General features: G+C 65.0%; 215 protein-coding genes and 1 tRNA gene (2 of these 216 only partly in view). 116 read left to right on the forward strand and 100 right to left on the reverse strand.

The genetic code is table 11. From position 1 onward, the window contains the following. Positions 1–705, forward strand: the 3' portion of a protein-coding gene (locus CH278_RS06405; protein ID WP_094621471.1) for a GGDEF domain-containing protein. The gene continues 405 nt to the left of window position 1, outside the view; 705 of the gene's 1,110 nt are visible here — the last part of the coding sequence; its start codon lies off the left edge, out of view; the stop codon is at positions 703–705. A 69-nt stretch (positions 706–774) separates the two neighbouring features. On the opposite strand, the gene CH278_RS06410 is transcribed toward CH278_RS06405, so the two are convergent. Both CH278_RS06410 and praA read right to left on the reverse strand, forming a co-directional pair. After that, positions 775–1,497: a hypothetical protein gene (locus CH278_RS06410; protein WP_032366928.1), complete on the reverse strand. Its 723-nt coding sequence runs from the start codon at positions 1,495–1,497 to the stop codon at positions 775–777. 44 nt (positions 1,498–1,541) lie between these two features. After that, on the reverse strand, positions 1,542–2,051 hold the full coding sequence (gene praA, locus CH278_RS06415; RefSeq protein WP_032366927.1) for an alkane oxidation protein activator PraA: 510 nt from the start codon (positions 2,049–2,051) through the stop codon (positions 1,542–1,544). Positions 2,052–2,474: 423 nt separating this feature from the next. Here praA and CH278_RS06420 point away from each other — a divergent pair, with 423 nt between their 5' ends. Further along, positions 2,475–3,704, forward strand: coding sequence for an EAL domain-containing protein (locus CH278_RS06420; RefSeq protein ID WP_179274267.1), 1,230 nt, complete (start codon positions 2,475–2,477; stop codon positions 3,702–3,704). Between the two features lie 144 nt (positions 3,705–3,848). Here CH278_RS06420 and CH278_RS27910 read toward each other — a convergent pair whose 3' ends face one another. The 5 genes from CH278_RS27910 to CH278_RS06445 form a co-directional block, all read right to left on the reverse strand. After that, positions 3,849–4,070: an ANTAR domain-containing protein gene (locus CH278_RS27910; RefSeq protein WP_032406160.1), complete on the reverse strand. Its 222-nt coding sequence runs from the start codon at positions 4,068–4,070 to the stop codon at positions 3,849–3,851. A gap of 119 nt (positions 4,071–4,189) precedes the next feature. Beyond that, the gene (locus CH278_RS27915; RefSeq protein ID WP_135043299.1) at positions 4,190–4,498 is read right to left on the reverse strand and encodes a WhiB family transcriptional regulator; all 309 of its coding nucleotides are present in this window, start codon (positions 4,496–4,498) and stop codon (positions 4,190–4,192) included. Between the two features lie 130 nt (positions 4,499–4,628). Further along, positions 4,629–5,756 (reverse strand): cation:proton antiporter, encoded by a 1,128-nt coding sequence (locus CH278_RS06435; protein ID WP_094621474.1) that lies wholly within the window; start codon positions 5,754–5,756, stop codon positions 4,629–4,631. Positions 5,757–5,771: 15 nt separating this feature from the next. Then, entirely contained in the window at positions 5,772–5,972 is a 201-nt protein-coding gene (locus CH278_RS06440) for a hypothetical protein (protein WP_057473546.1), read from the reverse strand. 36 nt (positions 5,973–6,008) lie between these two features. Beyond that, positions 6,009–6,605 (reverse strand): Rv1733c family protein, encoded by a 597-nt coding sequence (locus CH278_RS06445; protein ID WP_057473547.1) that lies wholly within the window; start codon positions 6,603–6,605, stop codon positions 6,009–6,011. 194 nt (positions 6,606–6,799) lie between these two features. Between CH278_RS06445 and CH278_RS27385 the strand changes: the two genes are divergently transcribed. Together CH278_RS27385 and CH278_RS27390 are read left to right on the forward strand one after the other, a co-directional pair. Next, positions 6,800–7,231 carry a hypothetical protein gene (locus CH278_RS27385; RefSeq protein WP_032371842.1) on the forward strand — a complete coding sequence of 144 codons (432 nt, stop codon included), beginning with the start codon at positions 6,800–6,802 and terminating at the stop codon, positions 7,229–7,231. Further along, entirely contained in the window at positions 7,228–7,728 is a 501-nt protein-coding gene (locus CH278_RS27390; RefSeq protein ID WP_179274467.1) for a flavodoxin domain-containing protein, read from the forward strand. The genes CH278_RS27385 and CH278_RS27390 overlap by 4 nt, the downstream gene beginning before the upstream one ends. Here CH278_RS27390 and CH278_RS06455 read toward each other — a convergent pair. Further along, the gene (locus CH278_RS06455) at positions 7,703–8,155 is read right to left on the reverse strand and encodes a DUF1003 domain-containing protein (protein ID WP_027495572.1); all 453 of its coding nucleotides are present in this window, start codon (positions 8,153–8,155) and stop codon (positions 7,703–7,705) included. The genes CH278_RS27390 and CH278_RS06455 overlap by 26 nt on opposite strands. Positions 8,156–8,245: 90 nt before the next feature. On the opposite strand from CH278_RS06455, the gene adhP reads away from it, so the two are divergent. Further along, a complete protein-coding gene (gene adhP / locus CH278_RS06460) occupies positions 8,246–9,421 on the forward strand; it encodes an alcohol dehydrogenase AdhP (RefSeq protein WP_256993732.1) in 1,176 nt (391 codons plus the stop codon). A gap of 91 nt (positions 9,422–9,512) precedes the next feature. On the opposite strand, the gene CH278_RS06465 is transcribed toward adhP, so the two are convergent. Together CH278_RS06465 and CH278_RS06470 are read right to left on the reverse strand one after the other, a co-directional pair. Continuing rightward, positions 9,513–9,959, reverse strand: a complete 447-nt coding sequence (locus tag CH278_RS06465; RefSeq protein WP_094621476.1) for an ATP-binding cassette domain-containing protein — start codon at positions 9,957–9,959, stop codon at positions 9,513–9,515. A gap of 87 nt (positions 9,960–10,046) precedes the next feature. Further along, positions 10,047–10,958 carry a universal stress protein gene (locus CH278_RS06470; protein WP_179274468.1) on the reverse strand — a complete coding sequence of 304 codons (912 nt, stop codon included), beginning with the start codon at positions 10,956–10,958 and terminating at the stop codon, positions 10,047–10,049. Positions 10,959–11,153: 195 nt separating this feature from the next. Here CH278_RS06470 and CH278_RS06475 point away from each other — a divergent pair, with 195 nt between their 5' ends. The 4 genes from CH278_RS06475 (at position 11,154) to CH278_RS06490 (ending at position 15,367) form a co-directional block, all read left to right on the forward strand. Beyond that, on the forward strand, positions 11,154–11,825 hold the full coding sequence (locus CH278_RS06475; protein WP_027495581.1) for a response regulator: 672 nt from the start codon (positions 11,154–11,156) through the stop codon (positions 11,823–11,825). Then, positions 11,818–13,524 carry a GAF domain-containing sensor histidine kinase gene (locus tag CH278_RS06480; protein WP_094621478.1) on the forward strand — a complete coding sequence of 569 codons (1,707 nt, stop codon included), beginning with the start codon at positions 11,818–11,820 and terminating at the stop codon, positions 13,522–13,524. The genes CH278_RS06475 and CH278_RS06480 overlap by 8 nt, the downstream gene beginning before the upstream one ends. 119 nt (positions 13,525–13,643) lie before the next feature. After that, positions 13,644–14,486, forward strand: a complete 843-nt coding sequence (locus CH278_RS06485; RefSeq protein WP_143536220.1) for a universal stress protein — start codon at positions 13,644–13,646, stop codon at positions 14,484–14,486. Beyond that, positions 14,483–15,367, forward strand: coding sequence for a universal stress protein (locus CH278_RS06490; RefSeq protein WP_179274469.1), 885 nt, complete (start codon positions 14,483–14,485; stop codon positions 15,365–15,367). Before CH278_RS06485 ends, CH278_RS06490 begins: the two co-directional genes overlap by 4 nt. An 11-nt stretch (positions 15,368–15,378) precedes the next feature. Here the strand turns inward: CH278_RS06490 and CH278_RS06495 are convergent, their stop codons facing one another. Then, entirely contained in the window at positions 15,379–17,769 is a 2,391-nt protein-coding gene (locus CH278_RS06495; protein WP_094621481.1) for a phosphoketolase family protein, read from the reverse strand. Then, positions 17,766–18,644: a universal stress protein gene (locus CH278_RS06500; protein WP_094621692.1), complete on the reverse strand. Its 879-nt coding sequence runs from the start codon at positions 18,642–18,644 to the stop codon at positions 17,766–17,768. The genes CH278_RS06495 and CH278_RS06500 overlap by 4 nt, the downstream gene beginning before the upstream one ends. A gap of 150 nt (positions 18,645–18,794) precedes the next feature. Between CH278_RS06500 and CH278_RS06505 the strand changes: the two genes are divergently transcribed. The 3 genes from CH278_RS06505 (at position 18,795) to CH278_RS06515 (ending at position 21,345) form a co-directional block, all read left to right on the forward strand. After that, positions 18,795–19,190 carry a DUF6153 family protein gene (locus CH278_RS06505; RefSeq protein ID WP_057473555.1) on the forward strand — a complete coding sequence of 132 codons (396 nt, stop codon included), beginning with the start codon at positions 18,795–18,797 and terminating at the stop codon, positions 19,188–19,190. A gap of 82 nt (positions 19,191–19,272) precedes the next feature. Next, entirely contained in the window at positions 19,273–19,896 is a 624-nt protein-coding gene (locus CH278_RS06510) for a DUF305 domain-containing protein (RefSeq protein ID WP_057473556.1), read from the forward strand. A 141-nt stretch (positions 19,897–20,037) separates the two neighbouring features. After that, positions 20,038–21,345, forward strand: coding sequence for an NAD(P)/FAD-dependent oxidoreductase (locus CH278_RS06515; RefSeq protein WP_032371852.1), 1,308 nt, complete (start codon positions 20,038–20,040; stop codon positions 21,343–21,345). 93 nt (positions 21,346–21,438) lie between these two features. Here the strand turns inward: CH278_RS06515 and CH278_RS06520 are convergent, their stop codons facing one another. Further along, complete coding sequence (locus CH278_RS06520) at positions 21,439–21,837, reverse strand: hypothetical protein (protein WP_094621693.1); 399 nt, start codon at positions 21,835–21,837, stop codon at positions 21,439–21,441. A 117-nt stretch (positions 21,838–21,954) separates the two neighbouring features. Between CH278_RS06520 and CH278_RS06525 the strand changes: the two genes are divergently transcribed. The 3 genes from CH278_RS06525 (at position 21,955) to CH278_RS06535 (ending at position 23,806) form a co-directional block, all read left to right on the forward strand. Then, complete coding sequence (locus CH278_RS06525; RefSeq protein ID WP_143536221.1) at positions 21,955–22,263, forward strand: hypothetical protein; 309 nt, start codon at positions 21,955–21,957, stop codon at positions 22,261–22,263. A 177-nt stretch (positions 22,264–22,440) separates the two neighbouring features. Then, on the forward strand, positions 22,441–23,406 hold the full coding sequence (locus tag CH278_RS06530; protein ID WP_205914390.1) for an alpha/beta hydrolase: 966 nt from the start codon (positions 22,441–22,443) through the stop codon (positions 23,404–23,406). Between the two features lie 103 nt (positions 23,407–23,509). Next, the gene (locus tag CH278_RS06535) at positions 23,510–23,806 is read left to right on the forward strand and encodes a hypothetical protein (protein ID WP_027495602.1); all 297 of its coding nucleotides are present in this window, start codon (positions 23,510–23,512) and stop codon (positions 23,804–23,806) included. 52 nt (positions 23,807–23,858) lie between these two features. On the opposite strand, the gene CH278_RS28210 is transcribed toward CH278_RS06535, so the two are convergent. Both CH278_RS28210 and CH278_RS27395 read right to left on the reverse strand, forming a co-directional pair. Next, positions 23,859–24,449 (reverse strand): CsbD family protein, encoded by a 591-nt coding sequence (locus CH278_RS28210; protein ID WP_094621483.1) that lies wholly within the window; start codon positions 24,447–24,449, stop codon positions 23,859–23,861. Between the two features lie 167 nt (positions 24,450–24,616). Next, positions 24,617–24,778 carry a hypothetical protein gene (locus tag CH278_RS27395; RefSeq protein ID WP_155291285.1) on the reverse strand — a complete coding sequence of 54 codons (162 nt, stop codon included), beginning with the start codon at positions 24,776–24,778 and terminating at the stop codon, positions 24,617–24,619. 196 nt (positions 24,779–24,974) lie between these two features. Here CH278_RS27395 and CH278_RS06550 point away from each other — a divergent pair, with 196 nt between their 5' ends. From CH278_RS06550 to CH278_RS06560, 3 genes are read left to right on the forward strand one after another with little or no spacing between them, the layout of a single operon-like run. Further along, positions 24,975–26,531, forward strand: a complete 1,557-nt coding sequence (locus CH278_RS06550) for a flavin-containing monooxygenase (protein ID WP_094621485.1) — start codon at positions 24,975–24,977, stop codon at positions 26,529–26,531. Further along, positions 26,528–27,349 carry an alpha/beta fold hydrolase gene (locus tag CH278_RS06555; RefSeq protein ID WP_373557320.1) on the forward strand — a complete coding sequence of 274 codons (822 nt, stop codon included), beginning with the start codon at positions 26,528–26,530 and terminating at the stop codon, positions 27,347–27,349. The genes CH278_RS06550 and CH278_RS06555 overlap by 4 nt, the downstream gene beginning before the upstream one ends. Next, positions 27,346–28,023 (forward strand): TetR/AcrR family transcriptional regulator, encoded by a 678-nt coding sequence (locus CH278_RS06560; protein ID WP_094621486.1) that lies wholly within the window; start codon positions 27,346–27,348, stop codon positions 28,021–28,023. Before CH278_RS06555 ends, CH278_RS06560 begins: the two co-directional genes overlap by 4 nt. 16 nt (positions 28,024–28,039) lie before the next feature. Here CH278_RS06560 and CH278_RS06565 read toward each other — a convergent pair whose 3' ends face one another. Then, the gene (locus CH278_RS06565) at positions 28,040–29,128 is read right to left on the reverse strand and encodes a ferredoxin--NADP reductase (RefSeq protein WP_081701570.1); all 1,089 of its coding nucleotides are present in this window, start codon (positions 29,126–29,128) and stop codon (positions 28,040–28,042) included. A 112-nt stretch (positions 29,129–29,240) separates the two neighbouring features. Here CH278_RS06565 and CH278_RS06570 point away from each other — a divergent pair, with 112 nt between their 5' ends. The 7 genes from CH278_RS06570 (at position 29,241) to CH278_RS06600 (ending at position 35,321) form a co-directional block, all read left to right on the forward strand. Further along, positions 29,241–30,245 (forward strand): alpha/beta hydrolase, encoded by a 1,005-nt coding sequence (locus tag CH278_RS06570; protein ID WP_306436689.1) that lies wholly within the window; start codon positions 29,241–29,243, stop codon positions 30,243–30,245. Beyond that, the gene (locus CH278_RS06575; RefSeq protein WP_094621487.1) at positions 30,245–31,123 is read left to right on the forward strand and encodes an SDR family NAD(P)-dependent oxidoreductase; all 879 of its coding nucleotides are present in this window, start codon (positions 30,245–30,247) and stop codon (positions 31,121–31,123) included. The genes CH278_RS06570 and CH278_RS06575 overlap by 1 nt, the downstream gene beginning before the upstream one ends. A 1-nt stretch (position 31,124) precedes the next feature. Continuing rightward, a complete protein-coding gene (locus CH278_RS06580) occupies positions 31,125–32,045 on the forward strand; it encodes a hypothetical protein (protein WP_032366903.1) in 921 nt (306 codons plus the stop codon). Then, on the forward strand, positions 32,042–33,565 hold the full coding sequence (locus CH278_RS06585) for a flavin-containing monooxygenase (RefSeq protein WP_094621488.1): 1,524 nt from the start codon (positions 32,042–32,044) through the stop codon (positions 33,563–33,565). The genes CH278_RS06580 and CH278_RS06585 overlap by 4 nt, the downstream gene beginning before the upstream one ends. A 112-nt stretch (positions 33,566–33,677) precedes the next feature. After that, on the forward strand, positions 33,678–34,409 hold the full coding sequence (locus CH278_RS06590) for a MerR family transcriptional regulator (RefSeq protein WP_032406178.1): 732 nt from the start codon (positions 33,678–33,680) through the stop codon (positions 34,407–34,409). Between the two features lie 79 nt (positions 34,410–34,488). Next, positions 34,489–34,695: a hypothetical protein gene (locus tag CH278_RS06595; protein ID WP_027495611.1), complete on the forward strand. Its 207-nt coding sequence runs from the start codon at positions 34,489–34,491 to the stop codon at positions 34,693–34,695. 50 nt (positions 34,696–34,745) lie between these two features. After that, complete coding sequence (locus CH278_RS06600; protein ID WP_094621489.1) at positions 34,746–35,321, forward strand: YdcF family protein; 576 nt, start codon at positions 34,746–34,748, stop codon at positions 35,319–35,321. Positions 35,322–35,331: 10 nt separating this feature from the next. On the opposite strand, the gene CH278_RS06605 is transcribed toward CH278_RS06600, so the two are convergent. Both CH278_RS06605 and CH278_RS06610 read right to left on the reverse strand, forming a co-directional pair. Continuing rightward, positions 35,332–35,697, reverse strand: coding sequence for a CrcB family protein (locus CH278_RS06605; protein ID WP_094621490.1), 366 nt, complete (start codon positions 35,695–35,697; stop codon positions 35,332–35,334). After that, a complete protein-coding gene (locus CH278_RS06610) occupies positions 35,694–36,113 on the reverse strand; it encodes a FluC/FEX family fluoride channel (protein WP_255032514.1) in 420 nt (139 codons plus the stop codon). The genes CH278_RS06605 and CH278_RS06610 overlap by 4 nt, the downstream gene beginning before the upstream one ends. Before the next feature lie 281 nt (positions 36,114–36,394). On the opposite strand from CH278_RS06610, the gene CH278_RS06615 reads away from it, so the two are divergent. From CH278_RS06615 to CH278_RS06625, 3 genes are read left to right on the forward strand one after another with little or no spacing between them, the layout of a single operon-like run. After that, positions 36,395–36,730 carry an STAS domain-containing protein gene (locus CH278_RS06615; RefSeq protein ID WP_027495615.1) on the forward strand — a complete coding sequence of 112 codons (336 nt, stop codon included), beginning with the start codon at positions 36,395–36,397 and terminating at the stop codon, positions 36,728–36,730. 21 nt (positions 36,731–36,751) lie between these two features. Continuing rightward, complete coding sequence (locus CH278_RS06620; RefSeq protein WP_027495616.1) at positions 36,752–37,216, forward strand: ATP-binding protein; 465 nt, start codon at positions 36,752–36,754, stop codon at positions 37,214–37,216. 21 nt (positions 37,217–37,237) lie between these two features. After that, entirely contained in the window at positions 37,238–39,034 is a 1,797-nt protein-coding gene (locus tag CH278_RS06625; protein ID WP_094621491.1) for an ABC transporter ATP-binding protein, read from the forward strand. Positions 39,035–39,037: 3 nt separating this feature from the next. Here the strand turns inward: CH278_RS06625 and CH278_RS06630 are convergent, their stop codons facing one another. Both CH278_RS06630 and CH278_RS06635 read right to left on the reverse strand, forming a co-directional pair. Continuing rightward, the gene (locus CH278_RS06630; RefSeq protein WP_032366898.1) at positions 39,038–39,424 is read right to left on the reverse strand and encodes a hypothetical protein; all 387 of its coding nucleotides are present in this window, start codon (positions 39,422–39,424) and stop codon (positions 39,038–39,040) included. 90 nt (positions 39,425–39,514) lie between these two features. After that, the gene (locus CH278_RS06635) at positions 39,515–40,024 is read right to left on the reverse strand and encodes an arsenate reductase/protein-tyrosine-phosphatase family protein (RefSeq protein ID WP_027495619.1); all 510 of its coding nucleotides are present in this window, start codon (positions 40,022–40,024) and stop codon (positions 39,515–39,517) included. A 164-nt stretch (positions 40,025–40,188) separates the two neighbouring features. On the opposite strand from CH278_RS06635, the gene CH278_RS06640 reads away from it, so the two are divergent. Further along, positions 40,189–41,583, forward strand: coding sequence for an Hsp70 family protein (locus tag CH278_RS06640; RefSeq protein WP_094621492.1), 1,395 nt, complete (start codon positions 40,189–40,191; stop codon positions 41,581–41,583). A gap of 10 nt (positions 41,584–41,593) precedes the next feature. Here the strand turns inward: CH278_RS06640 and CH278_RS06645 are convergent, their stop codons facing one another. Then, positions 41,594–42,532, reverse strand: coding sequence for an endonuclease/exonuclease/phosphatase family protein (locus CH278_RS06645; RefSeq protein WP_094621493.1), 939 nt, complete (start codon positions 42,530–42,532; stop codon positions 41,594–41,596). 358 nt (positions 42,533–42,890) lie between these two features. Here CH278_RS06645 and CH278_RS06650 point away from each other — a divergent pair, with 358 nt between their 5' ends. Together CH278_RS06650 and CH278_RS06655 are read left to right on the forward strand one after the other, a co-directional pair. Further along, complete coding sequence (locus tag CH278_RS06650) at positions 42,891–43,895, forward strand: DUF1839 family protein (RefSeq protein WP_094621494.1); 1,005 nt, start codon at positions 42,891–42,893, stop codon at positions 43,893–43,895. Continuing rightward, positions 43,892–46,309, forward strand: coding sequence for a glycosyl hydrolase 2 galactose-binding domain-containing protein (locus tag CH278_RS06655; protein WP_094621495.1), 2,418 nt, complete (start codon positions 43,892–43,894; stop codon positions 46,307–46,309). The genes CH278_RS06650 and CH278_RS06655 overlap by 4 nt, the downstream gene beginning before the upstream one ends. Positions 46,310–46,337: 28 nt before the next feature. Here the strand turns inward: CH278_RS06655 and CH278_RS06660 are convergent, their stop codons facing one another. The 7 genes from CH278_RS06660 to CH278_RS06690 all read right to left on the reverse strand — a co-directional run bounded on the left by CH278_RS06660 (position 46,338) and on the right by CH278_RS06690 (position 54,168). After that, positions 46,338–47,300 (reverse strand): glycosyltransferase family 2 protein, encoded by a 963-nt coding sequence (locus CH278_RS06660; protein ID WP_027495624.1) that lies wholly within the window; start codon positions 47,298–47,300, stop codon positions 46,338–46,340. Then, complete coding sequence (locus tag CH278_RS06665; RefSeq protein WP_032372043.1) at positions 47,297–48,148, reverse strand: glycosyltransferase family 2 protein; 852 nt, start codon at positions 48,146–48,148, stop codon at positions 47,297–47,299. The genes CH278_RS06660 and CH278_RS06665 overlap by 4 nt, the downstream gene beginning before the upstream one ends. A 238-nt stretch (positions 48,149–48,386) precedes the next feature. Then, complete coding sequence (locus CH278_RS06670) at positions 48,387–49,961, reverse strand: lipopolysaccharide biosynthesis protein (RefSeq protein ID WP_052053541.1); 1,575 nt, start codon at positions 49,959–49,961, stop codon at positions 48,387–48,389. Continuing rightward, positions 49,958–51,766 carry an alpha/beta hydrolase gene (locus tag CH278_RS06675; protein ID WP_052054614.1) on the reverse strand — a complete coding sequence of 603 codons (1,809 nt, stop codon included), beginning with the start codon at positions 51,764–51,766 and terminating at the stop codon, positions 49,958–49,960. Before CH278_RS06675 ends, CH278_RS06670 begins: the two co-directional genes overlap by 4 nt. A gap of 46 nt (positions 51,767–51,812) precedes the next feature. After that, on the reverse strand, positions 51,813–52,751 hold the full coding sequence (locus CH278_RS06680; protein WP_032386497.1) for an amino acid--[acyl-carrier-protein] ligase: 939 nt from the start codon (positions 52,749–52,751) through the stop codon (positions 51,813–51,815). Next, the gene (locus CH278_RS06685) at positions 52,748–53,905 is read right to left on the reverse strand and encodes an acyl-CoA dehydrogenase family protein (RefSeq protein WP_027495628.1); all 1,158 of its coding nucleotides are present in this window, start codon (positions 53,903–53,905) and stop codon (positions 52,748–52,750) included. The genes CH278_RS06680 and CH278_RS06685 overlap by 4 nt, the downstream gene beginning before the upstream one ends. 5 nt (positions 53,906–53,910) lie before the next feature. Beyond that, positions 53,911–54,168 carry an acyl carrier protein gene (locus tag CH278_RS06690; RefSeq protein ID WP_032371863.1) on the reverse strand — a complete coding sequence of 86 codons (258 nt, stop codon included), beginning with the start codon at positions 54,166–54,168 and terminating at the stop codon, positions 53,911–53,913. 276 nt (positions 54,169–54,444) lie between these two features. Between CH278_RS06690 and CH278_RS06695 the strand changes: the two genes are divergently transcribed. Both CH278_RS06695 and CH278_RS06700 read left to right on the forward strand, forming a co-directional pair. Then, a complete protein-coding gene (locus tag CH278_RS06695) occupies positions 54,445–55,791 on the forward strand; it encodes a hypothetical protein (RefSeq protein WP_143536222.1) in 1,347 nt (448 codons plus the stop codon). A 99-nt stretch (positions 55,792–55,890) separates the two neighbouring features. Beyond that, on the forward strand, positions 55,891–57,756 hold the full coding sequence (locus CH278_RS06700; protein WP_094621697.1) for an Hsp70 family protein: 1,866 nt from the start codon (positions 55,891–55,893) through the stop codon (positions 57,754–57,756). A 6-nt stretch (positions 57,757–57,762) separates the two neighbouring features. Here the strand turns inward: CH278_RS06700 and CH278_RS06705 are convergent, their stop codons facing one another. Then, positions 57,763–58,287 carry an Lrp/AsnC family transcriptional regulator gene (locus CH278_RS06705; protein ID WP_027495632.1) on the reverse strand — a complete coding sequence of 175 codons (525 nt, stop codon included), beginning with the start codon at positions 58,285–58,287 and terminating at the stop codon, positions 57,763–57,765. Between the two features lie 112 nt (positions 58,288–58,399). Between CH278_RS06705 and ald the strand changes: the two genes are divergently transcribed. Continuing rightward, on the forward strand, positions 58,400–59,482 hold the full coding sequence (gene ald / locus CH278_RS06710) for an alanine dehydrogenase (RefSeq protein ID WP_027495633.1): 1,083 nt from the start codon (positions 58,400–58,402) through the stop codon (positions 59,480–59,482). Between the two features lie 75 nt (positions 59,483–59,557). On the opposite strand, the gene CH278_RS06715 is transcribed toward ald, so the two are convergent. Continuing rightward, positions 59,558–60,904 (reverse strand): YibE/F family protein, encoded by a 1,347-nt coding sequence (locus CH278_RS06715; RefSeq protein WP_256991874.1) that lies wholly within the window; start codon positions 60,902–60,904, stop codon positions 59,558–59,560. 246 nt (positions 60,905–61,150) lie between these two features. After that, the gene (locus CH278_RS06720) at positions 61,151–62,401 is read right to left on the reverse strand and encodes a pyridoxal phosphate-dependent aminotransferase (RefSeq protein WP_027495635.1); all 1,251 of its coding nucleotides are present in this window, start codon (positions 62,399–62,401) and stop codon (positions 61,151–61,153) included. A gap of 105 nt (positions 62,402–62,506) precedes the next feature. Between CH278_RS06720 and CH278_RS06725 the strand changes: the two genes are divergently transcribed. Further along, complete coding sequence (locus CH278_RS06725; protein WP_094621498.1) at positions 62,507–63,211, forward strand: SOS response-associated peptidase; 705 nt, start codon at positions 62,507–62,509, stop codon at positions 63,209–63,211. Here the strand turns inward: CH278_RS06725 and CH278_RS06730 are convergent. Further along, positions 63,208–63,444: a DUF3263 domain-containing protein gene (locus CH278_RS06730; protein WP_094621499.1), complete on the reverse strand. Its 237-nt coding sequence runs from the start codon at positions 63,442–63,444 to the stop codon at positions 63,208–63,210. The genes CH278_RS06725 and CH278_RS06730 overlap by 4 nt on opposite strands. A 100-nt stretch (positions 63,445–63,544) precedes the next feature. Between CH278_RS06730 and CH278_RS06735 the strand changes: the two genes are divergently transcribed. Next, complete coding sequence (locus tag CH278_RS06735) at positions 63,545–65,458, forward strand: dipeptidyl-peptidase 5 (protein ID WP_094621698.1); 1,914 nt, start codon at positions 63,545–63,547, stop codon at positions 65,456–65,458. On the opposite strand, the gene CH278_RS06740 is transcribed toward CH278_RS06735, so the two are convergent. Then, positions 65,451–65,720, reverse strand: coding sequence for a hypothetical protein (locus CH278_RS06740; RefSeq protein WP_027495639.1), 270 nt, complete (start codon positions 65,718–65,720; stop codon positions 65,451–65,453). The two genes, CH278_RS06735 and CH278_RS06740, sit on opposite strands and share 8 nt — an antisense overlap. A 167-nt stretch (positions 65,721–65,887) precedes the next feature. Beyond that, the gene (locus CH278_RS06745; protein WP_094621500.1) at positions 65,888–69,277 is read right to left on the reverse strand and encodes a (Fe-S)-binding protein; all 3,390 of its coding nucleotides are present in this window, start codon (positions 69,275–69,277) and stop codon (positions 65,888–65,890) included. A gap of 539 nt (positions 69,278–69,816) precedes the next feature. On the opposite strand from CH278_RS06745, the gene CH278_RS06750 reads away from it, so the two are divergent. After that, complete coding sequence (locus tag CH278_RS06750) at positions 69,817–70,470, forward strand: hypothetical protein (RefSeq protein WP_032367340.1); 654 nt, start codon at positions 69,817–69,819, stop codon at positions 70,468–70,470. A 61-nt stretch (positions 70,471–70,531) separates the two neighbouring features. On the opposite strand, the gene CH278_RS06755 is transcribed toward CH278_RS06750, so the two are convergent. Then, the gene (locus CH278_RS06755; RefSeq protein ID WP_094621501.1) at positions 70,532–71,875 is read right to left on the reverse strand and encodes a hypothetical protein; all 1,344 of its coding nucleotides are present in this window, start codon (positions 71,873–71,875) and stop codon (positions 70,532–70,534) included. Between the two features lie 159 nt (positions 71,876–72,034). Between CH278_RS06755 and CH278_RS06760 the strand changes: the two genes are divergently transcribed. The 5 genes from CH278_RS06760 (at position 72,035) to CH278_RS06775 (ending at position 77,791) form a co-directional block, all read left to right on the forward strand. Beyond that, entirely contained in the window at positions 72,035–73,201 is a 1,167-nt protein-coding gene (locus CH278_RS06760) for a glycosyltransferase family 4 protein (RefSeq protein WP_179274471.1), read from the forward strand. Between the two features lie 99 nt (positions 73,202–73,300). Continuing rightward, positions 73,301–74,455: a glycosyltransferase family 2 protein gene (locus CH278_RS06765; RefSeq protein ID WP_179274472.1), complete on the forward strand. Its 1,155-nt coding sequence runs from the start codon at positions 73,301–73,303 to the stop codon at positions 74,453–74,455. Then, positions 74,452–76,677 (forward strand): hypothetical protein, encoded by a 2,226-nt coding sequence (locus tag CH278_RS06770; RefSeq protein WP_032399215.1) that lies wholly within the window; start codon positions 74,452–74,454, stop codon positions 76,675–76,677. The genes CH278_RS06765 and CH278_RS06770 overlap by 4 nt, the downstream gene beginning before the upstream one ends. Then, on the forward strand, positions 76,674–76,901 hold the full coding sequence (locus CH278_RS27400) for a hypothetical protein (RefSeq protein WP_176457115.1): 228 nt from the start codon (positions 76,674–76,676) through the stop codon (positions 76,899–76,901). The genes CH278_RS06770 and CH278_RS27400 overlap by 4 nt, the downstream gene beginning before the upstream one ends. After that, positions 76,898–77,791 carry a glycoside hydrolase family 16 protein gene (locus CH278_RS06775; protein ID WP_179274473.1) on the forward strand — a complete coding sequence of 298 codons (894 nt, stop codon included), beginning with the start codon at positions 76,898–76,900 and terminating at the stop codon, positions 77,789–77,791. The genes CH278_RS27400 and CH278_RS06775 overlap by 4 nt, the downstream gene beginning before the upstream one ends. 9 nt (positions 77,792–77,800) lie before the next feature. On the opposite strand, the gene CH278_RS06780 is transcribed toward CH278_RS06775, so the two are convergent. The 6 genes from CH278_RS06780 to CH278_RS06805 form a co-directional block, all read right to left on the reverse strand. Further along, a complete protein-coding gene (locus CH278_RS06780; protein ID WP_179274474.1) occupies positions 77,801–78,853 on the reverse strand; it encodes a S1 family peptidase in 1,053 nt (350 codons plus the stop codon). Between the two features lie 139 nt (positions 78,854–78,992). Continuing rightward, a complete protein-coding gene (locus tag CH278_RS06785) occupies positions 78,993–80,291 on the reverse strand; it encodes a S1 family peptidase (RefSeq protein ID WP_032371871.1) in 1,299 nt (432 codons plus the stop codon). 75 nt (positions 80,292–80,366) lie between these two features. After that, complete coding sequence (locus CH278_RS06790) at positions 80,367–82,016, reverse strand: Hsp70 family protein (RefSeq protein WP_094621506.1); 1,650 nt, start codon at positions 82,014–82,016, stop codon at positions 80,367–80,369. Next, complete coding sequence (locus CH278_RS06795) at positions 82,013–83,176, reverse strand: hypothetical protein (RefSeq protein WP_094621507.1); 1,164 nt, start codon at positions 83,174–83,176, stop codon at positions 82,013–82,015. The genes CH278_RS06790 and CH278_RS06795 overlap by 4 nt, the downstream gene beginning before the upstream one ends. Before the next feature lie 121 nt (positions 83,177–83,297). Further along, complete coding sequence (locus tag CH278_RS06800) at positions 83,298–85,769, reverse strand: helix-turn-helix transcriptional regulator (RefSeq protein ID WP_256991875.1); 2,472 nt, start codon at positions 85,767–85,769, stop codon at positions 83,298–83,300. A gap of 6 nt (positions 85,770–85,775) precedes the next feature. Next, a complete protein-coding gene (locus tag CH278_RS06805) occupies positions 85,776–87,521 on the reverse strand; it encodes an Hsp70 family protein (protein ID WP_032381451.1) in 1,746 nt (581 codons plus the stop codon). A gap of 256 nt (positions 87,522–87,777) precedes the next feature. On the opposite strand from CH278_RS06805, the gene CH278_RS06810 reads away from it, so the two are divergent. The 3 genes from CH278_RS06810 (at position 87,778) to CH278_RS06820 (ending at position 93,838) form a co-directional block, all read left to right on the forward strand. Further along, positions 87,778–90,420, forward strand: a complete 2,643-nt coding sequence (locus CH278_RS06810) for an IniB N-terminal domain-containing protein (protein ID WP_094621700.1) — start codon at positions 87,778–87,780, stop codon at positions 90,418–90,420. Between the two features lie 152 nt (positions 90,421–90,572). Further along, positions 90,573–92,381, forward strand: a complete 1,809-nt coding sequence (locus CH278_RS06815; protein ID WP_256991876.1) for a dynamin family protein — start codon at positions 90,573–90,575, stop codon at positions 92,379–92,381. Then, entirely contained in the window at positions 92,378–93,838 is a 1,461-nt protein-coding gene (locus CH278_RS06820; protein WP_027495651.1) for a dynamin family protein, read from the forward strand. The genes CH278_RS06815 and CH278_RS06820 overlap by 4 nt, the downstream gene beginning before the upstream one ends. Here CH278_RS06820 and CH278_RS06825 read toward each other — a convergent pair. Continuing rightward, entirely contained in the window at positions 93,827–94,390 is a 564-nt protein-coding gene (locus tag CH278_RS06825) for a hypothetical protein (protein WP_032399224.1), read from the reverse strand. The two genes, CH278_RS06820 and CH278_RS06825, sit on opposite strands and share 12 nt — an antisense overlap. A gap of 40 nt (positions 94,391–94,430) precedes the next feature. Continuing rightward, the gene (treS, locus tag CH278_RS06830) at positions 94,431–96,611 is read right to left on the reverse strand and encodes a maltose alpha-D-glucosyltransferase (RefSeq protein ID WP_094621509.1); all 2,181 of its coding nucleotides are present in this window, start codon (positions 96,609–96,611) and stop codon (positions 94,431–94,433) included. Positions 96,612–96,927: 316 nt separating this feature from the next. Between treS and CH278_RS06835 the strand changes: the two genes are divergently transcribed. The 6 genes from CH278_RS06835 (at position 96,928) to CH278_RS06860 (ending at position 102,887) form a co-directional block, all read left to right on the forward strand. After that, positions 96,928–97,428, forward strand: coding sequence for a hypothetical protein (locus CH278_RS06835; protein ID WP_032366878.1), 501 nt, complete (start codon positions 96,928–96,930; stop codon positions 97,426–97,428). A 337-nt stretch (positions 97,429–97,765) separates the two neighbouring features. Then, a complete protein-coding gene (gene dnaK, locus CH278_RS06840; RefSeq protein WP_027495655.1) occupies positions 97,766–99,610 on the forward strand; it encodes a molecular chaperone DnaK in 1,845 nt (614 codons plus the stop codon). Beyond that, entirely contained in the window at positions 99,607–100,266 is a 660-nt protein-coding gene (gene grpE / locus CH278_RS06845; protein WP_032371877.1) for a nucleotide exchange factor GrpE, read from the forward strand. Before dnaK ends, grpE begins: the two co-directional genes overlap by 4 nt. Positions 100,267–100,297: 31 nt before the next feature. Further along, on the forward strand, positions 100,298–101,476 hold the full coding sequence (gene dnaJ, locus CH278_RS06850) for a molecular chaperone DnaJ (RefSeq protein WP_032371878.1): 1,179 nt from the start codon (positions 100,298–100,300) through the stop codon (positions 101,474–101,476). Further along, positions 101,476–101,892 (forward strand): heat shock protein transcriptional repressor HspR, encoded by a 417-nt coding sequence (locus tag CH278_RS06855; protein ID WP_045841157.1) that lies wholly within the window; start codon positions 101,476–101,478, stop codon positions 101,890–101,892. Before dnaJ ends, CH278_RS06855 begins: the two co-directional genes overlap by 1 nt. A gap of 248 nt (positions 101,893–102,140) precedes the next feature. Next, positions 102,141–102,887: an FAD-binding oxidoreductase gene (locus CH278_RS06860; RefSeq protein ID WP_094621510.1), complete on the forward strand. Its 747-nt coding sequence runs from the start codon at positions 102,141–102,143 to the stop codon at positions 102,885–102,887. A gap of 41 nt (positions 102,888–102,928) precedes the next feature. Here the strand turns inward: CH278_RS06860 and CH278_RS06865 are convergent, their stop codons facing one another. Together CH278_RS06865 and CH278_RS06870 are read right to left on the reverse strand one after the other, a co-directional pair. Next, positions 102,929–103,330 (reverse strand): MarR family winged helix-turn-helix transcriptional regulator, encoded by a 402-nt coding sequence (locus CH278_RS06865; protein ID WP_032386479.1) that lies wholly within the window; start codon positions 103,328–103,330, stop codon positions 102,929–102,931. Continuing rightward, positions 103,327–104,742: an MFS transporter gene (locus CH278_RS06870; RefSeq protein ID WP_094621701.1), complete on the reverse strand. Its 1,416-nt coding sequence runs from the start codon at positions 104,740–104,742 to the stop codon at positions 103,327–103,329. Before CH278_RS06870 ends, CH278_RS06865 begins: the two co-directional genes overlap by 4 nt. Before the next feature lie 157 nt (positions 104,743–104,899). Here CH278_RS06870 and CH278_RS06875 point away from each other — a divergent pair, with 157 nt between their 5' ends. Then, on the forward strand, positions 104,900–105,130 hold the full coding sequence (locus CH278_RS06875; protein ID WP_027495662.1) for a hypothetical protein: 231 nt from the start codon (positions 104,900–104,902) through the stop codon (positions 105,128–105,130). A gap of 1 nt (position 105,131) precedes the next feature. Here the strand turns inward: CH278_RS06875 and rsgA are convergent, their stop codons facing one another. The 3 genes from rsgA to CH278_RS27405 form a co-directional block, all read right to left on the reverse strand. Continuing rightward, positions 105,132–106,157: a ribosome small subunit-dependent GTPase A gene (gene rsgA / locus CH278_RS06880; RefSeq protein WP_094621511.1), complete on the reverse strand. Its 1,026-nt coding sequence runs from the start codon at positions 106,155–106,157 to the stop codon at positions 105,132–105,134. Positions 106,158–106,298: 141 nt separating this feature from the next. Next, on the reverse strand, positions 106,299–107,747 hold the full coding sequence (locus CH278_RS06885; RefSeq protein WP_027495664.1) for an alpha,alpha-trehalose-phosphate synthase (UDP-forming): 1,449 nt from the start codon (positions 107,745–107,747) through the stop codon (positions 106,299–106,301). A 52-nt stretch (positions 107,748–107,799) separates the two neighbouring features. After that, positions 107,800–107,973, reverse strand: a complete 174-nt coding sequence (locus CH278_RS27405) for a hypothetical protein (protein WP_008710019.1) — start codon at positions 107,971–107,973, stop codon at positions 107,800–107,802. 105 nt (positions 107,974–108,078) lie between these two features. Here CH278_RS27405 and CH278_RS06890 point away from each other — a divergent pair, with 105 nt between their 5' ends. The 5 genes from CH278_RS06890 to CH278_RS06910 all read left to right on the forward strand — a co-directional run bounded on the left by CH278_RS06890 (position 108,079) and on the right by CH278_RS06910 (position 114,640). Further along, positions 108,079–109,827: an ABC transporter ATP-binding protein gene (locus CH278_RS06890; protein ID WP_179274476.1), complete on the forward strand. Its 1,749-nt coding sequence runs from the start codon at positions 108,079–108,081 to the stop codon at positions 109,825–109,827. Beyond that, positions 109,824–111,572, forward strand: coding sequence for an ABC transporter ATP-binding protein (locus tag CH278_RS06895; RefSeq protein WP_094621512.1), 1,749 nt, complete (start codon positions 109,824–109,826; stop codon positions 111,570–111,572). Before CH278_RS06890 ends, CH278_RS06895 begins: the two co-directional genes overlap by 4 nt. 69 nt (positions 111,573–111,641) lie before the next feature. Beyond that, positions 111,642–112,214: a TetR/AcrR family transcriptional regulator gene (locus tag CH278_RS06900; protein WP_032367331.1), complete on the forward strand. Its 573-nt coding sequence runs from the start codon at positions 111,642–111,644 to the stop codon at positions 112,212–112,214. Next, positions 112,211–112,699, forward strand: coding sequence for an FBP domain-containing protein (locus CH278_RS06905; protein ID WP_094621703.1), 489 nt, complete (start codon positions 112,211–112,213; stop codon positions 112,697–112,699). Before CH278_RS06900 ends, CH278_RS06905 begins: the two co-directional genes overlap by 4 nt. A 519-nt stretch (positions 112,700–113,218) precedes the next feature. Continuing rightward, positions 113,219–114,640, forward strand: coding sequence for an HNH endonuclease signature motif containing protein (locus CH278_RS06910; RefSeq protein WP_094621513.1), 1,422 nt, complete (start codon positions 113,219–113,221; stop codon positions 114,638–114,640). 110 nt (positions 114,641–114,750) lie between these two features. Here the strand turns inward: CH278_RS06910 and CH278_RS06915 are convergent, their stop codons facing one another. Both CH278_RS06915 and CH278_RS06920 read right to left on the reverse strand, forming a co-directional pair. Next, positions 114,751–115,404, reverse strand: a complete 654-nt coding sequence (locus CH278_RS06915) for a hypothetical protein (protein WP_032389807.1) — start codon at positions 115,402–115,404, stop codon at positions 114,751–114,753. 31 nt (positions 115,405–115,435) lie between these two features. After that, positions 115,436–115,963, reverse strand: a complete 528-nt coding sequence (locus tag CH278_RS06920; protein WP_094621704.1) for a general stress protein CsbD — start codon at positions 115,961–115,963, stop codon at positions 115,436–115,438. Positions 115,964–116,055: 92 nt separating this feature from the next. On the opposite strand from CH278_RS06920, the gene CH278_RS06925 reads away from it, so the two are divergent. Together CH278_RS06925 and CH278_RS06930 are read left to right on the forward strand one after the other, a co-directional pair. Next, positions 116,056–116,865, forward strand: coding sequence for an alpha/beta fold hydrolase (locus tag CH278_RS06925; protein ID WP_027495671.1), 810 nt, complete (start codon positions 116,056–116,058; stop codon positions 116,863–116,865). 90 nt (positions 116,866–116,955) lie between these two features. Further along, a complete protein-coding gene (locus CH278_RS06930) occupies positions 116,956–117,216 on the forward strand; it encodes an MbtH family protein (protein WP_027495672.1) in 261 nt (86 codons plus the stop codon). A 10-nt stretch (positions 117,217–117,226) separates the two neighbouring features. Here CH278_RS06930 and CH278_RS06935 read toward each other — a convergent pair whose 3' ends face one another. Next, complete coding sequence (locus CH278_RS06935; protein ID WP_027495673.1) at positions 117,227–118,690, reverse strand: threonine/serine ThrE exporter family protein; 1,464 nt, start codon at positions 118,688–118,690, stop codon at positions 117,227–117,229. Positions 118,691–118,779: 89 nt separating this feature from the next. Here CH278_RS06935 and CH278_RS06940 point away from each other — a divergent pair. Next, a tRNA-Thr gene (locus tag CH278_RS06940) sits at positions 118,780–118,851 on the forward strand. Positions 118,852–119,286: 435 nt separating this feature from the next. On the opposite strand, the gene CH278_RS06945 is transcribed toward CH278_RS06940, so the two are convergent. Together CH278_RS06945 and CH278_RS06950 are read right to left on the reverse strand one after the other, a co-directional pair. Continuing rightward, positions 119,287–119,697, reverse strand: coding sequence for a nuclear transport factor 2 family protein (locus CH278_RS06945; RefSeq protein ID WP_094621514.1), 411 nt, complete (start codon positions 119,695–119,697; stop codon positions 119,287–119,289). Between the two features lie 95 nt (positions 119,698–119,792). Next, entirely contained in the window at positions 119,793–120,353 is a 561-nt protein-coding gene (locus tag CH278_RS06950; protein WP_032369174.1) for a PadR family transcriptional regulator, read from the reverse strand. 93 nt (positions 120,354–120,446) lie between these two features. On the opposite strand from CH278_RS06950, the gene CH278_RS06955 reads away from it, so the two are divergent. Continuing rightward, positions 120,447–121,223 carry an SGNH/GDSL hydrolase family protein gene (locus CH278_RS06955; RefSeq protein WP_094621705.1) on the forward strand — a complete coding sequence of 259 codons (777 nt, stop codon included), beginning with the start codon at positions 120,447–120,449 and terminating at the stop codon, positions 121,221–121,223. Between the two features lie 34 nt (positions 121,224–121,257). Here the strand turns inward: CH278_RS06955 and CH278_RS06960 are convergent, their stop codons facing one another. From CH278_RS06960 to CH278_RS06970, 3 genes are read right to left on the reverse strand one after another with little or no spacing between them, the layout of a single operon-like run. Then, the gene (locus tag CH278_RS06960) at positions 121,258–122,574 is read right to left on the reverse strand and encodes an esterase/lipase family protein (protein WP_143536224.1); all 1,317 of its coding nucleotides are present in this window, start codon (positions 122,572–122,574) and stop codon (positions 121,258–121,260) included. A gap of 54 nt (positions 122,575–122,628) precedes the next feature. Continuing rightward, positions 122,629–123,615, reverse strand: coding sequence for a phytanoyl-CoA dioxygenase family protein (locus CH278_RS06965; RefSeq protein WP_094621516.1), 987 nt, complete (start codon positions 123,613–123,615; stop codon positions 122,629–122,631). Further along, on the reverse strand, positions 123,606–124,418 hold the full coding sequence (locus CH278_RS06970; RefSeq protein WP_179274477.1) for a class I SAM-dependent methyltransferase: 813 nt from the start codon (positions 124,416–124,418) through the stop codon (positions 123,606–123,608). The genes CH278_RS06965 and CH278_RS06970 overlap by 10 nt, the downstream gene beginning before the upstream one ends. 63 nt (positions 124,419–124,481) lie before the next feature. Between CH278_RS06970 and CH278_RS06975 the strand changes: the two genes are divergently transcribed. Then, positions 124,482–125,342 carry a class I SAM-dependent methyltransferase gene (locus tag CH278_RS06975; protein ID WP_094621517.1) on the forward strand — a complete coding sequence of 287 codons (861 nt, stop codon included), beginning with the start codon at positions 124,482–124,484 and terminating at the stop codon, positions 125,340–125,342. Between the two features lie 151 nt (positions 125,343–125,493). Here CH278_RS06975 and CH278_RS06980 read toward each other — a convergent pair whose 3' ends face one another. Beyond that, a complete protein-coding gene (locus CH278_RS06980) occupies positions 125,494–126,513 on the reverse strand; it encodes an NADP-dependent oxidoreductase (RefSeq protein WP_094621518.1) in 1,020 nt (339 codons plus the stop codon). Between the two features lie 104 nt (positions 126,514–126,617). On the opposite strand from CH278_RS06980, the gene CH278_RS06985 reads away from it, so the two are divergent. After that, positions 126,618–128,198, forward strand: coding sequence for an MFS transporter (locus tag CH278_RS06985; protein WP_094688628.1), 1,581 nt, complete (start codon positions 126,618–126,620; stop codon positions 128,196–128,198). A gap of 26 nt (positions 128,199–128,224) precedes the next feature. Here CH278_RS06985 and CH278_RS06990 read toward each other — a convergent pair whose 3' ends face one another. Genes CH278_RS06990 through CH278_RS07010 form a run of 5 tightly spaced genes read right to left on the reverse strand, consistent with a single transcriptional unit; the run spans position 128,225 to position 133,510 of the window. Continuing rightward, on the reverse strand, positions 128,225–129,244 hold the full coding sequence (locus CH278_RS06990; RefSeq protein ID WP_094621707.1) for an ABC transporter substrate-binding protein: 1,020 nt from the start codon (positions 129,242–129,244) through the stop codon (positions 128,225–128,227). Positions 129,245–129,284: 40 nt separating this feature from the next. Next, positions 129,285–131,477 (reverse strand): 3-hydroxyacyl-CoA dehydrogenase NAD-binding domain-containing protein, encoded by a 2,193-nt coding sequence (locus tag CH278_RS06995; RefSeq protein WP_094621520.1) that lies wholly within the window; start codon positions 131,475–131,477, stop codon positions 129,285–129,287. A 36-nt stretch (positions 131,478–131,513) separates the two neighbouring features. Continuing rightward, positions 131,514–132,725 (reverse strand): acetyl-CoA C-acetyltransferase, encoded by a 1,212-nt coding sequence (locus tag CH278_RS07000; protein WP_094621521.1) that lies wholly within the window; start codon positions 132,723–132,725, stop codon positions 131,514–131,516. Between the two features lie 39 nt (positions 132,726–132,764). Then, positions 132,765–133,142 carry a hypothetical protein gene (locus tag CH278_RS07005; RefSeq protein ID WP_094621522.1) on the reverse strand — a complete coding sequence of 126 codons (378 nt, stop codon included), beginning with the start codon at positions 133,140–133,142 and terminating at the stop codon, positions 132,765–132,767. After that, a complete protein-coding gene (locus tag CH278_RS07010; protein ID WP_032386464.1) occupies positions 133,139–133,510 on the reverse strand; it encodes a nuclear transport factor 2 family protein in 372 nt (123 codons plus the stop codon). The genes CH278_RS07005 and CH278_RS07010 overlap by 4 nt, the downstream gene beginning before the upstream one ends. A gap of 91 nt (positions 133,511–133,601) precedes the next feature. Here CH278_RS07010 and CH278_RS07015 point away from each other — a divergent pair, with 91 nt between their 5' ends. From CH278_RS07015 to CH278_RS07080, 14 genes are all read left to right on the forward strand, one after another. Next, entirely contained in the window at positions 133,602–134,735 is a 1,134-nt protein-coding gene (locus CH278_RS07015; protein WP_094621523.1) for an acyl-CoA dehydrogenase family protein, read from the forward strand. A gap of 102 nt (positions 134,736–134,837) precedes the next feature. Beyond that, positions 134,838–135,626: an enoyl-CoA hydratase/isomerase family protein gene (locus CH278_RS07020; RefSeq protein ID WP_032366859.1), complete on the forward strand. Its 789-nt coding sequence runs from the start codon at positions 134,838–134,840 to the stop codon at positions 135,624–135,626. Between the two features lie 48 nt (positions 135,627–135,674). Beyond that, positions 135,675–136,064: a Zn-ribbon domain-containing OB-fold protein gene (locus CH278_RS07025; protein ID WP_032386462.1), complete on the forward strand. Its 390-nt coding sequence runs from the start codon at positions 135,675–135,677 to the stop codon at positions 136,062–136,064. Further along, positions 136,061–137,212 carry a thiolase family protein gene (locus CH278_RS07030; RefSeq protein WP_094621524.1) on the forward strand — a complete coding sequence of 384 codons (1,152 nt, stop codon included), beginning with the start codon at positions 136,061–136,063 and terminating at the stop codon, positions 137,210–137,212. The genes CH278_RS07025 and CH278_RS07030 overlap by 4 nt, the downstream gene beginning before the upstream one ends. A gap of 25 nt (positions 137,213–137,237) precedes the next feature. Further along, positions 137,238–138,446 carry an acyl-CoA dehydrogenase family protein gene (locus CH278_RS07035; protein ID WP_256991877.1) on the forward strand — a complete coding sequence of 403 codons (1,209 nt, stop codon included), beginning with the start codon at positions 137,238–137,240 and terminating at the stop codon, positions 138,444–138,446. Further along, the gene (locus CH278_RS07040; protein ID WP_094621525.1) at positions 138,443–139,402 is read left to right on the forward strand and encodes a phosphotransferase family protein; all 960 of its coding nucleotides are present in this window, start codon (positions 138,443–138,445) and stop codon (positions 139,400–139,402) included. The genes CH278_RS07035 and CH278_RS07040 overlap by 4 nt, the downstream gene beginning before the upstream one ends. Before the next feature lie 30 nt (positions 139,403–139,432). Then, a complete protein-coding gene (locus CH278_RS07045; RefSeq protein ID WP_032366855.1) occupies positions 139,433–140,635 on the forward strand; it encodes an acyl-CoA dehydrogenase family protein in 1,203 nt (400 codons plus the stop codon). Next, positions 140,632–141,390 (forward strand): SDR family NAD(P)-dependent oxidoreductase, encoded by a 759-nt coding sequence (locus tag CH278_RS07050; protein WP_094621526.1) that lies wholly within the window; start codon positions 140,632–140,634, stop codon positions 141,388–141,390. The genes CH278_RS07045 and CH278_RS07050 overlap by 4 nt, the downstream gene beginning before the upstream one ends. 44 nt (positions 141,391–141,434) lie before the next feature. After that, positions 141,435–142,193: an SDR family NAD(P)-dependent oxidoreductase gene (locus tag CH278_RS07055; protein WP_032366853.1), complete on the forward strand. Its 759-nt coding sequence runs from the start codon at positions 141,435–141,437 to the stop codon at positions 142,191–142,193. Next, positions 142,193–143,269, forward strand: coding sequence for an alcohol dehydrogenase catalytic domain-containing protein (locus tag CH278_RS07060; protein ID WP_094621709.1), 1,077 nt, complete (start codon positions 142,193–142,195; stop codon positions 143,267–143,269). Before CH278_RS07055 ends, CH278_RS07060 begins: the two co-directional genes overlap by 1 nt. Continuing rightward, the gene (locus tag CH278_RS07065; RefSeq protein ID WP_094621527.1) at positions 143,266–144,783 is read left to right on the forward strand and encodes a class I adenylate-forming enzyme family protein; all 1,518 of its coding nucleotides are present in this window, start codon (positions 143,266–143,268) and stop codon (positions 144,781–144,783) included. The genes CH278_RS07060 and CH278_RS07065 overlap by 4 nt, the downstream gene beginning before the upstream one ends. A gap of 42 nt (positions 144,784–144,825) precedes the next feature. Beyond that, complete coding sequence (locus CH278_RS07070) at positions 144,826–145,449, forward strand: TetR/AcrR family transcriptional regulator (RefSeq protein WP_032366851.1); 624 nt, start codon at positions 144,826–144,828, stop codon at positions 145,447–145,449. Between the two features lie 71 nt (positions 145,450–145,520). Continuing rightward, positions 145,521–145,856 (forward strand): EthD family reductase, encoded by a 336-nt coding sequence (locus tag CH278_RS07075; protein ID WP_094621528.1) that lies wholly within the window; start codon positions 145,521–145,523, stop codon positions 145,854–145,856. Then, positions 145,853–146,869 (forward strand): MBL fold metallo-hydrolase, encoded by a 1,017-nt coding sequence (locus CH278_RS07080; protein WP_094621529.1) that lies wholly within the window; start codon positions 145,853–145,855, stop codon positions 146,867–146,869. The genes CH278_RS07075 and CH278_RS07080 overlap by 4 nt, the downstream gene beginning before the upstream one ends. 30 nt (positions 146,870–146,899) lie before the next feature. Here CH278_RS07080 and CH278_RS07085 read toward each other — a convergent pair whose 3' ends face one another. From CH278_RS07085 to CH278_RS07125, 9 genes are all read right to left on the reverse strand, one after another. Then, positions 146,900–147,664 carry an SDR family NAD(P)-dependent oxidoreductase gene (locus CH278_RS07085; RefSeq protein ID WP_032366848.1) on the reverse strand — a complete coding sequence of 255 codons (765 nt, stop codon included), beginning with the start codon at positions 147,662–147,664 and terminating at the stop codon, positions 146,900–146,902. Next, the gene (locus CH278_RS07090) at positions 147,661–149,385 is read right to left on the reverse strand and encodes an ABC transporter permease (RefSeq protein ID WP_094621530.1); all 1,725 of its coding nucleotides are present in this window, start codon (positions 149,383–149,385) and stop codon (positions 147,661–147,663) included. The genes CH278_RS07085 and CH278_RS07090 overlap by 4 nt, the downstream gene beginning before the upstream one ends. Next, on the reverse strand, positions 149,385–150,545 hold the full coding sequence (locus CH278_RS07095) for an ABC transporter ATP-binding protein (protein WP_032366847.1): 1,161 nt from the start codon (positions 150,543–150,545) through the stop codon (positions 149,385–149,387). The genes CH278_RS07090 and CH278_RS07095 overlap by 1 nt, the downstream gene beginning before the upstream one ends. A 140-nt stretch (positions 150,546–150,685) precedes the next feature. Continuing rightward, positions 150,686–151,726, reverse strand: coding sequence for an ABC transporter substrate-binding protein (locus CH278_RS07100; protein WP_370878652.1), 1,041 nt, complete (start codon positions 151,724–151,726; stop codon positions 150,686–150,688). Positions 151,727–152,054: 328 nt separating this feature from the next. Further along, entirely contained in the window at positions 152,055–152,984 is a 930-nt protein-coding gene (locus CH278_RS07105) for an aldo/keto reductase (protein ID WP_094621531.1), read from the reverse strand. Positions 152,985–153,051: 67 nt separating this feature from the next. Further along, the gene (locus CH278_RS07110) at positions 153,052–155,937 is read right to left on the reverse strand and encodes an aminotransferase (protein WP_094621532.1); all 2,886 of its coding nucleotides are present in this window, start codon (positions 155,935–155,937) and stop codon (positions 153,052–153,054) included. Continuing rightward, the gene (locus tag CH278_RS07115) at positions 155,930–157,591 is read right to left on the reverse strand and encodes an amidohydrolase (protein ID WP_094621533.1); all 1,662 of its coding nucleotides are present in this window, start codon (positions 157,589–157,591) and stop codon (positions 155,930–155,932) included. Before CH278_RS07115 ends, CH278_RS07110 begins: the two co-directional genes overlap by 8 nt. Then, positions 157,588–158,829, reverse strand: coding sequence for an MFS transporter (locus CH278_RS07120; RefSeq protein ID WP_094621534.1), 1,242 nt, complete (start codon positions 158,827–158,829; stop codon positions 157,588–157,590). Before CH278_RS07120 ends, CH278_RS07115 begins: the two co-directional genes overlap by 4 nt. Before the next feature lie 2 nt (positions 158,830–158,831). Further along, positions 158,832–160,856 carry an amidase gene (locus tag CH278_RS07125; RefSeq protein WP_032391863.1) on the reverse strand — a complete coding sequence of 675 codons (2,025 nt, stop codon included), beginning with the start codon at positions 160,854–160,856 and terminating at the stop codon, positions 158,832–158,834. A gap of 105 nt (positions 160,857–160,961) precedes the next feature. Between CH278_RS07125 and CH278_RS07130 the strand changes: the two genes are divergently transcribed. Beyond that, positions 160,962–161,585, forward strand: coding sequence for a TetR/AcrR family transcriptional regulator (locus CH278_RS07130; RefSeq protein WP_032367318.1), 624 nt, complete (start codon positions 160,962–160,964; stop codon positions 161,583–161,585). A gap of 24 nt (positions 161,586–161,609) precedes the next feature. Here CH278_RS07130 and CH278_RS07135 read toward each other — a convergent pair whose 3' ends face one another. Together CH278_RS07135 and wrbA are read right to left on the reverse strand one after the other, a co-directional pair. Then, complete coding sequence (locus CH278_RS07135) at positions 161,610–163,820, reverse strand: sensor domain-containing protein (protein WP_032391864.1); 2,211 nt, start codon at positions 163,818–163,820, stop codon at positions 161,610–161,612. 227 nt (positions 163,821–164,047) lie between these two features. Then, positions 164,048–164,647, reverse strand: a complete 600-nt coding sequence (gene wrbA / locus CH278_RS07140) for an NAD(P)H:quinone oxidoreductase (protein WP_027495694.1) — start codon at positions 164,645–164,647, stop codon at positions 164,048–164,050. A 137-nt stretch (positions 164,648–164,784) separates the two neighbouring features. Here wrbA and CH278_RS07145 point away from each other — a divergent pair, with 137 nt between their 5' ends. Further along, on the forward strand, positions 164,785–165,963 hold the full coding sequence (locus CH278_RS07145) for an acyl-CoA dehydrogenase family protein (RefSeq protein WP_027495695.1): 1,179 nt from the start codon (positions 164,785–164,787) through the stop codon (positions 165,961–165,963). A gap of 29 nt (positions 165,964–165,992) precedes the next feature. Here the strand turns inward: CH278_RS07145 and CH278_RS07150 are convergent, their stop codons facing one another. Continuing rightward, positions 165,993–166,598: an NAD(P)H-dependent oxidoreductase gene (locus CH278_RS07150; protein WP_032391865.1), complete on the reverse strand. Its 606-nt coding sequence runs from the start codon at positions 166,596–166,598 to the stop codon at positions 165,993–165,995. Positions 166,599–166,677: 79 nt separating this feature from the next. Between CH278_RS07150 and CH278_RS07155 the strand changes: the two genes are divergently transcribed. Next, positions 166,678–167,253: a TetR/AcrR family transcriptional regulator gene (locus CH278_RS07155; protein WP_032381506.1), complete on the forward strand. Its 576-nt coding sequence runs from the start codon at positions 166,678–166,680 to the stop codon at positions 167,251–167,253. Between the two features lie 19 nt (positions 167,254–167,272). Here the strand turns inward: CH278_RS07155 and CH278_RS07160 are convergent, their stop codons facing one another. After that, positions 167,273–168,697, reverse strand: a complete 1,425-nt coding sequence (locus CH278_RS07160) for an amidase (RefSeq protein WP_032391866.1) — start codon at positions 168,695–168,697, stop codon at positions 167,273–167,275. Positions 168,698–168,948: 251 nt separating this feature from the next. Here CH278_RS07160 and CH278_RS07165 point away from each other — a divergent pair, with 251 nt between their 5' ends. Next, a complete protein-coding gene (locus tag CH278_RS07165) occupies positions 168,949–170,523 on the forward strand; it encodes an AbgT family transporter (RefSeq protein ID WP_027495699.1) in 1,575 nt (524 codons plus the stop codon). Positions 170,524–170,550: 27 nt separating this feature from the next. Here the strand turns inward: CH278_RS07165 and CH278_RS07170 are convergent, their stop codons facing one another. Next, positions 170,551–171,540, reverse strand: coding sequence for an Lrp/AsnC family transcriptional regulator (locus tag CH278_RS07170; RefSeq protein ID WP_032391867.1), 990 nt, complete (start codon positions 171,538–171,540; stop codon positions 170,551–170,553). Between the two features lie 108 nt (positions 171,541–171,648). Further along, positions 171,649–172,653 carry a 1-aminocyclopropane-1-carboxylate deaminase gene (locus CH278_RS07175; protein WP_094621535.1) on the reverse strand — a complete coding sequence of 335 codons (1,005 nt, stop codon included), beginning with the start codon at positions 172,651–172,653 and terminating at the stop codon, positions 171,649–171,651. 99 nt (positions 172,654–172,752) lie between these two features. Here CH278_RS07175 and CH278_RS07180 point away from each other — a divergent pair, with 99 nt between their 5' ends. Both CH278_RS07180 and CH278_RS07185 read left to right on the forward strand, forming a co-directional pair. Beyond that, entirely contained in the window at positions 172,753–173,427 is a 675-nt protein-coding gene (locus CH278_RS07180; protein WP_027495702.1) for a GntR family transcriptional regulator, read from the forward strand. A 60-nt stretch (positions 173,428–173,487) separates the two neighbouring features. Continuing rightward, the gene (locus CH278_RS07185) at positions 173,488–173,913 is read left to right on the forward strand and encodes a nitroreductase/quinone reductase family protein (RefSeq protein ID WP_094621536.1); all 426 of its coding nucleotides are present in this window, start codon (positions 173,488–173,490) and stop codon (positions 173,911–173,913) included. 1 nt (position 173,914) lies between these two features. Here CH278_RS07185 and CH278_RS27410 read toward each other — a convergent pair whose 3' ends face one another. Further along, a complete protein-coding gene (locus tag CH278_RS27410; RefSeq protein WP_167328339.1) occupies positions 173,915–174,064 on the reverse strand; it encodes a hypothetical protein in 150 nt (49 codons plus the stop codon). A gap of 105 nt (positions 174,065–174,169) precedes the next feature. Between CH278_RS27410 and CH278_RS07190 the strand changes: the two genes are divergently transcribed. Beyond that, positions 174,170–174,889, forward strand: a complete 720-nt coding sequence (locus CH278_RS07190; protein WP_032366830.1) for a GAF and ANTAR domain-containing protein — start codon at positions 174,170–174,172, stop codon at positions 174,887–174,889. A 13-nt stretch (positions 174,890–174,902) separates the two neighbouring features. Here CH278_RS07190 and CH278_RS07195 read toward each other — a convergent pair whose 3' ends face one another. Then, the gene (locus tag CH278_RS07195) at positions 174,903–176,138 is read right to left on the reverse strand and encodes a glycosyltransferase (RefSeq protein ID WP_179274478.1); all 1,236 of its coding nucleotides are present in this window, start codon (positions 176,136–176,138) and stop codon (positions 174,903–174,905) included. A gap of 549 nt (positions 176,139–176,687) precedes the next feature. Here CH278_RS07195 and CH278_RS07200 point away from each other — a divergent pair. Beyond that, a complete protein-coding gene (locus tag CH278_RS07200) occupies positions 176,688–177,167 on the forward strand; it encodes an STAS domain-containing protein (protein ID WP_052057049.1) in 480 nt (159 codons plus the stop codon). An 82-nt stretch (positions 177,168–177,249) separates the two neighbouring features. Further along, entirely contained in the window at positions 177,250–178,389 is a 1,140-nt protein-coding gene (locus CH278_RS07205; RefSeq protein ID WP_094621538.1) for a carboxylate-amine ligase, read from the forward strand. A gap of 49 nt (positions 178,390–178,438) precedes the next feature. On the opposite strand, the gene CH278_RS07210 is transcribed toward CH278_RS07205, so the two are convergent. Next, positions 178,439–178,723: a DUF3263 domain-containing protein gene (locus tag CH278_RS07210; RefSeq protein ID WP_052053448.1), complete on the reverse strand. Its 285-nt coding sequence runs from the start codon at positions 178,721–178,723 to the stop codon at positions 178,439–178,441. Between the two features lie 287 nt (positions 178,724–179,010). On the opposite strand from CH278_RS07210, the gene CH278_RS07215 reads away from it, so the two are divergent. Both CH278_RS07215 and nadE read left to right on the forward strand, forming a co-directional pair. After that, positions 179,011–179,523 carry a CinA family protein gene (locus tag CH278_RS07215; protein WP_032391871.1) on the forward strand — a complete coding sequence of 171 codons (513 nt, stop codon included), beginning with the start codon at positions 179,011–179,013 and terminating at the stop codon, positions 179,521–179,523. 48 nt (positions 179,524–179,571) lie between these two features. Beyond that, positions 179,572–180,426: an ammonia-dependent NAD(+) synthetase gene (nadE, locus tag CH278_RS07220; protein WP_032391872.1), complete on the forward strand. Its 855-nt coding sequence runs from the start codon at positions 179,572–179,574 to the stop codon at positions 180,424–180,426. An 18-nt stretch (positions 180,427–180,444) separates the two neighbouring features. Here nadE and CH278_RS07225 read toward each other — a convergent pair whose 3' ends face one another. The 3 genes from CH278_RS07225 to CH278_RS07235 all read right to left on the reverse strand — a co-directional run bounded on the left by CH278_RS07225 (position 180,445) and on the right by CH278_RS07235 (position 182,424). Continuing rightward, positions 180,445–180,948 (reverse strand): DUF6328 family protein, encoded by a 504-nt coding sequence (locus tag CH278_RS07225; protein WP_032366828.1) that lies wholly within the window; start codon positions 180,946–180,948, stop codon positions 180,445–180,447. A 51-nt stretch (positions 180,949–180,999) separates the two neighbouring features. Then, on the reverse strand, positions 181,000–181,461 hold the full coding sequence (locus CH278_RS07230; protein WP_052053449.1) for an STAS domain-containing protein: 462 nt from the start codon (positions 181,459–181,461) through the stop codon (positions 181,000–181,002). Positions 181,462–181,593: 132 nt separating this feature from the next. Continuing rightward, positions 181,594–182,424: a GAF and ANTAR domain-containing protein gene (locus tag CH278_RS07235; protein WP_094621539.1), complete on the reverse strand. Its 831-nt coding sequence runs from the start codon at positions 182,422–182,424 to the stop codon at positions 181,594–181,596. Positions 182,425–182,850: 426 nt separating this feature from the next. Here CH278_RS07235 and CH278_RS07240 point away from each other — a divergent pair, with 426 nt between their 5' ends. Both CH278_RS07240 and CH278_RS07245 read left to right on the forward strand, forming a co-directional pair. Beyond that, positions 182,851–183,126: a hypothetical protein gene (locus CH278_RS07240; RefSeq protein WP_143536225.1), complete on the forward strand. Its 276-nt coding sequence runs from the start codon at positions 182,851–182,853 to the stop codon at positions 183,124–183,126. Positions 183,127–183,332: 206 nt separating this feature from the next. Next, positions 183,333–184,244 carry a manganese catalase family protein gene (locus CH278_RS07245; RefSeq protein WP_094621541.1) on the forward strand — a complete coding sequence of 304 codons (912 nt, stop codon included), beginning with the start codon at positions 183,333–183,335 and terminating at the stop codon, positions 184,242–184,244. A gap of 69 nt (positions 184,245–184,313) precedes the next feature. Here the strand turns inward: CH278_RS07245 and CH278_RS07250 are convergent, their stop codons facing one another. The 7 genes from CH278_RS07250 to CH278_RS07280 all read right to left on the reverse strand — a co-directional run bounded on the left by CH278_RS07250 (position 184,314) and on the right by CH278_RS07280 (position 191,776). Then, on the reverse strand, positions 184,314–185,846 hold the full coding sequence (locus CH278_RS07250; protein ID WP_094621542.1) for a protein adenylyltransferase SelO: 1,533 nt from the start codon (positions 185,844–185,846) through the stop codon (positions 184,314–184,316). Between the two features lie 51 nt (positions 185,847–185,897). Further along, a complete protein-coding gene (locus tag CH278_RS07255; protein ID WP_052054635.1) occupies positions 185,898–186,677 on the reverse strand; it encodes an IclR family transcriptional regulator in 780 nt (259 codons plus the stop codon). Between the two features lie 58 nt (positions 186,678–186,735). Continuing rightward, a complete protein-coding gene (locus CH278_RS07260) occupies positions 186,736–187,698 on the reverse strand; it encodes a PDR/VanB family oxidoreductase (protein ID WP_094621543.1) in 963 nt (320 codons plus the stop codon). Beyond that, on the reverse strand, positions 187,695–187,940 hold the full coding sequence (locus CH278_RS07265) for a hypothetical protein (protein ID WP_201245408.1): 246 nt from the start codon (positions 187,938–187,940) through the stop codon (positions 187,695–187,697). Before CH278_RS07265 ends, CH278_RS07260 begins: the two co-directional genes overlap by 4 nt. Further along, complete coding sequence (locus CH278_RS07270; RefSeq protein WP_094621544.1) at positions 187,937–189,007, reverse strand: aromatic ring-hydroxylating dioxygenase subunit alpha; 1,071 nt, start codon at positions 189,005–189,007, stop codon at positions 187,937–187,939. The genes CH278_RS07265 and CH278_RS07270 overlap by 4 nt, the downstream gene beginning before the upstream one ends. 133 nt (positions 189,008–189,140) lie before the next feature. After that, positions 189,141–190,244 (reverse strand): NAD(P)-dependent alcohol dehydrogenase, encoded by a 1,104-nt coding sequence (locus CH278_RS07275; RefSeq protein WP_048317416.1) that lies wholly within the window; start codon positions 190,242–190,244, stop codon positions 189,141–189,143. A gap of 35 nt (positions 190,245–190,279) precedes the next feature. Continuing rightward, positions 190,280–191,776 carry an aldehyde dehydrogenase family protein gene (locus tag CH278_RS07280; RefSeq protein WP_094621545.1) on the reverse strand — a complete coding sequence of 499 codons (1,497 nt, stop codon included), beginning with the start codon at positions 191,774–191,776 and terminating at the stop codon, positions 190,280–190,282. A 160-nt stretch (positions 191,777–191,936) separates the two neighbouring features. Here CH278_RS07280 and CH278_RS07285 point away from each other — a divergent pair, with 160 nt between their 5' ends. Then, entirely contained in the window at positions 191,937–192,392 is a 456-nt protein-coding gene (locus CH278_RS07285) for a MarR family winged helix-turn-helix transcriptional regulator (protein WP_032369239.1), read from the forward strand. A gap of 22 nt (positions 192,393–192,414) precedes the next feature. Here the strand turns inward: CH278_RS07285 and CH278_RS07290 are convergent, their stop codons facing one another. Further along, the gene (locus tag CH278_RS07290) at positions 192,415–193,026 is read right to left on the reverse strand and encodes a TetR/AcrR family transcriptional regulator (RefSeq protein WP_032366821.1); all 612 of its coding nucleotides are present in this window, start codon (positions 193,024–193,026) and stop codon (positions 192,415–192,417) included. Positions 193,027–193,122: 96 nt separating this feature from the next. Between CH278_RS07290 and CH278_RS07295 the strand changes: the two genes are divergently transcribed. Together CH278_RS07295 and CH278_RS07300 are read left to right on the forward strand one after the other, a co-directional pair. Continuing rightward, entirely contained in the window at positions 193,123–194,643 is a 1,521-nt protein-coding gene (locus CH278_RS07295; protein WP_052053451.1) for an APC family permease, read from the forward strand. Next, complete coding sequence (locus tag CH278_RS07300) at positions 194,636–196,225, forward strand: amidohydrolase (RefSeq protein ID WP_032369237.1); 1,590 nt, start codon at positions 194,636–194,638, stop codon at positions 196,223–196,225. The genes CH278_RS07295 and CH278_RS07300 overlap by 8 nt, the downstream gene beginning before the upstream one ends. Positions 196,226–196,245: 20 nt before the next feature. Here the strand turns inward: CH278_RS07300 and CH278_RS07305 are convergent, their stop codons facing one another. Continuing rightward, entirely contained in the window at positions 196,246–196,677 is a 432-nt protein-coding gene (locus CH278_RS07305) for a MarR family winged helix-turn-helix transcriptional regulator (RefSeq protein ID WP_032369146.1), read from the reverse strand. Positions 196,678–196,778: 101 nt separating this feature from the next. Between CH278_RS07305 and couN the strand changes: the two genes are divergently transcribed. Genes couN through CH278_RS07325 form a run of 4 tightly spaced genes read left to right on the forward strand, consistent with a single transcriptional unit; the run spans position 196,779 to position 200,601 of the window. Further along, the gene (couN, locus tag CH278_RS07310; protein WP_032369145.1) at positions 196,779–197,687 is read left to right on the forward strand and encodes a 4-hydroxyphenyl-beta-hydroxyacyl-CoA dehydrogenase; all 909 of its coding nucleotides are present in this window, start codon (positions 196,779–196,781) and stop codon (positions 197,685–197,687) included. Then, positions 197,684–198,589 (forward strand): 4-hydroxyphenyl-beta-ketoacyl-CoA hydrolase, encoded by a 906-nt coding sequence (couO, locus tag CH278_RS07315; RefSeq protein WP_094621546.1) that lies wholly within the window; start codon positions 197,684–197,686, stop codon positions 198,587–198,589. Before couN ends, couO begins: the two co-directional genes overlap by 4 nt. Further along, positions 198,586–199,047: a p-hydroxycinnamoyl-CoA hydratase gene (couM, locus tag CH278_RS07320; RefSeq protein ID WP_032366817.1), complete on the forward strand. Its 462-nt coding sequence runs from the start codon at positions 198,586–198,588 to the stop codon at positions 199,045–199,047. The genes couO and couM overlap by 4 nt, the downstream gene beginning before the upstream one ends. 30 nt (positions 199,048–199,077) lie before the next feature. Then, complete coding sequence (locus CH278_RS07325; protein ID WP_094621547.1) at positions 199,078–200,601, forward strand: acyl-CoA synthetase; 1,524 nt, start codon at positions 199,078–199,080, stop codon at positions 200,599–200,601. On the opposite strand, the gene CH278_RS07330 is transcribed toward CH278_RS07325, so the two are convergent. The 3 genes from CH278_RS07330 to CH278_RS07340 all read right to left on the reverse strand — a co-directional run bounded on the left by CH278_RS07330 (position 200,589) and on the right by CH278_RS07340 (position 203,979). Continuing rightward, entirely contained in the window at positions 200,589–201,629 is a 1,041-nt protein-coding gene (locus CH278_RS07330; protein ID WP_094621548.1) for an agmatine deiminase family protein, read from the reverse strand. The genes CH278_RS07325 and CH278_RS07330 overlap by 13 nt on opposite strands. A 115-nt stretch (positions 201,630–201,744) precedes the next feature. Further along, on the reverse strand, positions 201,745–203,106 hold the full coding sequence (locus CH278_RS07335) for a flavin monoamine oxidase family protein (RefSeq protein WP_094621549.1): 1,362 nt from the start codon (positions 203,104–203,106) through the stop codon (positions 201,745–201,747). Between the two features lie 153 nt (positions 203,107–203,259). Continuing rightward, on the reverse strand, positions 203,260–203,979 hold the full coding sequence (locus CH278_RS07340) for a FadR/GntR family transcriptional regulator (protein WP_094621550.1): 720 nt from the start codon (positions 203,977–203,979) through the stop codon (positions 203,260–203,262). 206 nt (positions 203,980–204,185) lie between these two features. Between CH278_RS07340 and CH278_RS07345 the strand changes: the two genes are divergently transcribed. From CH278_RS07345 to CH278_RS07355, 3 genes are all read left to right on the forward strand, one after another. Beyond that, positions 204,186–205,661, forward strand: a complete 1,476-nt coding sequence (locus tag CH278_RS07345; RefSeq protein ID WP_094621551.1) for a peptide MFS transporter — start codon at positions 204,186–204,188, stop codon at positions 205,659–205,661. 109 nt (positions 205,662–205,770) lie between these two features. After that, a complete protein-coding gene (locus tag CH278_RS07350) occupies positions 205,771–207,357 on the forward strand; it encodes a gamma-glutamyltransferase family protein (RefSeq protein ID WP_094621552.1) in 1,587 nt (528 codons plus the stop codon). After that, the gene (locus CH278_RS07355; protein ID WP_256983972.1) at positions 207,354–208,094 is read left to right on the forward strand and encodes a YoaK family protein; all 741 of its coding nucleotides are present in this window, start codon (positions 207,354–207,356) and stop codon (positions 208,092–208,094) included. The genes CH278_RS07350 and CH278_RS07355 overlap by 4 nt, the downstream gene beginning before the upstream one ends. On the opposite strand, the gene CH278_RS07360 is transcribed toward CH278_RS07355, so the two are convergent. Together CH278_RS07360 and CH278_RS07365 are read right to left on the reverse strand one after the other, a co-directional pair. Next, positions 208,064–209,218 carry a hypothetical protein gene (locus CH278_RS07360; protein ID WP_179274479.1) on the reverse strand — a complete coding sequence of 385 codons (1,155 nt, stop codon included), beginning with the start codon at positions 209,216–209,218 and terminating at the stop codon, positions 208,064–208,066. The genes CH278_RS07355 and CH278_RS07360 overlap by 31 nt on opposite strands. 47 nt (positions 209,219–209,265) lie before the next feature. After that, positions 209,266–209,526, reverse strand: a complete 261-nt coding sequence (locus CH278_RS07365) for a hypothetical protein (RefSeq protein ID WP_143536226.1) — start codon at positions 209,524–209,526, stop codon at positions 209,266–209,268. Between the two features lie 144 nt (positions 209,527–209,670). Here CH278_RS07365 and CH278_RS07370 point away from each other — a divergent pair, with 144 nt between their 5' ends. The 3 genes from CH278_RS07370 (at position 209,671) to CH278_RS07380 (ending at position 212,665) form a co-directional block, all read left to right on the forward strand. Beyond that, on the forward strand, positions 209,671–210,201 hold the full coding sequence (locus tag CH278_RS07370) for a hypothetical protein (protein ID WP_143536227.1): 531 nt from the start codon (positions 209,671–209,673) through the stop codon (positions 210,199–210,201). A 147-nt stretch (positions 210,202–210,348) separates the two neighbouring features. Beyond that, positions 210,349–211,791 (forward strand): PepSY-associated TM helix domain-containing protein, encoded by a 1,443-nt coding sequence (locus tag CH278_RS07375; protein ID WP_094621555.1) that lies wholly within the window; start codon positions 210,349–210,351, stop codon positions 211,789–211,791. 70 nt (positions 211,792–211,861) lie between these two features. Next, complete coding sequence (locus tag CH278_RS07380; protein ID WP_094621556.1) at positions 211,862–212,665, forward strand: DNA-formamidopyrimidine glycosylase family protein; 804 nt, start codon at positions 211,862–211,864, stop codon at positions 212,663–212,665. 11 nt (positions 212,666–212,676) lie between these two features. Here CH278_RS07380 and CH278_RS07385 read toward each other — a convergent pair whose 3' ends face one another. Further along, on the reverse strand, positions 212,677–213,396 hold the full coding sequence (locus tag CH278_RS07385) for a GAF and ANTAR domain-containing protein (protein WP_032366809.1): 720 nt from the start codon (positions 213,394–213,396) through the stop codon (positions 212,677–212,679). Positions 213,397–213,615: 219 nt separating this feature from the next. Then, positions 213,616–213,786, reverse strand: coding sequence for a CsbD family protein (locus CH278_RS07390; protein WP_094621557.1), 171 nt, complete (start codon positions 213,784–213,786; stop codon positions 213,616–213,618). A gap of 151 nt (positions 213,787–213,937) precedes the next feature. Here CH278_RS07390 and CH278_RS07395 point away from each other — a divergent pair, with 151 nt between their 5' ends. The 13 genes from CH278_RS07395 (at position 213,938) to CH278_RS07455 (ending at position 226,302) form a co-directional block, all read left to right on the forward strand. Beyond that, positions 213,938–214,930, forward strand: a complete 993-nt coding sequence (locus tag CH278_RS07395; protein WP_094621714.1) for a YihY/virulence factor BrkB family protein — start codon at positions 213,938–213,940, stop codon at positions 214,928–214,930. Between the two features lie 470 nt (positions 214,931–215,400). Next, positions 215,401–216,399, forward strand: a complete 999-nt coding sequence (locus CH278_RS07400) for a substrate-binding domain-containing protein (protein ID WP_094621715.1) — start codon at positions 215,401–215,403, stop codon at positions 216,397–216,399. Positions 216,400–216,433: 34 nt separating this feature from the next. Continuing rightward, positions 216,434–217,423, forward strand: coding sequence for an ABC transporter permease (locus CH278_RS07405; protein WP_048320574.1), 990 nt, complete (start codon positions 216,434–216,436; stop codon positions 217,421–217,423). After that, a complete protein-coding gene (locus tag CH278_RS07410; RefSeq protein ID WP_027495729.1) occupies positions 217,420–218,202 on the forward strand; it encodes an ATP-binding cassette domain-containing protein in 783 nt (260 codons plus the stop codon). The genes CH278_RS07405 and CH278_RS07410 overlap by 4 nt, the downstream gene beginning before the upstream one ends. Next, entirely contained in the window at positions 218,180–219,106 is a 927-nt protein-coding gene (locus CH278_RS07415) for a PfkB family carbohydrate kinase (RefSeq protein ID WP_094621558.1), read from the forward strand. The genes CH278_RS07410 and CH278_RS07415 overlap by 23 nt, the downstream gene beginning before the upstream one ends. Further along, complete coding sequence (locus CH278_RS07420; RefSeq protein ID WP_032366808.1) at positions 219,096–219,746, forward strand: nucleoside/nucleotide kinase family protein; 651 nt, start codon at positions 219,096–219,098, stop codon at positions 219,744–219,746. Before CH278_RS07415 ends, CH278_RS07420 begins: the two co-directional genes overlap by 11 nt. Positions 219,747–219,782: 36 nt before the next feature. Continuing rightward, positions 219,783–220,793, forward strand: a complete 1,011-nt coding sequence (locus tag CH278_RS07425; RefSeq protein ID WP_032374853.1) for a LacI family DNA-binding transcriptional regulator — start codon at positions 219,783–219,785, stop codon at positions 220,791–220,793. Between the two features lie 32 nt (positions 220,794–220,825). Beyond that, positions 220,826–221,848, forward strand: a complete 1,023-nt coding sequence (gene fbaA / locus CH278_RS07430; protein WP_094621717.1) for a class II fructose-bisphosphate aldolase — start codon at positions 220,826–220,828, stop codon at positions 221,846–221,848. Positions 221,849–221,941: 93 nt separating this feature from the next. Then, a complete protein-coding gene (locus CH278_RS07435; protein WP_094621559.1) occupies positions 221,942–222,349 on the forward strand; it encodes a YciI family protein in 408 nt (135 codons plus the stop codon). Between the two features lie 8 nt (positions 222,350–222,357). After that, positions 222,358–223,515, forward strand: a complete 1,158-nt coding sequence (locus CH278_RS07440) for an RNA polymerase sigma factor (RefSeq protein WP_094621718.1) — start codon at positions 222,358–222,360, stop codon at positions 223,513–223,515. 110 nt (positions 223,516–223,625) lie between these two features. Further along, positions 223,626–224,621 (forward strand): alpha/beta hydrolase, encoded by a 996-nt coding sequence (locus CH278_RS07445; protein WP_052068695.1) that lies wholly within the window; start codon positions 223,626–223,628, stop codon positions 224,619–224,621. A gap of 64 nt (positions 224,622–224,685) precedes the next feature. Beyond that, complete coding sequence (locus tag CH278_RS07450) at positions 224,686–224,901, forward strand: DUF2945 domain-containing protein (RefSeq protein WP_027495736.1); 216 nt, start codon at positions 224,686–224,688, stop codon at positions 224,899–224,901. A gap of 192 nt (positions 224,902–225,093) precedes the next feature. Then, positions 225,094–226,302, forward strand: coding sequence for a ricin-type beta-trefoil lectin domain protein (locus tag CH278_RS07455; protein WP_256991878.1), 1,209 nt, complete (start codon positions 225,094–225,096; stop codon positions 226,300–226,302). Here the strand turns inward: CH278_RS07455 and CH278_RS07460 are convergent. Next, positions 226,284–228,085 carry the 3' portion of a hypothetical protein gene (locus CH278_RS07460; protein ID WP_094621719.1) on the reverse strand. Its footprint extends 205 nt past the window's final position, so only the last 1,802 of its 2,007 coding nucleotides appear in the window; its start codon lies beyond the right edge, outside the window; the stop codon is at positions 226,284–226,286. The two genes, CH278_RS07455 and CH278_RS07460, sit on opposite strands and share 19 nt — an antisense overlap.

A 228,085-nucleotide genomic window follows, 5' to 3' on the forward strand; every position in this document is an offset into this window, starting at 1 on the left:
CTCACTGCCCACTACGGTTTCGCCTTGGTCACGACCGCGGTGCTGTACGGCTCGGCGTTGGTGGCCGAACCCGAACTACGGTTACTGGCCACGGTCTACCTGGTGATCTTGATACTGGTGATGTTCTCGGCACCGCTGATCGTGCACACGTTCATGATGATGCTGCGACGCGATGCCACCGGCGCGTTCTACGACCCCCTCACCGGATTGCAGAACAGGCGGGGATTCGACGCTGCGATCGGGAACCTGCGACTACGGCCGGGATCGGCAACCGGAATGACGGCCGTGGTGATGGACATCGACAACTTCAAGGCCGTCAACGACCGATACGGCCATCTGCAGGGAGACGCCGTGATCCGGCTGGCGGCGTCCCGCATCCTCGACGTGTTTCCGGCACCCGCCATCACCGTTCGGCTCGGCGGCGAAGAGTTCGCCATCATTGCCCTCGACGACCGTGACTCGGTTGTCGCCAGCGCTGAGGTACTACGAATTCGACTGTGCAACGCCACCGATCGGTCCCCGCTGACCGCCTCGATAGGCGTCGCGCATGCGGTTGTCGATGGGCGGGAGATCGGCACCGCAGTGGAAGAGTTGCTGGGTCGCGCGGACCGGGCGATGTACCGGGCCAAGGGGCTCGGCGGCGACCGCGTCGCCCTGTCGGAAGGCGAGCCTCGATCGCCGCGGCCGGCCGGCGAGCCGCACTGACGAGCGACGGCGTCGACCGATCCCGCTACTGGAACCGGTCGACGCCGTCAACGAAGTCGAAATATGTTGCTACAGAGCAACCTTGGCCGCGATGGCCTGCTGCGTTCCGACGTCGAAGACCGGGTTGGTCAGGTGCACGTCGAGGGTGTTGTTGGGGCCGGCGATGAGACCGTTGAGCAACGAGGTGTACGTGCCGCAGTTCTGGAACTGCGGAATCGTGTACGTGCCCTTCACGTGGGTGTCGGCCTCGTTGTTCTGAATCAGATCGATCGCGTCGAGGGCACCGGTCAGATTGGCGGTGGTCTCACTGGTGACACAGTTGCTCCCCGGGGGAATCAGGTCGAGTGCCGCCGACCCGGACGATCCGGTGCCGCCGATGCCGAGGGGCTTGACGGAGTCGATGCGAATCTTGAAGCTCTGCGCGACATTCAGCTCCAGTTGCGGTGCCTCGGCGGGACCGCCGGCTGCAATGGTGCCGGAGACCGGAGTGGCGTCGACGATCGAGATGGTGAAGTTGGCGAGCGTCGCCGGGCCGAGCTTCAGATCGGCCGACGCCTGCGGCAAGGCAAGTGTGCCGGTCACCGTTCCGCCGACGAGGTCGACGTCGGTGGCCAGAGCGGTGGTCGGGAAGACCACCGGCTGGCCGGTCTTGGCGATCACGGTCGTGGTGTCGGCCTGGAACGTGATGGGAAGGGTGTCGGCAGCGTTGGCCGGGCCGGCGACCAAGGTCGCCAGAGCGACACTCGACGCCAAGGCCGTCGCGGTGACGACGGCTTTGTTACGGATCTTCACGTGCTCTCCTGAATATTGTTGTTGTGCTGGAAAGGGATTGGCGATCAGGACAAGGTGAATGCCGGGTTCGGTTGCACCGACAGGCTGTTCACCGTGCAGTTGCCCGACATCGGCTGGTTGCTCGACGTCAGAGTGTTGGTCATGTTGTCGAACGAACCTGCGAGCGTTGCGGGCCCGCAGTTGTAGCCCAGAAGCGAGAAGCCGACGTTCGAGACCTCACCGGTGGTGGAGCTGGTGGGAGTGAGGGTCCAGGGCAGGTTCTTCAGCTGCGGCAGGCCGCAGAGGCGGTTCGATCCGCTGATCTTCGCGTCGGTGATCGACGCCGACGAGCCGTCCGCGCTGGTGGATCCGGACAGGGTGATCGAGCAGCTGACGGGTACCCCGAACGAGGCCGGTGTGGTGACGACGATCGTGCCGGGTGCGGTGAAGGCGGTATTCGCCGGTGAGATGGTGGCGGCAGCGGCACTTCCGGCACCGAGGGTGGCCCCGGCAATCGCGACTGCAGCAGCGACAGTGGTGAACGTTCGGGTACGGGACGGCAGGTTGAGCGTCATCGATCCTCCAAGTCCGAGCAGCTTCCGGCTCCCAGACGGGCATCCGGTGGCTCCGGTTCTCCGGCAGCCGAAACGAACATTAGGACGACGAAATGGATGTCGGATATGTTCTTTTGCAAGACAGTGACAAGTCACAATCCGGTCGGTATGTTTGTTGTAAGTCTTGGTATTGATTTCGGTCGGCAACTCGGAAGGTATGCGCTTCATGGGTTTTCGGCCCGTTTTTTCTGGGGGAGTCGGCATGATGGGCGCGTCGAACACCCGTCTGTGGCGTTATCGAACCGTTATCGTTCGTTACCGAAACGAGACGCGCCGTATTGCTTCGGTGACACCTGAGTCGTTCAGGCTGGCGTCAGCGAGAAAAGACGACCCGAAGAGGTTTGAAACAGATAGCAACCCCTGCGTGACGGGGGTGGTTTTTTCATGTCAAACTGTGGTGTGACGTTCGCGCTGGCCGAAGCAGGTTCAACAGTCGACACGGACACGGGAGAGTTGACGGTGCAGCCGTATTTCGCCCCGGTCTGTCGACTGGACAACGGTGCGCTCGCGGCAATCGAAGTACAACTGCGCGGCCCGAAGGACGGTCCACTCGCCTCTGCCGATGCACTCAAGCGCGCCGCTCGCGCCATGGACGCCAAGCGTGAACTCGATGTTCTCGCGTGGGGAGTGGCCCGGCTCGAAAGCGCCGTTCGGCTACCGATGCTGGTCTCGATGGATGTCGACTCGCTCGCAGCACTCGACGAAGCCACCGAAGAACAGTTGCGTCGCGACATCGTCGTCGTCACCGAGGCGGCACTCGTGGACAGCCCGGCGCGCACACTGGCCGCGATCGACAAGGCACGTCGCGACGGAAAAGTGGTTGCCGTCGACGACGTCGGTCGCCGACCGCAGTCCCTGACGCTGCTGCCGCTCATCGAACCCGATGTCATCATTCTGTCTTCCTCCATGGTCTCCACCCGGCCCGATCTGGCCACCGCCCGTACGGCGCACGCGGTGTCGGCTCAGGTGGAGCGAACCGGTGCCGTGGTCGTGGCCAGCGGAGTCGACACCGCTGTGCACCGCAGCCGGGCACTCGGTCTCGGTGCCACCTACGGAGTGGGCGAGCTGTACCCGGCTGCTCAGACGACCGAAGAGTTGCCGGCCGACGCCGCGGAGATCATGCCGCCGTTCCCCACCTGGAGCACCCCCGCCACCGCGCTGGAGTCGCCGTACGCAATTGCCGCCGTAGGCAAGGTCGCGACGCGGAGCACCAAGCGTCTGTTGGTGGCCATGAGCACGTCCCTGGAGATGCAGGCATCGGCATCGGGCCCGGAAACATTGGTACTCGGCACCTTTCAGCGGGCCGAGCATTTCACACCGACCAGCCGTGCGCGGTGGGTGTCGATGGCGGAGCAGATCTCGTATGCCGGCGTCTACGGCGTGGGGATGGGCTACGTGCAAGAGGGCGGCATCGTGCACGCCCCGCTCGACCCGACGGACTCACTCGTCGAGGAGTGGAACGTGGTAGTTCTCGGCCCGCATTTCTGCGGAGTGCTCGCTGCCATCGACCTACACCGGGGCGAAGCCGATGCGGATCGTGAATTCGACTATGTGATGTCGTACGACCGCGCCACCGTAGTCCGTTGCGCCCGTGCAATTCTCGCGCGCTTCTGAACCGTCGAGTCGGCGGTGTGCGTACTGGATGTTTCGGGCAGCCACGGCAGGGCATACGGCACAACAGGTGATGAAGTAGTCCGGACTGCCACATTGCTCAGACCCCGTACGTTGAAAACACAGCGTGCGGGGTCGACTTGTCGGTCAGGGCAACTCGGACATCTCGTGCACGAAATCCAGAGCGATGTCGTGCACTTTGCGATTGGCACGTTGCGACCTCTCGACCAACAAAGCGAACGCCTCGTCGGCAGTGATGCGGTGCACCGCCATCAGGATTCCCTTTGCCTGTTCGATCGGCGCGCGACGCGCCAACGCGTCCTGGAGATCGAGCGGGCCCTCGATCCTCGTCACGTGCGCTGTGCTCATGCATTGATTGTTGCGCACCTGACGTCCATGCAGGTCAAAGACCGAAAGACACGCGGTGAAAGCGACAGACCGTGCCGTAGCCGTTACCGGTGACGTAGCGTTCCGTAACCGCCTCGTTATCAGGCAGCCGGGTTGGCCAGAGGTCTCCCGATCAGAAGTTCGAGGGTGCGGTAGGCATCCGTTCGCCGACCGTTGCTGGCATTGTCGTGATACGCCGCGCCGGCGACGACCACGCCGACCGGAATTCGACCCGACTCGATATCGCGAGCCGTCTGCTCGGCGCAGTTCCGCAACACCGGGCAGTCGGCGCACAGCCGCCATGCCTTCTCTGCGCGTTTGCGTCCGTGCCGAGGAAGTTGTTGCGAGTCGTATGCATCCATGTCTTCGATGCACGCACCCTTGAGGCGCCAGACCTGGTCATCCGTCATCGTCGTGATCCGTTTCGCGTCGTGCCGATCGTTCCACAACGCTTATTCCCCATCCCTGGAGACTCGAAACAACCAAATGCCTTGCGGCGCCGAACACCCGCCGTTGGGCCCAGCAGTTCTGGCCCACCGCTCAGGCAGGACGACGAGCAGCAGACCGAGATATGACGGCCGCCGCCGCGATGGTCACCAGTGCGCCGAGCACGATGGCGGGGCCTTCACCGGGTGCCAGAACGCTGCTCTGCTCCCCGAGAGTCACGGCCGAAACCGGAACGCCCAGTTGGGCGGCCGCGAGTATCCCAAGCCCGACGGGCTGGCCTGTCGCGCGCATCGCGCCGTGCACCGCGATTGCACCCAGACCCAACACGAGCCCCAGCACGATCATGCTCGGGTGGCCACCCAGTGCACGCAGGTCGAGTGACGCGCCGAGCCAGACGAAGTACAGCGGACCCAGGAAACCTTCGGTGATGGCGAACAGCTGTTTCGCCAGACGTCGCGGTTCTCCGATCGCAGCGATGGCCAGTCCGAAGCCGAAGCCGGCCAGCATCACCGACGCATGAGTGTGGACCGCGAGGGCCGCGAGGCCGAACAGCAGAACCAGGTTGAGTCGCAATTCGAGAGCGAACTTACGCTGGGCAGATACATGGTGGATTCGACGGCGCAGTCCGGTGAGGTCGAAGTGTCGCAGTACGAAAAAGATCGCGGTGGCGGCAGCGATGACCGTGATGGATCCGAGCGCGGCCGGAACAGCACGCGGTGGATCGATCACCAGGGGTAGAGCGACGATACAGACTGCGTCGGCGATCGCGATCTGTGGCAGGAAGGACATCAGCCCGGATGTGGCCGTCTTGCTGGATTCGACTATCGGCATGATGACCGCGGCCGAGGACGATGCCATCAACACCGCGTAGAGACCGGGGTGCGGTGGATCGAACGCAGTGGAGACGGCCCAGCCGAGTGCGGTAGCCAGCAGCCCGACGGCCACAGCCCGCGCAGCGCCCACCCGGAGGCCGACCCGCAGTCGAGGATCGCGAATCGGTACCTGACTGCCCGCCACGAACATCACGAGCGCAAACCCGACCTGCGCCAGAAAACTCAGTGTCTGCTCACTCGGATCGATGACGCCGAAGCCTGTGTGACCGATGACAATTCCAGCGACGAGTTCTCCGATGACGACCGGTATCCGAAGCCCACGCGGAAGCGCCAGAAGTGGGCCGAACAAACCCACCGCGGCACACAGGGCGAGCGTCTCGAAGGTCATACGACGCCGCCGACGTCAGGCAGAGTTCAGCGTCGGGTGCATGTTCGGCGGCAGCGCCGACGCAACGAGATCACGAGGGTGCAGCACGCCTTGCTCGGCCATCATCAGTCTCGTCAGCTGCTCGACAACACGCAGCTGCGCCGCCAGAGGGCTGCGCATGAGTTTGCGCTCGTAGTCGATGCGGGCGGACCGATATTCGGTGTCGAGATCGCTCATGTCATTGTCTCCTCGAACGGTGGATGCTCGACGGCTCTACCGCGAGGGGTGGTTTCGCGCCTGCAGGAAGTCTTTCCAGTCGCTGTCCCAACGCCGCATGCGAACTCGATCACCGGCCACGGTGGTGAGATAGACCAGGAATCCGACCAAGACCGCGCCGAGAACCCACACGAACACGGCTGTGGAGGCCCCGTTGATGACGGCACCGACTTCGCTGACGGGCGCACGCGCGAGGGTTCCGTTCGCGTCGCACCAAATCGGAGTGGTCTCACCGATGTGGACGTCCGAGGGAACCTCGGTCGATTCCGAGCGAATCGACCCGTCCGGTGCACTCCATTGCACCGTTGCGACACCGGTGGCGAGCGTGGTGCTGTCGCTGCCGGTACTCGTGGACTGCGCGGTGTCGATCACTCGGGCGTCGACCTGAACGTATTGTGCCCGTTGCTGACGTGACCGCGTCGACAGGTCGCTGTAGGTCACCGAACCGATCGTCGCGGCGACGGGTATCAGCAACAGAAGGACCGCGACACCGACGACGTAGGCCGTTCGTTCGATCCTGTCCGGCAGTCGCATCAGCGGATTGGAACACCAAGGAGTTCGACGCCACCACCGGTGCGCGAGTTCTGCGAGCATGCGGTCACCTACCCCTCACCGCCGTGTGTTCGGCGTCGATTACGAGTCTCCGACGCCGTGCACTCGTAAGTAAGGGCACAAGGTCCCGATACGGCGAGGGCGGTGGACGGTTCAGCCACGAAGTGGAGAGAAGTCCTCGTGGCGGCGGACCATGTGCCCTAGCTCCCGGATTGTTCGGCAGCCACGCTGAGCTCATGATGTCGACTACGCGAGCGCTCACCACGAAAGACCGACGATGGCCGTGGCTGGGCGCAGTGTGCGCCGGAATTTCCATCAACGCTTTCGGGGGCGCGATCGGTTTGGCCTCGGGTGCCATCGATCTGAGCACCGAGGCGCACGCACGACTGCCGCTGTCGAATACGGCGCTCGCCGGCCTCGCGTTGGTTCTGGTCGTCGGAGTGCCGATGGGACTGGCGGCGGCGTCGGCTCTGGCGGGTGGCGGCAAGACCGGCCCCATCGCCCACACGGCGGGCGTACTGCTCGCTGCCTGGATAGTGGTCCAACCGCTTGTGATCGGCGAAACGAGTTGGCTGCAGGGCATGTTCGGCGTACTGGGAGTTCTCGTCGCCCTCCGAGGGTGGCGGATCACGGCGTACACGAACCGCCTCGCACGTCGCATCGCATGAGAATCCTGGTCTCGACCGCCGGACGGCACGGAGCGACGAACTCGCTCGGGCAGGAGATGGCCCGTGTGTTCCGGCACGGGGGAGCCGAGGTCGACGTCTGCGCTCCGGATTCCGTCGTCGATATCAGTGGCTACGACGCCCTGGTCATCGGAAGTGCCGTCTATTCCGATCGGTGGGTCCCCACCGCCAAGCGGCTCGTCGAGCGGGTCTCCAGGTCTGCGCACCCACCCGTGTGGCTGTTCTCATGCGGGCCATTGCATTCGAGCGACCGACCGGTCAACGACGCCGCCGACGCCGCACGCGCGGTATCGATGTTGGATGCATCCTCGCATCGAACATTTACCGGTCGGCTCGACGCGGAACGGCTCTCGGTGGGCGAACGTCAGATCTTCGACAACTCCGGCGCGGTTGCCGGAGACTTCCGAGACTGGGTTCGTGTGTGCAATTGGGCCCGAGAGATCCTTGCCTGTCTCACGGCTGGGACACCGGGCTCGTAACCTTCGTGAACGTGCCTGCACCGACACGCCGAGCGGACGGGCAGACGTGCTCGTGAATCTCTGCCGCCAACTGTGCCACCGATTCGGTCAAGACGGTATTCGCTTCGATCATGTCCTGCAGCAGCGCGGTATTCGAAAGTGTATGTACGGCAACCTCACTGCTCACCGAGTCCGCGCGCTTGGCCGAGATCAGCAGAATGGCGCCCTGCAGTCCTGCGATCATCGACAGGAACAGGTTGAGCAGGATGAAAGGGTACGGATCGAACCCGTCGTTCTGGTTGTACGCGGCCCACAGCGCCATCACGCCCAGGAACAGGAAGACGAACGGCCAGGAGCCCATTCCGTTTCGGACGTAATCCGCCGCACGCTCACCCGTGGTCAGTGCATCACCGGTTCGAACGCCCGGATGTCTTCTCCACAGGTTCATCGTTCGCAAGTCTTCGAATCGGAGGGTGCAGAAGTGTCCATGGTGCCTAGTGTGGCCCCTGATCGCCAGAGTCACCAGGGACGAAAGTCCATGACTGCTGTGCCTTTTGCCTCCCCACGCGCACCTCGGGAGACGTCCCGACCGGTCGATGACTTCCGGCCCTACGTGCCCGCCGCCGCAGCGCCGATCATCGACGGAGTGCATTGCTCGACGGTCGAGAACGGCACCGGTTTCCGATGTTGGAGGAAGTTCACGATGAAAGCAGCTGTTGTCACCGAGTTCGGCGGGCCCCTAATAGTCAAGGACATCCCGATACCGCAGCCCGCGCCCGAACAGGTGCTGGTGAAGATGGAGACGTGCGGTGTGTGTCACACCGATATCCATGCTGCGCAGGGGGATTGGCCGGCCAAGCCGACCTTGCCCTTCGTCCCCGGGCACGAGGGCATCGGAGTGATCGAGGCGGTCGGGTCGCAGGTGTCGAAGGACAGAATCGGTGAGCGAGTCGCCATCGCGTGGCTCGGTTCGGCATGTGGCGAATGCGATCACTGTGTCTCGGGTTGGGAGACGCTGTGCGAGACGCAACAGAACAGTGGCTACTCGATCGACGGTGCGTACGCCGAATACGCTGTCGCCCATGCGAAGTATGTCGTCCATGTTCCCGACGGGATCTCCTCGTTCGACGCTGCCCCACTGACCTGTGCCGGCGTGACCACGTACAAGGCTGTCAAGGTCGGTGGCGTCACCCCGGCGCAGCGCGTGGCCATCTTCGGTGTCGGCGGGCTCGGTCACATGGCGGTGCAGTACGCCAAGATCGCCGGCGGCTTCGTCACCGCGGTCGATATCGAGGACGAAAAACTCGACCTCGCACAAGAACTCGGCGCAGACCACACCGTCAACTCGGCGACGACCGATCCGGTGGAGGCAATTCAGGCGCTCGGTGGAGCCGATGTCGCAATCGTCCTGGCCGTCATCCCCAGTGTGTTCGATCAGGCCTTCCGGTCACTGCGCCGCGGCGGACGGCTGGTGTGCGTGTCGATGCCTGCGCACGGCGTGTTCCCGATCCCGATCTTCGAGACGGTGGTCGGCGGAATCTCGGTCCTCGGCTCGATTGTCGGCACCAGGAAAGATCTTCGTGAGGTGTTCGCATTGCACGAGGCCGGACGAACGACGGTATCGGCGGTGTCGCGCAAACTCGACGAGGTCAACGACTGCTTCGACGACCTGATGGCCGGACGCGTCACCGCTCGTCAGGTCTTGGAGTTCTGAGGGGCTCTCCGATCTCGATGAGTGTTCCCCTTCGGCTCGATTCGCCGTAGGGTTGCTCGAGGGCAGACACGCGCTGGACCAGCGCGTGTGCTCACAAGGAATCGAGCAGTGATGAATGCAGCGATTCAGGTGCAGAATGCGCGCCGCCACTGACGTCGCGTAGACCGACCAGCTCCAGTACGTCGATGATGCGTGTGACCGGGATACGTTGAGTCTGAGCCAGATACAACAAGTGGTCGTATGCGGTCCGGCCCGGGTGGACGGCCTCGGAATCCAGCAAGGTGCCGACCGTGAGTAGTGGGCGGTGCAGCTGCGCGTACTCGACGCCCCCGATCAGTGCGGTGCCCGCGCTGGGGCGATCCAATCCGACGATCAATCGCATCGTGGTGGACTTACCTGATCCGTTGGGTCCGAGAAAGCCTGTGACAGTGCCGGGTTCGACGACGAACGACAGGTCGTCGATGACGAGCTTCCCGCCGTAGCTCTTGCTCAGTGCGCGTACTTCGATGGCGTAGGCGGCGGTGTCCGGTCGGCTCATGGACACAGCGTGCTCGGCTCGGCTCGGCCGTCGTAGGGCATTAGGACCCTCGTGGGTCGACGAACGGCATTGTCCGGTCGGGGACAGTCACATGATGGGCCGGTGGGTGACAGCGGCGAGGCGACCGGGCGACGGCACGACGGTGACCGGGCAGTGCGCTCGCGTCAGCACCGACCGGCTGGTCGATCCGAGCATCATCTCCGCGTAGCCGCCGCGTCCGTGACTACCGATCACCACCAGCTGAGCACCTTGGGCGTGATCGAGAAGTGCCTGCACCGGTTTGTCCTTGACCACCACGGACCGCACCGACACCGTCGGATGGAGTCGAGTGTGCGGCTCGAGCAGCCGCGCCAAGTGATCTGCAGCCGCGCGTCGGTTGTCCGGCCACTCCATTCCTCGAATCGGGAAGCCGATCGACAGATTCGTGTCCGACCAGGAGTGCACCGCAGTCAGTGGTGCCGATCGAACATCCGCCTCCTCGAACGCCGACGTCATTGCGGCAGCGCTCGCCTTGGTGCCGTCCACGCCCACGACCACCGGTTGGCTCGCGTGGTCGATACTGCCGTCGGTCCAGCCACGCACCACGGTGACCGGGCAGCGAGCATGAGTGGTGACGGCGAACCCGATCGAGCCGAGTGACCGCTGCTCGGTGCCACCGAGCCCCCGCGTGGCAATGACCACCATGCGGGCCGTCTCGGACAGTTCGAGCAATGTGGACACCGCAGAGGCCTCGGACGAGACGGTATCGACGGTGACCGTTGCCGTCCCACGAGTCGCAGTCTCCCGGGCCTCGTTCAGAATTCGGTCGGTTTCCGATCTGGCCTGGTGCACCACGGTATCGGGAAGGACGCCCAACCCGGTCAAGACCTTGGGCAGCGACATCGCCGAGACGACAAGGAGATCGGACAGGTGCAGTCGTGCGTCGAGAGCGGCCCAGCGCACCGCGTCCAGAGCCGCCGCCGAACCGTCGACCCCGACGATGGTCGGAAGTGGACCCATCGATTTCCTCCTCGGTCGTGGTGTCGAACATCCATCAGACGCCGCGCACAGCCTCGGGCGCGGCAGGACAACAACACCTGGACCGAGGACTTTGGTCCTCTGTTTCGGTGACGAAAGGTCGGACCACCGCCGCCCGTCCCCCGTAAGCTCACAAGTCGAGGCGTTCGACATGGACGCAGGTAGAGGGGTGTCGACGTGGTCACGGTTTTCTTGGTGGACGATCACGAAATCGTGCGGCGCGGTCTGATCGACCTCATCGACTCCGATCCCGATCTCGAGGTCATCGGCGAGGCAGGCAGTTGCGCGCAGGCGCTGGCCCGAATTCCGGCCCTGCAGCCCGACGTCGCGGTGCTCGACGTGCGGCTACCCGACGGCAACGGCATCGAACTGTGCCGTGAGCTTCTCGATCGACTGCCGAACCTCAAGACCATGATGCTGACCTCGTTCACCGAGGACCAGGCCATGCTCGACGCGATACTCGCGGGCGCGAGCGGCTATGTCGTCAAGGACATCACCGGCATGGAACTGACCCGAGCGATCAAGGACGTCGGTTCCGGCCGGTCGCTGCTCGACAACCGTGCAGCCGCGGCGTTGATGGACAAATTGCGAGCCGGGACGGCGTCATCGGGCCCTATCGATCACCTCACGCCCCAGGAGCGCACCCTGCTGGATCTGCTGGGAGAGGGCCTGACCAACAGACAGATCGCGGCCAGGATGTTCCTGGCGGAGAAGACGGTGAAGAACTACGTGTCTCGGCTGCTCGCCAAGCTCGGGATGGAACGCCGCACCCAAGCTGCGGTGTATGCGTCGAAGCTCGCCGACGGCGATCCGCCTGCCCACCGGAAACCGGGGTCCCGGGATGGATGACCAGCACGGGGAAACCCGGTCTTCGCTACCGCAACTCCGGCTCGGGGAGCTGCTTGCCGAGGTGCAGGATCGTATCGGTCGCATCGCCGATGCGAGGATTCAAGCCGACGGTCTGCTCGACGCGATGCTCGTCATCACCTCGGGACTCGATTTGGAGGTGACGCTGCGTTCGATCGTGGAATCGGCCGTCAAGCTCGTCGACGCCCAGTACGGTGCGCTCGGCGTGCGCGGAGAAGGCCACGGATTGAGTGCGTTCATCAACTACGGCATGGACGAGGACACCCGGGTGGCCATCGGCCCGCTCCCCACCGGCCGCGGGGTACTCGGACTGTTGATCGACCAACCGAAAGTGCTACGTCTGGACGATCTGACATCGCACCCGGAATCGGTGGGTTTCCCGCCCAACCATCCCCCGATGAAAACCTTTCTCGGAGTGCCGATTCGGGTTCGCGACGAGATCTTCGGCAATCTCTATCTCACCGAGAAGAAGGGCGGCAAGCAGTTCACCGAGGACGACGAAGTCGTCACCAAGGCGTTGGCGTCCGCCGCCGGCATCGCCATCGACAACTCGAGGCTGTACGAGGACTCGCGGGTGCGTCAGGCGTGGATGGAGGCAACGCGGGACATCGGCACCGAGCTCCTTTCCGGGACGGACATCGACGAAGTGCTGCAGATGGTGGCGCGTAAGTCGTTGCACCTGACCGGGTCCGATGCGGCGTTCATCGCGGTACCCGAGGACGCAGACCAAGCCTTCGGGGATGTCACGCAACTCGTCGTCACGGTCAGCGAGGGACTCGGGGCCGATCGAATGATCGGGGCAGTCGTTCCGATCGAGGGCTCGAGCTCGGGAGTAGCCTTTCGGCGTCGAACAGCGTTGCGGAAGGAGCGACTCGACTACGGGGTCAAGGAACTGGGCTCTGCTTTCGGACCCGCAATGATTTCACCTTTCCGCGTGGCGGAGGGCGTCAGTGGAGTCCTGGTGGTACTTCGCACAGAGGGGCGGGGACCGTTCGTCGAGACCCAACTAGAACTGGTCTCGAACTTCGCCAACCAGGCCGCGCTGGTGATGCAGATCGCGGACGCCAGCCGGCGAATGCATCAACTCGACGTGTTGTCCGACCGGGATCGTATTGCCCGTGACCTGCACGATCACGTGATTCAGAGGATCTTCGCTGCAGGATTGGCGCTGCAGAGCACCTTGCAGCGCACCGAGTCCCCGGACCTACGGCAGCGTCTGTCCAGAACGATCGACGACCTGCAGGACACGGTGCAGGACATCAGGACGACCATTTTCGACCTGCAGAGCACATCCCACTCCGCAACACGGTTGCGGCAACGTATCAACAGCGCAGTACTCGAACTTACCGAGAACGTCGATATCCGTGCCGTCGTGCGGATGTTCGGACCACTGTCGGTCGTCGACACCAAACTCGCCGATCATGCCGTTGCCGTTGTCCGCGAGACTGTCAGCAACGTCGTTCATCACGCCCAGGGCGACACTGTGACCGTTACTCTGTCGGTGGGGAACGAGCTCGAAATCGTGGTGTCCGACAACGGAATCGGTATGCCCGACAACACCACCACCAGTGGGTTGTCCAACCTGGGGACCCGTGCGGCCGAGTGCGGCGGGACCATGACCGTCTGCCCCGGTGCCTCCGGCAGCGGCACCGATGTGACGTGGGCGGTACCGCTGCCCTGACGGGTCCAGTCGTTGGTCACCTCTTTCGGTGACCTCCGGCCGTTACCGCGAGTGGCAATGAGCTCGTAGCGTTTTCGGTGACGGTGCTGATCCTGCGTCGCACCACCGAGAGGAACCCGATGAACATCTCACACACCACCGGACCCGTTCTGGTCGGAATCGACGGATCGACGGCCGCGCTCGATGCAGTGCGCTTCGCTGTGCGTGAGGCGCGAGGCCGCGGAACATCGCTGCGACTGGTACATGTGATCGAACCCCAGATGCAGCGCGAAACGGTATACGGGGCACCCGACGTGGACGGTGACTATGCGCGCACCGTCTTGGACCAGGCCGCGATCATAGCGCGGGCGAGCGACCCGACCGTCATCGTGGAAGCTGTTGTTCTACAGGGTGTCCCGGAAACGGTGATGCTGTCCGAAGCAGCGTCTGCGTGCCTGATCGTATTGGGTGCCAAGACCGAGAATTCGATCGCTGCGCGGGTTCTCGGATCCATGGTGCGCACGGTGGTCGAATGCTCACCGAACCCCGTGGCCGTTGTGCACACCTTCGATTCCGAGCGCGACGGCGCGGTCGTCGCCGCTCTGGGAGACGTGAAGGTTTCGGCATCGGATCTCGTTGTGGCGCAGGCATTCCACGAAGCGTCGATGCGCGGGGCGAGCGTGTTGGCCGTGCACACCCAGACTGTCTCGACCATTCTGGCCAGCGCCATCGGCGGTCCGGTCGATCATCTGCACCCCGAGTCGGCAATGGACGTCCGGTTGGAACCCTTCAGCGCCGACTATCCTTCGGTGCGGGTGGCGTCGGTCTACGCCGAGGCCGATTCGGGATCGGAACTCGTCGCGGTGTCCGATACTGCACAGCTGCTGGTGGTGGGGCACGAGCGCGATCGCGTGCCGGGAAGCACGTTGACGAAAGTCCTGCGGCACGCCGAATGCCCCGTCCTCGTTGTGCCGCACGCATGAGTACCGTGAACGCGAGGGCGATCGTCGTCGGCGTCGACGGATCCGGTTCGTCACTCGACGCGGTCGGCTGGGCCGCACGCGAAGCCGAATTACGCGGAGCACCGTTGAAGCTGGTGTCCGCGTACCAAATCAGGGCCCTCTACACCAGTTTCGTCGCACTCCCGTCGCACCTCGGCTCCGAGGAGAATGCACGTGCGGATTCGATTCTGACGTCGGCATCCCTCGTCGCGCGGCGGTCGGTCGAGAAACCCGACGCGCTGACGATCATGATCGAACCGATTGTCGGACCGACTGTTCAGGCGCTGATCGATGAGTCCGCCACCGCGTCGATGATGGTGGTCGGCTCACGCGGCAACGGCGAGTACTTCGCCGAGCTGCTCGGCTCTGTGAGCACGGCGGTGGCTGTGCAGGCGCGCTGTCCGGTAGTCATCGTGCCGCGCAGCGTGGAGTTGCATTCGGCACGGGGACCGGTCGTCCTCGGGGTCGACGCCTCGGCGCACAACCAGGAGGCCGTCCGGCTGGCCTTCGAGGAGGCCTCGCTTCGGGGCACTGGCCTTGTTGCAGTCCACGTGTCGACGGACCGACTCGTCTCGTCACCCGACGCGTCGACGTCGGACAAGTCCGAGGCAATCGTGTCCAACGGCCGAACCGTGTTGGCCGAAAACCTGTCCGGGTGGAGCGAGCTGTATCCCGACGTGGTGGTGAAGCAGACAGTGCTGCGCGGCGACGTCGTCGAACGCATCCTGGGCGCGGCGGTGCGCGCAGAGGCCGTGGTGGTCGGTTCGAGCGGACGCACCGGTTTCAGTGGCCAGCTGCTCGGATCCACCGTTCGGTCTCTGGCCCACCGCGTCGACTGTCCGCTGATCATCGCTCGCGGTTAGCAACCGATCCGTCACGACCACCGCCATTCGCGAATCTCGGGTAGATCCTCGAAGTGTTTCCGGATGTAGGCGTCGTGCCGGGTCAGTTGGTCCCGGCAGTGCTGCCGCAGTTCCTCGGCACCGGCCGGCGCCGTGTGTGCTCGGTCGAGTGCTTCGATCGCCAGGTGGTAGCGACTGATCTTGTTGAGCACCACCATGTCGAACGGTGTTGTGGTAGTGCCTTGTTCGATGAAGCCGCGGACGTGGAATCTCTGCGCGTTCGGGCGGCCGTGCAGCAGCTGGTGCACCGCCCGGGGGTAGCCGTGGAAAGCGAAGACGATATCGACCGACTCGGTGAACAGATCGGCGAACTGATCCTCCGAGAACCCGTGTGGATGATCGGCGACGGGTAGCAGCGCCATCAGGTCGATGACGTTGACCACGCGCACCTTCAGCTCGGGTGTCCAGTTACGCAACAGGTCCGCTGCAGCGAGAGTCTCCTCGGTCGGAACGTCGCCGGCGCAGGCCAGGACTATCTCGGGGTCGCCTGGTGTGTCGGTGTTCTCGGTACCGGCCCAGTCCCACCGTGAGGCACCGGCTGCTGCGTGTGCGCGAGCCTCGGTGAGCGTCAGGTATTGGGGATGGCTCTGTTTGTCGACCACCAGCACGTTGACGTGTCCGCGGCTGCGAAAGCAGTGGTCGGCAACGGCGAGAAGAGTATTGGAGTCCGGTGGCAGCCACACACGCACCACATCGGCTGCCAGAGGGATCACCGCGTCGATCAGTCCGGGCCCCTGATGACTGAACCCGTTGTGGTCGTTGCGCCAGCACGTGCTGGTGAGCAGCACGTTCAACGAGGCGACGGGTGCTCGCCAGGCCAGAGTGGCCGCATGCTGCAGCCACTTGGTGTGCTGGATCAGCATCGACACGCTCACCATCGCGAACGCCTCGTAGCTCGCGAACAATCCGTGTCGGCCCGACAACAGGTACGCCTCGAGCCAGCCCTCACACAGATGCTCACTGAGCACCTCCATGACGCGGCCGTCGGCGGCCAGGTTGTCGTCGAACTCGGTGGTCGGCAGCTGCCAGCATCGGTCGGTGGCCTCGAACACGGCCTGCAGACGGTTGCTGGCGGTCTCGTCGGGGCAGAACAGGCGGAAAGTGCCACCGCCGTCGGGTCGTGCGTTGTCGAGGTAGATATCCCGCATCATCTCCCCGAGTACGGTGGTCGTCTCGTGCGAGATGCGTCCCGGGGAGTCGATCGTCAGAGCGTAGTTCTCGAGCTCACGAATGACCAAAGGTTGCAACAGCACACCGCCGTTGGCGTGGGGAGTGGCCCCGAGCCTCTTATCGCCCGTCGGAGTGAGTTCACGGATGTGCGCCGCGGGTACGCCGTTGTCGTCGAAGAGTGATCCGGGATCGTAGGAGAGCAACCACTGCTCGAGCTGCGCCAGATGCGACGGGTTCTCGCGGACGCCGGACAGCGGGACCTGGTGGGCCCAGTGCGTTCCCTCGATCAGCTTGCCGTCGACCTCGTGTGGCCCGGTCCAGCCCTTCGGGGTACGCAAGACGATTGCAGGCCATGCACTTCCGTGGTGCGACTCGCCGCCGCGGGCCGCACGCTGGATTCTCCGAATATCGTCGTGGGCGCGGCCGAGAGCGAACTGTAAGGCCGGGAACACCTCTCGCGGATCGTCGCCCTCGACGAAGATCGGTGCCCAACCCTGACCGCCGAGGTAGTCGGCAATCGCTTGATCGGTGCTGCGCCCGAGCACTGTCGGGCCGGAGATCTTGGCATCGTTGAGATGCAGAATGGGCAGCACTGCGCCGTCACGAACCGGGTTCAGGAACGCCGGGATCTTCCACGAACCCGACAGCGGACCGGTTTCGGCCTCCCCGTCGCCGACGACACAGGCGACCACCAGATCGGGGTTGTCGAACGCCGCGCCCGCTGCGTGGATCAGGGCATACCCCAGCTCGCCACCCTCGTGGATACTGCCGGGGGTCTGCACGCTCACATGGCTCGGAATGCCACCGGGAGTGGAGAATTGGCGACACAGTCGACGCACACCGTCGCTGTCGAGCGAGATGTCGGGATAGATCTCGCTGTACGTGCCTTCGAGATAGGTGTTCGCGACCAACGCCGGGCCACCATGACCGGGACCGGTGACATACAGCCAATCCGAACCGGTTCGGCAGATGAGGCGATTGAGCAGCGTGTAGATCATCGACAGACCGGGGCTGGTGCCCCAGTGCCCGAGCAGTCGGGGCTTGATGTGTTCCACCGTCAGTGGTTGCCGTAGCAATACATTGTCCTGCAGGTAGATCTGGGCGACCGTGAGGTAGTTCGCGGCAGCCCAGTAGCGCAGATCGGCGTCGAGTTCATCGGAGCTGTAGGTGGTCTCGGTGGTGGACGCGGTCATCGGTTCGTGGGTACGACAACGACGGGGACATCGACCGCATGCAGCAGTGCGCGGGAGGTCGATCCGAGCAGCATCGAGGCGAAGCCGCCCCGGCCGCGGCTGCCGACCACGATCAGCTGCGCGCTCTCGGAGGCGCGGACCAGTTCGCGAACGGGTCTGTCCTGAACCACCACCCGGCGGATGGTGACGTCGGGGTAGTCCTCCGACCACCCGGCCAGGCTCTCGGCCAGCGAAGTCTTCTCTGCCAGTTCGGAATCGGCCCACGGACCTTCTTCGTCGCGGGTCAGCACGCTCCCGAGCTCGAGGTCGCTCCACGCGTGTACGGCAACGAGGTCGACACCTCGCATCGACGCCTCGCGCAACGCGAATCCGATGGCCGGCTGGCTGTTGGACGTGCAATCCACACCCACGACCACCGGCCCGTCGCTGACCGTGTTCGACTTGATCACTGCAACAGGGCACTTGGCGTGTGACACGACGGCGGTACTGACCGACCCGACCAATCCACCGGTGAACTCACCGAGCCCCCTCGAACCGACGACGATCAAGGCAGGCGCGACGTCGAAGTGCGTCAGATTGCGTGCAGCCGAGCCATGTTCGAGACGAGTGTCGAGAATCAGCGAATTGCCTGCCGCGGTCTTGTGCGCAACGTCGACCGCAGCGGTCAGGACCCGCTTGGCCTCGACGTCCGGATCTGCGAACGCGCCGATCCGGAGGCTGATGGCATCGCCGTAGGTTCCCGGCGCGAACAGTGACGACGTGACCAACTCGAGCGGGGCGTGGCGTCGTATCGCCTCGCGCGTTGCCCAACGGACCGCGTCGAGCGATGTGGCAGATCCGTCGACTCCGACGACGACCCGACTCGATGCATTCATGTTGTATTCCCGTTCGTTGACTGTCGTGTTCAGGTACACCTCGAGCATGGCCGGTTCGCTGGAGCGCAGACAGAGTCGGAAGTCCCTCGGCTCGAGCCGGAATGCCCTCACTGCTACCCCTGGGGGGTATGTCTTGCTATCGTCGGTGACATGCAGTCAGTGATCCGACGCCGTCGTCCGGGCTTTGCCTCGGCGACCGGATTGTTGATCGCGCTGACGATCCTCGGGGTACTGCTGATGCATTCGGTGACGCCGACCACGTCGGCACAAAGCGAGCATGCGGCCATGGCGTCGGCGACCCACCACGAGGACCCGGTTCAGGTGGCAGTCGGTGAGCACGACTGCCCGTCGGCACATCAGATGATGCATCCGTGCGCGGGAACCACCGTGTCGTGGGCTGCGCTGTCGGTCCCGGTGACGAGCGTCGATGGCGTCCACTCGGTCATGTCGGAGGACGGTATCGGTGGGCGCGTCCATTCCATATCGGAGCGTGCGCCGCCGTGGACTCTGTGGGAGTTGGACAGATCGGTGACCTTGCGAGTGTGACAGGCAGCCCGGTGGACGCACGACCACCGGCGGATCGACATACCTAGATCCCTGTATTGCACACTCGTTCAAGGAGTTTCATATGCGTACAACACTCGTCGCTTCGCTGGCTGCCGCCACCGTGAGCGCATTCCTCGTCGCCGGCTGCAGTAGCGACACCACGTCGGATTCGTCGACGACGACTACCTCATCGGCTTCCGTTCAGGATTCGGCATCGGCATCGGCATCGGCATCGGCGGAGTTCAACGACGCCGACGTCATGTTCGCGCGGATGATGTACCCGCACCACGCGCAGGCCGTCGACATGGCTGAAATGGTTCAAGGTCGCACCGGCAATCCGGACGTCGTGGCACTGGCGTCGGCGATCCAAGCCGCGCAGCAACCGGAAATGGACCGGATGACGGCCTGGCTCGCCGAATGGGGTCAGCCCGCACCCCCGTCGGACATGGGCGAGATGAGCGGAATGGACCACAGCTCGGGTATGGGCATGATGTCCCAGCAGGACATGGACGCCCTGACCGGTCTGTCGGGCCCGGAGTTCGACCGTCAGTGGCTGACGATGATGATCGAGCATCACGAGGGCGCGATCGAGATGGCGAACAACGAGATTGCGGACGGCTCGAACCCCGACGCGCAGGAGATGGCCCGCACGATCGTGGCCACGCAGCAGCAGGAAATCGACACGATGCAGCGGATGCTCGGCTGATCCGTTGTCGGTACGTTGCCGGGCCGCACCCCAGACCGGGGTGCGGCCCGGCGGGGGACGGCTGCATGCCGTTGCCCTCGAGTACGCTGTGACGCGCGAGGAATTGTGTTCTGCGGGTCGGATCGAGGGAGAGTATCGACGATGTCACGTCCACGGGTCCTGGTCCTCGGCGGCGGCTTCGGCGGGTTGTATGCAACCCGCCGGCTGCACGGTTCGGATGTCGACATCACCGTTCTCGAACGAGGCACCTCTCACGTCTTTCAGCCGCTGCTCTATCAGTGCGCAACCGGCCTTCTCTCCGAGGGCTCGATCGCCAGCCCGTTGCGGCACCTGTTGCGCAAGCAGAAGAACGTGAAGGTGGCTCTCGGTGAAGCGACCTCGGTAACAACCGTGGGCGATGGCGGAGTGGTGACGGCGAGCCGCTTCGACGGGTCGACGTTCGAGTTGCCGTACGACTATCTCGTGGTTGCTGTCGGAATGCAGCAGGCGTATCACGGCCACGACGAATACGTGCAGTGGGCGCCGGGCATGAAGACCCTCGACGACGCCTTGGCGATCAGGCGAAAACTGATCTCGGCATTCGAGATGGCCGAGTCCCTGCCCACCCCCGAAGAGCGTCGCCCCTGGCTCACCTTCGCCGTCGCCGGTGGAGGGCCCACCGGAGTCGAATTGGCCGGGCAGATACGGGAACTCGCCACCCGGGCGTTGGCGAAGGAGTTTGATTCGATCCACCCGTCCGAAGCGCGCGTTCTGCTGTTCCACGGCGGTGACCGAGTGCTCGAATCGTTCCCCGACTCCCTGACGAAGAAGGCCCAGCGCACCCTCGACACGGTCGGAGTCGAAACGCATCTCGGCGTTCACGTCACCGACGTCACGGCCACCGACGTCGAGGTGACGGCCAAGGCCGAACCGAAGACCGTCACACGCCACGACACTCGCACCGTGCTGTGGACCGCAGGCGTCGAAGCGGTTCCGTTCGTGAAGAATCTGGCCGACGCCCTGGGCGTCGAACAGGACAGGTCCGGGCGGATCGCCGTGCAGCCCGACCTGTCCGTGCCGGGTCACCGCAACGTGTTCGTCGTCGGCGACATCATGGCGTTGAACGGTCTGGCCGGTGTCGCCGAAGTGGCGATGCAGGGTGGACGTGCAGCAGGCGCGGCAATCGCAGCAGATGTATCCGGTTCTGCGCGTTCGGATTTCAAGTATCGAGACCTGGGCACTGCCGCCTACATCGCCCGCGGCCACGCACTGGTGCAAGCCGGGCCGCTGAAGATGTCGGGATTCCTGGGCTGGGTGTCGTGGGGCGTCATCCACATCGCATTCCTGGCCGGTAAACGCAACCGAGCTGGAACGCTGATCAACTGGGGCGCAACACTTCTAAGCGGAACACGACGTGAACGGGCAATCACCTACGGAGACCCGGAAACGGCGCGCAAGCCGTACAACTGACCTGAGCGCCCACTATTTGCACTCTCGCACGGAATCCCGCTTTCGAGGGCGAATTGTGGACACTCAGATCAGTTGCCGGCGGTGTCGACGGGGTCAGCCGATGCCGGGGATGTAGCCGGGATAGACGAAGTGCCCTGGACCGCCGCCGGGGAGCAAATGACCCGTCGAACCCGGGTAGTCCATACTCAGCGGAATGAGCTTGTGCGGGTTGCCGTTCGAGTCGGCCTGCCAGCACTCCAGCAGTACGCCATGGAATCCGGTGCAGACGATGCGAGTGCTGTTGCCGTAGGGCGAGGTCAGTCGATTCTCGCTGACGAAGGGATTCCAGTAGTCCGGGTCCTGAGGAGTGAGGAACACTCCGGTGACGTCCTGCGGAGCAGTCGGGCTCGAGTACGGCGGCGCGACGGGCCATTCGTCGGCGTTGGCGGTACCGACTCCGAGTGCGGCGGCACCTGCGACGACAGCAACCGTGACGGCGATACGACGAATCATGAGCACTCCTGACGTTGGGTTCGCGTCGAATAGACCACACATGGCCGTCGATTGGGAAGCCCTCTACTGCCGATCGGAGACGACTCGATCAATGTCGTTGGGACTGTGTTCTATTGCGTGCTGCACCCCATCGCTGTCGGATTGCTTCTCGGATCGGCACGAGCGACGCGCACGGTGGCGTCGACCATCGGTCCGCTCGTACCGTTCGCGCTGACGCTGTTCTCGGTGTCGGCACCGGTGCCGCCGCGGGTGTTCGGTTGGACGGATGGGACATCCGAGGACTATGTGCCGCCCATTGTCTGGCTGTATTCGCCACTTCCCGTCGGCGTTGTCGTGGCGGTGATCGTCATCCTGGTGTGTCTCGTCCTCGGTTCGAGGGCCGAGCGCGAGCATCACGATCGCGTCTCGGATTCGTCCGGTCCATAACGCTCGGGACGTTTGCTCGAGGTAACGTCACCTCATCTTCGGCCGATGTAGAAACTCGACCGGTGTAACTCGACGAAAAGGTGAAACAGCGTGCCACGATCTCGACGACACGGCTTCCAGCGATTCGGTTCGGCTGCGGCCGTCGCCCTCGCAGTGGCGATTCTTCCGACCGCGCTGATGACGCCCGTCGCGTCCGCGGACGAACTGCCCGCCGCAACGACTCAGTCGAGCAACGGCTCGCGAATCGAATCGGTGAACACCCTCGACGGCCGCCAGGTTCAGCTCCAGGTGTACTCCGCGTCGATGAACCGCACCATTCCGGTCACGGTGCAGCGCCCCGCCGACGAGAGCGTGTCGCGTCCGGTGCTGTACCTGCTCAACGGTGCAGGCGGCGGCGAGGATGCGGCATCGTGGCAGTCGCAGACCGACGCCGAGGCCTTCCTGTCGGACAAGAACGCCTACATCGTGACTCCGCAGAAGGGCAAGTGGTCCTACTACACCGACTGGCTGCAGGACGATCCGAAGCTCGGCAGCAACAAGTGGAGCACCTTCCTCGGTGAAGAACTGCCTCCGCTGATCGACGCCCAGTTCGACACCAACGGTCGCCAGTCCCTGGCAGCGTTGTCCATGACGGGCACATCGGTTCTCAACATCGCGATCAAGTACCCGGGCAAGTTCACCGGCGTCGCGGCCTACAGCGGTTGCGCACAGACCTCGGACCCCATCGGTCAGCAGTTCGTCAAGCTCGTCGTCGAGACGTACGGCGGCGGAAACGTCGAGAACATGTGGGGCCCGCTCGACGGCCCCGTGTGGCGCGAGAACGATCCGCTACTCAACGCCGAGAAGCTGCGCGGCACCCAGATCTACATGAGCACCGGCAGCGGACTGCCCGGCATCCCGAACGACACCTTCGCCAACCCGCGCCTGAAGAACGACCCGGCGACGCTCGCCAACCAGGTCATCGTCGGCGGCGGCATCGAGCTGGCCACCAACTTCTGCACGTCCAACCTGGCCAAGCGTCTCGACCAGCTGGGAATTCCGGCAACTGTCGACTTCCGTCCGGTCGGCAACCACTCCTGGGGCTACTGGCAGGACGACCTGCACAAGTCCTGGCCGTTCCTGGCAGGATCGCTCGGCATCTGATTCCTTCTTATCGAAGACGGCCACCCGCACCTCGTGTGCGGGTGGCCGTTTCTCGTTGCGGGGACAGGTATGACTGCGATCGAATCGAACGTATGATCGAACGATGGCACGACGCGCTCAACCTCGACCCGCGTCTGCCGTGCGTCCGTTCAAGATGCTCAGACCACCACTCAAGGTGTGGATCGATCTGAACGTCCTCTACCCGCTACCGCCACATCACGCGTCGAAGTTCAATCCGGAAGGCTTCGATGTTCGACGCGTGGTCCCGGGGGATCTGGTCGAATGGTCCATCACCGTCGACGGCGATTGGTTGGGTCGCGTCACCTACGAACTGATGTCGCGAGACCGGAGCGAAACCGTCACACACTGGGTGCCCAGCCGGGCGCTGAAACCGCTGTAGAACGAGCGAAAGCCCCGCCCGAAAACGAGGCGGGGCTTTCGGGTGATCACCTTCAGAAGCTGTGCTTACGCGCCTTCTTGGCGAGCTTGCGGGTGGTGCGCTTCGACGGAACGAACAAGTGTGCAGCGCTGCGTCGACGGTTGCGGCGACGGATCAGCACGAATGCGACGGCACCGGCGGCGGCTGCAATGGCAGCGATGATCGGAGTGCCGATCTTGGCGGCCTCGGCCACATCCTCGCTGTCGATGTTGCGGACCGTGGTCTTCACGTCGTCGGCGACGGCGGAGGCCTTCTCGGCTGCCTTGTCGGCGACCTGGGAGGCCTTCTCCTTCACGTCGTCGACGTCGACGTTCTCGACCTTGTCCTGGACGGCGCTCTTGACGTCTGCGGCGGTCTCGGCTGCCTTGTCGGCAACGTCTGCAGCTGCGTGCTTGGCCTGCTTGGCAGCGCCGGCCGCGGAGTCGGCAACGCTCTCTGCGGCGTCGGAAACCTTGTCGGCAGCCTGCTGAGTGTTGGCCTTGGCCTGGTCGGTGGCCCCTTCGGCGCGAAGGCTGTCGTCACCGGTGGCCTCACCGGCCTTCTCCTTCGCAGTCCCGGCCAGTTCTTCTGCCTTGTGCTGAGCCTTGTCGATGAAGTCGGCCATCGGTATCCCTCTTTCGTGTAGGTCGTCTCCGGAAACCGGAGCGGTGACGTCGCGGACGACGCCGGTAAGTATGAGTCGAACTCGACGGTCCGAAACATACGTCCGACCACGGGTGTTTCGGGTCACTACGACGAGTAGCCGTATTTGTGCTGCTCGGCGTGCTGTGACTACTTCGTCGAACGCGGCCACCACGTTCGACGGCGTGCGCGCGTCGCACGTGCCGAGTAGGCCGTCGACAACGAGCGCCGATCGAAGTCCAGTCCCGACCCTCTCGACGTGAGCAGGATCAGCGCGATGACTCCCGCAGCCCCGACCGCCACGGGAGTCATCGGCTCCTGGTTCCGGTTGCGTTGGGCGTACATCCAACGAAGAGAGTGCGGTTCATGACAGCTCCTGTCTGTGATGTGCTGAAGGCTGCCATTGACACCGCCACCAGTCAATGGCACATTATGTGATGTTAGTCGCGGTGTCGCTGCTCGGTCGGCGTCCGGGCGATGGTGTTCGGTGAGACAGCGAGGCGCGTCGATGAATGCAGATACTTGGCCCGAGGTCGACGGTTCGATCCACGACAACTTCAGGGATGTGCTCATCGTCGGTGCGGGTATTTCGGGAGTCGGAGCCGCGTATCGCTTGCAGGAGATGGCACCGGAGCTCAGCTACGCGATCCTCGAAGGGCGCGAGCGAGCAGGCGGTACCTGGGATCTGTTCCGGTACCCGGGAATTCGTTCGGACAGTGACATCTTCACGTTCTCGTTCCCGCACACGCCATGGCAGGGAGACACTCTGCTTGCTCATGGCGAAGACATTCGCAACTACATCGTCGATACCGCCTACGCCAACGGGATAGACGAGCACACGCACTTCTCGACTTCGGTCGTTGCGGCGAACTGGGATTCGTCGACCGACCTGTGGACCGTCGACACACTGTCCGACGGCGTGCCGCGGACGTATCGAAGTCGATTCGTGTTCTTGTGTACCGGCTACTTCGACTATTCGGGTGGGTACACCCCGGATCTTCCCGGGATGGACGAGTTCACCGGGCAGGTGGTGCATCCCCAACAGTGGCCGGAAGGGCTCGACCACTCCGGGAAGAGGGTCGTCGTGATCGGGAGTGGCGCGACCGCAATCACTTTGGTGCCTTCGCTTGCGGTCGATGCTGCGTCGGTGACGATGCTGCAGCGTTCACCCACGTACATTGCGTCCCTGCCGATGACCGATCCGTTCACCACACTCACTCAGCGTGTGCTGCCGGACTCCCTCGCGCACAGTGCACTGCGGTGGCGCAATGCGCTGTTGATGGTCGGCTCGTATCAGCTGTGTCGACGTGCGCCGAAGACGGCCCGCAGGGTGTTCCGGGCGATGACGAAGGCGCAGCTTCCGCGTGGATACGACGTCGACAAGCACTTCAAGCCGACGTATGCCCCGTGGGACCAGCGGCTGTGCGTCGTGCCGGACGGCGATCTCTTCAAGGCCATTCGCTCCGGCCGCGCGACCGTGGTGACCGACCGGATAGCCGAGATCACCGCCGACGGGATCCGGTTGGAATCTGGTGACGAGATCCCCGCCGACATCATCGTCACCGCAACCGGATTGAAGCTCCAGGCGTTCGGGGGTATCGAATTGTCTCTGGACGGTGAGCGGCTCGAGGTGCACGACAAGTTCGTCTACAAGGGTCACATGCTCGAGGACGTACCCAACGTTGCATGGTCCATCGGGTACACGAATGCATCGTGGACGCTCAAGGCCGACATGACGGCGCAGGCAGTAGCCAAACTGTTGGTGTACATGCGGTCTCACGGCTACACCCATGCGATCCCGGACCGACAGGGCAAGGCCGTGGACTCTCGTCCGGTCGTCGACCTTGCCTCCGGATACGTCACGCGTTCCTTGAACGAGCTACCCAAATCGGGGACCGAACGTCCCTGGTCGGTGCGGCAGAACTACATTCTCGACAGGATCGACGCACGATTCGACGATCTGACGGAATCGATGACGTTCGGCCGAGCGGACAACGCCCGTGTGGCGGGGGCGGATATCGCGCCCGTATACCGCATCTGGCCGAGAAAGGTCGGCACGCAGTGACTTCCGACATCGACGGTCTGACCCTCGCGCACACCATCCGGGGTGAGGGCCCTACATTGGTGCTCATTCACGGCATCGTGCACAGACAACATGCGTGGGACAGTGTCGTCGACATACTGGCGCGGCATCGACGAGTGGTGACGGTGGACCTGCCCGGTCACGGCGCGTCACCGGACTTGCCCACCGAGGAATTCGACCTGGGTCCGTGGATCGTGGCCGAGTTGGAGCGATTTCTCGACTACGTTGCGGTGGACGGCGAGAAGCCGCACGTGGCCGGTAATTCGTTGGGTGGATACTTCGCGATGGAACTTGCTGCCCGCGGGTCGGTCGCCTCGGCGACCGCCCTGTCACCGGCCGGTTTCTTTCGCGGACACTGGGATCAGACTCGGGCGCTCTTCGTGTTCCGTCTGTTGCGGGCGTTGTCTCGAGTGATGAGCCCGATCGCACCGACCGTCATGCGTTCGGTCGTGGGACGCACGATCGCCAACGCTGTGTTCTACGCCAAGCCGTGGCGAGTTCCCGCGGCAACGGCCACGATCGACGCGCTCAGCATCACTACCAATCGTGCGATCGACGCGGCCGGAAACGCAGTGCCGCGCTTCAGCGTTCCGGTCGACGAGTCCGTTCCTGTCACCGTCGCGTGGGGACGTCGGGACCTGGTGTTGCCGGTGTATCAGGCACCGCTGGTGCGTCGAACGTTTCCGCAGGCAAAAGTTCGCACCTACTCGGGGCTCGGGCACGTTCCGATGTCGGACGATCCGGAGTTGGTCGCCTCGATTCTGTTGAAAGGATCACGAACCGTCTCGCGCTCGGCGTGACCGTGCCGGAGAAGGTCGACGGGCGAAGCCATCGGTGGCACGATCACCGGATCACTCGGCGCCGTGAACTACTCGATTGCACACTGGCCGCCATTCGTCGGCATGGGCACGACATCGGGATGGACGAGATCGCCGCGGCGAACCACGTCTCGAAAACTGTTCTGTACAAACACTTCGCCGACAAGAAGGGGCTCGCGAACGCCGCGATGGCGCGATACGTCGAGACTGCACTGGTGCCTCGGATCCGGGACGCGATCTCCGAGGATCTCGACGAATATCACCTCACCCGTGCCGTTATCACTGCCTATGTCGCGACGGTCGCCACCGATCCCGAGATCTACATCTACGTGCACGCGAACAATGCGGTCGGTGGCAACCAGGACATCGTCACCGCATCGGAAGAACTGATCGCAGAGTTGCTGACGACCGTCATCGCCGACAGATTTCGAGAGCGGGAGTTCTCGACGGCCGGCGCGACGCCCTTCGCTTTCGCCATGATCGGTGCGGTCCGGTTGGCGTCGCACTGGTGGATGTTCGACCGGACCATGACGGTCGACGAGCTCATCGACTACCTCACCATGATGGTCTGGGGCGGTATCGCGGGGATTGCACGAGCCTCCGGCTCCGCCGCGGCGTTCGCCTCGAAGCCGCATTCGTTGACGCTCGAGGGCTGAGCGCCCTCCTCCGGGATCAGCGGTCGAACACCGCACGAACGCTTGTGGAATCGGGTACGGACTGGCAGGCCAATCGGACACCGTGCTGCAGTTCGTACTCGTCGAGAGTTTCGTTCGCGAGCATGGTCACGGTGCCTTCGGTGAGTGTGTAAGCGCAACCGCCACATGTTCCTTCGCGGCACACGTACGGCGGGTCGAGACCCAGCTCGAGAAGTCGGTCGAGCAGCTTCGTGTCTGCATTCCAGGTGAACTCGGTCTCCATTCCGTCGATCTCGACCTGAGCGGCCACGGAGTTCGCGCCGGGTTCGTCGGAAATCGACGCGCCCCTGGCCTGAAACGGATTCGAGTCGAATGAGGAGAACACCTCGCGGTGTGTTCTGTGCGCCGTCGTACCGGTGCGAGCGAGCCACTCCTCGGCGACGTTCATGTATTGCGTCGGTCCACAGAGGAAGGCCTCGCAGTCGGACGGAGTCGTCACGTTCATCGAGGCCAGTCCGGCAGCGGTGGGTAACCCCGATTCCGAGGTGTACCAGTGGTGAACGTCGAGTCGTTCGGGGAAGCGCGACTGCAGTTCGGTCAGGTGCTCTGCGAAGATCACCGAGCCGCGGTTCTGGTTGGCGTAGACCAGGGTGATTCGATTCTTGTGCTGCAACAGAGCAGTTTTGAGGATCGACATCATCGGGGTGATGCCGCTGCCGGCGGCGATGAGGACGAAATCCACGTCCCAGCCCTCGGGTCCGAACATGCCCGACGGTTTCAGCGCTTTGAGTCGCATCCCGCGAACAGCGTTGTCGTGCAACCAGTGTGATGCCAGTCCGTCCTGGATTCGCTTGACGGTCACGGTGGGGTATCGGTCGCGTACCGGAGAGCTGGAGAAGGAGTAGCAGCGGGCCACCGTGCCGCCGTCGGTGCACGGAATCTCGAGGGTGAGGAATTGGCCCGGCTCGTACCGAAAGTGCGCTTCCCGGTGTTCGGGGACCGCAAAGCCGAGGGAGATCGCATCCTCGGTCTCGCGGGTCACCTCGGCGATCTCCAACTCGAAGAATCTGTCCTCGGGACCGATGGCAGACGCATCCGGTTCCGTCGGTGGATCACTCCTGAACATCGTCACGTGTGCTCGCTCCCTTGCGCTTTCAGTGTTGGACGCCACTGTCGCACACTTCGCCACTAAATAATAGGCCATTGACAAATGGCGAATAGCGGGTGAGGGTGATGACGTGACTCCGACCACCGACGACGACCACCTGCCTCGCTGCGCATTCAGGGCTGGGTCTCGGCGAACCCGTCTGGCTGCCTTGATGACTCGGCTGATTCTGCGTCCGATGACGAACCTGCTGCCGACCTCCCGCGGCGGCATCGAGTTCTCTCGACGCCTCGTCGCCACCTCGATGAAGCTGTTCGATCCCGTTCCGAAGGGCACCGGAGTGGACCTCGTGGCCGAAGGCCCGGTACGCGGCGAGTGGGTGCGAGCACCCGGCCTGTCGCCCGGGCCACGCGTGATCCTCTACATCCACGGCAGTGCGTACGTCATCTGCTCGGCGCGCACACACCGCGGTCTGACCGCACGATTGTCCTCCTCGACCGGCCTGCCGGTGTTCACGGTGGACTACCGGCTGGCTCCGGAACACCCCTTTCCTGCCGCAGCCGACGACCTCGAAGCCGCGTACCGCTGGCTGCTGGGGCAGGGGTACGACGCAGCGAACATCGTCATCGCCGGGGACTCCGCCGGCGGACACCTGGCCGCCGACCTGATCATCGAGAACGACCGAACCGGGACGCCGCAACCGGGAGCAATGGTGCTGTTCTCGCCGTTGATCGATCTCGACTTCGAGCTCTCGGCGCGGATGGAGCGCACGCGCAAGGACCCGATGATCTCGGCGAAGGCAGCGCGAGGACTCGTTGCGCTGTACACCGACGGCCACGACGCGAACCTCCCGCGCCTTCGGCTCGATCTCGCGCGTGTGCGAGATCTACCGCCGACGCTGATTCAGGTGGGCGGAGCCGAGATGCTCCGGGGCGATGCGCGACACCTGCACTCCATGATCGACGCGGCCGGCGGAGAGAGCGAACTCGAAATCTGGCCCGATCAGATGCACGTGTTCCACGCTCTCCCGAGGTTGATCCCCGAGGCCGAGCATGCACTCGAGCATGCAGCCGAGTTCATCGCCGATGCGCTCGAAAGCCAAGTTGTACAGAATGATTCGAAAGAACAGGTGAGCTGATGAAAACCAAGTCCGGAAGACCGTCGTACGGGTCGAGAGTGGTAGTGACCGGTGCAGGCAGCGGCATCGGCCGGGCGTTCGCACTGGAACTGGCTCGACGTGGAGGAGCCGTCATGTGCGCCGACATCTCGTTGCCGCGAGCGCAGGAGACCGTCGCGATGGTGAACGCCCTCGGCGGCACCGGATACGCCGTCGAGTGCGATGTGTCGATCCGCGAGAACGTCGAGGAACTGGCCCTGCGTGCAAGTATCGAGTTCGACGGACCCACCACGGTGCTCATCAACAACGCAGGCGTCGGAATCGGCGGAAAGCCCGTCGGCAACATCGGTTTCGAGGACTGGAACTGGGCCTTGGGAATTAACCTCTGGGGCGTGATCCACGGCTGCGAGGTGTTCACGCCCGGGCTTCGGGCCGCGGGTGAGGGCGGGATCATCAACGTCGCGTCCGCCGCCGGCTTCGCCGCTGCGCCGCTGATGGGTCCGTACAACGTCGGCAAGGCCGCAGTGATGAGCCTGTCGGAAACGATGGCGGCGGAATTCTCGGGTACCGGTGTGCGGGTGTCGGTTCTGTGTCCCACCTTCGTCAAGACCAACGTTGCCGTCGACGGCCGGATCACCGCGAGTTCGTCCCGACTGGCCGAGTTCGCGATGCGCTGGACCGGACGGTCTCCCGACAAGATCGCTGCCAGAACGCTCGATGCATTCGACCGGGGCCGGCTCTACGTCGTGCCCCAGTTCGACGCCAAAGCTGTCTGGCGGTTCAAGAGATTGCTGCCCGCCGTGTACGTGCGCTTTCTCGGCTTGCTCAATCGTGTGCTGCCCGCCGAGCAGCAGCCGGCGAAGAACGAATCCCTCACCTCGACAACCACAGGAGCCTGACATGGCAATGGACTTCGAAGACATGTTGACCAAGATCAAGGACCGTCAGTGGGCATTGGCGGACATCGATTGGGACGGCCCGGGAGCCGAGACCATCAGCCCCGAACTGCACGCCAAACTCAAGCCCTTCATGTCCGATCTGATGTGGATCGAGAACGTGGGCGCTCGCGGCTTCGCGGCGATGGCGCTCAAGGCACCGAACGAGACTCTCGCGGAGATCTATCGCTACTTCCACGCGGAAGAGCAGAAGCACGCCAACGCCGAGCTCGCTCTCATGCGTCGTTGGGGCATGCTCGACGGTGACCGGATGCCCGAGCCGAACGTCAACGTCAAGCTCGTCATCGACTGGCTCGACAAGCATTCCGACGGGCTGTCTCTGACCGTGCTGGGCACCGTCATACCGATGCTCGAGGTGGCGCTGGACGGCGCGCTGGTGAAGTTCATCATGGACGAGATCGACGATCCGGTGTGTCAGGCCGTGTTCAAGAAGATCAACTCCGACGAATCTCGGCATCTGGCGGTCGATTTCGCGGTCATCGAATTGCTCGGGCATTCCCGGATGCGCAAGCTGGTGGTCGAGACCATCGGTGCTTGGATGAACCCGGCCCTCATCGTCGGATTGCTGCGCTACATCCCACTGCTGAACAAGATGCGCGACAACATCGTCGAGATGGGTGTCGACGAGGAGCGGCTCTACACCGCGATGAAGCGATTCCGCAGTGTGGGGGAGCGTAGCCCCGAGGCGCTCCGCGTGCCGATGTATCGATTCGTGCAGTGGCACAGCAGCATTGTCATCAACCGCAAGCATCCATACCACCGCGTTGCGGATGGCCTGGTGAAGCTCACTCGCCGGTACCCGACCAAGACTCTCAATTCCGAGCCCACCTGGGCCAAGGAACTGACCTACGAGCCCGTCGCATGAGCGATTTCGATGTGCGCGAAGGTGTACTCGACGCCGTGATCGTCGGTGCGGGATTCGCCGGAATCGGTACCGCTATCCGACTGCGCAACAGTGGAATCGAGAATGTCGCGATCCTCGAACGCGGCAGCGCCGTCGGTGGAACCTGGCGCGACAACACTTACCCGGGCGCAGCCTGCGACATACCGTCGAGGCTGTATTCGTACAGTTTCGCGCCCAATCCCAACTGGTCGCACACCTATTCCGGTAGTGGTGAGATTCTGGATTACATCCACACAATGGTGCGTGAGTTCGACATCGGATCGCGTATTCGATTCGGACACAACGTAGTCGACATGATCTGGAACGAGGCGGCCGGGCATTGGCACGTGAGCATCGACGGGCACCCCGATGTTCGGGCGCGCACGGTGGTGATGGCGTCGGGGCCGCTCGCCAATGCCAGCCTGCCGAACATTCGAGGCATCGATACCTACGAGGGACACAAGATCCACAATGCACGGTGGGATCACGACTACGACTTCGAGGGTAAGAAGGTCGCGGTCGTGGGAACCGGGGCGAGCGCGGTACAGATCGTGCCCGAACTGGTGAAGATCGCCGATACGGTCAAGGTGTTCCAACGCACCCCGGGTTGGACGCTGCCCAGGATCAATCGAAAGGTGCAGGCAGGCACCAAGCATCGATACGCCCGGTACCCGCAGACGCAGGCCCTGGCGCGGTCGCTGTGGTTCTGGGGGCACGAGTCCGTTGCCCTCGGTGTCGTGTGGAAGACCCCGTTGACGCGCATCGTCGAACTGGTCGGGCGCGCGCATCTGCGTCAGCAGGTTCGCGATCCGTGGCTGCGGCGACAGCTGACACCCCGATTCCGGGCCGGCTGCAAGCGATTGCTGATGACCAGCGACTACTACCCGGCCCTGCAGAAGCCGAACTGCACGTTGGTGACCTGGCCGATCGCGACGCTCTCACCCAAGGGCATTCGAACCGTGGAAGGCGTCGAGCATCAGTTCGACGCCATCGTCTTCGCGACCGGGTTCGACGTGTCCAACACCGGAACACCCATTCCGATCACCGGACGCGACAGCCGCGTGCTGGCCGACGAATGGAGCGCGGGAGCCAAGGCGTACAAGAGCATTGCAGTATCGGGCTATCCGAACATGTATTTCACCTTCGGGCCGAATTCCGGCCCGGGACACAGTTCGGCATTGGTGTACATGGAGGCGCAGATCGACTACATCGTCGAGGCGATCTCTCTGGTACTCGAAGGAGATCTGCACAGCGCCGATGTGCGCCAGGACGTCCAGGATGCCTACAACGAGGACATGCAGCGCAAACTGGCGAAGACGACCTGGAATTCCGGTTGCAGCAGTTGGTATCTCACCGAGGACGGCTTCAACGCGACCATGTTCCCGGGTTTCGCCACCCAGTACGTCAACCAACTCAGAGGTGTCGAACAGGGCGATTTCACCATGGTTCCGCGCCGCGTCGACCTGCCGCAGGAACCGGCACAGGTCGTCGCCCACTCCTGAATCGCTCGAGAGCACGCTTGTCGTTTCGATGACGGTCGGATTCGGCTCTTCCTTCCGCCGCGTGGTCGACGTATATCCTGAAGGTCGACGCGCGGCGGAGGTAGGGAGCTCGGTGGAGTATCGAATCGACGACTTGGCCCGAGAGGCCAAGACGACCACTCGCAACGTGCGGGCGTACCAGGAACGCGGGCTGCTGCCGCCGCCCACGCTCCGAGGACGAGTAGGTATTTACAACGACGATCACCTGACTCGATTGAAGGTGATCGACTCGCTGCTTCAGCGGGGTTTCACCTCGGCGCACATAGCCGATTTCCTGTCGGGCTGGGAGCAGGGCAAAGACCTGGAAGAAATCCTGGGCCTGCAGGAAATCGTGACTCGCAAGTGGTCGTCGGCCGAGACCACGGTCATTCCCGTCGAACTGATTGCGCAATTTCTCGGTGAGGACAACGACGACATCGTTGCCCGACTGATCGAAGCGAAACTGATCAGAATCGACGGTGACCAGTGCGAGATTCTCGATCCGACCCTCCTCGAGGTGTTCGTCGACCTGAGTCAGTACGGCTTCACATTGGAACGTCTGCTCGACCAGCACGAGCGGACCGCGTCGAAAATGAACGAAATCGCCGAGTCGATGGTCGGGAGTGTGACCGACCATCTGGCCGCGAAACACGGTCCAGGTTGGCTGCCCAAGTCCGGAGAGGTAGCCGAGACCACCGAGATGTTCGAGAAGATGCGCAGCCTTGCCATGAAATCGGCACAGGCAGAACTGGCCCGCGCCCTGGACCGGGTACAGGAACGCGCCCTCAACGATTATCTGTCGGAGACTCTGTCGAAGCGCACGTGACGTGGTTTGAAGCCTGCCACAATCGGACATACCTGCCCTTCGACAGCCGAACGGCGGCTGACCGCCTAAGGGGGCACCAATGAGGTTCGTAACGTTGATCGTTCTGGTTTGGCTGATCATCGGCGCATTCGCGTCGTATCAGCGCGGAGACTTCGAGAACGCGCCCGAGAACTGTGCAGGTGCGGGCACCATCGCCCTGACCGTCGTCGCAGGTCCGCTCAACTACTTCGGAATCAACCCCGAGGTCACGGACTGCAACGTCACCGTGCCGCAGCCCAGCGAGTGATCTGAGTCGCTGACCGCGCGCTCGCGGAGCGCCTTCCCTAACCTGGTGAGGTGTTCCGCGGACGCTGGTTGCTGTTTCTCGCCCTGGCGATCCCGGTTGTCTTGGTGTCGTCGGTAGGTGTCGGCGGCTACCTCGCGTTCACCAAAGCTCGGGTGGATCCGCTCGTTGCCGCCGACGCCATCGTGGTGCTCGGCGGCGAACACGACGGACGTGAGGCCTACGGCATCTCGCTCGCCCAACAAGGCCTGGCCACGACAGTGGTGCTGTCCGATCCCTACGGATCCACCGATCCGACGATGAAGAAGGCCTGCGCGGCGTCCACCGAAAAATTCGAGGTGCTGTGCATTCCGCCGTCGCCCTCGACCACCCGTGGCGAAGCCATGTTCACCGAAACCCTTGCCCGAGAACGCGGCTGGAACCACGTCATCGTCGTCACGTGGCGGTATCACCTCCCGCGTGCCCGGTACATCTTCGATCAGTGCTTCGACGGAACCGTCACGATGCGTCCGACGCCTCGCGCGTACGACTTCTCACTCGTCGAATGGGAGTTCACATACCTGTACCAAATCGCAGGGTTCGTGAAGGCCGGAGTGCAGGGCTCCTGCCAGGATTCGGGAACCGACTGACCGGATTCGGTCACAGAATCTTGTGATAGAGCGTCACACCGGACTTCCACGCCAGGAAGCCGAACATCACCGCGGCGATTCCACCCACCACGTTCGCGCCGAAGAACAGTGCTGCCGAGCGATAGCGACGATCTCGCGCAAGCCCGATCGTCGCCAGCGTCGTCCCCGCCAACGTAGCCACCGACGCCAGAAACCCGACCGCGACCACGGAACGAACAGCGTTCGGCGGATCGAGAGCGAACACCAACCCCAGCGCGGCACACGCCACCAGATTCAGTGCCGTCGCCCGTGGCCTCGACCGCAGGGCGAACGAGAACACGAACTGCCCCAGAGCCGCGAGTCCGCCGCCGGCCGCCACCAGAATCAACGTCGTCACAGCGTCGGGCTCGTTCGTGCCGGTCTCGTGATCGCTGCCCCGACGGCCATCGCGATCAACGCGAACACCGGCGTCGCCACCAGATAGATCACCGAATTCCACGCCCCGCGATGGGTGACCGCCTGAAACGCGTACAGACCGAACGTCGTCAGACCGCACGCAAGACCGAACAGCCCGGCCCGAGTCACCGGAGCCCGACGACCGGACAGATACCCCAACGCAGCGCCGACGAGCAGACAGCCGAACACATTCACGCCGAACGTGGACAACAACTGCCACCGCGGCGTCGCCCGCCACGTCCACACCTCGTACCGAAGCGCCGCACCGACCGCGCCGCCCACAACGACCGCGACGTACTCCCCGAGCGAGCGACGACGCAGACCGCGACCGTCCATGGAATGCAGGCCCTCGATCACCTGGACGAGCCTAATGCGATCGATACCCCTCGGCTGAGTGAGCCGACGGCGGCAAACCAACCCGAAGCCGACCCTGAGGGGACTCAATGTCACGTTCGGTGGTCCGGAGTGGAGCCTGCGGAACGACCATCGACACTTTTCGGGGGTCAATGTCACGTTGAGTGGACTTTTCGGGGGTCGATGTCACGTCGAGTGGACTTCGGTGGCGAGGCGGGGGAGCGAGGTAAAGTCTTCGTGTGACTGCGGACGAATCGGGGCTCGGACCCCAGCATTTCGATGTGATTGTTGAATGGCGTGATCAGGATGTTGTTCTGTCGGTGTCGGGTGAGTTGGATTTGGTGACGGCTCCTGATCTGTCCGAGTCCGTGGCTCTGGTGCTCGAGAAGTCGCCGTCGGCTGTGGTCATCGATCTCAGTGATGTGGGTTTCCTCGCATCGGCAGGCATGTCGCTGTTGGCGTCGACGCATCAGCAACTGGGCGGTACTGCCGGGTTTGCCGTGGTGGCGGACGGTCCGGCGACGGGGCGTCCGTTGACTTTGGTCGGGCTCGACGAGGTGTTCGGCATCTATGCGACGGTCGACGAGGCGCTCGTTGCGATTCATGCGGGTAGATCCTGAAGTTTTGGGTAGACGGGACTCATGATGGCGACTCTCTTCGGAGGTGACGACTCACGTACCGACAGTTCGATCTCGACGGCAGGTGCGCGAATGGAAGAACTGCTGTTCACCGACGAGCCTGCCGATGCGGATCGAGCGTCGGAGCTTCGGCGTGAACTCGGTGACTGGTTGAACGAGTTGGGCGTCGACCCGGATCGCGCGTACGACGTCGTGTTGGCGACGTACGAGGCGATAGCGAACAGTGTCGAACATGCGTATCGCGATCACACCGACCGAGGAACCCTCGACATTCGGGTGTTGTGCGGTGCGCAGGGCCGGATCGATGTGAAGGTGACCGACCGCGGCGATTGGGCGACCCGCAATTCCGATCCCAACCGAGGCCGAGGCGTCCCACTGATGCGGGCTCTGGCCGATACGGCGGCGGTGACGTCGGACCAGAACGGCACCACGGTCCACATGATCTGGGACGCGATCGGTACCAGCTGATCGTTGCTGCACACTGACTACATGGTCGATGTGCAGATCGCGACAGCCGAGAAGAAGAAAATAACGGTACCCAACCTACGGGTGTTGTGGCAGTTCGTGCGGCCTCATCGGCGCACCCTGATTCTGGGCATGATGCTCGGCCTGATCGGTACCGGAACGGCGTTGGCTACGCCGATGGTCGCCAAGGGTGTGCTCGACGGACTCGGCACCGACGCGTCGCTGATCGTTCCCGTCGTCGTTCTGGTGGCCCTGTTGGTCGTCGGCTCGGCCGTTCTGTATCTGCAATGGATCGTGCTCGGGGTGTTGGCCGAGCGGATCGTGCTCGACGCACGCAAGTCGATCGTGCGGAAGTATTTCGGTGCCACGGTCGGCAGCCTGAACACTCGGCCCACCGGTGAGTTGGTCACCCGCGTCACCTCGGACACCGTGCTGCTGCGTGAGGCGACATCGAATGCGCTGGTGGCCATAGTCAACAGCGTCGTGGGTCTGGTGGGCGCATTGATCCTGATGGCGGTTCTGGATCTGGTGTTGCTGGGCGCGATCGCGGTGGCCATCGTGGCGATCGCAGTGTTGTTCGCCCGGCTGATGCCTCCGATCGCCGTCGCGCAGAGGCAGTCACAGGAAGCGATCGGACGACTCGGCGGCATTCTCGACGGCACCCTGCGGGCCATCCGAACAGTGAAGTCCAGCAGAGCCGAGACTCGCGAATCCGAACGCGTCATCGCGGAGGCGCGGACCTCCGCTCGGCACAGCGTGCACGCCGTCAAGATCTCGGCACTGGCGTGGACCTTCGCGGGCGGCGGCGTGCAATTGGCCATCATCGGCATTCTCGGCCTCGGTGGCTACCGCGTCAGCACCGGGGATCTGGCGGTATCCAGCCTGATCGCGTTTCTGCTCTACGCATTTCAGGTCATGAGCCCGGTCTCCACCCTCGCCACCAACATCACCGCGCTGCAGGCGGGTATGGCAGCGGCGGCGCGGATACGTCAGATCGACGACCTCGTCGTCGAAGTGGGAGAGGAAGGTACCCCCGCGCCGACCCAATCCGTTGACGACGCTGCTCCGGCACTCGAATTCCGAAGTGTGACAGCACGTTACGGTCCGGGACGAGAGCCGGCCGTGCGAGGAATCGACCTGGACGTGCCCGCGCGGGGCCACACAGCGATCGTCGGTCCCTCCGGTGCAGGCAAGACCAGCGTGTTCTCTCTGATCCTGCGGTTCCTGACGCCCGAGAGCGGCGAGATACGGCTCGGCGGAACGCCGTACAGCGAGCTCACGATCGACGAGGTGCGCTCTCGACTGTCCTACGTGGAGCAGGAGACGCCGGTGATCCCCGGTTCTGTGCGGGAGAACCTGTTGTTCAGTCACCCGGACGCCAGTGAGGGTGACATCTGGGCGGCGCTCGAGTCGGTGCACCTGGATTCGACCATCCGCGCTCTGGACGAGGGATTGGACACCGACCTGATCGGCTCGACGGTGTCCGGTGGGCAGCGGCAACGAATCGCGTTGGCGCGAGCCATCGTTCGACGCCCACAGATCCTGCTGCTCGACGAGGCGACGGCTCAGGTCGACGGACGCACCGAGGCGGCGATCCACGAGGTGATCCGTTCCATCGCCGAGGATGCTGCCGTCGTCACCATCGCGCATCGGTTGTCCACCGTGCTCGACGCCGACACAATCCTGGTGATGGACGATGGGGTGGTGCGCGCACGCGGAACGCATGCGGAGCTCATGGCGTCGGACGAGCTGTATCGAGAACTGGTGGCCGCGTTGAGAATCGGAGACAGCGCGCCCGATCTGACAGCAGGCCGTCCGTGAGATCTACCGGCCCGACTCCGTGGTCGTGGGCTCGTCGGTCGTCGGCTCGTCGGTCGAGTCCTCGTCGGTGGTGGTCGTGGTAGTTCGGTCCGACCGCTTGGTGGTTGTTCGGGGCGTCCGCGTCGTCGTCTGAGGCCGCTCCGGCGTCGTCGTCGGCGGCTTGGCGGTGGTGGGTACCGCGACCTGCCAGGTGGGCGACGGCGGAACCACGACGATTGCGGACGTCGGAGACGCCTGGACCGAACTGAGGGAGTCCGACTTCAGCGCAGGCGGCCTGACATCCTGGCTCGAATCGTCGAACGCGCCGCCGAGGGCACCGATGACCAGACCCACGGTGACGGCTACTCCGGCACTCGCCACTGCTGCCAACGCGATGACCTTGTCGCGCATGAACAGACCCTAACGCCGTGGCCGCACCCGGGTGGTCGGCAATGATGCGAGAACGTTACCGCAGCGTGCGAATTCGTGGTGGGTCGAAGGTTACGGCTGCGCCAGTCGGAGAACATTCGGCAACGATGCTGCGATCAGCTCGCCGGCTTCCTCGTACACGGACGGGTCGCGGCGGTACGGGTCGCCGATATCCAGCGTCTCGACGCTGTGGACGGCCCGCGCGTCGGCGAGGGCGGCAACCGATCGTGCGCCCGACGCCGCGGCCAGGCTCGACGCCTCGAGCAAGGTGAAGGTGCGACGCATGTGCCGCGGCGACAGTGCGAGCACGGCGTCGCGATGCGACGCGGTCATCGTCAGAACGAGTTCGGCGTCGGCGGTGATCGCCGGAGTGAGGCGTCGAGCCACGAAGCCCTCGGGATCGCCGCCGAGTTGCGACAACACCAACGCTGCCGTCGGGTCCATCGCGTGCCCGGTCAGTCCCTGTGTCCCGGCACTGCCGGCGGTCAGCTCGAATCCGCCCTCACGGGCGAAGGCGACCGCAAGGCGCTCGGCAGTCGGAGATCGGCAGATGTTGCCGGTGCAGACGAACAGAACTCGCATGCCGCAACTGTAGTGGTGTGGCTGGGTGCCCCAGGGGGCACCTGAACGCACCACTGCGGCGCAGCCGCACCGACGCGCTACAGTGATCAATTGGGGGGATCGAGACTGGTTCGTGACATGAAGTCTCGGCGTGTGTTGACGGGGAAATCGACAAGAGGCAGGTAATGACCGAAGTTCTCGGTGTGTCGGTGGGGGCCAGCGCGGTGCGCATGGCTCGACCCGACCTGCGCCCTCAGGATTCGGGACGCCTCGACTTCCACCACGACACCGTCGACGCCTACTGGGACCGGGCCGAGGAACTGGCCGCTGAGTCCATCGGCGTGGTGCTCTCGCAACCGGGCAACGGCGGCCCAGTGCAGGCAACCGGCGTGGCGTATCGCGACCAGCAGCAGTTCGGTGAGATCCAGCAGGCCATGGCCGGTCAGCGGCTGTACAACTATCGACTGGTTCCCGAGGCTCGGGCTGCGCTGCAGTACCTCGAAGCGTCGGGCGAGCTGGGGCATTTCGGCACCATCGCGTTGTACGACCTGGGCAGTTCGGGTCTGACGATAAGCGTGATCGACCGCGGTACAGGCCAAGTTCTGCTGGCAGAACGCACCATCGACATCAGCGGCGACGACTTCGATCGCCTGATCGCCGACAACCAGTTGGCCAAGCAGGGCGTCGACATCGCCGACAACCAAGAACTGAGCGCGTTCACCGCGCGGTGCCGGGTCGCCAAGGAACAATTGTCGACCAGCGGCGCAGTATGTCTTCCAGGCGACGGCGGTGTCATCCTGATCTCCCGCGAGGCATTCGAGTCTCTGGTAACCGTCCCGATCGAGTACTCCGCTCGCCTGGTTCGTGACGTCATCGGGCGTTCTCCCAAGCATGTCGACGCGCTGTTCCTGATCGGCGGCGGTGCCCGAATACCGCTGGTCGGAGCGATACTCGATGCCTGGGTCGGGTTACCCGTCGTCACTCCGGCAGACCCCGAATCGGTTGCGGCCCGTGGAGCGGCACTGCTCGCCACACCGGTCGCCGAGGCTCCGCACCAGCCGGTTCCCCAACCGAATGCGCAGTCCAACCCTCAGCCGAATTCACAGTCGGGCGGGCGACAGTCCGCGGCCGACCCGGCATCGCTGACCGGTACACCCGATTGGTTGACCCCGGAACCCCACTCCGACAAGCCAGCGGATTCGAAGCGCAAGGTGCGCGGTGCCGTGCTGGTCGCGGGTGGTCTCGTCGCGGTCGCCGCCCTCGGCCTGTCTCTCGGATACGGGGGTGGGTCGCCGGCCCCGACCAGTGCACCGGCAGATTCACCGGTGCCGATCACCGCAGGTCCCACGACGACCCGGGTCACCCCGACGCCGACGACGCCACCGCCGACCACAACGCCGCCGCCCACGTCCGAGCCCGTTCAGGCTCCGGCTCAGACGTATTCCGAGCCCGAGTACGTGCCGCCCGCGGCACCGGCTCCTGCACCTGCCCCGGCACCGCTGATTCCCGGTCTGCCGCAGATCCAGCTCCCGCAGATACAGCTGCCGCCGCCTCCGGTCATTCAGCTTCCGCGCTTCTAGCCGGGGATCGTCACGGCAACTGCACCGTTGCGAGCACCGCCAGATGATCGCTCTCCGGGATCGGTAACGGCTGCACCGACCGCGCGCGGACGCTGTCACTGGTCACGACATGGTCCAACCGCGCCAACGGACGTTCGGACGGGAAGGTGCGGAACAGTCCTGCCCCCGCAGCGTCGGCCGCGTCGGAGAACGGAGCCGATGCCAACCTGCGGAATTGTCGGTGATCGTTGGTGGCATTGAAGTCGCCCGCGACGATGGCAGTGTTGTCGTAGGTATCCATGATGGCCCGCATCCTCGCCAGGTCTGCGTCCCACTGGGTGGTGTGGCGCGGCGTCGCGGGAGACATCGAATGGAACGAGACGAGGGTCAGCGTCGTGCCGTCGACGACGGTGTTCGCCTGCACCGGTACGAAGCCGAAGTCGTCCAGTCGGGTGCCGTCGGTCAAGGGTGTTCGGCTCCACAATCCGGTGCCGTCGGCCACGGGCAGTGCGGCGGTGAAGGAGAACGGCAGCAGGTCGTCCAGACCGGCACCCCTCAGGTCGATCACTTCCTCGGGCGTGAGTTCCTGGACGGCGAGCACGTCGACGTCGTGATCACGGACCGCGTCGACGATCGCGCCGGCATCGGCGTCCCCGTGCGCCACGTTGACCGTCAACACGGACAGGTCCGGTCCGGAGTTGTCCGGTCCATCGGCCAGGAACATCGGCACCTGGACGCCCACGACGGCGACGGTGACGACGGCTGCGACTGCCGATCCGATACGTGAGCGGGCGGCGGCGAAGAGCAGGAGCGCCGCGACGGTAGCGACTCCGAGGTACGGAGTTCCGACCACCAAAGCAACGAAAGTGATCTCGGTCACGCCGATTTGTCGGACGGCAAACATTCCGAGAGCTACGGCGACGAGGCACCACCCCACGACCAGCGCTGCGCTGCGAACGAAACGGCGCATTGCGCTCGTGCCTCCTCGTGTCCGCCCGAGATGGGCATGGATGTTGCAGGTGTTGTCTACACTCGGCATGTGCCCAGCTCAGAGCGGATATGCAAGTGTCGACACGAACAAGCTGCGCATCAGCATTACCGCCGCGGAACCAACTGTTCGTTGTGTGATTGCCCGCGTTTTCGGGTTCCTGTTGTACAGACGCTCAAACGGTGGATCAGTAAGTAGCAGTTGCGTCGAAAACAATCCTACCGCCGGATCGGAAGCGTAGAACAAACCGATTCGCTACGATGAGTGGCCTGGACGCAGGCAATATGGACAAATGCGGCTCGGGGACCGTCCGACATTGTTCCGGTAGGAGAGGCGCGTCATGTCGAACGATGCAGTGCTGGAGAGGCTCGGTACCGGCCTCCGGGTTCTCGAACTCGACCCCATCAGCTACCGGCCTCATCCCATCCACAACCACGACCGCATCTGGACCGAGACCAACTGCTACGTCGATCTGTGGATCGAGGTACTGCACTCGCTCGGTGCCGATCCCACCCCGGCGCTCGCATTCGTGCTCAGCGCCGGCTGTGACGGACGGCAGTGGGACTTCGTGAAAATTCTGCCCGAGGATCTGCGCGCGCTCTACGGCATCGGCGTGGCCGAGATGAACGTATGGCGACCCGTTCTCGAGCACGTCGTCGAAGGGCTGCTCGACGGCACTCACGTCACGGTGGAGGTCGACGGTTTCTGGCTTCCCGACACCGCAGGCACCAGCTACCGGAATCAGCACACCAAGACCACCATCGTGCCGAATCTCGTCAACCGAGACGACAAGGTGATGGGCTACTTCCACAACCGGGGTTACTTCGAGCTGACCGGGGCGGACTTCGACGGGGTGTTCAATCTCGCGCCCGAGCCTCACGCCGAGGTGTTGCTGCCGTACGTCGAACAGGTTCGAGTCGACGCGGGAGTGCTCGACGCGGGGGTCGGTGACCGCGACCTCGACGTCGCCCGGGCACATCTGTCCAGAAGGGCACCGGGCAATCCCGTCGATGCCCTCGCTCGGCGCATCGTGGCCGACATCCCGCTCGTCCAGACGTCCGGGCCCGACGCCTTTCATCTGTGGTCGTTCGGATTGCTCCGGCAATTCGGTGCCACCGCGGAGCTTGCCGCCAACTACGTGCAGTACCTCGAGACCCGCGGGATACGCGGAGCCGGCGACGCGGCGCAGCATTTCCTCGACGCCGCGTCCGGCGCGAAGGCCGTGCAGTTCCGGATGGCGCGAGCAGCGCGTGGCCGCGCCGTGGTGCTCGACGAACCGCTGAACGACATGAGCAAGAACTGGGCGACAGCGATGGATATCGTCGTGGGTGCATTGAGCGCGTGATCGATCTGCTCGACGGCGTGCCGTGGCGGCTGGCCCGAACCGACGCCGGATCCATCCTCGACCCCGCTGACCTGCCTGCCGACCTCGAGTGGCTCGACGCCGTCGTGCCCGGCACGGTGGCGAGCGCGCTCGGTGACACCGATTGTGCTCCGGACGAACACGATTGGTGGTATGCGACCACTGTCCCGACCGGCGATCACCCCGAGATGCGGCTGACCTTCGGCGGAATCGCGACCCGGGCCCGGATCTGGGTGGACGGTGTTCATCGGCGAACCGTCACGTCCATGTTCGTGCCCGAGACTGTCGATCTGACCGGTTGCGGGCCGACCGTCACCATTGCAGTTCATATCGAATCCCTTGCCGCACATCTGAAGACCCGACGGCCACGTGGTCGGTGGCGATCCTCGATGATCGCTGCGCAGGGTCTGCGGCACGAGCGTACGACGATGCTGGGCCGGGCACCGGTGTACGGGCCCGTGCCTGTTCCGGTGGGTCCGTGGCGGCCGGTGTCGATGGTGCCGATGTCGAGCCCCCGTGGCGTCGGTCTGTCGACGACGGTCCGCGGCACCGACGGTATCGTCGCGGTCCACGCCGAGCTGGATTCCCCGTCGTCGACGCGAATCCTGATCGAGGACAGCGTGTTCGAGCTCGGAACGGTCGACCGTATCGATACGACTCTGACGCTGCCGGACGTCGAGCTGTGGTGGCCGCACACGCACGGACAGCCCAGGACCTACCGCGTGGCGTTGGATGTGAACGGGGTGGAATACCCGTTGGGCGATATCGGCTTTCGCACCGTCGTACTCGATCGCTCCGGAGGCGGAGCGCAGTTGGTGGTCAACGGTAGCCCGATCTTCTGTCGCGGTGGTACGTGGACTCCACTCGATCCGGTGCGACTGTGGTCGTCGGAGCAGGACCTGCGTGCAGCGTTGGTGCAGCTGCAGTCGGCGGGCGTGAACATGGTGCGCGTGGTCGGCACGCTGGTGTACGAGCAGGCCGAATTCTGGTCTCTATGTGCGGAACTCGGCATCATGGTGTGGGAGGACGTCATGTTGGGAACCGTCGACCCGCCCACCGACGAGGTGTACACGGCGGCGGTCACCGGAGAGCTGCACGCGTTCGCGGACATCGTCTGCGCCAATCCGGCGCTGATGGTCGTCAGCGGCGGAAGCGAAACGCAGCAGCAACCGACGATGCTGGGTCTCGCGGCCGAGGATCAGCGAATGGATATGCTGGACACCATCGTTCCTGATTTCCTCGCCGATCGTCTGCCGGACGTCGCATACGTGACGTCGTCTCCGTCCAGCTCGACCGGCGAATTGCACACCCACGTGGGCGACGGTATCGCCCATTACTTCGGGGTGGGTGGTTACCTGCGGCCACTGTCCGATATTCGTACCGCGGGTGTGCGATTCGCTGCGGAATGCCTGGCCTTCTCCGTTCCTCCCGAACGTGCGCAGGTCGACAGGTTCTTCGGATCTGCTGCGGTGGCCGGGCATCACCCCGAGTGGAAATCCGCGGTCCCTCGCGATCGCGGTTCGTCGTGGGATTTCGAGGACGTCCGCGATCACTACGTACGCACTGTCTTCGGTGTCGACCCGCACCTTATTCGGCGGGACGACGCCGAGCTCTACCTGGACTACGGCAGGGCGGTGCTCGTCGAGGCTTTCGAGGAAGCGTTCGGTCGGTGGCGTCGGGCGTCTTCCGGATGTGCGGGCGCGCTCGTGTTGACGTTACGAGACACCGTGCCCGGTGCCGGGTGGGGTATCACCGACGCCACCGGTGCACCGAAGGCACCGTTCTACGCGCTCGCGAGGGCCGGCGCACCGACCGCAGTGCTGTTGTGCGACAACGGTCTCGACGGCTATTCGGTGGAGCTCGTCAACGACGGTCCGGCCCGATCGGGCACACTGCGCGTGGCACTGCACACCGCGCGCGGCGTGCAACAGTTCGAGCGGGCGGTATCGGTCGACTCGAACGGCTCGACCGAACTGACGGTGGACTCCATCGTGGGGTCGTTCACCGATGCCAATCACGCCTACCGTTTCGGGAGTCGGACGTACTCGGCGATCACAGTGGTGTTCGCGGGCGACGACGGAGTCGAGATAGCCCGGAACACCGCGCTCGTCGGCGCGCAGAGTCGGCAGAACACCGTGGGCCTGAGCGCGAGTGTCGTCGATACCGGAGCCGGGACGTGGGTGCTCACAGTGTCTTCGGAGTGGGCAGCGCAGTACGTCTGTGTCGATGTCGACGGCTTCGACGCGTCCGATTCGTGGTTCCATCTCGCGCCGAACGAACCGCGCACCATCACACTCGTCAACCGAGGCACCGGGAAGCCCAGGGGACGCGTTCGGGCCTTGAATTCCGTGGAACGGGCGTCGGTGGCACCGAGGGTCGTGAGTGGAAGTTCGTAGTGGGCTACGAAGTTCCGTGCACGTGCCGCTAGCGGCTCACACTGAATTTGCCTCGGACATAACCGACTCCCGCGGCCCCGACGCTGGCCACCACAGCCATTGCGCCCCACGCCCGCGCGGGGTTGCCGCGAGCAGCCGCGCTCGTCTCACGGCCGACAGCACGCGGCAGAACCTTGGCGGTGTACGCACGCTCGGACGAGAGTGCGTCGCCCGCACCGATCAGGCGCGCGATCGCTGCCTTGGACACACCCTCGGCGTAGCTGCGGGTGATCAGGTAGCGGGGTCGCGTCCGATCGGCACTGACGGTGTGATCGACGACGATCGAGGGATCGAACACGATCTGCGCGTCGGGATGCGTCTGGCGCAGGCGAATACACAGTTCCGTCTCCTCGCACCCGAGCGGAACGCGTCCGATCCGGCCGATTCCGGAGACGAAGCCGCCGAGTTCGACGACTGGCGCGCGGCGAAAAGACATGTTCGCGCCCATGAGATTACGGACCTGAGCGGTTTCCGTCGGCTGCCCGCGGTAGGTGCACCCGACGACCCAATCGAGTTCGCCGGGTTCACCCACTACCTCGGCCGGTAAGAAGGCCGGACGCTTGTCCGGCCATACCGGGTATGCAGAGCCCCCAACGGCGTACACGGCATCATCCGAGTAATGGGACAGAATGGCGTCGAGCCATTCGGTCGTACGTGGGGACGCGTCGTCGTCCAGGAAGACGACGATGTCACCCGTGGCGAGGTCGAGGGAGGTGTTCCGTGCCCCCGACAGTCCTCGTGGGTGGCTGTTCTCGACCACGTTCACGGTGTCGCTCAGCGGTAGGAATTCCGCTCGAGCGCGCTCGGCCAGCTGCTGATTGTGGTCGACGACGAGAATCAGCTCGTCGGCAGCGACGCTCTGATCGAGAACGGCACGCACGGCAGTGCACAGTTCGGACCATCGAGCCAGCGTGTACGCGCAGATGACGACCGAGGAGGTCGGCAGACTCACGCCGTTCTCTCGCGGAGCTCGATGACCTCGCCGAACGACTCCATGACCTCGAACTCGAGGTCCATGTCGGTGCGGGCATCGATCGACTCGCGCGACGGGCGAGCGATGTGCTTGCGGGAGATTCTGCGGGCGCGCATGCGCTCGGTCATCAAGGTGCGCAGCACCCTGAAGCCGTCGGAGAAGGTGCGTAGGTTGCTCTGGCCGTAGATGCGCGCCAGCTCGACACTCGGCACTTCTTCGATCCGTACGGACGCCTCGGCGAAGCGGCAGTTGATGATGGTCTCGATCTCGAATCCGTCACCCCACAGCATCATTCCCTCGCTGCCCGGCTGATCGACCACGGGCAGATCCAGGACCGGCACCAGGTCTCGCCAGAAGGCGTTGTAGCCGTAGCAGAGATCCGAGAAACGGGTGCCGAAGAGCGTGTTGGCCACCAGGTGCAGACCACCGTTGCCGGCGCGGCGCAGTGGCGTGATGTCGTGGCTGCCGCCGCCCTCGCAGAACCGGCTGCCCTTGGCGAAGTCGGCACCGGCGATCAGGGCATCGACGAACCGGGGGATCTCGGCCGCGTCGGCAGAGCCGTCCGCGTCGAACATGACGATGATGTCGCCGGTGGCGGCTTCGAAGCCGCAGGCGAGTGCGTTGCCCTTACCCTTGCGGGTCTGTTGAATGACGCGGATGTCGCTGCGAATCTCGCGTGCGGCTTCGATGGTTCCGTCGGTGGATCCGCCGTCGACCAGTACGAGCTCGAATTCGTGGGACAGCAAGGGGAGGACATGGCGAAGGTTCGCGGCCTCGTTGAGAGTCGGGATGACGACACTGACGCGGGGATTCTGACGATTCAACATATCCATTCCAGATGTTCGAGTTCGGTGGGCACTAGCTGATCGAGCTACTGCAGCTGTATCTGACCGATGCGACACGACCCCCGCCGAGTTCGCACGTAGGTTTCGGCGGGATTGATCTACCCGTCGAACCCACTGTCTTTTCCTGACTAGAAGCTTAAAAGAAGCCATGAGATTGTCAAGCTGCTTATAAACGTACTCGAAGAATGTTTGCGGTGCCAGCTAACGAGAGTGATGTCGGTTACGCTCGTACGCTGTGCTCACGACCCGTCGCCTGCGACGTGGATTCGTCGCGCGGATCGAGAGCCGGCGCGGCATGCTCGGCACCAGCGCCGCCGGACAGGTCCCCGATCCACCTGATGAGGGGCACCAACAGAACCACGGCACCGAAGGCTTCGGCCGCCAGATAAGACCAGCCGATGCCCGCGATGCCCAAGCTCGGTGACAACGTCAGCGACCCGGTGACGATGATGATGGTGGCCGCGATCTGGACGAGCACCGCAAGCCGCATACGACGACGGACCCTGGCCAGACCGTCGTACAGGGCTCCGATGACGGACAGCGGGATGGTGACGGCAGCGAGATGGACGATGATGGTCCCGTTCTCGCGGTAGTCGGGGCCGACGATACCGAGTCCGAACGGTGCGACGACCGCCAGAAAGAACGATCCGCCCACGGCGACGATGCACAGCAGGCCGATGAAGCGTTTGGCGAGCTTGGAGAACTGTTCGGGATGTGCAGCCGCCTCCGCCACGAAGGGGCCGACCAGTACCCCGATCAACACGTAGATGGCGCTCACGATGGACCAGGTGAGCGAGAAGTAGGCATTCTGCTCGGCACCGAGCGTGCTCACCACGATGATCGGGATCATCAGGGGTGCCAAGGTTCCCAGGGCAGTGATGCCGTACGCCGACCCGAAGTACGACCACAGCTCTTTACGGGGCGGCAGGTTCGGTGTGAGCTGGTAACGCGGATCGGTGCCGAGCTTCTTCCCGAACGCGCGAAACAGCACTATCGCCGCGATGGCCGCCGGTACCGCCCACGCCGCGATGATGGTGAAACTACGGCCGGTCTCGTACGTGACGGCCAGGACCGCCAACTTCACGACCGCGTGGAAGACGTTCTTGGCCGCCGCCCACCGCGCGAAGCCCAGCCCGGACGACGTCTGATCCTGCAGCGCGAACACGGCCAGTACGCCGACGAAAATCGGGAACGTCGCGATCTCGGTCGTGGTGGTGAACAACTCGTCCACCGGTGCCACGACCAAGAACGCGCATCCCAGGACCAGCGCCAGCGACAGCACGGCAGCGTAGCCGCGAAGCACATAGGACTTGGCCTTCACGCCCGCGGTCGGCAGGAACCGCTCGTACATCGAGCCGAGACTCAGGTTGGACAGCGTCGCGATCATCACCGCCGACGCGATCACCGCCGATGCACTGCCGACTTCCTCGACGGGGAACAGCCGGCCCGCCACGGCCCAGAAGGCCAGACCGAGCGCGCCGGTGGCAATGGTGGAGAACATCATCGCGAACGAGTTCAGTGCGAGATTGCGGCCGGCGGGCTTGGAGCCTGCAACCGCCGTGCCCGACGCCTCGGCCGCGGTGAACATCGGGTCCCCGTCGGGGATCGAATCGGCCGCAGACAGCTGTCCGGCGGGTTGCGATGCCGCGACCGCGAACTCGGGCGGCACCGCGTGAAAAGGCACGGTGCGGCTGTTGAAGCCCATGTCCCATCGGACCTGCTCGACAGGGTAGTAGGTGATCTTGTCGAGTCGGCCGTGATCGGGCGGGGGTACCCGGCGAGCGCGATGTTTCACAACGGCGTCCAGTTCACCTTCACAGGTGGGTCCTGCGGTTCGATGTGGACTCCGAGCGCAGCACCGATCGTCTGCAGCATCTCGGCCCTGACCGTGTCGCGAACATCGCGTCCGAAGAGGGTGTGATCTCCGTCCGTGAACGCCTTCACCACGGGTGGGTGCTCGGGCTCGGCCCGGCGGCGCAACCGATGCAGGCTCTCGGGGCCGCGGTTGTCGAGGAACCACTGCTTGTCGTCCGGGACGAGCAGCACGGACGCGTCGACTCCCTTGCGCTGCAGTTCTCCCAACGAGATTTCGGGAACCTGGATCCAGCCACGACGGCCGAGCGCGAGCCACAGTCGGTACGGCATCCGGGGTTGCGACCAGTTCTTGAAGCGAACGGCGGCCGTGTGTGCGCGGTCGAGTGCGATCGCGGTCAATCCCTGCTTCTGGGCGATCGTGGATCTCTTGGTGAAATCGACACGCCGCGTTGTCCATTCACGCATATTGATCAGGATTGCGGTGTTCAGGCCCTCCCGGTGGGCGGCGTAACCGGCATACCACGCACCCGAGCACAGACCTGCCGAGACGATCTTGTCGGGCGCTGTTCCCACGGATCGAACGGCGCACAGTGCGTCGTCGTCGCCGAGTTCGCTGTAGAGCGTGGGTGCGTCGTCGGCACCGACGTCTCCACTCTCTCCCGTACCGCGACGGTCGAAACGGACCGAGGTGATGCCCGCCGTCGCGAGGGTGCGGGCCAACTCGACCCACAGCCGTACCGGTCCGACCCGGTGCTCGTACGCGGTGCCGTACATGACCACAGCAGGACCGCCGGCCGTCGTGGCCACCGCGGTGGTGCGGATGGAGAACAGCTCGTCGTCACCGAGCCGCTCGATGGTTTCGACGACGTCGCCCCGGGGAGTCGAGACCACGGCGGAACGTCGGATCGGAACGGTGACCGGCGTGGTCGTCGACGCGAACGTGGCCTGTACCCAGCGCGCGATCACGTCGATGTCCGGACGCGGAATGACCACGTCCCAGGCAGGTGGCTCGAGGAATGCGTCGTGATCGCGGAGTGTGTGCTCGTCCGCCTGCTGCGCGGACACGAGTCTGCGGACGGGCGTGGCGTCGGCGCGTTCGCTGCGGGTGGCAACCAGTACCGGGCAGTCGAGCCGTTCCAGCTTCGAGGAATCCAGGGTCGAGAATTCGGCGGCCACTCCGGCATGCAGGACTGCGCCGACGATGGACACTCGCGGGTCCGACTCGTCGTCTCGCGCGACGGTCATCGAATACAGGGCGCGCTGTTCCCGAAGATACGAGCGGCCACTGACGACCGGGTCCCAGAACACCATTCCAGCCAGAGGACCGCACCGATCCGCCACGGATGCGGCGAGCAGCGAGCCGGCTCGCAGACCCACGACCGCAACATCGCGAACACCGCACTGACGAACGAAATCGACCGCCGTGACGACGCTGCGTTGCCACTGCTCGACGATGCCGTCGTCGTCCTGTGCACCGGACGAGTCGCCCGTTCCCGGGTAGTCGAAGCGCAGTACGAGCAAGCCTCGAGCGCAGAGGCGCTGGGCCAGGAGGACCAGACCGCGGTACGAGTCGACCTGCTCCTTGCCGAGCGGCGGTGCCAGTACGACGGCACCGCGGGCAACCGATCCCTCGGGTACGTGCACGGCACCGAGCAGCGGCGATGTTGCCGACCCGAACCAGGTGGACTGTCTGCCCGGTACGCCTGCCTCGGTGATCAGTAGCTGTTCCAGCTCGTCGGTACGGTTGTCGGCGGACTCGGATGTCGCCGTATTCGTGGTGTTCACAGCGCGCTCCGATCGCTGGTAGGGATATCGACGTCGGCTACCGACGTCACGAACGAAGCGACCTCGGCCACTTGTTGCGGTCGATACCGTGGGTCCGCAACAGCGCCAGCGCAATACGTTCCATGCCGAAGCCGACGCAGGCACTGTGTGCAGGTTCGCCGTCGGCGGTGCTGATGTCGAAGGTGTGGCCGAAGTGATCGCGATGGCAGTTGCACGAGACCACGGCCGTGCCGTCGTCCAGGTCTCCGTACAGCCGCACGACCAGCTCGGTCTTGAGGTTCTCGTTGCGTTGATTGGCCGCGAGCATGCGACCTGCTCGACCGAAGAACGGATCGTTGGCGATCACCGCTTCTGCCTCGAGTCCCAGATCGGCCAGCACCTCCAGGCCGCGCTGTACCCACCTCTCCCGGTGGGCGACGGCGTCGTCCGGGGTGCCGACCCGCACGATCTCGTGCATGCGGAAGGCCTGCATGCGAGCAGGGTCGACGGCAGGCTCGTGCCGAAAGCAGTACCCGTAGATGTCGTACGTCGTCCCGCCGGACGGGAGTACGGACGGCAACATCGAGTACGACGGGTGACATGCCGCGGACACCAGCATCGTCCCGGCCGACTCGAGGTGGTGATCCCAGTCCTTGCCCTCGGACCGATCGGCGAGCAGCGCGGCATGGGCCTTGTTGTCGCCGTCGAACGTGTTGATGGCACCGGTGAGATTGGGGAACGACGCGATGTAGTCGGTCTTCTCGAATGCTTCCCGCGGGAAGACCGGCGGGAATCGGAACCTGGGCACAGCCGTTCCGTGTTCCGACGCGCTCGCGGCCACGACCCGACGGTCGATCGATTCGATGATGTCCTCGAACTCGCCGGACCGGCCGTACAGACCGAGCACCGACGACGGGATCAGCAAGCCGGCGTCGACGAGCTCTTGCCTGAATTCGCTTCGTGCCGAATCCAGTTCGGAGGTCTTGTCCTGTGTCTGGGTCATCATTTGCCTTTGTAGAGAAGCGCGAGTTGAGAGTTGTGCGCGAGGATGCGTTCGTTGCTGACCATGATCGCCGAGCCGTGCGCGTCGCGGAGGTGCCGTCCGATGCTGAAGTCACCGTCTTCTCGATACCCGGAGATGCCGCAGATCTGCATCGCCTTGCCGACGATGTCGATGACGAGAGTCGACGCCGTCACCTTGACGTTGTTGATCTTGACGGCGAAACCGATGGAACCGAGCTCCTCGGGGGAATCTGCGATGGCCTCGAACTTCGCCGCTGCGCCGAACACGGTGTCGACGAGTTGTTCGTGGGCCACGAACAACTCGGCCAGCCGCAGGGCGGAGGGAGGAGTGACGCCGGGGCTCTTGCTCGCCGCCTTGCGGACGAACTTGCGGGACTTGGACACGGCTGCGTCGGCGATGCCGAGCCAGGCCGAGGCCCACAGCACATGGGCCACCGGAAGCATTGTCTGCGAGGAGATCTCGCCGTAGTTGTCGCGCAGAATGCTCGAGCGGTCGGCAACGGCGTCGAGCTGGAAGCCCGGGCTGCAGGTGCCACGAAACCCGAGAGTGTCCCAGTTGCTGGTGCGTTCGAGGGTGACGTCGGGCTTCTGGCACACCACCAGAACCTGATCGCTCGGCGGGCTGTCCACCGTGCGCCGCGCCGTCGCGAGAACGATCTCGGCGTATTCGCCGTACGAGATCACCGGTGCGGTCTTGGCCAGGTGGATGCGGTCTCCGTCGTACTCGACCGCGCAGCTGCTCGAACGCACGTCGCCGCCGATGTTGATCTCCGTCGTCGCCGACGCGACGAGCGGTTGGTCGGCTGCGATGCGGCGCAGCAACGCGTCGGATGTGGGGGTGCCGCCGTGCCTGACGATGCTCAGGATCTGAGACTGGTGCATGACGAAAATCATTGCCGTCGATGCACATTCGGCACCGAGATCGCGTGCGACCCGGGCGAGCTCGGTGAGGGACAGGCCACCGCCGCCGAGCGCCGTCGGTATCGCGGCGGCGAACAGATTTGCCGAGCGCAGAGCGTCGACGGACTCGGCGGGAAACCTGCCCTCGCGGTCGACCTCGGCCGCGAACGTGCGGAGGGTCTTGAGGACGTCGGTGAGGGGCAGTTGCGCGGGGCGACTGTCGGACGAGACCGTCATGGTCGTCAGCCTGCGAGTTGTGCGACAGCAGCTGCGATCGCGTCGATGCTCGCGAACGTGGACTTCTGCAGCATCGAGTCCGGGAACTCGATGTCGAATTCGTCCTCGAGGCCGATCATGACGTTGACACTCGCGTGCGAGGTCAAGCCACTGTCGTAGAGGTCGGAAGCAGAGTCGATGCCCGACGCGGCGACCGGCATCTTGCCGAGCTTGTCCAGCACGTCCCGAATGCGTGCGTCGAACTGCGTACTGAGTGTTTCCATCGTGACGGACCTCCACCGATCGCTTGGGTGCGAGACCGGGCGGCCTCGCAAGTCGTACGGGCCGACGGAAAATATTTCGACCCGCAGTCTCCCCAGACCCGGGTAAACAATATCTCAGATTGTTTGAAGCCGATACCGCATACCGAGTGCAAGTTTCGTGACCTACGTCCCGCATGTCGGTTTTCGGCCCGTTTGCTCGTTTCGGCCACACCGAGCGTGCGTACGATAGGTTCCGATCGTCTGTACATACGGCAAGCAATCGAAGGACAACACTCGATGGGACCAGTCTGCGGCGTGGCCGTGGAGTCGGACGCCCTGCGCATCGCCTACACCGATGGTGACCGCCGCGTCGTCGAGTCCGTCGATCTCGAGCTCACCGATCCGGACCGTGCGATGCACGACCTGACCGACCGCATCGGAGCGCGCGGCCCCTTCGACTCCGTCGTCATCACCGGGCGCGAGGCTCGCACCCTGCGCTACACGGATTTCCCGACGTCGGCAGGCCTGACTGCGTCCGTCGAGACGGTGGACGAGCACTGCGCGCTGCTCGCGTTCGTGCGTTCGCTCGACACCCTTGCCGACGCGACGACCGTGCTGGTGCTCGACCTCGGGAGACGCGGAACGTCGGCCTTGGTTCTGAACACCGCCGAAGAAACCGTCGAATGGCACGACCGAACGGAGTCGTTCGGCGGCGAACGCCTCGACGACGTGGTGCAGGGCCTGGTGATGACCAAGGGGATCCTGCCGGAACCGGAAGGACCCGAGGGTGCCGCGTCCTATCGCACGTTCTTCCGAGAGCTCAGGGAGCTACTGACCACGTCGGCCGGTGTGCGCGCACCCAACAACGGCCCGATGATCCTCGAACGCGACGAGTTCGAGGCGGTCGCCACTCCACTGATCGACGACATGATCGAGTGGGTCGGTCCCCGGACCCCCGACGCGATCGTGTTGCTGGGAGGAGTGGCCAACAGCCCCCTCGTCCAGCGGCGGGTTCGCGCCACCTGGCCGGTGCCGCTCACCGTCCACGACTCGGTGTCGCCGGTTGCCGAGGGCGCGCTGATCCGGGCTGAAATCGGCTCGAAACAGGCCCCCGATCCGGTAGTGGAACCGTCGCCTGTAGCGGAGGTAGTGGAATCGGAGTCGCCGTCCGAGGTCGAGTCGACGACGCAACCCGAAGCGGAACCGGAACTCGCTCGGGAAGACCCATCGCCACACAGAGTCCGTGGTGTCGGCCGTCGCGGGGTCGCTGCGATTCCTATGTCTTACCTGTCAGACCGCCAGTGGACTCGGCAGGCGGTACTCAAGATCGGTGCCGTGGCGGTGTCGGTCGGAGTGGTGGTTGTCGCGCTGATGTTCGCGCTCTTCGCCGATTTCGACAATGCGCCCAGATCCGTGATCAATACCGACCCCGGTTTCGAGGCGACTCTCGCCGAGATCGCACCCCCGGTCACCGACACGCCTCCACCGGACCAACCGGCTGCGGCGGGACCGACCACTCTGACGTACGAGCAGCTCTACGTCGAGCAATATTCGTACACCGGTGAGATGTACCAGCCTCCCGGCGAGGCGTCCGACATCGGTTTCGGCTTCACCGACACCGAAGCCGAACAAGCAGGCCCCTAGGCACCCTTTAGTGCAGCTCGCCGCGAGACGGTACCGTGTGCGGGTGGACTCCCGATGGGGCGTTCACCGAAACCGCCGAACGAAGTGAGGCCGACGATCGTGACTGTGCTGCTTGGGGTGTCCATGGGGACCCGAGCCGTGCGCACGGCGCAGCCCAGAGCAGACCAGTTCGGAGCCTCCGGCGACACCTCGTCCGCCCTGGTCACCGACGTCGAGAGGCCACTGTTCTTTCGCAACGAACTGATCGACAGTGCCACCGGGGACCTCCCGCACCTGGCCGCCGAATCGATCGGTGCCGCTGCCGAGGTCGAACCCGAACTGTCCACCGGCATCGCCTACCGGGATCCGCGTCAGGCCGATGCACTGCGCGCCGCCTTCGCCGGTGCTCACCTGAACAACTACCACCTGGTCCCCGAGGTCGAGGCCGTCATCGAATACCTCGCCGTCACCGGTGAGGCGCGAGGTGCCGGCTCTGTCGCCCTGTTCGACCTCGGTAGTTCCGGATTGACGGTCAGCGTCGTCGACCTGACAGCGCGCACGGTGACGGCATCCCAGCGCTCCGGCTCCTACAGCGGTGATCTGATCGACGCCTACGTGCGCAACAATCAGCTCCAGCGCCTCGGTAAGCCGGCGACCGACCCTGACATTGCGCTGTTCGAGAAGCGCTGCCGCATCGCCAAGGAACGCCTGTCCACCCAGGACGCCGTGTGCCTGCCCGACGCGAGCGGGATGATCCTGCTGTCTCGGGAGAATTTCGAACTGCTGATCACAGACCTGCTCGACGAGGCGATCGAGTTCGCCCGCGAGGTCATGATCGGTGCCAACGTGCCGATCGACGCGGTCGTGTTGATCGGTGGTGGTGCCCGCATGCCCATCGTCCAGCAGCGCGTGGGCCCACTGCTCGAACTGCCCTCCATCGTCCCGACCGAGCCCGAGACGGTGGCCGCACGCGGAGCAGCATTGGCCGCGCGGCCGAATTCGCGCACCAGAACCGCTCCCGACCGTACTGCGCGCGACGCGCAGGCAAGCGTGCCGAGACGTCGACACACGGACAGCGCCGCTGTTGTCCCGCCGGCTCCGGTGGCACCGCCGGTGCCTGTGGTGCCACCTGCGCCCGAGCCGATGATGCCCGCGCGTTCGGAGTCGCAGCATGCCGCACCGCCGGTGGCGACGCCGAGCTCGACTCGTCCCGTGCCCGCACGTCCGTGGATCGCTGCCGCATCGATTACCGAATCTGCTTCTGCAGCAACCGGTTTCGAATCCTCGAAGTTCGCCGACGCGCCCGCCGATATTCCCGAGCCGTCCACCGCGGATGCTCAGCCTTCGTCGGAATCGACTGCGGTGCACGAGTTTTCCGAGAACGGCGTGGGTGAAGTCTCTGCTCTCGCCGTGGAAGCGCCTGCAGTACAGCCGGTGTTGCATACGTCCGCCACAGATGCCGCCGCGGACACCGTCGAGGACGGGAAGCCCGTTCCGTTCCAGCTGAAGAACATTTACTGGCTCGACGCCGATTACGACGACGACGACGGTGAAGACGATCGCACTCGCGCACGGCGCAGGCTGCGTACCGGCGGAGTGCTCGCGTTCTGCGCGGCAGCGGTGGTCGCCGTGTCCGGCTTCATGTTCACCCACCAGAACTCTCCGCAGGTAGTGGACACCTCGGTCAGTCGCGACCAAACCGATACTCCGGTGGTCACGACGGTGCCGACGACGACGCCTGCTCCCGTTCTGTTGCCGCCACCGCCTGCGCCGGAACCGACCACCACTGTGGAGCCGACGACCGAGCAGCCGGAAACCACGTGGGAACAGCCGGTCACGACCACCGAGACCACGACGGTCGAGCCGCCGCCGGCACCGGTCGAGTCCGTTCCGCCCGTCACGACGCAGCAACCGCCGCCGCTGATTCCGGGCTTCCCGGACTTCACGTTGCCGGGCTTCCCCCCGATCGTGCCGCCGGCACCCTGATCGGTTCTACTTGTCCGCGTTCGTGTTTCGCGGCCTGATGTGCTCGAAGATCAAGATGGTCTCGGTCGCTGCGACGGCAGGGTCGGCACTGAGATTCTCGACGACGAAATCACGCAGGGTGGCCGTGTCGACCGTCGCCACATGCACCAGGAAGTCGTCGGCCCCGGCAATGAAGTAGATGTTCAGCGTCTCCTTTCGGGACGCGATCTTCGAACCGAATTCGCTGATCCGCCGTCGAGCATCCGCTTGCAGCCGAACCGAGATCATGGCCTGAATGCCCTGCCCGAGGGCCTCGGGGTCGATGTCGGCGTGGAAGCCGCGGATGACGCCGCGTTCGACAAGCGCCCGAACTCGGGTGAGGGCAGTGGACGGCGCGATCCCTGCTGCGGCCGCCAGCGCATTGTTCGGTGTGCGTGCGTCTCGACGCAGTTCGTCGAGCAGAATGTGGTCGATTCGGTCCAGGGCGACGGACCGAACATCATTCGATCGAGCCCCCTCATCGACCGGCTGAAATGAACTATCTGCATCCATGGCCCGACGATACAGAATTTTGTTCACATCCATTGCAGCAATTCCGCACATAATTCATAGTTGGCGTACCCACGGAGCGTCGCTTCGGTCACCGCCACTGCAGGAGGACGTCATGAAAATCGGAATTCCACGCGAGATCAAGAACCACGAATACCGGGTGGCCATCACCCCGGCAGGCGTGCACGAACTTGTCTCGCGAGGACACGAAGTGATCATCGAAACCGAAGCCGGCGCCGGTTCGTCGTTCACCGATACCGATTACAAAGCCGCAGGCGCGCAAATTTTCACCGACGCGGTTGCCGTCTGGGACGCGGCCGATCTCCTGCTCAAGGTCAAAGAACCCATCGCCGAGGAGTATTCACGCCTGCGCAAGGGTCAGGTGCTGTTCACCTACCTGCATCTTGCGGCGTCAAAGGCCTGCACCGACGCGTTGCTGGCGTCGGGCACCACGTCCATTGCCTACGAAACCGTCACGGCCGCAGACGGATCGCTGCCCCTGCTCGCGCCGATGAGCGAAGTTGCCGGCCGTTTGGCACCGCAGGCCGGTGCCTACCACCTGATGTCGAGTGAAGGTGGCCGCGGCGTACTGATGGGTGGCGTACCGGGAGTGCGTCCCGCCAACGTCGTCGTGATCGGAGCCGGCGTCTCCGGAAAGAACGCCACCGCAATCGCTTTCGGTATGCACGCCGACGTCACCGTACTAGATCTCGATGTCCGAGCGCTGCGCGCGATCGACGATCAGTACCGCGGTGCCGTCAAGACAGTGGTGTCGAACGCTTACGAACTCGAACAGGCCGTGCTGGCCGCCGATCTGGTCATCGGAGCCGTACTCGTCCCCGGAGCGAAAGCGCCGAAGCTGGTGTCGAACAGCCTGGTTCAGCGCATGAAGCCGGGATCGGTTCTGGTCGACATCGCCATCGATCAGGGCGGCTGCTTCGAGGACTCGGTGGCCACCACCCACGCCGATCCCACCTACAAGGTGCACGAATCCGTTTTCTACTGCGTGGCCAACATGCCCGGAGCCGTGCCCCGTACCTCGACGTACGCGCTCACCAATGCCACCCTGCCCTACGTGGTTGCATTGGCCGACAAGGGTTGGGAAGCCGCCTGCGCCGCGGACCCCGGTCTGAAAGCGGGCCTGAGCACCCATGAAGGTGAGCTGCTGTCCGCGACCGTTGCGGCGGCATTCGCCTGACCGAGCGGCTTCGCCGCACGTGCACGAAAGATCGGTGCCTGCTACGAGTTTCCACTCACGTGCGGCGAAGCCGCTCTACGCGCTGTGGCGGCCCGAGCCCCGCGATCGTGTGGGCTTGGCCTGCCGCGGCGAAGAGGGCATCCGCGACGAGGTGAGCGGCCGAGCCAGCAGGACGGCAATGGCAGTGGTGAGCGGTACCGACAGGGCCAGCGCGACGCCACCGACGGACGACCGCACGATTTCGATCGCCACCGCGTCACCGGTCAACACGTCCTGGATCGACCGGTCGGCGACGCTGAAGAGCAGCAGCAGCGGCAGCGCACCACCGGCGTACGCGAGTACCAGGGTGTAGACGGTACTGGCGATGTGATCGCGCCCCACCCGCATCGCGGCGGTGAAGATCTCGCGCCGCGACGCCGTCTCGTCCACCGATGCCAACTCGAAGGCCGCCGAGGCCTGGGTGATCGTCACGTCGTTGAGCACACCGAGCGAGCCGATGATGAAGCCGGCCAACAGCAGACCGGTGACGCTGACATTGCCGATGTACGTCTGCACCGCAGTGTTCTGTTCCTCCGACAACCCGGTGAGGTGCGTCATCCGAATCGCGACGTAGGACAGCACTGCGGCCAGGCCCATCGAGGTCAGCGTGCCCAGTAGCGCCGAGCTGGTCCGGAGGTTGACGCCGTGCGCCAGATACAGCACGGCGTAGAGAATGATCGCGCCGGCGACCAACGCGACCGGAATGGCCGGAGCGCCGTCGAGCAGAGCCGGCAGCATGAACACCACCAGCACGGCGAACGCGATGAGTAGGCCGACCAGCGCGCGGAATCCCCGCCAGCGGGCCACCACACAGATGACCACGGCGAACACACCGACGATCAACCCGAGCGGAAGCCCGCGGGAATAGTCGTTGAAGGAGTATCGGACTCCACCGGAGGGGTCTGTCTGCACAACCAGCCGGATGTCCTCACCGGCGCTCAGAGTCGGTTGGCCGGGACCCGGCGCGATCTCGAGTACCGTCCTTTTGCCTGCGTCCTCACCGGTGGTGATGTCGACGATGCTGCGCTGACATTCGTACGAGTCGTTGACCGCAGGGGTCGGGTTGCCGGTGAATGCTCGACCTGCGTCGGTACTCCCGCAGGGCCCGATGCTCTGCGAGGTGATGGTGCCCGCCTCGGTGGACACTGCACCGCCACCCGAGGTCTGGAACGGCAGCGGGATGTCGATGCTCTGTTTGCTGGGCCAGAGCGCGAAGGCCCCGGCGATGACGGCTATGGCAATAGCGATCAGCAATCCGACGACGACCTTGGCTGCCACCGGTCCCAACGGCACGGGGGAGTCGCTGTGGCCGTGACCGTGACCCACATGAGAAGTGGAGCCCGGCGAGATGCCGTTCGAGGGTTGCGTGCCGTGTGGTTCCACGGTGCAAGGCTAGTACGGGGCCGGATCGTTACCGGCCGGGTACTCGGCCGAGGCGAGGAGCTCGGTGGCGGGGAGCAGGGGGGGCGTCCCCCGCCACCACCTGATCGCCCCGGGGGGGGATGGGTACGACCAGGGCTCGCGGGCACCGAAGTGCCGTCCGCCAATGTACAGATGATTCGCGGCGGAGGCGGGATCACCCCGGTGTTTTGTCCATCACTTTCAACTACTTATCGGTAACTTCGAGCCTCACTGTTTGTACGAGGACAGGAAGTTGCCGAACCTCTCGATCGCGACGGCCAGATCGCGGGCCCACGGCAGCGTCACGATCCGCACGTGATCGTGCCCGGGCCAGTTGAATCCGGTGCCCTGAACAACCAGGATCTTCTCCTGCAGCAGCAGGTCCTGTACGAGCTTCTCGTCGTCGTAGATCTCGTGCACCTCGGGATCGAGTCGCGGGAATGCGTACAGCGCACCGCGCGGCTTGACGCACGAGACCCCGTGAATGGCGTTGAGCTTCTCCCACGCGACATCGCGCTGCTCGAGCAGCCGTCCTCCGGGCAGGATCAGATCTTCGATGCTCTGATACCCACCCAGAGCAACCTGAATGGCGTGCTGGGCAGGCACATTGGGACACAGACGCGTCGACGCGAGCAGGTCGATACCTTCGATGAACCCCGCGGCGTGCTTCTTCGGGCCGGTGATCGCGAGCCATCCGGCACGGTAGCCGGCCACGCGATACGCCTTGGACAGACCGTTGTACGTCAGGCACAGCAGATCCGGAGCCAGGCTCGCCAGCGAGGTGTGCTCGGCGTCGTCGTAGAGAATCCGGTCGTAGATCTCGTCGGCGAGCAACAGCAGCTGATGCTTGCGCGCCAGATCGACGATGCCCTGCAGGACCTCCTTGGAGTACACCGCACCCGTTGGATTGTTGGGATTGATCACCAGCAGCGCGACGGTCTTCGGAGTGATCTTCGACTCGATGTCGGCGAGATCGGGATTCCACCCGTTCTCCTCGTCGCACATGTAGTGCACCGCCTTGCCGCCGGACAGCGTCGTCATCGCCGTCCACAACGGGTAGTCCGGGGCCGGAATCAAGACCTCGTCGCCGTCGTCCAGCAGCGCCTGCATCGTCATCGTGATGAGCTCGGAGACGCCGTTACCGAGGTAGATGTCGTCGACGTCCAGATCGGGGAAGCCCGGTTCGAGTTCGTAGCGCGTCACGATGGCACGGCGAGCCGACAGGATGCCCTTCGACTCCGAGTAGCCCTGGGCCACCGGTAGCGCCGCGATCATGTCTCGCACGATCACGTCCGGAGCCTCGAAGCCGAACGGGGCCGGATTACCGATGTTCAGCTTCAGGATGCGATGGCCCTCGGCCTCGAGCCGGGCAGCATGCGCGTGTACCGGTCCGCGGATCTCGTACAGCACGTTCTGCAGCTTGGTCGACTGCTGCAACGTGCGATAACGCGGCTGTGGGTGGATCTGCGGAGTGCTCACCCGTCACATCGTGCCAGGTGAGTGCCGTGGGAATCCACGAGGTTGTCGTTCGGGCACCGCCGTTTCACTGGGCCGTGTCGGTGGCAGGTGGAACAATCTCGTTCCATGTGCGGACGGTATGCCAGTACCCGGAGTGACAGCGACCTGCAGGCGGTCTTCGAGATCGCCGAGACAGTGGGCGACGAGGTGCCGCCGTCGTACAACGTAGCCCCGACTCAGACCATCAGGACGGTGCTCGAACGCGCGCCCAAGGACGAACCCGAGTCCGACGCCGTGCGCCAATTGCGTTCGGTGCGATGGGGATTGATTCCGTCGTGGGCGAAGGACGCGAAGATCGGGTCCCGGCTCATCAACGCCAGGTCCGAGACGATCACCGAGAAGCCGTCGTTCAAGAAGGCCGCAAGTCGTCGGCGCTGCATCATTCCGGCCGACGGGTACTACGAGTGGGAGAAGCGCGACGGTGCGAAAGTGCCGTACTTCCTGCACGAGCAGGGCGTGCTGGCGATGGCGGGTCTGTACGAACTGTGGCGAGACCCCACCAAGGCCGACGACGACGAGGACCGCTGGGTGTGGTCGGCCACCGTGCTCACCTCGCCTGCTGCGGACGCCCTCGGGCACATCCACGATCGCTCACCGGTTGTGCTGCCCCCGGAGCTGCGGGCGAGTTGGCTGGATCCGACTCTGACGAACCTGAACGAGGTGTCCGAGCTGCTGGCCGCGATACCGGAGCCGCGGCTCGAGCCCTACGAGGTGAGTACCGCGGTGAACAGTGTGAAGAACAACAGCCCCGAGCTGCTGACTCCGGTCTAGCCCTGACCGTCGGTGCGGTGCCGGCAGATGTCGAGCATCGCGGCTCGTTCGCTCGCAGTCAGGTCGGCGGCCACCGGGGATTCGAGGATGCGCTCGAGTCGCCGGAAGTAGGTGGACGCATCGACCCCGAACGCCACGTAGATGTCCTCGGCACTGCCGCCGCCGTACCCGTGCCAGGTACGACCGAACGTCAGAATCTCGTGGTCGACGGAGTGGGTGGTGGTCCGGCGCATGATCTCTCCCTCGTGCTGCGTCCCACCATCATCTGTGTCGCGGTTGAAGGTGCGATGAACACCGCGTTACGTGCGTGTGGAGTTCACTAGGGTGGAGCAGGTGACCGCTCTCGCGTACGGATCCTGGCCCTCGCCCATCACCGCAGCCGACCTGTCGTCGGCCGGCCACCCCGTCGAAGGTGGACGATTCGTCGGACACGAGATCTGGTGGTCCGAGGTGCGGCCCACCGAACAGGGCCGAACCGCGATCTGCCGCCACGTCGACGGACAGGTCGAGGCGATCCTGCCGGCACCGTTCAATGCCCGCACCCGCGTTCACGAATACGGCGGCGGCGCATGGACGGCAACGCCGAACGGTGATCTGGTGTTCGCGGAATTCTCCGATCAGCGCATCTACCGGCTCACCCCCGGTGACGCACCACTACCGCTCACCCCGGCCCCGGCTGTGGCGTCGAGCATTCGGTACGGGGAGCTGTCGGTGGTCGGTACCGACGTGATCGCCGTCCGCGAGACCCACGACGCCGGAGCCGTCACCCGAGACATCGTCGCGATCGACCTCGGCGGCGGCGGAGTGCGCTCACTGGTCTCGGGATCGAATTTCCTTGCCTACCCTAGGCTTTCACCCGACGGCAGCCGCATCGCGTGGATCGCCTGGAACCACCCGCAGATGCCCTGGGACGGAACAGAACTGCGGGTCGCATCGCTGTCGGATCCGTCGTCGTGGACTGTATTGGCGGGTTCGACCGAGGAATCGGTGTTGCAGCCGGAATGGATCGACGACGAGTCGCTGTACGTCATCAGCGACCGAAGTGGTTGGTGGAACCTGTATTCGGTCACGCTGGACGGCAAAGCGACGCCGATGTCGACCCTCGATGCAGACTTCGGTGCCCCGCTCTGGCAACTCGGAGCCCGCTGGTACGACGTCCTCGACGACGGCACGTTGCTGACCGTTCGCACCGTCGGCACGGATACGCTCGCCGTTCTCGACCCCGCCACCGGCACCCTCGACGACATCGAACTCGACGGAGTGACTTCGGTGGGGCTCGGGGGACGGCTCGGATCAACAGTTCTGCTCCGGGGCGGCGGCGCTCAGGTGCCGTCGGGACTGTTCGCAGTCGACCTGGCCACCCGCGAATTACGCAGTGTGCGTTCGAGTTTCGAGTCGATACCGGATGTCGAATACCTGCCCGCGGGGCGTCAGGTCACCTTCCAGGGACCGGATCGCGAAGTGCATGCCATCGCGTACGCACCACGTAACCCGTCCTACGAGGGTTTGGACGGCGAACTACCGCCGTACGTCGCGTTCGTGCACGGCGGTCCGACGGCTCATGTGGCACCGGCGTTGAACCCGGTGTTCGCGTACTTCACCAGCCGCGGCATCGGCGTCGTCGATGTGAACTACGGCGGGTCCAGTGGTTACGGGCGCGAATACCGTAACCGGTTGCGTGGGCAGTGGGGCGTGGTCGACGTCGAAGACACCATCGCCGCGGTCCGTGGATTGGCTGACGCCGGCCTCGCCGACCCGAACCGGCTGGCCATCGAAGGTGGTTCGGCAGGTGGCTGGACGGTATTGGCCGCGCTCACGTCGTCCGACGTATTCGCCTGCGGTGCTTCGTACTTCGGCGTCGCCGAACTGGAGATGTTCGTCGCCGAGACGCACGATTTCGAGTCCCGCTACATCGACGGGCTCATCGGGCCGCTGCCCGAGGCCCTCGATCTGTATCGCACCCGCGCGCCGGTGAACAACGTCGACGGACTCTCGTGCCCGGTACTGCTGCTGCAGGGTCTCGACGATCCCATCGTGCCGCCCTCGCAGGCCGAACGATTCCGAGACGCCATGGTGGAGAAGGGAATACCGCACGCCTACCTCACGTACGCCGGTGAGTCGCACGGATTCCGCAAACTCGAAACACAGGTGAACGCCCGAGAATCGGAACTGTCGTTCTACGGGCAGGTCATGGGATTCACCCCACCCGGAATCCCCGAACTGGAGCTGTGGCGACCGTCTAACTGAGTGGTGGGTGTGCGCGCTTCGCCTCGAGAAATTCGAGCAGCGCGCTGGGGATCGCGCAGTACTTGCTGTTGCCGACGGACAGTTTGCTGCCCGCCTCGAACGCCGCCTTCGACGGGCCGTTGTGCTCGATCACCAATGCACAGAGGCGCTCGTCGGTGCGGCCGGACTCGCAGCACTTCTCGACATGCGCTCGATCGTCGGGCGAGAGCGCCGTCCACCACTCGTCGTAGCGGCGAAAGAGCTTGTCCGCGTCGTCGGTCATGCGTGCTCCTACTTCTTCGGGTATGCAGTTCGGTTCCGACCATACTCACGATGTCCGATTCGTCCACCGCCGCGGGGGTCCAGCAGGGACTTCACACCCCTACCGACGACTGCGCGCCCCTGCTCTGAAGTGAGCAGGGGCGCGCAGTCGGTAGAAAGGGTGTGAGGTTACTTCCGGCGACCCGGAACCTTTGCACCCGGAGCGAATCCGAGTCCACCGGCCTTCGGCTTGGGCGGAGTGCGATCATCCGAACCGTTGGATGTGGTCTCGGCCGCGGTGTCCGACGCTTCTGCCTTCGGAGCCTCTGCTTCCGGTACCTCGGCCTCTGGGGCTTCGGTGATCGGTGCTTCCGTGACCGGTGCCTCTGTTTCCGGTGTCGGCTCGGCCTTTTCGGGCTCTGCTGCAGCCGGCTCGGCTGGTGCTGCGGCAGGTGCAGCGGCGGCCGCACCCGGTGTCCGCGCGCCCGGCTTCTTGAATCCGGACTTCACGGCCAGACCCTTGGGCTGGACGGTCGGCTTGGACTCTGCTGCTACGGATTCGGTTGCAGCAGGCTCCGTTGCAGCAGCCTCGGTGGCGGATGCCTCGGACGCCGTGGCCTCGGTAGCCGGTGCCTCAGCAGTAGGAGCCTCGGACGCAGGGGCTTCGGCAGCAGGCTTGCCCGGTGCCTTGGCTCCCGGCTTCTTGAATCCGGACTTCACGGCCAGACCCTTGGGCTTGACGGTCGGCTTGGATTCTGTGGCTACGGATTCAGTTGCAGCAGAAGGTGATTCTGCTGCATCATCGGCCGCTTCCGGGGCGGGTGTCGACGCCGCAGGAGCAGCGTCGGCGGGCTTGCCGGGTGCCTTCGCGCCGGGCTTCTTGAATCCGGACTTCACGGCCAGGCCCTTGGGCTTGACGGTTGGAGTCGACTCGGAGGCCTCTGCGGGAGCAGGTGCTTCGGTTGCCGAGGGAGTGTCGGCAGGTGCCGGGGCAGCCGCCTTCGCGCCGGGTGCCTTGCCCTTCATCTGCAGACCCTTGCCACCGGGTGCCTTGCCACCGGCCAAACCGAGGCCCTTGGGCTTCGATGCGTCCGCGGCAGTATCGGCCGAGTGCCCCGACGTCTTCTCGGCTTCGGCGTTGGCGGGCGCAGAACCGGGTGTCTTGGCTCCGGGAGCTTTCGCAAGTCCCTTCATCTTCAGGCCACCAGCAGCCTTGGCCGGCTGCGCCTTCTTGGTCTCGGCTTCGGGATCGCCGCCTTCGGCTGCGACCTCGATCTCCTCGACGCGCCCCTTCTCCTCGACGGCTGCGACCTTTTCGGTGGCCAGCTTCTCTTCGGGAGTCTGCTCGCGCGGGATGACCTTGATGTTCTCGGCCAATACCGAGGACTCGACGCGGGTGATCGACTCGAGCATCAGCTGCGCGACGTCGACAACCTCGACGCCCTCGTGTGCGCCGCCTTCCTGCCGTGCGGTGACACCGTCGGTGAGCATGACGCGGCAGAACGGGCAGCCCGTGGCGATCTTCTTCGGGTTGGTCGCAAGCGCTTCGTCGACCCGGTCGATGTTGATGCGCTTGCCGATGTTCTCTTCCATCCACATACGAGCGCCACCGGCACCACAGCACATGGACCGCTCACCGTGACGCGGCATCTCCTTGAGGTTGGAGCCCGACGCGGCCATCAGCTCACGCGGGGCGTCGTACACCTTGTTGTGACGGCCGAGGTAGCACGGATCGTGGTAGGTGATGTCCTGGCTGACCGAGGCCACCGGGATCAGCTTCTTCTGCCGCACGAGACGGTTGAGCAGCTGCGTGTGGTGGACCACCTCGTAGTCACCGCCGACCTGCGGGTACTCGTTGCCGAGTGCGTTGAAGCAGTGGGCGCAGGTGACGACGATCTTGCGCTTGCTCTGCTCGACGCCGTCGAACACGTTGTTCAGTGTCTCGATGTTCTGCATGGCGAGCTGCTGGAACAGGAACTCGTTGCCTGCGCGGCGAGCGGAGTCGCCGGTGCAGGTCTCGTCGGCACCGAGCACCATGAACTTCACGCCTGCGGTGGCGAGCAGCTCGGCGACGGCCTTCGTGGTCTTCTTGGCGCGGTCCTCGTAGGCTCCGGCGCAGCCGACCCAGAAGAGGTACTCGTAGTCCTGGAACGAATCGGCGTCCTGGCCGAAGACCGGGATGTCGAAGTCCATCTCGTTGATCCAGTTGAGGCGGTCCTTGGAGTTCTGGCCCCACGGGTTGCCCTTGTTCTCCAGGTTCTTGAACAAGCCGGCGAGCTCGGACGGGAACTCGGACTCGATCAGCACCTGGTAGCGACGCATGTCGATGATGTGGTCGACGTGTTCGATGTCCACCGGGCACTGCTCGACGCACGCACCGCAGGTGGTGCAGCTCCACAGCACCTCGGGGTCGATGATGCCGCCCTCGATGGCGTCGGCGACGAGCTTGCGATCGGCTTCGTCGCGAGCATTCTGCGGAATGGCGTCGAGCGCCTTCTGGTCGACGTTGCCCTCGGCATCGACGAGTCCGACCTCGTCGCCCGCCATGTCTTTCTTGCCGCCGGCCAGCAGGTACGGGGCCTTGGCGTGGCTGTGATCGCGCAGCGACATGATCAGCAGCTTGGGGGAGAGGGGCTTGCCGGTGTTCCAGGCGGGGCACTGCGACTGGCAGCGGCCGCACTCGGTGCAGGTGGTGAAGTCGAGCCAGCCCTTCCAGCTGAAGTCCTCGATCTTGCCTGCACCGAACGCGTCGACGTCGGGATCGGCCTCTTCCATCTCGAGGACCTTGCCGCCGGACATCATCGGCTTGGCGGCGCCGAGGGCGACGGTGCCGTCGTCCATACGCTTGAAGTAGATATTGGGGAAGGCCGTGAAGCGGTGCCACGCGACGCCCCAGTTGATGCGGGTACCGACGATGTAGAGCCAGATCATGCCGGACATCAGCTTGATCAGCGCGAAGATCGAGACCATGTTGGAGTTGGCCGGCAGCAGCTCGGCGAGGCGCATCGTGAAGAAGTCGGTGTAGGGGTTCGCATGTCCGTAGGTGGCGATCTTGCCCGCCTTGACGAACACCATGCTGAGGCCCTCGATGAGGACGACGGCCTCGACGAAGTAGGCGGCCTTGAACCCGGAGCCGGCGAAGCGCGACTGACGCTCGGGCTTACGCGGGTGGTTGAGCTGGCGAATGATGATCAGCGTGGTGATGCCGATGACGGTGCCGAGACCGAGAATCTCGTCCATCAGGTGGTAGACGGCGGTGTCGCCGACGATGGGCCAGTGGAACTCGGGGTTGAACGTCTGTCCGTAGGCCTCGAACCAGAACACGGACCCGACCATGAAGCCGATCATCACCAGCCAGTGCGCCCAGCCGACGGTGCGGAACTTGACCATCTTGGTGTGCGCGGCGAACTCGATGATCATCTGCTTGAAGCGGGGGACGATCGGTCGCCAACGGTCGGGTGCCGGCTGACCCAGCCTCACGATGTTGAACATGCGCAGGGCGCCACGAATGAAGGCGTACCAACACACGAGGCTGAGCAGAGCACCGACTGTGCCCAACGTGATCGTCAGGGCGTTCATGTCGCGGCCTTTCGTTCAGTGGCAGCTGGAGCAGCTACCGCGGGTCCAGCCCGTCGAGAGGAATACAGCGATGTTACCTGCCAGTAGATCGCGAAATCTACCGACGGGTAACTTAGGTCAGAATCGCCTGGAGCGACGCTGGTGGTTGCGCGCACGAGACCGTCCGACGGGTGGGCTGAACTCGTCAGTAGGTTGTCGCCCGCATCACGTTAGGCGTACGGGCTTGTGACTCCTGCGAGAAGGCAGACCTAACCCGGCCGAATCGGCCCGATGTCCGAGGTTTACCGACGGCTGCGGCGTGGAAGAAGGAAGCCGTGAAACCGAACGAAAGTGCGGTCTTTCTGTCCGATTCGGGCGTTGTGATTGTTCATAACTTTTCGGACACGGTAAAGGGTCGGTAGCACAACGACCGGTCTGATTGATGGTTTACACTGCCTGTGGACCAGAGGTGCGAGGACGTCATTCGGGGTGATGTCGCGTTCGACGGTTTGCCGCCAAAAGCACTGCAGCACATGCACAGAAACGGAACACAACACCACATGAAACTCAGCAAACTGGTCGTCACCTCGGCTCTCGTAGCAGTTGCTACGGGTCTGGCCAGCGGAACCGCCTACGCGCAGCCCGACACCAGCGCCACGACCCCCGACACGAACTACTCCGTCGAGCTCGAAGACCGCACCATCGTCACCACCATCGATGCGGGCGTCTTCAAGGTTGCCGACGACGGCAAGACCGTCGACGTCCTCGACGCCGCCGACAACACACTCGTCACCCTCCCGCTGTCGTTCAATCTCGGCGGACTGAACTTCCCGTACGAGCAGAACGTCGACGACAACGGTAAGACCCTGCGTCTGGTGCCGCAGCTCGACCTGACGAAGGCCTCGGCCAACTCGCGCAGCATCGGCGCGACGACGGTTGCCTCGCCCGAGGAAAACCTCAAGGCGCAACAGAACTTCTCGTCGCAGCTCGGAATTGCTACCGCGATTGGAACCCTGACCGGTTCCGCAATCGGTGCGGTGATCGGTTGCATTGTGACTCTCCCCGCAGGCTGCATCCCCGGCTTGGTGACCGGTGCGGGAGCAGGTGGAATCATCGGCACCATCGCTGTCGGCGGGCCCGGCTTGGTCGTTGCCGGAATCGATCTGCTGAACACGTTGAACGCTGCTCCCGGAACGTCGGTCTGGGCCAAGTAGTCACAGCGCATTCTTCGAAAGAACCCACGATCTCGTCGAGGTCGTGGGTTCTTTTGTGTTGTCAGGCAGCAGGATTGGTGGCGACGGCTGCGGTCGATGCGTCGGCTTCGAGGAATGCGATGGGCGTCGAGCAGGCGGCGCGCAGTGCCCGTCGGATGGTGTCGGCATCGACTACGTGCGAGTGGAACGATGCGGCGACGCGAATGGAGTCGCGTAGCCGTGCGGTCGTCAGGGTGATGTGTCCGTGGCTCGCGGGTGCCACCATGACTCGGTACGAACCCTGTGTCTCGCCGACGAAGGCGATGTCGTTCAATCGGGCATGCCGGCCCATGTCGGACAAGGCCAGACGGATGGTGTCGGGTGCGGTGGGCGGCAGGGTGTCGGTCGCGCGGCCGGAGCGCAACCTGGCCAGTTTCGAGCGAAGTGCGACCAGCATCAGGTTTGCGATCGGGTGCCCGCAGTCGATGATTCGTCGCCATTGGCGGGACAGGAGAACGGTGTCGGTCGTGTCGGGGAGGTAGACGTCGATACCGGCCGACAGGTTCGCAAGGGTGGTCAGCTCGGGTGGTAGGTACCGGCGAACGTCGAACAGCACTTTGGCGACATCGTCGACGGCCAGTCCTTCGGCGCGCAGTGCGGCATCGAGGGCGGCGAAGAACAGGATCGAGATCGACTGTCCGGGTCGGTAGTCGTCTCGCCACCTCGCCAGTTCTCGGGTGCACTCGATCGTGGCGGCCGCGGCCACCACCTCGACGGGTGAGCCTGCGGCGGTCGATGCCGCCTGTGTAGATGCCGTCTGTGTGGACCCGTGACCGGCCGACCCGCCACCTGCATGCTTACGTCCGCACACTCCGATACTCGGGTGAATGCGTGAGCGCAGCAGCCGGGGAAGCCGCCTGGGATCGGTTCCGAAACAGAGCATCGCTGCTACGGCGAGCGGGTGACGCGTGCGCGCTGCCGTTGCCCAGCGGGGCACGATGCCGTTGCGAGCGTCGGCATCAGCGAGTGTGTGGGAGAGGTTGATGATCATCTGACCGTCGCCGAGCCCGTGATCCATGTAGAACACCACGTGGTCGCCGCGCACCGTGATGGACAGTGGCTCGGCGGGGTCGTGCGTGGCCAGTAGCTGCGACATCGCGGTGTCGTAGTCGTCCTCGGTGATCGCGGAGTCTTCCCGGACGGCGTTCAGCGGGGCGTCGGGATCGTATCGCCAGCGACGGGTGCCGGAATCTGGACGTAGGCCCACTCGCGCGGCCGGGCCGATGCTCATCGTCGTGCGTAGCGCCCGGCGGATGCCGTCGACGCCACCATGATCGACAGGACCGAAAGCCACCACGGTCCAGTTACCCGCAAGCGCGACATCGGTCTCGTGAACCGTGACGTGCGAGGGAAAGACCACGTTCATCGCGTAGGTCCCTTCCGATAGACGGCTTTACTTCTTGTTTATGAAAGCCTCAGAAGCAGTATGAACTCAAATGGGTATTCCAGCCAACTCTGAGTACGATGTAATGGAGTCAAACAAACTATTGGACAGGAAACCGGAGTCTTGGACGGAGTCAGCGAAGTGCAAGTACTCGCGGTCTCGCTGTCGACGTCGGTTGGCGGAACCGATCACAGTCTGCGAAACGTGGCGCTGGCATTGCGGCCCCTGGGCGTGACCGTCACTCTGGGTGCGCCCGGTGGCAGCGACACCGAACAGTGGTGGCGAGCAGCCGGCCTGCCGTTCTTGCCGCTGGACCTGCCGCAACGCATCGGAATCCATCGTCAGGGCGTGAAGTCTCTGCATCCCATCGGCGGGCTCGCGGCACAGGTGCCGAAGAGCGCACGCACGGTGTCGATACTTCGGCGAGCTGCCCGCGACTTCGACGTCGTACATTCCAACCATCTGCTGCTGCATCCCGACGCGGTGCTCGCGTCCCGACTCGCACGCACCCCGGTCGTCGTCGAATTTCACGACATCGTCCCCGCCGGACCGGGGCGCACACTGCTCGCCGCGATCGCGACGACGGCAACCCACACGGTGGCCGTCAGCACAGCTGCAGCACAGCAACTCCCGACGCGTGCGCGTGGACGGGTGAGCGTGGTGCACCAGGGAATCGACACCACGGCCTTCGCGCCGGGTGCCGGTGACCCGGCTCTGCGGGCCGACATGACCGCCGACCCCGATGCTCCACTGATCGCAGCCGTCGGCCGGATCGATCGCGAGAAGAAGCTCGACGTACTGATCGACGCCGTGGCGCGGGTGCGTCGGTCCGGAGTCGACGCGCATCTGGCGATCGTCGGAGCGCCCAGCGAGGACGACGGTGGCTACCTCGTCGAGTTGCAGCAGGCCGCGGAACGGTTGCTGCCCGGTGCGCATCGTTTCCTCGGCCGGACGGACGCGGTGGCGTCGACATTGCGTGCCGTGGATGTGTTGGCCTGCCCGTCACAGGACGAGCCCTTCGGGCTCATCGCCCTCGAAGCACAGGCCTGTGCGGTGCCGGTCGTGGTGAGCGACACCGGGGGCCTGGTCGACTTCGTCTCGCACGAGCACACCGGCCTCGTTGCCCGAACCGGCGACGTCGACTCGCTGGCCACGCAGTTGTGCAGGATGCTGACCGATCGCGGCCTGGCCGCCACCCTCGCCGAGGCCGCGCGAGGGCAAGCAGTCGCGCGATTCGATTCCCAACATCGCGCGAAGCATTTCGCCGACATCTACAGTTCAGCAATCGGGAAGAAGCGCATCACATGACGTGACGCATCGGCTCTGCAGCGGAGCCGACGACGCAACCCAGCCGTGCGGATGTCGGGGCATCCGCACGCACACGCTCGTACCGAATCGGAGTTCTTGATGCTCGACCACATGGCCCCCGGCGTCCCGCGCCGCCGCACCCCGCAGCGGGTCGGCGTTGCCGTTCTTGCCGCGACTGCGACCGCGACCCTGGCCGGGGCCGGCTGGGTCCTCGCACCCAGACGGTCGCCGGAACCCCTGCGCGCGGCAGAGCCGTTCGTCGACGGCGACCTCATCACCGTCGTCGTGGGAACCGTGGGCAGGCCGTCGCTGTCGGGCACGGTCGAGGCCGTGCTCGCGCAGTCCTACCCGGCCGTGGAGATCGTGGTGGTGGACAACGCACCCACGTCGGGACGGGTGGACGACGCGTTGAGGTCGATCGACGATCCCCGCTGCATCGTCGTCCGTGAGCCGCGCCGCGGGGTCTCGCGAGCCAGAAACACCGGTGCCCGGCACGCGTCGGGCCGCGTGATCGCCTTCACCGACGACGACGCCGAACCGGATTCGCAGTGGCTCGCCGCCGTGGCGCAGGTGTACGCGGCAGACCGAGACGGTGTCGTGGCCGGGGTGACCGGACAGGTCGTCGGACTGGCGGTCGAGACCGATCAGCAGCGGTGGTTCGAGGAATCGGGGCTGTTCGAGAAGGGATCGACGCGCACGGTCTGGACCCTCGCGCCGACCGGATCGATCGACGAAGAACTGGGTGCACGCGGCACCGCAGCACTGTTCCCCTACACGGCCGGGGAGATGGGCAGCGGCAACAACATGTCGTTCCGAAAGACTGCCTTCGACTCGCTCGCGGGATTCGACGAGAGGATCGGACCGGGCACGCCCACCAAAGGCGGTGAGGACCTCGAGCTCTTCCGACGAGCGGTACTGCGCGGGGGAACGATCGTCTACGACCCGACAGCCGTCGTCGGCCATCATCATCGAGCCGATCACGAAGCGTTGCGCGAGCAGATGTTCGGGTACGGAAGCGGAATGGCCGCCATCGTCACCAAACTCTTCCTCGACGGCGGAGCTCCGGCCCGCGCACTGCTCGGCCGGCTCCCGACCGCATTCCGCATGCTTCTCGCGCCCGAGGAGAACCGCTTCGCGGACGGGGCTCCGCCGATGCCTCGCGACCTCAAGCTCACCGAGCTCTACGGCTACCTGTGCGGGCCGTTCCTGTACGTCAAGGCCATCACGGTTCGCGGCACCGGGATCAATTCGTGACGATCACCGACACCACCGACGCACCCGAGGACGCAGTAGGTCGAGCCGATCCGACGCGTCCCGACTCGAGCTACCGCGGGGCGCAGGCGCTGCTGTTCGCTGCCGCAGCGGTCGCCATCGCGTCGACGGTGCTGGCCATCCTCGCCGGATCCGATCACGCGGGTGCGGTACCCAACGGACTCCGGGTCGCCGTGGTCGTCGCCGCCGTGACGCTGTTGCCCGGGGCACCCATCGCGGTGCTGCTGCGCCTCCGACAGCCGGCACTGGTCGGTTCGGTGACGGTCTCGATCTCGTTCGCGACGATGCTGATCATCGCGCAGGCCGAGGTCGTCACCGGGAATCTGCGTCCGGTGACGGTGCAGCTCTACATCTGTGCGGTGTCCGCCGCGCTCATTCTGTGGGCGTCGCGAACGTTGGTGCCTGCGGTGCCTCGACCGCGCCCGGACCGGACTGCGGTGGTGACCCGGTACGCACTGCTCGGCGCGGTGGCCGTCGCCGTCGTGCTGTTCGCTCACGCGACGAAGGTGCTCAGGCCGCAGGCGTCCGGCGCATTGGGTGTGATCACCCACATCGGCTTCAGCTACCTCGTCGCGCTGGCGATCGTGGCGGCCGTGATCGCCGTGGCGCTGTCGCGGGCCCGACTCGACCCGGTGGTACTCGGCGCGGCCGGTCTCGCTCTGATCATGTTCACCACGATGTACGTGTCGTTGGCCGACGGCGTCACGTCGATCCCGACGGCGTACACCCATCGCGGGCTGATCGACATCATCGCGTCATTGCAGGGTCTGCCACCGCCGTCGGACGCGCGATTCAGTTGGGCCGGGTTCTTCTCTGCCGGAGCTCATATGTCGGGTGCCGGCGCGTTGTCGGACCTGTCTCCGATGCTGCTGTGGGCTCCGCTCTTCTACGGCGGCGTGACCATGTTGCCGCTGTACTCGATCGCGTTGTCGCTGACCGGGCGCAGGCGCGTGGCGTGGATCGCGGTGATCCTCTACCTGTCGTTCAACTGGTACCAGCAGGACTACTTCGCGCCGCAGCCGACGGCGACCATGCTGTACCTGACCATCTGCGCCTTGCTGCTGTGGCAGTTGCGCAGTGCGCCCCTGCCGTCGGCCCCGCGGTCGTGGCGTCGGTGGATCGTCACGGTGCCGAGGCGAACTCTGGGCACGGTTCCCGGTGTCGGTGCCGGCCGCACCCTCGCGATCGAGGCGCTGATGATCGTCCTGATCGCGGCGATCGTCATCACTCACCAGCTCACGCCCATCGTGTTGATCGCGGCGCTGTTCCTGTTCTCGCTCACCGGAACCACGCGATACCGACTGCTGTGGCTGTTCGCGGTCGCGCTGTTCGTGGCCTGGTTCAGCTACGGAGCCGTCGACTACTGGAAGGGCCACCTCGCGTACGTGCTCGGCGATGTGGGACAGGTGTCGGGCGCGGTACAGGGCGGCGTCAGCGACCGGATCGGTGCCGATCCGCTCTACCAGAAGATGCAGTATCTGCGGTTGGCGGCGTCGGGCGCGCTGTTGATGTTCGCGTTCGCCGGTTGGCTGACCTACCGCCGACGCAAGACGTGGCTCATCGGCGGCTTGCTCTGCATGGTGCCCTTCGGTTTGGTATTGGTGCAGAGCTACGGCGGTGAGGTGGTGATCCGGTGCTTCGTGCTGGCGTCGCCGTTCATCGCGCCCTACGCCGCGGACGCGTTGGTGCGCACCTTCGCGATCATTCGACGGTTCACGGGTCGATCGGCCCAGCCGCGGCACTGGTCGCGCACCGTCGCCGCGACCGCGGCAATCCTCGGAATTGCCTTGATACTGACGGCAACTCGCGGGTTGAACACCTCGTTCGAGCACACCGACGAGGATCAGATCCGATACGGAGACGCATTGATGCGGTCGGTTCCGCAGGGCTCGGAAATCATGGTCATCGGAACGGCGGCCGGGCTGGTGTCCGCACGCTACTTCGACGACGTCAGAGTGGCGACCATGGAATCGTTCGAGTGCCTCGACGATCTCAGCGGGTGCGTTCGAAAGGAGAACCCCGACTTCGTGTTCACCACTCGACAATCGTCGGCGCAGATCTACCTGCAGTACGGATATTCGCAATCGGTCGTCGACCAACAGCTGGGCATGTTGGTCGGATCCGACGAGTATCGCGTGGTTGTCGAAACCGCCGACCTGACCATTCTGCAGAATGCGTCCACCCCACCGGTGGTGCTCAAATGACCGATCTGTGGCTCGGCTTCCTCGCATTCGGTGCCCTGTTCGCGGCGCTGATCGTCGCGTCGGTACTACGCGAACGCGAGGTGCCCTCCGACGGTGCGATCGGGCGCGGCGGCAGCGGACGCATCAACCGCGCAGTGGTGCTCTCCGCGACACTGATCGTGCTGTTGCTCCTGGCCGCAGTCGTCGTGATCGTGCGGTTCCAACAGATCGCGATCTGGGAGTGAGAATCTTTCGTAGCCTGTCGGTGGCCCTGCTGGTCGTGGCGACGACGGTGTCCTGTGCGCAGTCGAGCGGACCCGGACCCGCGTTGGTCAGCAGCGAACGGTGCGACCCCATGGCGGACGACGTCATGTCGGGTGAAGCCGTGCCCCGGGAGGACCTGCCGGGGTGGCGGCAGACCTTCGTCGACGATTTCGACCGGTGCGATCTCGGTGACGACTGGGGTGCGTACTACGGCCAACCCGGAGGCGACCCGGCCAGCTGGTGGGAGTACGAACAGGCCTCGGTCACCGGTGGCGCACTCCGGCTGCGCGCCGAGCAGAAGGACGGCCGCTGGGTGACCGGCGGCGTCTCGAATTCGCCTGTGTCACAGAGGTATGGCAAGTGGGACGTACGGCTGCGTGCGGACCGCTCCGACGAGATCAGCTACCACATTCTGCTGTGGCCCGCCGACGAGGTGTGGCCGCCGGAGATCGACATCGCCGAGAGCGCCGACGGGACCAGGCAGACGATGTCGTCGTTCCTGCACTGGAGCGGTGCAGAAGGAGACCGTCACTTCTCACAGGCGAATCTGCAGTTGGACACCAACGACTGGCAGACCGTCGGAGTGGAATGGGACCCCGAGCAGATCAGGTATCTGGTCAACGGAAAGGTCTGGGCGCGAACACCACTGGGAGCATCCATCCCGGACAAGCCGATGTGGTTGGGCATCCAGGCCCAGGCGGGCGCCTGCACCAAGCTCGAATCCTGGGGTGTCGGAGAATGCGGCCTGGCGGGAACACCCGACGTCGCGAACGTGGATGTGGACTGGGTGTCGGTGTACGAATCGGACGGGACACCGTCCGTCGTGGAGGACACGCCGTCGGGATCGGTTCTGCTGGAACAACAGAACTGACCCGCCGGCCTACGACGTACGAACCGTCAGGCCCGGGTTCTCGGCGAGAATGTTGTTGATCGGCGTCGCGAACAGTTCCGGGCGCTGACCCTGCAGCATGCTGACGACGGTCGCGATCTCGCACGAGGGTTGATCGCCCACGTTCGACGCGTTCGCGATGCCCACGGCGAGCGTGCCACTGACGATGGGGCCACCGCTGTCGCCGCGCAGCGCGCAGATCGACGTGGAGAAGCTGCGGTCCAGGACATTGCCGCCCATGGTGACGTGCTGGCCCGTCGACAGGATTGTGCCGCAACTGAATCCGGTGGTGGCTCCGGATTTGCAGACCGGCGCGCCGACGACCGGATCCACCGTGCCGGTGATCAGCAGTGGGCCGGATCCGGGAACTCGCATCGCGTTGCTCTCGAATTCCCCGGTGTTGCCGTCGTCGATGTCGATGAGCGCATAGTCGTTGTGCGCCCGGCTGGTTCGATAGAACGATCCGAACTTGGAGCCTACGAGGCTGCCGTACATGGGGTACGCGCCCGTCGTGACGGCGGAACCGGTGCTCGACTCGCCCGGATCACAGTGTCCTGCAGTGATGTTGACGGCACCACGCGTCGGGTCGACGGCGTTGAAGCCCAGCGAGCAACGTAGACCTGCTCCGGCCGGGGTGCCGGCGAGAAAGCTGTCGCCCCCGAGATACGAACTGGCGCGAATGGGCCCTGCGGTGAGCGAGGGATCGAACGGCACCCGGTCGAGGAGCGGACCGAAGGCATCGAGGACGGGGGCCGGGATGTCGAATACAGCCCGGTCGATCACGAATCCGGCGGCCGTCGCCGCGTCGACCACATCCGCGTGGGACGGTCCGTCGGCGACCGCAACGACCGGCAGCCCGGCCGCGTCGAGATGACCACGGACCGCCGGGCCGACGGCGGTTGTGAACTCGGCCAACCGGCGCGCTGCGTCGGCGCGGTCGAGAAACTGCTGAGGGCTGAGCCCGAGATCGCGTGCCACAGCGTCGGCCAGTGACGCCGGTTCGGGCGGTGCCGCAACGGCAGCGGGTATAGATACCACCGTCATGAAGAGCAACGAGACAGCAGTGACCGATAGTGCACACGCACGGCGACGCATAACGACCTTCCCCCCGGGCATCGAACGATGTGATGCCGTTCACTTCGCACAAGAACTATAGGGGGTCGGAGGCCTCGGGCGTACCGGTTTACCCGGTTCGGACAGTAGCTCCGGTCGCGCTCGTCACCTGATCGATGGGAATGCCCAGGCTGGCGGTGCCGCCGAACTGCGCCAGCGCGAGGTTCGCCTCGGTGCAGTCGGGTGCTCCACCGCTGTTGGATCCGCTGGTGATGCCGAGTGCCAGCGTGCCGGTGACGATGGCCCCGCCGCTGTCGCCGGCCAATGTGCACGCTGTGCTGGCGAAGCCGCGCACGGTGCGCGACGTGCCGTCCTCCATGAAGAGCTGCGTCTCGACGCGGTCGGCGGCCACCACTCCACACGTGAACGACGACGACTGCCCGGATTTGCAGACGGGGGCGCCGATGACGGGGGATGCCGTTCCGGTGACGGTGACGGTGCTGCCGTTGGCCCCGCGAACGGTGGGACGGTCCAGCCCGGCCTTCTGTCCGGCGGCGTCGAGGCCGATGACCGACCAGTCGAGGCCGTCCGGTGCTCCCAGGCTCGAGCGATCGAACGAGCCGATCTGGGAGCTGCGCGCGATGTCGGCCGGATCGGGCAGGTACACCGGTGCTCCGCCGGCGCCCGTGGCCTTGTTCGGATTGCAGTGTCCCGCAGTCAGATTGACGGCGCTGCCGTCGGCGTCGACGGCATTGAAGCCGAACGAGCAGATGCTGATCTCGGTCGGCGGTGCGTCGGCGATCGGCCCGGCGGTGGTGACGTACGTGTCGCCGCCCATCGGTGCCGGGTCGGCCGGCTTGTTGCCACCGGGGGAGAGCATCACCTTGATGTTGGCCAGCAGGGTCGGCAGGTTCAGGGCCTTGCCGATCGGACTGTTCGCCACATTCAGCACGATCTGGTTGTCGATGAAGTCGATGGCTGTGCCGTTGATCTGCTCCGAGATCTCACGCGGGAGGCCGGCGATCCACGTGTTCAGATCTGCCAGCGACTTCTCCAGCCCGTCCGCGGACACCGGCGACTGCGCGGTGGCATAGCCGTCCTTGGCGACGGCCTGCGCGGCTGCGGGAGAGGTGACGGCGACGACGGCATTACCGTCGGGCCCGATCCAGGCACCGGCGAAATCGGCGGGTCGGCTCGCCCGGAAATCCGACGCGTAGGCCGACAGCTCCTGCGCACGTGCGGCACGATCGAGGTACTCCTGCGGGGAGATCTTCAGATCTCGCTGCACGGCTTCGACGAGCTCTCGCGGAAGCTGATCGGCGGGCGACTGAACCACAGGTTCGGCCGCCGCTGTTCCGGAGAACGAAGCAAGAAGTACGAAAGCCGTCGAGCACAGCACTGCAGTACGCAGAGCCCCGGTGTTACGCATGAAATCCCTTCATCGGGTGCTTGGCATCAGCGCCCCACCCTAGGGCATGCGCCACCGAACCAGTGTTCGCCCTGGTCAGGGAACTTCAGCGGTCGTTGAGGTGGTCGTCGTGGTCGTCGTAGTGACCGGAGTCGTCGTTTCCGCCGGCGTCGTCGTTTCCGGAGGGGTGGTCACCGCGACGGGCGGTGTCGTGACCACCGGAGGCGGTGCCGGTGTCGGTTCCGGAGCGGGCGGCGGCGCAGGCAGGGGAGCCGGTTCGGGCGGGGTGTACTCCTCGGCCGTCGGCTCCTGCACCACCTCGGGAGCAGCCGCGGGTGCGGTCGTCGTGGTCGGTGCGGTCGAGGGCACCCGCGCGGAGGTGGTGACCGGTGATCCGGCGTCGGTGACGGTGGGCGGTGTCGTGGCGGGTCCGCTGCTGAACACCCCACTCAGGGCTGCGATGACGAGAACGATGACCACGCCCGCACCGGCACCGGCGATGATCGTGGTGACGGTGCGCGAGCGCTCGCTGCGTTCCTTCTTGTTCTCGGTCTTCGCACCGGCGAACGCGGTTGCGGCGTACTGCTGGGTCGCGGTGTCTGAACCGTCGGGATCTCCGGCCGGAACGATGGGCTCCGAGCGCAGCTGGGACGGGCCGAACACCGGTGCCACCGCCGGTATCGCCTCGGAGAACGCGAGGGGCGGCGGCGGAGCGACCACCGGGATCGCGTCGGTATCGAGCGAGTCCGTGCCGTCGTTGCGAGTGACCACCGGCGCTGCGCCGGTCACCAACGAGTTGCCGTCGACGTCCTCGATCTCGGCGATGTTCAGTGCGCCGCGAGCCGCAGCGAGCGGCTCGACGAGAAGCGCGCCTGCGGTGCGCTCGCCGATGTCCGCGACCACCGAAGGTAGGGCAGCACTGCCGCCGGTGAGCACGACCGTGCCGGTCGACGGCACGTCGAGCAAGCCCAACGTCGGCGCGATCAGGTCTGCGAACTCGGCGCGGGTGACCGTCGTCGTATCCGAGACGCCGGGCAGCTCCACCGCGATCGTGGCCACGTCCGCGGTGCTCAACGTGTGTTTCGCCTGCTCGCAGGACGCGACGACACCGGTGAGAGAAGCCAGAACTGCGGCGTCGGACAGGTCGAGGTGTTCGCGATCGGTCACGACGTGATCGAACAGGGCATCGGTGAACACGTCGCCGCCGACAGCGTTGGTGCGCTCGGTGCCGCCGCCCGGATACGTCGAGATGTCGGTGCCGGTGGCCCCGATGTCGATCACCGTGACGGCGGCCCCCGGGCTCGGCTGCGCGAACGCGCTCGCGGCCTTGGCCTCGGGAACCAGCGCGACGTCGGTGAGACCGGTGTGATCGAGGGCGTCGCGCAGCAGAGCGATGTTCTCGCGGGGCCATCGCGTCGGATACGTCATCGTCGTGACGGGCGTGGACGCCGATTCGGACGTCTCGGAGAACATGCTCACGAGGCAGTTCGCGGCGTTGGCCATCAGATCCTCGGCGCGATACGCGTCGGCATCGGGTTCGAGATCTTCTTGCATTCCGACCAGATCGACGAAACGAGTGAACGGCGCGGTGTCGACGGACTCTCCGAGATGAGCGCGGCCGTCATCGTCGAACCTCAGTGTCGTCGGCAGTACGACGACGGTTGGTTCGAACGCGGTCGAGTCGCGATACACCGCAACGGATCTGGTGTTGCCGATTGTGATTCCGAGATGCCCGGCACCGCTCATGGAGTGCCGCCCGTCGTGGCTCCGGCCGGAGCTCGGTCCTGCGGAGCGAGACGTCCGGCCTGGGTGTTGTCGTCGGCGTTCTCGTCGGGGGTGGGCTTCGGCGGGTCCTCGGCGGGTTCGTCGTCGGGCAGCTCGGGTCCGACCGGTTCGTCGTCGGTCGGCGGCGTCGTGGTGGGGTCCTCGGTCTCGGTGGCCTCCGGAAGGTCGACGGCGGGTCGCGTGTCGACCTCGGCCGCGTCGCGTTCGGAGCGTCGCTCTCGGGTCGGATCCGTAGCCGTGGTGGTGGTCTCCGGCGTGATGATCGGTGCAGGCGAGACGGCGGGCACGAGTTCGGCTGCCGGTTCGACGACGGCAGTGGGGAAGTCGATCGGCCCACCCGGCCGGATTCCCGACGTCGTCGTCGGGGGCGCGACCTGAGCGTTCTCGATGGTGGGCACCGGGGTGTCGGCGGATGTGCCGAGCTGCAATGCGATCACACCGGCACCGACCGTCAGCGCCGCTGCGAACGCCGCGGCGGCGAACAGTGGGGCGGTGAACAGGGGACGACGGTCGGCGCGGGTCGGTGCGCCGACGCCGAGGCGTTCGGTGACGGCGTCGACCGGGTACCGGGCAGCCAGAAGCGCTGCACCACGAGCCGCGGCGACGGCAGTGTCCTTCTTCTCCATGGTTGCTCGCATCGACGAGTTCCAGGCGTCCAGCGCCTCCTCTTCCGATACGAGCGCAACGTGCGCCAACCCGTGCCCGTTCATGGCCGCACGCAGGGCGAACACCTGCTCGGCGGTCCAGCGGGCCGGGTAGGTGGCGGCCGCAGCGAGATCGCCGGGGCGCAGATCGATCGACGACGCCACCTCGGTGAGCAGGCACAGCAGCGCCATCGACGTCAGCTGTTCGGCGGGGAAGACGGTGCCCCGGCTCCCGGTGACGCCGTCGCCGAGCGCGTCGAGGAAGTGCGTGTACGCCTCGGAGTCGTTGTCGGTGGCGTCACCGAGTGAGACGGTGCCGTCGGGGTGAGTGTTGAGCACGGTCGAGTGCAGGGACGCCAGATGCAGGGAGGGGCCGGGCGCGATGGGGTGCGACACGGCCGCAACGGCCTGGTCGTCGTCCAGATAGAGGCCGACGTCCGGTGCGCCGATACTCGCCCCGCCGGGCTGCTCGGTCATGCGGGCTGCTCGGTCATGGGGATATCTACCTGTCCTGGGCTCGGAGTCGATGTTCGGTCGTTATGTCGCTTCGGATCCTCACACAGTTACACCCGCAGTAGGGGGCATCAGCGTGCCGAAGTCAGGTGGTCGATGTTCCGTAGCCCATCGCCCGCAGCATCGAGATCAGTTCCGAGCGCGACCCGGCTCCGAGCCTGCGGCGAATGCGAGCCACATGATGTTCGACGGTTTTCGGGGAGATGTAGAGCCGGCTGCCCACCTCGCGGTACGTGACGCCGAGAACCAGTAGCTCGGCCACCTCGGCCTCGCGTTCGCTCAGAGATCCCGACGGCTGCGGCGTCGTCCCGTCGGTCTCCCGCTGATGCGAGCTGGGCTGACGCAACGACCGGGCGATGTGCAGTAGCGAGGTGGCCGTAGCGGTGTCGGCGACGGTCAGTGCGGCCTCGCTCGCCAACCGGGCACCGTCCCACGGCAGGCCGAACGCGGTGAGGGTGCGCGCCGAGAGTTCCACCTCGGCGGCGTCGGGCCTGCCCTGTAGAACACCGAGCCACGCCCGCCCCGCCGCAGCGAGTGCGGAGCTGTACGGGTGCGTCGGAGCGGCGGACGCGAGGGCCTTCGCGTGCGGCACCAGGGCTTCGGGCGTCTGCGCCACGATGGCGGCCTGCACCTGATACCAATGCAGCGCCGATGCCCAGACCGGCGGATCCCCCAACGCGGCGAGCAGCGTCGTGGCCTGCGACACGAGGTGCTCGACGCGATCGAACTGGCCCACTCGTGTTGCGGCCAGCACCAATTCGCCGAGGGGCAAGAGAGAGAACAGATCGATCGAGTACGCGGCGACGACGTTCTGCGCCTGGGTCCACGCCGTGACGAGAGACCCGGCGTCCCCGGACCTGCGGGCCAACCCCACTCGAATGCCGTGCAGGAACAGGTGATTGCGCACGTGCGAGTCGGGGATCTCGAGCGGGTCGACCAGGTGGCAGGCCTGCGCGGCGTCTCCTCTCAGCATGGCCGCCCAGCCGCCGATGAGAACGAGCCGCGTGTGGGCCTCGGATCCCGGCCGCAGCTCGGGTAGCGCACGAGCGATGACGGAGTCGACGCGGGCGAGATCACCGCAGTGCACGGCATGCAGAGCGGCCACCGCGGCTGCCGAATCCGGAGCGCACCAACGATCGGACGGCGCGGCCGTCAACGTGACCGCGCGCATCAGCGCGTTCGTCGCCGCACTCGACGCCGCAGCGCTGCGTGAGTCGATCGAACCGAGGACCCCGTCGACGAGCAACGCGCCCGACGCCGTACTCGACGTCGGTGCCAGCGATGCCACGACACTCAGTGCGCGGTCGGCAGCAGGGCGGTCGCCGGCTGCAGCGGCCGACAAGGCAGCCCACACCGCATCGGTTCCGAGTCGATCCGTCCCGAGCCAGGCGAACAATTGCGCACTGCGCGAGACCATTCCGCGCTGCGCGGCGATCGACGCCGAGACCCTGACCGCGGTGCGTAGATCGACCTGCGTGTGATCGGTGGCCGCATCGAGAATCTCGTCGGCACGACGGCCTGCCTCGTCGAGGTGTCCGGTCGCGGCGGCCACCTCTGCCCGGCGGGCCGCGAGCGCCGACGGGTCGAATCCCGCCGCTGCTGCCGCATCGTACAGCTGGCCAGCGGACTCTACGGAAGTCGAATCGCCTTGTCCAGCAAGGAAATCAGCAAGGTCGGCGCGTACGACCCCATGCGTCGCCAACGCTCGCGCAGCCGAGGCGTCGAGCAGACCGGATTGCGCGGCAACCTCGGCAATGCGGTCGAGCAGCACCCGGCATCGACGCTCCCCGATCATCTCGGTCAGGGGACCTTCGGCGGACGGAATCAACGCGCCCGTGGCGTCGAGAAGACCGGAGCTGCAGGCGATGTCGACGACCGTCTCCGCGTCGGCCGGCCGCGTCACGAGCTGCGCCGCCGTAGCCGGGTCCGGGACGACGCCGAAGCGAGCCGCGAGCAGCACGGCGCGGGTGTCGTCGGTGGTGTCGACGAGCAGTCGGCGATGCTGCTCGGCAACGGATTCGGTGACCGCACGCAGCGGAGTCGGATCGGACCGTTCGCCCCCGAGCGCGGCCAGTGCCGCGTCGACGGCGACGAGAAGCCCTCCGGTGGACTTCGCGATCGCGCTCGCCAGCGACGCGGAGATCGGCCGAGCGACGGCGGCTGCCCGCGTTGCGATCGACGTCTTGTCCAACGGCACCAACGTGAGACGAGCGGCACCGGCGGATGCGACGAGCTTCTCGATCCGGGAATCGTATCGGCGCGGGGCTGTGGCGAGAACCAGCGTGATGTCCGAACGGGTTGCTGCAGCGGCTATCTCGTCCACGCGGTGATCCGGCAACAGATGGGCGTCGTCGACCAGAACCGTCGCACCCGACGGCGCGTCGGTGACACTGCCTGCATGCACCGTCGTCGCGGCGGCCGCGACCGCACCGAGCACCGCGGATCGACCGGAGCCGTTCACCCCGACGACAACGTGCACACCGGTGCTCGACGACGCGTCACGAACGAATCGATCGGCGCGCTCGACGCCGACGAGAGCGGATGGGCTGTTGGCCACGGCGGCCTACTGACCCGTCAAGCCGCCGACGACCCCACCGAGTCCGTCACCCAAGCCCTGACCCACACCTCCGACGACACCGCCGAGGCCCTGCCCGACGCCCTGCCCGACGTCGCCGAGGGTCGGGCCCTGGTACGTCGGTAGCGGTTGTGGCGTGAACTGCGGTGCTTGCGGGACCTGCACGGCCGGGGGCTGGTAGTTGGGCACCGTCGGTGCGGCGATCGACGGGATGGTCGGCACCGTGGCGGCCCCGTTCTGGCCGGGGACAGCGGCCGGCGCGCCGGCGACGGGTGCCCCGGCAACAGGAGCCCCGGTGGCCGGATCGATCTGGGTGACACTGCCGTCGGCGTTGACCACCGTGGTGGGTGCACCCGTGGAGCCGACTGCTGCAGAACCGGTCGGACCGGTCGTGGACCCGACTTCTGCCACAGCGGCCGTGCTGCCGGGAGTCTCGGTGCTCGAGATCTCGGCGTTGGATTCGGCCGGAGTGGTGTTGTCCGAGGTAAGGGCCGTTCCGACCGACAGTCCGCCGCCCGCGAGAAGGGCCAGCACAACCACGGATCCGGCCACCAAGCCGGCCTTCTTGCGTCCGGACATTCCCGATTCCGACGCCACTGCCGTCGGGGTCGGGGCGGGCCGCGGGGTGGGACGGGGCATCGGCGCGGCAACGGCGGTCGCGGCGGGAACCGCAGCCAATGCTGCTGCGTCGTCCGCGGCGGTGGCGTCGGCGATGTCGCTGCCGAGGATTGCGGCGCCGATCGCGACGGTCAGTTCGGGGCGCGGCCCGGCCACGACCGGTACTCGCAGTTCGGTCGAGACGAGCTCGGCGACGAGGGGGATGGCCGAGCTGCCGCCGGTCAGCACCACCTGATCGATGTCGGTGACCTCGAGGCCTGCGGCCGCGACCGCGTCACGCACGACTCCGATGGAGGCCAGCAGCGATGCGCGAACGAGGTCTTCGATCTCCGAGCGCACGAGTCGTACTTCGGTGTGCAGCCCCGGCAGGTCCACGGTCAGCGACGTGGAGGTGTCGTAGGACAACTGTTCCTTGGCCTCGCCGCAGCGGGCGCGCAATTCGACCAATGCGCCGACGGTGTCGGGATCGAAGGGATCGAACTCGAAGGACTGACTGCCCGAGACGGTGTCGAGTACGTACTGCATGATCTCGTGGTCGAACTGAGCGCCGCCGAACTCCTGCGAATGAACGCCTGTTCCGACGACGCCTGCGTCGGACCCGGTCCGCATCAGCGTGACGTCGAGAGCCGTCGCGCCGAGGTCGTAGACGACCGCGAGACCGTCGGACTGGGTTCCACGGGTGACCTCGAGCCAGCGCATCGTGGCGACCGACTCGGGAACGAGCGTGACGTCGGTCAGGCCTGCGCGATCGAGCGCTTCGCCGAGCACCTCGACGGTGTAGGCGGTCCAGCGTGTGGGGTGGGTGACCACCACGGAGGGGGAGGAGTCGACACCGGCGGAGACGTCGGCGACGAGGGCACGAGTGGCGGTGGCGTACAGGTCTTCGGCGCGGTGACTGCGGCCGTCGTCGTCGATCAGTTCGACGGGGTCACCGACGCGATCGGCGAATCCACTGATGAGATGGCGCGTCGAGCGGTCCCACAGGTCGGCGAGACTGGGGGCCGCACCGGGACGAAGATCGAGGGCCGAACGCTTGACCACCGAGGTCACCGGGTCGGTATCCAGGGCGGCAACAGCCGTCACAGTTCCGATCCGTATGCCGAGCCCTGCGTTCATCTGCCGCCACCTTCTTGTCGCACTGCCCTGGTTCCCACCGCCGTTACCCGCACTGTCGGCTCGGTGCCCCGATTCGTTACGTCTCACAGCAGGTTAGAGCGTGCAACGAGGTAAATCCCCTAAAGCGCTCAGATCCCCTAATGCAAGTCCCCTGGCGACCCCCGGGGGAGTAGGGGGATCGTCCCCGTTGGGCGGGGGCTCTTCGGACCATAGCTTTGTGATCAACCACGAAGCATCACTCGTCAAGGAGACTCACATGGCTACCAACGCCGTACTCGATTTCATTCTCGGCTTGCTGCGCGACGACAACGCCGCTGCTGCCTACTGCGCCAACCCCGAGACGACGTTGGCCGCTGCCGGCCTCGGCGGCGTCACCCACGCAGACATCGTCGCGGTGGCCCCCTTGGTTGCCGAGTCGGGACTGTTCGCCGGTGCGGGCAGCCAGCTCTCCGCCATCCTGGGTGCAGGCGGATCCGCAGGCCTCGACGGCGCACTCGCCGGAGGCGCGAGCCTCGGCGGCGGACTGTCGGCCGGACTCGGCATTGCCGCAGGAGCGGTAGCCGGCGGCGGGCTCGCCGCAGGTGGTGCGCTGACCGGTGGAATCGACGTGGCGGGCGAGATCGAAGCGTCGCTCCAGGCAGCTCTCGCTGCAGCTCTGGCCGTCGGTGGCCAGATCGGCCTCGAACTCGGCACCGCATTCGGTGGCGCTCTCGACGCGCTCATCGGTGCCGGTGCGGGCATCGGCGGCGGACTCGGTGGCGGAATCGATCTGGACCTCGACGGCCTTCTCGGCGGCACGGTCGGACTCGGCGCTGCGCTCACCGGACTCATCGGAGCAGGCGCAGACATCGGCGGCGAGATCAGCGCCGACCTGGCAGCACAGCTGCAGGCAGCCCTCGACGCCGCGATCGGCGCCACCGGCGCAGTCGACCTCGCCGCGCTGGCCGACATCCAGGGCGGACTGTCCGGCGCGCTCGGTGCCCTCTTCGCAGTCGGCGGAACCGTCGGAGCCGAACTGGGTGCTGCCGTCGGTGGCGTCTTCGAATCCGTGCTCGACGCCGGAGCCGGCCTGGACATCGTCGGCGGCCTCGGCACCGCGCTGACCGCAGGTATCGGCGGCGCTCTCGCCGGGCTCGGAACGGTCGGTGCGGACCTCACCGCAGACATCGCAGCAGCCCTCAGCGGATCCGCTGAAGCCGGAGCCGCGCTGGTCGGCGACATCGCCGGTGGCATCGGTGGCAGCCTCGGCGGACTCTTCGCCGTCGACGGTGCCATCGCAGGATCCATCGGAACCGCACTCGGTGCAGTACTCGACGCCGGTGCCCTCGCTGACATCGACGTCGACGCACTCCTCGCAGCCGGCGGCAACATCGGCACGGTCGTCAGCGGCGCCCTGGGCGGCGTCCTCGATCTCGACGCCGGAGTCGTCGGAAACCTGGCCACGGCCATCGACACCGCCATCGAGGGAACCCTCGGCGCCGGTCTGGGCATCGGTGGCAGCATCACCGGCGAACTGGCGGGTGAGCTGACGGGTGAGCTGACGGGTGAGCTGACCGGCGGAGTCACGGGCAGCCTCGAAGGAATTCTCGGAACCGCGTTCGGTGTGGGCGGCGCTGCAGGCGCACAGCTCGGCACGGCCGTCGAAGCAATCGTCGACGCCGGAGCCACACTCGACCTCGGAGCAGCACTCGGCGCGAGTGCAGATCTCAGCGCTCAGCTGGCCGGTGCGGTCGACACGGCCGTGTCCGCAGGTGCCGATCTCACCGGCACCGTGGAAGGCACCCTCTCCGGACTCGGTGGCCTCGGCGGCGGCCTGACCGGCGGCCTCGCCGGACTCGGCAGCGTCGGCGGAGACCTCACCGGCGGCCTGGCCGGACTCGGTGGCCTCGGCGGCGGCCTGACGGGCGGCCTCGCCGGAGTCGGCAGCGTCGGCGCAGGCATCACCGGTGGCCTCGCGGCCGTCGGCAGCGCAGGAGCAGACGTGACCGGTGGCCTCGCGGCGGTCGGCAACGTCGGCGGCGACGTGGCCGGTGGACTGAACGGGCTCGTCGACGCAGGCACGAGCCTGACCGGCGGACTGGCCGGACTCGGCAGCCTCGGCGGCGGAATCGCAGGCGGTGTTGCAGGTGGAGTCGAAGGCGGTGTCTCGACCGGCATCGACGCAGCCGCGCAGGCCGGTGCCGGACTGGAAGGCACCCTCACCGGTGCCGTCGACGGCGGAATCGACGCGGCAGCACAGGCCGGTGCAGGACTGGAAGGCACCCTCACCGGTGCCGTCGACGGCGGAATCGACGCGGCAGCGCAGGCCGGTGCCGGACTGGAAGGCACTCTGACCGGCGCTGTGAACGGCGGAATCGGCGCCGGTACGCAGGTCGGTGCAGGACTCGAATCGGCAGGTGACCTCGCCGGTTCCGCCGCGGGTGACCTGGCCGGAAACGTCACCGGAGGACTCGAGGGCACCGTGGGCGGCGTCGTCGACGCGGGAACCTCGGTGGGCGGCGAGATCGCGTCGAACATCGGCGGCGGACTGGATGCCGGCGGCTCGATCGGCGGCGGACTGGCCTCCACGGTGAGCGGGGGTTTGGATGCTGGTGCGGACGCTGCGGGTTCCGTGGCCGGCGGGTTTGACTCTGCCGCGCAGCTCGGTGGCCAGGTCACCGGTGCAGTGCAGTCCGGAGCCGAGGGATCTTTCGAGTCCGCGAGCTCCTTCGATTCCAGCGCGAACGCATCGGGCACGGGCTGGTCGAGCGTCGACTCCGACGTCTTCGGACAGAGCGAGAGCAGCACGGACCTGTTCGGCGAGACCGGCGGCAACCTGCACGGATCGGTCGATTCGGCAGCAGATTCACTGGGCCACTCGCTGACCGTCGACCACGACATCGACCCGCTGAACCCCTGATCGCGTTGCCTGTGATCAGGTGACGAAGTGACGAGTCGGCCCCGAGTGTTCAACGACACTCGGGGCCGAGTCGTCGCTAGAGTTTGGGAATGCGGCCTGCGGGACGAGTTGGGTTCGCGGGAGTCGACGAGATGGGTTGTGGAGACACAGGTATGGACGGGCAATCTACGGAACTGGCCGAGCTGCTCGATCGCACCGCGGAGGTAGCGACATCGGCGGGACGATCCGATCTGGTCGATCGAGTCGAGGCAGCGAAGTCGCGTGTGCTCGACCCTCGCCGTCGCATCATCGTGGTCGGACCCCTCAAACAGGGCAAGAGCCAGTTCGTGAATTCGCTGCTGAATCTGACGGTGTGCTCGGTGGGCGACGACGAGACCACCGCGATTCCGACGGTGGTGTCCAACGCGGACAGCTTCTTTGCGCAGCTCGTGCTCGCGAATCCCGGTGACGAACCGATTCGGGTCGACGTACCGCTCGAAGAGATCACCACGGTGACTCCGGCGAGTCCCCGGGCTCAGGGCCGGGAGGTGCTGCGGCTGGACATCGCGGTACCGAGCCCACTGCTCGCCGACGGCCTGGTGCTGGTCGACACGCCGGGAGTCGGTGGCCACGGAAACCCCCATGCGGCAGGGACATTGGGTCTGATTCCGTCGGCCGATGCCGTGCTCGTCGTGTCCGATGCCTCTCGTGAATTCACCGAGCCGGAATTGGCGTTCCTGCGGCAGGTGCAGGGTCTGTGCCCGGCTGTGGCGGTGCTGATCACCAAGATCGATCTGTATCCCCATTGGCGGCAGATCGTCGAGGCCAACCGTGGACATCTGGACCGTGCAGGCATCAGCGTGCAGATGCTGCCGGTGTCGTCGTTGTTGCGTTCGCACGCAGTGCGTTTGAACGACGAGGAACTCAATGCCGAATCCGGCTTCCAGCAGCTGTACGCATTTCTGCGCGACGACGTGGTGGCACGAGCCGACGTGCTGGCTCGCGCATCGGTATCCCTCGATGTCCGCTCGGTGACCGAGCACCTGACACTGTCGTACGGCAGTGAGCTTGCGGCGCTGAAGGATCCGGAGCGCGCGGCCGCCGCAGTCGCCGGGCTCCAGCGCGCCAAGTCCGCCGCGGAGGAACTGCACAAGCGGTCCTCGCAGTGGCAACAGACGCTCGGTGACGGAATCGCAGATCTCGCGTCGGACATCGATCACGACCTGCGCGACCGACTGCGACGCGTCACCCGGGAGGCCGAGGAAACCGTCGACGAGGGGGATCCGGGGAAGGACTGGCCGCAACTGGGCGAATGGCTCGAAGAGCAGATCGCTGCGTCGGTGGGCGACAATTTCGTGTGGGCGCACGAGCGGGCTCTGTGGTTGTCGGAGTTGGTGGCCGAGCACTTCGCGTCGTCCGGCGCGGCGGCCCTGCCCGATCTCGATCTCGGCGATCTCGACAATGTGCTCGAGCCCGTGACGTCCCTGGCCGATCTGGAGTCGGGTCGGGTGGGTATCACGCAGAAAGTGCTCGTGGGAATGCGTGGATCCTACGGCGGCGTATTGATGTTCGGTCTGATCACCACGTTCGTCGGGCTGAGTCTGCTCAATCCGATCTCGATCGGAGCAGGCGTACTGCTCGGCACCAAGGCGTACAAGGAAGACAAGGAGAATCGCGTCAAGGCGCGTCGTTCCGAGGCCAAGATGGCGATTCGCCGCTTCACCGACGACGTCAGCTTCCAGGTGGGCAAGGAGTCGAAGGATCGGCTGCGTCAGATTCAGCGGGTGCTGCGAGATCACTTCACCTCGATCGCCGAGCAGACATTGCGTTCGCTCAACGAGTCGTTGCGCTCGGCGCAAGAAGCCGCTGCCGCCGACAACACCGACCGCACCGCCCGGATCGCGCAGCTGGAGAAGGACATGCGGCTTGTCTCGGAATTGAATGCTCGCGCAACGCGTCTGGTGAAGGACGTCGCGGTATGAGCGTGACGGCACTGGCCCGAGCGCGCGATCTGATCTCGGCAGCGCGGTCGACGTACGCCGGCGACGCGGAGGCGTCCTGGATGCTCGACGAATGTCTCTACCGGTTGGACGAGCCGCTCCGGGTCGCGCTCGCCGGATCGCTCAAGGCCGGCAAATCCACTCTGCTCAATTCGCTTGTCGGGCAAGATATTGCGCCGACCGACGCCACCGAATGCACCAAGGTCGTCACGTGGTATCGCAACGGCGTCTCGCCCAGTGTGACGGCCTGGTACGACGGCGATCGCGCGGCGAACGTTCCGGTGCAACGACGCGACGGGCGGCTGACGTTCGATCTCGGTGCGTTGACGGCAGCGCAGGTCGATCGTCTCGACGTCGAATGGCCGGCAAGTACTTTGGCGCAGACGACGATCATCGACACACCCGGCACCTCGTCGCTCTCCCGCGATGTCTCGGCGCGCACGTTGGCGATGCTGACCCCCGAGAATTCGTCGTCGGGGGCCGACGCAGTGGTCTACCTGCTGCGCACCCTCAATGCCACGGACGTCTCGTTTCTCGGGCAGATCGGGGCACACGTCGGCGGTGATTCCGGGCCGCTCGGCGTCATCGGGGTGGTCTCCCGGGCCGACGAGGTCGGCTCGGGCCGCATGGACGCGATGATGTCGGCCAAAGAGGTAGCGGCGCGGTTCGCGTCCGAGCTCGAAGCCACCGGGCTGTGCCAGGCCGTCGTCCCGGTAGCAGGGCTGTTGGCGTTGGGAGCAGAGACGTTGCGGCAGAGCGAGTTCGCCGCATTCCAGATGCTCGCGACGGTACCGACCGAGGATCTGCAACTGGCGATGCTTTCGGCCGATCGGTTCGTGCGGGCGGAGAGTACTCTGCCCGTCGATGCCGCCCTGCGCGCCAGCATCGTCGACCGCTTCGGCCTGTTCGGGATTCGGATGGCCGTGACGCTGATTCGGCTCGGTGTGCGTGATTCGCCGACACTGGCGGCCGACCTGGTCGAGCGCAGTGGACTGTCCGAACTTCGCTCGGTGATCGACGTGCAATTCGGCCAGCGTGCGGATCAGCTGAAGCTGCACTCGGCTCTGGTTGCGCTGCAACGAATTCTGGAGTTCCGGCCGGAGTCGCATGCGCTGCGTACCGAAGCCGGCCGGATGCTCGCCGACGTGCACGGGTTTGCCGAACTACGATTGCTCGGCCGATTGCGTTCGGTCACACCGACATTGCCCGACGGCGGACTGCTCGATCTGCAGCGCATCATCGGCGGCTTCGGCATCGCCGCCACCGAGCGCCTCGATCTGCCGCCCGATGCGGGGCACACTCAGCAACGTGACACGGCATTGGCTGCGGTTCGCAAGTGGCGATCCCTCTCGGAGCATCCGCTCCTGGACCGGTTCACGTCGAATTCGTGTGCCCTCGCCGCACGGAGTGCCGAAGGGATTCTCGCCTCACTGACGTGAGGGGCGTCGAGGTAGCAGCGCGACGACCGTGGCGGCTGCGGCAGCGCCTGCCACGACGAACGGACCCCATTGCAGCACGCCGCCGAGCAGGGCCGAGGCGTCGGAGACGAAGGTCGAGAACGTGACGGCCGCCCCGATGGTCAGAATTCCTACCGCGCCCATCAGGACTTTGGACGACGTGGCTGCGCCGCGGAGCAGGTTCAACGAGACGAATCCGAGCAGTACCAGCACGGCGGCGGCAGCACCGCTCGAGATGAGGGTGGCCGACGCCGTGTTCCGGACGTCTGCGGCGCTCGCCGTCGAATCCTGCTGAGCCACTGCGGTTTCGACGCCCAACAGAACGACGTTCCAGTTCAGCGCGATGACGGCGGCCAGCGCCAGGATCAGTGCGGCGGTCGCCGCCCACAGCCCTGTCGCGATCTTCGGCAGACGGGAGTCTGCGGTGGATTCCTGTCGTGGCCGAAGAGGTTCGACGGACAGCTCCGGCCGCGGTGGTTGCGGTCGGGTAGGCCGAGGCCTGTGCGCTGTCGGATCGTTCGGTTCTTCGGCCACGGTGCAGGAGTCTATCCGTCAGCGGTGCTGCGACGGCGTCTCACCGCAGCACCACCGCAACGCCCTCGTACGGGCCGAGGTTCATCGGGAAACTGTGCAGTTCGTCGACCGTCGCGATCTCGTTGTCGTCGAACACATCGATGGCGCAGGTGCCGGGCACCAGGTGCTTGGACTGAATGGTTGCGCTGATCTCGTCGGACGAGAAGTTCAGCACCGTGGCCTGGATGGTGCCCTGGCCGAGCTCGTGCACCATCACCAACAGGCTCTTGTGCGAGACCGTCGGAATGTCGATCTGCTGCGCCGTGGCAATGCCGTACTTGTTGCGCAGCTCGATGATTCGAGCCAGCTGCCGAGCGAACGACTGCGGGTCGGCCAACTGCTCCGGTAGCGACCCGTACAGGCTGCGTCCACGGGGAATGCCCGATTCCGAGCGCACGGCGTCGGGGAAATACCCCATCAGGTCGTGTGCGCCGCGGTTGAGCCAGCGAGTGTCGCCCTCCTTGATGAGATCCTCGACCTCGTCGGCGGCGATCGGAAGAATGCCCAGCAAGTCCCAGCCGGACAGTGCGAACACGCCGGGCTGCAGTGCGTTGTACATGGCGAGCAGCAGGTGCGCCCGCTTCACGGTCTCGATGTCCTGCTCGTCCATCCGATCGAGATCGCGGATGCCGAGCGACGCGGTGATCACACTTGCTGTGGTGCAGGCGATTCCGTTGGTGGTGAACGTTCGGTTGTACGGTGCCCAGCGGCCGGTGAGTCGATCGGTGAGTTCGCCGCGAATGCGATCGCCCAGATCGCAGCCCTTGACCGACTCGCCGCCGTAGGCGAACTCGTCTTCTGCGTGCAGTGTCGCGAAGTGGATGAGCTCGAACGTCATCTCGTCGTGGTTCTGCAGCGCGTGCACCAGCGACGCGGTGTCCACACCGTGATCGCGCGCCAAAGTCATGGTGAGCCTGAGGAATTCGGTGTTCCCCATGACCAACGCATGCTGGTAGGCCGGGCGGTTGATGAAGTCGTACGACAGATCGGCACCGTTGGTGCCCATCGCCTTGATGTCGTCGATCGTCAGGTTCAACTCCTGGAAGGTGAACCCACCCATCTTGCGCACCACACTGGCGATCAGGTGATTCGCGGCCTCCGAGAGTGGGTGTCCCTCGGACCAACCCGGACCCTCTGCACGACGTTCGACGCCGAGGAAACCGTTGGCGTCCAAGCGCAACGCGCCGGCACCGAGATCGGCGATGGAGTGGCAGGCGTCGCCGATGACGAGACGCATGCCCGCGAACGATGGGTCGAGCCAGTTGATGGACGGCTGACCGGCCTTGAAGTAGTGCAGGTACACCCAACGCCGCTCGACGCCGTCGATGCCGACGACGGGAGGTGTTGCGCTCCAGTTGGTTTCCTTGACGCCGAGCTCGTAGAAGATCACTCGCTGCAACTGGCCGATGATGTAGCCGGCACGAGCGAGATTTGCCTCGGCCTCGGCGTCGATGTTCTGCGAGTCGGCACCGGCGCGCACACGCGGCAGCAGGTGCCAGTCCTGCGGCTCGATCTCGACCATGTGGTAAATGCCGGGGTAATCGGCGACGGCCATCTCGGCCAGCCGGAAATCCGCACCCTTACCGGTGTGGCCGGGAACGATGTCGTCGATGACGATGCCGTCGTACGCGGCGGCCACGACGCACAGGCGTCGGAACTCTTCTTCCGAGCCGAAGGCGGGGTCTATCTGCATACCGATGCGGTCGAAGTGGCCGTCGACGGACGGGGTGGGACGCCACCCGTGGATGCCGCCCGCCACTTTCACCGGTCCGGTGTGCACGGCGGTGACGCCGATCTCGGAGAACGCCTGCCACAACTTCTCGTCACCGAGGGTGCTCAGGAAGCTGGTCTGCGGAGCGTTGATCACCGAGATGGGGTAGGCGGTGAACCAGACGGGTGCTCGCTCGACGGCAGCACGCGGGTCGGGATCGGCATACGGGTTCTGCCACATGCTGCCCTTGCCCGACAGCTGTTCGGCAATGAGCTTGGCATCTCGCAGCATCGACTGTTCGGTGAGCCAGTCCACGTACTCGGGATTGGACGCGACCGGCTCGCTGTCCGGAGTGGGACCACTACTTCGGTTCGCACGACGCACGGACGGACGAAGCGGTTTCGGCCGAGCCGGGTAGAACTTTTCGTCGTAGGTGATCTCGCTCGGTTCGTGCTGCACTTCGGGATCCATGTGCCTCCGTAGCCTCGCTTTTCCTCAACCCTACGTAGGGCGCGGCCGATCCGCAGGGTTGTGGTTCCCCTCTTCTTCGACCAGCGAAACCTAGCGTGTGGGCGCGCCGGGCCCGGCCCGTCGATCGGTGAGCGTCGGCCGAATCACACCAATGTCATTCCGCGCGACCGGTTTTGTTCGATATGCGAACGTCATCGAATCGAGACCGCCTGGTGTGGAATGTCTGAATCGGATAGGCCATAGTGAGGAAGTACCAACTGTCCCTTCAGTCACATCAGACTCACGGGTCACATCCCCTCAGCCACAGGAGTTGTCCATGCGACGTCTTGCCCGCACATCGATCCTGGCCTCGACGGCCGCCCTGGCCGCCGGCATCGGTGCGGTCGTCCTCGTACCCATGGCCTCGGCCGAGCCCGAGACCGAGCCTGCGATGCCCCTCGGCTCTGCAGTTCTCGAAAGCCCCGACCTGGTGGTCTCGATGGCCACTGTCTGCGACACCGCAGTCGAGAAGGCCCCCGAGGGCGGCGTCGTCGCACTGCAGGTCAAGGTCGAGAACAAGGGTGCCGACGACGCGTCGAACGTCAACGTCAACTACGGCGCACTGCCGGGTCTGCAGGGTCAGAACACCGAGAAGACCATCAAGGCAGGCGAGGCAATGACCTACACCGTGCCGTCTGCCGATCGCGAATGGGTCGCTCGCCCCGCCGGCGCAGCAGCCTTCGCCAGCGCACTCGATGCCGACTTCATGAACAACATCACCGGCGGACTGCTCAGCTACAGCTGCATCCCCGCACCCGCCACCGAGCCTGCCGAGTAATTTTCGTTCTGTACTTTCTCTCCCGCTGCGCCGCGACGATCCCCGCTGATCGTCGCGGCGTACTGCTGTGGAGGGGCTTCGCCCCATGTGCGTGGAACTTCGTAGCAGGGGTCGAGTTTCCACTCACCTGGGTCGTTCCGCAGGCTCCACTCCTACTCACATGCGGCGTAGCCGCTCCCTCGGGAACAAATTCGCCACACCCTCCGTTGTGCAGGTCAGCAGCCTTGAGTGGACGAGGCTCAAGTTGGAAGTTGACGCGATAGATCGCGTTGTGCAAACTTGAGCGGAGTTCGCTCACCCAGGGACTGGAACCCACGCAACAACAGGAGGAAACATTATGGCTCGTGCGGTCGGTATCGACCTCGGGACCACCAACTCGGTCGTGTCCGTCCTCGAGGGCGGCGAACCGGTTGTCGTCGCCAACTCCGAGGGATCACGCACCACCCCGTCGATCGTCGCTTTCGCCAAGAACGGTGAAGTGCTGGTCGGCCAGCCCGCGAAGAACCAGGCGGTCACCAACGTCGACCGCACGATTCGTTCCGTGAAGCGCCACGTCGGCACGGACTGGACCGTGGAGATCGACGGTAAGAAGTACACCCCTCAGGAAATCTCCGCGCGCACGCTGCAGAAGCTCAAGCGCGACGCCGAGGCCTACCTGGGTGAGGAAATCACCGACGCGGTCATCACCGTTCCCGCGTACTTCGAGGACGCGCAGCGTCAGGCCACGAAGGAAGCCGGCCAGATCGCCGGCCTCAACGTCCTGCGCATCGTCAACGAGCCCACCGCGGCAGCTCTCGCATACGGCCTGGACAAGGGCGACAGCGAGCAGACCATTCTCGTGTTCGACCTCGGTGGCGGCACGTTCGACGTCTCGCTGCTCGAAATCGGCGACGGCGTCGTCGAGGTCCGCGCGACGTCCGGCGACAACCACCTCGGTGGCGACGACTGGGACGAGCGCATCGTGACCTGGCTCGTCGACAAGTTCAAGGCTCAGAACGGCATCGATCTGACCAAGGACAAGATGGCCCTGCAGCGTCTGCGTGAGGCTGCCGAGAAGGCGAAGATCGAACTGTCCTCCGGACAGAGCACCTCGATCAACCTTCCGTACATCACGGTCGACGCGGACAAGAACCCGCTCTTCCTCGACGAGCAGCTCAGCCGCTCGGAGTTCCAGAAGATCACCTCCGACCTGCTCGACCGCACCCGTGCGCCGTTCCAGGCAGTGGTCAAGGACTCCGGCATCGCCGTCAAGGACATCGACCACGTCGTGCTCGTCGGTGGTTCGACGCGTATGCCCGCGGTCTCCGAGCTGGTCAAGGAACTCTCCGGTGGACGCGAGCCCAACAAGGGCGTCAACCCGGACGAGGTCGTGGCCGTCGGTGCTGCACTGCAGGCCGGTGTGCTCAAGGGTGAGGTCAAGGACGTTCTGCTCCTCGACGTCACGCCGCTGTCCCTCGGTATCGAAACCAAGGGTGGCGTCATGACCAAGCTCATCGAGCGCAACACCACCATCCCGACGAAGCGATCCGAGACCTTCACCACCGCTGACGACAATCAGCCCTCGGTGCAGATCCAGGTCTTCCAGGGTGAGCGCGAGATCGCCTCGCACAACAAGCTCCTCGGCTCGTTCGAGTTGACGGATCTGCCCCCGGCTCCGCGCGGCGTCCCCCAGATCGAGGTCACCTTCGACATCGACGCCAACGGCATCGTGCACGTCACGGCCAAGGACAAGGGCACCGGCAAGGAGAACACGATCAAGATCCAGGACGGCTCCGGTCTGTCCAAGGAAGAGATCGACCGCATGGTCGCCGACGCCGAAGCTCACGCAGACGAGGACAAGGCTCGTCGCGAAGAGGCCGAGGTCCGCAACCAGGCCGAGTCCCTCGTCCACCAGACGGAGAAGTTCGTCAAGGACAACGAGGACAAGGTCGACGCCGAGCTCAAGGGCCGCGTCGAAACTGCCATCGCCGACGCCAAGACGGCACTCGCGGGCAGCGACATCTCGGCAGTGAAGACCGCCGTGGAGAAGCTGTCGAGCGAGTCGCAGGCTCTCGGCACCGCCATCTACGAGGCTCAGGCCAAGGAGCAGGGCGGCGCAGAGGGTGGCGCGCAGGCCGCTGACGACGGTGTAGTCGACGCAGAGGTTGTCGACGAGCCCGCCGACGACACGGACAAGAAGTGACGTCGGGTAACTCCGAGCAAGAACCGGTCACTTTCGTGGACAAGCGGAAGATCGATCCCGAGACCGGTGAAGTACGGGAAGGTGACGCAGTTCCGGAGCCCCTCGCGGGCACCGGTACTGCGCCCCAGCCCGGCTCGGTGGACGAAGGGACAGGCGAGATCGTGGTCGAGGCGGAGGACACAGAAGATCCGCGCGACACTCAGGTCGCAGAACTCACTGCCGATCTGCAGCGCGTGTCGGCCGAGTACGCCAACTACCGTCGCCGCACGGATCGGGAGAAGCAGACGGGAGCGGAGAACGCGAAAGCGTCCGTCGTGTCCCAGCTGCTCCCCGTCCTCGACGATCTGGAGCGAGCTCGCCAGCACGGCGATCTCGAAACCGGACCGCTCAAGGCCGTGGCGGACAAGTTGGCGGGGGTGTTCTCGAACATCGGCCTGAGCACCTTCGGGGCCGAGGGCGACGCCTTCGACCCGGCCATCCACGAGGCCGTCTCCCATGAGGGCGACGGCAGCAATCCGGTCGTCGGCACGCTGATGCGTCCGGGCTACAAGCTCGGCGAGCGCGTGCTGCGTACCGCGATGGTCGGCGTGGTCGACAGTGCTTCCGAGGGCACGGCAGCAGAAGAATCGGACGCACCCGCGTCCGACGAGCAGTAAAAAGAAATAGCGCGAGAGGAGGAAACGCCCGGTGAGCCAGCGGGAGTGGATCGAGAAGGACTTCTACAAGGAGCTGGGCGTTTCCTCCAGCGCTACTGCAGAAGAGATCAAGAAGGCGTACCGAAAGTTGGCGCGGGACAACCATCCCGACGCCAATCCCGGCAACGCCGCGGCCGAGAACAAGTTCAAGGCGGTCAGCGAGGCGCATGCCGTTCTCGCCGACCCGGCCAAACGCAAGGAATACGACGAGGCCAGGCGGCTGTTCGCGTCCGGTGGCTTCGGTAGTCGCGGCGGAGGCGGATTCTCGCCCGGCGCAGGCGGATTCGGCGGCGGCGGCGGCCAGACCTTCGACGTGGGCGACATCTTCGGTCAAGGCGGTGGCGGCGACGGCGGCATCGGCGATCTGTTCGGAGGTCTGTTCAATCGCGGCGCAGCCCAGCGCCCGCAGAGCAACCGTCCCCGACGCGGCAGCGATGTGGAAACCGAGACGTCGCTGCAATTCCGTGAAGCAGCGCAGGGTGTGACGGTCCCGTTGCGGTTGACCAGTCCGTCCTCGTGCACCACGTGCCACGGCAGCGGTGCGAAGCCCGGAACCAGCCCGCGGGTCTGCCCCAAGTGCAACGGCCAGGGCGTCGTCAACCGAAACCAAGGCGCGTTCGGCTTCAGTGAGCCCTGTGACGACTGCCGCGGTACCGGATCCATCATCGACGACCCGTGCGTCGATTGCCGCGGCACCGGAGTGCAGAACCGCACCCGCACCATCACCGTGCGAGTACCGGCAGGCATCAGCGACGGCCAGAAAGTACGACTCGCAGGCCAAGGCGAGGCCGGGCTTCGCGGAGCACCGTCCGGCGACCTGTTCGTCACCGTTCGAGTCAAGCCCGACAAGGTCTTCGGCCGCACCGGCGACGACCTCACGGTGACCGTGCCGGTCAGCTACGGCGAACTGGTCCTCGGCACCACTCTGTCGGTGCCCACCCTCGAAGGACGCGTGGGCGTCAAGGTGCCACCGGGCACCGTCGACGGCCGAGTGCTACGGGTGCGTGGACGCGGCATCCCAAAGAAGTCCGGTGCAGGCGACCTGATGGTGACCGTCAAAGTTGCCGTCCCGCAGAAACTCGACGATGCTGCTACCGACGCTCTGAAGACCTATCTGGAAGCCGAGAAGGCCAGCGGATTCGACCCGCGGGCCGGGTGGGCAGGTGTGTGATGTCGGTCCCTCCCGAGGGCGGTTCCGCGAAAGCCGGTGGGGCACAAGGTGATCCCGACGCGCAGATCTTCGTGATCTCCGTCGCGGCTCAGCTGGCCGGTATGCATGCGCAGACGCTGCGCACCTACGACCGACTGGGCCTGGTCATCCCGCACCGCACCACCGGCGGAGGTCGACGCTACACACCGCGCGACGTCGCACTGCTCCGTGAGGTGCAGCGACTCTCGCAGGACGAGGGCGTCAACCTCGCCGGCATCAAGCGCATCATCGAACTCACCAACCAGGTCGAGGCCCTGCAGGCCCGGGTCTCGGAACTGGCGCAGGAGGTAGCGAACGTGCACGCGAGCTATCGCCGCGATCTGGTGCCGATCCAACGCAACGCCCTGGTGGTCTGGAAGCCGAAGCACCAGCGCTAGGTTCGCCGCCTTCCCCGCAAACGCGCGCGCATTTGTCGGGTGCGCGCAGATTTGCCAGTGATTCGGTCACTATTCCGCGCGCCTTCCCCGCAAACGCGCGCGCGTTTGTCAGGTGCGCGCAGACTTGCCAGTGATTCGGTCACTATTCCGCGCGCGTTCAGCAAACGCGCGCGCGTTTGCGGCATCGGCAGCGGCGAACCCCGCGCGCGTTTGCGAGACACCCGGCATCGACCCCTATCCTGGTCCGCATGCAGGCGTGGAATTCGACAGTCGTTCAGTACCATCGCCTTCGGAACGACCTCGCGGTGATCAGGCTCCAGGGCGACGCGATCCCGTTCAGGGCCGGGCAGTCGGTGTCCGTGACAGTTCCTCAGAACACTGCTCTGACGCGGCGATATTCGCCCGCCCTGCCGCCGTCGCTGGACGGCAAGCTCGAATTCCATGTGCGCGCGGTACCCGCGGGGTGGGTGAGCGGGTCGATCGTCAACGAGACCCGGCCCGGTCATGTCTGGCAGATCAGTGATCCGCAGGGCGGTCTGCACGTCGACGATTCCGGGCGTGACGTCGTCATGATCGCGGGCGGTACCGGTCTCGCTCCGTTGCGCGCGATTCTGCTCGATCTCACCCGCTGGGAGCGGCCGCCGAATGTGACGCTGTTCTTCGGCGGCAAGTCGCCGCGCGATCTCTATGCAAGCGACATGCTGTGGTTGATGGCGGCCGAGTTGCCGTGGCTGACCGTCGTTCCCGTCGTCGATCAGCTGCACGAGCCGTGGGCCTCGGACCGCTGGAACGATCGCATTCACGAGGAAATAGGTTCCACCACATCGTTTTTCGAGCCGGAGCACTGCTGGGAGGGTGCTATCGCCGACGTCGTCGCGGTGCAGGGGCCGTTCCCCGACCGTCAGATCCTGGTGTGTGGTTCACCCGGCATGGAGGCCGCCACCGTGCGCGCCCTCGTCGAGATCGGAACCCCGCTCGCAGACATTCGCCGCTGAAGCCGAAGCAGAAGACGAAGCAGAAGCGCCGCCCCACCACATCAGGGCAGTCGCAGTATTCGACGCAGATGCGCCAGGTCCTCCGGCGGTAGTGCCGTGAATTCCGGCGGCGGGGCGTCGGCGATCGTGCGGGCTTTCTCGGCGAGGCGGCGTCCGGTATCGGTGAGTCCGATGATGCGTCGTCGACGATCGTGGGGGTCCTCGGTGCGCACCACCAGGTCTCGCTGTTCGAGTTCGCGCACGTTCAGAGATACGTAGGGCACGTCGGAGGCGAGCAGATCGGCGAGTTCGGTGACCGTCCGATCGCCGGCTAACAGCTTGATCAGCAGTTTCGCCCGCAGGAAGCTCATCCCGGTGGCCTCGGCGACGGCCCGTCGAGTGTCGTGTACCTCGAGCATCAGCGCTCGCATCTCGCGCCAGATCTGCGCTGCTTCGCTCGTCATACGAGCACCGGTTGGTCGATACGTTCGGCGGTCGATCGTGCCCACCGGCCCGTGGTGACCAGCGCGAGCACGGTGACGACCACGCCTGCACCGGCGATGACGAACCAGGCGGGCACGGCGGCGGCAGTGAAGCCGTCGGAGATTTCTCCGACGATGCTCGCGGTGACGATCGATCCCATGACGGCCACACCGAGCGACTGACCCACCTGCCTGCTGGTCGACGCGATGGCCGAGGCCACGCCGGCTTGGCTGCGCGGCATCCCGGACACTGCGGTGTTGGTGATCGGGGCGTTGACCATGCCGAAGGAGATTCCGAAGATCACGTATGCCGTCGCCAACCAGGTGAAGGATGTCGTCGGCGTCGTTCTGGTGAGCATCAGCGCCGAGACCACGAAGCCGAGGCCGGCCACGAGCAGGGGGATGCGAGCCCCGAAGCTGCCGACGATGCGTCCCGATATCGGCGCGAAAATCAGCGTCATCAGTGCCATCGGCAGAGTGTAGAGACCAGCGTGCAGAGGTGAGTAGCCGCGAACGTCCTGCAGGTACAGCGTGTTGAGGAACAGGAACCCGCCGAGGGACGCGAACGCACACACGGCGATCACCGTAGCGCCACTGAACGGTGCACTGCGGAAGAACTTCAGCTGGATCAGCGGTTCATCGATTCGCGATTCGACCACCAGCAGCCCGACGAGAGAGCCGATCGCGACGGCACCCGTGAACACGATCAGCGGTGATCCCCAACCCTTCGCGGGACCTTCGATGATGGTGAAGACCAGGGACGCGAGGAACGCGAAGATGAGGAACTGACCTAGCGGATCGAACTTCCTCGCGTGCTCGGCCTTGGATTCCGGGACGAACTTCAGTGTCATCGCCAAAGCGAAGATCCCGACGGGGACGTTGATCCAGAAGATGGACTGCCAGCCGGCGCTGGTGACGAGCACGCCGCCGAGTGCCGGTCCCGCGGACATCGAGATTCCGACGACGGCACCCCACATGCCGATCGCGCCGGCGCGCTCTTTGGGGTCGGTGAAGGTGTTGGTGATGATCGACATCGCGACGGGATTCATCATCGAGCCGCCGACGGCCTGCAGCATCCGGAAGGCGATGAGCCAGCCCAGCGACGGTGCGACGCTGCACAGCAGCGAGCCGAGCACGAACGTTCCGGTGCCGATCAGGAAGAAGCGTTTGCGGCCGTACTTGTCGGCCATCGAGCCGCCGAGCATCAGCAGAGATGCCACGACCAGCGTGTATGCATCGATGATCCATTGCAGACCCGATACCGATGCATTCAGATCTGCGCGCATCGACGGCAGCGCGACGTTGACGATCGTGTTGTCGGTGCTGACGAGAAACAGGCTGAGGCAGCAGATCCCGAGCACGAGATATCGGTGTCGTCGAGTCAGCTCGGCCACGTGCACCTCCGCGTATTTGCTTGTACATCTACAACTATTACATGAGTACTCCTAACTTGTTCGACGAGCAAGTGGCGTCGGGCTGGTCGGCGCCCGATAGGGTGTGTGTCACAGGCTTGCTCGACCCCCGATACCTGCTCGGTGAATGGAGAAAACAGTGGCTTCCGAGATCGCACCAGGCGACCTGGTTCAGGCGTCCGGGCATGCAGGCCCGTGGAAGGTGCTCGAGATTCGTCAGGGGTTGGCGTTGCTCGAGCATCACGACGGGCACCGGCTGTCGGTCCGTACGACGACGGTCGAGGTGGTGCGCAAGGCATCGCCGCGCGAGGGATCGGCTCCGCTGGAAGAGGCGGAGTCCGAGAGCCCCTCGCTGTTCGACGAGAGCTGACCTAGCGCCGCCCACCGTCGGCTGCGTACTTCTGCCGTAGCGACTTGGTCATCTGCTTGTATTCCCTCAACTTCTCGCTGCGCGCCCGCGCATCGTGGCGCGACGTTGTCCAGGCGTTCTCCCGCAACAGCTTTCGGTAGTTACCCAGCCGGCGTTCGGAGAGTTCGCCTGTCTCGACGGCGGCAAGAACGGCGCAACCGGGCTCGTGTGCGTGCGCGCAGTCGCCGAAACGGCACAGTGCGGCCAGCTCGTCGATATCCGAAAAGGCGCTCGCCACTGCGTCTTCCGATCCTTGTACACCCACCGATCTCAATCCGGGAGTATCGAGCAGGGTCAGTCCCAGTCGTGGTACCGGAATCAATTCCCGACGCACCGTCGTGTGTCTGCCCTTGGCGTCCGCCTCGCGAGTGGTGCCGGTGGCGAACGCGGTGCTCCCGATCAGAGCGTTGCCGAGAGTCGATTTACCCGATCCCGACGGCCCGATCAGCGCGACCGTACCGTGCAGATGCGCTGTCAGCGAGTCGATTCCATCGGCCGACACCGCGCTGGTGCTGCAGACGGTGACACCCGGCGCGGCGGCCAGTACCGACTCTTCGGTGACGCGTCCGCTGTCGGTCTTGGTGATCGCGACGACGGGTACGCCGCCGCTGCCCCACGCCAACGTGAGGTAGCGCTCGACGCGACCGAGATCGAGGGCAGTGTCCGACGCGACAGTGACCACGACAGTATCGACGTTGGCACCGAGAACCTGTGCGGCCGAGGTCGATCCGGCACTGGCTCGAACTATGGCCGTTCGGCGGGGGAGGACGGCAACGAGCCCGTGGTTCCGGCCGGTGAGTGGCCGGAGTGCGACCCAGTCGCCGGTGCAGGTAGCGGTACCGGTGCCGCGTACTATTCCGTGCTCGGTGACGGCGTCGAATTCACCGCGGTCGACGCGAACCACGCGGGCGAGAACTGCGCTGTGAGAATGCTGTTCGAACTCGTCACGCCAGTGTTGGTCGTGTCCGTATTCGAGTAGAGAAGACATGCGAGAAGTCCTTCGTGGAGGAGGTGTGAGGGCTCGGGTGTGTTCTCGTCCAGGTGGCCACGATGCCCACCTCCTCACTTCTCGTATGCACAAAACCGTCGACGGCAAACTAGCAGCCGTCGACGGTGGGGGTAAAGCGATTTATCTGACGAGGTTGGTGCCCTCGGCCGGTTGTGCCAGAGCGGACAGGAACGAGCGAGCCCAGCGGTCGACGTCATGGGCGAGAACCTGCCGGCGCATGGCTCGCATGTGACGCTTACCTGCCTCGGGTTCCTGTTCGAGCGCTCCGGTGATGGCGTCCTTCACGCTGTCCAGATCATGGGGGTTGCACAGGTACGCCTGGCGCAATTCCGCAGCAGCACCGGTGAATTCGCTGAGAACCAGCGCGCCACCGAGATCGCTGCGGCAGGCCACGTACTCCTTGGCGACGAGGTTCATGCCGTCGCGTAGGGGAGTGACCAGCATGACGTCGGCAGCCACGAAGTAGGCGAGCAGGTCCTCACGGGGAATGGGACGGTGCAGGTAGTGGACCACCGGGTGGCCCACCTGGCCGTACTCGCCGTTGATGCGTCCCACCTGCTGCTCGATCTCACCGCGCATGGCGACATAGCTCTCGACGCGTTCACGGCTGGGCGTCGCCAATTGCACGATGACGTTCTCGGCCGGATCGACTCGGCCTTCTTCGAGCAACTCTCGAAATGCGTTGAGCCGAACGTCGATTCCCTTGGTGTAATCCAGTCGGTCGACGCCGAGCATGATCCGTTTCGGATTGCCCAGGTCTTTGCGCAACTGCTTGGCGCGGTCTCGGACGGCTTTCGTGCGCGACTTGGTGTCGAGGTCACCGGAGTCGATGGAGATCGGGAACGCTCCGACGCGTACGGTCCGGAACCCCACCTGGACGACGCCGAGCTTGGACCGCACACCGACGGTTCCGCGTGAGGTGGTTCCCCCGGCGAGGCGTCGGGCAAGGTAGAGGAAGTTCTGCGCGCCGCCGGACAGATGGAAACCGATCAGGTCGGCACCGAGCAGTCCTTCGACGATCTCGGTGCGCCACGGCATCTGCATGAACAGCTCGATCGGCGGGAACGGGATGTGCAGAAAGAAGCCGATGGTGAGATCGGGCCGCAGCATCCGCAACATTTTCGGGACGAGCTGGAGCTGATAGTCCTGAATCCACACCGTTGCGCCCTGCGCGGCTGCCTCGGACGTCTTCTCCGCGAAGCGACGATTGACCTCGACGTACGCGTTCCACCAGTCGCGGTCGTACTCCGGCTTGACGATGACGTCGTGGTACAGCGGCCACAGCGTGGCGTTGGAGAAGCCCTCGTAGTACTGGGTGTATTCCTTCTCGCTGATCGGCACCGGACGCAGGTGCAGGTCGTCCTCGACGAACGGCTCCACGTCGACGTCGGATACGCCGACCCATCCCACCCAGGCACCCTTGTTGGCGCGCAGGATGGGCTCGAGCGCAGTGACCAGCCCGCCGGGGCTGCGCTTCCATCGTGTGCTGCCGTCGGGAAGTGTCTCCAGATCGACCGGCAACCTGTTGGCTACGACGACGAAATCCGAACCCTGCGAGGCGTCAGCCACAACTGTCCAATCCGCTTGTTGATCCCTGGGTAATCAGCCCTGCGAAAACCTGTCAGTCGGTCTTCGCTACGGGGTCTATACCCAGCATCGACAACAACATGCGGCACTCGTCTGCATCGGTCGCATAGGCGGCGACGACGCGCTGGGCCTGACTGGCGGTCTCGTACTCGAGTGGGACGATGTCTTCGTCGGCGATGTCGTTGTCGGTCGATGTCTTGGCAGGCATGGTGATCTCCGTACTCTCTGCTGGACTTACTCGGTGTTCGCTGGTGCCAACTCTATGTAAATGTGACACCCCATCGCCACTTCCCGATGCCATAGGCTGCAGCGAATGACCGATTCTGTCTCGCTTCACCATGCTCGAAACGTGGTGGAGGCACCTTTCCCGGCCACCGGTGGCGCGATTCTGCGCCGCACCGTACGACGTCGTCGCACCCGCTTGATCGTCTCGTCCCTGCTCTTCGGGGTGCATCAACTGTGCGAAACGATGGTTCCGGTCGCGATCGGTCTGATCGTGTCGCGGGCGATCGACACCGGCGACGTAACGGCGATGATTATCTCGTTGGTCGGTCTCGCGGCTCTGTTCGTCACACTGTCCTACGCCTGGCGCATCGGTGCCCGCATCATCGTCGTCGCCATCGAGCGTGAGGCCCACGATGTGCGGGTGGAGGTCGCCGGCCGCGTTCTCGACCCACGCGGACTGCGCACCGATCTGTCGGCCGGTGAATTGCTGACGGTCTCGACGTCCGATGCCGAGAAGGAATCGTGGATTCTCGACCTGATCGCGCGAGTCTTCGCGTCCGCAGTGGCGGTGGTCGCGTCCGCGGTGGCATTGCTGATCATCGACATTCCCCTCGGCCTGGCCGTCGTGATCGGTACTCCGGTGATCCTGATCGCGCTCCAGCGCCTCGCCCCGTTGCTCACCCGCGCGGCCACCGCACAGCAGGCCGAGATCGCCGGGGTATCGGGAATGGCCACCGATCTGGTCAGTGGAGTGCGTCCGCTGCGCGGAATCGGAGCCGAGGACGCCGCGACCCAGCGGTTCGTGACGTCGAGCCGAACGGCACTGGCGGCCACGCTGAGGTTGGCCCGCGCCAACAACGTCTATCAGGGCCTGGCGGCGGCGGTCAACGCGTTGCTGGCCGTCGGAATCGCCGGTACCGCAGGCTGGTTCGCGTTGCAGGGTCGCATCTCGGTCGGCGAGCTGATCACCGTCATCGGGCTCTCGCAATTCGTCATCGAACCGCTGACCGGGTTGTCCAAGGTCCCCGGCGTGGTGGCGATGGTGCGTGGCTCTGCCGATCGGCTCGCACTCGTACTCGGTGCCGACCACGTTCTGCCGCAATCCGATTCCGCTGTGCCCTCGGGTACGGAACTCGCCGTCGACGAGGTCGGGTTCCGTTCGCTCGACGGCCTCACCTTCTCGGCTGCACCCGGCGAGATGCTCGGAATCGTCGCCTACCGGCCGCAGGACGGGGAGGCACTCGCCCAGGTGCTCTCCGGTCAGATCTCCGAGTCCGACTACGCCGGAACGGTACGGATCGGCGGCGTCGCAACAGGAGACATCGATCTCCGACGCGCCCGCGAGACCGTGCTCGTCGAGCCGCACATCACCGACCTGTTCGCCGGCACCGTTCGCAGCAACGTCACCGCAGGTCGCGCGCAGCCCGACGCCGAACTCGCCCGCGTGCTCGAGGCATCCGCGGCCACCGACGTCGTCGAACTGCACGAGGCCGGGCTCGACCACGCCGTCACCGACCGCGGTGCCAGCCTCTCCGGTGGCCAACGTCAACGAGTCGCGTTGGCGCGGGCCCTGTCGGTCGACGCCCCGGTGCTGGTGCTGCACGACCCCACCACCGCGGTCGACGCCGTCACCGAGCACACGATCGCGCGCGGCATCGCCGAGCTGCGACACACCGGCAGCGCCGCGCAGACCACGATCCTGATCACCACCAGCCCTGCGCTGCTGTCGGTGACGCATCGCGTGCTCGTCGTCGACGACGGCCGCGTCGTCGCCGAAGGAACCCACCACGATCTCGCGTCCTCGGACGCGCAGTACAAGGAGACGGTGCTGCGATGACCGCGCCCGAACTGCTTCCCATCGCCACCGGTGCCCGGTCGGGGAAGTGGCTGCTCGAACAGCTGAAACTACGACGGGCACGAACGGCAGTGACGCTGCTCCTCGGCGCGGTGGCCGCGGCGATGTCGCTGGTGCCGGTCTATGTGCTCGGTGTCTTGGTCGACCGCGTCCGCGACGGGGCCGACTCGTCGACCATCGTCGGGGTCGTCGTCGTGATCGCGGTGGCAGCGGTCATCGGCGGTGTTGTCACCGGCTTCAGCGGCTACCTGATCAGTACCCTCGGTGAGGGCATCCTGGCGTCCTTACGGGAGGCTGTCGTCCGACGCGCTCTCCGCCTGCCGGTGGCCACGCTGGAGCGAGTAGGCAAGGGCGACTTGCTCTCCCGCGTCGGCGACGACGTCGCAGTAATGGCCAAGTCGATCGGCGAAGTGATTCCACAGCTTGTCGGAGCATTCCTGCTGGTGTGCCTGAGCATGATCACGATGCTCGGAATCGACTGGCGTCTGGGGCTTGCCGGTCTGGTGGCATTGCCGATGTACGTGCTCGCGCTGCGCTGGTATCTGCCCCGATCGGCTCCGCTGTATGCGGCCGAACGAGTCGCTATGGGCGAGCGAGCCCAGTCCTTCGTCAGCAGCATGCAGGGCGCAAAGACGGTGCGCGCCTACGGACTCGAAGCGGAGCACCTCGGTGAGGTGGATCGAGCGTCGGCGAAAGCCCGCGACATCGGCGTCGACGTCTTCCGCCTGTTCACGCGCTTCGGCTCACGCAGCAACCGCGCCGAATGTGTCGGCCTGTCGGTGATCCTGCTGGCCGGATTCCTGCTGGTACGAGGCGATTACGTGACCGTCGGCGAGACCACGGCCGCGGCGCTGCTGTTCCATCGCCTGTTCAATCCGATCGGCACCCTGCTGTTCACGTTCGACGACATCCAGTCTGCCGGAGCTTCTCTGGCCCGACTGGTCGGTGTCGTCGACATTGCCGACGAGCGGCCGGTGGGCGACGGTTCCGTGCCTGCCGACGCCACCCTCGATGTCGTCGACCTGCGCCACTCGTACGACGGGGGTCACGAAGTACTGCACGGGGTCGACCTGCGTGTGGACGCAGGTGAGACGGTCGCGCTCGTGGGATCCACCGGTGCCGGGAAGTCGACGATCGCGGCCATTGCGGCCGGGTCCATGGCGTCGACGTCGGGCACGGTTCGTGTCGGCGGCGCGTCGCTGGACTCGTTGGGCCACCAGGGTTTACGCCGGCATGTCGCGATCGTCAGCCAGGAAGTGCACGTCTTCGCCGGCCCACTGATCGACGACGTGTTGCTCGCGGCACCGGACGCCGGCCGCGACGACGTGGAAGCCGCACTGCGGACCGTCGGTGCCTGGGGATGGGTCGAGGCGCTCGAGAACGGCCTCGACACCGCCGTCGGCGAGGGCGGTCACCAGTTGACCGCGGCGCAATCGCAGCAATTGGCTCTGGCGCGGCTGGTTCTCGCCGATCCGGCTGTCGCGGTGTTGGACGAGGCCACCGCCGAGGCCGGCAGCTCCGGTGCCCGTGAGCTCGAACTGGCTGCGGAGGCGGCGACGAGAGGCCGCAGCACATTGGTCGTGGCGCATCGCCTCACCCAGGCCGCTGCAGCGGACCGCGTCGTTGTGCTCGAGCACGGGAAAATCGTGGAGCAAGGTCCGCACGACGAGTTGGTCGCTGCCGGTGGGCGTTACGCAGAGCTGTGGGAGGCGTGGCAGGGTCGCTGATTGCTATAGTAATTTGCCTATAGCTATTAGTTTTGGCTACGGTGTCCTCGGAAGATGGAGGAGGCCGACATGGCACGCGCAGGATTGACCGCGCAGCGCATCGTGGCAGCAGGAGCGGATCTGGCCGACGAGGTCGGCTTCGATCGCGTGACTGCCAGTGAGTTGGCGCGACGCTTCGACGTCAAAGTGGCGAGTCTGTATTCGCATCTGAAGAGCGCGCATCAGCTCAATGTCGGCATCGCTCTGCTGGCGTTGGAAGAGCTGGCCGACCGGGTAGCAGAAGCGTTGGCAGGCAGGGCAGGCAAGGACGCGTTGGTGGCAGTGGCCGACGCGTACCTGGTCTATTCGCGCGAGCATCCCGGGCGATACGCGGCGACCCAATTTCCTCTCGACCACGAGACGGCGATCAACAGTGCCGGGGTGCGGCACTCGGCAATGATGAAGGCGATCCTTCGTGGGTATCACCTGAGCGAGGTGGATCAGGTACATGCTGTTCGATTGTTGGGCAGCGTCTTTCACGGTTTTGCCAGCCTCGAAGCGGCCGGCTCGTTCGCTCACAGTGCACCCGACTCACAAGAGTCGTGGGCCCGAATCCTCGACGGAATCGACACACTCCTACGGCAATGGAGGCAGGAACCATGAAGCCGATCTCCGAACGCGACATCAGATCGTCGTTCGTCAACTCGTCCAAGGGTGACGCCACTCGGCTTTCCCTCCCCGATATGTTCGACGAAACGCCGTGGGAGGATCTCGATTTCCTCGGCTGGGGCGACCCGAAGCTGGCGGGACGGAGCTACATCGTCGTACCGCAGGAAGATCGACTCCGTGCAATTGCGTTGCGATACAAAGCGGGTGGACCGCGGACTGCGCAGATGTGCAGCATCTGTCTCACCACCCACGCCAACGGCGGTGTGTCGCTGATGGCCGCTGCGAAGGCAGGGGAGTCCGGGCGACGCGGCAACACCGTCGGTACCTACATCTGCTCGGATCTCGCATGTTCTCTGTACGCACGCAAGAAGAAAACACCGGCCCTGGGACGACAGTTCAAGGAGGACTTCGACGTCGACACCCGCACTGCGACGGTGAAAGACAATATCGACGCATTCCTCGCTCGTGTCCTCGGCTGAATGTCGCTGCGCTCCCGTCGTGCGCGTTGTGCGCCCTCAGAGGTACGCACAACGCGCACGACCTAGCTCTTTTGGCTGGACCGCTGTGGCCGCAAAGCTGTGAAAAGCCAGGCCGCTGCCGCGACAATTGCAAGTCCCCAGCCCGCAATGCCGGCCCCGGGGAAGTCCAGTCTTGGGACGGCTAGAACCCCGAAGATCACCAGAGTGGCGAACAGCGGCGAGAGTCTGTGCCGGGCGCGGTTGGGTGGACTGGACTCGGGTCCCGTTTGTCGCATGCGCATCTACCCGCCTTGTCGATGTGTTCGGCGAACCTACAGTAAACCGGTAGGTCGGTCTTCAATGGCGCACCCCGGTTGATACCCATGGAGTGTGGCGCAACGGTCGTAGCGCGTCCGAGGATTGGCGATTTGCCTAGCACGGGCCACCGACAGGTTCCGGTTCGCGAATCCTTATGCACAGCAGTAGTTTTCGGTTGCACCATCGTCGCGCGTCGAACATCTGTTCGATACACTTGTCTCCATGACCACGGAGATCTGGCAACTGAGCGAAAGCGAACTCCTCGCCGACGCCGCTGCGGTCTCCCACAAGATCCAACTGCTCGAAGCACGCCGCATCGCCCTCGTCGCCGACATCGACACCCGCGTGAGCCGAGAGAAGCTCGGCTTCCCCGGACCCGCAGGGTGGCTGACCTCCACCACCCTCCTCACCCCGAGCAAAGCGAACAAGATCGTGGCCCTCGCTCGCGGGTTGAAGAACTTCCCCGACATCGCCGACGCCGTGAACACCGGCAGCATGACCGTCGACCACGCCGCCCTGATTCTCACCTTCGCCGAAGCGCCACCGAAGAACCTCCCCCAAGAGGGTCGCGATATCGCCCGCACCGCGATGATCACCGCCGCCACCGGGCCCGGGGCACGCACCGACAACATCCGCGAAGCGATCACCAAACTCGAAGACACCTACGGCGGCAACAAGCCACCACCGGAAGACACCGACCGCAACGAACTCTTCGCCTCGAAAACCCTCAACGGACGTCTCGTGGCGAAGATGGATTTCGATGCGATCACCGGAGAAAAGCTGCTCACCGCGCTTTCACCGTTGACCGAACCCCGCCCTGCCGCCGACGGCACCCAAGACGAACGCAGTCCCGCACGGCGACGCGCCGACGCCTTCGGGCACATCCTCGACCGATACCTCGCCTCCAGTAACCGCCCCACCGAAGGCGGCGAAAAACCCCACGTCAACCTGCACATCCGGTTGCAGGACCTCACCGACCTCCGCGACAGTGCCGAGGACATAACAGACGACGAAACCTCACGCGCAGCAACAGAATCCGACACCGAGACCGACGCAGCAGATCCGGTCGACATCAACACCGGCGACCCCATCGACACCGACGCAGCAACCGAACCGGACCACGAAAACGGCAGCGGCAGTGGCGATTGCGGTGGAGGTGATGCTGCAGCCGACCGCGGCGCATATCGGGACCTGTTCGGTGACGGCACGTCGGTCGGTTGGCTGCCCTGGATGGGACCGCTCTCCCGCAACACCTCCCGCCAACTGGCGTGTGATTGCCTTCTCACCGCCATCGTGATGGACGAGAACGGCAACCCACTCAACCTCGCCCGCACCGCCCGGACCGTCACCGCCAAACAGAAACGCGCGCTGACTGCCCGCGATCACGGCTGCGCGTTCCCGGGCTGCGGCAAACCCGCCGCCTGGACCGAAGGTCACCACATCTGGCACTGGGCCGACGGCGGCCCCACCGATATGGACAACCTCGTCCTCCTCTGCGGATTTCACCATCGACTCGTCCACCGCTCCGACTGGGAAGTGTTCATCGGCACCGATCAACACCCCTGGTTCGTACCGCCGGCATCCGTCGACCCCTACCGACAACCCCGACAATCCCACGCCCGAGCAGGCCCCCACATCGCATAGGCTCGCGCAAACACACACCCGCCCCACACAAACACTCCAGCCCCGCACCGAGAACACGGTGCGGGGCTGGAAGGGGTTGTAGCTGAGCTCGTTTCGAGAGAACCGGGCTGTCAGTCCTTGTTCTTCTCCGCGATGAACAGCTTCTCGATGCGCTCTGCCTCGTCCTTCTTGGCGTCGGCTTCCTCGGATCGCTCTGCGGCCTCGGCCAATTCGGCCTCGGACGGTGCTGCAGCCAGCTTCTCCTGCTTGTCGACCTGAGCCTGCTGAGTCTTCTTGCGGTCCTCGGCTGCCTTGGCGGCCGCGGCAGCTTGCTCGTCGGCCTTTTTCTTCTTTGCAGCCGCTTCGCGTTCGGCTTCCTGGGCGGCCTCGCGCTTGCGCTGCTCGGCCTCCTGTCGCGCGTCGCGGGCCGCTTCCTGGGCTGCGGCGTCGGCGGCCCGCCGGTCCTGCTCGGCGGTCTCACGAGCCGTCTTCAGGTCGGCGTCCGCGGCAGTCTTCTTCGCACGTGCCTCGGCGTCCAGGCGTGCTGCTTCGGCGCGGTTCTCGGTGCTGTCGACCAGAGTCTCACCGCGATCGGCAAGACTCCTGTCTCCCAACAGGTTTCCGACAGCACGATCGAGGGATCCGAGCGTGTGCTCGTAGGCGAGCCGCGCCGGTGATTCCGCATCCATCTTCACGACGACGTTGGTCTCGATGAGCTGCAACGGAATTCGTGCGATCTTGTACTGAAGTCTCAGGATGGTCAGTGGTAGGGCCAAAACACTCATGTAGTCGAACTCCTAGATCAGCAGTGGTGGGTCAAGCCTGGTTGCGAAGCTCTTCGGCTTTCTTGCGGTCGGCTTCGGCCTGCAGCAACGCTTCCTGGTGCTTTTGCGCAGCCACCATTTCGTCCGCATCTGCCGCGGCCTGCTCGGCTTTGCGCTCCTCGGTCGCTTCGATCTGTTCGGCCGTTGCGTCGACCTCGGCTGCCGCTCGTTCCCGCGTCACGGTCTCACGCTTGTTCTGCTCGGCCGCGGCCACCTGGGTCTCTCGAACGCGGTCTGCGTTCGCCTCGGCAACTGCCGCGTTCTCTTCCGCGGCCTCGCGTCGACTGTCTGCCGCAGTCCGCACGTCGGCCAGCTCCTCGGCGGCCTCGGTGGCCTGTGCATCGGCGACGCGTTCGGTGGCCTGCGCCTCCTTGCGTTCGCGAGCCTGAGCGGCCTGCAACTGGCCCTCGGCCGTCAACGAGTCGTTGCCGGTGACAGCGCCGACGACCTCTTTGGCTTTGCCCTTGATCCCGTCGAGCATTCCTTTGCGTGCTTCGCCCGCTACGTTCTCGTCAGTCATGTAACTGCAGGTACCCACTGGCTGTTCGAGTAACCCCACGTCGACCTCGGACGATACGATCGCCGACGAAAGCATCAGCAGTGAGGAGACGTATGCCTATCGCGAAGATCAACGGCATCGACGTGAACTACCAGGTCAAGGGCAGTGGAGACCTGGTCGTTCTGATAATGGGCACCGGCAGTCCCGGCCGAGTGTGGGAACTGCATCAGGTACCGGCCCTCCTGGCGGCCGGCTACCGGGTGTGCACCTTCGACAACCGCGGTATCGCGCCGTCGTCGGAAAGTGCGACCGGTATCACCATCGACGCCATGGTTGCCGACACCGAGGGCTTGATCGAACTGGTCCGCGACGGTGCCGAGAAGGCCTTCGTCGTCGGAACGTCGATGGGCTCTCGCGTCGCACAGGAGTTGGCTCTGAAGCGTCCCGATCTGGTTCGCAAGGCGGCGTTCTTGGCCGGGCACGCGCGGGTCGACGAGTTCCAGAAGACTCTCGCCCAGGGCGAACGGGCGCTGTACGACAAGCGCGTCGAGCTGCCGGGCACGTACTCGGCCGCGGTGACGGCGGTGATGAACCTGTCGCCCGCCACGTTGCGTGATGCGCGAACGGCTCGCGATTGGCTCGACCTGTTCGAGTTCTCGGCATCCTCACCATCCGCCGGGGTGCGCGCGCAGCTGGGCATGGACGACGATTTCGACCGCACCAACGCCTACCGGGCAGTGTCGGTGCCGTGTCTGTCGGTCGGGTTCGCCGACGATCGGATGATCCCCGCCTACCTGGGCAAGGAGCTCGCCGACGCGATTCCGGGGGCTCGATACGTGGAAATCGCGGACGCTGGGCACTACGGATATCTCGAGCGTCCCGAGGCCGTCAATGCGCACTTGCTCGACTTCTTCAAGGCCTGACGCCACCTGAGCACGACCTGCGTTGCTAGGGTCGTGTGGCACCTCACGGTGCAGACTTACCAATCAAACGTTCGCGACGAGTGAGGCGAGATGAGTACCAACCCGTTCGATGACGAAGACGGACGCTTCTTCGTGCTGGTCAACGACGAAGATCAGCATTCGCTGTGGCCGACGTTCTCCGAGGTCCCTCAGGGGTGGCGTGTCGTCTTCGGTGAAGACACCCGCGCTGCGTGCCTGGAGTACGTCGAGAAGAACTGGACCGACATGCGTCCGCGCAGCCTGCGTGAGGCCATGGAGGCCGACGCAGCTGCCCGCGCAGGTGCTGAGGGAACCCCCAGCACCGAGGCCTGAGTTCCGCCTTCTACGAAGGACTCGTACCGCGCCGCCGACGAACCGTCGGTCGGCGCGGTTCTTCTCTGCGGCGAAGCGTCGGGCGTAGTAGTTCCTCGGTGCGTGCCAGGATCCGGGGTCGACGCAATGTTCGCGCACCCCACTCACCCAATGTGACGCCCGCAGCCAGGCCACAGCCGATGCCGAACGCCGCGAAGAGCGAGCTGATACCGAGCAGCAGTTGGTCGTTGAGAATCGCGTACAGACCCCGGTAAAGCGAGAGACCGGGCAGCAACGGAGTGATGCCGGCGACGGCAACGATGAGCGGCGGAATGAGCGCTCGACGCGCGAGGAGACCACCGGCGAATCCCACGACCGTGGCCGCGATGGCAGACGCGATGATCGGACCCACAGCCAGTGTCTGCGACATCAAGTAGACGAGTGCGCCCGCGAAGCCGCCCATGAACGCTGCCGTCAGTGCGCGCCGCTCGGCGTAGCAGGCGAGCGCGTAGAACAGAGACGCGGCCGCGCCGGCCAGGACCTTGGTGGGCACCTGTGTGATGTCCGGGGGAGGCAGGTTGCTGATCTGCGGCAGATCGCTCCCGATCAGGGCCGCCAACCGCAGCGACGTGGCGACGCCGGCAATGATGCCGCCCGTCATCATCAGCACCTCGAAGAATCTGGCCGACGCGGTGATCGGTGCTCCGGTGATCGCGTCCTGTACCGAGCCGACGAGCGAAAGCCCCGACAGCAGCACCGTCACCCCGGCACCGATGATCACCGACGGGGAGATGTCGATATTGAGCTGATCCTGAAAGTTGTACAGAGTGATCGCCGGGGTGGCAGCGACGAATCCGCCGACCACCTGCTGAAAGAAGAAGGGCAGTCCGGCGCGGTTGAGGATGCGGCCGATTCGGTCGATCACCATCGTCGTCAGGAAGCTGACGACCGCGACCAACGCGCCGCCGCCGAGCAACACACCGATCGCCGCCGCCATGCCGGCCCACGCGAAGGTCGCGATCCACCGGTTGTACGGGTGCGGGGCCGAGGTGATCTCGTCGAGGCGGTCACGCGCGATGCTCGCCGGGACCACCTTGACGCGCACCGAGCGAATAAGTCGGTCGACCGCGGCCAGCCGTGTGAAGTCCATCGAGCGGTAATGGACGATGCGCATCGTCGACGCCGGCGGCCGCGTCGGACCGCGATGTGCGCTCAGCGTGATCGAGTTGTACGTGACGTCGACATCGCATCGCGCGAGGCCGTACGTCGCGGCGATGAACTGCACCTGCGTCGCCGTATCCACCGCAGACGTGCCCGACGCCAACAACACCTCGCCGACACGAACGGCCAGCTCGAGGACCTCGGCGACCGTCGCGTCGTCCGTCAGATCGATAGGGCGAAGAGGTGACGGCGCGGCGGTCGGTGTATCGATGGTGGCCCGACGCTCACCGGTGAGACGGCTCAGCGAAGCCGTCAGGTCTTGCAGGAAAGTCATGACCGTCTTTACGTTGCTGGGGTGATCCACCGACAAGGTACCTGTTGTCGCTGAGCGTCCGATGAACGGTATGCTTGGCTCGCTTCACTGCCTCCTTAGCTCAGCGGTAGAGCACTCGCCTTGTAAGCGAGCGGTCAACGGTTCAATCCCGTTAGGAGGCTCTCTTGGCTCCGATTCCGTCCCTGGGATCGGAGTTTTTACGTTTTCGTCTCGGATCGGCTCCTCAGTTTCGGATACCCGACGCCGATGGGAGTCAGGTATCCGAAACGGGGGAGCTGATTGAGTCGACGGGGCGGATCGACGCCCTTCGTCGGAATCCACACCCTTCGTAGGAGGTGTCGATTCCGATTGGGGGCGTGAATTCAAGTCATCGCTGCGCAACCGCGGGCCCACCACATCGCCACGGGTCGGAATACGAAGAGCCGAGTCGTCGTTGACTTCATCGACGGTGTTCGATCCCAATGCCCCGGGTACCAACCATCAGCCGCTACGAGCGGCCACCTGCCGAGAGGCGCACTGGCGAACACCGTCACCCAATACTGATCAGAGCCGCGCACCCAGAGGTGCGCGGCTCTGTTCGTTCCACAAGCCCGGTATCACTGCTTGTCTTGCTTCTCCGCGGAAGCCATCGAACCCATTTCGGCGGCGAATTCTGTCGCCATGGCCTTCGAGAGTGCCTGCGCAGCCGACAGCGGACGCACCATCACGGTGAAATTGTCGATCAGGCCGTCGGAGTTCAGGTGGAGGATGTCGCAGCCGTGGACGGTCACGTCGTCGATACGGGTCTCGAAGAACAGGACGTGATCACGGCCGCCGATGTCTTCGACGGTTTTCACGTAGCGAAGGTCCTCGAAGACGCGGGTGACGGCGCGCAGAATCGCCGCGGTCGTTTGCTTGCCGCGGTACGGCTTGAATGCGACGGGGGAGCTGAAGACGACGTCCTCGGCCAGGGTGGCGGCCATGGCGTCGTGATCGTTGGCCTCGACGGCCTGTCGGAACTGCTGCACGCGTCATCTCCTGGGTGGGGCCAGGGCCTGAGACACCCTCGGCTGGTGACCGAACCATACACAATTTTGCGACTATGAACGGGTGATCGGCGTTTTCATCTGCGTCCCGCGCGGGTGTCGAGAACTTCGAGGACACGGGCACCCCAGCGAAGCGATTCCTCCTCGAACATCCGTCCGCGCATCAGGGTGAGATACGGGCCGATGCGATCGGCGGTGGCCAGGAACTCGGTCTCGGTACGTCCGTCGAGCAGGCGGTGCGCCATCCGGTCGTACCGAGCCAGCTTGTCTCGTGAGAGCTGCATTCGTTCTCGGATCGCATCGGTCATCGGCTCGAGGTCCCCGGCTTCGAGAGCGTGGATCGCAACCAGGTGCTCGTCGCGAATGGCCGGAAGCTTCGGTTGCCGATGGCTCACCTGGCGCAGCGCTGCGCGTCCCTTGTCGGTGAGGCTGAACAGGCGTTTGTTGGGTCGACCGTCCTGTTCGACCAATCGCGCCGAGATCACCTCGTCTCGATCCATTCGGTCGAGTTCGCGGTAGAGCTGTTGGGGAGTGGCAGTCCAGAAGTTGGCGACGGTTGCGTCGAACGCCTTGGACAGGTCGTAACCCGACATCTCCCCGTCGACCAGTGCGGCGAGCACAGCATCACGTAGCGACATGATCAAGGACAGTACCCGTCGCGAGGTGGCGGGCAGGCCAGATATTAGACAATTTGTTGTATATTGACGTCGAGTGAAAGAACGGTGGACGTGGTGGATCGGACGAAACAATTGCGATACGTAGCCCTGGGCGACAGCCAGACGGAAGGGCTGAACGACGGCAACGACGAAACGGGCTTTCGTGGTTGGGCCGATCGGCTCGCCGAGCACATGGCCGAGAGTGCAGACGAGGTCGTCTACGCCAACCTCGCGGTACGTGGTCGTAAGGCTGCGCAGGTCAAGGCCGAGCAGTTGCCGGCTGCGTTGGCGTTGAAGCCGACGGTCGCGTCCGTCGCGGCCGGTGTCAACGACATCTTGCGTCCGCAGTTCGATGCGCGGACCGTGGCAGGTGAAGTGGGCGCAATATTCGCCGCGCTCCGAGCGGCCGACTGCACCGTGATCACCATGACGTTCCCCCGCCTCGCTCACCCGGTCCCCGGAAGGACCGTCATCGCCAGGCGTATGACCGAGCTCAACGCCGAGATTCGCAGAGTCGCAGCCGAATCCGATGTCGTGGTGATCGACCTCGAGAAGCACGACGTGGCCTCCGATCCTCGGCTATGGAGTTGGGACCGACTGCATCTGAACGAGACAGGGCACGCGCGGCTCGCTGCGGCCGCCGCCTACGCCCTCGGTCTACCGGGCGTCACCGACGCATGGACTCTCCCGTTGGCACCGCTCGCCAGACCGCGCCTGCACTCCCGAGTTCGCGCCGACCTCACCTGGGCCGGAATGTTCCTCGCGCCGTGGTTGACTCGTCGGATTCGTAAACGCTCCTCGGGGGACAGTCGTACGGCCAAGCGGCCGGAGCTGACCGCGGTACTCGGGTAGAGCCGGGCGAACCGACGCGAGCAGACCTGGTGAATCAGAATCCCGGGCCGAGATCTGCAGTGTTATCGACCAAGCTGCGCCGCATCCAGCTGTACACCCTCTCGTCGTTGAGCAGGGTGAAGTGGTGCGCACTGTAGATCGCCAGACCGTCGTCCGGTCGAAGTCCTATGTTGCGGAGTTTGTTTCGGCCTCCGGCGCTGTCGGTACGGACCAGACCGTCGCCCACGAAGACTCCGACCGGGTTGCGCGGACTTCCGGTGACGACCGCGGACGCGTGATGATGACGCACCCGTTCCGGAACCGAGATGTCCATGGCAGCACCGACATCGAAGCTGTCGGTGTACCGAGCATGACCGTCCTCGTCGGTGATCGCTCCGTGGATCAAATCACGGATACCGGCACTTCGACGCGCCAGTAGGTTCGCGAACGGCCGGGTCTCGGGTACGAGTGCCATTGCGGCCGCGGCGACGTGGACGCCGTGGGCAAGCGGCGCGCCCAGATGTGGTGTCCCCAGAGTGAATACGTCCGTCAGCAGATCCACCCATCGGCGACCGCTTTCGGCGGCGTGATGAGAGGCGCTGCGTGAGACCAGCCCGCCCATGGAATGTCCGACCAACGTGATCCGCTGTACCCGGACGGGCCACGCCGGTACGAGCTGCTCCAGCAAGTCCGACAGGTCGGCACCATTGGCTGCAATTCGGCGTCCGGTGTTGTAGCGCAGAAAGATCGAGGTCGTCCCGGCTTCGGCGTCCAGCCGCTCTCCGTATGTGGGCCGGCCACCGAGCCGCCATGCGTATTCCGTTTCGACCAGCCCATGGACGAACACCACGAGGTGCGCTCCCGCAGTGGGAAACCCGGCGGCCAAGGCTCGGTACTCCGGGGGTACAGGGCGTCCGTCGACTCGAATCGACATCGGATGGGCCAGTACCCGGGCTGTTCTCTCCATGTCGTCGCCGATGAGACCGTTCAGAACGGCGATGGTCTGCGCGCCACGGCTGGTGTGCGACGGCGACGGCCGCGAGTCGTCCTCGGCCACGTCGTCGCCGTCGGTCAGGGAGCCGTCAGCCAGAGAGCCGTCGGTCAGGGAACCGACGATCTTGGCTGCGCCGGTGCAGGCGGCCGCGATGCTCGCGTACGTGCCGGCGGCGATCGCGTCGTGCATCAGTTGTGTCGGCAGGGCGGCGGGACCGATACCGAGCTTCACGGCAGCAAACGTGCGTCGTGCAATTGCCGAGTGGACCGCGCGAACGCCACCCGCAGCCGACGCCAACTCGCGAAGTGTGAGCTCGCCGAGCTCACCCCACTCCTGTGTGCGCCGAGATTTCTTCCCCGGTCCAGGTTTTGTCCCCACCGGATTCAGTGTACGCACGTCCACTCAAACTGCTGCCGATGCAGAATCGGCGTCTCAGCCCCGGCGGCCGACCACCGGGTTGAGCTCGGAGTTCGCGAGGCCACCGGGCTCAATGCCGGGGAGGAATTCTCGCCATGTGCCGCTGATCAGGGTCGGCGACTCTACGACGCGGGTGCCGTCGGCGAAGTAGGTGGTGGCCAGCGCGCGACGCGGCTGTGTCGTCCGGTTCGGGCCGGCGGTGTGGAAGCACAGCGCGGAATGGAACGACACGTCTCCCACGGCGAACGGCTCGGACTCCACCGCAACGTTGCGCGTGCGGAAACGCTGGGTGACGGCCTCGTCGTAGGAGGTGCCGACCTTGTCGAATTCCAGGTCGGCGACCTCGCCGAGAACGTCCCGTCCGCGGGCGAACGACAATGGACCCATCGGGCCAGGAATGGCCGACATCGGCATCCAGGCGGTGACGGCGGCGGTGGTCTGCAACGGGAAGTGCTCGGCGTCGTGGTGCCACGGTGTGCGTCCGCAGCCGGGCTCCTTGGACAGCGCATTGTCGTGGTACAGCCGAACGCCGGGCACGTCGAGCAGTGCCGCGGCCAACCCGCCGATCCGGGGTGACAGCGCTACGGCACGCATCAGGTCGTCGTGGAGCCACATCTGCTCGAGCGCGGTGAACCGGCCCGCAACGTCATTGCCGTGCTCGGCTCGCAGTAGTTCGTCGAGCCGCTCGGCGAGTCGACGTACGACGGCAGGCGAGAACACGGCGGGCAGCCGCACGAAGGCGTGACGGGCGAATGCATCGACGGCCGCCGGGTCGAGATCGTAGGGCTCGGTGAGTTCACGCTCGACTTGATCGTCGGTCGCCGCGTCGATGTCGGGCAAGCCGGGACCTTCGACCAGTTCTGCGGGTGCGGCGTCGTTCGCGGCCAGCGTGACGTACCAGTCCCACCAGTCCTGGTCGTTGCCCGCCCAGTCCTGGTCGATTCCGCCCTCGCGATTGCGTTCGGGCAGAAGCTCGTTGGTGGCAGGGTTGTTCAGAGCCACAGCAGGGCCGCCTCGTGCGAGAAGGTGTAGGAACCGGACGCGTCGCGACACGAAGCGAGGTAGTCACCGAGCACGGGGGCCGCTTCCATCTCGTCGAGGGACACGGAGTCGTCGAAGGCACACCGCTGCAGAAAGCCCTCGGCGACAGCGCGATCGGACGTTCCGGTGGTGTAGGAGACGCGCTTATCGCGCACGTCCGCGCCCGCGCGGATCAGCGCGTCGCGCACCTGCTCGGCCGTCGTGTACGGCGTTGCTTCGCGCACGCCGGCGCGGAAGGCATCGTAGAACGCGATGTAGTGGGAGGCTTCCGTTGCCTGCGCGACCAGACCGAGACCACCGGGAGCCAGCGCGGCCACGAACCTTTCGGCTGCGGCATCCAACTCGGCGGGAGGAAGGGCGTAGAGCGCGTGAGTGGCCCACACGACGTCGTAGCCTGCGTGATCTGCGGGCAGATCCTGCAGCGTCATCACCAGATCGTGCCGGGCGACGAAAGGCGCGGCCAGAGCTCCGCGTGCCTCGGCCACCGAGAATTCGGATGGGTCGAGCAGGTCGTAGGCGACCTCGGGTACCGCGGACAGGTCGGTGTACCGGCGGAGCGCAGTGGGGAATTTACCGCTGCCGCAGGCCACGTCGAGTAGCGACCAGCCCTCGTGAGCCCGGCCGGCGAGCAGCGTCGGCCAATCGGCTGCCAACGCCAGCTGGTGATAGTCCTCGGTGGCCAGGGCGTAGAACGCCTCCATACCCGTGCGGCCCGCCTCGCTCCAGTGCTCGAGACTGCGTTCGGCTGTGTCTCCGCTGCTCACGAGATTCCTCCTAGGAAGCCAACTACGACGCACCGGACGGGGCGTCATGGTTGACTCGGTCCAATGTCCAACATAGCTCCGAATTCGCCGACCGACACTGCCGTCGTGCTCATCGACGGATTGCGGGCGATGCGGCGCGGGGCCGAGGCGCTGGCGGGCCTGCCGCCCGAGTCCTACGCCGAGCACCATGCCGCCTTCGAGATGCTCTCCGATCAGCGCGGTCTGATCGCCCGGCACTTCGCAGATCGGCTGGCCGGGATGGGGAACGGACCGCTATCGGTGCTGTCGGTGGGCTGCGGGGACGGTTCGCTCGATGCCAGGCTTGCAGCGGGCCTGTTGCTGCGGGCACCCGGCCGCACGGTGCGGTACGTCGGCATCGACCCTTGGATCGGCAGTACCGAGCTCTTCGCCGCCAAGATGGCGGCGCTCGAGGCCACCGAACTCGACGCCCACGCGTACGTCGCATCGTTCGACGACGCACCCGTCGACGAGACTTTCGACGTCGTAATGTTCGTGCACTCGATGTACTACGTCGCAGACTTACGAGCAACGCTGCATGCCGCGCTCGCCCTGCTGCGACCCGGCGGCGAACTGTGGGTGGCGATTGCGCCGACGGCGGCGCTCAACGCACTCGTCGAAGTACTCGCTCCTCCGCTGGAGGGCCATCGGCAATGGTTCAGCGCAGATATCGAGAAAGCGTTCGTCGACGCCGAGATCGCCCTCGACGACACAGTGACTCTCGATGCGCTGGTCGATCTTTCCGCCGCGAGCGACGACGTGCTGGACTTCGCGGTGCAAGCCCGGTTGACGCCCGAGCTGCACGAGCCGGTGCGCGCCTACCTCTCGGCGGTATCGGTTCCGAATGCGGTTGGCGGGCTTCGAGTTCCGCATCCGGTCGATGTATTCAGAGCGACCCGTCACTGAACGCCTAGACGCCACTGAACGCGTTGACGCCGCTGGATGCGTTGACGCCGTTGTGAATCAGATCCCCGCTTTCGGATTTCCGACGCCAATCGGCGTCCGACATTCAGATGTGAGGAGCCGATTCGCTTCCCGCCGGCTCACAGTCAGCGGTTCACAACCGGCAGAGTGTCTTTCCGTTCGTTCGTCCGTTGAGTAGGTCGACCAGTGCGGTGGAGGCCTGCTCGAGGCCGTCGTAGACGGATTCCTCGTAGATCATGGTTCCGTCGACCAGTCGGCTTCCGACGGTGGATCGCATCGTGTCGTAGAGATGGCCAAATGAGCCGGCTCGAAATCCTCGTACCGACAAGCTCTTGGCCGTGATCTGAAACAGGTTCGACGGCAACGTGTTCGATGTTTCGTAGGTGGAGATTGCCCCGCACATCGCGACGCGTCCCTCGGGTCGAAGTGCGTCGAGTGCAGCGGTGAAGTGAGAACCGCCGACGTTGTCGAAGTATGCGTCGATTCCGTCCGGGGCAGCGCGCGCGAGAAGGCTGTCCATGTCGCCGTCGTGGTAATCGAACGAGCGGGAGGCTCCCAGGGCATCGACCAGATGATCGGCCTTGCGTCGGCTGCCTGCGGAAGCGATCACCGTACATCCGTGATGGGCGGCGAGTTGGGTGGCGATACTGCCGACTGCTCCTGCCGCGGCCGAGATCCAGACGGTATCGGACGGTCGAATGTCCATGATCTCGAAGAGGCCGACATAGGCCGTGAGCCCAGAACTGCCCAGCGGACCCAGGAACCACTGTGGGGGCCAGTCCTGGGTATCGATTCTGGTGAGGGTGCCCGCGCCGCCCAATCCGCCGGCGGTGGCAGAGACCACTGCGAAGTCGCAATAGCCGTACATGTGCGACACCAGATCTCCCGGCCGAAAGTTCTCGTCCCGTGATTCGACGACGACGCCGAGTGCCAACCCCACCAACGCATCTCCGATCCCCAGCGGTGGCAGATATCCCGACGGTGCCGAGTCGCCGAGGCGCAGTCGAATCGACGGATCGATCGACAGCCACGTATTTCGCACCAGCACTTCGCCATCGAGCAGTGGAGCGAGCGGGATGTCCGCCAGCTCCAGATGCTCGGTCGTGAGTTTTCCGCTGGGACGGGCGGCGAGGCAGAGTACTCGACTGATCATGGTCTTCGATGACGTCCCTTCGAATCGGGTGATGCGGAAAACGCGACAATCTTTCCACAACTGAATTAGGTTCAAGTGTAGGCCGCGTCCGAAAGGTGACACAGGTGAAATCGTCGAATCACATCAGTTTCTTTGCGCCGATGCGTATTCCGAAGTTGCGCCGGATGTTGGGCTTCGAGCTGAGCGCCAGTGTGGGCGTGTGGATCCTGGTTCTCGCTGCCCAGTGGACGCTCACCGAGTCGGGGGAGTCCGCGCTGGTGGTCTCCTCAGTCCAGTTCGCCGCCAGTGTGCCGTTCTTTCTTCTTGCTCTACCGATCGGGGCCATCGCGGAGTTCGCCGGTCATCGGTTGTTGCTCGCGGGCACCGCTATCGTCCTGCTGGTGGCGTCGATCGTCATGACGGCGTTGCAACTCCTCGGCCTGTCCTCCACGCCGGCGTTGATGACAGCGGTGTTTCTCGCCGGGTGCGGGCTCGCGTCGGTGGCAATCGTGTGGCAGGCCCTACTCCCTCATCTGGTCCCTGCCGACATGATGGCGGTCGTTCCTGCAATCGACGGTGCCATTTTCAACGGGGCGCGCGCAGTCGGACCGGTGATCGGGGGCGCGATACTCGCATGGTGGGGTTCGAGCGGTGCATTTGCGACCGTTGCCGCGCTGTTCGCAGTCTGTGTCGTCGTGGCGCTCACTCAGGTGCCGCCGGAGTCCGGTAAGAAGCCCAAGACCGAATCCGTGCACCATGCTGTCGGGGTGAGTGTGCGGTTCATTCGCCATTCGCGCTGGACTCGGCGACTGTTGTTGCGCGTCATCACGTTCGGAATTCCGGCCAGTGCCCTGTGGGCGTTGCTACCGGTGGTGGCATACGAACGACTACATGCATCGTCGGTTCAGTTCGGTGTTCTCTCGGGTGCCATCGGGATCGGTGCGGTGGCCGGGACCGTCGCACTGATGCCTCTCCGTGCACGGTTGAGCTGGAACACATTCGTAGCGATCGGTTCGATTGCGTATGCGGCGGTCCTCGCGGGCATCGTGCTCGTGCCGTCGGTGAGTGTGGTCTTCGTGCTGCTGGTCATCGTGGGTGCGGCGTGGGTCGCGATCCAGAGCACCTGGATGATCGCCACCCACGCTGTGATGCCGAAGTGGATCAAGTCGCGTGTCATCGCATTCGTGATGCTGACCTTTCAGGGCAGTCAGGCAGTAGGAGCCCTCCTGTGGGGGTTTCTGGCCGACGCAGTCGGTCTCGTTGCAGCAGTGATCGTCTCGGCGGCGATCATGTCCGTCTCCGCAGTAGAGATTCTCCGACGGGGAATTCTGCCGAGCGAATCGATAGCACCGGATCTGTCGGGAGGAGCAGGTCCGCCGGTACTCTCGACCGAATTCGACGGTCGCCGGATAACCGTCGAAACGACGTATGTCGTCGATCCGGAAAAGCTGACGCAGTTCGTCGACGACGTCGGACGCCTGCGATCGTCCAGACTCCGACTCGGGGCCGTACGGTGGTCCTGTGCGCAAATGTCCAGCACCAGAGCGACATTCGTCGAGCTGTGCACCTTCGAGAACTGGTCGGAGTATGCCTCCCAGGAGACGGAGAGGCTGACGGTGCCCGAGCACCGCATCAGGACCGCGATCGCCTCCCATCTGACGGCCGAACCGCAGGTGCGAGTGCTGGTGGATGTGGCACCGCGATAGTACCGGGCCACCACATCCACCGACGTTCAGTTGAACTTGCTTTCCCATTCCTGTTGGAACTGTGAGACCTTCTCGGGCGTCAGCGAATCCGAATCGGGCAGCGAAATGTCCTGTGCCGACCCGACCGAGTTCTCGACATCGGGCAGTGCGCTGCCGTACCCCTTCGACAGGGCGCGTTGCCCCTCGGCCGACACCATGAAGTCGGCCAGCACTTGCGCGGCGTTGGGATGCGGAGCCGACGACAGCACGTGGGAGTAGTACGGCGCACCCCATGCCGGATCGGGAAGTATCCAGTCGACCGGTGCACCTGCGTCCTTCTCCCGGACCAGTGGGGGAACCATCGGCGACGCGGCGATCTCGCCCGAGCTCAATGCCTGAGCCACGGCCAACGTGCCCGGGTACACCCGCGGTTCCTGCACGGCGAGCTTGTCCAGAAAGCCGCCTCCGGTCCAGTTCTCGTCGAAGAAGCGATACTCGTCGACCACGGCGGCGAACCCCGCAGGATTCACGACGCCCAGCCGGCCTTTCAACTTCGGATCCAACAGATCCTGCGGGGACGACAGCCCGGTAGGAACGGCATCGGTGTTCCACCCGAGTGCGAATATCGCTGCGCTCGTGAGGAAGAACGTGTCGTTCAGCATGCTCGTCGACCGAGCGTACGCCGGGTTGTCGAAGGCCGGCCCTACCACCGGCGTCGAGTAGGTACCCGATTCGGACGCATTCGTGATCCATGCGGCATCGGTCGACATGTGTACGTCGGCAGTTCCACGGCCGGTGCGGGCTTCGGTCTCCACGCGCGGGTTGAGCTCGACGTCACTGCCCCGCGTGAACTCGAGATCGATGTCGGGATACTTCGACTCGAAGGCGGTCTCGAGTAGCGCGAGGTTCTCGGGATGCTGACTGGAGTACAGGTATACGGTTCCTTCCTCGTCGGCCGCAGCCACGACGTCGTCCCATGTGCCCTGCACCGGTGCGGATCCGGCTTCCTGCGAGGATTGCCCGCACGCCGCAGCGACGACGGTCACCGCTGCGATCCCGACGGACATCACCGATCGACGTACTGCATTCACAGCATTCTCTTTTCGTTCAGGACACGAGTGTATGGACGCGTTCTCCGCGTAGTGCTTTGTTCACCAACGACTGCGGCGGCTCGAAGTGAGCCCCGTACTTCGATGCCAACTCGCGTGCTCGGTCGACGAAGCCGGACAGCCCGCCGTCGTATTGGTCGATGTACTGGATCACGCCCCCGGTCCACGGCGGGAAGCCGATGCCCAGCAAGGACCCGATGTTCGCGTCGGCCACGCTCGTCAACACACCTTCGTCGAGGCACTTGACCGCCTCGATCGCCTCGGCGAACAGCATCCGTTCCTGCATGTCCACGAAGGGAATTCGAGTCGAGCCCGAGTCGAACGACGTGCGCACGCCCGGCCAGATCCCGGTTCTCGCACCCGATTCGTCGTAGCTGTAGAAGCCGCCGCCGCCGGCACGCCCGGGGCGGTCGAGTTCATCGACCATCCTGTCCATCACCGCGTCGGAGCCGTGTCGGCGAGGCGGGCTGCCTTCGCTCACCAGCGCGCGTTCGTTCTCCTTGCGGATCTTCTGCGACAGGGACAAGGTCACCTGGTCCATCAATTGCAGCGGTGGGACGGGGTAGCCGGCCTGCGCGCCTGCCTGTTCGACGAAGACCGGGTTGACGCCCTCGCCGACCGCGGCCATCGCTTCGTCGAGGAACGCGCCGATCACTCTCGAGGTGAAGAAGCCTCGACTGTCGTTGACGACGATGGGCGTCTTACCGATCTGGAATACGAAGTCGACGACCTTCGCCACGGTCGCATCGGAAGTCTCTCGGCCACGGACGATTTCGACGAGGGGCATCCTGTCGGCGGGGGAGAAGAAGTGGATTCCGATGAAATTCTCGGGTCGGCTCACGCCGTCGGCCAGGATAGAAATGGGAAGCTGAGAGGTGTTGGAGCCGAGGACGGTTTCGGCGGGAACGATACCGTCGAGCTCCCCGAACACCGCAGTCTTGACCTCCACGGACTCGAATGCGGCTTCGATCACGAGATCGACTGCGGCGCACTCGGTCGCGTCCGCGGTCGGCCGGATCCGGTCGAGCAGTGCCGCCGACCTCTCGGCGGTCGTGGAGCCCCGCTCGACAGCTTTTGCTTCGAGCTTCTCGGCGTAGAGTTTTCCGCGGTCAGCAGCGTCCTGGTCGAGGTCTTTCAATACGACCTCGATACCGGCCTTGGCGCACACGTAGGCGATCGCGGCACCCATCATTCCGGCTCCGATGACTGCCACCGAACGGGCGGTGAACGTATCGTGGCCGGCCGGGCGGGACGTGCCGCGTCGGATGGTCTGCATGTCGAAGAAGAACGCACGAATCATGTTCTGCGCCACTCGATCGGTCATCAGAGAGACGAAGTAGCGGGTTTCGATGCGATCCGCAGTGTCGACGTCGACCGACGCGCACTCCGCCGCAGCGGCGAGGATCGCCCGCGGTGCCGGGGCGGGTGCGCCCTTGAGCTGCTTGCGTAGCAGCGCCGTGGCGGCCAGAAGATTCTGAGCGACGGCAGGATCGCTCGGTCCGCCACCGGGTATCTCGAAACCCTTGACGTCCCATGGCTGCACAGCCGACGGGTTCTCGGCGATCCACGCCTTCGCAGCCGGAATCAACTCGTCCACAGCGGCAACGGTGGCGTCGATCAGCCCGAGCTTTTTCGCATCGGCCACCGAGTGCTGCTGGCCCTTCGTCAACACCTTCGACAGGGCGGCGTCGAGTCCCATCAATCGGACCGTTCTGACGATCCCGCCGCCACCGGGCAACAATCCGAGCGTGGCCTCGGGGAGGCCGATTCGGGTGCCCGGCACATCCGCTGCGATGCGGTGGTGGGTGTGCAACGCAATCTCGAAGCCGCCGCCGAGGGCCGCGCCGTTGATCGCGGCCACCACTGGGCGGCCGAGGGTTTCGAGCCGTCGGAGAACACTCTTGATGCCGTCGATCCGCTCGGTCAAGGCGCGCGCAACGTCCCGCTCGTCGACAGCGCCCGGGTCTTTCGTCATGTCGTCGAGGTCGCCGCCCGCGAAGAACGACTTCTTGGCCGAGGTGATCACGACACCGGTGATGTCGTCCTTCTCGGCTTCGAGCCGCTCGACCGTGGCGGCCATCGACGCGATGTACGTATCGTTCATCGTGTTCGCGCTCTTGCCTGCGTCGTCCATCGTGAGTACGACGATGCCGTCGGCACCGCGTTCCCATCCGATCATGTTCTCGCTCATGTTTTCTCGTATTTCTCTGTGTCGACGATGGGCGGTTCAGAGGCGTTCGATGACGGTGGCGACGCCCATTCCGCCGCCGATGCACAGGGTGATCAGGCCGTAGCGGCCACCGGTTCGTTCCAGTTCGTCCAGCACGGTGCCCACCAGAATCGCGCCGGTGGCCCCGAGCGGGTGGCCCATCGCGATTGCTCCGCCGTTGACGTTGGTCTTCTCGTGCGGGATGTCGAGGTCCTTCATCCACTTGAGCACGACGGAGGCGAAGGCCTCGTTCAGCTCGAACACGTCGATGTCGTCCACGGTCAGGCCCGCTCGCTTCAACACCGCGACGGTGGCCGGGGTCGGACCGGTGAGCATGATCGTCGGTTCGCTGCCGACCTGAGCCGTGGCCACGATGCGGCCACGGGGAACCAGGCCTGCGCGTGCTCCGGCCGCGGCGCTACCGATGAGAACCAGGGCGGCACCGTCGACGATCCCCGACGAATTACCGCCGGTGTGAACATGATCGATGCGTTCGACGTTGACGTACTTCTGCAGCGCTACGTCGTCGAAACCCGCGGCTTTGCCCAGCGCGGCGAAGGCCGGCTTCAATGTGCCCAGGCTGTCCGTGGTGGTTCCCGGGCGCCGGTGCTCGTCGTGGTCGAGCAGGGTGACGCCGTTGAAGTCCTCGACCGGAACGACGGATTTCTTGAAATAGCCTGCACTCCAGGCTGCCTCGGCGCGTCGTTGGGACTCCGCCGCGTAGGTGTCGACGTCGTGACGGGAGAAGCCCTCGACCGTCGCGATCAGGTCGGCACCGATTCCCTGCGGAACGATGTAGAGGTCGTATGCGGTGGCCGGGTCGGTGAACAAGGCACCGCCGTCGCTGCCCATCGGTACCCGAGACATCGACTCGACGCCGCCGGCGATCACCAGATCGTCCCAGCCGGACGCGATCTTCTGGGCGGCCAGGTTGGTCGCTTCGAGCCCGGACGCGCAGAAACGATTGATCTGGGTGCCGGGGACCGATTCCGGGAGTCCCGCCACCAATGCGGCTGCGCGCGAGATGACCGCGCCCTGTTCTCCGACCGGTGAGACGACGCCGAGGATGACGTCGTCGATGTCGGCCGGATCCATATCGGGGAATCGAGCCCGGAGTTCGGTGATCAACCCCGCGACGAGGTCCACCGGCTTGGTGCCGTGCAGCGATCCGTTGCGCCCCTTGCCTCTCGGGGTACGGATGGCCTCGAAAATCATTGCTTGCTCAGGCATCTCGCTCTTTTCTTCTCTGTTTCGCGAGCCGATCGGCTCCTAGTCGAACGCCAATTCCGGCGTGCGGGCGATCAGCAACCGTCGGACGTGCCCGTTGTCGTCGAGTTGGGCCGAGGCGTTGAACGACGCCTCGAAGGCTCCGTCGCGGGTGGTCCGTCCCAGCACCATCTCGGTGCCGTCGACCGAGGCACCGCGATCGAGATGATGAATCAGGGTGCTCTTCTCGCGTTGCTGGAGGTAGGCGACGAGCCCGTCGCGGTCGCCCACGAACTCGGCTGCCTCGCCGTGTCCCTTGGAGAACTGCACGGACATAAGGAAGTCCGCCGAGATCATGGTCAGGACCCGATCCGGGTCGTCGGAATCCATGTATTCGAACCAGCGGAGCAGAGTGGGGGTCGGGTGCGTGTCGGAGTTCATCGGCCTTCTCCTGCATCGGTGACCAGTAGGTCGAATTCGGTGTCGAACGAGACCTGGTAGCGGTCGATCAGGCCGTCCGAGCGCACGTGCATTGTTCCGACGAAGTAGCCCGTGGTCCGGTCGCCTTCGGTCACTGCACCGTGCGCGAACTGCAGGTCCTGGTCGACGGCGGATCGGAGAACTCGGTGCTTGCGGTCGACGGGGGGTCTGCCGGACAGGTATTCGAGCATCGCGGCTCGTCCGGTCTTTCGACTCGCCCCGCTCGGCAAGACCATCGAATATTCGACATCCTCGGACAGCATCGCCACCGCGTCGTCCAGGTGCCCGGCATCCAAGGTGGCGTAGTACTCCACAATCTTCAATGACATGAAGTGAACTTAGTTCAGGTAAACCCTGTTTGTCGAGGGTTCAAGCGGTTATGGTTCGAGAAAGAACTGAATTCAACTCGAGTGGAGCGACATGTCATCATCTCACCGCGACGCACAAGCCCCCTGGCCTCGTTCGGAGCCGTCGGCGCTGACGCCCGGCAGCGAACAAGCCGAGATACGCGAGGCCATCCGCGGAGTCCTCGCCAAGTACTCCACGATCGAGCAGGTGCGCGCGTCTGCGGACTCTGACCCTGGCTACTCGGTCGAACTGTGGAAACGCCTGGTCGACGACATGTCGGTGACCGCCATGGCTGTGCCGGAGGAGCTGGGTGGGCTCGGCTACGGCATGGTCGAGCTCGGCATCATCGTCGAAGAATGCGGTCGCGCTCTGGCGGTCGAACCCGTCTATCAGCATGCGGCCGTCGGCGTTCGCGCCATGATGGAGGCGGGCAACTCGGACCTGCTCGAGGAAATCCTCGGCGGTACCACGGTTGCGGCAGTGAGCGCATTGTCTGCCGAGTCCGACGACGTCGATGCCGACCGGACCGACGACGGGTGGGTTCTGAGCGGACAGGTGAGGTTCGTCGTCGGAGGTGGAGCAGCCGATCTTGTGGTCGTCAGTGCCCGCTGCCCGGACGGCATCGCACTATTCGGAGTGTCCGCGAACAATTTTTCCGCACTGCATGATCGACGCGTCGTCGACTCCACCAGGCGACAAGCGGACATCTCGTTCGATCGTGCCCCCGCGACGCTGTTGGTGTCGGTGGACGGAGCCGGCGACGCGATCGCGCGGATACAGGACGTGGCAACGCTGGCTCTCGCGTGCGAGAACACCGGTATCGCCGACGCCCTGCTGCAGATGACTCTCGAGCACGTCAAGACGCGTCATCAGTTCGGCCGTCCCATCGGTTCGTTCCAGGCGATCAAACACCGGTTGGCCGACATGCTGGTCGAACTCGAGCGGGCCAGATCGGCCGCCCGGTATGCCGCAGCGGTGCACGACGAGGATCCCGACGAGGCCCGGCTGGCGATTGCCGTCGCGGGTGCGGTGTGCAGCGATGCCGCGGTACATGCGGCCCACGAGGCCGTGCAGTTGCACGGTGGAGTGGGTTTCACGTGGGAGCACTCGGCGCACAGCTACTTCCGTCGAGTTCTCGGAAACGAAGCGCTGCAGGGTGATTCGCGGGCTCATCGGGCGCGGATCGCCGATTTGCTTGCCGTCTAGACCGATTGATGCGGTCGCCGGGGATCGGCTATTGACGCCATCGCCTCGATGATCAATACTGAAGTGAATCCAGTTCAACTTGCACTCTCGAAAGGCTGTCACATGATCGACACCGACCACATTCTGTTGGAGAAGGACGGCGACGTCGCTCGCGTCTGGCTCAACCGCCCGCACAAGAAGAACGCTGTCACGGTAGAGCTGCTGCATCGTCTGGACGAGATCATCGTCGAGGTGGACAACGATCCGAACCTCAAGGTTCTCGTGCTTCGCGGAGTCAACAACACCTTCTGCTCGGGCTTCGACCTCGACGAATTGCTGTCGGACTTCATCGGCACCACCACCGCCATGGACGTCGCCGTCCTGTCGGCGAAGGTGTGCGATCGTCTGTACTCCATGAACACTCCCTCCGTTGCGGTTCTCGAGGGTTACGTCACCGCCGGTGGCTTCGAACTGATGATCTCGTGCGACTTCGCTATCGCGGCCGACGACGCAAGAATTGGCGACTTCCACATCCGCCGTGCATTGTTCGGTGGTGCCGGCCCCATCTACCGCCTGCCCCGCATGATCGGCATCCGGAAGACCAAGGAACTCATGCTCACCGGCAAGCTGCTCTCGGGCACCGAGGCCGTCGACTTCGACCTGATCAATGCGTCCGCGCCGGCCGAGGACCTCGACAAGACCGTCGACGAGTTCATCGGGAACCTCACCGACAAGAGCCCGTTCATGATGAAGCTGACCAAGATGTGCATCGACCGCGGTCTGGATGCAGACATCCAGTCGCTCATGGTCATGGAGCATCTCGCAGTCGGCAATGCGCTCCAGTCCGAGGACGGCAAGGAGGGCGTCACCGCATTCCTCGAGAAGCGTGAGCCCAAGTGGGTCGGGCGCTGATCCGCACCACGTCCGCGTTCTGACCGAACAGCCCGAAAGGCAGCATCAATGGAGCAGGCAACGGCCGTCGCACTCGAGGGCAGCAGGTGCACAGTGTGCAGCACCGTGGCTTTCCCCGCGAGTGCGATGTGCAGCAGGTGCGCCACACCCACTGCGGAGAACATCACGTTGAGTACGCGAGGCACCCTGTGGGCCTATACGATTCAGCGTTTCTCGCCCAAGTCTCCTCCCTACGTGCCACCGGTCGGCGGGTTCGTTCCCTTCGCAGTCGGCTACGTGGAACTGCCCGAGGGCATCAAGATCGAAGCGATCATCGACTGTGAGAGCTTCGACGAACTGGATGGGGCACCGGTGCGTCTGACGTCCACCGCGCCGGTGCCCCGATTCGCTGTCGACGCGCTCGGCACGCAACCGGAATCGACAGGAATCACGCAGTGACACAGAATGTTTCGATCATCGGTGCCGGTCTCTCCAAGTTCGGTCGCCAGCCAGGAGTGTCCGGCCGCCAGATGGCCGTCACCGCGATCGGCAACGCGTTGCGCGATGCCGGTCTGGCCTGGCCGGACGTTCAGGTCGCGTTCGGTGGCAGTGACGGCTCGGGCCTGGCCGATACTCTCGTTGCCGAACTGGGTTTCACCGGAATTCCGTTCACCAACGTCAAGAACGGTTGCGCAACAGGCGGAAGCGCGTTGTTCTCGGCCGTCAACGCCGTGCGCTCGGGCTCCGCGGACGTCGCGCTCGCAGTTGGTTTCGACAAACACCCGCGTGGTGCGTTCGACCCACGACCGGCGGAGTGGGGACTACCCGACGGCTACGGCGAGGCCGGTCTGATGGTGACCACCCAGTTCTTCGGTGCCAAGATCTCTCGCTACATGCGTCAGCACGACATCTCGAGTCGGACGCTGGCCCTGGTCGCCGAAAAGGCCTACCGCAACGGAGTTCTCAACCCCAACGCCTGGCGTCGCGAGGCCATGGATGCCACGACGATCGCCGAAGCCGACATGGTCAACGATCCACTGACTCGATACATGTTCTGCTCACCCGGTGAGGGAGCGGCCGCAATCGTCGTCGCCGGCGAGGACTACGTCGCGCGAGCCACCGGTCGGCCGATCAAGATTGCCGCTATCACCCACCGGACCCGCCGATTCGGGTCCTTCGAGGTCTTCAGCCCCTCCGTTCAGGGCGACGGCGAACCCACCAGTGTCAGCGCCGACGCAGCACGTGCGGCCTTCGAGCAGGCCGGTATCGCTCCGGGTGACGTCGACGTCGCGCAGCTGCAGGACACCGAGAGCGGTGCCGAAATCATGCACATGGCCGAATGCGGCTTCTGTGAGCCCGGAGAGCAAGAAGCCATGATCGCGGCCGGAGAAACCGACATCGGCGGGCGCCTGCCGATCAACACCGACGGCGGTTGCATCGCGAACGGAGAACCCATCGGAGCCTCCGGTCTGCGCCAGGTGCACGAGATCGTGACCCAGCTACGTGGCGAAGCCGGCGAACGCCAAGTGCCGGGCGATCCGCGTGTCGGCTTCACCCACGTGTACGGCGCGCCGGGCATCAGTGCCTGCACCGTGCTGACGGTCTGACCCGAGACGAACCAGAGGTAATGCAGTGACACAACGAACGATTCCGGACATCGCCGAGTTCGGCGAGCAGGCGACGGCGTGGCTGACAACCGTGGCCGCGCCGCGCACCGACTCCGTGTGGGGCGACGGGCCGGATACGGTCGCTGTCTTCGAGAATTGGACCGCGGAGGAAGAGCAGGCGCACACCGACGAGATCGCGGCGTACGAGCAGGCGAAGTTCGATGCGGGGTGGGGCGCGTTGAATTCCCCGGTCGAGTACGGTGGCCGCGACCTACCGCTGTCGTACGTACTCGCCTTCCGGCGAGTCGAGGACACGTTCGACGTCCCCAAGAGGACCGAGATGTTCTCTGTCACTCAACAGTTGGTTGCGCCCACCATTGCGCAGTGGGGAACCGAGGAGCAGCGGACCAGGTTCGTTCGTGCCATGCTTCGGGCCGACGTCATCGCATGTCAGTTGTTCTCCGAGACCGAGGCGGGTTCCGACTTGGCCGCGGTCCGGACGCGCGCAACCCAGGCCGAGGACGGCTCGTGGACGATCGACGGGCACAAGGTGTGGACGTCGGGGGCGCGGGTCGCACACTACGGAGTCGCTTTGTGCCGCACCGACTCCACCGTCGCCAAGCACGCCGGACTGACCATGTTCCTGATCCCGATGGACGCGCCGGGGGTCGACGTACGTCCCATTCGCCAGATGACGGGGGGCAGCTCCTTCAACGAGGTGTACCTCGACGGGGTGCACCTGAGCGACGACCTTCGGCTGGGCCCGGTCGGGAGGGGTTGGCAGGTTGCCCTGACAGTGCTTGCGGCCGAACGCCTCGACGGCGGAAACCTCGGCCTGGCGAACGCGGATCGTGCTGTGGCCCTTGCCCAGAACCTCGGCCGCGAGCTGACCGAGATCGAGCGCGACGCCGTAGCCGATCTGGTGACGCGTAGTTTCGTGCAGCGAATCGGCAACATGAGAGTGGCCGGTGCCGTCATCGCGGGCAACGATCCAGGTCCGGAAGCGTCACTGGGAAAGCTGCTGGCCACCGACACGATGGCCAGGACCTCCGAAGTCGCGCGCTTGCTGCTCGGGCGTGAACTGACGTCCGACTCGGGAGGGTGGGGCACGTTCGCGTGGTCCGAGCATCTACTCGGAGCCCCGGGCTATCGAATTGCCGGTGGTACCGACGAGATTCAGCACAACATCATCGCCGAGCGCGTGCTCGGTCTGCCGAGAGAGCCACGACCATGACCGAATCCTCCCTGCGCACACGCGTGTCCGCCGCGCTGGACGCCGAGCTCGGCGTCACCGTGAGCACATTCGAACCGCTCCTCGGTGGCCATTCCGGATTGACCTATCGGGTGGGAACGTCCGGCGGCGACTTCGTCGTCAAGGCGGTCCCCGAAGGGCAGCGCTCGGTCGGGCGGCACGACATGCTCCGGCAGGCTTCGATTCTGCGCGCGTTGGCGGATACAGCGGTGCCGGTACCGGCAATCGTGGCGGTCGACGAGCAGGAACCGGCCTGGTTCGCCATGGAGCTCGTCGTCGGCGAGTCGCTCGAACCGGTGCTCGACGACCCCGAGGTGGAACCGAGTATCGCGGCCGCTCGGATGCGGCGCGCGGCGGAGGTATTGCCGTCGTTGCACGCAGTCCCGCTCGAGACCATCCCGAACGCAGGCAACATCCTCTCGCCGGCAGACGAATTGGACCGGTGGTCCAAGACGCTCGCAGCTGTTCCGGTGGAACTCGTGGAGGGTGCCGACGAGTTGGTTCGACTGCTTCGCAGGGACATTCCGGCGGCGATCACACCCACACTCGTCCACGGGGACTACCGGTTGGGAAACATCATTTCCGACGGTCTCGAGCCGGCGGCTCTGATCGACTGGGAGATCTGGAGCGCAGGTGATCCACGCGTCGAACTGGGGTGGTTCCTGGTATTCGCCGACGGCACCAACTTTCCCGGGGTGGGCCGCGACGTTCCCGGTCTGCCCAGTACCGACGAACTGATCTCCTGCTACACCGGGAGCGGTCCGGCGCTGCCGGACATGACATGGTTCGACGCCCTGGGACGGCTCAAGATGGCGGCGATCATGGGACACAACCTGCGTCGGCACCGCGAGGGGCGCCACATCGACCCGGATCAGGAAAAGCTGCCCGCGACCATCCGCAGGTTGATCGACACCGGCACCGCACTGCTCGCGCGCTGACGCACCATCACTCGACAGGAGCACACGGAAGTGGACTTTTCCTACTCACGGCGGACGGCCGAATTGTCGGCCACGCTCGAGACATTCATGAACGACCACGTCTACCCGGCCGAGAGTGTCTACGACGCTCAGATCGCCGCGAACGACAATCCGCACGAGCAACCGCAGATCATGCGGGATCTGCAGGCACGCGCTCGTGATCTGGGGCTGTGGAACCTGTTCATGACCCACGACGACCTCGGTGCGGGACTGACCAATCTCGAATATGCGCCGCTCGCCGAGATCGTCGGCCGTTCCATCATCGGGAACGAGGCGATCAACTGCTCGGCACCCGATACCGGCAACATGGAGATTCTGGCCATGTACGGCACGGAGGAGCAGAAGGAACAATGGCTGAAGCCGTTGTTGGACTGCACCATTCGCTCTGCGTTCGCCATGACCGAACCCGATGTCGCCAGCTCGGACGCCACCAACATCACCTCGACCATCACTCGTGACGGGGACGAGTACGTCGTCAACGGCCGAAAGTGGTACACCTCGGGCGTTCTCGATCCCGACTGCAAGCTCATGATCTTCATGGGGAAGTCGGATCCGGACAGTTCCACCTACCGCCGGCAGAGCATGATTCTGGTTCCGGCCGACGCCCCCGGCGTAGAGGTGGTGCGCGACCTGCCCATGTTCGGATTCCAGGATCGTCTGGGCCACGGCGAAGTTCAGTTCACCGACGTGCGCGTGCCCGCCGCCAACATGCTGGGAGAGGAGGGCGACGGATTCGCCATCGCCCAGGGGCGACTCGGCCCAGGCCGCATGCACTACGCCATGCGGGCGATCGGCATGGCCGAGCGTGCTCTGGAAATGATGTGTCGGCGCTCGCTCGTGCGGCAGGCATTCGGCGGACCGTTGTCCGATCAAGGTGTGGTGCGTGAGTGGATTGCCCGCAGCCGCCTGGAGATCGACCAGATCCGGTTGTTGGTGCTCAAGTCGGCCTGGTTGATGGATACCGCCGGAAATGCCTCGGCTCGTTCGGAAGTGGCGGCCATCAAGGTGGCTGCGATGGAGGTGGCCCACAAGGTCGTCGACCGAGCGGTGCAGACCTACGGCGCGGCCGGAGTCAGCAACGACACCATTCTCGCTCGGCTCTATGCCATCACCCGAGCTCTGCAGATTGCCGACGGCCCCAACGAGGTCCATCTGCGGACCATCGCCCGACTCGAGGTCAAGAGGTACGCATGAGTACACCGAAATTGGACGGCAAGGTCGCTCTGGTGACGGGAGCGAGCCGTGGGCTCGGTCTGGCGATCGCACGCGGACTGAAAGACGCGGGAGCGACGGTCATCGTGTCGAGCCGCAAGCTCGACGCCTGCGAGAGCGCGGTCTCGAGCCTGGGTGACGCGGGCCCGGGCAGCGCGCATCCGTACGCACTGCACGTCGGGCACTGGGACAGCATCGAACCGGCCGTCGACGACATCATTTCTCGTTTCGGGAGCCTCGACATCGTCGTCAACAACGCCGGGATCGCGCCGCTGGCGGAGAATCTCGTGTCGGTGACCGAGGGGCTGTGGGACAAAACGATCGAGGTCAATCTCAAGGGTCCGTTCCGGCTGATGGCTGTGGCCGGGAACCGGATGGCGGCAGCCGGAGGTGGGTCCATCATCAATATTTCGAGCATCGGTGCCGAGCGACCCAGCCCACCCGAGGCGATGTATGCAGCAGCCAAGAACGGGCTCAATGCGCTGACCCGCGCGTTCGCCCAGGAGTACGCGCCCACGGTGCGCGTCAACTGTGTGATGCCCGGCGGTTTCGCCACCGACATGTCCGAGAACTGGGACGAGGAGTTCATCGGCAAGATCGTCGACCGGCTCCCGGCCGGGCGGCTGGGGCGGCCCGACGAGCTCGCCGGCTTGATCACCCATCTTGCCTCGGACGACGCCGGGTACACGACGGGCGCGATCATCCCGGTCGACGGCGGCCGTACCGCCGTCTACTGACCTGATCACTCCTATTGTCCGACAATCAGTTTGGAAGTGGACACATGACCCAGGACATGTTCTCGCTGACCGGTCGCGTCGCTGTGGTCACCGGTGCCTCGTCGGGGCTCGGCCTCGGTTTCGCCCGGGCTCTCGCCGCGGCAGGTGCCACGGTGTACGCCGCCGCGCGACGGCTCGACCGGCTCGAAGCGTTGTCGGCCGAGATCCCGGCCATCGTGCCAGTGCGGTGCGACGTCACCGACGACAGCGACCGGCGAGCTCTCGTCGACCGATGCTTCGACGAACACGGTCGGCTCGACGTCGTGATCAACAACGCGGGCAAGCCCGGTCCGCCCAACGCCGAGGACGAGACACTGGACGGTTTCCAGTCCATCCTCGACGTCAACCTGATCGCCGGGTTCCATCTGGCCACCTATGCGGTCGGCAAGATGCCGATCGAGGCAACAGCGTCGATCATCAACATCTCCTCGGTGATCGGACTGGTGTCCACAGCACCGATCGGCGGTGCCAGTTACGCGGCGTCGAAGGCAGGCACGCTCGGCCTCACTCGTGAACTGGCCGGTCAGTGGGGTCGACGAGGCATTCGCGTCAACGCCGTGGTGCCGGGGTGGTTCGATACCGAGATGACCGATGGCCTGTTCACCAACGACAAGTCCGCAGGATGGGTGCGGCGGAACACCATGCTCGGACGCGGCGGCGTCGACGGCGAGATCGACGGTGCCGTGCTGTTTCTGGCCTCGGACGCCAGCTCCTACATGACCGGTCAGACCCTGGTGGTCGACGGCGGATGGACTGCTCGCTGATGTTGGCCGTGCAGGTCCATCAGTGGGGGAGCGCACCGGAGTTCCAGGAGGTGCCGGACCCGGTGCCGACCGGGCACCAATTTCTGATCCAGGTGGACGCAGCCGGACTGTGCGGATCCGATCTGCACGTGATGAACTCGAGCGCAGAGACTTTCGACTACGACCTGCCGCTGACGCTGGGGCACGAAGTGGCCGGAACGGTCGTCTCGGCGGGACCGTCGGCAAACCCTTCCTGGATCGGTCGCGCCGTGGTCGTACACGGAATCTGGAGCTGCGGAACGTGCCCGAACTGTCTGCGGGGCCGAGAGAACTACTGTCGCAGCCTCGCTCGGCGTCCCGACGGCCGGCTGGCCCCCATCGGAAACGGTCTGGGGTACCCGGGCGGCATCGCAGAGCTGATGCTGGTGCCGTCCGAGCGCGTACTGGTTCCGATCGGTGATCTCGATCCTCTCGGAGCCGCGCCTCTGGCGGACGCGGCACTGACCGCGTATCACGCCATTCGCACCAACTCCGCCGTGATCGACGAGCGAAGCAACGTGGTCGTGATCGGAGTCGGCGGTCTCGGCCACCTCGCCCTGCAGATCCTGCGCACCATGGGCGTGCCGCACATCATCGCAATCGACTCCAAGGCCGACGCTGCTGCCCTGGCCGAGTCCTCGGGAGCGCACGAGTTCTACGAGTCCGTTTCCGCTGCGACGCAACGGCTCACGGCACTGGACGGGGCAGATCTCGTCCTCGACTTCGTCGGAGCGCCGACCACGACCGCCCCGGCGGCCGCCCTGCTTTGCTCCGGGGGTTCTGTCGTGGTGGTAGGGAGCGCCGGCGGTCGACTGACAGTCGGGAAGGATGTCGGTCTGGCCGCAGGATGGACGGTGGATGCACCGTTCTGGGGTACGCATGCCGATCTCGAAGCCGTTGTCGCACTAGCGCAGGACGGCCTGCTGCGCGCCGAAATCACCACCTTCCCCTTCACCGAGGCTATCTCTGCATACGACCGGTTGCGAGACGGATCCGTCACCGGCCGTGCAGTTCTCGACATGAGCGCATCACGTACCAGGAAAGAGTCACACCAGTGAAACGGCTTGCCCGCGAGATGGTCATCCGCGCCGAACAGACCCCCGATGCCATCGCCGTCGTCGACGAGGACGGCAGCCACTCGATCCGGACCGTGGTCGAGGCGGCGACATCCCTCGCCGACGTGTTCGGCGGTATCGACCCCAGCCCACCGACCGTGGTGATTCAGGCCGACAACACCTGGGGCACCGTGGCGGCTGCCCTCGGTGTCGGTCTCGCCGGCGGTGTGGTCGCGGTGGTCAGCCCGCACGCAACGGAGTCGGAGTTCGCGCTGGCCCTCGAGGACATCAGACCGGACGTCGTCGTGGGAACGCCCGAGGCCCTTCGTCATTGGGGTGTGCCCGACGAGCAATTTCCCGTGGACAAGCCCGCCTTCGGCTCGTACCGCGTACGAGCGACGAGTGGTGCGTTCGCCTCTGTCGCGCGATGGAACGGAGGCGATGCGATTGCGATGACCTCGGGTTCGACCGGCCGGCCCAAGTGCGTGGTGCAATCCGAGGACGCGATCAGGTATGCGTCTCGATCCACCATCGATGCCGTCGGTCTCCGCCCGGGCGAGGCGATCGGTGCCTTCGTTCCGCTGTCGTCGGTTGCCGCATTCTGCTTCGGAATGTATCTGCCTGCGCTACTGGGAGGTCCGATGGTCGCCATCGGGAAGTGGTCCCCGGAGGTGGCTCTGCGGGCAGCGAAGGAACACCGGATTGCCTGGACGATGCTGGTACCGACCATGGCGCTGCAGCTCTCGGTCGCACCGAACTCCGAAGGCGCACTGGACACGATGCGCGCCATGACGGTCGGCGGCGGACCGATGAACGAGCGCGCGCTCGCCAAGGCCGAACAGTGGTTGCACACCACGTTCCTCCGGGTGTTCGGAATGTCCGAGTGCTTGGGCCACACGACACCCGCTCTCGACGACCCGGTGTCGATCCGCCTCGGACGCGACGGTCGGCCGTTTCCCGGCACCACCGTGCGAGCCGTCGACTCGGACGGCCGTCCGCTCCCCGCGGACGATATCGGTGCCGCCCAGGTCAAGGGCCCGTCGCTGTTCGTCGGGTATGCCCGGGCCGGCACTCCGGTCCCGCCCGAGCTGACGCCCGACGGTTTTCTTCCGACCGGTGATCTGGTGGAGGTCGCATCGGACGGCTCGATTCGCGTCATGGGTCGACAGAAACAGATCATCATTCGTGGTGGACGCAACATCGACATCAACGAGGTCGAGTCGGCGATCGCCTCGCTGCAGTCCGTCGTGCAGGTCTGTGTCGTACCGGTACCGGACGACCTGCTGGGGGAGCGCGCCGCAGCGCTCGTGGTCACCGGTGGTGAGGAGCTCGAACTCGAGGACGTCACCGCGCAGTTGGCCAAGGACGACTTCCCCAAGTCGAAGTGGCCGGAATTCGTCTTCACCGTCGACGACCTACCCCAGAATCGCGTAGGAAAACTGTCCCGTCCCGATGCGACGGCGCTGGCCAGGCAGCTCGCGGCCGCAACTGACTCGAATTCACATCGAAAAATGTAAACTCCGACCGAGGCTGCATACGTTCTATCAGTAGGGGCAATTATGACCGTAGGAACCGACGTTCGGCGCGAGAGCCCGCGGTCCAAGCGAACGCGGATTCTGTCGGCGGCTATCGACCACTTCGGCAAAGTGGGATACGAGCACACCAAGTGGGCATCCATCGCCGACGAGGTCGGTATCGGTCAGACTGCGCTTTACCACTACTTCGAGTCCAAAGCGCATTGCCTGTTGACGATCATGCGTATCGAACTCGCGGACTCCGCCGCCCGGTTCGTCGCGGCCACCGAGGGGGTCACGCATGCCGAGGACGCACTGCGTGCGGCGATCGCCGCATCGTTGGCCGCATCGCCTCAGGACGCCTTGGCGCGTCGCATTCTGCACAACCACATGGACCTCCTGGCGACGGAACGTCAGTCCGCGAAGGAAGAGGCCGAACGAGTCGAGTGCCGCGCCCTGGTCCAACGTATCGAGCGGGATTGGACCGCCCTGGTCGGCCGGGGAATCGAGGCGGGGCAGTTCGCCGAGTCGAATCCGACGATGTCCGCGCGGCTGGTACTCGCCCTGGTGGTCAGCGTGTGGCGGTGGTACCGCCCCGACGGTCGCCTGACGATCGACGAGATCACCGACGTGGTCACGGACGCGGCCATCCGCGTCGTACGCAAGTAGCGCCCGCAAGCGGAGTCCGCACCGGCTTTTAGTGGTCATTCAAACTGAACAGAATTCACTTAGGAGAAAATATGTACAACCTGGTACTCGTCGCCGCCCGTCCGGAAGAGTGGACCCACGAGCAGTTCATCACGTGGTGGCGCGGCGAGCACGCCGACGTCACGTACCCCCTGCCCGGCTTGCTCCGCTGGCAGCACACCGAACTGCTCGAAGCATTCGGCAGCAAATCCCAAGGGTGGGACGGCTTGTCGGTGCTCAGCTTCGAGTCGCGCGACGCACTCGAAGCGGCCCTGGCCAGTGACGAGTGGAAGGCCGCCGTCGACCACGTCGGGACCATGGGTGGCCGACGGATGATGTGGTACGGCGACGAGAAGACGATGGTGCCCCTCACGAGCGACGCGGGATGACGTCGTCGTGGGCCGACCCGGGCTGTTTCGCAGTGGCAGACGGCGTTCATCGCGTCCCTCTGCAGATGCCTCAGGACGGTCTGCGTGCGATCAATGTCTATGTGCTGGAGACTCACACGGGACTGGCGCTGATCGACGGCGGCTGGCACCGGGCATCCACGCACGACGAGCTCGTCGACGCGTTGCGTCGCATCGGGCGTCGACCGTCGGAGATTCACGACGTGTACGTCACTCACGTCCATCGTGATCACTACACGTTCGCCGTCGAGCTGCGTCGTCGATACGGGACGCGGGTGCATCTCGGTGCCGCAGAGGCACCTGGCATCGAAGCGATCGGTCGATTGCGCAGCAACGTTCCGGTCAGCTCGATTCGTGAACTCGAGCGCGCGGGCGCGTTCGAGATCGCTCGCATCGCAGCGGAGAGCGGGAAGGCCGAACCCTTCGACGCCGCGGACTGGGAGCTACCGGACGCGTGGTTGCAACCCGGTCCCCTCGACGTTCCCGGCCATGCGGTAGTCGCTGCACACACTCCCGGACACACGAAGGGCCACATGGTGTTTCACGACACCGACCGGAACCTGTGCTACACCGGAGACCACGTTCTGCCCACGATCACGCCGTCGATCGGGTTCGAGCTCGGCGAGTGGGATCTCCCGCTGGCCAAATATTTGACGTCTCTGTCGATGATGCTCGACGAACCCGACCGGACGATGTTGCCGTCGCACGGCCATCCGGGTGCCGGTGTGCACGAGCGTTGCCGGCAGTTGCTCGAACACCACGATCGCCGTCTCGCCGCTACCGAGAGCGTTGTCGAATCGGCCGCTCGCGCAACCGGGTTGGACGTGGCGGCCGGCCTGACGTGGACTCGGCACGATCGGTCGTTCGCCACTCTGGACAGCTTCAATCAGATGGTGGCGACTTGCGAGACGCTGGCGCACCTCGATGTTCTGGTCCAGCGCGGCAGACTGTCGGTGCGGACCTCCAACGGGGTGGACTTCTTCACCACCTGCTGAAGCATCCGCCCCGACAGCCCGCCCGAGCGGTCAATCGCAGGTCCAGCCGCCGTCGACGTACAGCTCGGTCCCGGTGACGAACGTGGAGTCGTCTCCGGCCAGAAAGGCAACGGCAGCAGCCACTTCGGCCCCTGTTCCCAGTCGACCCATCGGGGTGTGCGCGATCATGGCGCTGTGCCGTTCGGATCCCTCGTAGCGTTCGAGCAGCTGCGTGGTGCCGATGAAACCCGGGTGGATGGAGTTGACGCGGACACCTTTGGTGGCCCAGTGCAGGGCTGCATTCTTGGTCATCGTGCGCACAGCGCCTTTGGCCGCGGCGTAGGCGAAGCTGTTGCCGAGGCCGCCGACGCTGCCGAGAATGGAACAGATGTTGACGATGGAGCCTCCGCCCGATCGCTCGACGTACGCACCGGCGTGCTTCATTCCCAGCCACGTCCCCGTCTGACTGACTTCGACGACTCGGTTGTACCGGTCGAGATCCTCGTCGACGACGGTTCCGAGGCTGCCGATGGCACCGTTGTTCACCACGGCGTCGAGCCGGCCGTACTGCGCGGCCACGGCCTCGACAGCGCTGTGCCACTGATCTTCTCGGGTGATGTCCAGGGCGATCGGGAGATGGCGTTCGCTGTCGGCCCGGTCCGCCACGAGTGCGCCGCACGCGGCCCCGTCGACGTCGGTCACCACGAGCACCGCGCCTTCCGAGGCCAGCCGCTCGACGATCGCGGCACCGATCCCTCCGGTTGCTCCGGTGACGAGAACGACCTTGTCCTGGAGCCGGGACTGCACGCCCGTCACAGCTTGCTGAGCACGTTGCGGCCGCCGACGAGCATCGCCGCGGCGACACCGATCGTGGTGACGGCAGTCATGAGCAAGGCCATCGCGGCCACGAGTGGGTAAGAACCGTTCTGCCACATGTCGAACAGCAACGTGCCCATCACCTGGGTCGTCGACGCTCGCACGAGAAGCGATGCAGCGAATTCGTGGGTCAGCAGAATGAACATGAGCGCGACGGCACTGAGGATCGTCGGACGCATCAGCGGCAACATGATTCGGAGATTCGTCACGAACGGGGACGCACCACTGGTGGCCGACGCCTCGGTGTACGTGTTTCCGAGCGACAGCATGGCCGTCATTTGCATCCTCGTCGAGAAGGGCAGCATCAGCACGATGTACACGAGGATGATCACCGTTCTGGTTCCGTAGAGGATCAGCGGCGGTTCGGTGTACGTGAGCAGGAACCCGACGCCGAAGATCACGGCCGGGATGCCCAGTGGCAGTGCGGTCATGAGGTCTGCGAGCAGTGCGAGAATTCTGAACCGACGACCGCGGACGAGAAGGTTTGCCATCAGGTAGCCGAGCGGAATGCAGATCGCGACCGCACCCAGTGCAGTCAGCACACTGGTCAGGACCGACTCCACCACCGCCGTCGTATCCATCAGTGCCCGAAAGTTGTCCAGCGTCAACAGACTCAGCGACAGCGATCCCGACCAGTACGGCGTCAACGAGACGATGATCAGACCCACCAGCGGGATGACCAAGGCGAAGAGCGCGAACACGACGATGGTGACCGTGGCCCACGTGGCCTTACCGGTGGAGGGAGCGAATGCCTTGCCGCCGTGCGTGACGAAGCGAGTCTGGTTGCCCAGCAACGCCTTCTGTGCCAGGACCAGTACCAGTCCGAAGATCACCAGCGGAGAGCCGGCGGCCGCTGCCGCCGCGAAGTCCGACGGGGACTCCGACACCCGGCGGTACATCTCGGTGGTCAGCACCTTGACGCCGGTGTTCGCACCCAACAGCAGGGGGCCGGTGAACTGGCCGAGTCCGAGGAGCAGCGCGATGCCGCCGCCGTAGATGAGGGACGGTCGAAGCAGCGGGAGGACGATCTTGAAAAAGATTCCGACCGTGGACGATCCGCTGACCTGAGCGGCTTCGAGGTGCTCGGAGCTGATGTTCTGCATGCCGGAACTGACGAACAGGTAGACGAACGACGTCAGACCGAAGCCGGTGAGAACGATGATCCACGGGACGGTGTACACGTCGATCGGGCCACTGTCCGATCCGCTCCACCACGGCAACAGTCGAAGGAGCACATTGAGGTAACCGGGCCCGGGGGAGAGCAGGAATGCCCACCCCACCACGCTGGCCACCGCCGGCATCACGATCGGCAGGATGGGTATGACACGCAGCCAACCGAGCTTGGCGGGAAGCCTGCTCGCAGCGAAGGCGAGCAGCGTTCCCAGCACCATCGCGATGACCAACGAACCCAGCGCCAACGCCACCGTGGTTCGAAGGGTGACGCCGATGTCGAAGCGGCCGTACTGGCTTCGGTATCCGGCAGCTCCGTCTTCGAACGCGAGCATCTGCAGACGCACCATGGGGAGTACGACCAGGTAGGCCAACACAGCGAGGACGGCGGCGTACCCGATTCGCGCCCGCCAATTCGGCGAGATCGTCAGTGAGCGCTTGGCGGGCGTCTCGGCGGTCTGGGGCCGTTCGACGTCGACTGCGGTGGCCATCACGAGGTCTTTCCAGCGGAACCGACGAGCTCGGAGCTCGCGGCCGACGACGCGTCGGGCAGCGCGTACACCCGCAGACAGGACGGCGCGAAGCTGACGAGTACGGGTTGTCCGGGACTGCTACGCCGTAGCGCCGCACTGTGTTCGGTAGCCGAGGCTCGCAGCGTCAACTGCTCGTCGCCGGTCTTGACCGCCACGTCGAAGTACCGACCGCCGTACTCGTACGTCACCAGTTCTGCGTGCAGGGCAATGTTTCCGGGCGGCACCTGGTCGGCAGTGTCGTGCAACAGCACGTCGTCCGGTCGGAACCGCGCGACGGCACGAGTGCCCTCGTCGGCACGCTCACGCACCGTGGCCGTCTGTAGGTCGATGACGTCCGAGCCACTGGTGACCCAGCCGTCGTGGCCGCGCCGCAGTTCGAGCCGATTACCCATCCCGATGAACGCGGCGACGTACTCCGAAGCCGGATTCTCGAAGACGTGCTCGGGCTCGTCGTACTGCTCGATCTTTCCGGCCTTCATGATCGCGAGACGGTCACCGAGCGCGAACGCCTCGGACTGGTCGTGCGTGACGAACACCGCGGTGAAACCGAGCTGTTGGTGCAACTGGTGAATCTGCGATCGAACCTGATCTCGCAGGCGCGCATCGAGATTGCTCAGGGGCTCGTCGAACAACACCAGATCCGGTTGCGCCACGAGCCCGCGAGCAACCGCGACACGTTGCTGCTGGCCACCGCTGAGCTGCGAGGGGTACCGGTCGAGCAACGCACCGCAGTCGACCATGTTCGCGGCTGTCTCGACCGCACCGTCGGCAATTGCCTTCTTCAGTTTGCGCACCGTCAGCGGGTACCGAATGTTCTCGGCGACCGTCATGTGCGGCCACAGTGCATACGACTGGAACACCATGCCGATGTTTCGCTTGTGCGCCGGGACATGAACTTTCGACGCCGCGTCGAACACGGTCCGCCCCGCGAACGAGATCGAACCACCCTGCGGGGTCTCCAGCCCGGCGAGGCACCGCAGGGTCGTGGTCTTGCCGCAACCGCTCGGTCCGAGCAGGACCAGGAATTCGCCCTGCTCGATCTCGAGGTCGAGACTGTCGACGACGACGTTGGCACCATAGGTCTTCGTCAGTCCGGAGACCGCGAATCGAGAGGTCATTGCATACTCGCTTTCGGAGCATCGGTGTGCGTGCACCGACGGCCGCTGTACGTCGACCGTCGGTGTTCGTCTCTGTCACAAATCATTTCGCATTCCGCGCACAAGGCGACGGTCTGCGTTCTCGTGCTGTGTGCGGAGAGTCAGCCCTGGAACAGGGTCTGCCATTCCTGGGAGTACTGGTCGACCTTCTCGGGAGTCAGTTCGTCGATGTCGGGAGATGCGATGTCCTGAGCTCGCGCGACCGCTCCCTCGATGTCGGGAAGGACAGCTGCATATCCGCCGTTCAACGCCTGCTGCCCCTCGGCCGTCACCATGAAGTTCGCGAGCACCTGTGCTGCGTTGGGGTGCTGCGAGGCGCTGAGAACCTCCGAGTACCAGGGTGTTCCCCATGGCTTGTCGGGCAGAGCCCAATCGACCGGTGCGCCTGCGGCAACCTCGGTGACGAGCGGCTGCACCATGGGACTGACCGTCACTTCACCGGAGGTGAGGGCTTGCGCCACAGCGAGTGCGCTGGGGTAGACCCGCGGCGAGAGTTCGGCCATCTGATTCCAGTAGTCCTCACCGAAGTTCTTGGCGTAGAACTTGTACAGATCCACGTACGACGCGAATCCGGTGGGGTTCACGATGCCGATCTTGCCTTGGAACTTCGGGTCGATCAGGTCTTCGGGCGCACTGACGCCGTCCGGAACGGCCGCAGTGTTCCAGCCCAGACCGAATACCGCAGCACTGGTCAAGAAGAATCGATCGTTCATCACGCTCTTCGCCGGATCGAACGCTGCCGCATCGAGATCGGGACCGACCAGTTCGGTCGAGAACTTCCCGGACTCGGAGGCGTTCTGGATCCACGACGCGTCGGTCGTCATGTGGACGTCGGCGATGCCGGTTCCCGTCCGATTCTCGGTCTCGACGCGGGGGTTGATTTCGGAGTCGGTGCCGCGCACGTACTCCATCGAGATTTCCGGATACTTCGCCTCGAAGGCCGCCGTCAGGGCATCGAGGTTGGCCGGCTTCTGGCTCGAGTAGAGCATGACGCTGCCCTCCTCCTTCGCGGCCGCGACCACTGCGTCCCAATCGCCCTCGACCGGAGCGGACGCGGAGGAAGACGATCCCCCGCATGCGGTGAGGCCCACCAACGCAGCAGTCGCTGCCACGGCAACCATCGTCGTCCTGAACTTGTTCATGCCTGCGTTCCTTTCGGGCACGTCGATAACTTCCCGCGGACTCGGCGAGTCGTCGTAAGACGTGGAGTCGTGTCGACATCCGATCGCAGACTCGACCCACGTGCTCGAGGTGGCTGCAATGTTCCATCAAACTGAACTGATGTCAGTTTGAAAGATAGCCGCCGGTGCGTGTGATGTCAATCACCAGGTGGGGGCGGGGGTGACGGGCCGCTCTACCTCGACATGCTCGAATGCCGAGCCGGTTCGGCTCCTCGGTTTCGAATATGCGACACCGATCGGCGTCCGACATTCGGATGGGAGGAGCCGATTCAGGAAAGGTGGGCAGAGGTCAGGTCCAGGCCATGCGGGAGCGGTTGTCCCAGTAACTCTGCGGCGACTCGGCGATGTCCAGGTCGGCAATGCTCAGGTCGCCGGCCGCGATCACGGCGCGGTCGATGGAGAGCGCAGCGATGTTCTGTTCGAGTTGCGCCACCGTGGCGGCACCGGACAGCACCACATCGGCCCACGGTTGCGCGAGGGCGACGGCCAGTGCGAGCGCGTCGCGGCCGACTCCGGCCGAGTCGGCGAGCGCGGCGAGTGCGGAGTTCTCAGCGACAAGTCGACCGTTCGCCATCGCCTCTTTGACGACGACGAACCAGCCGGCCTGGTGCGCTTCCGCCAGGGCGGGGGCGACGGACGGTTCGAGGGGGTTCCACGTCGACTGCACCGAGCCGAACACCCCGGTAGCGAGCGCGGCACGCACGACATCGGCCTGGTGCGGCCCGCTGGTGCTGATGCCGATGCGGGTGCCACCGGCTGCCAGCGCGCGTAGATCGTCGAGCAGGGCTGCGTCGCGAAGGGCAGGGCTGTCCGGGGTGACGCTGTGAATCAGGTAGTGGTCGGGCGTTCCGCCGAGGTCGCGCACGGTCTGCGGCCACTGTTCGGCCAGGCGTGCGACCGAGTGTTCCTTGACCTCGTGTACCTCCGCGCCCCGCTGGAAGTCGGCGACATAGGCGTAGCCCCACTTCGACCCGATCACGAGTTCCTCGCGCCGGTTCGGACGGGCAGACAACCAGCTGCCGAGGAACTGCTCGGCCAGACCGTAGGAGCGGGCGACGTCGAAGTGCCGAATGCCACTGTCCCAGGCGGCGTCCAGTACTGCGTGGCAATGTTGCTCGAGCGCAGCCGGGTCGAACCGCCCGTCCACCGCACACGAATGCCCGATGGTCAGATACTCCGGGCGTCCGAGTGCGGCAAGTCCGAGACCGAGTTGCGTCATGCCCTGAATACTCTCATCACTGCCGCCCGCGGAGCCTCTCCGCGAAACCGAGGAGCCGATTCGCCGTTTACCAGCCAGTGGTCAGGACTCTGTTCAACGAGTCGACGAAGTAGTCGACCGATTCCTTCGAGACACACAGGGGCGGTTTGATCTTGAGCACGTTCTGGTGGTCGCCGGTCGGTTGCATGATCACTCCCAGTTCGAGGAGTCGATTGCAGATGGCCTCGGTTTCCTCGGTGGCGGGCTCGAGTGTGGAGTGGTCGCGGATGAATTCGAGTCCGAGATACAACCCTGAGCCGTGCACCGTGCCCACGATGGGGTGCTCGGTCGCGAGGGCCTGCAGTCGAGACTTCAGGTGGCCACCGACCACACGCGCGTTCTCCTGCAACCCCTCTTGTTGGATGACGTCGAGCACGGCGAGACCGATCACCGACGACACCGGGGATCCGCCCGTGGAGGAGAAGAAGTAGCCACCGGTGCGATAGCGGTCGGCGATCTTTCGGGTGGTGACAACGACGCCGACGGGTTGGCCGGTACCGATGGATTTCGCGACTGCGATGACGTCGGGAATCGCCTGCTGCTGCTCGAAGCCCCAGAACCATTCGCCGAGGCGGCCGTAACCGACCTGCACTTCGTCGGAGATCGCGACGCCACCGTGCTTGCGGACGGCGGCGTAGACCTGCTGGAGGTAGCCGTCGGGAAGTGCGACTCCTCCGGCGTTGCCGTAGTAGGACTCGCAGATGAACCCGGCGGGGAGAGTGCCTGCCGCAGCCAGGTCGTCGATGAACTGTACGGCCTCGGGTGCGTACCTCGAGGCGTCGTCACCGCGGTGCTTTCCTCGGTAGGAGTTCGCGGCATCGACGGTGTGTACCCAGTCCGGCCGGGTGGCAAGGGCATTGGGATTGTCGGCTATCGAGGTCGAGACGGCGTCGCTGGCGAAGGTCCACCCGTGGTAGGCCTCCTTCATGGCCACGATATCGGTACGTCCGGTCGCGGCCATCGCGATCCGGATGGCGAGATCGGTTGCCTCCGAACCGGAGTTGACGAAGAACACGGTGTCGAGTTCGTCGGGGAGGGTCGCGGTGATGCGTTCTGCGAATTCCGTGATCGCACGATAGTTGAAGCGCGAGTTGGTGTTCAGCAGTTGCATCTGCCGATGGGCGGCCGCCACCACCTTCGGGTGGGCATGGCCGACGGAGGCGACGTTGTTGACCATGTCGAGATAGACCCGGCCGTCGACGTCGGCCAGATACTCACGCCATCCCCGCTCGATGCGGGGCGGCTCCGCGTAGTAGTGCTCCTGGACCTCGGCGAGCAGCCGTTCGCGGCGCTCGAGGGTGTCGTCCTCGGGGGCGACGACGGTAGCGGGCAGCCCGAGTGCCGGCGCTGGGTCACCGGCGAGTACCGACCAACCGTGGGAGTACGAGGGCTCGACGCGCAGTGGTATCGGCCCCGAGTTCGATCGGGTGAGCTGAACGTCGATCGGTGTACGCGCCGGCAGCACAAGGGTATTCGGTGAGTTCGGTACGCCCACGAAGTGGACGGCGTCGTCACCGGACGTGACCGTGATGCCGTCGTCGGTGTGCGTGTTGTAGCAGTCTGCAGGTACGTCGAGCGTGGTGTCCTGGGCGAGCCAGATGGTCAGCGCAGTCGAGATCGTGGCCGGCTCTGTGGGAGTGCGGCTGGGTCCACCGGTGAGCCGAGCAGACCACGCAGGTACCACTGCGGCGGGAGCGCCTGCATCGAGTGCGGCAAGCGCGGCGGCCGTCAGGGTGTGTCGGTCGAGCCAGCGCCCTTCGTCGTTGACGGTCGACGTGGTGCCCGCGTCGATGGTCACGGCGTCGGACATACCGGCGACCAACGGTTCGCCCTGCCAGGTCGGTCGCGGCCGGGCGTCCAAACCCAGTGCCCGACGGATGGTTTCGGTCATCACGGCGCAGGGCACCGATGCTGCTTGGGTGAGGATGCGGAATTCGCGATCCAGCGCGGAGTCGGCGTACGAGTTCCCGGCGTCGAGGCATACCTGCTGACGGCCGCTGAGTACGAGGACCACTCCGCGCAGGGTGACCAATGGCCACAGTGCCTCGATCTCGTTCTCGCTCAGCGGACGTGCGGCATGGAAGGCGCGGATGGCGGGCAGTGCGTCGACCGGCGCGAAGCCGTCGTGGTGCAGCAGCGAGGACAAGGTCACCGCAATTTCGTTGACCGCCCACGATCGACTGACATCGCCGAAGTCGATGACGGCGTCGGGGAGCGACCCGGGTGCCGTCGGCGCGAGAACGTTGTCGTCGGTGATGTCGAAGTGACCGAGTTGAAGTGGCAGGTCGGCCGACACCGAATGCAACTGACGCAAGGCCGATGCGGTGACGTCGGTGATGAAATCGCTGACATCCTGGTCCGGCTCGTCGGGCAACAGCGTCGCGATGACGCGATCGGCATGGCGCAGATCCCATTGCAGCACCCGGCCCGACGCCGGGTGGTCGACATCGGAGAGTGCGACGCTCACCTTTCCTGCGAGTTCACCCATCCGCGCGGTCGTGGCGGGGGAGAGATAGTTCGAGCCCATCAGCGTTGTGCCCGAGATAAATTCGATGACACGGCCGTGGATGCGCCCCTGCGACGAGTTCCACCATGCGGACATAGGTCCGCGCGGGCCGACGACCACCTTGGGGGTACGCAGCGTCGGCTCTCGCTCGGCAACGATGCTTGCGGCGAGGTCCTGCAACTCGATCTCGGACTCGCTGAACACCGGGTTGCTGAGCTTGAGGACGCCGACCGGGGCGCCGCTGTCGATGTCGCGAACCACGAAGTTCTGGTCCTGCTGGCTGCCGAGTTCGGTGAGGGTGCATGCCAATCCGAAGTTTTCGTCCATCAGCCTACGGACCTCGTCGGACTCGAGGGTCGGCGTCGGTAGCTCGGGCTGGGCGAAAAAGTCGAACACGTTGTCAGACATGGGTTTCCTCGGTCTCTTTCTCGAACACGGTCTTGCCGCCGACGATGGTGCGCACGACCGACACAGCCAACAGATTGCCTCCGTCGAGTACGTCACCGTCCAGTACGACGAGGTCGGCGTACATGCCGGGTTGCACTCGACCGACCCGCGAATCGGCATCGAAGGACGCGGCGGAGTCGAATGTCGCGTGGCGTAGGGCGGCGTCGAGCGGCACCGCGAACTGCGGCTCGTTCGGTGGTAGCGAGTGGTCGGTGGCCGAGCGTCTCGTCGTGGCGATGTACAAATTCGCCAGCGCCTCGTGGGGCGCGGTCGGGGCATCGGTGCCGAACGCCAGGCGGGCCCCCGCAGCGGTGAACGACGTCCACGGGTAGCCGCGTTCGACGCGGTCGTCGCCCAACTGGGCGCGCCAGTTCGGTTGGATCGCAGGGTCGGAGTGCACCGGCTGTACCGATGCCGTGATGCCCAGCCGAGCCATTCGGTCGGGTGTCCGAGCGCTGACGATTTCGAGGTGCTCGAGCCGCGGTCGTCGATCCCACGGCGGATTGACGTCGATCATCTCCTCGAGAACATCGAGGGCCATGTCGCTGGCCAGATCGCCGATGGCATGGATGGCCAGACGCAGTTGTGCAGCATCCGCGGCGACGACGACGGGTAGAAGGGCCTCGGCGCTCCACAGCAGGTCTCCGTTGGTGCCGTTGGCGTACGGGTAGTTCAACGCTGCGGTACACGCGTCGATGACACCGTCGAGTACGAGCTTGATACCGACGAGCTCGAGCCACGGTGTCGGGTCGTTCCGCAGCTCGAGAACACGGTTCACCTGGTCCAGATTGCGCTGCGCGTCACCGGTATCGACGACGAGCCAATGTGCCGAGACACGGACCGGTAGCCGGCCTCCCGAGCGCTGCGCGACACCGCACAGCGCGCGCCAGCCGTCTTCGTCCATCCCCATGTCGACGACCGAGGTGACACCGGCGGCCGCGAACGCGTCGAGCGCACGCCCTATGTGTCGCTCTCGATCCTGGTTCGAGGTGACCGAAGACAGGAAGGCCCAACCCAATTCGTGCGCGGCGCGCTCGTACAGCATTCCGGCGGGTGAGCCGTCGGGGAGACGCGAGATTCGACCACCGGCCGGATCCGTTGTCGTCGCGTCGATTCCCATCGCTTCGAGTGCGGCGGTGTTGACCCAGATCGAGTGCATGTCGTTGGAGTCGAGGAACACCGGAATGTCCGAGACGACCTCGTCGAGCATGGCTGCGGTGGGTTCACCGTCGATGGCATCGAAGAGCCAGCCGCGGCCGCGCAGCATGGTCGCCTCGGAGCCGAGGGATTCTCGTGCGTCGACCAGCCGGCGTCGAATCTCCGCGAGATCGCCTGCGTCGGTGAGGGCTACGCTGCTGAGCCCGGCGCCGAGCCACAACAGGTGTACGTGCGAGTCGACGAATCCGGGGAGGACGAAGCGGCCTTCGAGGTCCTCCGTGACGTCGGCTGACGCCGCGTGTGTGGTGCCGGGCAGGTGCACCTCGGCGATGTGGTCGCCGTCGATCACCACACGATCGGCCTCGGCCAAGGTACCGTCGGCGACGGCCTCCAGGGTGCCGGAGGAACTGAGGATCCTGCCGTTCACCAGTGCGGTCCGGGTGGTCGGGGTTGTCATCGAGATGTCTCCTGCGGTAGCGAATCCGATTGCCGTGCTTGGTTTTCTGCCTGTTCGACGCGGGTGGACAATCGTGCGACGAGAACGACCGGTACGACCAACAACCAACTGGCCACGCCTACGACCCAGCCGAATGTGCTGTAGCCGAACGACTCCACGAGCCAACCACCGAACGCTGGAGCGAAACTGGTACCCACGAGATACACGCCGAGCGAGGGACCCGAGAATCTGCCGTTGGCATCCAGTGCGGCCGCGGTGGCGATAAAGAACAGGAAGGCCGCCAGGTACACCGAGTTCCACGCGACGAGGAGCACGCCGTACACCGTGGGATCGGTGGCGAGGGACGTACCGAGTTTCAGGGCACCACCGACGATCAGTAGGACCGCCATCGGAAGTGCGCGGCCCACCCGGTCGCCGAGCAGGATGAGCACGAGGGCGGCGAAGAATCCCCCTGCGCTGGATGCGCTGAGAACTACACCGAGTGCTGCGTCGCTCAGCTGCGCATTGTCTGCGCCCATGGTGCCTGCGATCGCCCAGAGTGAATCCTCGCTGATCGCCCACACCGCGTACATCACCAGCAGGGACACTCCGGCAACTGTGATGCGCCGCGTGCCGACCGAGGCCGGCGGCTCCACAGCCCGTCGCACCGGGTCGGGTGAGTCGAGTACGGGTGCGGCGGGCAACCAACCCGACGTCACCAGGAGAACGACCGCCAGAGCCGCGACGAATCCGTAGACACTGCCCAGGCCGACCCCGACCAGCGGGATCACCGCGAGGACGAGGGTCACGACGGCTCGGTTGACGAGTCCGTTGGCGGCCGACATCCTGTTGGGATTGCGCAGTGCCGCCAGAGCTGCACCGCTCGCGGCCAGTGCGCCGCCGGCTCCCGCACCTCCGACGATGACGCCGACGACGGTGACGGTGGCACCGAGCGGGAACGCAGCGACACCGAATCCGAGTGCGGTCACCACGAGGCCGACTCGGGCTACCGCGATCCGCCGCGACCCCTCGGCCAGTCGGGTGACGGCGATACAGGCCAGCGCGGTGGCGAGCAGCGAGCCCGTCATGATGGTCCCCGCCTCGGCGACGCTGACGCCGAGGGAGTCCTGGAGTGCGATCACCATGAACGGCAACAAGTTTGCGGTCAGCAGGCCGAGTACGGACATACCGAATGTCGACGTCGCTCGTCGAGTGTTCAGTGGAAGCCGGGTGGCGTCGGGCGTCAGTGGAATGGTCATGATCAGAGAGGCGATCCGTCGGTGGTCGCCATGGCACCGGCGACACCACCGTCTGCGCAGCGGGCGACGGCGACGACGAGGGGACCGTACGGTGCCCGCCACTCACTGTGCAGGGTGTCGTACGAACCCGGCGGAATCGACACTGTCCCGGTGACGGCGCTGCCCGTCGTGTGGAGCGGCACCCGCACTCCGTCGACGAAAGCCTGTACGTCGTCGATGGAACCGCCGTCGATCCGGACGGCGAAGGTGAGTTCGTCGCCCGCGGATCCCGGCCTAATCTGCACGTCGGTCACTGCGATGGAGGCATTTGAGTCACCGGCACCGACGATGCCGTCGAACACGTGCTCGTCGGTCAGTGCCGGGGTGCGTGCGGGAGCCACACGGCGTGCCCCGAGGGCATCGATCGAACGGGCGAGACGCAGCAGGGTCGAATCGGAGTAGGCAGCACCGGCCAGGGTCAACCCGACCGGCATCGACGTGTCGCTCATCGACCCCATGGGAACGGTGACGGTGGGTATGCCGAGGTGGCGGGGCACGAGATTGCCGTTGGCCACCCAGACCCCGTTGCGCCAGGCGATGTCGGCGGACGCGACGTCGACATCGGCGTCGGCGGGACCGACATCGGCGACGGCCGGAAAGACGACTGCGTCGAACCGGTTGTCCTGCAACCACTTCTCGAAGTCGACGCGGCGGACCTCTTCCAATCCACGCATGCCGGCCTCCACCGACGGAATGCGATCGAACGGCGTCACCCCTGCCTTCGCCATGGGAACGTAGTCCGCCAGATCGTAGGCCGTGTCGAACGGCAGAATGCCGTAGCGATCGGGTAGCGCGCCCGTGGGATGCGGGAAGATGCGCGCCCCGTCGGTCTCGGCCAGGCCGCGCAGGCCGGACTGACCGTTCGCGGCCAGGAAGCTGTCGAACGCCCACACCGAGAGTTCTTCCAGCTCGCGTTCGAGGAACGCGGCGGGAACGAGACCGCGGTCGACCATGGTCTGCGAGTTCGGGTGCAGGCCTTCGTAGTTCTCCACGACGGGGAAGTCGGTGTCGATCACTTCTGCGCCTGCAGCCACCAGATCGTCACGCATGGTCTGCCACAGGGTCATCACCGAATCGCGGGTGTGGATCGGATATGCGCTGTCGGGATCGCCGTTGACGTACAGGCGAGGTACGGCGAGCCGGAGCCCCTGCAACGGCAGTGGCGGCAATTCGGTGAAGGACGTGGGCCGAACATCCGAGGCCGGGGGGATCGACACCCACTCCTGCATGCGCCACAGGTCGCCCTCGGTGACCGCGTCGTCGGCCACGACCACGTCCAGTAGGTGCAGTAGGTCGTCGACTGTACGGGCATGCGGCACAACGACATCCATCGTGGGCACCAACGGCCAGTTGCCCCGCACCGAGATCACCCCGCGAGAGGGCGTGTAGGCGACGAGCGCATTGTTCGACGCGGGTGCGCGGCCCGAGGACCAGGTTTCCTCGGCGAGCCCGAAGGCGGCGAAACTCGCAGCTGTCGCCGTACCCGAGCCGTTGGAGGATCCCGAGCCGAACGCCGAGGTGAGAAACTGTGCGGAGTAGGGACTTTCGGCGCGTCCGTAGAGTCCGCGCTGCATTCCACCCGCTGCCATCGGCGGCATGTTGGTCAGGCCCAGGCAGATCGCGCCTGCCGCTCGCAGCTGGGCCACGGCGAAGGCGTCGTCGGTCGCGACGAGGGTCTCGAATGCGGGCGAGCCGGCCGTCACCGGAAGACCGCGCACCTTGTAGCTGGACTTGGCGGTGTAGGGGATTCCGTCCATCGGGCCGAGAGTCTGCCCAGCGCTCCGGCGCCGGTCGGCTGCGCGGGCTTCCTCGAACGCGTCGGGGTTCAGTACCGGGACGGCGTTGAGGCTGATGCCGGTGCGGTCGTAGTGCCCGATTCGATTGAGGTAACGCGCTACCAGTTCGACGCTCGTCACAGTGCCCTCGGCGAGCGCGGCGGAAACGCCGGCGACATCGGCCTCGACCACGGTGAAGGAAGAAGAAGTCATGACAGAACTAAAACACACACTGTCGGTTTTGGGAACGGGTGAATCGAAAAAAATCCCGACATGCAAGGCTGTCCGTACTCGACGACCGCCCGAGAGGAGGCGACCATGGCACGACCACCTCGCGCCATTCTCAGCCGTGACCTGATCGCCCGCACCGCATTGGCCCTGGTCGATCGGCACGGAGCCGACGGTGCGAGCATGCGGGGCGTGGCGCTGAAATTGGGCGTGAACCCCACTTCCCTCTACAACCACGTCGCCGACCGCGCGGCGATGATCGAAGACGTCCGAGCTCTGGTCTCGGCCCGAATCGACTCGGCACCGCTACGCGAATTGCCGTGGGAGGAAGGCCTTGTCGAATGGGCGAGGTCCTATCGATTGGCATTCGCGGAGCATCACCGCGCCGTTCCCCTCCTCATGACCACACGCGCATCGACCCCGGTGCTGTTGGCGGAGTACGAGGATTTCTCTGTTGCCGCAGAGGCGGTGGGCTGGGCGAGCAGGGATGTGTTACCTCTGCTGACCGCGTTCGAATCGTTCATCCTCGGCAGTGTCCTCGACATGTCCGGCCCGAGTGTCGTATTCGATCCTGCCGGCCAGGAGGAGGCTTTCCCGCGGTTGGCCGCGGCCTACGAGACCGTCCAACACGAGGATGCCGACGATCCCATTGCCACCCGCGCCTTCGAGATGGGTCTGGCGATGCTCGTCGCATCGGCGCGCCCCCGGCGGTGAGATCGAGACCCGTGTTCGACGCGCTCAGCGTTGTCGCGCTGCGCTGTCACGGGACAGCAGCAGTGCCGTGTGCTCGGCGTCGGCGGGCCGACCCAGCAGAAATCCTTGCACCAGATTGCATCCCGCTGCGGTGAGAGCGTCGAGCTGCGCCTGCGTTTCGACGCCTTCGCCCACGACTGTCACGCCGTAGGCTTTCGCCAGTGACACGATGGCGGTCAACACTTCTCGTCCTCGCTCGGTGTCGAGAGCGTCGATGTACGTTCGGTCGATCTTGAAACTGCCGATCACCGGGAAGCGCTCGAGGTAGGCCAGGCTGCTGTAGCCCTTCCCGACATCGTCGAGTGACAACGCAACTCCCATCTCGTGGAGTCTCGCCAAGTTCGATGCAACGGTGCCGGTGTCGGCGAGCCATTCCGTCTCGGTGAGTTCGAGAACGACGCCGTCAGCGTGCGCACCGGTGGTGAGCAGGGCGGCAGCCACTCGATCGGGAAAGGCCGGGTCGCGCAGTTGCAGCGCGCTGATGTTGACGCGCATGCCGACGCAGCCCAGCCCGCGCCAGTCGACGAGTTGTCGACAGGCGGTGGTGAGGGCCCAATCGTCGAGAAGCGTTGCCACACCCGTGCGTTCGGCCACGGCAACGAATTCGGACGGTTCGATGGGACCGAGATTCGGGTGCTGCCAACGCGCCAGAGCTTCGACGGAAACGATGTGTCCGGTCTCGACGTCGATCACGGGTTGGTAGTCCAGTGTCAGGTCGCCGGAGGCCACGGCGCGGCGCAGGTCCACCGACATGGAGCGCACACGGTCGGCGTCGTAGAGGTCGCTCGAGTCGAAGACGGCGTGCCCGGCCCTGGTGTCCTTGGCGCGGTACATCGCCAGGTCGGCCGATCGAAGGAGCTCGCGTCGGGTCGAGCCCGCAGTGGACACCGCAACTCCGATGCTGGCGCTCACCGGAATCGGGTCGTCGCCCTCGTCTTCCGCGGTAGGGGCCGCGAGAGCGGAACGGATGCACTCGGCGACGCGTTCGGCATGTGCGACGTCGTCGATGTGATTGCAGATCATCAGGAATTCGTCGCCGCCGAGCCTGGCCACGGTATCGCCAGGTCTCGCGGTCGCGGCCAGGCGGCGTGAGAAGTGCACGAGTGCGCGGTCTCCGACGTCGTGGCCGAGGCTGTCGTTGATGATCTTGAAATCGTCGACGTCGAGCAACAGCAGGGCCACTCGGCCGCCGGTGTCCGCGACCTGTGCGAGCGCAGTGTCGATCGCGTCGTACGCCACCGCGCGATTCGGCAGTTCGGTCAAGGGATCGTGCGCGCTGCGCCAGCGCAGCTCGCGGTCGAGTTCCACTCGTTCGAGTGCAGCGGAGAGCACTCCGGCGACTGCGGAGACGAATGCGATGTCTCCGTCGCCGAAAACATGTGGTTCTCGGCCGAAGAGGATCAGTACGCCCCACAGCCCGGCACCGATGGTGATCGGAACGGCGGCACCGCTGCGAAAGCCCAGGGCAGCCATGGCCGAGGTGTCGAATCGTGTTTCGGATTCGACGTCGGAACACACGGTGATCGCCCTTCGCGCCAGGGCGTAACCGGTCAACGACCCGTCGCCGGTGGAAAGCACGAAATCGTGTGGGAGCGCGCGGGTGATCGCGTCGATGGACAGAAGCGGGTCGGTCGAGTCCTCCGAACGTCGGGCCAGGGCCGCAGACTCGACGCCCACCAACTTGGCCGCCGTGCTCGTGGCCGCAGCCAGCACAGTATCGAAGTCCGCCGTGACGGCAAGTGCGCTCAATTCGGCCAGTGCCCGTTGCTCGACTGCGATTCTCTCCGCCGATACAGCCGCGGCCAGCAGGTCCAGATCACGCTGGTGTCCACGGGTGCGGTCGCGGACGATGGTGGCGATCAGGTCGGGTTCTCGCCCGTAACGTCGGACGACGAACGTGGACAGGGCAACGGGAATGCCCGCGCCGGAGACGAAGTGGCGTAATTCGGTACGGCCCTGCCAGTGACCGGTCGTCTGCAACGCATGTTCGACGTCACCGGAGACTTCGAGCCCGCGGGCCGTGAAGAAATCTGCTGTGAACAGGCCTGTCGACGGCAGTTCCTCCAGGCCGACCAGGCGGAGGCCGACTGGATTGACGTCGATCACGCTGCCGGAGAACTCGGACAGGGCCACCATGTCGGGCGATTCGTCGAACAGGGCGCGGAGAACGAGCGGATCGAAGCCGGGATCCTTCATCGATGTCCGTTTCGCACTGGTCGCAGCGACGAGTCGGTGGGCGACGCCACCGACCGCTCGCAGAAGTCAGCGGAGTTGCTGTTCCCTGCACACAGCATGGCGGTGCGCGCCCGAGATGACAAACACGCCGTTTGCCATCATGCATGTACTACGTCCGGGTCCGCACTGGCGATGTGCGGACCCGGACGCGAATCGGGCGGTCTTCTCGAGGTGACGAGAGCCGGCCTTTACTTCGCCAGAGCCTCGGCGATGGTGACGACGCGCGTGGCCATGTGGGTCAGCGCTGCCGTGGTCGCGTCGTCCAGTTCGTTCTTGTTCTCGGGTCCGGTGACGTGGCTGACGCCGTAGGGGTTGCCGTCGGCGAACTTCAGTCCGTCGGTGTATCCGGGCGGAACCAGGACGCCGCCGAAGTGCATCAGCGAGGTGTAGAGACCGATGAGGGTGGTCTCCTGGCCGCCGTGCGCGGTCTGGCTCGAGGTGAAGGCGGCGTATGCCTTGTTTGCAAGTTCACCCTTGGCCCAGTAGCCGCCGAGCGAGTCCATGAAGTTCTGGAACGGTGCTGCGGTGCTACCGAAACGCGTCGGTGATCCGAGGATGACGCCATCGGCCCAGACGATGTCGTCGCCGCTGGCAGCGGGAAGATCCTTGGTTGCCTCGTAGTTGGCGGACCAGGCGGGGTTCTCGGCGAAGGTGCTGGGGTCGCGCGTCTCCGCGATGTGCCGCACGCGTACTTCGGCTCCAGCCGCCGTCGCTGCGTCGGCGAGCTTGTTCGCCATCGTGGATCCGTGGCCGGTTGCGGAGTAGTAGATGATTGCGATCTTCGTCATCGATGAGACCTTTCGTCGGGTGGACATCCGAAGTAGTTGCGATGTCAACTGTATTCGATGGTACCCACTATGATTGTTGTGTCAACTACTCGCGGTTGTTGGTTGTCCGATCCGTGGGCAGCGTCGATAGTGGTGCCATGACCGTGCGCAATGCCGAGGTACCCGACGACGTCTTCGCGGACGTGAAGAAGCAAGTCTCCCAGTTCGTCCGATCGCGGGTGGTTCCGCGTGAACTCGAGATCATGAACGCCGATTCGATTCCCGACGATCTCCGGAGACAGTCCGCCGAGATGGGGTTGTTCGGATACGCGATTCCGCAAGAGTTCGGTGGTCTCGGCCTGAACTTGATTCAGGATGTCGAGATTGCCATGGAGCTCGGCTACACCACACTGTCGTTGCGGTCGATGTTCGGCACCAACAACGGAATCGCGGGCCAGGTGCTCGTCGGGTTCGGCACCGACGAGCAGAAGGCAACGTGGTTGCCCGGCATGGCGGCCGGCGACGTCGTCGCGTCGTTCGCGTTGACCGAGGACGGTGCCGGCTCGAACCCGGCAGGGCTGAGAACGACGGCAGTAGTGGACGGTACTGGCTGGATCATCAGCGGAAGCAAGCGCTACATCACCAATGCGCCCATCGCGGACCTGTTCGTCGTGTTCGCGCGAGTGGACCCGAAGCCGAACAGCGGCAACGGGATCGCGGTGTTTCTGGTCCCCGCCGACGCTGCGGGTGTCGAGGTCGGTGACAAGGACGCGAAGATGGGTCAGCAGGGAGCAGGAACCGCGGATGTGACGTTCACCGACGTCGAGGTCGACGCCGACGCTCTGGTGGGCGGCAACGGTGACATCGGATACCGGGCGGCGATGACGTCGTTGGCGCGTGGCCGCGTCCACATCGCAGCGCTCGCCGTCGGTCAAGCGCAGCGTGCCCTGGACGAATCCGTCTCCTATGCTGCGTCTTCCACGCAGGGTGGCGAGCCCATCGGCAATCATCAACTCGTCCAGGCGATGATCGCCGACCAGCAGACGGGAGTCATGGCAGGCCGGGCCATGGTGCGTGAGGCTGCCCGAGCCTGGGTGGAAAACACCGATCGACGGATCGCGCCGTCGGCGGTGAAGCTGTTCTGCACCGAGATGGTCGGCACAGTTGCCGACCTCGCGGTCCAGATCCACGGCGGCGCAGGATATATGCGCGGCGTTCCCGTCGAGCGAATCTATCGAGATGTCCGTCTTCTCCGCCTGTACGAGGGCACGAGCGAAATTCAGCGGCTGATCGTCGGCGGCGGTTTGATCCGTGCCGAGCAGAAGCGGAATCGCTGACCACCCTCGTCCCGCGTGGCGGTGGCAGGTCAGGTGAGCGCGCGCTGCGCGGCGACCCGGTCTGCGACCGTGCTACCGATAGCGGAGATCTCGGTAGCGAGTTCCGCGCGACTCCTGGTGTCCGACCCGTATACGAAGTTCGTGGATCCCACTGTGGCACCGCAGTATTCGATGATGCCGCGCTCGATCTGCGTTCGAATGGCCTGATGGACGCCATGGCGCTCGAAGCTGTCTGCATCGTCTCCCGCGACGACGACCAGATGGATTGTGAGTCGGTCCAGCTTCTTCACGAATACTCTGTCCCCGTATTCATAGGCCCAGCCCTCGACGAACACGCGGTCGATCCAGCCTTTCAGTAGTGCGGGCATCGACCACCAGTACATCGGGAAGACGAGAATCAGGTGTTCGGCGCGGTCGATCCGTGTCTGCTCCTCGGCTACATCGGACGGTGTGCTTCCGCTTCCGCGAAACAGGCTCAGATCTGCAGCCGAAAATCGTGGATCGAAGCTCTCTGCGGCGAGATCTGCGGTCTCCACGGTGGTGCCGGTGGATCGGATGGCCTCGACTACGGAGTGAGCGACCTGGTGGGTCAGAGAGTGCGGGTCGGGATGGGAGACTACGACGAGCGTGTTCATGGCTGTTCCTTCGGCTGGGGAAGATCGGCTATGTACCAACAGTAGGTTACTATTAGTACATAAGCAAGGAGGTGGCGGAATGGCACGGACGAGGCTGTCGCGCTCCGATCGAAACGCCCAGTTGATCGAGGTGTCCTGGGCTCTCGTACGCGCCGAGGGGGCCGACGCGTTGACTCTCGGACGGCTCGCAGAGCATGCCGGTGTCGCGAAACCGGTGGTGTACAGCCACTTTGCCTCCCGCGCCGAACTTCTTGCCGCTCTGTTCACCGAATTCGATGCCAGGCAGGCGGCGATGCTGGAGGAATCTCTCGACTCGGCACCCATGACGGTCCGCGGTCGGGCGAAGGCCATTGCCGACTCCTACGTGGGGTGCACATTGGCCCAGGGGAGGGAATTGACGGGTGTGCTTGCGGCACTCGAAGGTTCGCCCGAACTCGAACAGGTCAAGCGCACCGCCGAGCGCGCCTACTTCGAGCGGTGTCGGGAGATTCTGCGTCCGTTCACCGATGCCGACGGCATGTCCACGCCATCTCTGACCGCCGTCTTCGGTGCCGCAGACGCGTTGTCCCACGGTGCCGTATCCGGGTCACTCACACCGGCCGAAGCGATCGGGGAGTTGACCGATCTGATCGTCGCCGCGGTCGCCAGGTCCTGAACTCGGCCCGCCGGATCTGTCAGACGGTGGCGGCCGCCGATTCGGGCGCACGACGGTGGAATGCCGTCTCGGCTTCGAATGCATGCGCTACCCGGAGCAGCAGGTGATCGGCGCGATCGGCGGTGACGATCTGCAATCCAACCGGAAGGCCGGATGAGCTGAAGCCGCCGGGCATCGACAGCGACGGTAGGCCTGTCGCCGAGATCAGCGAAGCGGCCCGCATCCAGTCGAGGTAATTGTTCATCGGCGTGCCGTCGACGACGGCGGGGTACTCCTCGTCCGCGGGGAACGGAAGTACCTGAACGGCAGGCGCGATCAACACGTCGTATCGCGAGAAGAACTGTCGCACTGCGGTATCGAGGTTCTTGCGAGCGGTGTTGGCGGAGATCATGTCTCGTGTCGTGAGCGCCATTCCCTTGTCGACGTTCCACTGCACGGCGCTCTTCATGCGATGCCGGTGTTCGTCCAACAGGTGCCCGTAGGCGGTGGCGAAGTCGAAGGCACGCGTCGTCTGGAACACCTCGTCCGCGTCGGACAGGTCCGGGCAATCGACGTCCACACTGGCACCGAGTTGCTCGAACACGTGCAGTTGGCGGCTCAGGACGTCGATCACCTCACGGTCGACGGGTACGCCGAGACCGAAATCCGTTGTCCACGCTACTTTCAGCCCACGCAGCGAGCCGGCCTCCTCCGAGCGGTACGAGTCGTCGAGCGGGAGACCACGAGGGCTGGACGAATCCGGACCGGCGAGTGCGCGCATCAGAAAGCGCACGTCCTCGATGTCGTGCGCGAGCACGCCCTGCCGAGCGATCCAGGCCCACGGGTTCTTGGCGGGCAGCATCGGAATTCGGCCCAACGACGGCCGGTATCCGACGAGGTTGCAGAACGATCCCGGAGTGCGCAGCGACCCGCCCATGTCCGACCCGTCGCCCGCCGGTTGTATCCCGGCGGCGATGGCGGCGGCGGCACCGCCACTGCTGCCGCCGGCACTGCGAGTCGGATCGTACGGATTGGTGGTGGTACCGAACAGCGGATTGAAAGTGTGTGAGCCTGCAGCGAATTCGGGAACGTTGGATTTGCCCGTGGTGTTGACACCTGCGCGCTTGAGGCGGGCGATGATGCCCGAGTCCTCGGTGGGGATGTTGTCGGCCAGAATGGGCGAGCCGAAAGTCGTGCGCAGACCGGCGGTCAGGTGATTGTCCTTGTGCGTCATCGGGACGCCGTGCAGAACGGGCAGTGCCTCGCCGGACACCGTTGCGCGGTCTGCTGCACTCGCACGTTCGGTCGCCCCATCGATGTCGAAGGTCACGATCGCGTTGACGACAGGGTTGAAGTCGTCGATGCGAGCCAGATGCGACTCGAGCGCCTCGCGGGCCGAGATCTCGCGATCGCGGATGTGTGCCGCGAGCGCGCGCAGGGACAGTGACTGAATGTCGCCGGTCATGAAACTCCTCGCTTCGATCCGGATCGGCCGGAGTTGTTGTCGGAAGCCTGTTTCAAGACTGCACCACCGCGCGGAGCCCACCGGGCTATCGTCGTCCATTGAGCGTTTTCGCCGTTGGATTGGCGGTTTCGCTCAGACGGCCGAAAATTTCACACATGCAACATATCGGCAACGTGAACCGACTTGAGTGAGCAGGACATCCGAGCCCGGGGCTCGGTCGCAATCCGACGGTATGCGAAAGAGAGTCAATCATGTCCAGTCAGATCGACGGTCCACCGGCAACTGCGGATGCGCCCGAAGCACGAATGCCCTGGGGACTGAAGACACTGTTCCGTCTCGTGTCCAGCATCGAACGCGTCGGCAACAAACTGCCGCACCCCTTCCTGTTGTTCTGGCTTCTGGCCGCAGTGCTGGCAGTGGTCAGCGCGATCCTCGCCGCACTGGGCACCGGGGTGGTGCTACCCAGCACCGGTGAGGTGTCGATGGTTCGCAGCCTGCTCAGCAGTGACGGCGTAGCCATGATCTTCGGAACGGCACTGGACAACTTCGCGGGGTTCGCGCCGCTCCCCATCATCGTGACCGTCATCCTCGGTGTGTCCGTCGCCGAGCATTCCGGTGTGCTCACCACGCTGCTGCGCGCCACCATCGTGAAGCTGCCCGCCAAGTGGGTGACGTTCTCGGTTGCCTTCGCCGGGACCATGTCTCACGTCATGTTCGACGCGGCATTCATCGTCGTCCTTCCGCTGGCGGCAATGGCGTTCAAGGCAGCGGGCCGAAGTCCTGTACTGGGCATGATGGTGGCGTTCGTCGCCATCGCCGGTGGCTACAACGCGTCACCGTTGATCACACCCAGCGATGCCATCATGTCGTCGTTGACGACCTCCGCCGCTCAGATCGTCGATGCCGATTACAGCGTGACCCCGGTGGACAACTACTTCTTCAGTCTCGCGTCGTCACTGGTGATTTCGATCTTCATCACCCTGGTGGTGGAGTTGGTGATGGCCAAGCACATGAATCTCGATGCCGACGAGGGCGTCGAGGACGGCGCAGAAAAGCTGGCACTCGATCTCGAGCCGATCGAGAAGAAGGGAATGCGCCGCGCCGGAGCAGCTTTGGCGGTGTACGTGGCCGTCGTCGTCGCCGCCCTGCTTCCTCCCTCGTCGCCGCTGCGTGGTGAGGACGGCGGGTTCGTGCAGTCGATCGTGCTGCAGAACATCGCGTTCTTCATCGCGATCGCCTTCGTCCTGGTCGGATGGGTGTACGGACGCACCACCGGCAGTCTTCGGCAGCTCCGTGAGATTCCGGAATCGATGGCCGTCGGCATCAAGACCCTTGCTCCGATCCTGGTGCTGTTCTTCGCGATTTCGCAGTTCCTCGCCTACTTCAAGTGGACCGGCATCGGCAACGTCGTTGCGGTCGAGGGCGCGGAACTGCTGAAAGCCGGGGGATTACACCCCCTCGTGGTGTTCGCCATGATGCTGGTGCTGATCTCGGTGATGAACCTGCTCGTCACCAGTGGTTCGGCCATGTGGTCGATGCTGGCCCCGGTTCTCGTGCCGATGCTCATGTACATCGACGTCAACCCCGAAACCACCCAGGCCGTCTACCGAATCGCCGATTCCTGCACCAACGCGATGACCCCGATGTCGGCCTACTTCGTGCTCACCCTCGGACTCATCCAGCGCTACAAGAAGAATGCAGGCATCGGTACCCTCGCCTCGTTCACCATCCCTGTCGCGCTGGGCATGCTGATCGTGTGGGCGGCGTTGTTCGCAGTCTGGTACATGCTCGGCATCCCGCTCGGCCCCGGCGCACCGATCCGTTGACCGCAGTGACTGCCGCGTCGTACCGGATCAATACAGGTACGACGCGGAGTCCGCGGCCAGCAGACGGTTGCCGCTGCGCTTGGTGGCCCGCAGAATCGACACCACCGAGATCGCGTCGGCCAGGGTGGCCCAGTCCGAGGCAGTTGTCATGCGATGCAAGGCCATTCGGTCCGGGCACGCGAGGTTGACGAGCAGACTGTCCGAGCCCGCGAGGGCCACCGCGTACCGAACCTCGGAATGTGCGAGCAGTAGCTCGACCAGTGCTTCGTGGTGTCGAGGCGAAACCTTGACCCAGGCAAGGGCTTCCGCCGAATACCCCAGCAACGCCGGCTCGACGACCACCCGCAGTCGGGATTTGTTGGTCTGTTCCAGAGTGTCCATGTGGCGTCGGACAGTGTTCTCGGTAGCGCCGACGACGCGCGCGATGTCCGAGGTGGGCGTCCGGGCATCCTCGGCCAGGACGCGCAGAATGCTGCGGTGCAGGGTCGAGATCTCCGGTCCCACACGGCCGTCCGGTTGGTAGCCCTCGTGTACGGGAGGCGTCAGGGCCGCGATCTGGTGCGAATTGAGAATCGCCGGCCGCCACTCGCGGACCGAGCGATAGACCCGCGTGATGGGATCGACCCGAATGCGTCTGATCCCGGTGATGCCGGGTAGGTCGTCGAGCATCAGATCCGCCAGATGGGCATCGTCGACCAGGACTTCGGCGACGCATTCCTCGTGCCCCGACGTGGCGTACACGAACATCGTGTCGTCGCGGCGCGCCAACCCGACTGCCACGGCACGTGCCATACCGACGTGACATCGAGCTCGCAGAACGACCGCGCCCGTCGCGCCGATGACGCCGACCACGCGCACGTCCCCGGAATCGAGTAGTTCCTTGCCGCGTCGGGTGACGGTGCGTTCGGGTTCACCGAGCGCCTCGGCGATGCTGACCCAGGACGCCCGGGGATTGAACTGCAGCGCCGCCGTGATTCGGCAACTCAGCGAGTCCAATTCGTCGGAGCGCTGCCTCATGCGTACACCTTCGCTCGTCGTGCCGAATCGGGTCGGCCGGTGCAGAAACAGGTTCGGTGCCCGAGGATCACCTGTCGATCCTCGGGCACCGGTACCGCGAAGTCCAGCTCAGAAGATTCCGCTGTACGCGTTGAGGGCGGGCTGACCACCCAGGTGCGCGTAGAGAACGGTGGAGTCCTTGCCGATATCGCCCTTCTGGACCAGATCGATCAGTCCGGCCATGGACTTGCCCTCGTACACCGGGTCGATGATCACGCCTTCGAGACGGCCGGTGAGCTTGATTGCCTCGATCGTGGAGTCGACGGGTATTCCGTAGTAGTCGCCGGCCCAGCCTTCGAGGACGGTGATCTCGTCGTCGCGAAGATCGCGACCCAGTTCGATGAGTTCTGCTGTGTTACGGGCGATTCGGGCCACCTGGTCGCGGGTCTGAGCGATTTTGGCGGATGCATCGATGCCGATCACTCGACGCGGCCGATCCTGCCCGGCGAACCCGGCGATCATGCCGGCATGCGTCGACCCGGTCACGCTGCACACCACGATCGTGTCGAAGAAGATGCCGAGCTCCTCTTCTTGCTTCTGTACTTCGTACGCCCAGTTGGCGAAGCCGAGTCCGCCGAGCTTGTGGTCGGAGCCGCCCGCGGGAATGGCGTAGGGCTTGCCGCCCGCTCGCTCGACGTCCTCGATGGCCTTCTGCCAGCTGTCCTTGAATTCGATTCCGAAGCCCGACGGATCGAGGCGGACATCTGCACCCATGATGCGGGAGAGCAGGATATTGCCCACCTTGTCGTTGACCGAATCCGGCCAATCGACCCACTTCTCCTGCACCAGAACGGCTTTGAGTCCGAGCTTTGCCGCGACCGCAGCCACCTGTCGCGTGTGGTTGGACTGCACGCCACCGATCGAGACCAATGTGTCGGCACCCTGCGCGAGTGCGTCGGGAACGATGTATTCGAGCTTGCGGGTCTTGTTGCCGCCGTAGGCCAATCCTGCGTTTACGTCTTCTCGCTTGGCCCAGATCTTGGCCCCGCCGAGGTGCGCGCTCAATCGTTCCATCGGGTGAATCGGGCTCGGGCCGAAGGTGAGGGGATAACGCTCGAAGTCCGCGATCGCCACGTGGTTCTCCTTTGATCGGTGTGTCATGCAGGATGCAATATATCGCATACTGTACGTGGGACGCCTCGCCAGCGAAAGCGGTGGGCTACGATATTTTGCATGCCGGTCCCCGTCGAGCTCGGAAAACACAAGCGCTCCCTGCTGCGCGACAACGCCTACGTCTCGATTCGCGACGCCATCGTCGACGGCACCTTCGCGCCCGGCGAGCGGCTGCGGGATGCCGAACTCGAACAGTGGCTCGGAGTGTCGCGTACACCTATTCGCGACGCCATGGCCAGGCTGGAACTGGCGGGCCTCGTACACACCCAGCCCGGGCGTTCGACCATCGTGTCGACCATCGAACGCAAGGCGGTGCTGGACGCGCAGGCGGTCGCGGCATCGATGCATGCACTCGCGGTCCGGACGGCTGTACCGCTGATGAACAAGCGCGACATCGCCGCGATGCGTCGCGCCAACAAGGATTTCGCCGCCGCATTCACCCGAGGCGATGTGGACCTCGCGCTGGCCGGCGACGACGCGTTCCACGCAGTCGCCGTCGAAGCGAGTCAGAATCTGGTCGTGGTCACGGTTCTCGAGCAGGTGACGCCGACCCTGCGCCGGCTCGAACGACTACGGTTCGCCTCGCTGGTGGGCCGCGATTCGATAGCCCAACACGAACGAATCATCACGCTGTGCAGTGAGGGTGACGCGGACGGCGCGGCCGCTGCCGTGCAGGAGAATTGGGAGTCGTTGTCTTTGCTCGTCGATCACGAGGACGGAATACCGGGAAACTGACACCGTCGAACGCCGGCGAAAAGCGGAGTGGCCGCGCCGCATCGGCGGCATAATCGGCCCATGGCCGACTTCAACGAGATCATCATCGACGAGTTCCGAAGCAACAATGGCCACGTGTCCACGGCCGGCTTCGGTGATTCGCTCGTCGTTCTGCACACGATCGGTGCCAAGAGCGGTGCGGTGCGGCTCAACCCGCTCATGGCGATTCCGGAGGGAGAGAGCTGGTTGGTGGTCGGCTCGGCTGCCGGGTCACCGAAAGATCCAGCGTGGGTGCACAATCTGCGCGCCCATCCGGCCATCGACATCGAGGCACCCGGGGACGGAGGTATTCGAACCGTTTCCGTCGACGCCGACGAGATTCCGGAATCCGAGTGGGACCGGCAGTGGCAGAAATTCCTCGACGCATCGGACGGATTCGCGAAATACACGGAGACGGCCGAGGGCAGGCGGTTTCCGATCTTCCGTCTGACCCCGACCGCCCGATGAATCAGTTCTGCGTGTCGTCCTCGGGCGGGTGTGGGACGTTCTCTTCGTCGACGTGAGCACCGACTGCAGCCTCGTCGGGAGATTCTTCGCGCGGACCGTCGTTGCTGCCCTCGGATGGGATCTCTGCACCTGCATCGGTCGGCATGGTCATGAGCACTCCTGATCGTCGGTCGGTTGGTTGCTGCGCTCTGCATGCCCCGCTTCCGGTGGACTCAACCGTCGAGCAGTCGATTCCTCTTGACTAGCATCGTCAGGTATGGGACCCGATCGATCGATGACAGCTCGCGACCTCACACAGGCGATTGCCGAAGCGACGAGGTCATTCTTCGCACCGTCCAGTCTCGACGAGACTCTGCGCGGCGTGACGGAGAGCGCCCGATCTCTGATACCCGCGGTCGATTGCGCCGACATTCTCGTGGTGGCGGGGCCGAAGAAGTACCAGTCGCACGCCGCGACCAGTGAGCTGCCGGTTCGCCTCGACGCCATGCAGGAACGCCTCGACGAGGGGCCGTGCATCGATGCCGCACGAAGCGAGCTGTTCGTGCGGTGCAACGACTTCCGCTCCGATTCCCGCTGGCCACGTTTCGGTCCGGAGGCGGTGGGAGCAGGGGTTCTCAGCAGCCTGTCCTTCCGCCTCTACACCAACGAGGACACCATCGGGGCGCTCAACCTGTTCGCACTGACCAGTGATGCGTTCAGCGACGAGGACGAGGAACTGGGTCGCGTGCTCGCAACCCACGCTGCGGTGGCGTTGTATGCAGCGAACAAGACCGAGCAATTCAAGTCCGGCTTGGCTTCACGGGACATCATCGGCCAAGCCAAGGGCATGTTGATGGAGCGGTACGGAATCGATGCGGTACAGGCGTTCGACTTGATTTCACGGCTGTCGCAAACCCAGAACGTCCCGGTGGCCACCTTGGCCGCAGAACTCGTCGACCTCGGTTCCGAATCGAACAAGGAACGCTCGTCCAGATAGGCTCGCCGGCTGTTCACACCGTGTGCCGACGAGAGGGTGCAGTCGGCGGCACCGGATGGTCGTGAGTCGAGCCGGCTTGCTGGGTCGACCCGGCGTTCACTGTCGACCCGGTCTGTGCGGTTGCCTCGTAGACGCGTGAGGTGTCCTCGGCGATGCGGTCCCACGAGAAGCGAGATTGCGCACGGTCGGAGCCGGACACTCCCAGCTCGAAACGCCTGGACTCGTTGCGTAGCAGCAGGGCCAGCTCTCGTGCCAAGCGACGACGGTCGCCCGGCCTGATCGAGCGGCCGGTGACCCCGTCGATCACCAACTCTCCGGCGTAGCCCACTCCGTATGCGACGACGGGAAGTCCGCACGCCATGGCTTCGAGGGTGGCGATCCCTGCCGATTCGGTCGGGGACAGGCAGACGAACACGTCGGCCGACCTCAACAGCGACGACATGTGGCGATGGCGGACCGGGCCGGTGAACACCGTGCGCCCGGCCATGCCGTGTGCTGCGGCGACCGTGCGTAGCTGCGCCACGCCGCTGGATTCGCGTGGCTCGCCGCCGACAACGACCAATTCGGTGTCGTCGAGTTTTCCGAGCAGTTCGATGATCGTCGATACCTCGGCATCCGACCCGACGGTCGCCACCCGACACGCGGCACCGCTGCGTGGTGCGGTCGGTCCGGATGGATCGAAGTCACTCAGATCCACCCCGGTCGGGACGATGGACACCTTGGCTCTGGCGACGCCCATCCGCGTCAACATGTCGGCCTCGTCGGGACATGACGCGATGATGCGGCTCGCCGATCGAGCGATCTTCTTCTCCATAGCCGCCCGGGGAACCACCGAATCGGTGCCGGCCGTCGGGGGCCCGGATCGGTCGGTCGCGGCGAGACCGTGGAACGACATCACCGTGGGGACGCCCGTCGCGCCGGCGGCCAGTACGGTTGCCAGCCCCGACACCCATGAATGTGCATGTGCTACATCGGGTTTCGTTCGGAGCAAGTGATCGCGGAGCGCGGAGGCGAACGCGCTCGTGTGAGGAATCGATTCCTCTTCGGTCATCGGGACAGCAGGCCCCGCAGACAGGTTGACCACCCGGTAACCGTCGGGGGTGAGCAGCTCGTCCTCGTGATCCGGGTTCTGCTTCCTGGTGTATACGTCGACTCGGGTGCCGGCGCGGGCCAGCGACGAGGCCAGCCGATCGAGCTGGGCAGCCGATTGTTCTGCCTCGATGCCGGCCGCATCAATTATCGGACTCACGTGTTCGGAGACAAGCGCAACGTGCATATCGATTCGATCCCTGATGGGTTCGCACGGCCCCTTTCGGGCGCATAGCCCGGCACCGGTGAAGGGTGTGGGATATGCCGACCCGATTTTGGAGTCAGCGTACTCGAGACGCGGCCAGAGCGGTCATCGCAACTGGGCGTCGAACAACACCCTATTACGTAAAGCCGCAATGCGAAACCTCACACGAGGGCGTCGCCCTTGCTGGAGCGTTCACAACGGGCCGAACCGACGTCCCTTGCGGCCGAAGCGGGGAGCGTGTTCGCTACGGCTACCGTGCACTGGATTGCGGTCGGTTCAACCGTCGACTGCCGACAATCGAAGCAGCGTAGCGGGTTTCGCCGGACGCAATTGTGTATACACTATCTGCACGCGGTTGAGGAGAAGCCCCGTAGTCAGGAAGTAGCGACTGCGAGATGTGCCCGACCGCGCTCTTCGACACCCGATAGTCCGAGACTCGTTTTCTCGAGAACTGGTGTCAGAGGCAGCCGACAGTCTCCGGTCGCGAGCCGGTGGAGGTGGGCAATGGTGTTTCTACGGTCGGTGCACAGTGATCCGGAATCGATTCGATTGTCGTTCTGCGGGCCGGACAATCCCGAGGACGGCGCATTCGCGCTGTCCGTGGACGAACTCGTCGGCGGACCGGTCGTCATCCGCATCGTCGGGTCGATCGACAGATCGGCAATTCCGGTCATAGGCGAATGCGTGTCGGAGGCCATCGTGTGCGGGCGGTCGCTGGTCGTGGATCTGCTCGATGTCGAATTCGTCGACCCCGCAGTGGTTCCCGTCCTCTCGGCAGCCGCCTTGCGGCTCGCTGCGCACCGGTGTCGCGCGATCGTCGCCTGTACACCCGAGCTGCAGCGACAACTCGATCCGAGTGGTGTCCACCTCGGTACGGAGTGCGTCCGCAGCGTCGCGGACGCCGTTCGAAGTGCGGTGAAACCGGCGAGATCCGAAGAGGTTCCGAATTCCTGCACAGGCGAGACGCCTGCGCGGTCGGCGTGACCGGCAGTTCCGCACCGCGCACGATCGTCGCCGCGGTGTATCTCGCGGTGGTCGTCGGCGATCACCCGGGCGACAGCGCCCGATGAGTGCAGGGGCAGTCCCCACGGTTGGAGTGGAGGAGGAGTTCTTTCTCGCCGACATCGACATGCTGCGTCCGGTGGCGGTCGGCCCCGGTGTCGTCGCGCATGCCCGGGCTGCGGGAATCGATGCCGTCTCGGAGCTGACCGAGGTGCAGGTGGAGGCCAATTCGCCTCCGCTGCAGTGTCTTCGCGAGTTGCGGGAGAACGTGATCTCCACCCGCGCCACGCTGTCGGCGGTGGCCTTGGCGCAGGGTGCCCACTTACTGGCGGCAGGTGTCTCGCCGGTTGCGCCTGCTGATCGTGGCCGCCTGCCCATCTCGGACGGCTCCCGCTATCGGCGTCTTGCCGAGACCTACGGGGCACTGGCAGAGAGCGTTGCCACGTGTGGGGGTCACATTCATGTCGAGGTGCCGGAGAAGGAGACGGCGATCGGGGTATGCAATGTCGTGCGGCCCTGGCTCCCCACGCTTCTGGCGTTGACGTCCAACAGCGCGATACACGACGGCGTCGACACTCGGCACTCGAGTTGGCGTTCGACGGTGTGGGGCAGGTGGCCGACGGCTGGTCCGCCCCCTCACCTGAGTTCGACGGCGGAGTACGACGACCTGGTCGGCTCGATGATCGAGACCGGGATGATTCTCGACGAAGCATCGCTCTACTGGGATGTACGGCCCAGCTCCCACCAGCTGACGGTCGAGGTGCGGGTCGGCGACGTACCTGCCGTCGCCGAGGAGGTGGTGTTGTCCGCTGCACTGGTCCGCGGTCTCGTCGTCACGGCCCTTCGGTCCATCGACCGCGGCGAGCCGGCACTCGTCGTGGCCGGCAATCACCTCGCAGCGGCATACCACCGTGCCCGCATGGATGGATTGGCCGGCGTCGCAGTGGATCCGAGCACCGGGAGACCGGTGTCGGCATCGAGTCTGCTCCGATCGCTCGTCCGCTACGTGGAACCGGCGCTGACCAGCACAGGCGACCTCCGCTGCGTGCAGACTTCTCTCGAACGGTTGACGCACCTCGGGAACGGCGCGCAACGCCAACGCCGGATTTTCTCGCGCAATGCAGACGCTGCCGCCGTCGCTGCTCACGCAGCCCGTTTCACTACTGCCGAGTGGAACTCGCCGGTGGCACGGGACGCGGGTTGATCGCGGTGGTCGGTCCTGTCCATAGTCTGCGGGCCTCAGCACCAGCTGGTCACTGAGTAAGCCAGATGCGCCTTCTGGCAATGGCTTTGAGTCGCGTCACCATGACAGGGCTGAGGCCGAACTCGCCGAACACGCTGCCGGGATCGCGGTCGAGGATCTCCAGCACGGTGCGGTAGTAGTCCTGAGTCGACATCGCGAAGGCGGACCGGATTTCGTCGTCCGGTCCGCCTCCGTGATTGACCCATCTCAGGGCGAAGTCGATCATGGCGCGGTCTGTGTCGGAGTAGAACGCTACCGGTCGCTCTGCCCCCGCAGAAGTACGTCGATTCGGCATAACACACCTCCTGGAACTGACTGTCGATCCGAAATTAGCACTGCTCGCGAACACGTGCCAAGGGTCCGGTATCTGCGATGAAGACCCGAATATCGGTCGTAAGCCCCGTGTTTGGACTGCCGTCGTGCGTGGAAGTCGATACACAGCTCGGCGTACGCGCCCGGGCCGTGCGGTCGAGCCAGGGGCCGGAGGTTCAACCCCTGCAGCCTCCGGCCCCGCGCCCACAGAATCAGTCGCTGAAACAATCCGGCGAACACCTTCGACGAATCAGGTACGGAGAGTGTGTGATGGACACCGATGCAGAACAGCGTCTACCGACCGAGGCCGACGCTTCCTCGGTATGTAGGAAGATCGCCGAACTGGCGCAGACGTACGACATCGCGATCGGCACCGCCGAATCGCTGACCGCCGGAAATCTCGCGGCCATGCTCGGCAAGGCGCCGTCCTCGGGGCAGTGGTACCGCGGCGGTATCGTCGCGTACCACGAGAGCGTGAAACACACTCTGCTCGAGGTCCCCGACGGCCCGGTCGTCAGCGAACAGGCCGCGACGGCGATGGCTCGATCGACGGCGTCGTTGATCGGCGCGCATCTGACGATCGCCGTCACCGGCGAAGCCGGGCCGCAGAGCCAGGAAGACCAACCACCGGGGACGGTGTGGGCAGCGGTGTACGACCGCGGCGACGTGAGCACCGAATGCAAGCACTTCGAGGGTGAACCGGAAGAAGTTCTGGCCCGGACCATGGCGTTTTCCCTCGATACCCTGCTGCGCCACGCGCGGAAACGGGCCACGGGTAGCTGACGCCGGGGGAGTGCAGACAACTGTTCGTCAACGAGATCGGAGCGCAGTATGAGTACCGATTCCAGTGTCCGAAGCCGTATTCAGCACGAGCTGGGTGTTCGGCCGTCGATCGATCCCGACGAGGAAATCCGCCGCCGGGTCGGTTTCCTCGCCGATTATCTGAGGGCCAGTGGCACAGCGGGTTTCGTGCTCGGCATCAGCGGGGGACAGGACAGCACCCTGGCCGGAAAGCTCGCTCGGCTGGCCGCTCGCGAGGCCGCGGAACTCGGTAACCAGGCCACATTCGTCGCGGTGCGTCTGCCGTACGGAACTCAGGCGGACGAAGCCGACGCCGTCGTCGCACTCGACTTCATCGAGCCGGACCGGACGGTCACTGTCGATATCCGCGACGCCGTCGACGCCTCGGCGCGCTCGGCCGCCTCGGCGCTGGATACTCCGCGTATCGCGGACTTCGTACGAGGCAACATCAAGGCGCGCGAACGCATGATCGCGCAGTACACGATCGCCGGCCAGGAGAATCTTCTGGTGGTGGGTACCGATCACGCGGCCGAGGCGGTGACGGGCTTCTTCACCAAATACGGTGACGGAGGCGCGGACGTCACTCCGCTGAGCGGTCTCACCAAAAGCCAAGGTGCGCAGCTCTTGCGGCACCTGAACGCACCGGAATCGACGTGGCGCAAAGTGCCGACAGCAGACCTGGAGGACGACCGTCCCGCGCTCCCGGACGAACAAGCACTCGGCGTCACCTACGCACAGATCGACGCATACCTGCAGGGCGGACCCGTCGACGACGATGCGGTGGACACCATCGAGCGCTGGTTCGACAAGACCCGGCACAAGCGCGCCATGCCGGTGGGGCCGGACGATCGGTGGTGGCGCACGGCCGTCGACTGCCGGTCCTGAGGCACCGTCGACGAGACGTTATCGACGGCGGTGGATCCGGGGCAGTAGGAACCAGAACGCGACGGCCGTCGACGCCACGACAGCGGCCGCGGGGGCTGCGGCGCGCACACCGAGCACTATCTCGAACGTCAGGGCGGCAGCACCCACCAGTGTCACTCCCAACATGGCGAGACCGCTGATGGCGAGTATGTTGCCGACGCGCACTATGACCCCTATTGCACGCTGCCGGAACAGGAGTCGGTGCATGCTGACGGGAGCCACCAACAGGATCGTCGCAAGCATCGACGCCGACACCGTCATCAGATAGACCACGTGGCCGGCCGTGGACAGCCCGTCGAAGCGGGCCTGGAACGGCAGGGTCAACAAGAACCCGGTCAGAAGTTGTACACCGGTCTGTACGACACGGAGTTCCTGTAGCAACGACGACCAATTGCGATCCAACTGCTGAGTGGGAGTTTCGTTGCGCGCTTTGTCGTTCCACGCACGGTGGTCCTCGTCCTCGTCCTCGTCACCCGTCGTCATCGACCAAGACTAGTGCGATCTCGACGGGTAGGCGGTGGAAATCGGACCGGTTCACGCAGTGTGTACATCCGCGGTCGACGTGCCGGTCGCACACTCTGGACACCCGGCACCGGACTCGGACGAGCCCGATGCCCCGGTTACGGACTTCCTCAGCGACGAACCGACGGACTCGAGGGCCGAATCGATATCGGTGAAAATCGGAATCGCAGCATCGAGTCCGACCAGATGCATCGGCCGCCCCGTGGTCGGCCCGGATGCGACCACCACCAACGAGGTTGAGCAGCATGCCTTTCGGCGAGCTGCGATGAGCACGCTCATGCCGACGGAGGCCAGGAAGGACACCCCCGACAGATCGACGATCACGGCTGCAGGCGCTGCCGTGACCGCTTGTTCGATGTGGTGGGCGAGATCGGACGCGGTCGCGAGATCCACTTCTCCGTTGACCCGCAGAACAATTGCGTTGTCATGGTGTTCGCTGGCGATGCCGAGCCCGAGCAACTCGTTGTGTTTCATGGGGGGTCACCGTCCTTACCCTGTGCAGTGGCATGTCCGTCGAACAGCGCACTGCGGCGTAACCGAGACCGGCAAGGATTGCAGAACCGAGGCGAACCCGGTGCGAGCGGCGCTGTCGACTGCGGGCAGGGGCTACACCACGCTGTCCGAATCATACCCACTGTTCGTTTCTTCGTGCAGGCCGGTTCGAGAGCTCGAATGTTCGGCAACCGACTCGATCATCGCCGACGCAATCTCGCTGACCTTGATGTTTCTGTTCTGCGACTGCTCGGACAGCAGGGCGAACGCGTCGTCGGCGGAGATTCCGCGCATCGCCATGATGATTCCTTTCGCCTGGTCGATGTCAGCTCTCGTTTTCATCGCTGTCCGCAGGCCGGTGATTTCTCGTTCGGCCGACCGGGCGCGCTCGGTGATCGCGATGACGGTCTCGATCGAGGTGGCGAGCAGGGCCACCGAGACCTCGTCGAGTGGGTCGAAGCCGCCGGCACTCGTCCCGTAGATGTTCAGCGACCCGTGGCGGTGCTCGTCGGGCGTCAGCGGGGCCGACAAATAGCTGTGGACGCCCAGATCGGCCACTGCGGCAGCGAAGCGAGGCCAGCGAGCTACTGCCTCGTGCGCCTGTGCGCGAACCATACGTCCGCTGCGGATGGCGTGCAGGCAGGGGCCTTGACCAGCGCGATACTGGTCGGAATCGATGTCGTGCACAGCGGGGTCGGTGGACGCCACGGTTCGCGGTCGGCCGGTGTCGTCGAGCATGGTGATGCCGACGAGATCCGCGTCGGGAACCACGGCTGCGACCTCGGAGCACACGGCTTGAAGAACGGCATCGACGTCGGCACCGGTCAGTATCTTCCCCTTGATTCGGCGCAACGCTTGGATGTATTGCCCGATCCGGGCGAACGCCGAACCCGAGGCGTCCGGTGCGTCGTGAAGACGGTCGTCTTCGATTGAAAAGTCACTCATCTGGTGGGCTCGTTTCGGTCGGGCCCCCGCATGGACAGCAGGCAGCCACTCGTCAACTCCCGGCCCCGACTCGACCGAACGGGGTCATAATATACAGAGCCTCGCGGGTGCATTCGCACCTGTCCCGAGCGCACGCCCACGGGCCCGCTGAACGCAGGGGTGGTCGCATCCAGGCCCGAGTCGGGGTATCCTACACAGTGATTGGGTGGAGACCACGCCCGCAGAATCGACTGCGGTACGAACCACGATCTTCCCCTGCCACAGTCTTCGATCTGTGGAGGTCAATGCCCATGATTCCCGAATCCTCGTCGTTTTCGATGTCCGTCGACCGCGGAGACGACGGCCCCATCGTCGTCTCGGTGCAGGGCGCACTCGAGATCCCCGGCAATACCCGCCTGTTGGCAGACTGACTGCCTGGCGGGGTCCGTGCTCGCCGACCGACCGGTGGTGGTCGACCTGGTCGGTGTCACCGAGATCGGTGATGCGGCAACGCAGTACATCGTCGATGCGTCCCATCAGCTGCTGTGCCGAGGGTTCCGTCTCACCGTCGTCGCGCCGGCCTCCGCCGACGACCGCAACGTTCGACGGCTCCGGGAGCGTGTTCACGTTCATCGGGGATCGGATGCGGTGTCCGATCCGATGTCGGCAGTATCGCGCCGTCGTACCCCTGCCGTCGATGCGCTGCAGGGGACTTACCTGTAGGTCGATAGCACCGCGGCCCTCGTGCGGACGGTGCTGCGGAAAGCCGTGTGTACCGGGATGTTCCGCCGGTGTCCGTCGTCGAGGCGTCGCGGTCCAGACCTGTGTATCGAGTTCTAAACCCTTGCAGTGCAAAGTGTTTGCTGGGAATTTCGGCGGGTAGCCGGATCGAGTCACCTGCTCGAACTTCGACCCGAACTGGAGTCCCTATGTTCCGACACACCGACTACCTACAATTCGATGCCAAGCCCGAGAAGCCGGATCCTGTGTACGCACACAAGCTTCAGGAGCTCATCGGTGGTGCATTCGGCGAGATGACCGTGACCATGCAGTATCTGTTCCAAGGCTGGAACTGTCGCATGGAGGGCAAGTACAAGGACCTGATCATGGACATCGCGACCGAAGAAATGGGTCACGTGGAGATGCTGGCCACCATGGTCGCTCGTCTGCTCGAGGGTGCACCGGCCACCGAGTCGACCAAAGCCGCTGCTACCGATCCCGTGGTAGCGGCAGTGATGGGCGGCATGGACCCGCAGCAGGCGATCGTGTCGGGCGGCGGTGCGCTTCCGGCGGATTCCAACGGCTACCCGTGGAACGGTCGGTACATCATCGCCAGTGGCAACCTGCTCGCAGATTTTCGTGCGAACGTTGCCGCCGAGGCGCAGGGGCGGCTGCAGACCGCGCGTCTGTACAACATGACCGACGACCCGGGCGTCAAGGCCATGCTGCAGTTCAATCTCGCTCGCGATACGCACCATCAGAATCTGTGGCTCGCTGCCATCGAAGAGCTGCAAGCCGACGGACTCGAGGACGTCGTAGCACCGAGTGCACTTCTCGACGAGGAGGCATCCGAGCACGCAACCGATCTGTGGCACCTCTCGGACGGTGAGTTCTCCTCGACCGGTGGCTGGGCGAATCGGCCTGCGCCCGACGGCAAACGGCAGATGGGGTTCCTCGCCGATCCGCAGCCTCTGGGCGGCAAGGCATCCGCGCCTGCACCCGATCCGAAGTTGTACGCGACGTACGACGGGGCCAAGGGAGATCCCGCGTCGGCCGCACTGGGTACCGAGAAGGGCGTCATGGGGAAGATCAAGGACGCCCTGGATCCCGACGAGAAGTAGGCCCGAACTCCCTGTGCCGCACAGCAGTTGCGACGCGAATATCGCGTCGCAACTGCTGCGGTCAGCTGACTACGTCCCGCAGAACGTTCGGAACCCCGCGCTGAAGTCGACGGGCGCGGGTCCGGCGTAGTCCGACAGCTCGACCCGACCGTCGAACGGATTCGTCACGACCGACAACAAGCGGTCGAAGGGCGCGAGGTCACCCTCGGTCGCTGCTGCCAGCGCCGCGTCGACCATGTGGTTGCGAGGAATGTACGCGGGGTTCACTCGGTCCATGGCGTCCGCGACGGACCGGAGGTCGTGGCCCCGCTCGAGCACCGCTGCGCGCCATCGTTCGAGCCACGGTGCAGCTGCCTCGTGCGGTACGAGTGACGCAAAATCTGCGTCGTTGCCCCGCAGATTCTCCGCCAACGCGCGGAAGGTCAGGGTCCAGTCGGCACGATGATCCCGCAGAAGCACGTGCAGTTCGTCGAGGAGACTGCCGTCCGGTTCGATAGCGTCGAGGCCGAGCTTGGCGGCCATCAGGTTCTCGTAGTGCTGTCGGTAGCGATCACCGTAGGAGTCCAACACCGTCGTCAGCGCGCTGATGGCGCGGTCCGGAACCGAATCGACCAGCGGCAGTAGTGTTTCGCCGAATCGTGCCAGGTTCCAACCCAGGACGGCGGGTTGGTTGCCGTACGCGTAGCGGCCGCCGTGATCGATCGAGCTGAAGACCGTTGCAGGATCGTAGGCGTCGATGAACGCGCACGGCCCGTAGTCGATCGTCTCACCGGAGATCGTCGTGTTGTCGGTGTTCATGACGCCGTGCACGAAGCCGACGGACATCCACTGCGCCACCAACTGCGCTTGCTTGTCGACGACGGCCTCGAAGAATGCGAGGTATCGACTCTCCGCGCCCTCTGCCGGGAGTTCGGCAAGCTCGGGATAATGACGCGCGATGGCGTAGTCGGCCAGGCTGTGTGCGAGGCCCTCGCGGCGGGCCGCGAACTCGAAGGTACCTACGCGCAGGTGGCTCGAGGCAACCCGAGCCAGCACTGCGCCGGGCTGCGGACCTGCCTCTCGAACCACCTGCTCACCCGTCGTGACGACGGCCAACGACCGAGTGGTCGGGATGTGCAGAGCGTGCATGGCCTCACTGATCAGGTACTCGCGCAGCATCGCACTCACCACCGCGCGCCCGTCTCCGCCGCGGGAGAACGGCGTGGCACCGGAGCCCTTGAGATGCAGATCGACTCGTCGGCCGTGTTCGTCGTGCAGCTCGCCCAGCAGTAGTGCTCGACCGTCGCCCAGCAACGGCACGAATCCGCCGAACTGATGACCGGCGTACGCCATCGCCGAGGGGGTCGAATCGGCCGGTGAGACAGCCCCGGACAACACGCCTGCGCCCTGCTCGGAGCGCAGCATCGACGGGTCGAGCCCCAGTGACCTGGCGAGGTCCTCGTTGAGGATCAGCACCCGCGGATTCGGTGCAGGTGCGCCCTGCCACGGCACCGTGAAGCCGGGAACGTCGTCCACCAACGTCGACTCCAGTCCCCATGACGGCGGGACCGATGAAGGCGGATTGTCGGACGCAGCTACCGGTCCCGTCGCGAATTCACTCATACTCCAGGGGTACCACGAGATCGGGTAATCACACCGACCGTGCTCCGCGCATTACGAGCGCGCCGATATGTCGGGCGGGGACAGTGCGCGTTCGATACTCAGGGCGGCGGCCCGCAGCAACGGGGCGAGCATGTGCGGGGCTGCGGTATCGGCATCGACGACGACCGAGACGGCCGCGCGGATCGTACGACTGCGGTCGAAGATCGGTGCGGCAACCGATACGGCGTCCGAGGTGATCTGTCTGTCGCTGACGGCGACACCGGTTCTCCGAATATCGGCCAGCGTGCGCCGCAGGATGTCCGGATCGCAGATGGTGTGCTCGGTGAATCTGGTCAACGGTGCCGAGCACACCTCCTCCTGAACGTGGGCGGGCGCGTGGGCCAGCAGCGCCAGACCGACTCCGGTGGGCGGCAATGCGAAACGGCCGCCGACGCGCGTGCGCAGGGCCACCGAGTCACGGCTGCGAATTCTCTCGACGAACACGACCTCGTGACCGTCGCGTACTCCCAGCTGCACGTTCTCCTGGGTGACGTGGGCGAGATCTTCCATGACCGGTAACGCGCTTTCCCTGAGGACCAGGCCCCGCGGTGCGAGTGACGCGATCTCCCACAGTCGCAGACCGATGTGGAATCTGCCCGTCCGGTCATCGCGCTCGATCGCTCCCCACCCGACGAGATCGAGCGCGAGCCGGTGCGTGGTGGAGAGCGGGAACCCCGATCGTCGAGCGAGCTCGCTCAACGTCAAGGTCGGATGCTCTGGCGTGAACGCCTCCAGCAGTGTCAGCGCGCGTACGGCCACCGGACCGGTGCGAGCGGGGCCCTCGGCCGTCATGGAGTGCTTTCTTCGATTCGTCGGGCTTCGATTCGTAAGGAATGTCGTGCAACGAGCTCTACAGTTCGAGAACGAGCCGGGGGCCCGTCGACCGGGACACACAGATCATCATGGTGTCGTTGGCACCGCGTTCCTCCTCGGTCAACAGTGTGTCGCGATGGTCGACGGTGCCGGCGAGAACGGCTGTTTCGCAGGTTCCGCACGTTCCCTCTCTACACGACGAGAGCACCTGCACTCCCGAGTTCGTCACGGCGTCGAGCACCGATTCGTCCGGATGCACGGTGACGGTTCGTCGGCTCAGAGAAAGTTCGACTTCGAATGACGCACCCGATGTCGGCCGATCGAGTGTGTCGGCACGGAACCGTTCGAGGTGCACGCTTCCTTCGGGCCAGTGCCCCGCGCGTTCGGTCACGGCGTCCAGCAGGGGCCCCGGTCCGCAGCAGTAGACGGCCGTGCCGACGCGCGCAGTCCCGAGCAGATCGTCGAGATCGAGCAGTCCCTTTTCGTCCTGCGGGACCACGGTCGTGTTGCCGGGGTAGCGGGAAACGAGCTCGTCGACGAACGCCATACTGTCGCGGGACCGGCCGCCGTACGCCAGCGACCACCCGGCCCCACGCCGCTCGGCCTCGGCCACCATCGTGATGATGGGTGTGATTCCGATACCGCCGGCGATGAACAGATAGTTCTCGGATTCGGTCAACTCGAAGTGATTGCGCGGTCCACGGACACGGACGGTGTCGCCGACGGCAAGGGTGTCGTGGACATGGAGCGAACCACCGCGGGATGCCGGTTCTCGTAGGACTCCGATGCGCCAGGTGTCGCGGTCGGCCGGGCTTCCGCACAGCGAGTACTGGCGGGTGATGTCGGAAGTCAACTCCAGATCGATATGAGCTCCCGGCGTCCAGCTCGGCAGGTCTGTGCCGTCCGGCTTGCGCAACTGCAGCAGGGCAACGCCATCCGCGCCGCTGCACTTGTCCGAGACGATCAGATCCAGGTCGCACTCGGGGAGGTTTCGCGTCACTCGGCTCTCCCCACGTGACTCACGAGTTCGCCTCGCACCGAGGGCAACTCGGGATGGCCGGGGTCGACGGTCGAGAAGTGCCCGATGGGGTGCGCGAGCAACCACTCCCACAGCAGTGCCGGATCCTCCTCGAGCCGGGACGAGCCACAATGGCAGACGCCGCGCAGCCGGTCGGTACCCGGAACCCACACCACACGCAGCACGTTGGGGCCCTGCAGCATTCGATTCGGTTCCGGTGTCACGACACCACCTCGGCACCTGCTCGCGAGCCCTCGAGGAGTTTGCTCAGAAGCCGACGCGCACCGAGGCCGCCCGCATCGATGTTGATCGACAGTTCCTGGTAGCCGGCCTTTTCGGTGTCCAGTGCTTGCTGAAGAATGTTCAGCGCCACCACGTCCTGCATGACCACTGTGCGATTGTTCTCGGCCAGAAACTGGGACACTTCGTTGTCGTCGATTGCGAAATCGCGAGCAACAGCCCAGAAGTCGTGTGTCGAGGTCTCGGTTTCCGGAGTGATCGCGTACACGATCTCGCTGTGGAACGCGTGGGCGTCGGAGCCGTCGTCCGCGGGTAGCGGTGATCCGAGCGGAGCGATGCGGCTGTGCAGTAGGTACAGGCACGGGGGCGTGTATTCGATGTCCTGCCAACGCGAGATGCGCGTGTCGATGCCGGTGGACTTCGAGTAGAACGGTGGGCATTCGGCGTCGTCCATGTGCCGCGAAACGTAGATGACGTTGCGATCGTCGTCGATCTCGGTGGTGATCGGTGTGTCGGCGACTTCGGGAGTGCCGATGTAACCGCCGTGCAGGTAGGTCTCGTGCGAAAGGTCCATGAGGTTGTCGACGAGCAACTGATAGTTGCACGAGATCGGCTCCATTCCGCTCACCACGGTGTAGTCCGGGGAGTCCATCCACGGGGCCCGGGGAATACGAGTGATGTCGCCGTCGATCGGATCGTCCGGGTCGGCAATCCACACCCAGACGAACGAATCCTGCTCGTACACCTGATAGGTGGTGAGCCTGGCCGTCCTCGGCACCCGCTTCTGCCCGGGAACGGAGACGCAGCCACCGTCGCTGCCGTACGTGAACCCGTGGTAGCCGCAGACCACGGTGTCGCCATCGAGGTGGCTGGGGGCCGCGGAGAGTGGGTACCGCCGGTGCACACAACGATCGCTCATCGCGGTCACAGCCCCGGACTCCGTGCGCCACAACAGAATGGCCTCGCCGCAAATGGTGCGCGAGAACAGCTCTCGGCCCACTTCTCCGCTGTACGCCGCGACATACCACTGGTTACGGACGATTGTCGTCATCGATTCTCCTGAACACGTAGAAGTCGTTCGGTCGCTTGACGTCTCGTCAGCGCTCGTCACATCGAGTGTGTGGCACGCGACCCCGCCGGTGCGAGCGGACTTCCGGATGCCGGAAGCCCGGTCGGAATCCCGGTCAGAAGAGGAGGACCGGTTTGATCGACGCACCGCTGATCATGTCCGCCACCGCGGAGTTGATGTCGTCGAACCGGTAGTGAGTGATCAAGCGCTGCAGGGGCAATCGACCCGACACGACAAGATCCACCAGCACCGGAATCAGGGTCTGCGTTTCGCTGTCGCCGAGGGTCAGTCCCACGATGCGTCGGCCCGGCAGCATGGCGTTGACGTCGACCGGGACCTCGGTGCCGAAGGGCGGAGCGCCGACGACGACGGCGGTTCCACGAGGGGCCAGGGCATCGATCGCGGTGCGCAGCACCCCTACGTTCCCGGTGGTTTCGATGGCTCCGTCGACGCCGGAGCCCTCGGTCAGTTCTGCCAACGCTGCCGCGGTGTCCTCGCGAGTGGCGTCGACGACGTGGGTCGCTCCCAACTCGGTGGCCAGTTCCAGGCGTTCGGCAACCCGATCGACCGCGATGATCTTGGCCGCGGGAGTGAGAGCGGCAGCCATGATGGCCGAAAGACCCACTGCGCCTGCGCCGGTCACCACGACGGTATCTCCCGGGCGTGGTCGCAGCACGTTCCACACGGCACCGACTCCGGTCTGCACCCCGCAGCCCAGCGGTGCCAGGATCTCCAGCGGTGCGGAGGAATCGACCCGAACCAGGCTCCGCTCGTCCACGATCGCATGATTCGCGAACGACGACTGGCCGAAGAAATGGCCACCGAGCGCAGTGCCGTTGCGCGTGATGGGGCTGGAGCCGTCGGCGCGAGCCCCACCGATGAGGTTGAGCGGCAACCACGTTGCGCAATAGGCGGGATGACCGGCTCGGCAGTTTCCGCAGGTACCGCACGAGGTGAACGACAGCAGAACGTGGTCACCTTCCTGCACGCCGGTGACTCCGGGACCGATGGCTTCGACGACCCCCGCACCCTCGTGGCCGAGGACGCCGGGAAGCGGAAACGGCAGCCCGCCCGCGGCGACGCCCAGATCGGTGTGGCACAAGCCGGCTGCGACGATACGCACGCGCACTTCTCCGCTGCGGGGTTCGCCCAGTTCGACCGGGGACAATGTGAACGCGGCTCCGCCCGATTCGACTACTGCCGCTGTGGTTGTGGTCATGGCACTGCCCTTTCGATTCGGTCGAGGCCTTCGATTCAGTCGAGCGAGATGACGACGGATTTGACCTTGGTGTACGAGTCGAGGCCCTCGGGGCCGTACTCACGGCCGAAGCCGGAGTTCTTGACTCCGCCGAAGGGAACGGCCGGGTCGAGCATCGCCCAGTCGTTGACCCACACGATGCCGGCGTGCAGTCGTGCTGCAACACGATGTGCGCGAGCCACATTCGTCGTCTGCAGACCGGCAGCGAGGCCGTATTCGGTGCCGTTGGCCAGGCGGACCGCGTCGTCTTCGGTGTCGAACGGTTGTACCGTCAGAACGGGTCCGAAGATCTCTTCTCGAACGACCCGCGACGTGGCAGGCAAGTCTGCGATGACGGTGGGGGAGTAGAACGAGCCACCGGCGAGGGGCGTACCGGACAGGTCGGGACGGTGCCCGCCGATGACGATACGGCCGCCGTCGCGGCGGGCGATGTCCACGTACTCCTCGACCTTGTGCACGTGCCGCTCTCCGGCCATGGGTCCGACCACCGTGGCCGGATCGAACGGGTCGCCGACGGGAACACCGGGAATCGCCTGGGCCAGAATGTCCAACACCGTTTCGTATCGAGAGCGCTGGACGAGCAGGCGCGGGCCGCCCATGCAGAACTGCCCGGAGTTGAAGACGAACCCTTTGATGATCGCTCCGATCGCCTTGTCGATGTCGGCGTCCTCGAACACGATGTGCGCGGCGTTGCCACCCAGTTCCATCGTCACCGGTACCAGGTTGCGGCCTGCGACCCCGGCAGCGTGCCTGCCCACAGCCGTTGACCCGGTGAATGCGATCTTGTCGACTCCCGGATGCTGCAGAAGTGCCTCTCCCGCAACGGAACCTGTTCCGGTGACAACGTTGATCACGCCTGGCGGTACGCCCGCCTCGGTCAATATGTCAGCCATCAGCAATGCGCTGAGCGGGGTGTCCTCGCTGGGTTTGTGGACCACGGTGTTACCCGCAGCGAGTGCAGGCGCGATCTTCGAACTCGACAAAATCAGCGGAAAGTTGAAGGGGGTGATCGCGGCGACCACACCGAGCGGTTCTCTGCGCGTGTACGCGTGCGCAGACAGCGGAGTGTCGCGATGCGATCCACCGAGCGTCTGAGCCAGTGCGGAGCAGTACTCGTACTGCTCCGCGGAGGTCAGTACGTCCACCGGGCGGCACAACGACACCGGCTTACCCACATCGGCGCTTTCGACGGCAACGATCTCGTCGGCGCGTTCGCGGATGAGCTGACCGGCTCGGTGCAGAATGCGTGCCCGTTCGCGTCCGGGCAGTGACGACCAGCGGCCGTCGTCGAAGGCGGTGCGAGCTGCGGACACTGCTGCGTCGACGTCTACAGCGGACGCCTCGGACACGGAGGTGAGCACCGCTCCCGTCGACGGATCGAGCACGTCGGATCGGCCACCTGCGGCAGCGTCACGCCAGTGACCGTCGACGAAGAGCCGTCCGGGAGTGACGTCGGGTCGGGTGAGAGTGACGCTGTCGTCGGTGATCGTCATGAACGCCTCGCTTCGATGGCCGGCTGTGACCTGATTAACAGGGTTCCTTATATACAACCGCGCGCATGCGCGGAAAGCAATAGGCGATCCAGTTGCCGGTCGGCGGCATTCGGTAATTAGGCTGCAGACACACGCGAGTTCGGAAAGCGAGGTGGTGAACGTGGCATCGAGGCCGTCGTCGGCAGGCGAGCAGCCGACGCTGCTCTACGCCATCAAGCAGGTCGAGCTGGCGGTGCGGGCCCAGATGGATGCGCTGTTGCGGCCGATGAACATCACTGCCGTGCAGTACACCGCGCTGACGGTGCTACGTCGACGCGACGGGCTGTCGTCCGCGGAGTTGGCACGCAATTCCTTCGTGACGGCTCAGACGATGGGCGAGATGATCGCCGCACTCGAGAAGCGTGGATTGGTCACTCGCCGAACGGATCCGGCCAACAAACGGCGGATGCTCACGAGCTTGACCGAGGAAGCACGACGCTTGCTCGCAGAGTACGACGCGCAGATCGGTGACCTGGAGGACCGCATGGTCGCCGATCTGTCGCCGCGTCAACGAGACGAATTCCGCGGCTTCCTCCGTAGTTGTCGCCTGGCTCTCGGACACACCGGGGCGCACTGAGCCCCGAGGAGCGGAGGGTGCGTCAGCGATTGCCCAGGCGGTGTTGCAGGCCCGTCAGCAGTGCCGACAGTCCCAGCTCGAAGGCGACGTCGGTGGGGTTCGGCTGTTCCTCGGGATCGCCCACCGCAGCAGTGAGGGCCGGGTGCATCTGCGGGTCGGGTGTGTAGAGGTTACCGCCGCTGCCCATGTCGAGGGCCGAGCCGAGAATGAAGTTGTCGAACGCGATGATGATCGGAAGTACCTCGGGCCAAGCGAAGCCCGCATCGTGCAGACCGTCGGCGATTCGCTCGTACTCGGACAGCGATTCGCGGTCGCGGATGCGTGAGGTCGCGAACAAGCGAATGGACCCGGGGTGACGGGCGAACGCCGCTCGATACGACCACGCCAACCTCTTCAATGCCTCGTCCCACGGGCCCGTTCCGAAGCCCGTGTTGTCGATCTTGCGACCGATTCGAGCCCGCATTCGATCGATCACTTCGTCTTTTCCGGACACGTGGTGGTACAGCGAGGATGGATGCACGGCGAGTTTGGAGGCGAGCTGTGCAACTGTGAAATCGCCTGTGGCGTCGGTGATCTGAAGTGCGGCATCGACGATGCGATCGACATCGAGTAGTGCTGTCTTCGGCCTTGCCACGTGTACTCCATTTCGCCGGGGTCTTTCCAAACTGTCTTCTGTGGTCTACGTTACGTCAAAACCAAACATCGTTGGATTAATCACACGGAGCCGGCCATGACCATCCCCCAACATTCCGGGCAGCCGAATGCCCTCGATAGTTCCAGCCTCAACTCACGCGACATCGTCTTCTTCGTCGTCGCGGCAGCGGCACCGCTCACCGTCATGGTGGCCGTTGCTCCGATCGCGTTGCTGATCGGTGGGATCGGCGCTCCCGCCGGATACCTGTGCGCCGGTCTGATCAGCACGGTGTTCGCCATCGGCTTCACCAAGATGGCGCGGCACGTGCACAACAACGGCGCGTTCTACTCCTACATCCGGATGGGTCTGGGCAAAGTTGCCGGTCTCGGTAGCGCTCTGGTGGCCGTGGCGGGGTACACCCTCCTGCAGATCAGCACCTACGGGTTGTTCGGAGCGGTCACCAAGGCGACGATGAACGACTTCGTCGGAGTCGACCTACCCTGGTGGCTGTGGGCGTTGGTCGCTGCGGCGATCGTGTCCGTGCTGGGATATCGATCGATTCGGGTGGGGGCCAAGGTCCTCGGCGTGCTGCTCGTTCTCGAAGTGCTGGTGCTGCTCGTATTGGCGATCGCAGTGATCGCCAAGGGCGGTGCGAGTGGTCTGAACCTGCAGCCGTTCTATCCCGAGAACGTCTTCACCGGATCGATGGGGGCGGTACTGGCCGTGTCGTTCGCCGCGTTCGTGGGCTTCGAGGCAACCGCCCTGTTCCGCAACGAGGCGGTACGACCGGACCGGACGGTCCCCCGCGCAACCTATGCCGCGGTCATTTTCCTCGCGGTCTTCTACTGCTTCATCGTCTGGGTTGCGGTCATGGCGTTCGGCGCCGAGAACGCGGTCGCCGCGGCTGCATCGGATCCTGCCGGTTTCTTCTTCACCGCCATGCAGACCTACGTCGGTAGTGCGGCAACGGATGTGATGCGCGTGCTGATCGTCTCGAGTGGACTCGCGGCTCTGCTGGCCTTCCACAACGCGATCACCCGGTACGGCTATGCGCTCGGTCGTGAAGGAATCTTCCCGGTGCGGCTCAGCCACGTGCACAGCAAGCACTTGTCTCCGCACATCGCCAGCATCGCGCAGACGGCGACGGCCGTAGTGGCCATCGCGTGTTTCGCCGCGGCCGACGTCGATCCGGTCCTGCAGTTGGCTGCGTGGACGGCGAGTACGGGAACCGTGGGAATCCTTGCGCTGCAATGGCTCACCTCTCTCTCGGTTGCCGTGTTCTTCCTGCGCGGTAGAGAAGTGGCACGGGATCGGGGCGCGGCACTCGCTGGAATCGCCGCGTTCGTCCTGATCGGAATCGCTCTGTACCTCGTCGTCGACAAGATCGAAATCGCCACCCTGACGACCGACCCGGTGGTGAACACCGTCGCCTCCATCGGATCCGTCGTGGTGTTCGCGTTGGGTTCGGCAGTGGCCCTGTGGATCCGGGCACGCCGCCCCCAGGTGTACGCACGGCTGGGGACGACCGACATCGATTCCGAGATACTGCCCGATACCCAGGCCGGACCGTCGACCGCACTACCTACCGATGATGCACGAGGAGTGCGACATGACTGATGCGACACTGATTCTGATGAACGCCACGGTGCTCACCCAGGTCGATGGTGCCGAGCCGCAGCAGGCCGTCGCCGTTCGAGACGACCGAGTGATCGCACTCGGGAGTACCGACAACGTCCTGGGGTGCAGTGGTCCCGGAACGAAGATCATCGACCTGGCCGGGAGCACTCTGACACCCGGATGGGTCGACGCCCACACGCACGTGGTGCAAGGCGCGTTGATGTCACTCGGGGTGGATTTCAGTCGGTGCGAGAATCTGGACGACGTGCGTCGGGTACTGCACGATGCGCACCCGACGGACGGTTGGATTCGCGGCTGGGGCCTGAACCACAACGTATTCGGCGGCCGAGCTCCTAGCTTCGAAGCCATCTCCGACTCGGTCACGACCCCTGTTCTCATTCGGTTCTACGACGCGCATTCGTCGCTGGCCAATCGGGCTGCACTCGATATTGCCGGCGTGACCGGCCAAGAGACCTTCGACCACGGCGGTGCCCGAGTGGCGGTGGACAGTGGCGGGAAGACCACCGGTCACCTGATCGAGGAGCCGGCCATCCATCTGGTGGAGGCGGTCATGCCTGCCCAGAACGTCGTCGCGGCGAAGTCTTTGTTACGCACCGTGACCGAGGAGATGGCGTCGGTCGGGCTGACCGGGGTGCACGTCATGGACGACCTCCCCGGGACCGTCGAGATGATCCGGGCGCTCGACGAGGACGACGCCGGACTGCGGTTCTGGGTGTACGGCTGGGTCCAGCCGGATCATCCTGCCGATCGGGTCGCAGAACTGGCTGCGCTGGTGCACGGTACCGCCGGGGCGCGGTGGCGATACGCGGGCGCAAAACTGTTCATGGACGGAACCGTCGAAGGTGGGACGGCGTGGTTGTGTCACCCGGACCTGTACGGCGACGGTACCCGGCCGTCGTGGACCGACCCGGAACGGTATGCGGCCGTGGTGCGCGAGCTCGACCGCCGTGCAGTGTCGACCACTACTCATGCGATCGGTGATGCCGCTGTGCACCACTGCGTACGGACGCTGGCAGCCCTCGGGAAGGGGGTTCGGCATCGCCTCGAACACCTCGAGACCGTCTGTCCCGAGGATCTGACAACGATCGCGGACGCCGGTATTGCCGCATCGATGCAGCCGACCCATTGCACCAGGTACACCCGAGCGGACGAGGCCGACGACTGGTCTCGGCGCATGGGCCGCGATCGTATCGACCGTGGTTGGCCGGTGGCCGAGCTTCTCGATCTCGGTGTGACCGTTGCGCTCGGATCCGATTGGCCGGTAGCACATTTCGATCCCCGAGTCGTGATGGCCGATGCCCGGCTACGCCGCCCCGCAGGCCTGCCGGCCGACCCTCCTCGTCAACCCCGGCAGGCGATTTCGGCTCGACAAGCCCTCGACGGGTACACCACCCACGCCGCGGCGGCGGCCGGTCTGACCGACGGAACCGGAACCATCGTCGTCGGTGGTCCCGCAGATTTCACCGCAGTCGGCGGCGACCTGATGGGCCCGGCGGATCGAATTCCCGAACTACCGATCATCGCGACGGTCGTCGGCGGCAGGGTTGTCTACGAACGGTGATCGGCCTACGTGTGCAAGATCTACTGTGCGCGGACGATGGACTGCAGTGACTGCCGCAGCTCTCGGACACCGCGGTCGCCGAGGGCTGAGAGCGTGGCGGATTGGGTCGCCGCGAGCGCGCGCTGTGCGTCCACGCACAGCGCGCGGCCGGCGTCGGTCGCGTAGATGCGCTTGTTTCGTCGATCGCCGGGGTCGACCCGTCGGGTGATCAGCTCGCGGACCTCCAGATCGTCCACCAACGCCACGATCTGACTGGGGTCCAAGCCCAGTTCCTCCGCGAGCTGCCGCTGGCCGAGTCCGTCCGAATGTTCGCAGGCCAGGGCCAGCACGGAGTACGAACGTACGCGCAGCTCGAAGGGTGCCAGTGCCGTTTTGGCGGCGGCCGTCAGCGACGTTCCCGCGCGCGTCAGCAGGAATCCGATGTCGTCGGACAGGGGTGCGATGTCGGTCATGAGGCTCCTCGTATCGGCGGTAATTCTAGCAAACGTAAATCATTGACTTTCTCAATTATTGATGGTTTTGTCAGTCTGGTAACCACGAAGAGGAGAGAGCTATGAATCTCGACAACAAGGTCGCTGTCGTCACCGGAAGCGGCCAGGGGCTCGGACTTGCGTATGCCCAGGACCTCGCGCGCCACGGTGCAGCAGTCTTGATCAACGACGTGAACCAGGCGACAGCCGACGCGGCTGTCTCCTCGATCGTCGACGCGGGTGGACGGGCAGTGGCCGTCGTGGCTCCGGTGGGCAGCACCGAGACCGCACAGAAGTTGGTGGCAGGCGCGGTCGAGGCGTTCGGTCGCCTCGACGTCATGGTCACCAACGCGGGGATCCTGCGCGACAAGGTGTTGTGGAAGATGACCGACGACGACTTCGATGCCGTCGTGAACGTTCATCTCCGCGGCACGTTCACCTGCGCACGCGAAGCAGCCGTTCACTTCCGCGCTCAGGGTGAGGGCGGCCGGATCGTGTGCATCGGCTCTCCTGCCGGTCAGCGCGGAAATTTCGGACAGACCAACTACTCCGGTTCCAAGGCCGGGATCGTCGGGATGGTGCGGACCTGGGCGATGGAACTCCAGCGTGCAGGTGTCACCGTGAACGCGGTGTGCCCGGTGGCGGCCACGGCGATGACCGAGACCATTCCGTTCCTGCAGCCGTACATCGAGGCCATGCACAACGGGGATCCGTTGCCGCCGTTCGCCCGTCGTGAACTCGGGTTCGGGACCCCAGCGGACGCCGCAGGAATCGTCTCTTTCCTGGCAAGCGACGCGAGTGCAGACGTGACCGGTCAGGCATTCGCCGTCGGCGGTGACCGCCTGGCACTGTGGACGCACCCGGACATGATCGCCACGAGCTATCACGACGGCGGCTGGTCGGCCGAGGACATCGCCGCTGTCTGGCCGTCGACGTTCGCGGACAGCCTCGAATCGGTCGGAGAGAACCTCCCCGTCGAGCCGGCGCGATGAGCTCGAAATACCAGTGCGCCATCGACTTCGACTCGATACTGGCACTCGATGTGCACACTCATGTGGAGATCGACGGGTGCGGACACCGCGCACTGGACGACGAATTGATGACCGCGTCGGAGAAGTACTTCAAGTCGGGCGAGGACCGTACTCCAGCGATCGACACCATCGCCGAGTACTACCGGGCCCGCAACATGGCCGCAGTGGTGTTCACCGTCGATGCCGGTGCGGCGTCCGGACATTCACCGAACTCGGTGGAGGAGATCGCCGAGGGGGCGGCACGCCACAACGACGTGTTGATCCCTTTCGGCTCGGTCGACCCGTGGCAGGGTAAGGCCGCCGTGCGGCGGGTGCACCGGCTCGTCGAGGAGTTCGGGGTGCGCGGTTTCAAGTTCCATCCGAGCATGCAGGGCTTCGAGCCGAACGATCGCCGCTTCTATCCGATCTACGAGGCCATCACCGAAGCCGGAGTACCCGCGCTCTTCCACACCGGACAAACCGGTATCGGTGCCGGACTTCCCGGCGGGCACGGCATCAAGTTGCGCTATTCCGATCCGATGCTGCTCGACGACGTCGCCGCGGACTTCCCCCAACTGACGATGATCATGGCGCACCCCGCGGTGCCGTGGGCGGACGCGCAGATCTCGATCGCCACGCACAAATCGAACGTGTACATCGACCTGTCGGGTTGGGCACCGAAATACTTTCCGCCTCAACTGGTGCGGGCGGCGAATTCCATGCTGAAGCGAAAGGTGTTGTTCGGCTCGGACTTTCCGGTTCTGACGCCGGATCGTTGGATGAAGGACTTCGCCGAGCTCGACATCAAGGACGAGATTCGTCCACTCGTGTTCAAGACCAATGCACTGGCCGCACTCGGCCTGTCCGCCAAGGAGACATCATGACCACCCGCGTCGCCACTCTCGCCGAGTTGAAGAACCTCGAAGGCACCGAACTGGGAACCAGCTCGTGGATCGAGGTGCCGCAACAGCGCATCGACACCTTCGCCGACGCCACCGACGACCATCAGTGGATTCACGTCGATCCCGAACGGGCCAAGGCCGAAAGCCCCTTCGGTGGTCCGATAGCGCACGGCTATCTGACTCTGTCGCTGATCATTCCGATGTGGGACGAGCTACTGGTCGTCGACAGCGTCACCACGAAGATCAACTACGGATTGAACAAGGTTCGCTTCACCAACCCGGTCCCCGCCGGCGGCCGAGTGCGCCTGGCCGCCACGCTGAAGGGGTACGAGGAGCTGCCCAAGGGCGGAGCTCAGCTGACCGTTGCCGCGACGATCGAACTCGAAGGCAGCGAGCGCCCCGCGGTCGTCGTCGAGGCCGTCTACCGCATGTTCGACTGAGATCACGGACCCGAGAGGAACAGATTTCAGATGCGTAATCAAGGCGTCGGTTCGTGGATCCGTCGACGTACCAGGCAGTGCCCGCGAGCAACGGCACTCGAGTTTCGCGGCCAGGTCTCGACCTACGAGCAACTGGACGAGCGCACCACCCGGCTCGCGCACGGTCTACGTGAGCTGGGGGTGGGCCCCGGGGACCGGGTCGGGCTGTTGTCCACCAATCATCCCGCCTACCTCGAAGTACTGTTCGCCTGTGGCGTGCTCGGAGCGATCTTCGTGCCACTCAACGCACGGTTGACCGCACCGGAAGTTGCTTTCGCAGTGCAGGACTCGGGGCTGTCGTTGTTGGTGCATTCCGAGGCCTTGCACGACGTCGCGACCTCGGCGGTCGGTGACGGCCCCACGCGTCGCCTCACGCTCGGCGAGGAGTACGAATCGCTGATCGCGGCGGCCCCCTCGACGCGCATCGACGAATCGGTGGAGGGTGCGGATCTGTGTTTTGTCATGTACACCTCCGGTACGACCGGTAAACCCAAAGGCGTCGTGATGACTCACGACAACGTGCTGTTCGCCGTTCTCAACGCAGTCCTCGATCTGGACCTGTGCAGCGACGAGGTAGCCCTGGTCTGCGCTCCGCTGTTTCACACCGCCGCGCTCGACATGGTTGCGTTACCCGTCCTGTTCAAGGGCGGCTCGGTCGTCATCGAGGAAGGGTTCGATGCCGGACGCGTGCTCCATCTGGTCGAATCGCGCTCGGTCACGTACACGTTCGGAGTGCCGACGATATTGGACTCGCTCGTGTCGCATCCCGCGTGGGACGACACGGATCTCACGTCGCTACGCCGGGTGGTGGTGGCCGCCGCACCGGTGCCGCCGCGCACGCTCCGCACGTATTCCGAACGCGGGATCAAGATGTGTCAGGGCTACGGGCTCACCGAAAGTGGTCCTGGCGCAACGATGCTCGCTGCTGTCGACGCCGAACGAAAAATGGGCACCGCGGGTGTTCCGCATACCTTCTCCGACGTCAGGATCGTCGACGCGATGTCGCAGCCGGTGGAACCGGGGGAGCGGGGTGAGATCCAGATCCAGGGTCCTCACGTGATGAAGGAATACTGGGGTCGTCCCGACGCGACCGCCGACGTGTTCGACGACGGCTGGCTTCGTACCGGCGACGTCGGAATTGCCGACGCGGAGGGATTCGTCACGATCGTCGATCGACTCAAGGACATGATCATCTCGGGCGGAGAGAACATCTATCCGGCCGAGGTCGAAGCGGCACTTCTCGAACTGCCCGGCATCGACAGTTGCGCAGTGTTCGGTGTACCGGACGAGAAATGGGGCGAATCTGCCGTTGCCGCAATCACTGTCGTCGAGGGAGCAGAGGTCGACCTCGATGCCATCGCGGACGCGCTCGACGGCCGACTCGCGCGGTACAAGATCCCCAAGCGTTACATCCTCGTCGACGAGATCCCGCGCAATCCGACGGGCAAGATCCGCAAGAACGAGTTGCGGGAGCAGTATTCGATACCTGCTCCCGCGTCCACTCAGTCCGTCTGAGCCTGTGGCTGGTTCTGTGTGATGCAGTGAATTCCGCCCCCGCGGGCGAAGAGTGGCCGAGCGTCGACGGTGACGACGGTGCGGCCCGGGTATGCCGCCGACAGAATGGCAGCAGCCTCTTCGTCCGCGGGATCGCTGTAGCTGCAGGCGATCACACCGTCGTTGACGACGTAGTGGTTGATGTAGCTGTAATCGACGAAGCCCTCCTCGTCGCGGAGAATCTCCGGTGCCGGGACTTTCACGATGGTCCACTTCTCACCGCGTGCGTCCGTGCTGTTCTCGAAGATCTCGAACACGGCCTTGCTGATGTCGTGATCGGGGTGTTCGGGATTGCGTTGGTCGTGCACCAGAACGACGCCGGGCGAGGGGATGGCAGCGACGATGTCGACGTGGCCTCGGGTTCCGAACTCGTCCGCGTCACGGGTGAGTCCACGAGGAAGCCAGATCACCGTGGTGGCGCCGATCGTGCGGGCAAGTTCGGCCTCTACATCGGCCTTCGACAGCGTGGGATTGCGACCGGGATCGAGTTGTACCGTCTCGGTGACGAGAACCGTTCCCAGTCCGTCCACCTGAATACCACCGCCCTCGTTGACGATCGGTGAATCGATCATCTCGGCACCGGACTTCTCGACGACGAGCGCGCCGATCTTCGAGTCCTTGTCCCAGCGCGCCCAGTCCTGCGCGCCCCAGCCGTTGAACACCCAGTCGACGCCGCCGACACGGCCGTCCTCGGACAGCACGAACGTGGGCCCGATGTCGCGCATCCAGGCGTCGTTCAACGGTGCCTCGAGGATGTCGATGGGGAATGTGCTCTCGGACGAGAGGTAGGTGCGTGCGACGGCACTTTCGGCGGGGTCGACGACCACGGTGACCGGCTCGAATCGAGCGACCGCCTGCGCGACCTCGGCCCACGTGGTGCGAGCCTCGTGGTGCTCCTCGGGCGTGTCACCGAGCGAATACCCCTCGCACGGATAGGCCATCCAGGTCCGTTCGTGCCGAACACCTTCGGCCGGCATCGTCCACGTCATCACTGCCTCCCGAGGTTCGAGGCCGCAGCAGCGGGCGAGTTGTGTTCTGTGACAGTGCGCATGTGTGTCCTCGGTGCTAGGTGTGGGTCTGCGGTGTGCGATCGAAGATCGGGTGTCAGGAAACGATTCTCGAGACGATGTCCGCGGCGGTGCGATGACCCATGCGGATTGCGCCGTCGACGTGTTGGTAGCCCTCCGCGGCGATGTCGGAGCAGGAGAAGTGAATCGGGCCGACGGGAGTGCGGCTGTCCTTGCCGTAGCGGTGCAGACCCCCCAGATCGAAACTGGCCGCGTACGCACCACGGGTCCATTCTTCCGAACCCCAGTCCGACTCGTAGTAGACGACCGGCTCGGTTGCCTTGGGCCCCAGATAATGTGCGATCGATTCGAGGATCTTCGCGCGGCGCTCCTGCTCGTCGAGCTCGAACATCGCGTCTGCCTTGGCGTCGGACACGAAGCCGACCAGTGTTCCGCGGCTGTCCTGATAGTTGGTGTTGTCGTACACCTCCTGCACGATCTCTGAGGCACCGAAGCCGGTTCCTGACAGCCCGTCCTCGCGCCAGAACGGGGTGTCGTAGACGGCATGGACCTTGATCACCAGTCCGAGGGACTGATGCTGGTGCATCTGATGCTGGCGACGCGGGAGCGGCGGGTCGTAGGAGATGCGCGAATACAGGTTCGGTGGAACGGCGAGAACGACCCGCTTGGCGTGTACCTCGATGTCACCGTCGGCGAATACCGTTGCGCCGTCGGAGTTCCACCGCACCGTTCGCACCGGCGCGTCGAGGATGACGTCGTCGCCGAGGGCGGCCGCCATGCGGATCGACACCTGCTGCATGCCACCGACGACGCGCTTGTCGAGGATGAAGTTCTCGTCCACCAAGTGCGAGAACGATCCCGCCGATGCGGCCATCAAGACTGCTTGCAGAGCCGAGAACGCGTGCGCAGGTTTGGTGAGCATGCCACCGGCGATGAACATGCCGATGTTTCCTCGTGCCTCGGCATCGTCGGACTCACGAATCAGCCACTGCTCGAACGAGATCGTGTCCAGTTCACGCGCCAGCGGGTGCGCCCACGGCTCCTCGGGGCCGACCTGGGCGGCCAAGTCGTCGAGCAGAGCGACGAGTCGGTCCATCTCTTTCTCGGTGGTCTCGTCGACGGGGAACGAGTCACCCGAGTAACGGGTCCGCTCGCCCGCGGCGGAGATGTAGACGGACTCGCCCTCGCGGTATCGGTCGAACGTCTCGAGGCCGAGCTCACCGATCAGCGCGATGAGAGATTCCTGATCGGGTGAGACCCACTGACCGCCGATTTCGAGGCTCGCACCGTCGATGGTGTTCGTCCAGGTACGTCCTCCGACGCGGTCACGCGCTTCCAGCACGGCGACGGACAATCCTGCTTTACGGAGCTCGGTTGCTGCGGCCAGGCCGGAAGGGCCGGCCCCGACGATAGCGACGTCACGGTCGAGGGTGGGCACTGTCGAGCTCCTTTGTTCGCGGTCGATCGGCCCGAGCCGATAGCACCTCGATTCTGTCCGGAATCCACCCGATCCGCACACGACGAAGTGGCCAATCGAGCGCATTCACGCGCACCGTTTCGGACAACAGGCTGGTGCGATCGGCGGTAAAAGTCAGTGCGCGAGCGGTGTGATCGCCTCGAGCACGTCGGCAAGGTGATCGTGCATCGCCTTCCGGGCGCGAACCGGATCACGTTCTGCAATAGCGTGATAGATGCTGCGGTGGGCATCGACGGAGCGTTGCATCCGCTGCTCGGTCTGAAAACTCGCCTGCCTCGACGGTGCCATCCACTCGTTGGTCTCGGTCACGAGCCTGGTGAGCATGGAGTTGTGGGCAAGCCCGGCGATCGCGAGATGGAACTGCACGTCGCAGAGTTGCATCACCTGCAGAGACGGCGGCCGATTTACGAGCTCTCGCTCGGACGTTTCGAGTGGAGTGCGTAAGGCATGTAACTCGGACGTGCGGTGGCGGACGGCGGCACGCTCGGCAATGGGTGGTTCGACGACCGTGCGTAGATCCATCACCTCGCGAACGGTGCGTTGGTCGCTGCTCATGCTTCCGAAGATGCTTCCTTCGGCCAGAGCGCGCATCTCCAGTGGTGCGACGATGCGGCCGGCTCGGGGTTTACGCGTCAGATAGCCCCGCAATTCGAGGTCCTGAAGTGCATGGCGGATCGAGATTCGCGACGCTCCGAGCATCGTCACCAGGGCGCGTTCGCTGGGCAGCTTCGATCCCGCTTCGACGCGACCGCTGTCGATCAGCTGCGCGATCCTGGCGCTGAGCAGCTCGGGGACCGACGCCGCTTCGACGTCTATTTCGGACCACGCTGTCATGGAAAGCCCCGTCCCCGCAGGTTACGAACTGGTCCTACCAAAATACCAGATTCACTCTGTTTCCCCAGTAAAGATCCGTTGACGTGTAAATATCCCACTCTTCACCTTGACGGTCTGGTCCTACCAGTTTTAGATCAACACATCGTGACAACGGTCACTCATTCTCCTGAACCACTGATTCCCATGGACCCCAGAGGTGGACCAGCATGACAACGGACGGAACACTCCACAAGCCGAACGCAGGAGAGCGGGGAGCGATCGGCTCGACGTTCCGTGATCAGCCGCGTGGGCTCGTGACGCTGGCCGGCACGGAGTTGTGGGAGCGATTCAGCTTCTACGGCCTACAGGTGATCCTCGCGTACTACCTGTACTACTCACTCGCCGAGGGTGGACTGGGACTCGATGTCGGCGTGGCGGTCGGTATCGCCGGATCCTACGGCGGCGCAGTCTATATCGCCCAGATGGGCGGAGCCTGGGTTGCCGACCGACTCGTCGCCCCGCGCACGGTGGTGCTCTACTCCGCTGTCGCCATCATCGCCGGCCACGTCGTACTGGCGCTGATCACGACGACAGCCGGTATGGGTGCAGGATTGCTGCTGATCGTCATCGGAACCGGCGGACTCAAAGTCAACGTCACCGCGATGGTCGGACTGCTGTACGCGAACGACGACCCCAAACGCGACTCGGGCTACTCGCTCTACTACATGGGGATCGGACTCGGCGCATTCCTCGGCCCGCTGCTCACCGGTGCCCTGCAGAGCTCGGCCGGTTTCCACATCGCCTTCGGCGCAGCGGCAGTGGGCATGCTGATCGGCCTGGCCCAGTACGCGGTCGGGTACAAGCATCTGCCCGAGGCCACCCGAACGGTAGCCAATCCGCTTCCGCGCTCGCGTCGGGCCGCGGCCGCAGCTTTCGCCGGATCGGTCACCCTGGTCATCGTTGCCGCGGCCGTCAGCGGCCTCCTGAATCTCGACAATCTGGGAACCGTGCTGACCGCGATCATCGTGATCGCCAGCATCGCCTACTTCGCAATGCTGTTGTCCTCGAGAAAAGTCGACGCTACCGAGCATCGACGAGTGCTCGCCTACATTCCGGTGTTCCTCAGTAGCTTGCTGTTCTGGACGTTGCTGTTCCAGTTGTTCACCACCCTGGCGGTGTACATGGACACCCGCGTCGATCTGACGGTCGGCTCGTTGACGATCCCTGCGGCAACCGTGATCACGTTGGAAGGTCTCTTCGCCACTGTCATCGCTCCGATCTATGCCGTCGTCTGGACTCGGATGGGCAGTCGGCAGCCCAGTCCCGGAACGAAAATCGTCGTGGGAATCGGCCTGCTGGCGGTGGCGATGGCCATGTTCGCGGCAATGGCGGGCACATCAGGGGCGACGAATTCCGTTGTGCTGGTTCTCGTCGCGATGTTGCTGTTCGGTGCCGGCGAGATAGCCGTCGTGCCGTCGGTCCTGTCGGCGACGGCGCAGCTCGCACCCGCATCGCACAAGGCCGGCATGACCTCGCTGTACTTCCTCACGATGGCGGGAGGATCGACGCTGGCCGGCTTGCTCGCTCAGAAGTACTCTGCAACAACCGAACTAACCTTCTTCGGTGCGACGGCCGCGGCGTCGATCGTCGCCGCGGCGGTGCTGTACGGTGCCTATCGCACGCTCATCGCACGAGCGCTCTGACGTGACACTTCCATGACGTGACACTGCTCCAACGCAACACTTTCGGACGAACCCAGAACATGCCCCGACCGATCCTGCTGTCGGATCGGCCGCACTCGAGGAGATATTCATGCCCGAACAGTCGCAACCGGCACCCGGCGTGGCAATCGCCGCGCCGCACACCGCGGCCGTCGACGCTGCCCGCACGATCGTCGAAGCCGGTGGCAACGCCGTCGATGCAGCGGTCGCTGCGGCTGCGGCCCTCACCGTGGTCTACCCGCACATGTGCAGTGTGGGCGGTGACGTCATCGCGTTGCTGCGAACGAGCGACGGCAGCACCACCTGTATCAACGCATCGGGAGCATACGGTTCGGCCGCATCCGTGGACCAGCTGTTCGAGACGATCCAGACGATGCCGATCAACGGTCCGCTGACGGTGTCCGTTCCGGGTGCAGTGTCCGGGTGGGCGGCTCTGCTCGACGCCGGTGGCTCGCTGCCGTTACGCAACGTACTGGCACCGGCAATTTCGCTTGCCACAGAGGGGTTTCCGGCCAGCCCCGGACTCGTCGAGATGATCGAGCTCGACCGTGACGCACTGATCACCGATCCAGGCTTGCGCGCGAAGTTCTTCGTCGATGGTCAGCCGATCCCCGTCGGGCACCTCGTCGTGCAGCCCGAGTTGGCCCGAACCCTGACGGACCTGGCGACCGATGGCCTCGATTCGTTCTATCGCGGTCACACCGCCGACCGATTCGCCGCCGGACTGAAGAAACTCGACGTGCCGGTATCGAGAGAGGATCTCGAACGTCATCGTCCGAGCGTCGAAGAACCTCTGGTGCGCGAATTCGACGGATTCTCGGTGGCCACGGCACCACCGAACTCGCAGGGCTACACGCTGATTCGATCTCTCGGTGCCGCCTTGTCCGGGAGTGCGTCTGCGGGGGATGTCGACGCCGGGGTATTGGCCGAGATCTTCTACGACTCCGACGAGCATCGTGATACCTACCTCGCCGACCCACGCTGTGCCACTGTGGATATCCACGATCAGCTGACCCCGGCCGGCTTCGCGGCAATTCACGACGCGGCGGCAGCCCGGGTGGCAGGAGCCGAACGCCAGACCTCGACCGCGTCTCCGCGTCCGGGCGGTGACACCGTCGGAATCGCCGTCGTAGCGAAGGACGGCACAGCAGTGTCGTTGATTCAGTCCGTCTTTCACTCGTTCGGAGCGCAGATCCTCGAGCCCGACACCGGACTTGTGCTGCACAACCGAGCTGCGTTCTTCACGCTCGATGCCGCGTCGCCCAATCGCGTCGAGTCCGGAAAGCGGCCCGCGCACACGCTCGTTCCGGTGATCGTGGACTGGGCGGACGGAGCGGTGTCCGCCCACTCGACCATGGGAGGCAAAGCGCAGTCGCAGATTCACACCCAGTTGATCCTGCGGGCGCTGCGTGGATTCGATCCGCAGCAGATCGTCTCCGCGCCCCGATTCATCGTCGGCGGATTGGAAGCCGGCACACCCAACGGTTCGGTACTGGTCGAGCCGACATTGGAGGACTTCGCCGTCGAACAGATCTCGCAGACGGTGTTCACCGTCAAGCATGGCACCGAATTGGACAGTAACGCAGGTCATTCCATGGTGGCCAGGGTTTCAGCCGACGGAACGCTCGGTGCCGGCGCGGACCCACGTAGTGACGGCGGCGTGTGGGTGACCGCATGAGTCTCGACGAAACGACGGTGGCCGGAGACGGGCCGGCACCGACGACCATGAGGCACCGTGTCGGCGAGGCCGTGAACGGTCATCTCCGATTGTGGTCGATGATGGTGCTGACGATGGTGACCGGCATGCTCGACGCCGTCGGCTACCTCGGGCTCGACCGCATCTTCACCGGAAACATGACCGGCAACATCGTCATCCTCGGTATGGGGGTGGCAGGTGAGGACGGACTGCCGATCGTCGGCCCGCTGGTAGCGCTGTTCGCCTTCGTGCTCGGTGCCGCGCTGGCCGGGGTGACGCTTCGCTCGGCTGCGCCGGGATGGAACATTCGGGTCACCGCGATCTTCGCAGTGGGAACGCTGGCACTTCTCGCAGCAGGCGTCACGCTGCTGGTGGTCGACGTGCAAGGCAACTCGCCGCTCGGTATCGCGATCGCCAGTGTCATCGCAGTCGACATGGGGGCTCAGGCGCTCGCCGCGCGCTTCCTCGCGGTCAAGGACATGACGACCGTCGTCGTCACGTCGACCATCACCTCGCTCGCCGGCGAGTCGTTCGTCGGCCAGGGCCCCGGTCGGCTGTTCAACCGGCGGCTCTGGGCGATCCTCGTGCTGTTCGTCGGTGCCGTCATCGGTGCGCTGCTACTTCGGGTGGATATCGCGATACCGGTGTTGCTCGGTGCCGCGCTGACCGCCGCCGTCGCGGCCCTGGGTCATCGGGCCTGGGACCGAGCTTCGGGCTGAGCCGCACCGGCGTCGTCGGTGCGGGACCGTTCTGCACTGTGCTGGCGCCGGAGCATCTCTCGGTGGCCGTACGTAGCGTTGAGGATGTCGCTGCGATCGGACACCGACGAGCCCACTGCTCCGGCGACCGTGCCCAACGACGCCGCCAACCAGGCCAGTGACAGGTAGTCCGCCGTGTTTGCTTCTCGCCCGATCTGAGCGGTGAGAAACTCGGGCGAGATCACCACGGCAGCAGAGAGCAACACGACCGCGAACAGAACGGCATACATACACAGCACGCCGGCCACGACGGTGCCGAGAGTGGCAGAGTTGTATATCCAGCGATCGGTGGTCGAGGAGCGGAACCGTCGGTGCTCCCAGAGGCCGTGCGGAAAGATCAGCCACACCGTGATAGCCACGATGGCGGCGACGCCGATCAGTGTGAGCCGGGCAGGTGTCATCGAGGCCGCCATCTGCCAGATGCTCGCGTAGAACACACCGAACGCCGACGCGGCGCTCGCGGCCGCGAGCACGCTCGACAGTGCGGGGACGAGACGCCACGGCCGATTGCAGCGAATCATGCCCATGATCATGCGTGTTCGGCCGAACATGCCGGGAGTGAGCAGGATTCGCTCGCCGCCACCGTCGGGGTCGGGGCCCGGAGCCCACTTGGACATCGACCGTCGCAGGTGTGGCCGCGAAGCGGTATCGCTGCGGAGGAGATCGTGCACGATCGCGATGGCCACCGCCACAGCGCGACGCCGTACTCCTATGGTGCCGAACGAGGGTACGTACAACGCACCGGTCGAACCGTCACGCAATTCGGCGACGACGGGGCTGGCCCCGACGCGTCGCGGAACCTCGGAGATGCAGAGCACCAAGTCGAATGTGTTGGTGGCTTGAATGGCCTCCAGCCACTGACCCAACGGCGCAGAACCTGCCTCGGTGGGAGGCAGCGTGACTGCGGGCCGGGCCGTGTCCAGTCGGGCATCGGTTCCGTCGATCGTGATGGTGGGCGGAAGTTCCTGTTCGATGGCGGCCGCTATCGTCGACGCGAATCCCTCGTCGGCCACCAACCCGATCGTGATCGTTCCTTGTCCTTCGCTTTTGGCCCCCGAGCCGTTGTCTGTCTTGTCGAAAACCATCTTGTCGCGGTACCCCGGACCAGGCGCCCTCACACACCGAGCCGACGTCAGCACACGGGTTCGGGTTCACCCTTCGAGATCTGGAAGCGGCTGTGCAGTGCGTCCAGTTGGCGGTGCAATTCGTACAGCGCCTGCTTCTGAGCGCGGGCCTCGTCGGTGTGCCACTTCGCGCTGCGGGGGTCGCCCACCCGGAAGGCCTTGTGGGCGTAATTCTCGGAGACTTCGATTCGGCTCGATGTCGACGCAATTTCGGCCGCGAGCATGAGAGCGAACACGCGGGCCTGAGCCACATCCGAACTGTCCGGCACGGCAATCCTCTCTGAACGTGGCGTGATACCCGCGATCACCATAACGGACCTGAAAAAGACCGCTGGATCGGTTTTCGCGTACAAACCATGCGACAGAAGCGAGACGCCACTGCCTCTGCCGAAACGGGTAGTAGTCTGCTGTTCGTGCCCGCGACCCCGGACGGATCCGCAGCCCTGCGCGGGTCTGCCGTCGGCGCTCTGACGGCGACGATCACCGCCACCGCGCACGCGGTCGGCGGCGGTATGTTTCCCTCCGACGCCGCGATCGTCCTGTTGGCTCTGGTGTGCGCGGGACTCGGTTACGCTGCCGCCGCCGTGCCGATCGTCATCGCGCCTCGCCTGCAGCTGATGGCGACGCTGGCCGCTGCGCAGACGATCGGACACGTGCTGCTGACGATCGTCGACGGCGATCACCACGGTTCGGTGCTGACACAGCAGATGCTTGCGGCCCACGCGATCGCCATCGTCGTCGGCGCGGTGATCGTGCACGGGGCCGAGCGCGGGATCTCGCACGCAGCCACCGTTGTTCGTCGAATACTCCCGATACTGGCAATTCTCGTCGTCGACGGCTCGCCGAGTGCCGCCCCGCTTCCGCTGTATCGCACACCCGGCGTCCACCGGCTCCTCGATCTCTCGGGCTCCGGGAACCGCGGACCGCCTGCCGCGTCGTACTGACCGCAGCCTCCCACCTACCGCTCCTGCACAGCGGGGGCGAGCAGAGCTGCGGCAATTTTTTTCACGCGCACAGCACGATTCGCTCGACATCGAGTCGACCCGTGCCCACGGCGCGCGCCCACCCCTGCTTTCACGAAACGAGCTCTCATGTCCACACCGGAAAAGGAACGCGTCGCCGATCCTTCCCCGCCCACCCGTCCGTCCGGCCCGCGCAGCTGGCGTCCGCTGATTCTTCGTCTGCACTTCTACGCGGGCATACTCATCGCACCGTTCATCCTGATCGCCACTGTCAGCGGCGGCCTCTACGCCGTCGCACCGACCATCGAACAACTCGTCTACCGCGACTATCTGCACGTCGACTCCACCGGACCGGCTGTCCCGGTCGCCCAACAGATCCGAGCCGCTCAGGCCGAGAGGCCGGATCTGACCGTGTCGGCCGTGCGACCCGCTGCCGACATCGGTGACACCACCCGAGTGCTGTTCACCGACCCGACCCTCGGCGAATCGCGACGACTGGCCGTCTTCGTCGATCCCGCCACGGCGTCACCGGTGGGTGAACTTGCCGTCTACGGCTCCTCGAGCGCCTTGCCGGTCAGAACGTGGATCTCGGAACTGCACCGACACCTGCACCTCGGTGAACCGGGCCGGATCTACAGCGAACTGGCCGCATCCTGGTTGTGGGTGATCGCGCTCGGCGGCCTGTACCTGTGGATCGATCGCTACCGACGCAACCGAGACCGGGCGACACTGCTCACCTTCGATCGTGAATCGAAGGGCCGCAACCGGTCCTTGAACTGGCATGGCGTAGCCGGTATCTGGATCGCCGTAGGTCTGATCTTCCTCTCCGCCACCGGACTCACGTGGTCCACCTACGCGGGCGCCAACGTCACCGACCTCCGTGCGGCATTGAGCTGGACGACCCCTGCCGTCGCCACGACCATCGGTTCTTCCGACGCGGCGACCATGGGGGATCACTCGGGGGATCACTCCGGCCACGGTGGGCATTCGATGGACATGTCGGCCGATGCGTCGGCGACAGACAGCAATATCGGCCGCATCGATTCGGTGATCGATACTGCCGCAGCGAACGGCATCGACGGAGCGGTGGAGGCGTCGATCCCGGCGTCGGACGACGTGGCGTTCGTCGTCGCCGAAACCCGTCAGCCCTGGGTGATGTCGAACAACTCGATCTCGATCGACGGCAGCACCGGCGCGGTGATCGACACCCAATACTTCGCCGATTGGCCGGTGGCAGCCAAGCTGGCGGCCTGGGGAATTCAGTTGCACATGGGGACCCTGTTCGGCGTGGCCAATCAGATTGCCCTGGTTGGGCTTTCGCTCGCCTTGGCATCGGTCATCGTGCGCGGCTACATGATGTGGTGGAAGCGTCGACCCACGAAGAGCGCTGGACTCACCGCAGGCCGGCCGCCTCTGCGTGGGGGACTGCGCCGCATCTCGCCGATCTCTGCGGTGCTCCTCGCCACGGCTGCCGTGGCCGTCGGCTGGTTCCTGCCCTTGTTGGGGCTGAGCCTGGTCGCCTTCCTGGCGGTCGACTTCATGGTCGGATACGTCAGGCGGCCCGCGCACTGACGCGAGGAGGACGACGCGCTCTCGCCGGTCGGTCCGATTGTTTCTGCCGCCCTCGGGATACTCGGAGACCATGCCCGAAGGCGACACCGTCCATGCGCTCGCCGCACGATTGCGGCGAGTGCTGGACGGCGTCACCCTACGGGCGGGGCGACTGAACGTGCCCGCACACGCCGTCGAGAATCTCGCCGGGCGAACCGTCGTCGCGCACCGGACGCACGGTAAGCATCTGTTCACCGATTTCGACGACGACACCACGCTGCACACCCACCTCCGCATGACGGGATCGTGGACGGTGGTGCGAGCCGGCCGCTCGATACCGCGGCGGGTGCAGCCCGACGTCCGCGTGCGGCTGGCCGCGGTGGACGGGCCGACCGCGTACGGAATCCTGTTGCCGGTCGTCGACTACGGGTACAAGGCCTCGATGAATGCGCTGGTCGCGCATCTGGGACCGGACCCATTACACGCCGAGTTCGACACCGATCGTGCGGCATCGAACATCCTCGCGCAGGGGTCTCGGCCGATCGTCTCTACCCTCCTGGACCAGCGGGTCATCGCGGGACCCGGGAATCTATGGGCGAACGAGCTGTGTTTTCTGCGTGGACTGTGGCCCTGGGCTCCGTCGGCAGGCGTCGACGCGGAGAAAATGGTGACTCTGCTCGAGCGGGCGATGCGGCATTCGGCGAGCACCCCCGGGGCCATGCAGGTCACCACCGGCGACACTCGTCGCGGCCGGACCCACTGGGTTGCCGGTCGGGCCGGTAAACCGTGTCTGCGGTGCGCGACCGTCATTCGTGTCGAGGCCGACGTGCCGAACGACCCCGATCGACGTCGAACATGGTGGTGTCCGCACTGCCAGCCGGAGCCAGGGCTGTGACCGCGGAAGGGTCAGAACGTCGAGTTCGTCGGGTGGTCGGCGTCGACCAGGTTGCGGGCAACGGTGTGCAGCGGCAGATTCTGTTGCTGCGACAGTTTCGCCAGTAGGTCGAATGCCTGTACTGCGTCGAGGTCGTAGCGTTCCATGATCATGCCTTTTGCCTGGCCGATGATGTCCCGGCTGGCCAGACCGGTCCGGAATTGCTCGGTGTCGCGGGCACTGAGCATTGCGATGGCAGCATGCGCAGACAAGGCCTCGCCGATCGCTACCGCATCGGCGTCGAACGCTCCGGTGACGTCGCTGTACAACACCAGGGCCCCGAGGTCATCGGCGTTGCTGTAGAGCTGAAAGGCCGAGAGCGACTTGAAACCGGCCTCGATGGCCATCGCAGCGAACTGCGGCCATCGCGGTTCGGTTGCCAGATCGTAGGACACGACGACGTCGAGGTGTCGGACCTCGGTAGGAATCGGACCTTCGTCGAGTTCGTACTGCAACCGACACAGCTTCTCGGCGATCGGGTCCGTCGATGCGACGACTGTGCGCTCACCCTTGTTCACCGTGGTGATGCATCCGGTGGTTGCGCCCGGAATGAGCCGAATCGCCATTCGGAGAATCTCACTCAACGTCTGCGGCATCGACCGATGAGTGTCGCGCAGCGATCGAGCGAACTGCGCGAGCGACAGTGCTTCGGACGTTCGAGACGTGTCTTGCTCGGCCGGTGAATCAGTCATTCACACGATCCTCTCGCGCGGTGGACCGTCGACGTCGTCGCGTCGGCGAGATCCTCGATCGTGCGCCTGCTTCTGGACGCCCTGTCCCGACCTCGAGGCCGGATCAATGGATTTTATACGGTTCGCGATGCGGTGGTCCGGTGAGTATCGCGGCGCATCATCGCGGGATGCACGAAGGGCCGCCGATCATTCGATCGACGACCCTTCCGGGGCTGCTGGTTACTTGAAGGTGTCCTTGATGTTCTCGCCGACCTTCTTGACGCCGGCCGAACCCTGATCCTTCTGGCCCTCGGCCTCGAGGTCCTTGTTGTTGGTTGCGTCGCCGACAACTTCCTTCGCCTTGCCGATGGCGTCCTCTGCTGCGTTCTTGGCCTTGTCGATGAAGCTCATGGCGAGTTCCTTTCTCGGTTCGGGTTGTTCTCGAAGGGTTGGTCGGAGCTCGACCGACGAAGCGCACGTCCAGATCGTGAGAGCTGGGTCACACCGAAAGCCGGAGCGTCGACGTTTCCGCAGGCTCGTCGCTGGCTACATTCGACCGATGATGGTCGCGAAGGTGGACAACTTCCAGCGCAGGCACCCCTCGGCAGGTTTCCCGCTGGCGGTGCTCTACAAATTCATGGACGACCGGGGCGGCTACCTCGCGGCATTGATCGCCTACTACTCGTTTCTGTCGCTGTTTCCCCTTCTGCTGCTGTTCACCACGCTGCTGGGAATCGTGCTGGCCGGAGACCCGGAGCTGCAGACCCGCATCATCGACTCGGCGATGAGTCAGATCCCGGTCATCGGTGACCAGCTCGGTCAACCGGATCGCCTCAGTGGTGGGACGACGGCCATCGTCATCGGCGTCGTCGGGTCGCTGTACGGCGGACTCGGAGTGTCGCTGGCCGTGCAGTACGCGATGAACACCGCGTGGTCGGTGCCGCGCAACGAGCAACCGGACCCCATCAAGGGTCGGCTGCGCGGATTGTTGCTGCTCAGCACTGTCGGCACGGCGATCATCGGACTGACGGTGCTGAACGGCGTCGCATCCTCGGGCGTGTTCGGGTTTGCCGGTGGTGCGCTCGCACTCGTCGGAGCGGTGGTGGTCAACGCCGCCGTCTTCACCGCGGCCTTCCGAATCGGCACCGCGCGGGACCTGAGCGTGCGCGACGTACTCCCCGGTGCGGCGATCGCGGCGGTCGTCTGGCAGGCGCTGCAGTCGTTCGGCGGCATCTACATCCGCTACGTCGTGGGCAACGCGAGTGCAAGCAACGGCATCTTCGCCATCGTCCTCGGTCTGCTGGGGTTCCTGTACGTCGCGTCGGTGCTGATCGTGCTGTGTATCGAGATCAACGCCGTGCGCGTAGACCACCTGCATCCCCGGGCTCTGCTGACGCCGTTCACCGACAACGTCGAACTCACCGAGGGGGACAAGAACTCCTACACCGGCCAGGCAGAAGCGCAGCGTAACAAAGGATTCCAAGACATCACCGTCACGTACGACGAGCCGAATTCGGCGGTGGACGAGGACTCGTCGAGCACGCGAGGCGACTGATCAGCTCCGCAAACGCGCGCGCGTTCGCGAGGACCGGGGCGGCGGAGACCGGGGCGGGGACTGATCGGCTCCGCAAATGCGCGCGCATTCGTTGGATGCGCGCGGAATAGCGGGGCGATCGGGCACTATTTCGCGCGCGGATGGCAAACGCGCGCGCGTTTGCGGGAACTGGGGCGGCGCAGGACCGGGGCGGCGGGGCCGGAGCGGGGACTGTCGGCTCCGCAAACGCGCGCGCATTCGTTGGATGCGCGCGGAATAGCTGGGCGATCGGGCACTATTTCGCGCGCGGATGACAAACGCGCGCGCGTTTGCGGGAACTGGGGCTGAGCGGCGTGATGACGAGCTGACGCCGGCCGGTCGGAAAAGTTTTCGGAACTATTTCGCGAAAGCGCATGCGCAAGCGCTTGTATTGGTCGTACGCTCCTGCAATCGAGCGACGCGACCTGCGGAGCGAGGACAAGGGAGTCCAGATGTTCAATCACCGTCGGAAGACCACGCTGACGATCGGAACCGCGTTGATGGCCGGTTCCCTCGTAATCGGACTGACTGCATGCAGTGGTTCGGATTCGGACAGCGTCAAGGTCGGCCTCATCACCAAGACGGATTCCAATCCGTACTTCGTGAAGCTCCGCGAGGCAGCTCAGGCCAAGGCGGACTCCAGTGGAGCCGAATTGGTCGCTCTCGCAGGTGCATTCGACGGTGACAACGAGGGTCAGGTCGCGGCGATCGAGAACCTGGTCGGCCAGGGTGTCAAAGGCATTCTGATCACCCCGAACTCCTCCACCGGAGTCCTCGACGCGATCAAGAAGGCACGCGACGCAGGCGTCGTCGTCATCGCCCTCGACACGGCCACCGACCCCGAGGACGCGGTGGACGCGACGTTCGCGACCGACAACAAGGCGGCAGGCGTCAGCCAGGGCGAATGGGTCAAGGGCACGTTGGGAACCACTGCGCCCCAGGTCATCATGCTCGACGGCACCGCGGGCGGCACCGTCGACACGTTCCGTCACGACGGCTTCCTCGAAGGAATGGGCCTGACCGACAGCTCTCCCGAGATCGTCGGCCAGGAGAACACCAACGGCGACCAGACCAAGGCGCAGACGGCCATGGAGAACCTGCTGCAGCGCGCTCCGGGCGTCAATGCGCTCTACACGATCAACGAGCCCGCCGCCGCGGGTGCCTACCAGGCGATTCAGTCCGCAGGCCGCGCCGATCAGATCACCATCGGCTCGATCGACGGTAGCTGCACCGGTATCGCGAACGTCAAGTCCGGCATCATCGGTGCGACGGTGCTGCAGTTCCCGGCGAAGATGGCCGAGCAGGGCGTCGACGCAGTGGTCAAGTTCGCCAAGGACGGCACCAAGCCCAGTGGTTTCAACGACACCGGCTCGCAGCTCGTCACCGACAAGCCCGTTGCCGGAATCGATTCCCAGGACACCGCATGGGGCGAAGCGAATTGCTGGGGCTGATCGCAGAAATCCGTCGAGGACCAGGAACTGATTCGTGAGCACCGATACCGCCGCGCCTCCCAAGGCTCCGAGCCGGTTCAACGTGGGAACCATCCTGCGTGAACCGCTGCTCGGGCCCATGGCCGCGCTCGTCATCGCCATCATCGTGTTCAGCTCGATTTCGAGCTCGTTTCTCAACCCGCAGAACGTTTCTCTGATTCTGCAGCAGTCCGTGGTGGTCGGGATTCTGGCCGTCGGCCAGACGCTCATCATCCTCACCTCCGGTATCGATCTGTCGATCGGCGCGGTGGCCGTGATGGGCACCATCGTGATGGCGCAGTCGGCCGGCGCGAACGGACCGGTCGTGGCGTTGGGTTCGACGCTTGCCGTCTGTGTCGCATTCGGCGCGATCAACGGCGGGTTGGTGACGATGCTGCGACTGCCACCGTTCATCGTCACACTCGGCACGTTCACCGCGATCCAGGCAGCCACCAGGTTGCTGGCCGGCTCCGAGACCTACCAGGTTCCGAGCGGACCGCTGACGCTGCTGGGTACCTCGTTCAAAATCGGCAGTTTTTCCACCACCTACGGCGTGGTGGTGATGCTGCTCGTGTACGCCGTGATGTGGTACGCATTGTCCCAAACATCCTGGGGCAGGCACATATACGCGGTAGGTGGTAGCCCGCAGGCCTCGGACCGCTCCGGCATCAAGTCCGGTCGCGTGCTGTTCTCGGTCTACATCGTCACCGGTGTCATCGCCGCGATCGCGGCATGGGCAGCGCTCGGACGAATCCCCAATGCCGACCCGAACGCCTATCAGAACGCCAACCTCGAAACGATCACCGCGGTCGTCATCGGTGGCACCAGCCTGTTCGGTGGCCGCGGCACCGTCATCGGGACTCTCATCGGAACTCTGATCGTCGGGGTGCTGCGCAACGGGCTCACCCAGGCCGGCGTCGACAGTCTGTACCAGAACGTCGCGACCGGCATTCTCGTCATCGTCGCGGTGGCCGTCGATCAATTCGCACGCAGGAGGTCACAGTGACTGCCCCCCTCGCTCTGGAAGCACGTGGTCTGGTCAAGACCTACGGCAGCGTGACGGCCATCAACGGTGCGGATTTCGAGCTGCGGGCCGGTGAGGTACTGGCAGTGATCGGCGACAACGGTGCCGGAAAGTCCAGTCTCATCAAGGCTTTGGCCGGTGCAGTCATACCGGACTCGGGTGAGATCCTGATGAACGGCTCGCCGGTGTCGTTCAAGAACACCCGCGACGCCCGGGCGGCCGGGATCGAGACGGTCTATCAGGACCTGGCCGTCATTCCTGCGCTCGACATCGCATCGAATGTCTACCTCGGACGCGAGATCAAGCGGAAAGGCATCAGCGGCAGCATCTTTCGGCGATTGGACATGCCGAGAATGCGCGACGAGTCGTCGAAGCATCTGCAGGACCTCAAGATCGGCATCAAGTCGGTCAACCAGGCCGTCGAGACGTTGTCCGGTGGGCAGCGTCAGGGCGTCGCAGTGGCTCGAGCAGCGGCATTCGGCCGCGGGGTGATCATCATGGACGAGCCGACCGCAGCTCTGGGCGTGCGGGAATCGGGCATGGTGATCGACCTGATCCGAACGATTCGCGACCGCGGGATACCCGTGGTACTCATCAGCCACGACATGCCGCACGTGTTCGAGGTCGCCGATCGTATCCACATCCACCGCCTCGGCAAACGCGCAGGCGTCGTGGATCCGAAGAAGCGCACCATGTCCGAGGTCGTCGCGCTCATGACCGGCGCGGAGGAGCCGACCGATGAGGAACGCGCCGGCCTCTGATGCGTCTCGTCCGGTCGGCGTTTTCGTCGGGCTGGCGACACTCGATGTGATTCATCGAGTGTCGTCGCCGCCGGCGTCGAACCAGAAGATCACCTCGAACGCGCAGTTCGTTGCGGCCGGCGGTCCTGCCGCCAACGCCGCCGTCACGTTCGCCGCACTGGGTGGTACGGCCGTTCTCGTCACTGCGCTCGGGGACGATCCGGTGGCTGCCTTGATCAAGGCAGAACTTGCGGAATGCGCTGTGCGCGTGATCGACTCGATCGCGGGCACCGTGAGAGCAGTACCCGTCTCGGCCGTGACGGTGATCGAGTCGACGGGAGACCGGTCGGTCGTCTCGGCCGACGCCGTGCACTCCGACGCCGCGCCGCCGAACGATCTCGATGCCGTGCTCGCCGGTGCCGACGTCGTACTCGTCGACGGCCACCACCCCCTGATCGCCCGCGCCGCCGTGGAACATGCGGCGGCGCGGGATACCACCTCGGTCGTCGACGCCGGACGCTGGAAACCCGTGATGAGCGAGCTGATTCCGTTCGTCACGGACATGGTGTGCTCAGCGGACTTTCGCACGCCCGGAGCGTCGGACACAGCTGCCACTGCAGCGACGTTGGTGCGCTCGGGCGTACGCACGGTTGTCACCACCCACGGCGGAGAGCCCGTCGAATTCTGGTCCGAGGGCAACTCCGGCTCCGTGGCCGTCGAGGCGGTCACCGTGGTCGATACACTGGGAGCCGGCGACGTCTTCCACGGCGCGTACGCGTACTACTCGACGCAGTCCGGCTCCGTGCAGGAGCGTATCCGACGGTCGGCTCGCGTTGCGGCGCTGCGCTGTTCGGTCATCGGCCCCAGAGCGTGGCTACGCGAACTTCCCACCCACGTACTCGAAAGCGACAACAGTGAGCAATGACCGACAGGTGCAGGAAGCATCCCTCGACGAACTCGTGGAGCTGGCCGGGCGGCTCGCCGTGCCGGGAGAGCGGCACATACTCGGCCTGACCGGTGCACCGGGTGCCGGAAAGTCGACCGTGGCACAGCAGTTGGTGGATGCACTGGGCCCCGAGCTTTCGGTGCTGGTTCCGATGGACGGATTCCACCTGGCCAACGAGGTGTTGATCGAACTGGGCCGGCTCGATCGCAAGGGCGCACACGATACCTTCGACGACGGCGGCTATGCGCGTCTCGTCGCCGCGATTCACGATCAACGCCCCGGCGATCCGCTGGTGTACGCACCGAAGTTCAGGCGAGAGATCGAGGAATCGATCGGGTCCGCCGTACCGGTCCCGTCGGACGTTCCGCTGGTGATCACCGAGGGCAACTACCTGCTGATGCAATCCGACGCATGGCCTGCTGCACGGGAGATGATCGACGAGGTGTGGTTCCTGGCTCCGCACACGGCCGTTCGGCACGAGCGTCTCGTCGCGCGGCACGAGGCGTACGGGAAATCACCCGAGGAAGCGCAGTTCTGGGCATTGGGTTCGGACGAACGCAACGCCGAGCTCATCGGGTCGACCGCCCAGCGCGCCGATCGAATCCTGCGATTGACATGAGACCGCCGGCGTCCGATACCCACGGAGACGACTGACATGCCCACCATGGACGACGTCGCTCGGATCGCCGGAGTGTCGGTGTCGACGGTCTCGCACGTGCTGAACGGAACTCGTAAGGTCAACCCGGCGACCCGGCAACGCGTCGACGCTGCCATCGTCGAGATCGGATACCGGCGCAACGTCGTGGCGCGTTCTCTTGCGGCCGGTCGAACCCACACGGTGGGGCTGTCGATCGCGGCGCTGACCAATCCGTATTTCGGCAGCCTCGTCTATGCCGTCGAGCAGCGGTTGTCGGAGGCCGGCTACGTGTTGATTCTCGGTGACTCGCACGACGAGCCGACGTCGGAGCGGCGCGTCACCGATTCTCTGCTGGACCGTCAGGTCGACGGCATGATCCTTGCGCCTGCGGCCGGCTCGGAGGAGTCGACGATTCCCGAGATCATGCGCAGCGGAACACCTCTCGTGCTGATCGACCGTATGCTGGATATCCCGTGCGATCAGGTGGGCCCGGAGAACGAGCAATCCGCGTACGAGCTGACGGCCCATCTGCTCGACTCCGGACACGACCGAATTGCGATCGTCCGCGGAATCGAGGGAATCTCCTCCACCACAGAGCGTTTCGCAGGTTATGCCAGGGCGCTCGCCGACCGGGGAATCGATGTCGACCCTCGGTTGATTCTCGAAGGCAGGTCCAACGTCGAAGTGGCCGAGACGGAGGTACGTCGACTGCTGACGGGTTCGGACCGGCCTTCGGCTCTGGTGTCGATGAACAACTCGATGACCATCGGTTCCCTCAAAGCAGTTCGCGGCCTTGGTTTGTCGATCCCCGACGACCTGGCGTTCGTGTGCTACGACGATTTCGAGTGGTCCGATCTGTTCGAGCCGCGCCTGACGGCCGCCGCGCAGGACGTGCAGACCATCGGCAGAACCGCCGCCGACCTGTTGATCGGTCGAATCGAAGGCCGTGACGACGCGCCGCGGTCCATTTCGGTACCGACTACGTTCACCCACCGCAATTCGTGCGGCTGCGCTGCAGCAACACGCTGAAGACCAGCCGCACCCGAAAGAGAGAACAGCCCATGCCGATTGCCAGTCCGGAACAGTACGTCGCCATGTTGGACCGCGCGAAGGAGGGCGGGTTCGCGTACCCGTCGATCAACGTCACCAGCTCACAGACGCTCAACGCGGCGCTGCAGGGATTCGCCGAAGCCGAGAGCGACGGCATCATCCAGGTGTCGGTCGGTACCGCGCTGTACCTGTCCGGCAATGCCGTGCAGAACCGCTTCGCCGGCTCCAAGGCGCTCGCGCAGTACGCCCACGAAGTGGCGCAACACTATTCGATCTCGGTGGCCCTGCACACCGATCACTGCCCCGCCGAGAACCTCGACGATTGGGTGCGCCCACTGCTGGCCGACGCGATCGAACGACGCTCGCGCGGCCTGGCACCGCTGTACCAATCACACATGTGGGACGGCTCCGCTGTGCCGCTCGACGAAAACCTGCGTATCGCACGGGAACTGCTCGATCTGTCGGTCCAGGCCGACACCGTTCTCGAGATCGAGGTGGGAGTGATCGGCGGGGAAGAAGACGGGGTGTCTCACGAGATCAACGAGCAGCTGTACTCCACCGTCGACGACGCCCGCGCCACGATCGCCGCGCTCGGTGCAGGCGAGCGTGGTCGCTACATGACGGCGCTGACCTTCGGCAACGTCCACGGTGTCTACAACCCGGACTCGGTACATCTACGTCCCGAGATTCTCGACGAGATCCAGTCGGTCATCGGTGCCGAAACCGGAAAGGACAAGCCGTTCGATCTGGTCTTCCACGGTGGATCGGGCTCGAGTGCCGCCGATATCGCGTCGGCAGTGGCGAGCGGGGTGATCAAGATGAACATCGACACCGACACCCAGTACGCGTTCACCAGGTCCATCGCGGGCCACATGATCGGCAAGTACGACCAGGTTCTCAAGATCGACGGCGAGTACGGCAACAAGAAGGCCTACGACCCCCGATCGTGGGGCAAGCCGGCCGAGTCGGCCATGGCAGCCCGCGTGGTCGAGGCAACCCAGATGCTCGGCTCGGTCGGACGCACGATGCGGTGAAGTTTCTCGGTCGAGTGTGTAGATATCGGCCGACCGGCTCCGTCCCAGGGGCGAATGCAGAAAGAATGACTGCATCCGACGCTAGGAGACATCATGGCCAAGTACCTCATGCTCAAGCATTACCGCGGGGCCCCCGAGCCTGCCGGCTGGATTCCGATGGACCGGTGGACCCCGGCCGAAGTGCACGACCATATTCAGTTCATGCAAGACTTCGCCGCCGAGCTCGAGAAGACGGGCGAGTTCGTCGACGCGCAGGCCCTGGCCCCCGAGGGAACGTGGGTGCGGTCGGACGGGGTCGGAAAGCCCCCGGTCACCGACGGTCCGTTCGCGGAGACCAAGGACTTGATCGCAGGCTGGATGGTCATCGACGTCGAGTCCTACGACCGCGCACTCGAACTCGCCGGGCAGCTCTCGGCAGCACCCGGTGCCGGTGGTGAGCCGATCGGCGAATGGCTCGAGCTGCGTCCGTTCATGGAGGCCCCCGCCACGATCGACGAGTGACGGCACTCGTGGATCCTCACGCGCTGCGGATGCTGACTCCGTCCGTGATCGGCGTCCTCGTCCACCGCGGAGCAGATTTCGCGGCGGCCGAGGACGCCGTCCAGGAGGCGTTGGTGCAGGCGGCATCGGTGTGGGGAGCGTCGGCAGAGGCGGGTGACGCGCCGTCCGACCCGAAGGGGTGGCTCGTCACCGTGGCGTGGCGCAAATTTCTCGACGCCCAGCGATCGGAGAAGGCTCGACGGGATCGAGAGAACCGGGTTGCGGCCGAGCCGGAACCGGGCAGTGTCCACGGCGTCGACGACACACTGCAGTTGTTCTTCCTCTGCGCGCACCCGGTGCTGACACCCGCAGCAGCGGTAGCGCTGACGTTGCGTGCCGTCGGGGGTCTGACGACGCGGCAGATCGCGCAGGCGTATCTGCTGCCGGAGAAAACCATGGCCCAGCGCATCAGCCGAGCCAAACGGGCGGTGCGCGACGTTCGTTTCGACGCTCCGGGCGACCTCGCGACGGTTCGGCGGGTGCTGTACCTGGTATTCAACGAGGGGTATACCGGCGACGTCGATCTCGCGGCCGAGGCGATCAGGTTGACGAGGCAGCTCGCGACCCTGTCCGACGACGCGGAGACCGCAGGACTGTTGGCGTTGATGGTGTTGCACCACGCCCGGCGCGCTGCGAGAACAGGCTCCGACGGCCGGCTGATTCCCTTGGCCGAGCAGGATCGGTCGAGCTGGGACACCGTCTCGATAGCCGAGGGAGTTCGGACTCTGCAGGCGGCGCTCGCTCGGGATCGGCTGGACGAGTTCCAGATACAAGCCGCCATTGCCGCCCTGCATGCCGATGCGCAACGGGTGGAGGAGACGGACTGGGTACAGATCGTCGAGTGGTACGACGAGTTGCTCGCGATCACCGACAGTCCGGTAGTACGGCTCAACAGAGCTGTCGCGGTGGGGGAAGCGGACGGCCCGGCCGCCGGACTCGCGGCGCTCGCCGCTGTCGATTCCGCAGTACCGCGGTACCACGCGGTGGCTGCGCATCTGCACGAAAAGGCCGGCGATCTCCGGATGGCGGCCGATCTGTTCGTGCGGGCGGCCGAGTCGGCGTCCTCGGTGGCCGAGCGGCATCATTTGACGCTGCGCGCCACTCGAATTCGTACCGCAGGTCGGTAGAGATACCTGGAAACAGCGAACGGACCGCGCGGTTTTGTAATCGGATCGTTAGCGGTCGAAAGCGGAATTCGTGCAACCCTCGTATGGTGCTGATGTTGCCTGTGGGACAGATGAGAAAGAAGCTGACTCGATCCACCGCGGTGGTGACGGCGGCCGTACTGGCGTCGATAGTGTTGGCCGGAAATCCGGCGCAGGCGCTGCCGGGCACTACCGGATCGGCCGACGCGGCAGTCGGGGCCGTCGGAATCCACCAGGTGTCGGCAACGCGCGCGGTGCTGAACGTGTTCTCTCCGTCCATGAATCGTGTCATCTCCAACGAGGTGCTGCACTCGCCCGGAGGTGGTCCCGCGCCCACGCTGGTTCTGCTCAACGGTGCCCTCGGCAACGAGGACGGGGTCGGCTGGCTCAACAACTCCGGCGTCGAACAGTTCTTTCTCGACAAGAACGTCACCGTCGTCGCACCGATCGGCGGTCGGTTCAGCTTCTACACCGATTGGCAGACAACCGATCCGGTGCTGGGGACCAACCTCTGGCAGACCTATCTGAGCCGTGAACTACCCGCGGCCGTGGACGCCGCCTACGGCTCGACGGGCAAGCGCGGCGTCGCGGGGCTGTCGATGAGCGGTGGCCCGGCGCTGGATCTGGCGATCCAGGCCCCGGATGTGTTCGACGCCGCCGCGTCGTTCAGTGGATGCCCGGCACCGTCCAATCCGCTTGCCACCGCCGGCATCTCGGCCATGATCGCCGGCGGGCTCAACAATCCGTTCAACATGTGGGGGTTGCCGGGAAGTCAGGGATGGCGCGACCACGACCCGTCGCTCAATGTCGAACGCCTTCGTGGAACGGCGGTGTACGTGAGCTCGTCACGCGGTGCGCCCGGCGCCGTGGATCGCATTCCCGACGGTGCCGTTCCGCCGTTCGGCGGCATGGCGGTCGAAGCGATGGTCAACTACTGCACATCCATCTTCGTCGACGCCCTGCGTCGGGCCGACGTTCCGGCGACGGTATCCATGCGCGACGAAGGTGCGCATACCTGGCCGCTGTTCGAGGACCAGTTGCGAGAGGCCTGGTTCACCACACTGGCTCCGGCTCTGGGAACCAGCTGATTGCGCCGACGCGCTCGTGGGTAAGTGTCGATGGACAGACCACCGACGAAGGGATCACCGGAACATGTCGAAGGACGATTTGCACAAGGGCGACAAGGTCGAATGGCAGACCCACGGAACTACCACCGAGGGAACGGTGCAGGAGAAGATCACCTCCGAGACCGAAGCCGCCGGCCGCAAGGTCAAGGCCTCGAAAGACGACCCGCAGTACCGCGTCGAAAGTGACAAGTCCGGAAAGGACGCAGTGCACAAGCCCGAATCGCTCGACAAGAAGGACTGATCTCGCTCCGTAAGCTTCTCGAAAGTTGCTCCTGCTGACGATCTGTACCCTCGGCTGGGACGGATCGTCACTTTGGAGGCAACGATGGGGACGACCCCGATGCGGATTGTTCGTGCACGTTCGCGTCTCGGTCGGTGGGGTAGCGGTTGCCGCACGGGGAGGGCTCTTGTCGCTACGGGGACGCTGGCGATCGTGTCCGTACTCGTCGTGGGCTGCGGCGTGTTCTCCGGGAACTCGACCACGGACGCGGACACACCGTCTGCAGTGACCTTCACCGGGCAGATCGAGTCTCCCGACAAGCTCTGCCTCGATGGAAGTGACACCGACACCGTCCGTCTCGCGACGTGCAACGGAACGCCGGCGCAGCAAGTAGTCGCCGAGGCCGACGGCACGGTTCGGTCGCAATCGCAGTGTCTGGTGCCGAAGAACAGCGAGACCGCAGCCGGTGTACCTGTTGTCCTCGGAAGTTGCGACGACAGTGCGGTCGCCAGTTGGACAGCGGGCGAATCCGGTGCGATCGGGCTGACGGGCACCGGCCTCTGTCTCGCGGACGACGCACGGCAGACCTCTCGGCGTGTGGCCGTGCTGGCCGAATGCGACGGCTCGTCGGTGCAGACATGGACACCGGTAGCGGCCGCAGAACCGACCGCCGACAACCCCGGAGGAATTGCTGCACCCACCGGGGATCTGCCCGGCTGGAAGCAGATATTCGTCGACGAATTCACCGCCCCATCCGCCACCGGCAGTTGGTCCAATCAGTGCGACCCCTCGAAGGTCGTCTACACCGGAGCCGAGGGCCAGCGGTGGCGCACGTATCCGTCGTGCTATCCCGACACCTACGACAAACGGCCGTATCGGCCCGATGCAGTGCTGTCCACTGCCGACGGCGCTCTGCAGTACCACCTCGGTCAGGTCGACGGCGTTCCGGCCGGAGCGAGTATCTCCCCACTGATCGGTGCCGACCAGTATCAGACGTACGGACGATATTCGGCGCGTCTGAAAGTCGATTCACCGGATCTGTCCGAGTACTACGCGGCATGGTTGCTCTGGCCGCAATCCGAGAATTGGCCGTACGACGGCGAGTTCGATTTCCCGGAAGGTGCGCTGTCGGGCAACGTCGGTGGGTTCCATCATTTCTCGGGCGAAGGCTCGTGCGCCGACGGGTGCAAAACGCCTGCCCTCGACATCGGCGCGCAGTTCACCGACTGGCACACCTACACCATGGACTGGTCACCGGGAAGGATCCGGTACCTCCTCGACGACACGGTCGTGTTGGACTCGACCGACTTCGTGCCGTCCACGCCGATGCGATGGGAGCTGCAGACCGAAACCAAGGGAGACGGAAACAGCGAGGGCAATCTGATCCTGGACTGGGTCTCGGTCTACTCCTGGAACGGCTGATACGCGGCCCGCGCCGAGCGCTCGGCACCCCAACTGCGTTCGATGTAACCGACGATCGTGTCGATGTCCGCGTTCGGAATCTTCTCCGGCTCACCCTTTTCCAACGGATCCGTGTGGAAGATGTACAGGCGAGACGCGAATTGCTCGAACGGTAGCGAGCCTTCGCCCGCGCGTTCGCCGTTCCCTGCCGTTCCGACGACGACTCCGTCACCCCAATCCTGCCCACTGTCGTTGTTGGGATTGAAGAAGTAGACCCGCATGACGCCGTCGGGATCGGGGGCAACACGCAGAATGGCGATGGCGTGCCACCCCACGTACCGTGCAGCGCTGTCGGTTACGGCCACCCCGGCGGGTTGCGGGTGGATCAGCGGCTGATGGCCGTTGTACTCGGGGTGATAAGCGGCATGGAACTGCCGCAGGAAACCATCGAGATCGACCAGATTTCCGGTCGCGACGTCCACGTCGATATGGAACTCGCGGGCCGACCACCACCCGTGGAATTCGGGATTGACCCAGCGATGCGGATCGCCCGGTCTGTCGGCGCAGCGTCGGACCATCTCGACGTAGATCCGGTCCAGGTGCGGAACCAGAATGAGCGATGCCGGGTCCAGATCGACCGGATCCGAGGTCGCGACACCACTTTCGCTGTCGACGGACGAGATCGACTGGCCCTCGAAGTGCATGACGATCTCTTCGTCTCGTGCCGCCCACACCACCATCTGCAGCAGGTAGTCGGGATCGTTGTACGCCCACATCGACAGCGCGCGCGCCGACTGGCACGTGGGATTGTCGCCCTGGCCGACACCGAGCGGTTGTCCGAGCATGGAGAGCAACCCACCGAGCAATCGCGACTCCGGTGCCGGAACCGGACCGAAAGTGGTGATCAAGCGTTCTCGCACTGCGGGCGCGAGGGTGAGCGACAGCTGACGCCACAGGGACGGCACGATCGGCGGCTGATGCAGGATTCCGCGGTCGAGGAGCAGTGCCAATCCGTAGAGACTTTGCGCCGTCTCGGGATACACGGTTTCTTCGATCAGACGGTGGACCAATTCCGGGTAGCGAGTGAGGCACGTACGCCCGGTGTCGGACAGCCCCAAGGCCTCGGGCAGGACATACGAGTAGTGGTCGACGAGATATTGCGTGAGTGTGGCGTGGTACGGCGAAACGAGACCGGTGTCGTGCATCGCCCGTGCGAAACCGCGGGCCTCGAACTGCAGTGCCTCGACGTCCATGGCCTCGAGCCGGTCCCGGTAGACCTCCACGCCCGGGTCCTCGCGGCATGCGTCGGTGGTGCCGAACAACGCCGTGGTCAACCGATCGAGTCCTTGACCGGACGTGCCGAGATCGACGGTCGGGTCGTCGCGATAGATCGCAATGCGCGTGACCATGGACTTGATGGTGTCGACCTGGATCGGACGCTGACGCAGAATCCGCCAGATCTCTTCGAGCAACTCGTCCAGCACACTGTCGTAGCCGATCTCCCCGGCGACGTAGCCGAAGAGATCGCGGATCAGGTGTGCTGTCCGCCCCGAACGGACTCGTTCCGATTCCGAGGGCGGGGTGAACAGCACCTCGAGGTTCAGGGCGAGTACCTGGGAGAGGAAGCGTCGCGCATCGTCAGCGGTGACTGCGGGATGCTCGTACTCACCGGCGACGATCGCGACCATCCGCAACTCGCTGGCTGCTTCGAGAACCACGGTGTCGTCGTTGCCACTGCGCAGGCTCGGACCCACGAACGCGGGAACGAGAATGTCCGGCTGCGCCCAGTCCGTACCGGCGAACA

The sequence above is a fragment of the Rhodococcus sp. 05-2254-5 genome, from assembly GCF_002258575.1.
Taxonomy (GTDB): domain Bacteria; phylum Actinomycetota; class Actinomycetes; order Mycobacteriales; family Mycobacteriaceae; genus Rhodococcoides; species Rhodococcoides fascians.

What these genes read in the sequence shown, in the direction of transcription:
- praA (WP_032366927.1), bottom strand. Translation starts at nt 2,051, where the DNA reads ATGACGCTCAACCTGCCGTCCCGTACCCGAACGTTCACCACTGTCGCT.
- CH278_RS06420 (WP_179274267.1), top strand. Translation starts at nt 2,475, where the DNA reads ATGTCAAACTGTGGTGTGACGTTCGCGCTGGCCGAAGCAGGTTCAACA.
- CH278_RS27910 (WP_032406160.1), bottom strand. Translation starts at nt 4,070, where the DNA reads ATGAGCACAGCGCACGTGACGAGGATCGAGGGCCCGCTCGATCTCCAG.
- CH278_RS27915 (WP_135043299.1), bottom strand. Translation starts at nt 4,498, where the DNA reads ATGACGGATGACCAGGTCTGGCGCCTCAAGGGTGCGTGCATCGAAGAC.
- CH278_RS06435 (WP_094621474.1), bottom strand. Translation starts at nt 5,756, where the DNA reads ATGACCTTCGAGACGCTCGCCCTGTGTGCCGCGGTGGGTTTGTTCGGC.
- CH278_RS06440 (WP_057473546.1), bottom strand. Translation starts at nt 5,972, where the DNA reads ATGAGCGATCTCGACACCGAATATCGGTCCGCCCGCATCGACTACGAG.
- CH278_RS06445 (WP_057473547.1), bottom strand. Translation starts at nt 6,605, where the DNA reads ATGCTCGCAGAACTCGCGCACCGGTGGTGGCGTCGAACTCCTTGGTGT.
- CH278_RS27385 (WP_032371842.1), top strand. Translation starts at nt 6,800, where the DNA reads ATGATGTCGACTACGCGAGCGCTCACCACGAAAGACCGACGATGGCCG.
- CH278_RS27390 (WP_179274467.1), top strand. Translation starts at nt 7,228, where the DNA reads ATGAGAATCCTGGTCTCGACCGCCGGACGGCACGGAGCGACGAACTCG.
- CH278_RS06455 (WP_027495572.1), bottom strand. Translation starts at nt 8,155, where the DNA reads ATGAACCTGTGGAGAAGACATCCGGGCGTTCGAACCGGTGATGCACTG.
- adhP (WP_256993732.1), top strand. Translation starts at nt 8,246, where the DNA reads ATGACTGCTGTGCCTTTTGCCTCCCCACGCGCACCTCGGGAGACGTCC.
- CH278_RS06465 (WP_094621476.1), bottom strand. Translation starts at nt 9,959, where the DNA reads ATGAGCCGACCGGACACCGCCGCCTACGCCATCGAAGTACGCGCACTG.
- CH278_RS06470 (WP_179274468.1), bottom strand. Translation starts at nt 10,958, where the DNA reads ATGGGTCCACTTCCGACCATCGTCGGGGTCGACGGTTCGGCGGCGGCT.
- CH278_RS06480 (WP_094621478.1), top strand. Translation starts at nt 11,818, where the DNA reads ATGGATGACCAGCACGGGGAAACCCGGTCTTCGCTACCGCAACTCCGG.
- CH278_RS06485 (WP_143536220.1), top strand. Translation starts at nt 13,644, where the DNA reads ATGAACATCTCACACACCACCGGACCCGTTCTGGTCGGAATCGACGGA.
- CH278_RS06490 (WP_179274469.1), top strand. Translation starts at nt 14,483, where the DNA reads ATGAGTACCGTGAACGCGAGGGCGATCGTCGTCGGCGTCGACGGATCC.
- CH278_RS06495 (WP_094621481.1), bottom strand. Translation starts at nt 17,769, where the DNA reads ATGACCGCGTCCACCACCGAGACCACCTACAGCTCCGATGAACTCGAC.
- CH278_RS06500 (WP_094621692.1), bottom strand. Translation starts at nt 18,644, where the DNA reads ATGAATGCATCGAGTCGGGTCGTCGTCGGAGTCGACGGATCTGCCACA.
- CH278_RS06505 (WP_057473555.1), top strand. Translation starts at nt 18,795, where the DNA reads ATGCAGTCAGTGATCCGACGCCGTCGTCCGGGCTTTGCCTCGGCGACC.
- CH278_RS06510 (WP_057473556.1), top strand. Translation starts at nt 19,273, where the DNA reads ATGCGTACAACACTCGTCGCTTCGCTGGCTGCCGCCACCGTGAGCGCA.
- CH278_RS06515 (WP_032371852.1), top strand. Translation starts at nt 20,038, where the DNA reads ATGTCACGTCCACGGGTCCTGGTCCTCGGCGGCGGCTTCGGCGGGTTG.
- CH278_RS06520 (WP_094621693.1), bottom strand. Translation starts at nt 21,837, where the DNA reads ATGATTCGTCGTATCGCCGTCACGGTTGCTGTCGTCGCAGGTGCCGCC.
- CH278_RS06530 (WP_205914390.1), top strand. Translation starts at nt 22,441, where the DNA reads ATGACGCCCGTCGCGTCCGCGGACGAACTGCCCGCCGCAACGACTCAG.
- CH278_RS06535 (WP_027495602.1), top strand. Translation starts at nt 23,510, where the DNA reads ATGGCACGACGCGCTCAACCTCGACCCGCGTCTGCCGTGCGTCCGTTC.
- CH278_RS28210 (WP_094621483.1), bottom strand. Translation starts at nt 24,449, where the DNA reads ATGGCCGACTTCATCGACAAGGCTCAGCACAAGGCAGAAGAACTGGCC.
- CH278_RS27395 (WP_155291285.1), bottom strand. Translation starts at nt 24,778, where the DNA reads ATGACTCCCGTGGCGGTCGGGGCTGCGGGAGTCATCGCGCTGATCCTG.
- CH278_RS06550 (WP_094621485.1), top strand. Translation starts at nt 24,975, where the DNA reads ATGAATGCAGATACTTGGCCCGAGGTCGACGGTTCGATCCACGACAAC.
- CH278_RS06565 (WP_081701570.1), bottom strand. Translation starts at nt 29,128, where the DNA reads ATGTTCAGGAGTGATCCACCGACGGAACCGGATGCGTCTGCCATCGGT.
- CH278_RS06575 (WP_094621487.1), top strand. Translation starts at nt 30,245, where the DNA reads ATGAAAACCAAGTCCGGAAGACCGTCGTACGGGTCGAGAGTGGTAGTG.
- CH278_RS06580 (WP_032366903.1), top strand. Translation starts at nt 31,125, where the DNA reads ATGGCAATGGACTTCGAAGACATGTTGACCAAGATCAAGGACCGTCAG.
- CH278_RS06585 (WP_094621488.1), top strand. Translation starts at nt 32,042, where the DNA reads ATGAGCGATTTCGATGTGCGCGAAGGTGTACTCGACGCCGTGATCGTC.
- CH278_RS06595 (WP_027495611.1), top strand. Translation starts at nt 34,489, where the DNA reads ATGAGGTTCGTAACGTTGATCGTTCTGGTTTGGCTGATCATCGGCGCA.
- CH278_RS06620 (WP_027495616.1), top strand. Translation starts at nt 36,752, where the DNA reads ATGATGGCGACTCTCTTCGGAGGTGACGACTCACGTACCGACAGTTCG.
- CH278_RS06625 (WP_094621491.1), top strand. Translation starts at nt 37,238, where the DNA reads ATGGTCGATGTGCAGATCGCGACAGCCGAGAAGAAGAAAATAACGGTA.
- CH278_RS06630 (WP_032366898.1), bottom strand. Translation starts at nt 39,424, where the DNA reads ATGCGCGACAAGGTCATCGCGTTGGCAGCAGTGGCGAGTGCCGGAGTA.
- CH278_RS06635 (WP_027495619.1), bottom strand. Translation starts at nt 40,024, where the DNA reads ATGCGAGTTCTGTTCGTCTGCACCGGCAACATCTGCCGATCTCCGACT.
- CH278_RS06640 (WP_094621492.1), top strand. Translation starts at nt 40,189, where the DNA reads ATGACCGAAGTTCTCGGTGTGTCGGTGGGGGCCAGCGCGGTGCGCATG.
- CH278_RS06645 (WP_094621493.1), bottom strand. Translation starts at nt 42,532, where the DNA reads ATGCGCCGTTTCGTTCGCAGCGCAGCGCTGGTCGTGGGGTGGTGCCTC.
- CH278_RS06650 (WP_094621494.1), top strand. Translation starts at nt 42,891, where the DNA reads ATGTCGAACGATGCAGTGCTGGAGAGGCTCGGTACCGGCCTCCGGGTT.
- CH278_RS06665 (WP_032372043.1), bottom strand. Translation starts at nt 48,148, where the DNA reads ATGTTGAATCGTCAGAATCCCCGCGTCAGTGTCGTCATCCCGACTCTC.
- CH278_RS06680 (WP_032386497.1), bottom strand. Translation starts at nt 52,751, where the DNA reads ATGATGACCCAGACACAGGACAAGACCTCCGAACTGGATTCGGCACGA.
- CH278_RS06685 (WP_027495628.1), bottom strand. Translation starts at nt 53,905, where the DNA reads ATGACGGTCTCGTCCGACAGTCGCCCCGCGCAACTGCCCCTCACCGAC.
- CH278_RS06690 (WP_032371863.1), bottom strand. Translation starts at nt 54,168, where the DNA reads ATGGAAACACTCAGTACGCAGTTCGACGCACGCATTCGGGACGTGCTG.
- CH278_RS06695 (WP_143536222.1), top strand. Translation starts at nt 54,445, where the DNA reads ATGGGACCAGTCTGCGGCGTGGCCGTGGAGTCGGACGCCCTGCGCATC.
- CH278_RS06705 (WP_027495632.1), bottom strand. Translation starts at nt 58,287, where the DNA reads ATGGATGCAGATAGTTCATTTCAGCCGGTCGATGAGGGGGCTCGATCG.
- ald (WP_027495633.1), top strand. Translation starts at nt 58,400, where the DNA reads ATGAAAATCGGAATTCCACGCGAGATCAAGAACCACGAATACCGGGTG.
- CH278_RS06725 (WP_094621498.1), top strand. Translation starts at nt 62,507, where the DNA reads ATGTGCGGACGGTATGCCAGTACCCGGAGTGACAGCGACCTGCAGGCG.
- CH278_RS06730 (WP_094621499.1), bottom strand. Translation starts at nt 63,444, where the DNA reads ATGCGCCGGACCACCACCCACTCCGTCGACCACGAGATTCTGACGTTC.
- CH278_RS06740 (WP_027495639.1), bottom strand. Translation starts at nt 65,720, where the DNA reads ATGACCGACGACGCGGACAAGCTCTTTCGCCGCTACGACGAGTGGTGG.
- CH278_RS06745 (WP_094621500.1), bottom strand. Translation starts at nt 69,277, where the DNA reads ATGAACGCCCTGACGATCACGTTGGGCACAGTCGGTGCTCTGCTCAGC.
- CH278_RS06750 (WP_032367340.1), top strand. Translation starts at nt 69,817, where the DNA reads ATGAAACTCAGCAAACTGGTCGTCACCTCGGCTCTCGTAGCAGTTGCT.
- CH278_RS06755 (WP_094621501.1), bottom strand. Translation starts at nt 71,875, where the DNA reads ATGAACGTGGTCTTTCCCTCGCACGTCACGGTTCACGAGACCGATGTC.
- CH278_RS06765 (WP_179274472.1), top strand. Translation starts at nt 73,301, where the DNA reads ATGCTCGACCACATGGCCCCCGGCGTCCCGCGCCGCCGCACCCCGCAG.
- CH278_RS27400 (WP_176457115.1), top strand. Translation starts at nt 76,674, where the DNA reads ATGACCGATCTGTGGCTCGGCTTCCTCGCATTCGGTGCCCTGTTCGCG.
- CH278_RS06780 (WP_179274474.1), bottom strand. Translation starts at nt 78,853, where the DNA reads ATGACGGTGGTATCTATACCCGCTGCCGTTGCGGCACCGCCCGAACCG.
- CH278_RS06785 (WP_032371871.1), bottom strand. Translation starts at nt 80,291, where the DNA reads ATGCGTAACACCGGGGCTCTGCGTACTGCAGTGCTGTGCTCGACGGCT.
- CH278_RS06790 (WP_094621506.1), bottom strand. Translation starts at nt 82,016, where the DNA reads ATGAGCGGTGCCGGGCATCTCGGAATCACAATCGGCAACACCAGATCC.
- CH278_RS06795 (WP_094621507.1), bottom strand. Translation starts at nt 83,176, where the DNA reads ATGACCGAGCAGCCCGGCGGGGCGAGTATCGGCGCACCGGACGTCGGC.
- CH278_RS06805 (WP_032381451.1), bottom strand. Translation starts at nt 87,521, where the DNA reads ATGAACGCAGGGCTCGGCATACGGATCGGAACTGTGACGGCTGTTGCC.
- CH278_RS06810 (WP_094621700.1), top strand. Translation starts at nt 87,778, where the DNA reads ATGGCTACCAACGCCGTACTCGATTTCATTCTCGGCTTGCTGCGCGAC.
- CH278_RS06815 (WP_256991876.1), top strand. Translation starts at nt 90,573, where the DNA reads ATGGACGGGCAATCTACGGAACTGGCCGAGCTGCTCGATCGCACCGCG.
- CH278_RS06820 (WP_027495651.1), top strand. Translation starts at nt 92,378, where the DNA reads ATGAGCGTGACGGCACTGGCCCGAGCGCGCGATCTGATCTCGGCAGCG.
- treS (WP_094621509.1), bottom strand. Translation starts at nt 96,611, where the DNA reads ATGGATCCCGAAGTGCAGCACGAACCGAGCGAGATCACCTACGACGAA.
- CH278_RS06835 (WP_032366878.1), top strand. Translation starts at nt 96,928, where the DNA reads ATGCGACGTCTTGCCCGCACATCGATCCTGGCCTCGACGGCCGCCCTG.
- dnaK (WP_027495655.1), top strand. Translation starts at nt 97,766, where the DNA reads ATGGCTCGTGCGGTCGGTATCGACCTCGGGACCACCAACTCGGTCGTG.
- CH278_RS06855 (WP_045841157.1), top strand. Translation starts at nt 101,476, where the DNA reads ATGTCGGTCCCTCCCGAGGGCGGTTCCGCGAAAGCCGGTGGGGCACAA.
- CH278_RS06860 (WP_094621510.1), top strand. Translation starts at nt 102,141, where the DNA reads ATGCAGGCGTGGAATTCGACAGTCGTTCAGTACCATCGCCTTCGGAAC.
- CH278_RS06865 (WP_032386479.1), bottom strand. Translation starts at nt 103,330, where the DNA reads ATGACGAGCGAAGCAGCGCAGATCTGGCGCGAGATGCGAGCGCTGATG.
- rsgA (WP_094621511.1), bottom strand. Translation starts at nt 106,157, where the DNA reads ATGTCTTCTCTACTCGAATACGGACACGACCAACACTGGCGTGACGAG.
- CH278_RS27405 (WP_008710019.1), bottom strand. Translation starts at nt 107,973, where the DNA reads ATGCCTGCCAAGACATCGACCGACAACGACATCGCCGACGAAGACATC.
- CH278_RS06890 (WP_179274476.1), top strand. Translation starts at nt 108,079, where the DNA reads ATGACCGATTCTGTCTCGCTTCACCATGCTCGAAACGTGGTGGAGGCA.
- CH278_RS06895 (WP_094621512.1), top strand. Translation starts at nt 109,824, where the DNA reads ATGACCGCGCCCGAACTGCTTCCCATCGCCACCGGTGCCCGGTCGGGG.
- CH278_RS06900 (WP_032367331.1), top strand. Translation starts at nt 111,642, where the DNA reads ATGGCACGCGCAGGATTGACCGCGCAGCGCATCGTGGCAGCAGGAGCG.
- CH278_RS06905 (WP_094621703.1), top strand. Translation starts at nt 112,211, where the DNA reads ATGAAGCCGATCTCCGAACGCGACATCAGATCGTCGTTCGTCAACTCG.
- CH278_RS06910 (WP_094621513.1), top strand. Translation starts at nt 113,219, where the DNA reads ATGACCACGGAGATCTGGCAACTGAGCGAAAGCGAACTCCTCGCCGAC.
- CH278_RS06915 (WP_032389807.1), bottom strand. Translation starts at nt 115,404, where the DNA reads ATGAGTGTTTTGGCCCTACCACTGACCATCCTGAGACTTCAGTACAAG.
- CH278_RS06920 (WP_094621704.1), bottom strand. Translation starts at nt 115,963, where the DNA reads ATGACTGACGAGAACGTAGCGGGCGAAGCACGCAAAGGAATGCTCGAC.
- CH278_RS06925 (WP_027495671.1), top strand. Translation starts at nt 116,056, where the DNA reads ATGCCTATCGCGAAGATCAACGGCATCGACGTGAACTACCAGGTCAAG.
- CH278_RS06930 (WP_027495672.1), top strand. Translation starts at nt 116,956, where the DNA reads ATGAGTACCAACCCGTTCGATGACGAAGACGGACGCTTCTTCGTGCTG.
- CH278_RS06935 (WP_027495673.1), bottom strand. Translation starts at nt 118,690, where the DNA reads ATGACTTTCCTGCAAGACCTGACGGCTTCGCTGAGCCGTCTCACCGGT.
- CH278_RS06950 (WP_032369174.1), bottom strand. Translation starts at nt 120,353, where the DNA reads ATGTCGCTACGTGATGCTGTGCTCGCCGCACTGGTCGACGGGGAGATG.
- CH278_RS06975 (WP_094621517.1), top strand. Translation starts at nt 124,482, where the DNA reads ATGTCCAACATAGCTCCGAATTCGCCGACCGACACTGCCGTCGTGCTC.
- CH278_RS06980 (WP_094621518.1), bottom strand. Translation starts at nt 126,513, where the DNA reads ATGATCAGTCGAGTACTCTGCCTCGCCGCCCGTCCCAGCGGAAAACTC.
- CH278_RS06990 (WP_094621707.1), bottom strand. Translation starts at nt 129,244, where the DNA reads ATGTCCGTCGGGATCGCAGCGGTGACCGTCGTCGCTGCGGCGTGCGGG.
- CH278_RS06995 (WP_094621520.1), bottom strand. Translation starts at nt 131,477, where the DNA reads ATGAGCGAGAACATGATCGGATGGGAACGCGGTGCCGACGGCATCGTC.
- CH278_RS07000 (WP_094621521.1), bottom strand. Translation starts at nt 132,725, where the DNA reads ATGCCTGAGCAAGCAATGATTTTCGAGGCCATCCGTACCCCGAGAGGC.
- CH278_RS07005 (WP_094621522.1), bottom strand. Translation starts at nt 133,142, where the DNA reads ATGAACTCCGACACGCACCCGACCCCCACTCTGCTCCGCTGGTTCGAA.
- CH278_RS07010 (WP_032386464.1), bottom strand. Translation starts at nt 133,510, where the DNA reads ATGTCATTGAAGATTGTGGAGTACTACGCCACCTTGGATGCCGGGCAC.
- CH278_RS07015 (WP_094621523.1), top strand. Translation starts at nt 133,602, where the DNA reads ATGTCATCATCTCACCGCGACGCACAAGCCCCCTGGCCTCGTTCGGAG.
- CH278_RS07020 (WP_032366859.1), top strand. Translation starts at nt 134,838, where the DNA reads ATGATCGACACCGACCACATTCTGTTGGAGAAGGACGGCGACGTCGCT.
- CH278_RS07025 (WP_032386462.1), top strand. Translation starts at nt 135,675, where the DNA reads ATGGAGCAGGCAACGGCCGTCGCACTCGAGGGCAGCAGGTGCACAGTG.
- CH278_RS07040 (WP_094621525.1), top strand. Translation starts at nt 138,443, where the DNA reads ATGACCGAATCCTCCCTGCGCACACGCGTGTCCGCCGCGCTGGACGCC.
- CH278_RS07050 (WP_094621526.1), top strand. Translation starts at nt 140,632, where the DNA reads ATGAGTACACCGAAATTGGACGGCAAGGTCGCTCTGGTGACGGGAGCG.
- CH278_RS07055 (WP_032366853.1), top strand. Translation starts at nt 141,435, where the DNA reads ATGACCCAGGACATGTTCTCGCTGACCGGTCGCGTCGCTGTGGTCACC.
- CH278_RS07060 (WP_094621709.1), top strand. Translation starts at nt 142,193, where the DNA reads ATGTTGGCCGTGCAGGTCCATCAGTGGGGGAGCGCACCGGAGTTCCAG.
- CH278_RS07070 (WP_032366851.1), top strand. Translation starts at nt 144,826, where the DNA reads ATGACCGTAGGAACCGACGTTCGGCGCGAGAGCCCGCGGTCCAAGCGA.
- CH278_RS07075 (WP_094621528.1), top strand. Translation starts at nt 145,521, where the DNA reads ATGTACAACCTGGTACTCGTCGCCGCCCGTCCGGAAGAGTGGACCCAC.
- CH278_RS07080 (WP_094621529.1), top strand. Translation starts at nt 145,853, where the DNA reads ATGACGTCGTCGTGGGCCGACCCGGGCTGTTTCGCAGTGGCAGACGGC.
- CH278_RS07090 (WP_094621530.1), bottom strand. Translation starts at nt 149,385, where the DNA reads ATGGCCACCGCAGTCGACGTCGAACGGCCCCAGACCGCCGAGACGCCC.
- CH278_RS07095 (WP_032366847.1), bottom strand. Translation starts at nt 150,545, where the DNA reads ATGACCTCTCGATTCGCGGTCTCCGGACTGACGAAGACCTATGGTGCC.
- CH278_RS07100 (WP_370878652.1), bottom strand. Translation starts at nt 151,726, where the DNA reads ATGAACAAGTTCAGGACGACGATGGTTGCCGTGGCAGCGACTGCTGCG.
- CH278_RS07105 (WP_094621531.1), bottom strand. Translation starts at nt 152,984, where the DNA reads ATGACGCAACTCGGTCTCGGACTTGCCGCACTCGGACGCCCGGAGTAT.
- CH278_RS07110 (WP_094621532.1), bottom strand. Translation starts at nt 155,937, where the DNA reads ATGTCTGACAACGTGTTCGACTTTTTCGCCCAGCCCGAGCTACCGACG.
- CH278_RS07115 (WP_094621533.1), bottom strand. Translation starts at nt 157,591, where the DNA reads ATGACAACCCCGACCACCCGGACCGCACTGGTGAACGGCAGGATCCTC.
- CH278_RS07120 (WP_094621534.1), bottom strand. Translation starts at nt 158,829, where the DNA reads ATGACCATTCCACTGACGCCCGACGCCACCCGGCTTCCACTGAACACT.
- CH278_RS07125 (WP_032391863.1), bottom strand. Translation starts at nt 160,856, where the DNA reads ATGACTTCTTCTTCCTTCACCGTGGTCGAGGCCGATGTCGCCGGCGTT.
- CH278_RS07130 (WP_032367318.1), top strand. Translation starts at nt 160,962, where the DNA reads ATGGCACGACCACCTCGCGCCATTCTCAGCCGTGACCTGATCGCCCGC.
- CH278_RS07135 (WP_032391864.1), bottom strand. Translation starts at nt 163,820, where the DNA reads ATGAAGGATCCCGGCTTCGATCCGCTCGTTCTCCGCGCCCTGTTCGAC.
- wrbA (WP_027495694.1), bottom strand. Translation starts at nt 164,647, where the DNA reads ATGACGAAGATCGCAATCATCTACTACTCCGCAACCGGCCACGGATCC.
- CH278_RS07145 (WP_027495695.1), top strand. Translation starts at nt 164,785, where the DNA reads ATGACCGTGCGCAATGCCGAGGTACCCGACGACGTCTTCGCGGACGTG.
- CH278_RS07150 (WP_032391865.1), bottom strand. Translation starts at nt 166,598, where the DNA reads ATGAACACGCTCGTCGTAGTCTCCCATCCCGACCCGCACTCTCTGACC.
- CH278_RS07155 (WP_032381506.1), top strand. Translation starts at nt 166,678, where the DNA reads ATGGCACGGACGAGGCTGTCGCGCTCCGATCGAAACGCCCAGTTGATC.
- CH278_RS07160 (WP_032391866.1), bottom strand. Translation starts at nt 168,697, where the DNA reads ATGACCGGCGACATTCAGTCACTGTCCCTGCGCGCGCTCGCGGCACAC.
- CH278_RS07165 (WP_027495699.1), top strand. Translation starts at nt 168,949, where the DNA reads ATGTCCAGTCAGATCGACGGTCCACCGGCAACTGCGGATGCGCCCGAA.
- CH278_RS07170 (WP_032391867.1), bottom strand. Translation starts at nt 171,540, where the DNA reads ATGAGGCAGCGCTCCGACGAATTGGACTCGCTGAGTTGCCGAATCACG.
- CH278_RS07180 (WP_027495702.1), top strand. Translation starts at nt 172,753, where the DNA reads ATGCCGGTCCCCGTCGAGCTCGGAAAACACAAGCGCTCCCTGCTGCGC.
- CH278_RS07185 (WP_094621536.1), top strand. Translation starts at nt 173,488, where the DNA reads ATGGCCGACTTCAACGAGATCATCATCGACGAGTTCCGAAGCAACAAT.
- CH278_RS27410 (WP_167328339.1), bottom strand. Translation starts at nt 174,064, where the DNA reads ATGACCATGCCGACCGATGCAGGTGCAGAGATCCCATCCGAGGGCAGC.
- CH278_RS07190 (WP_032366830.1), top strand. Translation starts at nt 174,170, where the DNA reads ATGGGACCCGATCGATCGATGACAGCTCGCGACCTCACACAGGCGATT.
- CH278_RS07200 (WP_052057049.1), top strand. Translation starts at nt 176,688, where the DNA reads ATGGTGTTTCTACGGTCGGTGCACAGTGATCCGGAATCGATTCGATTG.
- CH278_RS07205 (WP_094621538.1), top strand. Translation starts at nt 177,250, where the DNA reads ATGAGTGCAGGGGCAGTCCCCACGGTTGGAGTGGAGGAGGAGTTCTTT.
- CH278_RS07210 (WP_052053448.1), bottom strand. Translation starts at nt 178,723, where the DNA reads ATGCCGAATCGACGTACTTCTGCGGGGGCAGAGCGACCGGTAGCGTTC.
- CH278_RS07215 (WP_032391871.1), top strand. Translation starts at nt 179,011, where the DNA reads ATGGACACCGATGCAGAACAGCGTCTACCGACCGAGGCCGACGCTTCC.
- nadE (WP_032391872.1), top strand. Translation starts at nt 179,572, where the DNA reads ATGAGTACCGATTCCAGTGTCCGAAGCCGTATTCAGCACGAGCTGGGT.
- CH278_RS07225 (WP_032366828.1), bottom strand. Translation starts at nt 180,948, where the DNA reads ATGACGACGGGTGACGAGGACGAGGACGAGGACCACCGTGCGTGGAAC.
- CH278_RS07230 (WP_052053449.1), bottom strand. Translation starts at nt 181,461, where the DNA reads ATGAAACACAACGAGTTGCTCGGGCTCGGCATCGCCAGCGAACACCAT.
- CH278_RS07235 (WP_094621539.1), bottom strand. Translation starts at nt 182,424, where the DNA reads ATGAGTGACTTTTCAATCGAAGACGACCGTCTTCACGACGCACCGGAC.
- CH278_RS07245 (WP_094621541.1), top strand. Translation starts at nt 183,333, where the DNA reads ATGTTCCGACACACCGACTACCTACAATTCGATGCCAAGCCCGAGAAG.
- CH278_RS07250 (WP_094621542.1), bottom strand. Translation starts at nt 185,846, where the DNA reads ATGAGTGAATTCGCGACGGGACCGGTAGCTGCGTCCGACAATCCGCCT.
- CH278_RS07255 (WP_052054635.1), bottom strand. Translation starts at nt 186,677, where the DNA reads ATGACGGCCGAGGGCCCCGCTCGCACCGGTCCGGTGGCCGTACGCGCG.
- CH278_RS07270 (WP_094621544.1), bottom strand. Translation starts at nt 189,007, where the DNA reads ATGACGACAATCGTCCGTAACCAGTGGTATGTCGCGGCGTACAGCGGA.
- CH278_RS07275 (WP_048317416.1), bottom strand. Translation starts at nt 190,244, where the DNA reads ATGACCACAACCACAGCGGCAGTAGTCGAATCGGGCGGAGCCGCGTTC.
- CH278_RS07280 (WP_094621545.1), bottom strand. Translation starts at nt 191,776, where the DNA reads ATGACGATCACCGACGACAGCGTCACTCTCACCCGACCCGACGTCACT.
- CH278_RS07295 (WP_052053451.1), top strand. Translation starts at nt 193,123, where the DNA reads ATGACCATCCCCCAACATTCCGGGCAGCCGAATGCCCTCGATAGTTCC.
- CH278_RS07300 (WP_032369237.1), top strand. Translation starts at nt 194,636, where the DNA reads ATGACTGATGCGACACTGATTCTGATGAACGCCACGGTGCTCACCCAG.
- CH278_RS07305 (WP_032369146.1), bottom strand. Translation starts at nt 196,677, where the DNA reads ATGACCGACATCGCACCCCTGTCCGACGACATCGGATTCCTGCTGACG.
- couN (WP_032369145.1), top strand. Translation starts at nt 196,779, where the DNA reads ATGAATCTCGACAACAAGGTCGCTGTCGTCACCGGAAGCGGCCAGGGG.
- couO (WP_094621546.1), top strand. Translation starts at nt 197,684, where the DNA reads ATGAGCTCGAAATACCAGTGCGCCATCGACTTCGACTCGATACTGGCA.
- couM (WP_032366817.1), top strand. Translation starts at nt 198,586, where the DNA reads ATGACCACCCGCGTCGCCACTCTCGCCGAGTTGAAGAACCTCGAAGGC.
- CH278_RS07325 (WP_094621547.1), top strand. Translation starts at nt 199,078, where the DNA reads ATGCGTAATCAAGGCGTCGGTTCGTGGATCCGTCGACGTACCAGGCAG.
- CH278_RS07330 (WP_094621548.1), bottom strand. Translation starts at nt 201,629, where the DNA reads ATGACGTGGACGATGCCGGCCGAAGGTGTTCGGCACGAACGGACCTGG.
- CH278_RS07340 (WP_094621550.1), bottom strand. Translation starts at nt 203,979, where the DNA reads ATGACAGCGTGGTCCGAAATAGACGTCGAAGCGGCGTCGGTCCCCGAG.
- CH278_RS07345 (WP_094621551.1), top strand. Translation starts at nt 204,186, where the DNA reads ATGACAACGGACGGAACACTCCACAAGCCGAACGCAGGAGAGCGGGGA.
- CH278_RS07350 (WP_094621552.1), top strand. Translation starts at nt 205,771, where the DNA reads ATGCCCGAACAGTCGCAACCGGCACCCGGCGTGGCAATCGCCGCGCCG.
- CH278_RS07355 (WP_256983972.1), top strand. Translation starts at nt 207,354, where the DNA reads ATGAGTCTCGACGAAACGACGGTGGCCGGAGACGGGCCGGCACCGACG.
- CH278_RS07360 (WP_179274479.1), bottom strand. Translation starts at nt 209,218, where the DNA reads ATGGTTTTCGACAAGACAGACAACGGCTCGGGGGCCAAAAGCGAAGGA.
- CH278_RS07375 (WP_094621555.1), top strand. Translation starts at nt 210,349, where the DNA reads ATGTCCACACCGGAAAAGGAACGCGTCGCCGATCCTTCCCCGCCCACC.
- CH278_RS07380 (WP_094621556.1), top strand. Translation starts at nt 211,862, where the DNA reads ATGCCCGAAGGCGACACCGTCCATGCGCTCGCCGCACGATTGCGGCGA.
- CH278_RS07385 (WP_032366809.1), bottom strand. Translation starts at nt 213,396, where the DNA reads ATGACTGATTCACCGGCCGAGCAAGACACGTCTCGAACGTCCGAAGCA.
- CH278_RS07390 (WP_094621557.1), bottom strand. Translation starts at nt 213,786, where the DNA reads ATGAGCTTCATCGACAAGGCCAAGAACGCAGCAGAGGACGCCATCGGC.
- CH278_RS07395 (WP_094621714.1), top strand. Translation starts at nt 213,938, where the DNA reads ATGGTCGCGAAGGTGGACAACTTCCAGCGCAGGCACCCCTCGGCAGGT.
- CH278_RS07400 (WP_094621715.1), top strand. Translation starts at nt 215,401, where the DNA reads ATGTTCAATCACCGTCGGAAGACCACGCTGACGATCGGAACCGCGTTG.
- CH278_RS07415 (WP_094621558.1), top strand. Translation starts at nt 218,180, where the DNA reads ATGAGGAACGCGCCGGCCTCTGATGCGTCTCGTCCGGTCGGCGTTTTC.
- CH278_RS07425 (WP_032374853.1), top strand. Translation starts at nt 219,783, where the DNA reads ATGCCCACCATGGACGACGTCGCTCGGATCGCCGGAGTGTCGGTGTCG.
- fbaA (WP_094621717.1), top strand. Translation starts at nt 220,826, where the DNA reads ATGCCGATTGCCAGTCCGGAACAGTACGTCGCCATGTTGGACCGCGCG.
- CH278_RS07435 (WP_094621559.1), top strand. Translation starts at nt 221,942, where the DNA reads ATGGCCAAGTACCTCATGCTCAAGCATTACCGCGGGGCCCCCGAGCCT.
- CH278_RS07445 (WP_052068695.1), top strand. Translation starts at nt 223,626, where the DNA reads ATGAGAAAGAAGCTGACTCGATCCACCGCGGTGGTGACGGCGGCCGTA.
- CH278_RS07450 (WP_027495736.1), top strand. Translation starts at nt 224,686, where the DNA reads ATGTCGAAGGACGATTTGCACAAGGGCGACAAGGTCGAATGGCAGACC.